Source organism: Embleya sp. NBC_00896, assembly GCF_045207785.1.
In the GTDB taxonomy this organism is placed as follows: Bacteria; Actinomycetota; Actinomycetes; order Streptomycetales; family Streptomycetaceae; genus Embleya.
In genome coordinates, this window is record NZ_CP108778.1 from 115344 (window position 1) to 325216 (window position 209873).

The 209873-nt window shown below is 70.2% G+C and carries 205 protein-coding genes and 4 pseudogenes; 141 read left to right on the plus strand and 68 right to left on the minus strand.

Annotation, left to right across the window (positions count from 1 at the left end):
- Window positions 1-840: 840 nt before the first annotated feature.
- Window positions 841-1289, plus strand: a pseudogene (locus tag OG928_RS47795) (transposase); the annotation flags it as partial.
- A gap of 159 nt (window positions 1290-1448) precedes the next feature.
- Here the strand turns inward: OG928_RS47795 and OG928_RS47800 are convergent.
- Window positions 1449-2225 carry a hypothetical protein gene (locus OG928_RS47800; protein ID WP_331738367.1) on the minus strand — a complete coding sequence of 259 codons (777 nt, stop codon included), beginning with the start codon at window positions 2223-2225 and terminating at the stop codon, window positions 1449-1451.
- Between the two features lie 427 nt (window positions 2226-2652).
- Here OG928_RS47800 and OG928_RS47805 point away from each other — a divergent pair, with 427 nt between their 5' ends.
- The gene (locus OG928_RS47805) at window positions 2653-3030 is read left to right on the plus strand and encodes a hypothetical protein (protein WP_331738370.1); all 378 of its coding nucleotides are present in this window, start codon (window positions 2653-2655) and stop codon (window positions 3028-3030) included.
- A gap of 566 nt (window positions 3031-3596) precedes the next feature.
- On the opposite strand, the gene OG928_RS47810 is transcribed toward OG928_RS47805, so the two are convergent.
- The 7 genes from OG928_RS47810 to OG928_RS47840 all read right to left on the minus strand — a co-directional run bounded on the left by OG928_RS47810 (window position 3597) and on the right by OG928_RS47840 (window position 14233).
- Window positions 3597-4184 carry a hypothetical protein gene (locus OG928_RS47810; protein WP_331738373.1) on the minus strand — a complete coding sequence of 196 codons (588 nt, stop codon included), beginning with the start codon at window positions 4182-4184 and terminating at the stop codon, window positions 3597-3599.
- Between the two features lie 360 nt (window positions 4185-4544).
- Complete coding sequence (locus tag OG928_RS47815) at window positions 4545-4694, minus strand: hypothetical protein (protein WP_406292217.1); 150 nt, start codon at window positions 4692-4694, stop codon at window positions 4545-4547.
- Window positions 4695-5093: 399 nt separating this feature from the next.
- Complete coding sequence (locus OG928_RS47820) at window positions 5094-5732, minus strand: hypothetical protein (protein WP_331738376.1); 639 nt, start codon at window positions 5730-5732, stop codon at window positions 5094-5096.
- A 1303-nt stretch (window positions 5733-7035) separates the two neighbouring features.
- Entirely contained in the window at window positions 7036-7752 is a 717-nt protein-coding gene (locus tag OG928_RS47825; protein WP_331738379.1) for a hypothetical protein, read from the minus strand.
- A gap of 916 nt (window positions 7753-8668) precedes the next feature.
- Window positions 8669-11809 (minus strand): helicase HerA domain-containing protein, encoded by a 3141-nt coding sequence (locus OG928_RS47830; RefSeq protein ID WP_331738382.1) that lies wholly within the window; start codon window positions 11807-11809, stop codon window positions 8669-8671.
- 48 nt (window positions 11810-11857) lie between these two features.
- Entirely contained in the window at window positions 11858-12196 is a 339-nt protein-coding gene (locus OG928_RS47835) for a hypothetical protein (RefSeq protein ID WP_406292220.1), read from the minus strand.
- Window positions 12197-13630: 1434 nt separating this feature from the next.
- Window positions 13631-14233 carry a sigma-70 family RNA polymerase sigma factor gene (locus OG928_RS47840; RefSeq protein ID WP_331738388.1) on the minus strand — a complete coding sequence of 201 codons (603 nt, stop codon included), beginning with the start codon at window positions 14231-14233 and terminating at the stop codon, window positions 13631-13633.
- Between the two features lie 650 nt (window positions 14234-14883).
- On the opposite strand from OG928_RS47840, the gene OG928_RS47845 reads away from it, so the two are divergent.
- From OG928_RS47845 to OG928_RS47855, 3 genes are read left to right on the plus strand one after another with little or no spacing between them, the layout of a single operon-like run.
- The gene (locus OG928_RS47845) at window positions 14884-15036 is read left to right on the plus strand and encodes a hypothetical protein (RefSeq protein ID WP_331738391.1); all 153 of its coding nucleotides are present in this window, start codon (window positions 14884-14886) and stop codon (window positions 15034-15036) included.
- A complete protein-coding gene (locus OG928_RS47850) occupies window positions 15033-15590 on the plus strand; it encodes a sigma-70 family RNA polymerase sigma factor (RefSeq protein WP_331738394.1) in 558 nt (185 codons plus the stop codon). Before OG928_RS47845 ends, OG928_RS47850 begins: the two co-directional genes overlap by 4 nt.
- Window positions 15587-16324, plus strand: a complete 738-nt coding sequence (locus OG928_RS47855) for a hypothetical protein (RefSeq protein ID WP_331738397.1) — start codon at window positions 15587-15589, stop codon at window positions 16322-16324. The genes OG928_RS47850 and OG928_RS47855 overlap by 4 nt, the downstream gene beginning before the upstream one ends.
- A gap of 28 nt (window positions 16325-16352) precedes the next feature.
- On the opposite strand, the gene OG928_RS47860 is transcribed toward OG928_RS47855, so the two are convergent.
- From OG928_RS47860 to OG928_RS47870, 3 genes and pseudogenes are all read right to left on the minus strand, one after another.
- The gene (locus OG928_RS47860; RefSeq protein ID WP_406292223.1) at window positions 16353-17186 is read right to left on the minus strand and encodes an SAM-dependent methyltransferase; all 834 of its coding nucleotides are present in this window, start codon (window positions 17184-17186) and stop codon (window positions 16353-16355) included.
- 255 nt (window positions 17187-17441) lie between these two features.
- Entirely contained in the window at window positions 17442-20504 is a 3063-nt protein-coding gene (locus OG928_RS47865) for an NACHT domain-containing protein (protein WP_331738402.1), read from the minus strand.
- Window positions 20505-21029: 525 nt separating this feature from the next.
- Window positions 21030-21350: pseudogene (locus tag OG928_RS47870) on the minus strand (NAD(P)H-dependent glycerol-3-phosphate dehydrogenase); the annotation flags it as partial.
- Between the two features lie 181 nt (window positions 21351-21531).
- On the opposite strand from OG928_RS47870, the gene OG928_RS47875 reads away from it, so the two are divergent.
- The 4 genes from OG928_RS47875 (at window position 21532) to OG928_RS47890 (ending at window position 23372) form a co-directional block, all read left to right on the plus strand.
- Window positions 21532-21918: a hypothetical protein gene (locus OG928_RS47875; protein WP_406292225.1), complete on the plus strand. Its 387-nt coding sequence runs from the start codon at window positions 21532-21534 to the stop codon at window positions 21916-21918.
- Between the two features lie 103 nt (window positions 21919-22021).
- Entirely contained in the window at window positions 22022-22336 is a 315-nt protein-coding gene (locus OG928_RS47880; protein WP_331738407.1) for a hypothetical protein, read from the plus strand.
- Between the two features lie 150 nt (window positions 22337-22486).
- Window positions 22487-22846, plus strand: coding sequence for a hypothetical protein (locus OG928_RS47885; RefSeq protein WP_331738410.1), 360 nt, complete (start codon window positions 22487-22489; stop codon window positions 22844-22846).
- Between the two features lies 1 nt (window position 22847).
- Complete coding sequence (locus OG928_RS47890; RefSeq protein WP_331738413.1) at window positions 22848-23372, plus strand: GNAT family N-acetyltransferase; 525 nt, start codon at window positions 22848-22850, stop codon at window positions 23370-23372.
- Between the two features lie 230 nt (window positions 23373-23602).
- Here OG928_RS47890 and OG928_RS47895 read toward each other — a convergent pair whose 3' ends face one another.
- The 15 genes from OG928_RS47895 to OG928_RS47965 all read right to left on the minus strand — a co-directional run bounded on the left by OG928_RS47895 (window position 23603) and on the right by OG928_RS47965 (window position 35358).
- Window positions 23603-24595, minus strand: a complete 993-nt coding sequence (locus OG928_RS47895) for an ATP-dependent DNA ligase (RefSeq protein ID WP_331738419.1) — start codon at window positions 24593-24595, stop codon at window positions 23603-23605.
- A gap of 145 nt (window positions 24596-24740) precedes the next feature.
- Entirely contained in the window at window positions 24741-25529 is a 789-nt protein-coding gene (locus tag OG928_RS47900) for a hypothetical protein (RefSeq protein WP_331738421.1), read from the minus strand.
- A gap of 235 nt (window positions 25530-25764) precedes the next feature.
- A complete protein-coding gene (locus OG928_RS47905) occupies window positions 25765-26346 on the minus strand; it encodes a hypothetical protein (RefSeq protein WP_331738424.1) in 582 nt (193 codons plus the stop codon).
- Between the two features lie 246 nt (window positions 26347-26592).
- Entirely contained in the window at window positions 26593-26790 is a 198-nt protein-coding gene (locus OG928_RS47910; RefSeq protein WP_331738427.1) for a hypothetical protein, read from the minus strand.
- Window positions 26791-26924: 134 nt separating this feature from the next.
- On the minus strand, window positions 26925-27392 hold the full coding sequence (locus OG928_RS47915; protein ID WP_331738429.1) for a hypothetical protein: 468 nt from the start codon (window positions 27390-27392) through the stop codon (window positions 26925-26927).
- A gap of 548 nt (window positions 27393-27940) precedes the next feature.
- A complete protein-coding gene (locus OG928_RS47920; RefSeq protein ID WP_331738431.1) occupies window positions 27941-28303 on the minus strand; it encodes a fic family toxin-antitoxin system, toxin component in 363 nt (120 codons plus the stop codon).
- Between the two features lie 4 nt (window positions 28304-28307).
- On the minus strand, window positions 28308-29066 hold the full coding sequence (locus OG928_RS47925; protein WP_406292229.1) for a hypothetical protein: 759 nt from the start codon (window positions 29064-29066) through the stop codon (window positions 28308-28310).
- A gap of 308 nt (window positions 29067-29374) precedes the next feature.
- Window positions 29375-29605: a hypothetical protein gene (locus OG928_RS47930; RefSeq protein ID WP_331738437.1), complete on the minus strand. Its 231-nt coding sequence runs from the start codon at window positions 29603-29605 to the stop codon at window positions 29375-29377.
- Between the two features lie 19 nt (window positions 29606-29624).
- The gene (locus OG928_RS47935; RefSeq protein ID WP_331738440.1) at window positions 29625-30797 is read right to left on the minus strand and encodes a methyltransferase domain-containing protein; all 1173 of its coding nucleotides are present in this window, start codon (window positions 30795-30797) and stop codon (window positions 29625-29627) included.
- Between the two features lie 14 nt (window positions 30798-30811).
- Window positions 30812-31654 (minus strand): radical SAM protein, encoded by an 843-nt coding sequence (locus OG928_RS47940; protein WP_331738443.1) that lies wholly within the window; start codon window positions 31652-31654, stop codon window positions 30812-30814.
- A gap of 273 nt (window positions 31655-31927) precedes the next feature.
- The gene (locus OG928_RS47945) at window positions 31928-32683 is read right to left on the minus strand and encodes a (d)CMP kinase (RefSeq protein WP_331738446.1); all 756 of its coding nucleotides are present in this window, start codon (window positions 32681-32683) and stop codon (window positions 31928-31930) included.
- Between the two features lie 180 nt (window positions 32684-32863).
- The gene (locus OG928_RS47950; RefSeq protein ID WP_331738449.1) at window positions 32864-33079 is read right to left on the minus strand and encodes a hypothetical protein; all 216 of its coding nucleotides are present in this window, start codon (window positions 33077-33079) and stop codon (window positions 32864-32866) included.
- 107 nt (window positions 33080-33186) lie between these two features.
- Window positions 33187-33606, minus strand: a complete 420-nt coding sequence (locus tag OG928_RS47955; RefSeq protein ID WP_331738452.1) for a hypothetical protein — start codon at window positions 33604-33606, stop codon at window positions 33187-33189.
- Complete coding sequence (locus tag OG928_RS47960; RefSeq protein ID WP_406292232.1) at window positions 33603-34343, minus strand: hypothetical protein; 741 nt, start codon at window positions 34341-34343, stop codon at window positions 33603-33605. The genes OG928_RS47955 and OG928_RS47960 overlap by 4 nt, the downstream gene beginning before the upstream one ends.
- 571 nt (window positions 34344-34914) lie before the next feature.
- A complete protein-coding gene (locus OG928_RS47965; RefSeq protein ID WP_406292233.1) occupies window positions 34915-35358 on the minus strand; it encodes an ATP-binding protein in 444 nt (147 codons plus the stop codon).
- Window positions 35359-35593: 235 nt separating this feature from the next.
- Between OG928_RS47965 and OG928_RS47970 the strand changes: the two genes are divergently transcribed.
- Window positions 35594-36460, plus strand: a complete 867-nt coding sequence (locus tag OG928_RS47970; protein ID WP_331738461.1) for a helix-turn-helix transcriptional regulator — start codon at window positions 35594-35596, stop codon at window positions 36458-36460.
- Window positions 36457-36651, plus strand: coding sequence for a DUF397 domain-containing protein (locus tag OG928_RS47975; protein ID WP_331738464.1), 195 nt, complete (start codon window positions 36457-36459; stop codon window positions 36649-36651). Before OG928_RS47970 ends, OG928_RS47975 begins: the two co-directional genes overlap by 4 nt.
- Before the next feature lie 131 nt (window positions 36652-36782).
- On the opposite strand, the gene OG928_RS47980 is transcribed toward OG928_RS47975, so the two are convergent.
- Together OG928_RS47980 and OG928_RS47985 are read right to left on the minus strand one after the other, a co-directional pair.
- Window positions 36783-36983, minus strand: coding sequence for a hypothetical protein (locus OG928_RS47980; protein ID WP_331738467.1), 201 nt, complete (start codon window positions 36981-36983; stop codon window positions 36783-36785).
- A 135-nt stretch (window positions 36984-37118) separates the two neighbouring features.
- Entirely contained in the window at window positions 37119-37628 is a 510-nt protein-coding gene (locus OG928_RS47985) for a hypothetical protein (protein WP_331738469.1), read from the minus strand.
- On the opposite strand from OG928_RS47985, the gene OG928_RS47990 reads away from it, so the two are divergent.
- Entirely contained in the window at window positions 37615-39078 is a 1464-nt protein-coding gene (locus OG928_RS47990) for a hypothetical protein (protein ID WP_331738472.1), read from the plus strand. The genes OG928_RS47985 and OG928_RS47990 overlap by 14 nt on opposite strands.
- 504 nt (window positions 39079-39582) lie before the next feature.
- Here OG928_RS47990 and OG928_RS47995 read toward each other — a convergent pair.
- The 3 genes from OG928_RS47995 to OG928_RS48005 all read right to left on the minus strand — a co-directional run bounded on the left by OG928_RS47995 (window position 39583) and on the right by OG928_RS48005 (window position 42858).
- Window positions 39583-41658 (minus strand): HEAT repeat domain-containing protein, encoded by a 2076-nt coding sequence (locus OG928_RS47995; protein ID WP_331738475.1) that lies wholly within the window; start codon window positions 41656-41658, stop codon window positions 39583-39585.
- A 317-nt stretch (window positions 41659-41975) separates the two neighbouring features.
- Entirely contained in the window at window positions 41976-42326 is a 351-nt protein-coding gene (locus OG928_RS48000) for a replication/maintenance protein RepL (RefSeq protein WP_331738478.1), read from the minus strand.
- Window positions 42327-42381: 55 nt separating this feature from the next.
- Window positions 42382-42858, minus strand: coding sequence for a hypothetical protein (locus tag OG928_RS48005; RefSeq protein WP_406292237.1), 477 nt, complete (start codon window positions 42856-42858; stop codon window positions 42382-42384).
- A gap of 964 nt (window positions 42859-43822) precedes the next feature.
- Between OG928_RS48005 and OG928_RS48010 the strand changes: the two genes are divergently transcribed.
- Both OG928_RS48010 and OG928_RS48015 read left to right on the plus strand, forming a co-directional pair.
- Complete coding sequence (locus tag OG928_RS48010; RefSeq protein ID WP_406292239.1) at window positions 43823-44197, plus strand: hypothetical protein; 375 nt, start codon at window positions 43823-43825, stop codon at window positions 44195-44197.
- Window positions 44198-44256: 59 nt separating this feature from the next.
- Complete coding sequence (locus OG928_RS48015; RefSeq protein WP_406292241.1) at window positions 44257-44778, plus strand: prepilin peptidase; 522 nt, start codon at window positions 44257-44259, stop codon at window positions 44776-44778.
- Between the two features lie 210 nt (window positions 44779-44988).
- On the opposite strand, the gene OG928_RS48020 is transcribed toward OG928_RS48015, so the two are convergent.
- A complete protein-coding gene (locus tag OG928_RS48020) occupies window positions 44989-45531 on the minus strand; it encodes a GNAT family N-acetyltransferase (protein WP_406292242.1) in 543 nt (180 codons plus the stop codon).
- Window positions 45528-46811: a hypothetical protein gene (locus tag OG928_RS48025; protein ID WP_331738492.1), complete on the minus strand. Its 1284-nt coding sequence runs from the start codon at window positions 46809-46811 to the stop codon at window positions 45528-45530. Before OG928_RS48025 ends, OG928_RS48020 begins: the two co-directional genes overlap by 4 nt.
- A gap of 744 nt (window positions 46812-47555) precedes the next feature.
- On the opposite strand from OG928_RS48025, the gene OG928_RS48030 reads away from it, so the two are divergent.
- From OG928_RS48030 to OG928_RS48040, 3 genes are all read left to right on the plus strand, one after another.
- The gene (locus OG928_RS48030) at window positions 47556-48626 is read left to right on the plus strand and encodes a bifunctional DNA primase/polymerase (protein WP_331738495.1); all 1071 of its coding nucleotides are present in this window, start codon (window positions 47556-47558) and stop codon (window positions 48624-48626) included.
- Window positions 48623-50167 carry a phage/plasmid primase, P4 family gene (locus OG928_RS48035; RefSeq protein WP_331738498.1) on the plus strand — a complete coding sequence of 515 codons (1545 nt, stop codon included), beginning with the start codon at window positions 48623-48625 and terminating at the stop codon, window positions 50165-50167. Before OG928_RS48030 ends, OG928_RS48035 begins: the two co-directional genes overlap by 4 nt.
- A 129-nt stretch (window positions 50168-50296) precedes the next feature.
- Window positions 50297-50680 (plus strand): DUF6009 family protein, encoded by a 384-nt coding sequence (locus tag OG928_RS48040; RefSeq protein ID WP_331738500.1) that lies wholly within the window; start codon window positions 50297-50299, stop codon window positions 50678-50680.
- Window positions 50681-51245: 565 nt separating this feature from the next.
- Here OG928_RS48040 and OG928_RS48045 read toward each other — a convergent pair.
- Entirely contained in the window at window positions 51246-52079 is an 834-nt protein-coding gene (locus tag OG928_RS48045; RefSeq protein ID WP_331738501.1) for a hypothetical protein, read from the minus strand.
- Window positions 52076-52228 (minus strand): hypothetical protein, encoded by a 153-nt coding sequence (locus tag OG928_RS48050; protein WP_331738504.1) that lies wholly within the window; start codon window positions 52226-52228, stop codon window positions 52076-52078. The genes OG928_RS48045 and OG928_RS48050 overlap by 4 nt, the downstream gene beginning before the upstream one ends.
- 676 nt (window positions 52229-52904) lie before the next feature.
- Here OG928_RS48050 and OG928_RS48055 point away from each other — a divergent pair.
- Window positions 52905-53054 carry a hypothetical protein gene (locus OG928_RS48055; protein WP_331738507.1) on the plus strand — a complete coding sequence of 50 codons (150 nt, stop codon included), beginning with the start codon at window positions 52905-52907 and terminating at the stop codon, window positions 53052-53054.
- 124 nt (window positions 53055-53178) lie between these two features.
- On the opposite strand, the gene OG928_RS48060 is transcribed toward OG928_RS48055, so the two are convergent.
- Window positions 53179-53349, minus strand: a complete 171-nt coding sequence (locus OG928_RS48060; RefSeq protein WP_331738510.1) for a hypothetical protein — start codon at window positions 53347-53349, stop codon at window positions 53179-53181.
- A gap of 181 nt (window positions 53350-53530) precedes the next feature.
- Here OG928_RS48060 and OG928_RS48065 point away from each other — a divergent pair, with 181 nt between their 5' ends.
- From OG928_RS48065 to OG928_RS48075, 3 genes are all read left to right on the plus strand, one after another.
- Window positions 53531-56398 (plus strand): transcriptional regulator, encoded by a 2868-nt coding sequence (locus OG928_RS48065; RefSeq protein WP_331738512.1) that lies wholly within the window; start codon window positions 53531-53533, stop codon window positions 56396-56398.
- A gap of 225 nt (window positions 56399-56623) precedes the next feature.
- Entirely contained in the window at window positions 56624-57385 is a 762-nt protein-coding gene (locus tag OG928_RS48070) for an A24 family peptidase (RefSeq protein ID WP_331738514.1), read from the plus strand.
- Window positions 57386-57684: 299 nt separating this feature from the next.
- Window positions 57685-58989 carry a competence protein CoiA gene (locus OG928_RS48075; protein WP_331738516.1) on the plus strand — a complete coding sequence of 435 codons (1305 nt, stop codon included), beginning with the start codon at window positions 57685-57687 and terminating at the stop codon, window positions 58987-58989.
- A gap of 482 nt (window positions 58990-59471) precedes the next feature.
- Here the strand turns inward: OG928_RS48075 and OG928_RS48080 are convergent, their stop codons facing one another.
- Window positions 59472-60719: a hypothetical protein gene (locus OG928_RS48080; RefSeq protein WP_331738518.1), complete on the minus strand. Its 1248-nt coding sequence runs from the start codon at window positions 60717-60719 to the stop codon at window positions 59472-59474.
- Between the two features lie 270 nt (window positions 60720-60989).
- Between OG928_RS48080 and OG928_RS48085 the strand changes: the two genes are divergently transcribed.
- Both OG928_RS48085 and OG928_RS48090 read left to right on the plus strand, forming a co-directional pair.
- A complete protein-coding gene (locus tag OG928_RS48085) occupies window positions 60990-61949 on the plus strand; it encodes a DNA-processing protein DprA (protein WP_331738519.1) in 960 nt (319 codons plus the stop codon).
- Window positions 61950-62008: 59 nt separating this feature from the next.
- On the plus strand, window positions 62009-62692 hold the full coding sequence (locus OG928_RS48090; protein ID WP_331738521.1) for a ComF family protein: 684 nt from the start codon (window positions 62009-62011) through the stop codon (window positions 62690-62692).
- Window positions 62693-62742: 50 nt separating this feature from the next.
- Here the strand turns inward: OG928_RS48090 and OG928_RS48095 are convergent, their stop codons facing one another.
- From OG928_RS48095 to OG928_RS48125, 7 genes are all read right to left on the minus strand, one after another.
- Window positions 62743-63183 carry a hypothetical protein gene (locus OG928_RS48095; protein WP_331738523.1) on the minus strand — a complete coding sequence of 147 codons (441 nt, stop codon included), beginning with the start codon at window positions 63181-63183 and terminating at the stop codon, window positions 62743-62745.
- A gap of 382 nt (window positions 63184-63565) precedes the next feature.
- Window positions 63566-64585 (minus strand): restriction endonuclease, encoded by a 1020-nt coding sequence (locus tag OG928_RS48100; RefSeq protein ID WP_331738525.1) that lies wholly within the window; start codon window positions 64583-64585, stop codon window positions 63566-63568.
- A 460-nt stretch (window positions 64586-65045) separates the two neighbouring features.
- Entirely contained in the window at window positions 65046-66533 is a 1488-nt protein-coding gene (locus OG928_RS48105) for a S1 RNA-binding domain-containing protein (protein WP_331738527.1), read from the minus strand.
- Window positions 66534-68323: 1790 nt separating this feature from the next.
- A complete protein-coding gene (locus OG928_RS48110; protein WP_331738529.1) occupies window positions 68324-68728 on the minus strand; it encodes a DUF6009 family protein in 405 nt (134 codons plus the stop codon).
- Window positions 68725-70251 (minus strand): phage/plasmid primase, P4 family, encoded by a 1527-nt coding sequence (locus OG928_RS48115; RefSeq protein WP_331738531.1) that lies wholly within the window; start codon window positions 70249-70251, stop codon window positions 68725-68727. Before OG928_RS48115 ends, OG928_RS48110 begins: the two co-directional genes overlap by 4 nt.
- Window positions 70248-71324 carry a bifunctional DNA primase/polymerase gene (locus OG928_RS48120; RefSeq protein ID WP_406292247.1) on the minus strand — a complete coding sequence of 359 codons (1077 nt, stop codon included), beginning with the start codon at window positions 71322-71324 and terminating at the stop codon, window positions 70248-70250. Before OG928_RS48120 ends, OG928_RS48115 begins: the two co-directional genes overlap by 4 nt.
- A 1239-nt stretch (window positions 71325-72563) precedes the next feature.
- A complete protein-coding gene (locus tag OG928_RS48125; RefSeq protein WP_406292249.1) occupies window positions 72564-73379 on the minus strand; it encodes a hypothetical protein in 816 nt (271 codons plus the stop codon).
- A gap of 199 nt (window positions 73380-73578) precedes the next feature.
- Between OG928_RS48125 and OG928_RS48130 the strand changes: the two genes are divergently transcribed.
- The 5 genes from OG928_RS48130 (at window position 73579) to OG928_RS48150 (ending at window position 82240) form a co-directional block, all read left to right on the plus strand.
- Entirely contained in the window at window positions 73579-76863 is a 3285-nt protein-coding gene (locus OG928_RS48130) for a DEAD/DEAH box helicase (protein ID WP_331738536.1), read from the plus strand.
- Window positions 76864-77589: 726 nt separating this feature from the next.
- The gene (locus tag OG928_RS48135) at window positions 77590-78090 is read left to right on the plus strand and encodes a hypothetical protein (RefSeq protein ID WP_331738538.1); all 501 of its coding nucleotides are present in this window, start codon (window positions 77590-77592) and stop codon (window positions 78088-78090) included.
- An 874-nt stretch (window positions 78091-78964) separates the two neighbouring features.
- Window positions 78965-80803: a hypothetical protein gene (locus OG928_RS48140; protein WP_331738540.1), complete on the plus strand. Its 1839-nt coding sequence runs from the start codon at window positions 78965-78967 to the stop codon at window positions 80801-80803.
- A 795-nt stretch (window positions 80804-81598) separates the two neighbouring features.
- On the plus strand, window positions 81599-81826 hold the full coding sequence (locus OG928_RS48145) for a hypothetical protein (RefSeq protein WP_406292251.1): 228 nt from the start codon (window positions 81599-81601) through the stop codon (window positions 81824-81826).
- Window positions 81827-81982: 156 nt separating this feature from the next.
- The gene (locus OG928_RS48150) at window positions 81983-82240 is read left to right on the plus strand and encodes a hypothetical protein (RefSeq protein ID WP_331738546.1); all 258 of its coding nucleotides are present in this window, start codon (window positions 81983-81985) and stop codon (window positions 82238-82240) included.
- A gap of 303 nt (window positions 82241-82543) precedes the next feature.
- Here the strand turns inward: OG928_RS48150 and OG928_RS48155 are convergent, their stop codons facing one another.
- Entirely contained in the window at window positions 82544-84472 is a 1929-nt protein-coding gene (locus tag OG928_RS48155; protein WP_331738548.1) for an AAA family ATPase, read from the minus strand.
- A 429-nt stretch (window positions 84473-84901) separates the two neighbouring features.
- On the opposite strand from OG928_RS48155, the gene OG928_RS48160 reads away from it, so the two are divergent.
- Window positions 84902-85384, plus strand: coding sequence for a hypothetical protein (locus OG928_RS48160; RefSeq protein WP_331738550.1), 483 nt, complete (start codon window positions 84902-84904; stop codon window positions 85382-85384).
- Between the two features lie 251 nt (window positions 85385-85635).
- The gene (locus tag OG928_RS48165; RefSeq protein WP_331738552.1) at window positions 85636-88353 is read left to right on the plus strand and encodes a hypothetical protein; all 2718 of its coding nucleotides are present in this window, start codon (window positions 85636-85638) and stop codon (window positions 88351-88353) included.
- A gap of 566 nt (window positions 88354-88919) precedes the next feature.
- On the opposite strand, the gene OG928_RS48170 is transcribed toward OG928_RS48165, so the two are convergent.
- From OG928_RS48170 to OG928_RS48180, 3 genes are all read right to left on the minus strand, one after another.
- Window positions 88920-89759, minus strand: coding sequence for a hypothetical protein (locus tag OG928_RS48170; protein WP_331738554.1), 840 nt, complete (start codon window positions 89757-89759; stop codon window positions 88920-88922).
- 165 nt (window positions 89760-89924) lie between these two features.
- On the minus strand, window positions 89925-90656 hold the full coding sequence (locus OG928_RS48175; protein WP_331738556.1) for a DciA family protein: 732 nt from the start codon (window positions 90654-90656) through the stop codon (window positions 89925-89927).
- Window positions 90653-91933: a hypothetical protein gene (locus OG928_RS48180; RefSeq protein ID WP_331738558.1), complete on the minus strand. Its 1281-nt coding sequence runs from the start codon at window positions 91931-91933 to the stop codon at window positions 90653-90655. Before OG928_RS48180 ends, OG928_RS48175 begins: the two co-directional genes overlap by 4 nt.
- A 1220-nt stretch (window positions 91934-93153) precedes the next feature.
- Here OG928_RS48180 and OG928_RS48185 point away from each other — a divergent pair.
- Window positions 93154-93669, plus strand: a complete 516-nt coding sequence (locus OG928_RS48185; protein ID WP_406292253.1) for a hypothetical protein — start codon at window positions 93154-93156, stop codon at window positions 93667-93669.
- 55 nt (window positions 93670-93724) lie between these two features.
- Here OG928_RS48185 and OG928_RS48190 read toward each other — a convergent pair whose 3' ends face one another.
- The 4 genes from OG928_RS48190 to OG928_RS48205 form a co-directional block, all read right to left on the minus strand.
- Entirely contained in the window at window positions 93725-94624 is a 900-nt protein-coding gene (locus OG928_RS48190; RefSeq protein WP_331738562.1) for an FAD-dependent oxidoreductase, read from the minus strand.
- A complete protein-coding gene (locus OG928_RS48195) occupies window positions 94621-95184 on the minus strand; it encodes an isochorismatase family cysteine hydrolase (RefSeq protein ID WP_406292254.1) in 564 nt (187 codons plus the stop codon). The genes OG928_RS48190 and OG928_RS48195 overlap by 4 nt, the downstream gene beginning before the upstream one ends.
- Before the next feature lie 23 nt (window positions 95185-95207).
- Complete coding sequence (locus tag OG928_RS48200) at window positions 95208-96377, minus strand: XRE family transcriptional regulator (RefSeq protein WP_331738564.1); 1170 nt, start codon at window positions 96375-96377, stop codon at window positions 95208-95210.
- A 225-nt stretch (window positions 96378-96602) separates the two neighbouring features.
- Entirely contained in the window at window positions 96603-97358 is a 756-nt protein-coding gene (locus OG928_RS48205; RefSeq protein ID WP_331738566.1) for a GntR family transcriptional regulator, read from the minus strand.
- A gap of 214 nt (window positions 97359-97572) precedes the next feature.
- On the opposite strand from OG928_RS48205, the gene OG928_RS48210 reads away from it, so the two are divergent.
- The 42 genes and pseudogenes from OG928_RS48210 to OG928_RS48415 all read left to right on the plus strand — a co-directional run bounded on the left by OG928_RS48210 (window position 97573) and on the right by OG928_RS48415 (window position 129172).
- Window positions 97573-97773, plus strand: coding sequence for a hypothetical protein (locus OG928_RS48210; protein WP_331738568.1), 201 nt, complete (start codon window positions 97573-97575; stop codon window positions 97771-97773).
- A gap of 294 nt (window positions 97774-98067) precedes the next feature.
- Entirely contained in the window at window positions 98068-99201 is a 1134-nt protein-coding gene (locus OG928_RS48215) for a hypothetical protein (RefSeq protein ID WP_406292255.1), read from the plus strand.
- A 327-nt stretch (window positions 99202-99528) separates the two neighbouring features.
- Window positions 99529-99723, plus strand: coding sequence for a hypothetical protein (locus OG928_RS48220; protein ID WP_331738572.1), 195 nt, complete (start codon window positions 99529-99531; stop codon window positions 99721-99723).
- 148 nt (window positions 99724-99871) lie between these two features.
- Window positions 99872-100138 (plus strand): annotated as a pseudogene (locus OG928_RS48225) (NUDIX domain-containing protein); the annotation flags it as partial.
- Between the two features lie 484 nt (window positions 100139-100622).
- Entirely contained in the window at window positions 100623-101276 is a 654-nt protein-coding gene (locus OG928_RS48230; protein WP_331738574.1) for a hypothetical protein, read from the plus strand.
- Window positions 101277-101792: 516 nt separating this feature from the next.
- Window positions 101793-101924 carry a hypothetical protein gene (locus OG928_RS48235; RefSeq protein ID WP_331738576.1) on the plus strand — a complete coding sequence of 44 codons (132 nt, stop codon included), beginning with the start codon at window positions 101793-101795 and terminating at the stop codon, window positions 101922-101924.
- Complete coding sequence (locus OG928_RS48240; protein WP_331738578.1) at window positions 101921-102043, plus strand: hypothetical protein; 123 nt, start codon at window positions 101921-101923, stop codon at window positions 102041-102043. Before OG928_RS48235 ends, OG928_RS48240 begins: the two co-directional genes overlap by 4 nt.
- Before the next feature lie 65 nt (window positions 102044-102108).
- The gene (locus OG928_RS48245) at window positions 102109-102363 is read left to right on the plus strand and encodes a WhiB family transcriptional regulator (RefSeq protein ID WP_331738580.1); all 255 of its coding nucleotides are present in this window, start codon (window positions 102109-102111) and stop codon (window positions 102361-102363) included.
- A 224-nt stretch (window positions 102364-102587) separates the two neighbouring features.
- Window positions 102588-102908, plus strand: a complete 321-nt coding sequence (locus OG928_RS48250; protein ID WP_331738582.1) for a hypothetical protein — start codon at window positions 102588-102590, stop codon at window positions 102906-102908.
- Window positions 102905-103210 carry a hypothetical protein gene (locus OG928_RS48255; protein WP_331738584.1) on the plus strand — a complete coding sequence of 102 codons (306 nt, stop codon included), beginning with the start codon at window positions 102905-102907 and terminating at the stop codon, window positions 103208-103210. The genes OG928_RS48250 and OG928_RS48255 overlap by 4 nt, the downstream gene beginning before the upstream one ends.
- On the plus strand, window positions 103207-103344 hold the full coding sequence (locus tag OG928_RS48260; RefSeq protein ID WP_331738586.1) for a hypothetical protein: 138 nt from the start codon (window positions 103207-103209) through the stop codon (window positions 103342-103344). Before OG928_RS48255 ends, OG928_RS48260 begins: the two co-directional genes overlap by 4 nt.
- Window positions 103345-103903: 559 nt before the next feature.
- A complete protein-coding gene (locus OG928_RS48265) occupies window positions 103904-104266 on the plus strand; it encodes a hypothetical protein (RefSeq protein ID WP_331738588.1) in 363 nt (120 codons plus the stop codon).
- Between the two features lie 77 nt (window positions 104267-104343).
- Complete coding sequence (locus OG928_RS48270) at window positions 104344-106647, plus strand: hypothetical protein (RefSeq protein ID WP_331738590.1); 2304 nt, start codon at window positions 104344-104346, stop codon at window positions 106645-106647.
- Window positions 106648-106844: 197 nt separating this feature from the next.
- Window positions 106845-107345: a hypothetical protein gene (locus OG928_RS48275; RefSeq protein WP_331738592.1), complete on the plus strand. Its 501-nt coding sequence runs from the start codon at window positions 106845-106847 to the stop codon at window positions 107343-107345.
- On the plus strand, window positions 107342-107662 hold the full coding sequence (locus OG928_RS48280; protein WP_331738594.1) for a hypothetical protein: 321 nt from the start codon (window positions 107342-107344) through the stop codon (window positions 107660-107662). The genes OG928_RS48275 and OG928_RS48280 overlap by 4 nt, the downstream gene beginning before the upstream one ends.
- A gap of 2042 nt (window positions 107663-109704) precedes the next feature.
- A complete protein-coding gene (locus OG928_RS48285) occupies window positions 109705-110127 on the plus strand; it encodes a hypothetical protein (RefSeq protein WP_406292258.1) in 423 nt (140 codons plus the stop codon).
- Between the two features lie 19 nt (window positions 110128-110146).
- Window positions 110147-110566, plus strand: a complete 420-nt coding sequence (locus OG928_RS48290; protein WP_331738598.1) for a conjugal transfer protein TraB — start codon at window positions 110147-110149, stop codon at window positions 110564-110566.
- 234 nt (window positions 110567-110800) lie between these two features.
- The gene (locus tag OG928_RS48295; RefSeq protein ID WP_331738600.1) at window positions 110801-111892 is read left to right on the plus strand and encodes an IS110 family transposase; all 1092 of its coding nucleotides are present in this window, start codon (window positions 110801-110803) and stop codon (window positions 111890-111892) included.
- A 96-nt stretch (window positions 111893-111988) separates the two neighbouring features.
- Window positions 111989-114097, plus strand: coding sequence for a chromosome segregation protein ParM (locus tag OG928_RS48300; protein ID WP_331738602.1), 2109 nt, complete (start codon window positions 111989-111991; stop codon window positions 114095-114097).
- Between the two features lie 516 nt (window positions 114098-114613).
- On the plus strand, window positions 114614-115141 hold the full coding sequence (locus tag OG928_RS48305) for a hypothetical protein (RefSeq protein ID WP_406292261.1): 528 nt from the start codon (window positions 114614-114616) through the stop codon (window positions 115139-115141).
- Window positions 115142-115314: 173 nt separating this feature from the next.
- Window positions 115315-115686, plus strand: a complete 372-nt coding sequence (locus tag OG928_RS48310) for a hypothetical protein (protein ID WP_331738606.1) — start codon at window positions 115315-115317, stop codon at window positions 115684-115686.
- A 107-nt stretch (window positions 115687-115793) separates the two neighbouring features.
- Complete coding sequence (locus tag OG928_RS48315; RefSeq protein WP_331738608.1) at window positions 115794-116180, plus strand: hypothetical protein; 387 nt, start codon at window positions 115794-115796, stop codon at window positions 116178-116180.
- Window positions 116181-116293: 113 nt separating this feature from the next.
- A complete protein-coding gene (locus OG928_RS48320; protein WP_331738610.1) occupies window positions 116294-117613 on the plus strand; it encodes a hypothetical protein in 1320 nt (439 codons plus the stop codon).
- Window positions 117614-118096: 483 nt separating this feature from the next.
- Window positions 118097-118630 carry a hypothetical protein gene (locus OG928_RS48325; RefSeq protein ID WP_331738612.1) on the plus strand — a complete coding sequence of 178 codons (534 nt, stop codon included), beginning with the start codon at window positions 118097-118099 and terminating at the stop codon, window positions 118628-118630.
- Window positions 118631-118659: 29 nt separating this feature from the next.
- Window positions 118660-119166 carry a hypothetical protein gene (locus OG928_RS48330; RefSeq protein WP_406292263.1) on the plus strand — a complete coding sequence of 169 codons (507 nt, stop codon included), beginning with the start codon at window positions 118660-118662 and terminating at the stop codon, window positions 119164-119166.
- Window positions 119167-119303: 137 nt separating this feature from the next.
- Entirely contained in the window at window positions 119304-119495 is a 192-nt protein-coding gene (locus OG928_RS48335; protein ID WP_331738616.1) for a hypothetical protein, read from the plus strand.
- Entirely contained in the window at window positions 119492-119950 is a 459-nt protein-coding gene (locus tag OG928_RS48340; protein ID WP_331738618.1) for a hypothetical protein, read from the plus strand. Before OG928_RS48335 ends, OG928_RS48340 begins: the two co-directional genes overlap by 4 nt.
- Before the next feature lie 383 nt (window positions 119951-120333).
- Window positions 120334-120837, plus strand: coding sequence for a hypothetical protein (locus tag OG928_RS48345; RefSeq protein ID WP_331738620.1), 504 nt, complete (start codon window positions 120334-120336; stop codon window positions 120835-120837).
- Between the two features lie 142 nt (window positions 120838-120979).
- Complete coding sequence (locus tag OG928_RS48350; RefSeq protein ID WP_331738622.1) at window positions 120980-121432, plus strand: hypothetical protein; 453 nt, start codon at window positions 120980-120982, stop codon at window positions 121430-121432.
- Window positions 121433-122051: 619 nt separating this feature from the next.
- Complete coding sequence (locus tag OG928_RS48355; protein ID WP_406292265.1) at window positions 122052-122552, plus strand: hypothetical protein; 501 nt, start codon at window positions 122052-122054, stop codon at window positions 122550-122552.
- A 61-nt stretch (window positions 122553-122613) separates the two neighbouring features.
- Window positions 122614-122925 carry a hypothetical protein gene (locus OG928_RS48360; RefSeq protein ID WP_331738626.1) on the plus strand — a complete coding sequence of 104 codons (312 nt, stop codon included), beginning with the start codon at window positions 122614-122616 and terminating at the stop codon, window positions 122923-122925.
- Window positions 122922-123212, plus strand: coding sequence for a hypothetical protein (locus OG928_RS48365; protein WP_331738628.1), 291 nt, complete (start codon window positions 122922-122924; stop codon window positions 123210-123212). Before OG928_RS48360 ends, OG928_RS48365 begins: the two co-directional genes overlap by 4 nt.
- A 93-nt stretch (window positions 123213-123305) precedes the next feature.
- Window positions 123306-124115: a hypothetical protein gene (locus tag OG928_RS48370; RefSeq protein WP_331738630.1), complete on the plus strand. Its 810-nt coding sequence runs from the start codon at window positions 123306-123308 to the stop codon at window positions 124113-124115.
- A gap of 150 nt (window positions 124116-124265) precedes the next feature.
- Entirely contained in the window at window positions 124266-124796 is a 531-nt protein-coding gene (locus OG928_RS48375) for a hypothetical protein (protein WP_331738632.1), read from the plus strand.
- Window positions 124797-125399: 603 nt separating this feature from the next.
- A complete protein-coding gene (locus OG928_RS48380; protein WP_331738634.1) occupies window positions 125400-125636 on the plus strand; it encodes a hypothetical protein in 237 nt (78 codons plus the stop codon).
- A 378-nt stretch (window positions 125637-126014) separates the two neighbouring features.
- Window positions 126015-126203, plus strand: a complete 189-nt coding sequence (locus tag OG928_RS48385) for a hypothetical protein (RefSeq protein ID WP_331738636.1) — start codon at window positions 126015-126017, stop codon at window positions 126201-126203.
- Window positions 126200-126514, plus strand: a complete 315-nt coding sequence (locus tag OG928_RS48390; RefSeq protein WP_331738638.1) for a hypothetical protein — start codon at window positions 126200-126202, stop codon at window positions 126512-126514. The genes OG928_RS48385 and OG928_RS48390 overlap by 4 nt, the downstream gene beginning before the upstream one ends.
- Window positions 126511-126831 (plus strand): hypothetical protein, encoded by a 321-nt coding sequence (locus OG928_RS48395; protein WP_331738640.1) that lies wholly within the window; start codon window positions 126511-126513, stop codon window positions 126829-126831. Before OG928_RS48390 ends, OG928_RS48395 begins: the two co-directional genes overlap by 4 nt.
- Before the next feature lie 83 nt (window positions 126832-126914).
- Complete coding sequence (locus OG928_RS48400; RefSeq protein ID WP_406292266.1) at window positions 126915-127325, plus strand: hypothetical protein; 411 nt, start codon at window positions 126915-126917, stop codon at window positions 127323-127325.
- Window positions 127322-127903 (plus strand): hypothetical protein, encoded by a 582-nt coding sequence (locus OG928_RS48405; RefSeq protein WP_331738644.1) that lies wholly within the window; start codon window positions 127322-127324, stop codon window positions 127901-127903. Before OG928_RS48400 ends, OG928_RS48405 begins: the two co-directional genes overlap by 4 nt.
- 170 nt (window positions 127904-128073) lie before the next feature.
- Complete coding sequence (locus OG928_RS48410) at window positions 128074-128745, plus strand: DNA methylase (protein WP_331738646.1); 672 nt, start codon at window positions 128074-128076, stop codon at window positions 128743-128745.
- A 19-nt stretch (window positions 128746-128764) separates the two neighbouring features.
- On the plus strand, window positions 128765-129172 hold the full coding sequence (locus OG928_RS48415) for a hypothetical protein (RefSeq protein WP_331738647.1): 408 nt from the start codon (window positions 128765-128767) through the stop codon (window positions 129170-129172).
- A gap of 618 nt (window positions 129173-129790) precedes the next feature.
- On the opposite strand, the gene OG928_RS48420 is transcribed toward OG928_RS48415, so the two are convergent.
- Window positions 129791-130024 carry a hypothetical protein gene (locus tag OG928_RS48420; protein ID WP_331738651.1) on the minus strand — a complete coding sequence of 78 codons (234 nt, stop codon included), beginning with the start codon at window positions 130022-130024 and terminating at the stop codon, window positions 129791-129793.
- 232 nt (window positions 130025-130256) lie between these two features.
- On the opposite strand from OG928_RS48420, the gene OG928_RS48425 reads away from it, so the two are divergent.
- The 4 genes from OG928_RS48425 to OG928_RS48440 all read left to right on the plus strand — a co-directional run bounded on the left by OG928_RS48425 (window position 130257) and on the right by OG928_RS48440 (window position 136523).
- The gene (locus OG928_RS48425; RefSeq protein WP_331738653.1) at window positions 130257-130604 is read left to right on the plus strand and encodes a hypothetical protein; all 348 of its coding nucleotides are present in this window, start codon (window positions 130257-130259) and stop codon (window positions 130602-130604) included.
- A gap of 39 nt (window positions 130605-130643) precedes the next feature.
- Window positions 130644-134180 carry a DNA polymerase III subunit alpha gene (dnaE, locus tag OG928_RS48430; protein ID WP_331738655.1) on the plus strand — a complete coding sequence of 1179 codons (3537 nt, stop codon included), beginning with the start codon at window positions 130644-130646 and terminating at the stop codon, window positions 134178-134180.
- An 800-nt stretch (window positions 134181-134980) separates the two neighbouring features.
- Window positions 134981-135595, plus strand: a complete 615-nt coding sequence (locus OG928_RS48435) for a hypothetical protein (RefSeq protein WP_406292268.1) — start codon at window positions 134981-134983, stop codon at window positions 135593-135595.
- A gap of 490 nt (window positions 135596-136085) precedes the next feature.
- Window positions 136086-136523 (plus strand): DUF4326 domain-containing protein, encoded by a 438-nt coding sequence (locus OG928_RS48440; protein WP_331738658.1) that lies wholly within the window; start codon window positions 136086-136088, stop codon window positions 136521-136523.
- Between the two features lie 119 nt (window positions 136524-136642).
- Here the strand turns inward: OG928_RS48440 and OG928_RS48445 are convergent, their stop codons facing one another.
- Window positions 136643-137368 (minus strand): hypothetical protein, encoded by a 726-nt coding sequence (locus OG928_RS48445; protein ID WP_331738660.1) that lies wholly within the window; start codon window positions 137366-137368, stop codon window positions 136643-136645.
- A 232-nt stretch (window positions 137369-137600) separates the two neighbouring features.
- On the opposite strand from OG928_RS48445, the gene OG928_RS48450 reads away from it, so the two are divergent.
- The 13 genes from OG928_RS48450 (at window position 137601) to OG928_RS48510 (ending at window position 147817) form a co-directional block, all read left to right on the plus strand.
- On the plus strand, window positions 137601-138071 hold the full coding sequence (locus OG928_RS48450; protein WP_331738662.1) for a hypothetical protein: 471 nt from the start codon (window positions 137601-137603) through the stop codon (window positions 138069-138071).
- Window positions 138072-138236: 165 nt separating this feature from the next.
- Entirely contained in the window at window positions 138237-138845 is a 609-nt protein-coding gene (locus OG928_RS48455) for a hypothetical protein (RefSeq protein ID WP_331738664.1), read from the plus strand.
- A gap of 137 nt (window positions 138846-138982) precedes the next feature.
- Window positions 138983-139447: a hypothetical protein gene (locus tag OG928_RS48460; RefSeq protein WP_406292270.1), complete on the plus strand. Its 465-nt coding sequence runs from the start codon at window positions 138983-138985 to the stop codon at window positions 139445-139447.
- Between the two features lie 11 nt (window positions 139448-139458).
- Window positions 139459-140805 carry a DNA cytosine methyltransferase gene (locus OG928_RS48465; RefSeq protein WP_331738668.1) on the plus strand — a complete coding sequence of 449 codons (1347 nt, stop codon included), beginning with the start codon at window positions 139459-139461 and terminating at the stop codon, window positions 140803-140805.
- 278 nt (window positions 140806-141083) lie between these two features.
- Complete coding sequence (locus OG928_RS48470; RefSeq protein WP_406292272.1) at window positions 141084-142151, plus strand: hypothetical protein; 1068 nt, start codon at window positions 141084-141086, stop codon at window positions 142149-142151.
- Window positions 142152-142255: 104 nt separating this feature from the next.
- Window positions 142256-142831 carry a hypothetical protein gene (locus tag OG928_RS48475; protein ID WP_331738672.1) on the plus strand — a complete coding sequence of 192 codons (576 nt, stop codon included), beginning with the start codon at window positions 142256-142258 and terminating at the stop codon, window positions 142829-142831.
- A 179-nt stretch (window positions 142832-143010) separates the two neighbouring features.
- Window positions 143011-143340: a hypothetical protein gene (locus OG928_RS48480; protein ID WP_331738674.1), complete on the plus strand. Its 330-nt coding sequence runs from the start codon at window positions 143011-143013 to the stop codon at window positions 143338-143340.
- 68 nt (window positions 143341-143408) lie between these two features.
- Window positions 143409-143930, plus strand: coding sequence for a hypothetical protein (locus OG928_RS48485; RefSeq protein WP_331738676.1), 522 nt, complete (start codon window positions 143409-143411; stop codon window positions 143928-143930).
- A 56-nt stretch (window positions 143931-143986) separates the two neighbouring features.
- Window positions 143987-144172: a hypothetical protein gene (locus OG928_RS48490; RefSeq protein ID WP_331738677.1), complete on the plus strand. Its 186-nt coding sequence runs from the start codon at window positions 143987-143989 to the stop codon at window positions 144170-144172.
- Window positions 144173-144441: 269 nt separating this feature from the next.
- Window positions 144442-144699, plus strand: coding sequence for a hypothetical protein (locus tag OG928_RS48495; RefSeq protein ID WP_331738679.1), 258 nt, complete (start codon window positions 144442-144444; stop codon window positions 144697-144699).
- A gap of 134 nt (window positions 144700-144833) precedes the next feature.
- Window positions 144834-145367: a hypothetical protein gene (locus OG928_RS48500; RefSeq protein ID WP_331738681.1), complete on the plus strand. Its 534-nt coding sequence runs from the start codon at window positions 144834-144836 to the stop codon at window positions 145365-145367.
- A 762-nt stretch (window positions 145368-146129) separates the two neighbouring features.
- A complete protein-coding gene (locus OG928_RS48505) occupies window positions 146130-147074 on the plus strand; it encodes an AAA family ATPase (protein WP_331738684.1) in 945 nt (314 codons plus the stop codon).
- Window positions 147071-147817, plus strand: a complete 747-nt coding sequence (locus OG928_RS48510) for a hypothetical protein (protein ID WP_331738686.1) — start codon at window positions 147071-147073, stop codon at window positions 147815-147817. Before OG928_RS48505 ends, OG928_RS48510 begins: the two co-directional genes overlap by 4 nt.
- 404 nt (window positions 147818-148221) lie before the next feature.
- On the opposite strand, the gene OG928_RS48515 is transcribed toward OG928_RS48510, so the two are convergent.
- The 10 genes and pseudogenes from OG928_RS48515 to OG928_RS48560 all read right to left on the minus strand — a co-directional run bounded on the left by OG928_RS48515 (window position 148222) and on the right by OG928_RS48560 (window position 155413).
- Window positions 148222-148959: a hypothetical protein gene (locus OG928_RS48515; RefSeq protein ID WP_406292276.1), complete on the minus strand. Its 738-nt coding sequence runs from the start codon at window positions 148957-148959 to the stop codon at window positions 148222-148224.
- Complete coding sequence (locus OG928_RS48520) at window positions 148956-149564, minus strand: VUT family protein (RefSeq protein ID WP_406292278.1); 609 nt, start codon at window positions 149562-149564, stop codon at window positions 148956-148958. The genes OG928_RS48515 and OG928_RS48520 overlap by 4 nt, the downstream gene beginning before the upstream one ends.
- A 181-nt stretch (window positions 149565-149745) precedes the next feature.
- Complete coding sequence (locus OG928_RS48525; RefSeq protein ID WP_331738692.1) at window positions 149746-150765, minus strand: hypothetical protein; 1020 nt, start codon at window positions 150763-150765, stop codon at window positions 149746-149748.
- 64 nt (window positions 150766-150829) lie between these two features.
- Window positions 150830-151126 carry a helix-turn-helix domain-containing protein gene (locus OG928_RS48530; protein ID WP_331738694.1) on the minus strand — a complete coding sequence of 99 codons (297 nt, stop codon included), beginning with the start codon at window positions 151124-151126 and terminating at the stop codon, window positions 150830-150832.
- Between the two features lie 56 nt (window positions 151127-151182).
- On the minus strand, window positions 151183-152346 hold the full coding sequence (locus OG928_RS48535; RefSeq protein WP_331738696.1) for a DNA cytosine methyltransferase: 1164 nt from the start codon (window positions 152344-152346) through the stop codon (window positions 151183-151185).
- Window positions 152339-153118 (minus strand): GP88 family protein, encoded by a 780-nt coding sequence (locus OG928_RS48540; RefSeq protein ID WP_331738698.1) that lies wholly within the window; start codon window positions 153116-153118, stop codon window positions 152339-152341. The genes OG928_RS48535 and OG928_RS48540 overlap by 8 nt, the downstream gene beginning before the upstream one ends.
- The gene (locus OG928_RS48545) at window positions 153115-153558 is read right to left on the minus strand and encodes a hypothetical protein (RefSeq protein WP_331738700.1); all 444 of its coding nucleotides are present in this window, start codon (window positions 153556-153558) and stop codon (window positions 153115-153117) included. The genes OG928_RS48540 and OG928_RS48545 overlap by 4 nt, the downstream gene beginning before the upstream one ends.
- Complete coding sequence (locus tag OG928_RS48550; RefSeq protein WP_406292281.1) at window positions 153524-154297, minus strand: DNA cytosine methyltransferase; 774 nt, start codon at window positions 154295-154297, stop codon at window positions 153524-153526. The genes OG928_RS48545 and OG928_RS48550 overlap by 35 nt, the downstream gene beginning before the upstream one ends.
- 648 nt (window positions 154298-154945) lie before the next feature.
- Window positions 154946-155036: pseudogene (locus tag OG928_RS48555) on the minus strand (chromosome partitioning protein ParB); the annotation flags it as partial.
- Entirely contained in the window at window positions 155006-155413 is a 408-nt protein-coding gene (locus OG928_RS48560; RefSeq protein WP_331738705.1) for a hypothetical protein, read from the minus strand. The pseudogene OG928_RS48555 and the gene OG928_RS48560, both read right to left, overlap by 31 nt.
- A gap of 533 nt (window positions 155414-155946) precedes the next feature.
- On the opposite strand from OG928_RS48560, the gene OG928_RS48565 reads away from it, so the two are divergent.
- The 13 genes from OG928_RS48565 to OG928_RS48625 all read left to right on the plus strand — a co-directional run bounded on the left by OG928_RS48565 (window position 155947) and on the right by OG928_RS48625 (window position 172437).
- Window positions 155947-157131: a 3'-5' exonuclease gene (locus OG928_RS48565; protein ID WP_331738707.1), complete on the plus strand. Its 1185-nt coding sequence runs from the start codon at window positions 155947-155949 to the stop codon at window positions 157129-157131.
- A 373-nt stretch (window positions 157132-157504) separates the two neighbouring features.
- Entirely contained in the window at window positions 157505-158293 is a 789-nt protein-coding gene (locus OG928_RS48570) for a hypothetical protein (protein ID WP_331738709.1), read from the plus strand.
- 285 nt (window positions 158294-158578) lie between these two features.
- On the plus strand, window positions 158579-159046 hold the full coding sequence (locus tag OG928_RS48575) for a pilin (protein ID WP_406292283.1): 468 nt from the start codon (window positions 158579-158581) through the stop codon (window positions 159044-159046).
- Window positions 159043-161304, plus strand: coding sequence for a hypothetical protein (locus OG928_RS48580; protein ID WP_331738711.1), 2262 nt, complete (start codon window positions 159043-159045; stop codon window positions 161302-161304). The genes OG928_RS48575 and OG928_RS48580 overlap by 4 nt, the downstream gene beginning before the upstream one ends.
- On the plus strand, window positions 161304-162353 hold the full coding sequence (locus OG928_RS48585) for a PrgI family protein (protein ID WP_331738713.1): 1050 nt from the start codon (window positions 161304-161306) through the stop codon (window positions 162351-162353). The genes OG928_RS48580 and OG928_RS48585 overlap by 1 nt, the downstream gene beginning before the upstream one ends.
- Window positions 162350-162847, plus strand: a complete 498-nt coding sequence (locus OG928_RS48590; protein ID WP_331738715.1) for an XF1762 family protein — start codon at window positions 162350-162352, stop codon at window positions 162845-162847. Before OG928_RS48585 ends, OG928_RS48590 begins: the two co-directional genes overlap by 4 nt.
- Window positions 162844-164865: a VirB4 family type IV secretion system protein gene (locus OG928_RS48595; RefSeq protein ID WP_406292285.1), complete on the plus strand. Its 2022-nt coding sequence runs from the start codon at window positions 162844-162846 to the stop codon at window positions 164863-164865. Before OG928_RS48590 ends, OG928_RS48595 begins: the two co-directional genes overlap by 4 nt.
- Window positions 164862-167300: a type IV secretory system conjugative DNA transfer family protein gene (locus OG928_RS48600; RefSeq protein ID WP_331738717.1), complete on the plus strand. Its 2439-nt coding sequence runs from the start codon at window positions 164862-164864 to the stop codon at window positions 167298-167300. The genes OG928_RS48595 and OG928_RS48600 overlap by 4 nt, the downstream gene beginning before the upstream one ends.
- Before the next feature lie 33 nt (window positions 167301-167333).
- Window positions 167334-168380 carry a replication-relaxation family protein gene (locus OG928_RS48605; RefSeq protein WP_406292287.1) on the plus strand — a complete coding sequence of 349 codons (1047 nt, stop codon included), beginning with the start codon at window positions 167334-167336 and terminating at the stop codon, window positions 168378-168380.
- Window positions 168381-168384: 4 nt separating this feature from the next.
- Window positions 168385-169359, plus strand: coding sequence for an NlpC/P60 family protein (locus tag OG928_RS48610; RefSeq protein ID WP_331738720.1), 975 nt, complete (start codon window positions 168385-168387; stop codon window positions 169357-169359).
- The gene (locus OG928_RS48615; RefSeq protein WP_331738722.1) at window positions 169356-170195 is read left to right on the plus strand and encodes a hypothetical protein; all 840 of its coding nucleotides are present in this window, start codon (window positions 169356-169358) and stop codon (window positions 170193-170195) included. Before OG928_RS48610 ends, OG928_RS48615 begins: the two co-directional genes overlap by 4 nt.
- A gap of 201 nt (window positions 170196-170396) precedes the next feature.
- Window positions 170397-171383 (plus strand): hypothetical protein, encoded by a 987-nt coding sequence (locus tag OG928_RS48620; protein ID WP_331738724.1) that lies wholly within the window; start codon window positions 170397-170399, stop codon window positions 171381-171383.
- Between the two features lie 73 nt (window positions 171384-171456).
- The gene (locus tag OG928_RS48625; RefSeq protein WP_331738726.1) at window positions 171457-172437 is read left to right on the plus strand and encodes a hypothetical protein; all 981 of its coding nucleotides are present in this window, start codon (window positions 171457-171459) and stop codon (window positions 172435-172437) included.
- Between the two features lie 114 nt (window positions 172438-172551).
- Here OG928_RS48625 and OG928_RS48630 read toward each other — a convergent pair whose 3' ends face one another.
- Window positions 172552-173334 (minus strand): helix-turn-helix domain-containing protein, encoded by a 783-nt coding sequence (locus OG928_RS48630; protein ID WP_331738729.1) that lies wholly within the window; start codon window positions 173332-173334, stop codon window positions 172552-172554.
- A 356-nt stretch (window positions 173335-173690) separates the two neighbouring features.
- On the opposite strand from OG928_RS48630, the gene OG928_RS48635 reads away from it, so the two are divergent.
- From OG928_RS48635 to OG928_RS48750, 24 genes are all read left to right on the plus strand, one after another.
- Entirely contained in the window at window positions 173691-174206 is a 516-nt protein-coding gene (locus tag OG928_RS48635; RefSeq protein WP_331738731.1) for a hypothetical protein, read from the plus strand.
- Window positions 174200-175024, plus strand: a complete 825-nt coding sequence (locus OG928_RS48640; protein WP_331738733.1) for a hypothetical protein — start codon at window positions 174200-174202, stop codon at window positions 175022-175024. Before OG928_RS48635 ends, OG928_RS48640 begins: the two co-directional genes overlap by 7 nt.
- Before the next feature lie 75 nt (window positions 175025-175099).
- Entirely contained in the window at window positions 175100-175834 is a 735-nt protein-coding gene (locus OG928_RS48645) for an SAF domain-containing protein (RefSeq protein ID WP_331738735.1), read from the plus strand.
- Entirely contained in the window at window positions 175834-176691 is an 858-nt protein-coding gene (locus OG928_RS48650) for a hypothetical protein (protein WP_331738738.1), read from the plus strand. The genes OG928_RS48645 and OG928_RS48650 overlap by 1 nt, the downstream gene beginning before the upstream one ends.
- Window positions 176688-178067 carry an ATPase, T2SS/T4P/T4SS family gene (locus OG928_RS48655; protein ID WP_331738741.1) on the plus strand — a complete coding sequence of 460 codons (1380 nt, stop codon included), beginning with the start codon at window positions 176688-176690 and terminating at the stop codon, window positions 178065-178067. Before OG928_RS48650 ends, OG928_RS48655 begins: the two co-directional genes overlap by 4 nt.
- Window positions 178064-178966 carry a type II secretion system F family protein gene (locus OG928_RS48660; protein WP_331738743.1) on the plus strand — a complete coding sequence of 301 codons (903 nt, stop codon included), beginning with the start codon at window positions 178064-178066 and terminating at the stop codon, window positions 178964-178966. The genes OG928_RS48655 and OG928_RS48660 overlap by 4 nt, the downstream gene beginning before the upstream one ends.
- The gene (locus tag OG928_RS48665; RefSeq protein WP_331738746.1) at window positions 178963-179859 is read left to right on the plus strand and encodes a type II secretion system F family protein; all 897 of its coding nucleotides are present in this window, start codon (window positions 178963-178965) and stop codon (window positions 179857-179859) included. Before OG928_RS48660 ends, OG928_RS48665 begins: the two co-directional genes overlap by 4 nt.
- A gap of 71 nt (window positions 179860-179930) precedes the next feature.
- A complete protein-coding gene (locus tag OG928_RS48670; RefSeq protein ID WP_331738749.1) occupies window positions 179931-180251 on the plus strand; it encodes a hypothetical protein in 321 nt (106 codons plus the stop codon).
- A gap of 6 nt (window positions 180252-180257) precedes the next feature.
- Window positions 180258-180755, plus strand: coding sequence for a TadE family protein (locus OG928_RS48675; protein ID WP_331738751.1), 498 nt, complete (start codon window positions 180258-180260; stop codon window positions 180753-180755).
- A gap of 3 nt (window positions 180756-180758) precedes the next feature.
- A complete protein-coding gene (locus OG928_RS48680) occupies window positions 180759-181241 on the plus strand; it encodes a TadE/TadG family type IV pilus assembly protein (protein WP_331738753.1) in 483 nt (160 codons plus the stop codon).
- Window positions 181238-181726, plus strand: coding sequence for a pilus assembly protein TadG-related protein (locus OG928_RS48685; RefSeq protein ID WP_331738756.1), 489 nt, complete (start codon window positions 181238-181240; stop codon window positions 181724-181726). Before OG928_RS48680 ends, OG928_RS48685 begins: the two co-directional genes overlap by 4 nt.
- Entirely contained in the window at window positions 181723-184929 is a 3207-nt protein-coding gene (locus OG928_RS48690) for a BTAD domain-containing putative transcriptional regulator (protein WP_331738758.1), read from the plus strand. The genes OG928_RS48685 and OG928_RS48690 overlap by 4 nt, the downstream gene beginning before the upstream one ends.
- A gap of 416 nt (window positions 184930-185345) precedes the next feature.
- Window positions 185346-185753, plus strand: coding sequence for a hypothetical protein (locus OG928_RS48695; RefSeq protein ID WP_406292294.1), 408 nt, complete (start codon window positions 185346-185348; stop codon window positions 185751-185753).
- A gap of 129 nt (window positions 185754-185882) precedes the next feature.
- Window positions 185883-186203 carry a hypothetical protein gene (locus OG928_RS48700; RefSeq protein ID WP_406292296.1) on the plus strand — a complete coding sequence of 107 codons (321 nt, stop codon included), beginning with the start codon at window positions 185883-185885 and terminating at the stop codon, window positions 186201-186203.
- A 125-nt stretch (window positions 186204-186328) separates the two neighbouring features.
- Entirely contained in the window at window positions 186329-186682 is a 354-nt protein-coding gene (locus OG928_RS48705) for a hypothetical protein (protein WP_331738767.1), read from the plus strand.
- 184 nt (window positions 186683-186866) lie between these two features.
- The gene (locus OG928_RS48710) at window positions 186867-189527 is read left to right on the plus strand and encodes a hypothetical protein (protein WP_331738769.1); all 2661 of its coding nucleotides are present in this window, start codon (window positions 186867-186869) and stop codon (window positions 189525-189527) included.
- 150 nt (window positions 189528-189677) lie between these two features.
- A complete protein-coding gene (locus OG928_RS48715) occupies window positions 189678-190406 on the plus strand; it encodes a hypothetical protein (protein ID WP_331738772.1) in 729 nt (242 codons plus the stop codon).
- A 188-nt stretch (window positions 190407-190594) separates the two neighbouring features.
- Entirely contained in the window at window positions 190595-191329 is a 735-nt protein-coding gene (locus OG928_RS48720) for a hypothetical protein (protein ID WP_331738775.1), read from the plus strand.
- A gap of 318 nt (window positions 191330-191647) precedes the next feature.
- Window positions 191648-192313 (plus strand): hypothetical protein, encoded by a 666-nt coding sequence (locus OG928_RS48725; RefSeq protein WP_331738778.1) that lies wholly within the window; start codon window positions 191648-191650, stop codon window positions 192311-192313.
- Between the two features lie 88 nt (window positions 192314-192401).
- The gene (locus tag OG928_RS48730) at window positions 192402-193052 is read left to right on the plus strand and encodes a hypothetical protein (RefSeq protein ID WP_331738781.1); all 651 of its coding nucleotides are present in this window, start codon (window positions 192402-192404) and stop codon (window positions 193050-193052) included.
- A gap of 117 nt (window positions 193053-193169) precedes the next feature.
- Entirely contained in the window at window positions 193170-194108 is a 939-nt protein-coding gene (locus OG928_RS48735; protein ID WP_331738784.1) for a DUF317 domain-containing protein, read from the plus strand.
- A 103-nt stretch (window positions 194109-194211) separates the two neighbouring features.
- Window positions 194212-195135 (plus strand): DUF317 domain-containing protein, encoded by a 924-nt coding sequence (locus tag OG928_RS48740; protein WP_331738787.1) that lies wholly within the window; start codon window positions 194212-194214, stop codon window positions 195133-195135.
- A 152-nt stretch (window positions 195136-195287) separates the two neighbouring features.
- Window positions 195288-196244, plus strand: coding sequence for a hypothetical protein (locus OG928_RS48745; RefSeq protein ID WP_331738790.1), 957 nt, complete (start codon window positions 195288-195290; stop codon window positions 196242-196244).
- Between the two features lie 217 nt (window positions 196245-196461).
- A complete protein-coding gene (locus OG928_RS48750; RefSeq protein WP_331738793.1) occupies window positions 196462-197097 on the plus strand; it encodes a hypothetical protein in 636 nt (211 codons plus the stop codon).
- Between the two features lie 148 nt (window positions 197098-197245).
- Here OG928_RS48750 and OG928_RS48755 read toward each other — a convergent pair whose 3' ends face one another.
- Complete coding sequence (locus OG928_RS48755) at window positions 197246-197767, minus strand: hypothetical protein (protein ID WP_331738796.1); 522 nt, start codon at window positions 197765-197767, stop codon at window positions 197246-197248.
- Between the two features lie 370 nt (window positions 197768-198137).
- Between OG928_RS48755 and OG928_RS48760 the strand changes: the two genes are divergently transcribed.
- Both OG928_RS48760 and OG928_RS48765 read left to right on the plus strand, forming a co-directional pair.
- On the plus strand, window positions 198138-198665 hold the full coding sequence (locus tag OG928_RS48760) for a hypothetical protein (protein ID WP_331738799.1): 528 nt from the start codon (window positions 198138-198140) through the stop codon (window positions 198663-198665).
- Between the two features lie 104 nt (window positions 198666-198769).
- Complete coding sequence (locus OG928_RS48765; RefSeq protein WP_331738802.1) at window positions 198770-198949, plus strand: hypothetical protein; 180 nt, start codon at window positions 198770-198772, stop codon at window positions 198947-198949.
- A 113-nt stretch (window positions 198950-199062) separates the two neighbouring features.
- On the opposite strand, the gene OG928_RS48770 is transcribed toward OG928_RS48765, so the two are convergent.
- Entirely contained in the window at window positions 199063-199335 is a 273-nt protein-coding gene (locus OG928_RS48770) for a hypothetical protein (RefSeq protein WP_406292300.1), read from the minus strand.
- Between the two features lie 116 nt (window positions 199336-199451).
- On the opposite strand from OG928_RS48770, the gene OG928_RS48775 reads away from it, so the two are divergent.
- The 7 genes from OG928_RS48775 to OG928_RS48805 all read left to right on the plus strand — a co-directional run bounded on the left by OG928_RS48775 (window position 199452) and on the right by OG928_RS48805 (window position 204749).
- Complete coding sequence (locus OG928_RS48775) at window positions 199452-199733, plus strand: hypothetical protein (protein WP_331738805.1); 282 nt, start codon at window positions 199452-199454, stop codon at window positions 199731-199733.
- Between the two features lie 116 nt (window positions 199734-199849).
- Window positions 199850-200887: a hypothetical protein gene (locus OG928_RS48780; RefSeq protein WP_331738808.1), complete on the plus strand. Its 1038-nt coding sequence runs from the start codon at window positions 199850-199852 to the stop codon at window positions 200885-200887.
- Between the two features lie 156 nt (window positions 200888-201043).
- Window positions 201044-201859: a hypothetical protein gene (locus OG928_RS48785; protein WP_331738811.1), complete on the plus strand. Its 816-nt coding sequence runs from the start codon at window positions 201044-201046 to the stop codon at window positions 201857-201859.
- Between the two features lie 35 nt (window positions 201860-201894).
- Complete coding sequence (locus OG928_RS48790; protein WP_331738814.1) at window positions 201895-202170, plus strand: hypothetical protein; 276 nt, start codon at window positions 201895-201897, stop codon at window positions 202168-202170.
- A gap of 161 nt (window positions 202171-202331) precedes the next feature.
- Complete coding sequence (locus OG928_RS48795) at window positions 202332-203363, plus strand: DUF932 domain-containing protein (RefSeq protein ID WP_331738817.1); 1032 nt, start codon at window positions 202332-202334, stop codon at window positions 203361-203363.
- 182 nt (window positions 203364-203545) lie between these two features.
- Entirely contained in the window at window positions 203546-203902 is a 357-nt protein-coding gene (locus OG928_RS48800; protein ID WP_331738820.1) for a DUF3846 domain-containing protein, read from the plus strand.
- Window positions 203903-204104: 202 nt separating this feature from the next.
- Window positions 204105-204749 carry a hypothetical protein gene (locus tag OG928_RS48805; protein ID WP_331738823.1) on the plus strand — a complete coding sequence of 215 codons (645 nt, stop codon included), beginning with the start codon at window positions 204105-204107 and terminating at the stop codon, window positions 204747-204749.
- Window positions 204750-204949: 200 nt separating this feature from the next.
- Here OG928_RS48805 and OG928_RS48810 read toward each other — a convergent pair whose 3' ends face one another.
- The gene (locus OG928_RS48810; protein WP_331738826.1) at window positions 204950-205522 is read right to left on the minus strand and encodes a hypothetical protein; all 573 of its coding nucleotides are present in this window, start codon (window positions 205520-205522) and stop codon (window positions 204950-204952) included.
- Between the two features lie 187 nt (window positions 205523-205709).
- Here OG928_RS48810 and OG928_RS48815 point away from each other — a divergent pair, with 187 nt between their 5' ends.
- From OG928_RS48815 to OG928_RS48835, 5 genes are all read left to right on the plus strand, one after another.
- The gene (locus OG928_RS48815; protein WP_331738829.1) at window positions 205710-205964 is read left to right on the plus strand and encodes a hypothetical protein; all 255 of its coding nucleotides are present in this window, start codon (window positions 205710-205712) and stop codon (window positions 205962-205964) included.
- A 249-nt stretch (window positions 205965-206213) separates the two neighbouring features.
- Window positions 206214-207005: a DUF317 domain-containing protein gene (locus tag OG928_RS48820; protein WP_331738832.1), complete on the plus strand. Its 792-nt coding sequence runs from the start codon at window positions 206214-206216 to the stop codon at window positions 207003-207005.
- Window positions 207002-208321 carry a hypothetical protein gene (locus OG928_RS48825; protein ID WP_331738835.1) on the plus strand — a complete coding sequence of 440 codons (1320 nt, stop codon included), beginning with the start codon at window positions 207002-207004 and terminating at the stop codon, window positions 208319-208321. Before OG928_RS48820 ends, OG928_RS48825 begins: the two co-directional genes overlap by 4 nt.
- 101 nt (window positions 208322-208422) lie before the next feature.
- Window positions 208423-208644 carry a hypothetical protein gene (locus OG928_RS48830; RefSeq protein ID WP_331738838.1) on the plus strand — a complete coding sequence of 74 codons (222 nt, stop codon included), beginning with the start codon at window positions 208423-208425 and terminating at the stop codon, window positions 208642-208644.
- A 119-nt stretch (window positions 208645-208763) separates the two neighbouring features.
- Window positions 208764-209120 (plus strand): hypothetical protein, encoded by a 357-nt coding sequence (locus tag OG928_RS48835; RefSeq protein ID WP_331738841.1) that lies wholly within the window; start codon window positions 208764-208766, stop codon window positions 209118-209120.
- The last annotated feature ends 753 nt before the right edge of the window (window positions 209121-209873 follow it).

Here is a 209873-nt window from a genome sequence, read left to right on the forward strand (position 1 = left end):
TCGACGGGAACCTCGTCTCCCGCTCGGTCGAGGGGAGACGCCACATCGACCCTGGGGGTCGCCACAACGCAACGTTTGAGATCCTCGGCCCCGATCTCGGGAACCGCCATGGTCACGCGAACGACATCGCAACCGTGCCTTGAGCGTACCGGCTCTCTCCGACACGCGGGCTCGCAACGAGCCCCGGCGCGGGATGGCGGTGGCAGTGCGCGGGGCGGTCCCGCCGAACGCCTCCATCACCCACACGAAGGCTTCCACCAAGATCGGGGCCCGGAACGCTACTCCACCGATCGGACACGGAATCGAGCGGTCGTCGCGCGAGTCGGAGCGTCAAACAATCGCGGTGCCGGCGGCACGCATCGAGTCCGTCCGCCCTCGCGGATGCCCGAGGAGTGCGCGGGAACGAGCCTCAGGACCCCGGATACAACGGGGTCAGGTCTCGACCCGGTCGGGCCGTGTCGGCGTGGATAACGGCCCCTGTCACAGCGGGGTCGTCGAGATCGAGGAGGTATCCCGTCAGCCACCGCCGCGCGGCGCGTTTGGTGTGCTCCCGGCGCAGAACGACCGTTTCGTCGGCTGGGTGCCGCCAGGCGGACACCACCCAGTCCCGGCGACCCGCCACGGTTCCCGTGAGTCGGCGCAGCGTTCTGGCAATCATCGGTCCCCATACATTCGTGTCGTCGGATGGCAGCCCGGGTTGCCGGCCGTGGGCACGGCGAGGCAAGGCCGGACGCACGTGGTTCGGGCGTCACCTGCGGATGGACAGCTCATTGTCGGGCCTTCGGTACCACAGCTCCCGAGAACACGAAAACGCAGTCACCGGGCCGCGAATAGCGCGTCGACGCGGGCAAGCGGATCGTCGGACGCAAACGCCACATCGCCGTCGACACCCTGGCCTGCTGCTGACGGCGTGGGTCACCTCGGCCGGCGTCTCGGACAACACCGGCGGCATCCGCCTGCTCTCCCAGGTCGCAGACCGCCACCCCCGCGTCGCCAAGGCGTTCACCGACACCGGCTACCGCACCCGGGCCGTCGAACACGGCGCCGCACTCGGCATCGACGTCCACGTCGTCCGACGCGATCCCGACGACCAGACACGCGGGTTCAAGGTCATCGCCTGGCGCCGGATCGTCGAGCGCACGCTCGGCCGGCTCATGCACCATCGACGACTCGCGCGCGACTACGAGACGCACACACATCGCTCGGAAGCCATGATCCAGCTCGCCATGATCGACCTCATGAGCCGACGACTCACCCGCGAATCCACCCTCGACTGGCGCGGCACCTGATCCTCGAACCAAACACGATCCGCGAACCGCCACCAGGCAAACCCGACACGAGCCAGAACACCCCAGGCAGGCCGGCGCGCTCTTCAAGGCGGGCCCTGCCGTGAACGACGGGCGGGAGGCGGGACGGCGGGAACGGGCGGCGATGTCGGTCGCACCCACTCAGCCGGCCGATGTGTGCTGTGTCGCCTCGCGTGCCTCGGTGAGGGCTCGCCGCCTGAGGTCGCCGAACAGCTGAATCCTGGTGGCGGCAAGGATGTCATCCCTGCCGATGGTCCGCCCGTCCCCGCTGCGGGTGGAGTAGGCCGGGGGGGAGTCCTTGAGGAACGGGGGTGAGGCCGGTTCACGCGCTATCGCCAGGGTGACCGAGCCGAAGCGTTTGACCCCGCCCTCCCGGACAACCATGGCCGCGTCCCGGGCGAGGTCCGTCAGGAACACGCTCGCGATTCCGTCCAGGTCGCGGACCATCGCGGGGACGGCCGTCGCCCCTTGGCTCCGCAGCAGCTTCTTCACCCCGGCCTCGAACCTGTGGGCGCCGACCACAGCACTCGGTTTGCGCGACCTGCTGCGCTTGGGAGAAGGCACGATGACACCCTCGGCGTCATACAGGACACCGGTCAGGCCTCGAAACGTCGGGCTGTGGTAGTACCACATGCCCCCCACCTCGAGCTCGATGTTCCGGTCGATCGCCGAGACAAGGTCCCCGGGAACCAGCTTCTTCCGAGCTTCCTCGGCCGCTGCCCTCCTCGCGCCGTCGATGATCTCCCTCAGTACTGTCCGCGTCACCGACGCGGCGGCCCACGCGGCCGACCGGGAGACGTGCATCGGCGTCACGTCCCTGAACACCGCTTTGACGAGAGAAGGCTTGAACGGCGAGACATCCATGACCGAGACGGTCTCGGGACCTCTGTGCTCGGGGCGTGCGGGCTGTGCGGTCATCGGAAGAAGCGCTCCCTGCCGTCGGAGTTGTCACAAGGCCACACTTCACCACGCAGACCCGACACCAGGACCACCGGTGCCGACCGGCCCGACCCAACCGGCCCGAACCCGGGAATCGCCATTACCTCGCATGGCCCGCCATGGGAGCAGACGGAACCCGCAGGATAAAACGCTCTTTGGGCTCTGCGCCGACACGATCCTCTCGCGACGGATGCCGCCGAGACGGGCGGCTTCCGGCACGACCGCAACCGCCGGCGCCCGTCACGGAACGCGCGCCTTCTCACTGCCGGTCGGCAGCCGCGCCAGAACCTGTCGCCGGCGTCACTACAGCGTTCTCTCTGTGACGGGCCGATCACACGCCCCCATACAAGTTCCAGGCGCGCCCACGGGTGTAATTGGGTCACCACTCGACCCAAGGGAGCGCGACGTGCACCAGCCCCACCCCGCACCGCCCACCGCCGCCCCACGCCCGCCCTGGCTCACCCTGCCCCGCGCCATCGGCCTCGGCATCGCACTCGCCTGTCTCTTCGGCTCCCTCTCGTTCGGCCTCCGCGGCCAAACCGCCCACGGCATCGACTGCGGATCCGCCTGGTTACCCGAGCAAAGCGCCGCGCAACGCGCCTACCGCCAGGCATTCACCCGCGCCCTCATGGACGACAGGATCCTCACCGTCACCAACTACAAGCGCGACTGCACCAACGCCTCCAACCGAGGCAAGACACCGGCGTATGTCCTCCTGGGCCTTGGCACCACACTCCTCATCGGCACCCTCACCGCATCACGACGCCAACCCACCCACACCTGACCCCACCCGAAGGCAACACGTCGCGGTGCGCCCTCTCTTCGGCGAATACGCGGTTCAGCGCGGTCGGCCCCGCGCCATGTCGGTGGGACGTCGGATGCGACGCCGACCTCGGGCGGCCGTTCCCGCGGTACGGCCAAGACGACGCCGACGAACAGTTCTTCGACGCCCAGGACCAACAGCTTTGCCGTCCACATGGGCGGGCACGGCCGCCAAGGATGGAAGCTCGGCGCGGCACCTTCGAGCACCGCGCCGTGCGCTGATTCTCCGGGGCGTCCCGGCGTCTATTCACGCCGAGGGCCCGCGCTCCCGGGGGGGGTTGGGTGCGCGGGCCCGCTTCCGACGGGGGGTGCCGGACCAGGAACGGTACGCCGGATCATGGCCGAAAGCACCCCCTTAAACGATTCGAGACATTGCCGTGGCCCCTTTTCCTGTGCCCGTTCGCGCGATGCCCGCGGTTCAGGATTCGGCGTTCACGGCCCGCGGTGGGGATCGGAAGGCGAGACTGGGCGGCGGCCGACCGTTCGCAATCGTGATTGATCGCCTGCGGTTTGGGGGATCCCCGGTGCCTAACCGGTTCGGTCGCCGTCCGCCCACAGGGGCCATGTCTCGTCGATGAGGTAGTCGACCGGTCCGGTGCCCTTGCGGGGGATGACCACCAGGACGCGGTTCAGGTGGGTCGCTTCCCACCGCGACCACCGGGTGGCGGTGCCACCGTCGCCGACGGTCTGCTCGAACCCGGAGTCGAGCAGCGGCACGGTCTTGCCCGGGGCCGGTCGGACGTGGCGGGTCTGGACGATCTGGCACGGCACCAGCGCCCGGCCGTCGGCGAGTTCCCACGCCGGTCCCACCGGGCCCGGCCACACCGCGGTGGTCTCGGTGTGCGAGCCACCGACGAGGTACTGCCCGTAGTCGGCATGGGCCCACAGCGCGGCGAGCGCCTCGCGCTTGGCGCGCACCTGTGGTCCCCACGGACCCTCGACCTCCCGGTCCGGCCGGTCGACGTCCTGCGTCGCGGCGATCCGGTCGCAGACCGTCGCCGGGTCCGCGGTGAGCGAGGAGGGGTCGGTCGGTGGGGTCCACGACCCGGCGGGGCCGAGCCTGGGCGGCCCCACGTCCTTGGCCGTCCTCCACTTCCACCCGATCGGCTCAGCCACCAGGTGGTGCGCCAACGGCCGTCCGTGCCCTGGTGGAACCACAGGTAGTCGGCGCGCCGAACGGTGGTGTCCTCGGCGCCTCGGGGCACTTCCACGAGTGTGGCCAGGAACCAGGACGAGTCCACCGCCCCCGCGGCGGGAGCAGCACGTCGATCCTGTCCACCGCGGGGAAGGTGTAGGTGGAGGCTGCGATGGCCTTACGTCTGGGGCCGTACTGGCGGACGCGGTCGGCGAGCAGGCGGGTCACGAGCGCGGGGCCGCCCTCCTCCCAGGACACGAGGTCGGTGCTGTCCGCGGGGTCGGACCACTGGGAGCGGGCCTTGAGGTATGCGCGGACCACGGTCTCGGCGTCCGCCCTCTTCAGCGCCGGGCGTGTGGCGGCGGGTGGGGCCCGATCGGCACGGGAGCCGGGCGGACCTCTCCCCGGGCCGCGGGGGTCTCGCGGCCCGGTGCGTCGAGCGGCAGGAACCACCAACCTCCGGCGGCGAAGACGAGGGTGATCACGAACATCAGGGATCGGTAGGGAACGGTCGATGGTCGGTGCATGACGTTGCCCCTGGGGACGGGTGGCTCCGACGACCCGGCACGGCCGTGCTCGCCGGACGGAGAAAGACGTGCGGCGATCGCACAGGACGGAGCGCGCGGAGACCGCGCGGGTGGGACCGCTGTGGTGGTCGGACTGGGGGCGACTCCGAAGGGGCCTCGGGTTCCGACCCGACGCCCGGGTCGCGCACAGTCGACGCGATGCCGCCGCCGGCTCAACGCCGTTTCAGCGGACGGTTGTTCATCGGCGCGTGCGGTCGGCGTACTCGTCAAAGTACCCAACCAAGTACACGTGAACGTGCTCACGTGAGGACGATGCCGGTGCCCGTCTGCCCACTGCCTGGTCGACGGAACCGGCCTTTCGTCCTACCGTCTCTGCGGCACGGCCGGCAACGGCAGATCGAGCAGGCGGGCAAGGGCGGCCGCCAAAGGGGCGGAGCGGCCGGGCAGGTGCCGGGATGCCCAGTCGGCCGCCAGCGCGACGAAGTCGGCCAAGTCCCGCTCGACACCCACCAGCAGTCGCCCGAGTTCGGAGGCGGACAGCTCGATCACCGGGCTGTCGCTCTTCCCGGACCTGACGGTCAGCCGGACGGTGTCGCCGAACCGCTCGGCGGTCGGCTGCGGATCGTGGCCGAGCCAGGGCCGGTCGCCGCCGTCGACGACCTCGTGCCACTCGCGCCAGCCCTCCAGCCCACAGCAGCAGCCGGGCAGCAACGTGACTCCCGTGGAGCTGTCCACGACGCGGAGGCCACCCGCCACGATGAGTTCCTCGGAGGTCAGCATCCCGTGCAGGAAGGATCCGAGTGGGTCGGCCGGCGGAGGTGGGAAGCCATCCCCGGGGTCGGGGCCGATGTCGTTGTAGCCGACGATGCGCATCATCGCCGTCCCGACCTCGGCGGGAGAGAGTTCACCGGTGAGAGGGAGGTAGCCGAAGGGCTTCGTCTCGGCGACGGGCCAGAAGGCGAAGTCGTCGTCGGGCACATCCATCTCCAGCACGGGCTGCATCACGATCACCCGGCGAAGTGTGCCCCACTCCCCGCCCATCCCACCTCTCGTTTACGCCTGGGCGCCCCATCACCATCCAGCCCGAACAGCGAGCATGACGGGCATGTTCGGCTGTACCTCCCTGAGCGCATACAGGTGTACGCCGACACGTGTCCGTAACGGTCAGGCGCGACGCACCGGTTTCACGCCGCCTGCCTCGCTGCGGGGCGAAATCGCGTGGACCCGGGCCGGGCCTGGCACGCACGCCGGTACCCCGGGGCGAGTGTTCCTGGAGGTTCCGCGTGGGGTCGGCCCACGTTTGTTCGAGCCGGCGCCTCGACGTACCTGTCGAGACCGGGAACCGGGGTGTGGTTTCCGTGTATGCGTCGACGCGCCGCCGATGCTGTGGCTGGCCCGTCCGCAGGAAGCCCTCGGCCAGCCGTGACAGTCGGGCGGGCAGGGCGCACAGCGTGAAACCGCGACGCGGCCGGGAACCGACCAGCGAGGGCGCATTGACAGCCGCAGCCGCCCTGTGATCACGCGCTGGGCGTCGGGTGGCTCGGGGTCTTGCGTGCACACGATCCGCGATCGACCGGGGCATCGCCCCCGGCAGACGCCGATGCTACGCCTGGCCCGAGGAAGTTCCAGGGTCACGAACATCGCGAACACACGAAGCCGATCGCCGACACCCCTCGCCTCCACCGCGAGGGTCGACCGTGCGAGGCCTTCGCACCGGATCAGGACGGCGTCCGGGCGCACGACCCCGGAGCAGGGCGCCGACCTCCGGTCCGGGTGCTCGCTCGTTCACCGGGCATGAGCAACCACACCTCGCCGCCCTACACTTCCGACACCACCCACGCGCGCGCATCGTCGAAGGAGCGCGCGGCCCTGGAGCGAGTCGCGGCGGTCGGGTGCAGGGCGGGTGCGTGGCTGTGTGGTCTGGGCCGGCCGGGTGGCCCGGCGGCGGACCACGCCGAGGACCCGGTGTGCAGCACCTGGTGCGGCGGCTGTTCGCCGAGCGGTGGCCGGCCGGGCTGGGCCTGCCGTTCGCGACCCGACCCGGGCCGCGGTTCTGGGAGGAGCACGCACGCCGCACGCGCCCATAGGTGACCGCCCGGGCCGTTTCCTGTGGATCATCGTCACAGTCCTGTGATGCTCTGGATACGGTGACGGCATGCCGACGATCCTGCGGCACCCTCGGCCTGGATTCATGTGGGACTGGTGAGTCGTCGACGCCGAGGGCTTCCTCGTGCAGTTCAGCTGTGGTCCGGCCCCTGAGCCCCTGTTGGCGCATGTGGACCGCGTCGAGCGGCAGCTATGAGGGTCAGCGAGGAGGGCCGGTGAGGAAACGCATCAGGTTCGGATAATCGATCTCGTACAAGGCATACCCCACCTCAAGCCCATAGTCGCGCATGGTATGCCGAGCCCAAGCCTGGGCCGTGGTGATCTCGATTTCCTGCCCTTCGAATTCCCCCCGCGTAAATCGTAGGTCCGTCGTCGCCTTGAATTGCCCTTTAGCGTTACGCGACTTACCTGTGGAGACGACCCCTTCTTTCTGAAGTGACGCAATTGTCGCCCGTTCGACGGCGTTTCCATACTCTTTTGCCAATGCGCTCATTAGTTGACCTTGATTGATTGATCCCGAGCGGAATCGGTAGGCCGCCTCTCCTAGCCGGTTGATCGCACCGGGGCTAATATGGTCCGCGATCCTCTGAGGGTCGCTCCGGAAGTCTTTAACGACAGCATCAACCTTCTCCTGTACCACTGTTTGGGCAGTCCGCAATGGCCGCTCAGCATACATATTCTTCCGTTCGAGAAGCCGACCTGCCGATTCATTGTTTTTTCGGACTTCACCACCTCTGGCGATTACGCTGGCGAATTCGCCGACAAGTTGGCCAGCCGTCGCCCATGCATGTATGCGTTCCGGATCGATTTCGCCGTTAGCCCTGGCCATGGTGGAAAATATGGAGCCCAGTACGGAGCTTGTTGTGATACTGAGCGTCTCCAGGATTATCTGGTTGCGTGCCTGAAAATCTGCCATGAGCGGCCCGTGCAGGTCGCCTTCAATCACCGCAGGGTGGGCAGGCGGCGGCCAAACGTCTACCTGCCCTGGAGGCTTAGCAGGCGGAGTCGCAGGCGGCGTAGTGGGCGGAGTAGTGGGCGGAGTCGCAGGCGGAGTCGCAGGCGGAGTCGCAGGCGGCGGAGTCGCAGGCGGAGTCGCAGGCGGAGTCGCAGGCGGAGTCGCAGGCGGCGGAGTCGCAGGCGGCGTAGTGGGTGGCGTAGTGGGCGGCGTAGTGGGCGGCGTAGTGGGCGGCGTAGTGGGCGGAGTCGCAGGCGGCGGAGTCGCAGGCGGAGTCTCCGAAGGGGTATTTATCCCAATTCCCGGATAGGGCCCAAAGCTCGAGAAGGAAACGAAAAATTGGGGGTGGTGGCCCTGCGCATCTAGTGCACGCGACGCCTCTGTTCCTTTGCCTTCACCCGGCGTCCCCACCACGCCCGCGCCCTCGCCCGGCCCCGCCCCCGCACCCTCGGTGCCGGACAAAGCCCACTGGCCTCCGCTCACACCACCTTCACCCGGCGTCCCCACCACGCCCGCGCCCTCGCCCGGCCCCGCCCCCGCACCCTCGGTGCCGGACAAAGCCCACTGGCCTCCGCTCACACCACCTTCACCCGGCGTCCCCACCACGCCCGCGCCCTCGCCCGGCCCCGCCCCCGCACCCTCGGTGCCGGACAAAGCCCACTGGCCTCCGCTCACACCACCTTCACCCGGCGTCCCCACCACGCCCGCGCCCTCGCCCGGCCCCGCCCCCGCACCCTCGGTGCCGGACAAAGCCCACTGGCCTCCGCTCACACCACCTTCACCCGGCGTCCCCACCACGCCCGCGCCGCTGCTGTCCCCTCTGTCAGCTGAGCCGGCAGCCGGCGAATCATTTCCTCTGGTGCCTTCAGAGGGCGTGTCACTCATCGTTCTCTCCTGCGGGAACTGCTGTGTCCCGTCTTGCTGCCCTGAGTAGGTCGGTCAGCGCACGTCGTGCGGTGCCGGGATGGGCCCAATGTTCGGCGGCGAACATCTGTTGAGCGAAGCACAGGGCTGTGCAGTGGGCGACATCTGTCAGCTGTGCTGCCAAACTTTCGTCTTGGCCTTCGGCTGAGAGCTCGACGAGGTGGTAGGCGGCGTCCTGGCACACGTCCCACACGGCGGGTCGGCGTTTGTCGAGGGAGGCGCGGTCGGCCTGGCGGGCCTGTGTCCACACGTCCGCGAACTCGCCGGCTGTCACCAGCTCGGATACCGGGTACCGGCACAGACAGGGTCCTACGCGGTCCTGCCAGATGCGAGGACAGTCCTGGAACGGGCCGTAGCCGTTCCCTTGGAGCGCCAGCAGCAGCGCACGGAGTTCGATCACATCGTCGGCGCTTTCGCGGCCCTCCAGATGGGCGGTCAGTGCGCGGTCGATCAGGTCGGCGACGGCGGCGCTCTGTGTGTAGGTCCAGCCGGCATTGGCGCCACGGACACCGGCGAGGTGTCGGGCGCCGTGGTGGACGAGGCAGGCCAGCAGATCCTGGCGGTCGATCCAGGTGGGTCGGCGGGGTTCGACGGTGGCGAGGACGTCGGGCCAGGTGCGCTGCAGGGCGTCGCGGGTTTGAACGGCGGACAGGAAGAGCCGGGCAAGGGAGCGAGTCACTGCCGGGACCTCGAGGAGGGTGCGAGCTTCCTCGCAGGCTTCAGGATTGGTCAGGCACTGCCGGTCGCATTCTGTGGAGAGCCGGAGACGGTCCGCGGTGGCGGCCAGGTTGTTCTTGACGATGTGTTCTCGCACTTCGCCGTGGGTTGGCCAGGTGCCGGATCCGCCTTTGGCCGGCGGTACCTGGATGAGCAACGGTGCGTCTTCGCCGTCGGTGAAGACTGCGGCCCGTCCGACCGGCAGAGTGGCCAGAGAGGTGGTTTGGCGGTCTGTCATCACCATGGTGGCGCCCAGGACCTCACGGTCGTCGCCGGCCACGATGCGGTGGGCAATCTTGAGGTTGGTGTTTTTCACGACGTCGGGGGCGAGTTTGGTGGGGATCTGGTCGACGACCACAACGCCCTGGCCGTAGGCGCGGATCTCGGAGAGCAGGCTGGTGAAGGCCTCGACCGCCTTGCCCCGCACATCGGTTTCGACCTGTTCGCCGCCACCGCGGGGTCCGGCGGTGGCCGCCAGCAGCCGGTGAGCCTCTTCGATGACGAGCAGGTGCCGCAGTCCCTCTGCGTCGCCCTGGGTGCGGCGGTGTTCGGCCAGTCGGATCATCAGCAGGCCCATCATGAAGGCCTTGTCGTCGTCGTCACCCATGCCTTCCAGCTCCAGGACGGTTGGCCGGCCGAGAAGGGTCTCGATGGGAAGGGAGCAGCGGACGTCGAGCATGCGGCCCTTCCCGCCGGTGCGGAGGCTGTTCAGGCGGGTGCGTAGTGCTGCCCGAAGGTCGCTGGTGACCTTGTCTTCGTAGCCGAGCTGGGGGACGAGTTCTTCGACTTTGCGGACGAGGTCGGTGAGGGTGGGGAAGGCTGCCGAGCGGTCGGCGTCGGCGTCGGCGTCCAGTCGACGGTTGGTATCGGTGGTCACGTTCCAGCCACGGTCGGCGTATATGGCGTGCAGACCGACCTCGAGGATCTGCGGGAGCGGGGTCCACATACCGAAGCTTGCGTTGAATACGGACCGCAGCAGGTCCAGGTGGCTGGCCACAGGGATGCCCGGGGGGACTTCGAAGGGATTGAGTCTGAAAGGCGAGACGGTCTCGTTGCCGGGGGTGAAGACCTGGAGCCGGGGGCCCAGGGTCTCGTCCCTCATCAAGACCCGGTATTCGGTCTTGGCGGGCTCCAGGACAAGGAACGGGACGTTGAGTTCGGCGAGCCGGCGCAGCAGATGGAAGACGGTGTTGGTCTTGCCCGATCCCGTGACCCCAGTGACGAACGCGTGGCGCGTCAGTTTGTCGGGGCTCACCCCGTAGGACGTGGCGGTGACCCGCTGGTGCTCGACCAGCGTGCCGAGAGCGAGACTTTCGGGGTCCGTAGGCGGGGCTACGGTGTCGAACTCTGGTACGTGGGTGACGGCGAAGCCGTTCGTCTCCGCGTTCGGGAGGTGCACGTAGGCGGCGAGCTGGGCCGAGGTGAGCAGCGTCTGGTGCTGGAACGGGTGACGGTAGCAGCCGGGGGCCGTCTCCTCGACAGGGTCGGGCAGCGCCCACTGCGCTGCCAGTCCCGGCACATCCTCCCGGTCCCATACACGTACGGGCTCCAACAGCGACTGCTCGGCCGAGAAGATTCCGCGCCACATGCCGGCCAGCGGTCCGTAGCTGTCGGCGTCGCCCAAAAGGTACACGGCGGTACGCCAACCGCCCGTGTTCTGAGCCTCCGTGAGGTCGTCGAGCCGCATGGCCAGTAGCTCGTCGTACGTGTCGGCAAGCGGGCTCGGGACACCGCCGAGCTTCGACGCGGTCTGCACCGACCTTCTCTCGTTGATCAGTTGCAGTCTGAGGTTACGTACCAGGGTTTCCCCCACCGGCTGCGCGAGGACGAGGGCCGCCCAGTTCAGGCCCGCGAGGGAGCGGAGCAGCCGGTCGTAGGGCAGGAGGCCGTCGAACGCGTCCGGTGGTTTGCAGATCGGGACGCCCAGCGCCAGGCCGCCGAGGTCCCAGTCGCGGCTGGTTGCGCCGTCGGTGCCGGCCGCGTGGTCGGCGGTGATCTCAACGGTCGAGTACAAGGTCTGCAGACCGATCTTGATCAGGTGCCCGTTCTCCGCAACCGACTCCGGCGCCCCGTAGTCTGGCAGCCACGTTCCGATACGGAGGCCGGCCCGCCCTGGTTGCGCGCCGACGAGAAAGCTGAGCGGCACGCCGTAGTTGGAGAGCCCGACCAGCAGGTCGCGGGTTACGGGGCTGCTGAGCCGTTCGTCGCCCGTGGGCCGCCGGGATTTGTCGATCCGTCCGATGCCGTCGACCTGCATCAACATGCGCAAAGGCAACGGTGCCTCGGTCAGCCCTGTCCCGGAACTCAGGGGCGGGGGCCGGAATCCCGTCCTTTGGATGTAGTCCACGTCCTCCGCGGTGAGACTCTCGACGGCCATCGCACACTCCATCTTGTCGGCAGGCGGGCCGCAGCGGCCGGGTATCGCTCAGCTGGGCGCGTGACTGATAACCCAGATGGCGACTGCGAGAAGGGCGATACAGAAGGCGACAAAGAGGACAGCACACGCGATGCCGACAGTCTTCTTCGCGCGGACACGTGCCCCGGTCGTAAGATTCTGCGCCTCGTTCATGCGGAAGGTCCCGGATTTCATGGTGCCGGTTCCCCGCACCGAGTCCCCGTCGCTGATCGAGCCCTCCATGCCGTAGCCGCGCATCTCCACAGGAATGAGCTGCACCCGGTTGCCTGATTCGTCGTACCGCTCCACGCGGAAACTCAAGATCTCCTGGGAGTTTTTTTCGCCCTGTTGCTCGGTGCGCAACTGCACTCCGCGCACCTGCCCTTCGACCACGCGCAGGGAGGCGGAGGGCGCCAAGGGTTCGGTCGCGCGGTGCGGTGAAGTTTCCTGCCGGGGTGGCTGCGGATCGCTGTCGCCCGGGTGACCGCCGGCCGGGGGCGGCGGAGGCTTCGCGTCCGGGCTCCAACTACCGTCGCGGTGGCTGGAATTGTCCTCGAACGCAGGGCGCTGCGGCCGCCCGCAGTGCCCACAGGTCCGGGCACCCGACGGCATCTCGACACCGCAGGCTGGACACGCAGTCACAGGATCACCTCGGTCGCCGCTCGGCAGTGCATCTTGTTGAGTCGCGTCGTACGGCTGCTGTTGAAGAACAGTGCAGGGCGGAAGAAATCTCAACCTGCTCCATCGCCGTCACCTTCCGAATCCGGCAGGGACGCATGCGCTTAACGTGGGCAAAACAGATCCGTCGATGGACCGTCGGCCACGCATCGCCCGGTGTTGCGGGTATATCGATTGTCACCCTTCCAGGCAGTGGTTGCGCGTCGGCCGGGCGGCACGGCGCGTGCCGACGGCACGGTCACAGTCCAGTCCCGCCGTGGGCGATGGCGCCGACTTCGCTGGGTTGACCGGCGGCGTGACGACTGCCGGCAGCGCCGGTTTTCGTTCCGATCTCCCCCGCCCGCACCGCAGGATGACGGCCAGGGAGGAGTCGCCACGCGCCCGGCCCGAACGGGGGTGCGGTGAATTTCGGTTGGCCATGCTCAACCGCCCTGCTCGCGCCACCGCGATCACCCACCCGGCGGCCGGAAGGCCGCGACCGGCATGACGGCCGACTTCCCGGACCGATGCCCCGACAGCCGTCCGTAGCCCGGCTTCCGCCGGGGACGTGGGTCCTGCCGGTTCGTCACCGGGTCGGTGACGTGAGCGTCGACGAGGCCGTACAGACCGGCGTTGTTGTCCGAGGTGCTTCAATGCGCGTCCGGGCGTCGCCCGAGCAGCCGATCTTGATGCGGGGCGCGGGCCCGCAGCTCCAGAACGTAGAGACCGTGGCCGGTGCCACCGGTTGCCATCGGGCGATCGAGGGTCATGCGCAGGACCCGTTTGCTGTAGGCGGCACACGAGCGGCGGCACGGGGACCCGTGCCGGACCGCAGGAGAGCACGGCCCTGGGACTGCACCGTCTCGAAGGACGGCGACGTGGTCGCCGGGGGCGGCAGCCGCATCGGGCGGTCCTCGGGCTGGGGGCGGACAGTGCTCGGTCGATCGGCAGGCGAACCGCGCCGGTGACGGTGCGGTTCGCCGGCTTCAGCGTCGGCGAGGCTCCGGCCGGCCGCCGCGGTGGCCGGCGCAGGTCGGTGGTCGCTGGGGCCGCGAAACCGGTCGGGGCCGAGGGAGTGGTGGGTGTGGCGCTGCTTCGGGCGAGGCCGCCCCCGCGAGGGCCTCGGTGTCGGGCGGGTCGTCGGCACTACGCGCGGGGGGCGCGGGTCACGCGTCCGCGCCGGTCCCGTCGGTTCTTCGTACGAGTCGGCACGGGATGTGCCGCCTCGTCCGGGCAGAGATCGCGGTCCAGGCGGGCGAGGGCCTTCTCCGCGTGGGTGCGCACGACGTCGACTCCCATCCCCAGGGCGCGCGCGGCGACGTCGTCGGTGCGACGCAGCACGCAGGTGAGGACGATGACGTCGTGTTCGTCCGGGGGCAGGCGGGTGATGGCCGCGCACAGGGCGATGCGGTTCTCCAGGGTGTGGAAGTGGTCCCGGTCGGGGCCGTCTTCGGTGAAGGCCGCGCTGTCGAAGGCGCGCATCTCGGCGAGGGCGGACACGTGGTCGCGTTCGCGGAGTCGTTGCGCGAGGTGGCGGCGCAGGATCGCCCAGGCCGCCGCGGCGGTGGGGTGTTCGAGGCGGGTCCAGGTGAGGGCGACTTCGACGAATGCGGCGTCGACGGTTTCGCTGGCGGTGTCGGCGTCGCCGGTCAACAGGTGGGTGTAGGCGCGCCAGAGGCGGTCGTTGGCCTCGTGGAAGGCGGTGAAGTCGTGGGGCAGGGCCGCGGCGGGTGGGTCGGGGTGGGTCACGGCCCGCCCTCCTCGACGGTGTGGGGTTTCACGCACGTGTCGCGCGCCGTGTCCGGCGACAGGGTCGGCGGTGGGCCGGCCGGGTGCCGAGGCCGTACCGAGGGTGCCGCGTCCGGGCGGCGTATTGCGGTTGCCCGGGAACGGGCGTGGTGGCGGGGGATCCCCATGTTCGGAGGACCTCTCTGCTGGACACGGCGGCCGGCTCCCGGCGGGGTCGGCCGTGTCGGTGCGGATACGGGGCGGGAGTGTGTTCGTCCCAGAGGGACAGCAAACCGAAATCGGGGGCCGGATGTGCAATGCATTCGATATCTCTCGGCAAGTGCAAGTCGTGCAATTCGAAGGCAAGCGAGCATTTCCTTTTTTCTTTGCGACTATCCGCGCCGAAGTGGTTGGGGAGGGTGTATAGGCAGTTGGGCGGACCTATCGCGGGGGTGAAATCGGACACGAGGGGACTTGAGGGGTGAATCGTCGGCCCTTCGGATGGGTGGGATCGGGATTGATCGAGATTGCCGGAACGGGAGCTGTTTCCTACAAATAAGAACAGTTCCCCGTGGCATTGCACGAATGGCGGCCGAAAGCGGTTTTCTGGTCTCACACGCAAGGGCCCGCCCGGGGCCCGGGAATTCGGACAAGGCGAGGATCACGCGCTCATGGCCACCGCACATCACACCGTCCCCATCGGCGAGTCCCCCGCCGTCCCGTACGAGTCCACGGGCTCGTCGGGCGCGTGGATCGGCCGCGGCTCCCCCACCTCCTCCCCTTCCCTCTCCGTGATCGTGACCGTCGGGGAGGACGCGGCATGAGCGAGGGCCCCCTCCCGGTGTTGTCGGCGCCGGTCGGCGAGCGGCTGTCGGTGACGTTTCGCGCGTTCCACGAGTCGAACGTCCGCGTGTGGCTGCGGTACGCCCGGCTGCACCTGGGCGAGGAGCAGGCGGCCGAGGTCGTCGTCGACGGCGCGTTCGAGGACCTGGCCCGTTCCTGGCCTCGGGCGCTGACCTGCGAGTCGGTGCAGGCGTTCGCCTGGGGGCTTTTGCGGGAGCACATCGCCGCGTGCCTGGAGCATCGGCGCACCGCGTTCGTGGAGGTCGCGGCCTTCGACGCGGTGCGGGTCGTGTTGCGTTCCGCGCGGGCGAAGTTCGAGATCATGGAGAGCGCGCTGGGCCTGTACACGGCGATCTCGCGGCTGCCCGATCGCCAGTACGACGCGCTGGTGTTGCGGCACGTCCTGGGCTACCCGGAGGACCGGGTCGCGCTCATGCTGGGTTCGCGCCCGGGGACCGTGCGCTCCAACCTGCGCTGGGCGCGGCGGCGCATCGCCCGGGAGTTGGGCATGACCGACCCCGAGGACACCCTGTGAACGCCCGCGACGGTCACCGCGTCAGCCGGCGCGACATCGAGGACATCCTCGGCACCGAGGTCCTGACGCACACCTACGACACGTACGACACCGCCGCCGCGCGGGACCGCATCGCGCGGGCCCTGGTCGGGGCGGCCCTGCCGGGTCAACGCGCCGGCACCGGGCGCGCGTCGCCGCTGCTGGAACGGCGCGAACGCGCCGCCGTCGACCTGCGGTTGGCGTCCGCGCTGGTGCTCAACGCGGGCCGTGCCGCGGAGGCGTTGGCGTGGCTGGCCGACACCCAGCGGGTGGACGCCGACGGAGCGCTGGTGTTCGCCTGCCTGCTGTACCTGACCGGCCGGCAGGAGGCGGCGCAGTTCTGGTGGCAGTTCGCCGGGGGCGCGGGCAACCGCACCGCGGCGAACTGCCTGGATCTGTATCACCGCAGCCACGGCCGGGCGGTCGAGGCGGAACACTGGCGCCGCCAGGGCCGGATCCTGGCGGACCTCGCCTCCCCCGAGGTGCCGGCGACGCCGATCGACTGCGAGGATCGCCCGCTGCTGGCGGCGCACATCCGTCACGGCCTGATCGCCGCGTGCCGGCGCGGCGACGACCCCCGCCTGCCGCCGGCCGTGGACGGCGTGTTGAGGGGCCTGGCCGTCGAGGCCGACGACGACGATTTCGGGACCGTTCCGCGCCCCACCAAGGCCCTGCCCGCCGACCTCGCCCGCCTGCCCGCGAGCCGCGCCCGATGACGCGGCCCCCGGGCCCGGGCTCGTGGGGTCAGCGTGTGCGGGCGATCGCCCCGTAGGTCGACACCGCCGCGGCGTCGACCGACGCGAGTCCCGGGTCGGGCAGCCACTCGGAGACCACCCGCACCCCCGGGTCCTCGATCTCCCAACCCGACAACAGCGCCCGCACCTGCTCCCGCGTCCGCGGGCGCACCGTGATGCCGGCCCGCGCGTAGGCGTCGACCACGCCCGCCCACCCGGCCGGGTCGAAATCGGCCGTGACGTGGCTGATCAGCAACCGGCTCCCGGACGGCAGGCGCCCGGCGAACGCGGCCACGAGCGCGGCCGGGTCCTGCCCGTCCGCGACGAAGTGCGGGAACGCCGCCAACAGGACGGCCACCGGCTCGTCCGGGCGCACCGTGTCGACGAACCCGGAATGCGCCAGTATCGCCACCGGATCGCCGACGTTCGCGTCGATGTAGGCCGTGCGTCCCTGCGGGCCGCTGGTCAGCAACGCGCCGGCATGGGCGAGGACGATCGGATCGTCGTCCACGTACACCACACGCGCCGACGGATCCACACGCTGCGCGACATCGTGCGTGTTGCGGCCGTCGATCGGGATCCCGGTACCGATGTCGACGAACTGCCGCACCCCCGACCGCGCCAGGTGCTCCACCGCCCGCAGCAGGAACGCCCGATTCTCCCGCGCGGCCGTGCGCAGGGTGGGGACCGACGCCAACGCCCGCTCGGCCGCGTCCCGATCGACGTCGAAGTTCGTGCTCCCACCCAGGTAGTAGTCGTTCATGCGAGCCGGATGCGCCCGGTCGAAGTCGATCTCCAACGAGCCGCTCCCGCGGAACCCGCCACGCGGGGAATCGTCCGCCACCGTTTCCGCTCCCGTCCGACCCCTGACGGGCCGCTCGCTCCTCGGGCCCGAAGCCCCACGTCGTCACCGGACGCCCCGAACACAAGGGCACACCCGGGCCCTACCCACCCCCAGGGCCGCCCCACCGAATCCGAGCCCACCGATGCGCGACATCCGCGTCCACGACCGGCACGGGCGACCGGCGTCGCGGGCGACCGGGCGCCCCGTCCTCAGGCGGTGGTCTCGTCACCGGCCAGGTTCCCGGCGCGGGCCCGGTCACCAAGCCTCTTCGTCACCGTATTCGGGATCCGACCCTTTCAGCTGCTTGAGATAGGCGCTCGTATGGATCTTGTCCCGCAGTGCGGCGGGCAGTGCCTCGAGGTCCAGCGAGCAGTGTGCGGTCCACACGTCTTCCAGGTTCGTCATCCCGTGTAGCGGGGACAGGTCGAGCTCGTCCATGAAGGAGAGGTCGAGGCGGTGGAGGTGTTCGAGCGACGCCACGGGGCCGAGGTCAACGGTCGGAAGGCTCTCCAGCATCAGGACCCGCAGATGTTCCAACGCGGCGACGTCCGTGAGGCCGTCGAGGTTCGGACAGGCCACCAGGCACAGCCGGGTCAGGTGAAGGTCTCGCAACGCTCCCAGGTCGGACCCTTCCCAGTAGCGCAGTTCCACGACGGAGAGCAGTGGGCACCGCGCGAGAGGGGCCAGGGAAACCGGCCCCGAGCCGTCGCGGAAGTGCACCTGGAGCGTGTCCAACCTGGGCATCCGGGGCAGGTGCCGGAGATCGTCGGGGGTCAGGCCCTCGACGACGGTTCCCGTGACGTGCGGGAGCAGCGCGGGCCAGCGGTCGAGAATCGAGGGCTCCCCGATGCTCAGGTGGACGCCGTCCAGGTCCATGGCCAGGAGCACGTCCTCGATGTAGCGGTCTCGATCCGACACCAGGTCCAACGCATGGGCGACCCAGGACCGCACGTGCACTGAGGGGTGGTTGCGCAGGCGTCGCAACAGGGGAATCGCGTTGTCACCCCCCGCATCGAGGGTTCCCCTGATGATCGACAGGACGACCCCCGGTCCGAGTTCGGCTCCGGCCGCGTCGATGTGGTCGATGAGCAGGTCGATGGCGAACTCGCCCAGTCCCGCAATCTCCCGGGCCTCGTGGATGTCGGCGGGCGGCACGAAGGTGCGGGTGTGCTCGATCACCAGGGCGCGCAGGGTGGGTTCGACCATGCCGGCGTCGGCGATGGCGGCGCCGGCGAGGAGCCATAGGGCGCGGTCGTCGTCGCGTGCCGCGCGGTCGGTGAGGCCGCGTAGGAGGGAGGTTTGGGTCTCACGGAGGTTTTGTGTGCGGCCCACGGCCATGATGACGACGTCGTGGTAGAGCGGGTCGTCGGCGTGGGCGAGGAGGTGGGCGATGTGGTGGCCCTGGACCATCTCCCAGGCCGCGAGGTAGTCCTGGAAGCTGGCGTGGCGAAACTCCAGGACGCCCAGTTCCGGTTCCTGCAGGAGTCCGCTGCGGCGCAGGAGATGCTCGAGGAGCTCGTCGGCGGTGTAGGGGTCCTGGCTTGCGGGCGGGGTGAGCCAGCGGGTCTCGGGTTCCAGGATCGATGCCGCGGTTTTGCGGGTGATGGAGCGGCGGCCGTTGAAGGTCATCCACTGGGCGATCACTCCGAGGAGGCGTTCGGCCTGCTCTGGGTGCAGGCGTACCCGCGTGGTGGTGACGCCGCGGGCCTGTTCGCGTCCGCCGAGCATCATCGTCAGGGCGGTGCGGTAGAGCGCGGTGCGGCCCTCGGGCAGGACGCGGTCGGAGTTGCGGTGCAGCGCGCACACGAGTGCGCACAGCAGTGGGCTGGTCGCCAGTTTGGACAGGTCGCGTCGGGATTCGAGTACGGCGATCAGGGAGTCGGCGCACTCGTCGAGTTCCTTCGGGTCTGCGCCGCGGCCGGCTTGTGCCCGGTGCCATCGGTGGACGCAGTCGCGGACCTGCGCGGGTGTCATCGGCCGCAGTTGCGCGCGGGTGAACCCCTCCCCGGCGAGGCGGTCGTGCCATCCCGGGGTCAGCACACCCGGGCGGGAGGTGACGATGTAGGTGGCGTCCGGGTAGTCGCGGCACAGTCGCTCCACCCATTCCAACGCCTGCGGTCGCAGCCCCGCGGGCAGTTCGTCGACGCCGTCGATCAGGACCGTCGCCGACCCGGCGCGCAGGTGCCTGGACACCCAGCCGGACGGCTGCTCACCGGAGAGGGTGGACCCGGTGGCGGTAGTGAACTCCTCCACGGCGGGCAGGTTCAGATGTCCCTCCCGGACGAACGAGCGCAGCTTCAACACGAACGGAACCGGCTCGATGTCCGCTGGCCAAGCGTCCGCGGCATCGTTGCCGTCGATGCACCGCACGGCCACCCGGCGCAGCAGGGTCGTCTTCCCCGACCCGGCCGGGCCCTCCAGGACCAGGCGCCGGCACTCGGCGAGCACGTCGTCGAGTGAGGTTCCCCGGCGTTGGGCGGCGAGGTACGTGAGTTCGTCGTGGAGGAACCGTTCGGCCCTCGTCACGGCTGCGCGGCCTTCGCTGTGGGCCGGTTCGTCGGGGTCGGGCGACGGTCGGGGACCTGGCACGCGGTCGGCGATGTCGTGCCGGGGCGCCGGGTCGGTGGGTGTGGTGTCGTCGTCGGTGGGGTGGGGGGTGGTGTGCAGGGGGAGGTCGACGTAGGCGGTGGTGAGGGCGTAGACGGATTCCTCGGGGGTGAGTTCGCCGACGCCGTACAGCTGGGCGCGGTCCAGCAGGGGCCGTACCCCGCGGGTGTAGCGGGCGGTGAACTCCGTGTCGCGGACGTCGGGGGCCGGCCCGAGGCGGTCCAGGATGCGGCCGGTGTTGGTCGCGGTCTCCATCGCGGTGCGGGCGAGGAACTCCGGTTGGGCGGAGAAGAACTCGACGACGTGCGCGCAGCACACGTCCAAGAGCCGCCCGTACACCTGTTGCGCCTCGAGGGTGGGCAGCGCTGCGGTGGCGGCCGTCGTCTCGAGGGATTGACGCAGGCGGTCACGGTCCAGGTGAGTGGCCTGGACCTCGTCCATGGTGATGCCCGCGCCGAGGACGGTCTCGACGGCGGCGACGACCTGTTCGCCGATGTCGGGCTCCAGGTGGGACAGTTCGAGGTCGGTGTCCGACAGGCGTCGGGCCAACACCCGGGTCAAGGAAGCGAAGTCGTCGTTTTCCAGGCGGCGGCCCGCGCGTTGGAGGCGACGCCCCATCGACACCGGGCGCGAGACCGTCCGCGCCCCTTTGGGCGCCGCGAACATTCGCGCCACCAAACCCGCGACCGCCGTGGTCGTGCGCACTGCCATGGCCGCTTCCACCCGAACGAACCTCCCCCAGGACACACCGGAACCGGCCCGTCGAACGACGGCGGGCCCCGCACGCAGTCTTCCGCATCGACCGCTGTGACGGGCCGGATCGCCCGGAACGCTCCACACACGCCGACCGCGACGGGAAAGCAAGCCGGCTGCGTGTCGGCGAACCGTGCCGCGGCATCCCAACGGCGAGACGACATCCGCCTCATCGGCGTCCGCACCACACCCGAACGCCGCGCACTCGCCATACGCTGCGCCATCACCTGAGACGTTCGTGCTGGTCGACGTCCGCGGTGCGTACGGCTTTCACCGGGCGCCGGTGGCCGGCGCGGAGTCGGACGTGTTCGACCGCAGGACCGGAGCATGGTCGATGGACGTTCGGTGACCCCCGGTTGCTGCCGAACGCTCAAGGACATCACCTGCCTTTGCGGTGGCACCGGCCGGTGTGTCGGCGCGCGTTCCGCGTGTTCCCGCGATTGCGGCGAGGGCGCGCATCTCGCGTGCCCGTCTGAGGCTGTAGCGCTCGGGTTTGGGGCTGCGGGTCATCAGGACGTCGCGGGCCCGGGCCGGAGTGACGCCCCCGTGGACGAGGGCGACCACCACCTCCGTCAGGGGCATCTCCACCCCGTGTCGTCCGGCGAGTTCCAGGACGGATTCGACGGACTTGACGCCTTCAGCGGTCTGGCTCGTGGCGACGGCGGCTTCCGCGACCGTCATTCCTCGACCGAGGTGTTCGCCGAACACGCGGTTACGGGAAAGCGGGGAAGCGCAGGTGGCGACCAGGTCGCCCATGCCCGCCAGGCCGGAGAAGGAGAGCGGCTCGGCACCCAGGGCAGCTCCCGGCTAATCGACCACGTCGGGAGGCGCTGTCGCTAAGATCCGCTCATGACGTCACGATGGGCAGATGCCGCGTAGACCGCCGCGCAAGGTTCGGGTCGTAGCTCCCGGCCCTCCGAGCCATGGTGCCACCACCAGCACGTTGTTCGTCGGTCGCTGCTCCGGGGCGCCGGTTTGTACAGGTGTGCACACGTACCTCTTTGTCGATGGACTCGACATGATCGCGCGAAGCCACAGCGGGGCGGTCGGCCTGCATCCCCGACAACTCCTCCTCTCCGGCGGACCGCTCTATCCGACCGATGCAGTTCGAGACGTCAGCGTGGCTTCTGTGGTGCCCTCTGAGCCCAACGCGGGTGGGCTCGTCGTCCGTGTGCGCCTCCAAGGCGAGACCGTCGTCTGGACCGATCTGATGTACCCAGACCTCCAGGGCAGGCTCGTAGATGAAGTCCGGTTCGATCTCAGGCAGTATCTCGGCGAGATTGAGAGGGCCTATCGGGAGTGGGCGGTCGCTGACGGCGAGGCCAGCCTGACGGGAGATGTCTGTCGAAACGCCCGTGGTCCAGTTGAATAGGCGCATGGGAAGCGCCCGGGGTCAGAGGCCCGCATCGCGGCGATGGCGCCTACGTGGTGGTGCAGCCGATTACACGTACTCCGGCGCAGAGGCGAGAGCGCTGTTGGGCCATCGGCTTGACTGGGCAAGCCAGGAGACCTGGTTCGAGGATGAGCATGGCCAGCTGCTGGCGGTGGTCACCAACGGCACACGCGCGATGGTGATGTTGATGCACGGAGACGGGGATCCAGGTGAGCACCTGATCGACGCCCGTGGCGAGGGATGCTCTGGTGGGTTTCTGCTGGCGAATGGACAGGTCGATACGTATGCCGACCGGGACACCGTCGTCTTCAGCGTCGCCGGCCGGGCCGTGGCGCATCTCATCGAGCATGGCGTGTGGCCTGATGACGTGACCGTTGAGGATGACCGCGGGACGTGAACGACGAGCTGCGGGCTCAGGCAGCGCCAGGGCAGTGATCAGTCACTGTCGTGCCGCAGTTAACCACCGAGCCGCGCCGCACTACGCACCCTCGACCACGCCCGACACAACCTCGACCGCGCCGACCCCGAACTCCCCCGCCCGAGCTGGGTGCGGTTCTACGACCGCGCCGAACTCGCCGGGCTCTCCGGGATCGTCCACCTCACCCTGGGGGATCCGGCCGCGGCCGAGGCCGACGCCCACCACGCCCTCGCCCTGCTGCGCCCCGGCCTGGACCGCAACCGGCGGATGTACACCCTCGAACTCGCCCGCGCCCAACTCGCCCAGGGCGACGTCGAGCAGGCCTGCGCCACCGCCGTCCTCGACACCCCCGACCGTCGGGCCCCGACCGGCCGCACCGCCGAGCTCCTGGGGCTGTTCCGCACCGAGCTGGTGACCGCGGCGCCCGACTCACGGCACACTCGCGACTGGTCCGCCCGCGCTCGCGACACCCACACGAAGAGGGAGTGACATGGAGTTCCGGCACTATCGCCTCGACGACCTCGACGAGGTCCGCCCGATCCTGTCGTCGATCTACGCCACCGTCCACGCAGGCGGCGGTCCGTTCCGCACCGTCGAACGCTTCGAGGCCAGGCTCGCGAGCCACACCTCCGGGGCCGACTGGCACGCCGTCGTCGCCCGGGACGGCGAGACCCCGGCGGGATTCGTGTACGCCGCTCCCCTGAGCCCCCGGACACGCTGGTGGGAGCCGATGACCGAGCCCCTGCCCGAGGAGTACACCCGCGAGACCGGCAGCCGAACCCTGGGCCTGTTCGAGCTGATGCTGCTGCCCGGGTACCGCGGCGTCGGCCTGGCCCGCCGGCTGCACGACGAACTCCTCGGCGCGCGGACCGAGTCCCGGGTCAGCCTGCTCGTTGCCCCCGCCCACGACAAGGTCCTCGCGCTCTACGAAAACTGGGGGTACCGGCGCGTCGGGGACGCACAGCCCTTCGCCGACTCGCCGCGGTTCGCCGTCATGGTCCACGCACGCCGGTAGCTCGGATGCCGGACGGAGCTGCCCCGGGCGCGCAAGGGCGAGCGTTCGGCGCGCGACGCTGCGCGGCTACGCCGGGATCAGGCGCAGCACGGTCGCGACCAGCACGCCGGCGCTGATCAGGTAGACGATGACGGCGGGCCGGACAAGTGGCAACGGACGCGGCCGCTGGTGTCGATCGCCCGACAGGAGGCAACGGAGGGCGGTTGGGCCGGGGTGAGAGAGCCACCGGCTCAAGGCTCTTGATCAAAACCATCTGGGCGTTCGAGCGAATCCTCGTCAGTCGTGAGTTGCGCCGGATGCAATTCGGCGCGGATGCGCAACAGCCGTGGCCTGTGGCGGTACCGTCCCCATTCGAGGTCCTGATCGACCTCGATCTCGATCACGATGTCCGGACGCACAGGTGTGTAGACGATGGGCTCGGACCCGGGCAACCCTCCGACCGTGCCCGGCAGTCGCGCCTGGGTCGCGTCCTCGACGGGCCGCAGCAGCGGCGCGAGTTCGCGCCTCAAGGCGGCCCCGGCCGGCAGGCTCACCCCCACCGCGCGCATGCGCCCCCGGTGGTCGGGGCGGCCCAGGACCAGTGCCTGCGTGGCGGGCGTTCGCCCCGTCACGCCGATGACGACCGCCTCGGTCGTGTGGGAGGCGCGCCACTTGAGCCAACCGGATGCCGCGCGGCCGGAACGGTAGGGGCTTTCGAGGGGCTTGCAGACGGTGCCCTCGATGCCGCCCCCGAAAGCCCCGACCCAGGCGCGCGCCTCGGTGGGGTCGGTGGTCATCGGCACCGGCTGGATCACCGTGGGGGCGTTCTGCAGAAGGTCGAGCAGCCGCTGGCGTCTTTCGCGATAGGGGCGCCGACGAAGGTCGAGGTCACCGACCGAGAGCGCGTCGAAGGCGACCAGGACGACCCGGAAGTCGGCGCCGCGCCGCGGCCCTTTTCCGCTGCGTGTTTGCAGGCGGCCGAACGCGACGCTTCCGTCGTCCAGGAGCGCCACGAGTTCGCCGTCGAGCACCGCGTCGTCCAGCGACCGCGCCGCGTCCGCGACGTCGGCGAACGCGACGCTCAGGTCGGTGCCGTGGCGGCTGAACACACGCGGCCGCGGTCCGCAGCGCACGGTCGCCCGCCAGCCGTCGATCTTGGCCTCGTAGGCCCAGCCGGGCTCGATGGGGATCCGGTCGACACGAGTGGCGAGGGCGACGTCGACGGGAAGCGCGACTGCGGGCATTCCCGCCCGTACCCCACTTCCGACCATGTCAGGCAAGCACCGTTGCCGCCTGAACAGGTCGTTCCTGGTGAACGCGACGCCGGGCGTGAGCGAGTCGGCCTCGACGAGTGTCCGGGCATTCGCGATTCCAGCGAACGTCGGCGGTCTAGCAATCGTCGGCGGTTTGTTGCATCACTCCGAAGGTCTCGGCCGCAAGACGCTGTCGAGCCTCGTGGGAACTGTCGAGCACGGCGCGCAGTTGCTCCGCGACGGCGGCCGGGTCGCTGGTCAGCGGTTCGACCTGAGGGTGGCCGGCGGCGAGGATCCGCTCGTACGCGATCCTTCCGGGGTCGACATCCCATACGAAGGAGATCCTCGCGGCGTCGGCCGCCCGACGCTCCCACCTGTCGATGGCGTCGCGGGCGCCGTCCACGGCGACGACGTAGGCGTGGTGCGCGGCGAGCCAGGCGTTCGCAGTACTCAGAGCCTGCCATCGCGTCTCGACCAGGTGAAGGGCCCGGTCGCGCTCCCGGCGGGCGACCTCCTCTTCCCGCAGGCCACGGCGCAGGGTGTTGTAGCGACGCAGCGTGTCGTTCAGCGCGATGAGCCGTACCCCTTCCTTGACGAGGTCGTTGCGGTCGTGACCGGGGTGTGCGGCGGTCCAGCGGTCCAGGGCGGCGTGGTATGCCTCCTCGTCGGTGGCGTCGTCGAGGCCCGTGATGCCCTCGATCGCGACGGGACTGATCATGTCGGTCTCCTCCGTGGGTCGGTTGTCGGGCTCGATGCCCCTCGATCGCAGGTCGCCGTAGACGGTGGGGCGGCTGACGCCCGCAGCCTCGGCGAGCACGGAGACGTTGGTCTCGCCAGCGTCCCAGGCATCGGCGATGAGTCCGGCGCGGCGCATGGGTGCGGCCCAGGCTCGCAGTGCGGCCATCGCCGCGTCTCGTCTGCTCATACCTCGATTTTGCTGTAAAGCCACTTTACATGGCAAGTGGCTTTACACTCTCTTGCCCGTACGCGACACCCACACGAAGAGGGCGTGACTGTCCGGTCGCACCGAACTTTGAGCGAATCTCACTGCGGTCTGTCTCACCTGGGAGGGAGTGCGGTGAGAGGTGCCGGACGAGATCCTCACCGGCTGCGGACCCGAGTGCCTGCCGATGGCCTGAGCGTGACCGGCTGGCGGCGGTTCACTGCGGCTCGTCGCTCGTCGGCAGCCGACGGGTCTGTTCCAGCAGCAGTTCCACCTGCTCCACCAGTTCCTGCGGCACAGTCGGGAGGTGGTACGGGTTCAGACCCTGGTCCCGCTGCGCCCGCATGGCGTCGACGACCCGCTCCTTTTGGCGCAAGTGCCGGTGCGCCTCCATAGCCCTGTGTGCCTCGACCATCAGTTCGGTGAGCGGCTCGGGCAGGTCGCCCAGATCGACCGGAAGCACCTTGTAGCCCTGCTCTGCCTGGGCGCCAGCGTCGGTCACGGCCACGGTCTTGTCCAGGCCACCGCAGACCTGCCCGAGCGTCACGACCGGGGGCTGCGTCTCGGGGGACGGGCCGCTCGCCACGGGGACCGGGGCCGGGGCGGGTTGGGTGTGGCTCTCGGTGAGCACCCGCACGGCTTCTTCGCGGCCGGCCTGGTCGAGTTTGGCGGGCAACTTGCCCGCATCGGCCGCGGCCTTTACGCGCTGCAGGGCCTTCTGGTGGCCGCAGCCGGTCAAGCGGTTCAGAGCGCGGGCGATCCGCTCCTGGTTGGTGGTGCTGTGGGAGGACGGGGCCATCGCTTCTCCTTTGTCGCGTCCTGGCGTTGCGGTTCGTCCCACCACGAGCATGGCCAGGGTGCGCGGTTCGGAGAGGGCACCAGTCGTCGCTCGCACCCGCGCGGCAGCACGGTTCACCGGCATCCCGGGGGTGGGCCCGGGCCGGCGCGCACAAGCGAGGTGCGCTTTGTGCAGCCTAGCGGTCGGTGCCGACAACGCCCGGGGATCGGCCACGGCCGCTCCTCCGCAGGGCTGCGGACGTGCGTATCACGAGGCTACGGTCGCGAGGGCGGCGGCGACGGTCGCGGCGACGGTGAGGACGGTGGCGAACGTGGTGGCGGCGCGTGTGACTGCCTGCGGGTACGTGGCTCCGTCGAGGCGGGCGAGCTTGGCCGCGGCGGCGGCCGCGAGCAGGGCCACGACGACCAGCAGCGTGACCGCGATGAGGGTAACGGCGACGAACACGACGACCTCCGGGCATGCGATGGGGCGTTGACGTGTCCGACGGTCGCGAACCGGTGAACGGCGGGGTTCGACCGGGCGATGATGACCACCGGGTGGCACGGGAGTTGCGACAAAGAGAGTCGACGGGGTGTTTGTCAGTCCGCGGTCGGCACCACGGTGACTCGCCGTCCTGTGGGAACGACGAGGGTGGCAGCGCCGTTGTCGTCGACGGTCAGGATGAAGCCGTCGATGACTGCTCGGCGTCCTTCGCTGCTCTTCTCGACTGCCGCCGTTCCTCCGGTGAGCACGGTCGTATCCAAGTACTGGACGGGCCTGGCCTGCCCTTTCACCCAGGGCTTGCCTGGGTTCGGAGTGCCGACCAGATGACCGAACCTCGAGGAGGGAACCCCGTCGAAGGCCACCCGACCGTCGTCCGTGCGCTTCCAGTCGAGGATGTCGAACGCGGTGACCACGCTGTTCTGGTAGATGCCGAGGAGTCCGTCGGCGTAGGTGCTCAGGGCTTCGTCCTTGATCTGGGCCCAGGCCCGCAGCGTCACGTCCGCAGGGGTTCTCCTGCCGGCGAGCACGTCAGGCCACGACGAGGCGAGATGAACGAGGATCATGGCGGACCTCCCTGCCCGGGAATGATGTTCTCATCATACGCATATGATGTCGCATCTTCCATGTCGGTGTGGTGAAGCCTTTCAAGTCCGGGTTCGTCGACCGGGGCTCGGCCCGGCGCACCAACGGCGGCCGACGTTCAACGCGACGAGAGGCGGGCTGGCGGCGACCGACGGCACACCCCACTGCAGTCCGCCGCGAACAACACCCGAACTGTCCGACGGCCTGCGACCTCTACGCGCCCCCGACCTCCGACGGACGGAAATCGGTGCCGACTCGTCGCCGGTGAGGACGCATTGACGGCAGGCAAGCGCGTGGCGAGATGCGGACCCGCTCGTCTCACGGAGATGGGCGATCAAGGCAATGGCGACGTCGTCGTGGTCCAGGTGCTCCGGCGCGAGGGTCGGGTGGAGCATGCAAGGCTGTGCCCGTATGCACGATTGGTCACATCGGACCAACAAGCGGCCGCCGCTGTGCGCGTGCCACTATCCCCATCGGGGAGAATTCCCTCTCCCGGGTGAAGTCGCCGGCATGGCGGGAGCGTGGTGGCTCAGGTGGTCAGGGTGCGGATACGAGCGGCGATCTCGACGACGTCGGCGCGTCCCTCGGCGGCGTCGACGGCCAGGGCCGCCCATTTCCCGGGGTCGGGGTCGACGGTGACGCCTTGGTCGTCGAGGTAGGCGGCCACCGCGGCGGCGAACGTCGCGTTGTGGGCCTCCAGCGCGGGGACCCGGGACAGGGAATGCAGGAGCGCGGCAGCTCGTGCGCGTGATCCCTGGTAGACCTCCATGCCCATCACGACGCCTTGGTGACGTGCGACGGCGGCGATCAAAGCTCCGAAATCAGTTACCGTCGGGTCCTCGATCTCCTCGGCGAGTTCGAGGAGTTCGGCGAGGGTGACGTAGCGGGGCACGCGGCTACGCGGCGTCGACGGCGCGGTCGGCCTCGGCGAAGGCGGGGTCCTGGACCCAGGCATGGAAGCGGCCCCGGGCCTTGTCGACGAAGTCGCCGGTCGCGGTGGACACGACGTAGTCGTGGACGTTCGTGCCGAGTCGGGCGGCGCGCTCGCGCAGGGCCGCGAGTTCGGCATCGGTGAACTCGATGCTGGTGTCGCTGTCGCTCATGGGTTCACCGTAGCGGTCGCGGTGCTCGGCCGGGGAGGCATCGGCCCGGCGTTTACGGTGCTCGGGCAGGGCGCGTGCGACGGCCGCGACCTGGTCGGCCCGCTCGCGCCATTCGCGGCCGAGCTCGGTGTAGAGGGCGAGCGCCTGGTCGATGACGGCGGCGTCGAACCCGGCCGCCTTGAGGTCCAGCCGGGCCGTTCGGTACCCGGCGCGCAGGGCCTCGCGCTCGGCAAGCATCTGGTCCCGGGTCACTCGGGCGGCGATACAGGGGTACTCGACCAGGACCCGGTGCTGCCCTCGGTAGTGCGCGAGGGCGGACAGATCCAAAATTTCCTCGACCGCCCTCTCGACCCATCCGGTGCGGCCCGGTCCGGGCAGCCCCTGCGGCCAGTTCGCCGGGAGCGGGTCGACGGGGGCCGCCCCGGCCAGGGCGTTCGCGCGGGCCGCCTCGCGGGCGGCTCGCGCGCGGGTGGCGTCGACCCGTTCACCCAGGGTGGGGCGGTCACTGAACGAGGGCTCGGGGTCGATGTTCCCGCCGGTCGAATCGCCCATGTCGATCATGGTAGCGCCGATCCGACACGCTCTCGAACACGAGTTCTAATTCGGGGTCGGGTCCACGCGGTTACCGCGGCGGTATCGATCAGGTTCCCGGTTCAGGACGGCCGGCACATCTGGGCCGGCCGCCAGCGCAAGGGTCTCGTCGGCGCCCGCGTGTTCGGTTGGGCTCGGGCCGCGCATCAGCCAGGCTTCGGGCCTCCTCGCCGGCCGAGGCTGCGGTCTCGGCGGCCTTCTCGGCGCCACAGGCCAGGTCGACCTGGCCTGGCGGTGATGTGGCGAACGGCATGGGCGGGACGTGGTGGTCATGCACGGTGCCGACCCCTGCCTGGTGTCCACGGTGTCACGGTGGCGCCGGGGTGGCCGAGCCACTGCGCGACGCCTTGTGCGTTGATTGCGATCCCGCAGGCGTCCCACTCGTCCCCGGTCCATGTCTCCAGGGCGAACTGCGGGTGGGGAAGGAGGAGGCGGCGCACCCGCCGGGCTCCAGGGGCGTCCCCGGGGCGGTTGAGGTAGTCGTTCAACGACTCGTCCATGGCCGCCTCCTCTTCTTTCTCAGTGGGTCCGTGTTGTTGAGGCGATTGCGTTCTGCGTGGCGGGCGGGACGGTCGCGCTCCACTGTCGGCGGGCAAGGTGCAGCGTGCCGTCGGGGTCGATGACTACACCGGCCCCGTATTGCGGCAGCCCTCCGTCGGCGAGCCAATCGTGGCGGATGCCGTCCAGGATGTCCCACAGCCGGCGCGGGCCGGACTGGTGGACTCTCGGCTGCTCGCCGCGGCGGCCGACGGCCCGAGCCCATGAGCCGTCTTCGTGGACCATAACCGCTGTCCTGACCCCGTCCTCGGTCTCTTCGTAGCCGTGGTGCACGCCGGGGGCCGCAAATGCGAAGGCCGGCATCAACTCCCATGCCTCCCCGACCGCGACCACCGGGTACCGTCCGGGGCCGATGTCGTCCCCGTCGTTTGTCCAGGCGTACGCCTTGTCGAGTGAGGGCGGGTAGTCGTCTCCGGTGCGTGTGACCATGAACCCGGCGCGTTCGGCGGTGACGAACCCTCGGGCGCCGCCGTCGGGCGTCACGTCGGCCGCGATCACCAGGCCGGTACCGCTCAGGTTCGTCACCAACCGGCCGCCCGGGTTGAGCGCGGCGAGCCAGCTCGGTGGGATGCCGGGCAGGCCGACCGTGGAAACGATGCGGTCGAAGGTTCCGGGCAGGGAGCCGGTGACGTCGCAGACCTGCATCCGCGGCCGGTGGCCGAGGGCCTCGAGGCGATCCGCGGCGGTCTCGACGAGGTGGGGATCGACGTCGACGCTGGTCACGTTGTGGGCGCCGAGCCGGTGGGCGAGCAGCGCGGTGCCGTAGCCGGTGCCGGTCACGCACAGCACGCGGACGTCGTCGGGGATCATCGCGTGCCGGTACATCGAGACGACCAGGCCCGGGAGCGTCGACGAGGAGGTGGGCCTGCCGACGGGGCGGTCGTCGTCGCCGGCGCGGTCGGCGTGGAGACCGCCGACACGGGTGACGAGGGTGCGGTCGGTGTACACGTTGTTCCGCCACCGCTCGGGGTCCGCGCTGCCCCTGCGCAGGCTCCAACCGTCCTGGTCGGGCTCGTACCGCCACCAGTTGGGCACGAACACGTGGCGCGGGGTGCCGGCGATCGGTGCGTGCCAGCGTGACGAGGGATGCACCGTGGCGTCGGCCAACGCCGCAGCCCGGGGTTGCCAGTCCATGGATCGGCCCTTCGTCAGTCGGTAACGGGGTGGGGCGCACAGGTGTCGTTGTCGGGCGTGCAGCCCTCCGTGCGCCGTGGCGGGAGGGCCGCTGCCATCTCCCGCCATTTGTCGCCGCCGACGATCGAGTTCAGGGGCGCGGTGTGCGCGTTGCCGGCGATGAGCCAGGAGGACATCGAGCACCCGGTGACGTCACCGTTGGGCAGGATCGTCACCCGGCCGTCGGCGCAGCGTCCGCACAGCTCGTTCGTGTCGGGGGCGCCGCTGCCGCAGGCACGGCCGATCGCGCGCTGCCGGTCGATGCGGATGTGCTGCACGCCCAGGGCGCGCAGTTCCTCGGTGGCCTCGGTGACGCGCTGGCCGTCGAGGGACCGGATGATGTTGGCGCGCAGCGGGATGCCGTACTCGAGGGCCTGCACGATGTTGGCCTTGGTGCGGGCGTACGAGCCGCGGTTGCGGGTGATCTGCTCGTGCTCGGCGGCGCGGTCGCTGTAGTAACTCGTGGCCAGGCTCGCGCCGTCCTGCCGCAGCAGCTGCCACTGTGGCTCACGGACGTGGATCAGGTTGCTGTACACCTCGGTCCTCACTCCCAGGTCCAGGGCGTGGGTCAGCAGCTCCGGCAGGTTCTGGTGCAGCAGGGGTTCACCACCGATGATCTGGGCTCGCGTCGCGCCCATGGCCGCGCCTTGGTCCAGGGCGGACAGCCACTCCTCCAGCGTCATGTCGCCCGTCGTGCCGCCGGGCCCGGACTCGTTGTAGCACTGGATGCAATTGGCCTGGCAGCGGCGGGTGATGTCGATCTGGATCTGGTCCAGGCGCGGAGGTGCGATGGCGGGGTCGAGAGATGTGATGGTCATGTCGTGGGTCCTTCCGATGTTGTCGGACCGGGCTGGGTGGCCTTGGGCAAACGGGCTTTCGCCCCTCCGGAACGCCCCGCTTCTCCTCATTGTGTGGGGAACAGCGGTGCGGTGTTCGGGTCTTCGGTCGCCGGGATGCCGCAAATGGATGGGGGGTGTTGCCGGCCGGATGCGGCGGACGTGGGTCGGCCGGGCTGCGCGCACCTTTCACGTCGGTGCTCTCGGTGTGGACCGTGATGTCCCGGCGTGCCCGGCGCCTGCGGGCGCGCCGGGTCACCCCCACCCACTCGGGACGACGCCGGGCGCGTCCTGTTCGGCGGCCTTCCCGGCATGGGCCAGGGCGTCCTGTGCGCGGGTCAGGACTTGGGCCGCGGTCATGTGGGTGGAGTCGATGTCGATTGCCCAGGAGCGTGCTCCGAGGGCGCCTCGTACCTTCAGGTCGAGTTCCGTCTCGGGTCCCACGCTCGTGGACACGTTCGGTATGCCGGCGTACTGCGTGGAGCGGCGCGTTCGGCGCGTGTCCAGCTCCGCGGTGAGGTAGACGGCCACGTTCGGCGTCGGCATCAGCGTGATTGCGGTGTCGCGGCCGACGACGACGAGGTTGGCCCACGAGAGTGCATCCGCCATGTGCGCGTGCATGGACAGGATTTCGGCGCGCCACGCGTCGTTGCCGGCGACGTGGCGCAGGCAGTGCTCCAGCCCGACGCTGCGAAGGTCGTGGGTGACGTCGCCGTCGCGCCAGATCATCATGAGGGGGTCGATCGGTTCGGTGTCGGGCCCGGTGAAGAGCGCGGGGAGGTGCAGCAGGCCGTCGCGGAACTCGTCCGGGGTCAGGCCCGGTGTGCGGCTGAGGGCCAACCCCGCAGCGCGGTACGTCATCCCCGTGTCCAACAGGAACGTCTCACCGCCGCCCCGGCTCGCCCACGACTGGGCGACGCCGTAGCCGAGGGTGGTCTTCCCGGCGGCGGTCGGTCCGTCGACGGTCAACCGGGTGCGTGGGGGTGCGTCTGCTGAGGGAACGAAAATCACGGCTGTTCTCCCGGGAGGGACGGCGGGCAGTTCGAGGTCAACGGGTGCGGTGCGCGGTCGTCATCGGGAGCGACATACCCACGGGGCCGGCGCAGGGGCGGTGCGGCCGAGCCGCTCAACGCAGTGTCGGTTCGGCCGGGGGCCGGGGGCGTGCCGGACCCCGACTCCCCGGCTTGGTCATCAGGCGGCTTCCTGCTCGCCGAGCACTGCGACGCGGGGGACGCCCGCAGACTCCAGCGAGTTCCGCAGGTCCCGGAACAGGGCCACGGCCTCCGGCAGTGTCAGGGGCCGGACCTCCGTCAGGAGTTGGAGTTGGCCCGACGAGTCCGCGACGTTGTACCGCCACAGGACCGTGATCGGCCGGGCGCGGTCGTCGACGTCGTGGATGACGTTCACCGAGTGCGCGTTCGGAATGAACGGGCGGAACGTCGTATGGGGGCGAAACTGGGGGTGGCCCACATCGACAAACGGGCGGCCCATTGGCGGGGCCTGCGGAGCGGACGTCATCGTAATCCCCCACTCAGTGCCGGGATCGGGGCCAGGCCGAGCGTCCCACCCATCGCCTCGCGCAGCCGGTGACGGCCTTCCGGGGACAGCAGCATGTCCGCGAAACGCGCCGTGTCGACGGCGGCCCGGATCAGCTCGTCGGCGTCCAGAGGCTGCGCCTCCAGCCTGTGCCCGCCCGTCAGGTACTCGCCGATGACCCCGTTGGCGTCGGCCAGCGGAAACGCGCGCAGGAGACCGAGCACAGTTTCGTTACCCGCTCGTGCGGTCAGCCTCAAGACGTCCGGGCTGTAGCCGATGGCCCCGTGACGGGGAACCGACACGTAGTACTCCGGAGCGTCCCCGCAGTGACGCTGCCCAGGCTTGGGGTACTTGGTGACCTGCACGGTGGTGACGACCATCGATTCCGGGTAGCTCACGACTGTTCCTCGGCGTTGGACATCTGGCGCAGGCCCAGCGGTACCAGCACGTCGAACTGCTCGGGCCGCACCAGGGCCCACTGCTCGGGTTCCGGGGCCTCGGAGCCGACGGGACCGGTCGCGGCCACCTCCATCAGCACGGCAAACCGCGACACGCCCAGATGCGGCGCCCTGTCGCCGAGGACGCTGCGCAGGCCCTCGTTGTAGTGGCCGACCGCTTCGGTCAGCGCGTCGACGGGGAGCTTGTGGCGCCCGAGCCGGGTGAACACGTCGGCGAGGTTCGCACCGAACGGCCCGTAGGAGGGGGCCGCTCCGCATCCGAGGAGCCACGGCTCCGACGTGTCGACGTCGATGCGCACGTCGTCGGGGCCCATCGACCACACCACCGTCGCCGCGCGCGTGGACAGCGCCACGTCAATGTCGTCCAGGGGGATCAGCGGCCGGAAGGGGTGGCCGGGCCGGCAGCGGGCGAACTGGGTGAGTTCGAAGCGACGTTGGTCGGCGAACACCGCCAACTCCTCCCTGAAGTTACCGGCGTACGCGAACACGGCCGGTCCGCCGTTGATCGGTTCGACCGTGAACGCACGGTGGGCGGCGGCGTCGAGTCGGCCGATGCCCCGGGCGACCAGGTCCAGGATCGTCGGGTCCACGGCCGTGGTGGGAACCGGCGTCGCCCAGTCCAGGGCCGCCCGGTTGCCCATCCAGTTGTCGTCGTAGTCGGTGGAGACCTCCGCCACGTTCAAGCCCGTGCTGCCTGTGGCCTCGGCCCACTTCCGAAGGCGAGGGAGCAGGGCGACGGTTCGAGTCAGGGGCGAGTTCCTGGCCGCCCTGACGTAGCGTCGTCCGGATGTCTGCGGGGGGTGGGGCTTGTTCACCGTTGGCTCCCTGATGAGGTTGGTGGTTGAGGGGCGAACGCCACGGCCGCGCCGGTGGCCGTGCCGTTCGCCCGCCTCGGCGGAGGCGGGCCGTCCCGGCCCAGCGCCGGGCCGTCCGCGGGCCGGGGAGCGGACGGACCCGACGGCACGGGGGATGGCCGGGAAGGGTGCGCGTGCGGGGGCACGCGAGTTTCGTGTGCGGGCGGTACGGCCCTCGAACTCAGCCGGCCGTACCGCCCGCATCGGCCGCGCTCCAGGCCCCCCGGCCGGAGCGGGCACACCCTCACGGAGCCTCTCGTGAGGAGCCCGCAACCCGATGCGCTGCTCCATTGAAGAGCACCGGATGCGGAAGTCGTCGCGGCAGCAGGCTCGTTCTCATCGCCGTACCGCCGAGGCGTGAAGGGGTCCAACGGGGACCCTTGCCGGGGAGGACTCACGCCGCCTCCACGACGGCCGTGAACGTCAGGTGTCCCGGGGCGTGCTCTTCGCAGGAGAACGTTCGGGCGAGGTTCCGCACGATCGTCAGGCCACGCCCGCTCTCTTCTTCCCAGTCGAGATCCACGGACTCGGGCAGTTCGAACCTGGTCTGGGGAACGACGACATCCAGCACGATCTCGGCCGAGTGCTTTCGCCAGTAGATCCTCACCAACACGCGCCCGTCGGGGCTCAGGACCGCGTGTTTGAACGCGTTGGTCAAGATCTCGACCATTACGAGTACGAGGTCGTCGCCGTCCACCTGCCAAGCCCGGCACGCCGCCAGGGCGAGGGCGCGAGCCCGCTCCACCGGGCGAAGTTCCCAGGGGGTCAGGCTCAGGAAGCATGTCGTCGACGCGCAATCGGCGGGGCGGACGAGACAGGCGGAAGCGTCGGAACGCACAGCTATCCCCTTGAGGTTGGGGGGCGCGGCTTAACGATCTTGCTGCACTCGGTGATCTTGCGAACGCAGTGGGTGACTTGAAAGAGACTGCTCCCTTGTGCGTGCGGACGTCAAGCGGTTCTCACGCAAAATGCAGGAGAGATGCAAGCGGGGTTGCTGATGGATACGCTCAAGCCGTCCGCGATGCTGTTGGGAAGCGCAGTCGCTCATCCGCACACCAGGACGAGGGAGAGACATGGCGAGCACAACAGGTCCGGGCAACCTGAAGGCCCGACGAGACCTCGGAGATGAGCTCCGCAAGATCCGAGGAAAGCGCACCGCCACAAGCGTGGCGGCCGACCTCGGCGTGAGCCCGTCGACCGTGACACGGACCGAGACCGGCGAACGCGTGTGTACCGAGGAGTACTTCCACGCACTCGCTGACGCCTTGGGCGTGACCGGCGACAAACGCCAATCGCTCGAGGAACTGGCCATCGCCGTCTGGGACGCGGATCCGCCCTGGTGGGCCAAGTTCGCCGACGTCCTGTCCGCGAACTACGCCGCGCTGCTTGAGTACGAGGAATCGGCACGCCGTCGTCGCGACTTCCAGATCAACGTGATCCCGGCTCACCTGCAAACACCGGACTACTCCGAGGGTGTCACGGCCGTCGATTTTGCCGGTTTGAGCCGGGACACGATCGATGATCTCGTCGCCATTCGACTCGAACGGCAGCGCCGAGTGTTCGAGGGACCGGAACCACGGCTCGAACTCGAAGCCGTCGTTACGGAAGCGGTGTTGCGGTTCGAAGTGGGCGGTTCGGCAGTCCATCGCGAACAACTTGCTCGGCTCCTGGAGGCAACCGAACTCCCGAACGTCTCACTGCGCGTGATCCCGTTCACGGCCGGAGCCGGCGGCTCCTACACCAGCCCGTTCCAGATCCTTTCGTATGACGGTGAACAACCCGACGTCGTGTTCGGCCAGGGCGTGGCGGGAAGTACCTTCATGAACGAACCTCGCGAAGTGCGGCGGTTCGATCGGCTGTTCACCAACCTGTGCAAGCACGCGCTGAGCCCGGATGATAGCCGTGCACTGATCGCAACCATCAAGAAAGACACCACATGAACCTGGCTACCGACGCCAACCCCACTCTGGCGTGGCGTAAGAGCACGTTCAGCGCAGGTAACGACGACTGCGTCGAGACCGCGCCCACGGCAACGGCCGTCGCAGTGCGGGACAGCAAGGACCTCACAGTCGGCAACTTCGCTGTTCCCAACGACGCCTGGATCCAGCTCACGGAAGCGCTCAAGGGCTGATCCACTCGCCAGAACGAAAACGAGGCCGCCCCCCGGTGTATGAGGGGCGGCCTCATCGCGTCACGGTAGCGCCCGACCCGGACCACAGGGGAGTAGCGAACCGCAGCGGCCACGGTTATCTGGCACGTCGTTCACTCGTCGGCGGTCGCACCGTGCCGGGCGCCGTTGGGAATCCAGCCGGCGATTCGATGGGTGAACGGATCCACCGAGGCAACGAGTCCGTCGTCGTCCCGGTGGCGGGCGCGAGAGCGCAGGAGCCGGCCGGGGTGCCCGTCCCGCTGGTGGTTGCGTAGCACGTCCTTGCCGAACTGTTCGAGCCAGACGATGCTCATCTCCTGTTCGGTGAGCCACGCCTCCAGCCAGGTCCTGTCGATGGTGAGCTCGTTCCGGACGGGCCGTCGCTGCGGTGGTCGCGGGCCTGCCGTGGCGCTCGCCCTCGAGCATCACCCGGGCCACGGCCGATTGCGTCAAAGGCGCGCTCCAGGCGAGGGAGACCGCCTCCGAGGCGATGGACATTCGCCGACCTCGTCGCGGAAGTCGGTCAGTTCCATTCCTCGGTGGCCCAGAATCACCGAGAGTGCTTCCAGCAGTCCCGGGTCGGGCAGGTCGTCCAGGCCCAGCAGGTGTCGTAGCGAGCCGGACGCGAACGCCCGGCGTACGTCGTCGGGGCCGGCGAGCGCGGATGTCGCCTCGCGGACGAGCAGGTGGTGGCCGAGGCGCTCGAATGCCATCGCCACGACGTCTTGCGGTCCGGTGGCGTCCGGGTCGATGGCCTCGGCCAGCAGTCCTTCGCCCACCAGGGCCTCCAGCAGGGATTTTTCGGCGGTGCGATCGGGCCAGATGTCCCTCAGCAGGTCCTGGGCCGCCATGCGGTCGATCCACGGGGTCGTTCCGCCGCCGAGTCGCTCGGCGACGGCCTGCATCGCGCGGTGGACGATCCGGTCGGGCCGGGGGGGCGTCCAGTTGCTTGCTGACACGACGATTGATGCGATCCAGGAGCAGGTCGACCAGGTCGTCGAGGCCGATGGACGCGTCCGCCAGCGAGAGGGTCCCCTTCTCCTTCAAGGCTTCGCACAGCAGGCGCAGGAAGAGCGGGTTGCTGAACTCCGTCTGCACCGGGGGCGCGGCCGGTGGCTCCAACTCGTAGTACCCGGCGTATTCCTTGATCGCGTCGTGTTCGATCCCCTCGAAGCCGCAGTGCTCGATCTCCGGGATGCCGCATTCGTCGGGGACGACCTGGGATCGGTAGTGCGACCGGTAGGTGAAGACGACGCGCAGGTACTCGAACCGCGCGATCTTGGCGGCCAGCGCGTCGAGTTCGTCCTGCCAGACCGTCCGCGGCCTGGACTCGTTGAGCGCGTCGCTCACCACAAGCACCGGACTCCCGGCGCTGCGCCCGGCCTGGTCCAAAAGGGCCAGGGCATCGTTACCGGTGAGGTCCGGGGGCAGGTCCAGGCGCTCGCGCAGTTGCTCGAGAACGGATCCGTTGCGGAAGAGGTTCGCGTGGACGAACACGCTCGGACGCCCGTGCGCCAGGCGCTCGGCAACGTAGTCCAGGGTGACGAAAGTCTTGCCCGTGCCGGCTGCGCCGGTCAGCAGCATGCAGCGCGCGATGCGCAGGCGTTCGGCCGGGCCCGTGACACGGTCGAACAACTCCGCCAGGAACGTGTTCAACACGCGCAGGGCATCGACGACGGCAGCGGGCATCGACACCTCGTACCCGGACTGCCAGTCACGCCAGGAGGCGTTGTCCCACGCGGGCCCGTACGCCGCGGTCAGCGCGGCGACCTCGGCCGCCTCAAGGCCTGTGGCCTCTTCCCGGGCTGCGGCAAGTGCCGGCCGCAGGGCCGCGAAAGAGTCCTCGTCCGGGTGGTCCCGCCATCGAACCAGCGCGTGGGACAGTTCAAAGCCGCGTTGCCGTACCGCGTCGAGGCCATCGGGTTCCGGGTTCTTTCCGAACGGCCGCACGTTGACGAGCCTCTCCAGTCGGGAGACGTCGGCGTCGAGCCGCTCGCGCCACTCGTCGTCCCCGCACAAGGCCGCCAACGCGTGCCGGGTCGCCGGGACTCGCACGCTCAACTCCGGCACGTAGCGGGGTCTCGCCGCCTCCAGCGCCTCCTCCAGATGGTGCTGCCACCACCGGTCGGCCAGAACCTCGACGTCGAACCAGTAGCGGGTGCGCGCACCCGTGGTGTCGATCCTCTTGAAGCGCGCGATCAGGTTCGTGGCCCACTCCACCTGAAAGGCGACCTTCATGCCACGTTCGTCGGCGAGTTTCTCCCAGCCGGCGCGCCAGCCCTCTTCGCCGAGGACCTTCTCGTACACCGACTTCTGGTTCTTTCGTTTGGTGGGCCCTGGCGGGTCGAACGGAATGGCGATGATGTACTTCACCAGCGTGGGGTGCCGATCCAGTGCGGTCTCCACTGACTTGTCGAGTTGGGCCTTGGCGGCATCGATCTGGTTCTTGGTGAGCCAGAACTTGGCCTGCCAGCCCACTTTCGTACCGTCGGGGCACGTCCAGAAGCACTCCACGCCGCCGTCCCCACCGGCGCCGTCGAGGCTCACGAACTCGGCGCCGTCACAGGGAGGGTCCTCGAGCGCCAGCTCGCAGACGAACTACTCGAAGCCGGACCGCCTACCCTCGTCGCCCGCCTGCCGCAGCCGGGAAAAGTCGATCTCGGGCAGCCCCATGCTCACCCCTCCGTGAATCTCGGTGGCGACACCGGCGCGCCGCCCCCGGTCTCGGCCCGTCGGGCCTGCATCCCCGACGCGCGGCGACGGTAACGCAGATCCGCTCGCCTCGTTCAGCCCCCGACGAGATCACGACCCGTACTCTCCCGAATCACATCGGCGGGCCCCGCCTCGTCGGTCTCCGGCGCCGATCCCGGACGAGCTCGACGCGTCCCGAGCCCGTGGTGTCCGGCGGCCCGGTCAGTCGAACTTCGCGAGGACGCGCCGGGTGATCCGCTGCAGTTCCTCATCGCTTTCGATCGCCTTGGCCCAGCCGTCGCGGTGCGCGAGCGCCAGGGCGGCCCGGAGCGTCGGCACCGCGGGTTCCGCGGCCGCGCCCATGCGGTCCAGGCACGCCACGATGTGGTTGGCCGTCGAGGAGTTCTCCTCCCACGCCCGGAGCAGCGTGTCCAGCACGGTCTGTGTCTCGGGCTCCCCGAAGAGGTCCCACAGCGCGGTGGCGGCGTGGACACGCTGCCACTCGTAGTTGTGCGTCAGCGCTTCCCGCAGGTGCGTCACCAGGACGGGCGCCACAGGTGGGCCGATGCGGCCCAGCAGGTCGCCCACCTCGCGAATCCAGTAGCCCCCTTCGGATTCCGCCAGTTCGACGATTGCCGCGCGCACCTCGTCACGGTCGCCGCCGAGCGCGTGCAGGGTCTCGATTGCGGCGATCCGGACGCGGGTCTCGGGAGCCGAGGTCAACCGCCGGGCCAGGGGCAGGGCGTCAGCGGCGGCCGGCCCGAACGATGCCAAGGCCTTCAGGGCCGCAACGGTGCTGTCCCGGTGCTCGTCGCGTGCGGCGGCCGCCAGCGTGTCGCTGATCGCGGGCACCGCGCTCGCGTCCCCGAGTCGAGACAGGGCGTCCAACAGCGCAGGCGCGGTGCCCTCGAACCACGACCGCGCGAGATCGGCATCGCGCAGATGCCCGCACAACCGGGACACCAGGACATGCGCTGACTGGGGCAGCCGGCCCGCGACCTGGAACGCCCGCCAGGCGTCGACGCCGCCGTCCAACGCCACGAGCAGAGACGGCAGCGCCCGCGCATCCCCGAACCGGGCCAGCACACACACCGCCGTCTGGTGCGCCCGCCGCAACTCCGGGTCGGGATCCGCCCACACGTTGGGGCCGTGCTCGGCGCGCTGCGCCGCGACGTGCGCGCCCAGTGTCTCCCGGGCCTGCCCCGCGATCGCGTGGCAGGCGTCCAAAACGGCGGCGGCCTCCGCGGCGACCTCCCGATCCCGTGCGCCGAGTTGTTCCGCGACCAGCAGGACCAGGGGTGTGTGGTCGCCGCGCCAGTCCTTCATGAGGTCGCCGCTCATGCGTATCGCGTCCAGTCGCGAGCCCGGGTCCGGGCTGCGCAGTTGCGCCGCCAGCAACTCGGTGCGCGGTGCGACGCTTTCGGCGAGTGCCTCGTGGAGGGTGCGGAGCGTACGGGTGGTGTAGGCGTACACGCGGGTGGACCGTTCGAGGTGGTCGAACGCGGCGACGACCTGCGGTGGCACATCCTGCGTCGTCGCCGTTTCAGGTGCGGGATGCCGCCATGTCCGTTCCGAGGGGGCGTGAATCGCGATCTCCTCGAGCAGCTCGACGGCGGCTGCGACGATCTCCCGCCCGGCCGAGTCCGGGGTGCAGCGGGTGTGTTGGGCCAGGGCCGCCAGTCGGGTCTGCGCGTCCGCGTCCGGGGCGGTGACCACGGCGGCGAGCCATGTGCGCGCCTGCTCGGAGACGGCCGGGAGCCGCAGGGCGAGCGTCGCCATGGCCTCGACGACCGCCAACCGTTCGACGAGCCCATGTTCGGCCGGCAGCCGGTCACGCAGCAGCGCGACAGCCCGGGCTCCGCCGTCGTCGACGAACAGTGCCAGGGCGGGGATCGCCGCCCGCCGCACGCACACGTCCGGATCGGCCGTGAACGCGACGAGGGTGTCGGCGCGTCGCCGTAGTTCGGCCACCGCGTCCAGCCATGCCGGGTAGGGCTCGTAGGGGCGGTCGAGGAATGCCAGGGCGTCCTCCCCGATGCCGACGATCAACTCCACCACGGCGGCACGGTCGGGCGTCCCGGCATCGCAGGCCAACTCGAACAGGAACGGCAGACTCGCGGCAGTCGGTTCGTACACGCTGTTCTGGTGGTAGACCACGCCGTAGAACTCGTCGAACGCCTTGTTCCGCTCCTCCACGTCCGCCGAGCCCATGGACCGCAGGAGAGCCGGCACCTCCTCGGCCGAGCCGTACGCGTGCTCCATCGAAGCCCAGTCGATGTCATCAAGTCCGGTGAACATGCGGGCAATGTGCCGTACCCGACCGACAGTTCCGCGTGCTCGCCGGGTCCGGGGCGTCGGTTGGCCTGCTTGCGTCCCATGGCGAGTCGACGAGGCCGACGGGTGGGCGGCTCCCACAGCAAGGACCCTGCCGTGGCGCACCGACGACGTTCCCGGTGGGCCGTTGCACGGCGGCGCGTACCTCGTGAAGAGTGCGGAGCATGCGGGTGGCCCCGCCTGTCTTCGAGGACGGGCATCAGGCATACTGGCCGGACCACTTTGGTCCAGGCAACACGGAAGCCCCGAGTTCTCATCCACTCGGGGCTTTCGTTTACCGCCTATCCGGCGACGGCCTTCAACGGCCGCTGCAGCCGCCTGACCCACGGAATGTAGTCCGCGGTGTCCAGCCGCTCGTCCTCGGGCATGCCGTCGATAGCCGCCCACATGTCGTCGTCGGATTCGTATCCACGAAGCATGGCATTCAGCCGATAAACGCCATTTTTGACCTTTTCGACCAGATGAATCTTGTCGAGGAAGACCAGTGTCTTCTGGATCGTGGTGCGATCCATTCCCAGCTTTTCCGACATCGCCTGCTGGGTGGCGTAGACCATCCCGTCGTCCTTCTGCGCGCCCATCAGCCACAGGAGGATGCGATATTGCCCAAGCGGCAAACCCAGCTCGGCGATCATGCTGAAGGCGTTGATCGGTGCCCGGGTGACCCCCTGTGATGACATGGCGGCTACCTCACTTTCTCTCTGCGGGCAGAGTCTCCAGGTTGCGGATCGCGCACACCTCTTCGTGGGGAACGCCCGACTCGGTCAGGGCCTCCGCCAGACCGTCGAACGCCTCGGCCTGCTGCCTGCCGTTGCCTCGGAAGCTTGCAGCCGGATGGAGCTGGTAGCGGCCTCGCTTGACCATGCGAACCACGTTGAGAGCGAACAGTTCCCCCAAGGCGGCGTTCACGTGCTGCCGTTGCACCTTCAGGATCTCGCCGAGCTGCTTTTGGGTGATCCTGACCGAACCGCCGTACTCCTGCTTTGCAATCATCAGCAGGAGAACTCGCAGGATGGTGACCTGTTTGATGTTGACGGCGACCCAGGCCATGAACGCGCTGCTGTCGAGACTGTACGCACCCCCGAGCATCTCGAGACGTTCTCTAGCCGGTTCGATGACGACGTGCGCACGACGATCGCCCGGCAAGTGCGCGATGGCCGAGGCCAAGCCAACCTTGGGCACATCGCGTCGAAAGGCCCGCAGGGCCGTCTGAGCAACAGCGTCATCAGATGACGGGTCGGCCTTCCGGGGGACACTCCGGAGAGGGGCCACGCCTTTGCGCGCAGCCGAGCCCCGGGGAGACGAGGGCATCAGATAGAACCTCCAATTCGATCCAAGCGCGACGAGCATAGCGTTTTGCGGTTCCTGCGCCGCATTAATGCGGCGCAGGAACCTCATTCGGCGCAGTGAGGGAACGTCTCCCCGTGCCTTGGCCGGTCGAAGGAACGGCCAGACGTTCGTTCGCACTGTCCTCGTTTTGCGGTTCCAGGACCGCAAAACGAGGCCTGCGAATGCGGCGCTGGGACCGCAAAACGTTGTCCAAGAAACGCTCAGGTGTTCTCTCCGTAGGCTCGAACGAACGCCTCCGCGGACCCGTACTGCTGACCTGAAATGCTCTCTGACCAGCAAAGATGGCCTAAAATGGCGTCGGCGGCCTTCTAAGGAAGAAGCCCGCCACGCACCTTGGCTGGCATCCCGGCGACCGATGTCCCACCGCGCGTAGGCTGCGCGTGGGGGCACAGTCGGTCTTTCAGCTGGTGAGCGCGACACAGCACGTGCATCTCAAGCAACGCCCGCGCTCCGGCCAGCGGATACTTCGTCGCCATACAGCCGACTGCAACCGAACAAACGCCGGCGCCGAAGCACCCGCTGGCCCCGGAGCGGCGGTACCGGCTGCGGGACACCCGTCGTACTCAAGTCGAAGTCGCATGCTGCGGACTGTCCACTCCGACGCTGTCTGGGTGGGCTTTCACAGGTCGGGCATGTCACGTGTGGGTCATCTCAGGCAGCAGCATCGTCACCAGGCAGGTGCCGCTCGGTCCTCCCCACATTTGGGCCGCGTTCACGGACGGGCTGCGGTCGGATTGCACAAGGAACGAGAAATACCGAGTGACCGCTTCGACTGCTCGGCTTGGTGGTTACCCTCGACAACGGACATGGCAAGGATGCCCGGGAGCTGTACGCGGAACTGGTCGCGGAGGTCAACCTGGTCAAACGAGCCCGGGGCGACTGCGCGGACGCCGTGGAGATGCCCGGTTCTTTCTCGGGGCCCGAGCCCGCGTGGTCGGTCGACGTGATGGGGCGGGTCGGCCGACCGACGGCCGCGAGACCAGCCATGAACTTGATACGCCACGGTGTGGCGTCGCGGACCCGCGCGTTTTCGGCCGGATCGACCGGTAGCGGCGCCGTGCCCGCGTTGCTCACTGCCAAGGCCCTCGCGCCGATCCTCCACGTAACTCGGAGAATTGAAGCGCCGGTGACCCTCGACGACGTCGACGCCGGATGAGAGGCTCCGGCGGTATGCGGCTCCCTGGCCTGGACCTCGATCCCGATACCCGCGGTGTCTTGCGACGGGACCGCCTGCCGATCGCCATCGGGGTCCTGATTGCCGGCTCCGCCGTGGTCTGGCGCCTGGGCTATCGGGCCGAGCTGCCAGCGTTCCTTGCGTTCACGTTGCTCGCGTGCGGGCTCGTGGCGTGCGACGCGCGGCTGATGCGACTGCCGAACTCGTTGACCCTGCCGGGCTATCCGGTGTTGGCGCTGTTGCTGGCGATCCCGCTCGACGGGACCGCGTACCTGCGTGCGCTGCTCGCCATGGCGGTGACGTTCACCGCGCACGTCCTACTCGCCTTGACCGGCGGTGGACTCGGGTTGGGAGACGCGAAGGCAGCCGGGCTGGTCGGACTCACGGTTGGGTGGCTGTCGTGGGCCGCGCTGCTCCAGGCCATTCTCCTCGCCTACGTGAGCGCGGGGCTCTACGCCCTGGGGAGGGCGCTGGTCGAACGAGCGGCTCGGGAGCGTGCTCTCGCGTTCGGACCCTTTCTTCTGGGTGCCTCGATGCTGGCCGTCGTGCTGGCCAGCCCGTGACCTGGATCGGCTGGCACGACGGGCAACATCCCCAGTCCACGCGGCGCCGTCAGCGTAACTAGTCCTCGTCGCCCACCGTCCTCGTCGAGGCAGGATCGCGAGGGCGCGGCCGTCACACGGCCCCTGCCCTCAGGCACGGACACCGGTCCCCGAGACCGGCTCCGAGCGGGACCGTCGCGCGCGCCGCGAGCCCTGAGCGAGCGGGACGACCTACTGCGGCACGGCCGGGGCCAGGAGCAGGACGTCGTGCAGCGCCGCGCCCCGCCACGGGTACGCGGTGCCCACACGCCGATAGCCCAGGCTCCGGTACAGGGCCTGGGCCGGGCCGGCGTCCGGGCGCGCGTTGAGCAGCACCCGTTCGTGCGTGCCCCCGCGCAGGACCGCCGCGTGCAGGTCCCGCCCGACGCCGGCCCGGCGGTACGAGGCGAGGACCGCGAGTTCGATCAGCCCGAACGTGCGCTCACCGGTCTCGCGCCGCACCTCCTCGGGCACCGCCTCGACCAGGGTGTCCCACCAGCCGGTGTTCGGGGACAGGTTGTACCCGTACGCGATCCCCACCGCCGTGCCCGCGTCGCGGGCGAGCGCCAGGCGGAAGGTCGCCTTCTTCGTCTGTGCGCGGAAGCGGGCGGCGTTCGCCGCGACCTCGGCCGGCGTCTTGTCGTACGGCGGCTGGCCGAACACCGCGCCGTAGAGCGCGCTCGTCTCGTCCTCGAACGCGGCGGCCGCAGGCCCCCGGTGGACCTCGATGCTCACGGCGCCCACACCCCGCTCCCCCGCTCGCTCTCGTGCCGGATGCGCTCCAGCAACGCGCGTGCGGTTGCGGTGTCCGCGCCGGCCACCGCCCGCCCGCACGCCATGACCTCCTCGGCGAGTTTCGCCGAATGCACCCCGGTCGCGCCGTCGAGGACGGCGTGGACCTCGGCGCATGCCTCCTCCACGTCCCCCGCCGCGGCCAGCACGCGCCCCAGCCGGGAGCGGTAGAGCGCGGTGTTGCGGGTGTAGCCGCCGCCCAATCCGCGCACGGCGGACCGCAGATACGGCACCGCGGCCGCCGGTTGCCCGGCGTGCTCGTAGTAGCGGCCCTGCGCGTAGTCGACCTCGACCGTGCTGCGGGCGAACACGGCCCAGGCCGGGACGTCGGTGTCGACGTCCGTGCGCCCCAGCAGCGACAGCGCCCGCGACAACGCTCGGCGAGCGGTCGACAGGTCGCCCGCGACCTGCGCCGCGCCGGCCTCGCGCAGCGCCAGCACCAGGTGCACGGTGGGCCCGGCCCTGCGGTGCGCCAGGGTGTGTGCGGCCTGCGCCGCGGAGGATGCCTCCCATGCCCGGCCGGCGTCGGCGGCCAGCAGCGACATCGACGCCAACGCGCGAACCTCCAACAGGACGTCGTCGACCATGCGGGCGGTCGCCATCGCTTCCAGACACGCCGCCCGTGCCTGCTTCTCCAGTCCGGCGTCGCGGCCGAACCATGCCAGGTGCGACGACACCTCGCCGCGCAGCAGTTGGAGGTCCCGCGACACCCGTTCGGTGCACGAGCCCCGGTTCAGCCGGCGGTCGATCTCGCGCCCCAACTCCAACGCCCGCACCCGGGCGGTGCCCCCGCCGCGCGCGTGGTCGAGTGTGTACAGGCCGGCCAGGCGCCCTCGCAGGGCGCGGACGTCCGCCGCTCCGACCCTCGAACCCCCGGCACCGCGGGGTACCAGCACCGTGGCGCCCGCCGCGGTGGTCACATCGGTCACGAACCGTCTGCGCCGCACCCTCTCAGTCTCGCCCATGGGCGCGCAGACGCTCCGGCGGTGTGGCGGGACCGTGAACCCGAGTTCGTGCAGCGGCACGCCGAGCAGTGCTTCGAGGACGGCCTGCTGGCCGGCGTGCGGAAGCGGGGGGTCGGGCTTCTCCCAGCGGGCGAGCTGACGCACGCTCACCCCGGCCCCGATCCCCAACCGCACCGCCTCCGCGGCGAACGCGGCCGCGAACGTCACCTGCGTGTATCCGGCGCGGCGCCGCTGCGCGGCCAGGTCCGAGGCGTCCACCGTGCGCCGGGGCGGTGCCCCCGCCGAAACGTCAGGCGAAATGTCAGGCCTCCTCGCAACCCGGGTCGCAGGTGAGGGAAAAGGGACCCAAATCCCTGATTCATGCATTTGCCGCCCCGGGGGTGGCAGCTGTGCCCGAGCACCGTGGCCACGCGACGAGCTCGGTCGTCGGGGGCGGGACAACTTGGCGGGCTCGGGTTCGCGCCCTGGGATTGTTCGGTCCCCGCCTTCGGTCCCTGCGGAAAAGCGCAGGTCAGAAGCCTGGTGGCGCGGGGTGACAGGGGCGGGAGGGACTGAAGGGACTGAAGTTCATATTCCTGTGATCGTGCGTGCGCGTATACGCGGGCGTGAAGTACTTGCCGTGGAGCGATTCATAATGCGGAATCTCAGTCCCTTCAGTCCCTGCCAGGTTGATGGCGAGGCTTCTGACCTGCGCTTTTCCGCAGGGACCGAAACCAGAGGGGCGGGAGCAGGGACTGAACGAGAGTCCCTGATGCCAGCGCGCCGCCTGCCCGTGGTCTCGAGCCGTCCGCCGCCGGGTCCGGCGCGTGGGAGTGACTGAAGGGACTGAAGGAATGAATCATCGCGGTGTCGTGCCGGCAGGCCGGGCGCACTGCGCTAGGCTCTGACTCTCGTTGGAAACTTCAGTCCCTTGCGTCCCTGAACATCCCTGAGCAGCGCTCTGACCAGCGCTTTTCCCCAGGGGCCGAAGGTGACCGGCCCAGTCCCTCGACTAGGAAGACCGTGCGGAGCCACAGCCAGGAGACCACACGGCACGGGGACACCCGCTCCCGCGCTGTCGCCCGTTGGTGCGCGCGAAATGGCTGGCCGGTCCACCCTCTGGCGTCCGGCCGGAAGGTCCCGGCCGCCAACTGTGAACCCTGCCGCCAGGCCCGGCACGACCCCCGGGAATGCCCGTGCCGGGCGGCGGGCCGCTGGTGTCACGGGTTCCACGCCGCGACCACCGACCTCGACCTCGTCGACGTGTGGTGGGGCGCCAACCCCGGCCTGGGCGTCGGGGTTTCCTGTGGCCCGGCGAACCTCCTCGTCCTCGACGTCGACGCGCACTCCGTCGCCGTGCCCCATCGCGATCGGCTGCTCCCGGGTATTCCCATCCACGACAGCGTCGACCTGACCGGACTCGCCTCCGGGTTCGACACACTCGCCCTCCTCGCGGCCTACCGCGGGCAACCCGACCCCGTCGACGACACCTCCACCCTGCGCGTCCGGACGCCGTCAGGAGGCATGCACATCTGGTATCGAACCGACCCGGGCGACCGCTACCGATCCTCGACCGGCTCCAGCCCGAAGACCGCCCTGGCCTGGCAGGTCGACATCCGCGCCCACGGCGGATACATCGTCGCGCCGACCACCCGCGTTCCCGCGGGCACGTACCGCCCCATCGGGGCAACTCGGGTGCCCGCGCCGCTTCCGGCCTGGCTCGCCGACGACCTCCGCCGCACCGGCCACACCGTCACGGACCACCCCTCGGCACCACCACCGGCCCCGCCGCCCACCCACTCGAACGGGGGCGACACCCGGGACGCCCTGCGAAGCCTTGCCCCGCTGCTCGAGAAGGTGGCCGCCTGCGCTGCGAGCCCCCAGGGCACCGGGTTCAGCGAGAAACTTAATCGCGCCGCCTACACCGCGGGAGGCCTCGTCGCAGCAGGCCGGCTCACCGACGCCCGGGCGCATGAACTCCTCGTCACAGCGGCCGATACCGCCCGCCCGCAGCAGCAACGCCGCAGCGCATCCGTCATCGCCTCCGCCCTCTCCGCCGGTGCGCGGCGCCCGCTCCACGGAGAACGCCCATGAACAGCGACGGCCAGAGCGACGAGCGGCGCTTCGACGCCACCATGGCGGCCCAACAGATGCACGCCACCCAAGACCCACCACACGCCGCCGTGCCCGCCCAACACGGCGGGCCGCCGTCCTCGACGCGGCACCCCGCCCCCGCCGGTCAGCTGCCCACGATGCTCAGCGACCGCGGGAACGCGAAACTGTTCGCGTCGATGTACGGCGACAGATTCCGTCACGTGGACGGCCTGGGCTGGTACGCCTGGGACGGCTACCGGTGGATGCGGGCCGGCGGCGAGAAGGCGGTGGTGTGGGCGGCCGGGGACATGGCCGAACAGATGCCCACCACCGACCCCAGCGAGATCTTCCGCACCCGGGAGTTGCGCGAGCACCGCAAGCGCTCGATGTCGACGTCCGGCATCAAGGCCATGCTCGTCCAGGCCAAGGCCGCCCCCGGCCTCGCACTGGGCGCCGACATCCTCGACGGCGACCCCTACGCCCTGTGCACCCCCGGCGGCGTCGTGGACCTGCACACCGGCGCGCTCCAAAAGCCCGACCCGCTCAACGACATGCACTCGCGCGCCACCCTGGTCGCCCCCGTGAACACCCCCACACCCCGGTGGCACAGGTTCCTCACCGACACGTTCGGCGACGACGCCAAGGGACGCGAGACGATCGACTTCCTCCACCTCCTCCTGGGCTACTCGATCACCGGTGACGTCGGCGCCCAGGTCCTCCCGTTCCTGTACGGCTCGGGCAAAAACGGCAAGAGCGTGCTCCTGGACGTGATGACGCAGATCCTCGGCGACTACGCGCAGGCCGCCCCGCCCGGATTCCTCATGGAAAAAGGCAAGTACAACGAGCACTCCACCGAACTGACCGAACTCCACGGCCGACGCATGGTGGTGTGCAGCGAACTCAAACCGAACGACAGGTTCGACGAGGCCCGCGTCAAACTCCTCACCGGCGGCGACCGGATCATGGCCCGACGAATGCGCCAGGACTTCTTCTCCTTCACCCCCACCCACAAACTGTGGCTCCTGGGCAACCACCGCCCCGAGGTCGGCACCGGCGGATACGCCTTCTGGCGACGCATCCGCCTGATCCCCTTCGAACGCGTCGTCCCCGCCTCCCGCAAGATCGACAACCTGGCCAAGGAACTCGTCGACAGCGAAGGCCCGGGCATCCTGCAATGGCTCATCCAGGGCGCCGGCCGCTACCTGACCACCCGCGACCCTCTCGACGGCCCCGACCTGGTCCGCGCCGCCACCAAGGCCTACGCCACCACCGAGGACCACATCGGCCGCTTCCTCGGGGAACGCTGCACCACCACCGGCGGCACCGCCGGGGCCCGGGATCTCAAGGTCGAACAAGGCCTCCTCTACGCCACCTACAGCGCGTGGTGCGCCAGTGGCGAAGGCATCCGCCCGGCCTCCGGACGAGCTTTCGCCACCCGCGTCCGCCACGAACTCGGCCTGTCCTCACCGACCGACATGACAAGGTCGAACGGCGCGCGGTACTACCCGGGGCTGGGACTGCTCCCCGACGACGTCGACTAGCCCGCCACGCGCACAGCCGCCACGCCCGATCCGCTCGGTCGTTCCGACACCTCCCGCCTACCATGGATCGGGACGCACCGTCGCGACCGCCACCCGGCGGCACCGCCCCGACGACGAGATGAGGCCCACATGAGTTCGCTGCTGGACGACAGTGATCTCGACCACGAGACCACCGTGGTGTGGGTGGAGGACCCCCAAGGCCTCGACTACGTCCGCCAGTCCCTGGACAAGACGCCGCGCCGCCGCGGCAAACCCCGATACGAGCGCGCCGGCCGCATGATCGGATACACGGAACTCGACGAACACGCGGAAGCGGACCCCGACAGCGGTCTGCACCTGCGCCGCGTCTTCTTCCTGCTGCCCCACGACCGCGACACCCAGCCCACCGGACTGTACGAGGACGGGGCCCCGGGCGAAGCGGTCGACCCCAGCACCATCGAACCGGGCCGAGTGGGCGAGAAGACGCCACGCTCGCAACGAGGTTCCGCCGAGATATCGGTTGCGGGCCGCTGATGGGCCGACCGCACGGCGCCCTCGGCTTCCGACTGGATTGCACGTCGATGTTCGGGAACGGAAGCAAGCCGGGCTTCGAGTCCGGTGCGAAATCGCCAGCTGCGGAACGTCCGTAATCCGCCCCGTTCCGTAGAATACGGCGTTTCCGAACCCATCGCCGGCGCCGTCGAACCTGCCCCTCCAACCGACTGATCACACCGACACCTGCGACCTGCATGTTTCCCAAGGGACTGACTGCGGGTCGAACCCTCGGTCCCGCTACTCGGGCCGCACTCGACGACGCGGTGCCGTCTGCCTCCGGGATGTCGTCGGCCGCCGGGCCATCCGAGCAGCCAGACGCGGACAAGGCCGAGACGCCTGTCACTCAAGGCCTTTGTTCCCCTGCGGACGAGAGCAGATCAGAGAACCTGAGGCAAAACGACAGGACCGAACGGGCCACAGTGAGATCGCCCGCAGGCACGGACGCCAGACACCGATGGCGACGCGAGTCGTGATGCGAATCTCGGTCACTTCCGTCCCTGTCCGTTGGCTGCAGGGCTTCTGAACTGCGCTTTCCGACAGGGACTCAAGGCCGCACGCGGACGAACGCTCGATTCATGACCTCGATCGCGTCCGCGTCCAACCGCGAAAGGGCACTCGGATCCACGAGGGCTGGAGGCGCCGGCCAGAGCCGCGTCACCAACCCGGCCGCCTCGAAGGGGTGTCGTACCGTCTTACCCGGGTGCAGGACCAGGTCCAGGTACGCCATCGGGGTATTCACGCCCAATCCGCTGCCGGTTCCCAGACTGACACCCGTCAGAGCGGCGGCGGCCACGGTGGTGGGCAGGCCGAACCGGTCGAACGGTGTGAGGGTCCGCGCGGGTGCGTTCGGGTGCGTCACGGCGAGCCACAGCGACACATCCGCGGGCGGTTGTCCGGTGTTCACGAACGCTTGGAGCCCGCCCGGCGGGAGTTCCCATCGCAGGCGGTCGGGGAACCGCGGGTGTACGTCTCTCAGGTCCAGGTACTCGGTGTGTGGGTGGTGCAGCAACACCAGAGTCTTGATCCACCATCGGGCGAACGCATCGACGTCCTGTCCGTTCAGCGGGGTGAGTCGGTCGAGGAAATCGAGGACGATCGACTGGGCGGGTATCTCGAACGTGGCGTTCAAGCGCCCGTTGCACCCGGCGCAGACCGGAGCCATCACCGGCGGGAAAGGCGATATGTGCACCTCCCGCTTCGACTTCCGTCGGTGAACCGTCGTGGTCTCGCGCTCGCACCCGCTGCCCTGCGTAACGTCGGTGGTGAAGTACGGGCTGGTCCAACGCCTGAGCAGCGCGCGTGGCCATACGTGTTCACCCTGCTGCGTCCCGCTCAGCGGCGCGTTGCACAACAGACACCACGGATGCTGAAATTTCACGGCGCCCCCTGTCCGGGCGCCGATTCGACGTCGGCGCCGCGCCCGGTGTTGCCGAGCCTCACCGGCCACCGGGACAGGTCGCGCGCATCAAAACCGATCAGGCGCACGTCGAACGGGCGGGCGTCGTTCGCGCTCGTGGCCACGTTCATGCTTGTCCAACCGCCGTTGCCCTCGACCCGCTGTCGCCGTGGCAGGGCGAGTCGGTCGCGACGTGACGGGCGATTCGGGCCTGTGGTCGGACTTTGCATCCATGAGGCAGAAACCTTGCACGTCCGGCAAGAACATGTCGGCCGCCGCCGACAGTCACGGAACTTCTTGCCGCTGGAGGCAAGATTGCGCGGAGCGCCCCGCATCTCGATCCGACGGGCGAGGTTCGGCGTGCGGTGTCCGCTTCCGCCGGCACTCCGTGCCGGCGATCCGGCCAGGGGGAACGAATCCCGCGCGGATCCATGCACCCCGAGCAGGAGAGTGTCGGCGCATGCCGACACTACGGCCCGAACCCTGCATCCGAGACAAGATCGGGCCACCGCAAAGCAACATCCCGTCGTGGAATGTCGAGCCTGGGGTCGACATTCCACGACGCGAACTTGCGGATACCCGCAAGCTACTTCTGGGGAGCCGCAAGTTCGCCGGTGTCCGGGGGCGGCGATCGCCCGGACTCGCACCGCTCCTGTACAGCTTCGACACCGCTGTCGCGGACCAGTGCCAGCCGCCTCGGTCATCAGCGACTGGCCGGACGACCAGGCCCTCATCTTGAGCAACAAGGCCAGGTGAAAGTCGTCCGGCAACCTGCCCCGGTCGCGCACGTGGTGACTGCCGACGACCGTGACCACCTCCACGTCGTTCGATTCGAGGCGCGCGATCGTCACGTGCCGCGGGCCGGATCCGATGTACGTGATCGCATCGGCGCGAACCGGCTCGCTGGAACTCAAATTCATGACCCAGACGTCCGACATCGATCTTCCCTCCCCCTGAAACCGAGCACCACCGGATAACCGGTCATGCCTGCCGGTCTCCCCAATCCCCGTGCGGTTCACGCCATTGCACTGCCGATGCGACCGCTCGCACAGCCCGCTCGGATCTCCATTCCACGATCCTGTCAGTGGTTGATCAGCCACCACGTGATCCAGCCGCCGACGGCGGTGCCGGCTCCGGTCGCGGCACCGCGCGCGGCGTTCGCCGCGAGGGCTCGGCTCGCGCGGACCACCCGCGTCCGAACGCGGGCTCGTCGGGTGGCGGGGGGTGCGGGGGTGGGCGTGGTGTCATCCATGGTCGTCTCCCGAGTCGTCGCACCCCTTCGGAGTGGGGTGGTGTCGGTCTCCAGGGAGCCCCGTTCGGGATTTCTTCGGCGACCGCTCCCCCGGGTCGTCCGGGTGTCTACGCTGGTGGCCCCGTCGGTGCGGGGATTTCGGAATCGATTCGATCCGAAGTGGGTCGAACCGGGGGCGTGGATGGGCGGCGAGGGCGGCGCGAGTGAACGGCTCGAGCTGCAATTGCGGGAGTTGTACGAGCAGGCCGGCTCGCCCGGCTACGACCGACTCGTCCGCCACGGCGCGGCCCAGCGGCCGGTGGTGGAGTTGAGCCCGTCGTCGTTGAGCGGCTGGTTTTCCGGTGTCTCGGTCCCCTCGGATCCGCGCAGGTTGCGGTGCGTGGTGGAGTTGCTGGAGCGTCTGGCCACCGAACGCGACCCCGTTCGCCGTCCGTTGCCCTCCCGGGTGTGGGAGGAGCGGCGATTGGAGGCCGTGAGCGAACGCCGCCCACGTGGTCGTCCCCGTCGCGGCCACCAGGGCCAGGACCCGGTCGGGAACCGTGACGAGGAGGGGCGTGCGGGGCGTCCGATCGGCGTGTTCACGGATCCGTACGCGTTGGAGGTCCACCGGGCGATCGAGGCTCCCGAACACGCCTGGGAGGGGTTACCGGAGTTGCCGGTGTACGTGCCGCGGGCCCACGACGAGCGGTTGCGGATGGCGGTAGAGCGAGCGGTGGGGGGTTCGGGCTCGCTGGTGTCGTTGGTGGCGGCGTCCTCCACGGGTAAGACGCGGGCCTGTTGGGAGGCGATCCGGCGTCTGCCCTCGGGTTGGCGGTTGTGGCATCCGATCGACCCCGGCCGCCCCGACGCGGCCCTGGCGGGGCTGTCGCGGGTGGGTCCGCGCACGGTGGTGTGGCTGAACGAGGCCCAGTTCTACCTGTTGACCGTCGACGGCACCGGCGAGAAGGTCGCGGCCGGTCTGCGCGAATTGCTGCGGGATCCCGCGCGGGGCCCGGCTTTGGTGCTGGCGACGCTGTGGCCAGAGTACTGGACCGCGTTGACCGGGCCCGGTGACGAACACGCCCAGGCACGGGCCCTGTTGACGGGCTCCGACCTGAGCGTGCCGGCCGCGTTCGTCGGGGTCGATCTGGAGGCGTTGCGCGTGGCCGCCACCGCGGACCCGCGCCTGGCCAAGGCCATGGCCGAGGGTCGCGATGGGGCCGTCGCCCAGTATCTGGCGGGTGCTCCGGCCCTGTTGGCTCGCTTCCGCAATGCCTCCGCGCCGCTGCGGGTGGTGATCGAGGCCGCGATGGACGCGCGCCGCCTGGGCCATGGCCCCGGCGTGCCCTGGGGCTTTCTGGAGGCGGCGGCGGAGGACTACCTCACCGACGACGAGTGGAACGAGCATGTCGTGGCGGGCTGGTTCGAGAACGCCATGGCCGCCGCCACGGCCCGCTGCCCGGGCGCCGCCGTCGCGCCCCTGACCCGAATGCGCCCCCTCCACCGCGAACGTGTGGACCGGGCTCCGGTCTATCGCCTGGCGGACGTCCTGGAACAACACGGCCGCCGCACCCGCGGCGCACTGTGTCCCTCCTCGGCGTTCTGGGAGGCCGCGCTCGAGCACGCACACGGTCCCATGGACCGGCACCGGCTCGCGGACGCGGCGCGGGCCCGACTGCGTCTGGACCACGCGAAAGCGTTGCTGGGCACGGTGGTATCCGAAACGGGCGACGCGGTGGCACTTGATCAACTGGCCACCCTGTACGAGAAGGCGGGGGACCGTGCGGAGGCCGAGCGCCTGCTCCGCACGGTTGCCGAAGGAAATCCTCACTCGTTGGCCCGACTGGCCACGCTGCGCGAGGAGGCGGGCGACCACGTGGAAGCCGGGCGACTGATGCGCGCCGCCGCCGAGGCCGGTCACCCCGACGCTCTGGGCATGATGATCGGGAGGTGCGATTCGGCGGGCGACCACGAGGAGGCCGAACGCCTGATGCGCGCCTCCTTCAACGCCGGCAACCGGCAGGCCGCGCACTGGCTGATCGACCGGCGTATGAGGCCGGCGGGTGATCTCGCGGGCGTCGAACGGCTGGCCCGAGCCGGCGCCGCAGCAGGCCACCCATACCTGCTGCTGGTCGCCGCCAAGGCATATGAGGACGCGGGCGGCCACGCGGACGCCGAACGCGTTGCCCAGGCTGCCGCCGATACCGGCTATCCCGCAGTCCTGATGCGGCTGGCCAGTAGCCGCGAGAACAGGGGGGAGCACGAGGACGCACAACGATTTCTGCAAATGGCGGCCGCCGCAGGCGACCGCGACGCGCTATGGCGATTGGCACTCCTGCGCGAACAGGCAGGTGAGCACCCCGATGCCGAGCGACTCGCCCACGCCGCGGCTGCCGCCGGCAACCGCCACGCGCTCAAGGACCTGGCCTTACGGCGCGAACAAGCGGGTGATCATGTCGGCGCCGAGCGACTTGCCCACGCCGCCGACGAACTGGGGCGCGACCGCGTGATCCCAGAGTTGGTGGACTTGCGCCGGCGTGCCGGCGATCGCTCCGGCGCCGAGCGGCTGCTGCACGCGGCCGCCGCCCTCGGTAACCGCGACGCGCTGTGCGAATTGACCAAACTGCGCGAACGTGCGGGCGACCCGGCGGGTGCCGAACGGCTGGCCTACGCCGCCGCCGACGCCGGGACCTTCCTCGCCCTGGTGTGGCTGTCCAAGACGCGGCACGGCGCGGGGGACGATGCGGGTGCCGAACGACTGGCCTACGCCGCCGCCGAGGCCGGCGACGCCAATGTGTTGGGGCGACTGGCGGAGATGCGTGACGACGCGGGGGACCGTGCGGGTGCCGAACGACTGGCCTACGCTGCGGCATGCGCCGGCGGCACCCACGCACTGGAGCAGTTGGCCATGCTGCGTGAAGCCACGGGGGACCATGTGGCTGCCGAACGACTGGCCCGTGCCGCCGCCGACGCCGGAAACCCCCATGCGCTGCGGAGAGTCGTCGAACTGCGCGAAGGAGCGGCCGGTGGTCCGCTGACAAACCTGATGCGTCATGGTCTCGGCGAGTGAGAAGACGATTTCGGTACTGGTTGGGGCGTGGGCCGCCGGGGACCTCGTCGGCTCGGAGTTGGGGCTCGGTGTGCAGGCGTCCACGGCCCGATCGTCGTCCGGATGGCTCACGCATGCATGGCCGTCGTCGCCGACCACGTATCTACCTTGCATCCGGAGCACGACGGAGCTTGAGCCTTGCATCCACGGCAAGGTCCCCACACGGGGCGTCGGCGCGCGACGACAGTGAGGCCATCGCCCGAAGTCCCCGCTTGCTGCTCGGGAACGCCGATAGGCTCGAAGTCCCCGGGCTTCCACGGCGAATGCGGGACCCGGTCCGCGTCGCGTCGACCAGCGGACCGGAGAGGGCGGGGGCGGGCTCGGAGATTCCCCCCGTATTGCGGCAAGTTCCGGCGCCGGCGGCTCTCGACGACGACCGCGTCGGATGAGAGGCTCCCGCGATATGCGACTCCCCGGGCCAGCCCTCGACCCCGATACCCGCGGTGTGCTAGGACGGGACGGACTGCCGGTCGCCGCCGCGTTCGCGATCACCGGCTCCGCCGTGCTCTGGCGCTGGCGTTCCTCACGTTCACGCTGCTCGCGTGCGCGCTCGTCGCTTGTGACCTGCGGCTGATGCGACTGCCGAACTCACTGACCCTGCCGGGCTATCCCGTGTTGATCCTGTTGCTGGCGATCCCATTGGACGGGACGGCGTACCTGCGTGCGTCGCTCGCGATGACGGTGATGCTCATCGCGCACGTCCTGCTCGCGCTGACCGCCGGTGGGCTCGGGCTCGGCGACGCGAAGACGGCCGGGCTGGTCGGGCTCGTCGTCGGGTGGCTGTCGTGGGCCGCGCTGCTCCAGGCCGCGGTCCTCGCCTACGTGTCCGCGGGCCTCTACACCGTGATGAGGGCGCTGGTGGACCGATCCGCTCGAGGCCGTCCCGTCGCGTTCGGCCCGTTTTTGCTGGGCTCGGCGATGCTGGCCGTGGTGCTGGCTGGCTCCTGAATGTCTTGTCCCGGGAATCGCGCTCGGTCCCGGGGGACCCGCGCGGTCCGGGTATCGCAGGCCGCAGCGGAGCCGCAGACGAAACGAACTCCCGCCGGAACGCGCCGGCTTCCGGAGCCTCGTCGGCGGACAACATTCCTGTGTCGATCCCAGGGGGCAGCGTGGCGTTCCGGGCCGTACACGAGCAGTGGGGAACCGTCTTCGCGCATCTGCCCGACCTGGGATGCGGGCGCGGTTGGGAGGCTGTGTGGAGGGTGCGGCCGCGGACGCCTGTCGTCTGCGACGAGTGCGGGCATCCGATGATCGCGAAGACCTCCCGGGCGGGACTGAGGTTCTTCGCCCACGCGCCGGGCGCGCCCACCTGTGCGCTCGGCCTGGAATCCCTCGCCCACCACCTCCTCAAGCTGGAGCTGGCGGGAGCTGCCCGCGACGCTGGCGCCCACGCCGAACTCGAAGTCCGCGGCCCCGACGGCAGTTGGCGCGCCGACGTCCTGGCGGGCGACCCCGCCGGGACCTGGCGGACGGCGCTCGAAGCCCAGCTGTCGCCCCTCACCGACGCCGACATCACCGCCCGGACCGAAAGGATGCGGGCCGACGGTGTCACCTCCATATGGTTCAGCGACCGTGCCCGCCCGCCCTGGCTCGGCACAGTCCCCTCCCTACGCCTGGCGAGGCGGGACGGCAGCGCCGGCCTGGTCGTCGCCGAGGGCCTGGTGAAGTTCCAGGACGCACGGTGGAGATCGGCCCCGCAGGTGCCCATCGCCGACTTCCTGCGCTGGGCGTTCACCGGCAAGGTCGCCCCACACGCCCCGCGAACCCACCTGGAGTACCCGCTGCGCCAGCTCTCGCAGGTCTGGACGGCACCGCAATACATCGCCGCCGAGAACACCCACCTCGCCGAGGAGGACCGTCGCCGCCGCCTGCAGCAGGAACAGGCCCGGGCCCGAGAGCAGGCCCGGGAGAAGAAACGCGACGGGATCCGCGCCAGGAACGCCGTCTCCCGCGCGAAGACCCTGGCCGAGGCCACCGCAGCCGAGCAACTCGCACGCCTACACCGCAAAAGGGCGCCCCGCCCGCGCCCCGGTGTCGAACGTGCCCTCTCAAGGCTCGCAGACGAGCACGACGTCACCGCGACCGTCGGCTGGAGCATGGGCGATCCCCGATACGCCGACGGCGTACCCCTCGTCGACGAGAACGGCGTCCCGGCCGCCATCTTCGCCCCGGAACCCAGGCACGTCCGAGGCAACGCCTATCTCCTGCTCGCGGGTCTCCTCCTGGTGTTCCGCACCCCGACCGACATACGGCGCTTCGAGAACGCCATGAAACGGGCGAAACACTGGCCGGCCGACGGCTTCCGGACCGACTCCACCGACGCGGATCCCCCGAACACCCCCCACCGCGACGGCGCGTGCACCTGCGCCGCCCCACAACTCGTCGCAAGAATCGCGAGGATCGACTACCCCGCCGAACCCAGCGAGCAGATGGGCCCCGCCGCCGCGCTCTACGTGGCGCGGTGTCGTGGCTGCGGGCGCCGGTACACCGGGCCCTGGCGTCGGACGATCGGCAACCGGGCGACGGAGGCCCCGCCCCGACGCAATTTCTAGTGGTCGTCGCTACATCCCGGCTCAAGGCGCGCGATGGGCTTCGATCCAGGGGCCGAACGGGGGCGGGTGCGAGTAAGGCGAGCGCGCACCGCTGGCGGGCGCTGGCCCGCGCCGTGCCGGATGAGCCGATCGTAGCCCGGCGACCCCGGCCCGGTCGTACAACATCCGCAGCCGCCGCGCGAACGTCTCCGCTGCGTTTCCTCCCTCAGCCCCCCGCGTTGATACGGCCGAGCAATCGACCTCGCACCGCCCGAAGTTGCCGAGCGAACAAGCGTAGGCACCCGGACCGCCCGGACATAATCCGCCCAAATAGTCACCGCCAATCGAGCTCCACCGCGTTCGTCCGAGTCGGGAGAAGTCCTCGTGGGTGGTGCACGCCCGTCTGCCCGACCTGCAGGCCGTCGTGCGCCCTTCGCGCCGCCGGTGCGGATCACCGGCCGCTTCCGTGCTTCATTCCCGGCGTCCCTCGACGGTCCCGTCGTTCAGTGGGGCGCGATATGCGTTCCGCTCGCGATGATCTTCGTGAAGGCGTTGCGCAGGGAGTCCGCCGGTCCGCTTCCGAATCCGGGGCTGGAGGAGGTCGTCGTGAAGGCGTCGACGCCGAGCGTGTTCGGCCCGTACGGATCGATGGCGACGCCCGGTCGGGGCGTGTGGAAGGTGTGCGGCTTGCGGTACTTGCCGACAGTGAGGGCGATGACCCGGTCGGCGCCCGCCTCGGTGAGCAGGAGGCGGGCCCAGTCCACCGAGGTGCCGTCGGTGGTGAAGTCGTCGAAGACGACGACCGTCTTGCCGCGCACCTTCCTCCGGTGCTTCGGATTGACGTGGACGGTGTGGGTCTGGTTGGCGATCGACACGTTCGGGGTACGCCCCTGCTGCTTCGCGTTCACGCGTTCGAGGCTGGTGTCCACGGCTCGGGACGCCCGAACGAGCAGGTGATCACGGGTGTCGTATCTGGCGCCGACGATGACCTTGGCCTTTTCCAGGTATGTCTCCAACTGCGCGTTCACCCGACCCGGACTGCTGCTGGGATAGACACAGAACAGGCTGCTGCCGGGCAGGCTGCCGTCGAGGTAGGCGGAACTCAACAACCGCAACAGGAGAATCCCGCGGGCGTCCTGGTCGCCCACCAGGACTGTGCGGCCGTAGGTGAAGATGTCCTTGAGCGTGAACGTCGTCCCGGGCGACGACGGCAGGACGGTGTCGGGCAGCAGGAGCGAACGCAGCCGGAACCCCCGTTCCGGGGCGTCCAGTTCGAACGCCCAGACCGGCTCCTCGAGGAGATGGCGCTCGACGAGACCACGCACGCCGTCGGGTCGGTCGGCGGTAAGCGAGGTGATCCCGCTGTACAGGGCCTGCGGCCACTTGGCGTGGACGTGCATCACGCCGGCATGAATGGAGGTGTACCAGTCGAATTGGCTGGCGCCGACCATCAGTAACTGATTCGTGCGCAAACCCAGCCGCTGCGCCGCGGTCGTCAGCCATGCCGCGTTCCCGCGCTTCTTGCGGTCGGGGATGTCGTCCTGGGCCAGGTGGAGGGCGGGCGCCGGCAACCCACATCGCGCGCTGTGATCGGGGCCGTCGAACGGGTGCGTGGTCAGCAGGACCCATCGGATGCCCTCGCCGTCCAGCCATTCCAGCAGGTCGGCAATCCCCTCGTGGGGTTCCCGGGTGTCGGTTCGAAAGACGGCCTTGTGGTCGAAGACCACCGCGTGCACACTCCGGTCGCCCACTGTGCTCCTCCCCCTGCGCCGACTCCCCACCGGGTCGGGCAGTGTCCCTACAGGGATGATCCCGCACCCGGCCCCACGCGTCTTGGTGATCGAAGGGTTCGCGGACCCGCCCGCCGGCGGCGGTGGCGTGGCCGTGACCTGTGCGAACGCGAAGGACTCGGCCGAGATGGAGACGGGCGTCGGTGGTGTGTACCAAAATGGCCCCAGGCCCACAGCACGTCGGAACCGTCCTTCGAACACACCGGGCCGCGAGTAGAAGGAAACAACGTCATGAAGTCCCTCACCCCGCAGCAACGCGATCTCCTGGCCCTGTGCGCCCTGAGAGTCGAGGCGAAGACGGTGGACTGGCACGTGTTGGCGCGTGTGTGCCAGAGCCCCGAGGCCCTCCAGGTCGTCCTCGGCGGGGACATTCCCGAGGACTCGACCGCGGCCCGCAGGGCCCAGACCCTGCTGCGTGAGGCCCTCGCCGGCCTCGACACCGCCCGCGAGTGGGTCGAGACCCAGCTCGCCGCCGCCGAGGAGGCGGGCGCCCGCCTGGTGACGGTGCTGGACGCCGACTACCCGGCGAACCTGCGCCTGGTACCGAACCTGCCGCCCTTCCTCTTCCACCGGGGCGACCTGGTCGAGGCGGACGCGAGGTCGGTGGCCGTGGTCGGCACGCGCAACGCGAGCGACGCGGGCCTCAAGCGCGCCGCCCGCATGGCCCGCGAGCTGGTCGAACACGACGTCGCGGTGTTCAGCGGCCTGGCCAAGGGCATCGACACCGCCGCCCACCGGGGAACCCTGGAGGCCGGCGGCCGCACGGTCGCCGTCATGGGCACCGGCATCGCCGCGAAGGTCTACCCGGCGGAGAACCGGCGCCTGTCCGAGGAGATCCTCGAGGCGGGCGGCGCCTTGATCTCCCAGTTCTGGCCCACCAGCCCGCCGGCCACCTGGACCTTTCCCCGGCGCAACGTCGTGACCTCGGGCTGCACCATGGGCAGCATCGTCATCGAGGCGTCCAGCACCTCCGGCGCCAAGATGCAGGCCCGCATCGCCGCCGAACACGGCAAGCAGGTGTTCCTGATCCGCTCCCTGGCCACCACCGAGGCCTGGGCCGCGAAGATGATCGCCGAGGGACGTGCCGTCGAGGTCGTCGAACTCCGCGACATCCTGACCCGACTCGGCACGGCCCAGCAGGTCCGGCGGGCCAGCACCCAACGCATCCAGCTCGCCCTCACCGGCCTGTGACCGGCGGAGGGCACCTCCCCGCGCCCTCGGGGTTTCCCGCTTGCGCGTCCTGTCCCTACGTGGTCAACGGCACCCCCGGGATCTGCGCCGCCTGCGCCGCCCACACCATCCAGCCCGTGGCCGCCGCGCACTGCGCGGTGTGCAGTCAGACCCTGGCCGCCGCCGGCGCGGTGTGCGGGAATGTCATATGCGGCTGGCCGCCGGAACGCCGTTTCTTCACTCGCGTCGATGCCGTGGCCATGTACTCCGGCTCCCTCGAAGCCGTCCTGAAGCGATTCAAGTACCCGCCGAGCCGGCCCGGGTGGGCGGCGATCTTCGGCCGTCTCCTCGTCGGATGGCTCGAGACCCACGCCGATCGGGTCGCCGACATCGACCTGATCGTCGGCAACCCCACCCATGCCACTCGGCAGCCGTTCCAGCACATCGAGATGATCATGCGGGCAGCCGCGGCCGAGGACACCGCCCAACGCTGGCCCCTGGCCGCCACCGACCCGCCGCCGCTCGTCAAGACCGCCGAGACGCCCCGCTCGGCCGCCTGCCACCGGGAGGCCAAGATGGAGGCCGCCCGCAGGCATGCGAAGGCCCTGGCCCTGAACACCGACGTCAGCGACCAACGCATCCTCCTAGTCGACGACGTCTTCACCACCGGCGCCCAGTTCCACACCGTCGGCAGGTACCTCATCGAGACAGGCCACGCGCACGAGGTCCGCGGCCTCGTCCTGGCCCGCGTGCCCTGGAGCTGAAACCACCGATCCCGCGCCGTCGAACCTCCACGGCCGCAGCGGAGGGCGAATCACGGGGATACGACCGGTTCGTCGCCTCGCACGCGCATGCGGATCCTCTCGTCGGCGACGCACGCACCCACTTCGTGATCGTTCGCCAGCGCGTCCACGTCGGCGCGTGACCACCGCTCGTCGGGACCGGGTTCCATACCGAGAAGGCCGACAACTCGACGAAACAGGACGAGAGGCCATTCGAGGAACTCGGCCGCCTCACGGTCGGTGAGGCGCGCGATCCGGGCCGGGCGGGCGGCGACGATGTCGGACAGCACCTCGTAGCGCGAGGCCAAAGCCTCCACATCACCGACGCTGAACATCCACGTCCGCTTCCCCGGAGACGGACACAACGACCTGCAGCGAACCCATCCCTGGCGGGCCAACTGCCAGACGTCGTCCACCTGCACGTCCAACCCGGAGGCCTCGGCCAGGGACCGCGCGGTGCTCTTCGCGTCCATGGCCCGATCGTCGTCCGGACGCTCACCCTCCGACCGCCGCGCGCGCTCCCACGCACGCGGAGCCGGGCCGCCCACGGCAGCCCTACCCGGCGCATCCGCAGTTGGCACCTCCCGGCCCAGGGCCTGCGCCATGACCTCGCTCAACAGCAACGGCTCGTGTGGGGGCACGCATGTCCTCCGATCCCGGGGCCGGTTGCCGCACCGGCGTCACATCCACAACGCCGCTGCGCCCGACACGACACGGATTCCGGCGACACGATGATCGCTCCTGCGCCGGGCGATGCGAGCGTGGGGCAGGTCGGCGCCCCGGAAACTCGTCCGATCGTCGTCGGGAAGCGATCTTGGCGCGCGGGCTTCGATCGCCGACGTCGCGCAACCTGCGTCACGCCTCCTGCGGATGCCCTGTCGCGTGATTCCAGGTCCGAGTCGACTCGAGGATGTCGACCAGGTGGTCGCCCCACGTTGCCCAGCGGCGCAACTCGTGGCGGCCGAAGCAGTGGATGCGTTGACCGGTGGCGAGGTTCCGCGCGGGCTGCGTGAACGTGCCGTTGGTCAGGGCTATGACGGTGTCGGCTCGGTGGACGGGGCGCCCCGTGCCGCTGAGCCGCTGCATGTCCCCCGAACCGATCGCGGACATCCGGCTCGTGTGCTTGCACTGGAGCACGACAAGACCCCGGGTCCGGTGCGAGGCGATGACGTCGGCGCCGAGGTCGCCGGCCCCGCCGCCGGAGCGTTCCACCCGGTATCCGTCGCGGTACATCAAAATCGCGGCGAGGCGTTCGAATTCGCGGTGGCCCATGCTGTCGATCTCGTCGAGGTCGACGCTCTGGCCGCTGCTCAGGAACGTCATGTGGCCATCGTCGGCCAGCGCGATCTCGTGCGCGGCGTTGTAGTGCGTGATGCGGGCGTCGGCGACACGGGCGCGGACTCGTTCGAGTGTGACCAGGTGACCGGACGCCTCCTCCGCCGGAACGACACGGAGTGGGTCTACGATGTACGTGCCGGGAGAATCGTGGATGGCGTTGGCGAACTCTGTCAGGCATGCACCCTTGATGAGTTCTACGCACTTGTTCTGCAACTCGCCGGCTTCCTTGACCGCCGTTTCGAGTGCCGTCAGCCATGTAGACGCCACGTCGTGCCAGATGGCGTCGGTGGCCATGACGCGGGTCGCCTTTCCCTGCCGCATGCGTTCCCGGAATTCGTCGCGTTCCTCGAGCATCGTCTCGAGCCACTCCTTCAGCTCGATGAACGCCGCGAGCGCGAAGTTCATCTCGTTCGCGAGCAACCACACCGCGAACAGGCCATCGGAATCCAGCGCCGCGATCTTGTTCCCGGTCCACTTGCGGAGGCGTCGATCCGCGTAGCGGGGAGGAGTCACTGCGGCATCTCGATCGATGATCATTTCAGAAGGTTACCGATAAGCCGGATCACGCCTGATTTGGGATCCTCACCTCGGTTGCGGAGGGCCACAACCACCCCTGAGTGTCCGGGCGTTGTTCGGCGCCGGCGTCGTCTGGAGTGCACCAGCCCCGGACTGCGCCGGTGTGTTCGGTGGCTGCAATCGGCGAACGGGTCGTCGGCTTCGGAGGATTCAAGGGGTTCTCCGCGCCCGCCATTCGCCGTCCGATCGGTTTTCGGAGTGTGTCCGATTGGCAGGTGCCGGACGGGCGGCCCGTGTCTGGAAGTCGGGGTCCCCGTAGTTGTCGCCGAAAATCGGGCGGATATGGATGACCGACTGCGGACCTACGACGGAGCGCGGCAGGCCGGGAGCCTGAGGGTCTAATCGAGGACGGGACGTCGCTCGAAGGCGACGGTCCGGCCGGTGATCGCAGGAGGCATGCGGTCACCGGCCGGGGAGAAGCTCAGTTGCTTGTCGTCCGCCGCCGCGAGAGTGTGATCCGCCGGCGGTCGAGGTCGACGTCGAGCAGGACAACGCGGACGTTGTCTCCCTCGGACACCACTTCCTCGGGTTCCGTGACGTCGTGGTCCGCGAGTTCCGCCAAGGGCACCAGGCCCTCGATCCCCGGGGCGACGCGGACGAACGCACCGAACGGCACCAGCTTGGTGACCTCTCCCGGCAGGGTCTCGCCTGCGGTGTGCGCGTCGGCGAATCCCCGCCACGGGTTTGGTTGCAACGCCTTGATCGACAGGCTGACCTGCTCCCAGGCGAAATCGACAGAGAGGATCTGGGCGCGGATCTCGCGGCCGACGGGGGCGACGTCGGCCAACTCGAAATGCGTCCAGGACATCTCGGGGATGCGCAGCCACCCGACGCCGCGACCGAGGTCGCCGTCCAGATCGACGTGGACGGCGATGTCGCGCAACCTACTGGAGACGACCCCGGTGATGGTGTCGCCGACGCGCAGTGAGGTGAGGTAGCTGCGCAGTTCGTCGGCGCGGCTGCGGTCGGTCCGCCAGCGTGCCCGCAGCGCACCGTCGGCGTCGGGCAGCACGGCGGATGCCAAGGGCTTGCGGTCGGCGGGCTCCAGCGGGACGAGCGCGTACCGCCGCCCGGGCTCGTCCTTCAAGCGCGCCCCTGTGGGGTGGTCGGCGATCCGTTCTTCGTGGAACCCGCCGGGGTACTGCTCGACCAGCAGGTGGAGCCGGCCCTGCCGGACGATCGCGGCGCTGACCGCGCCGGCGTCCTCGGTCAGGTCCGGCCACACGGCCAGCCGGGCGCGAGGTATCAGTCGCGCGCGCAGTTCCTCGACCTCGGTCGACGTCGTCGGCCGGTGCCACCGATACGCGTTGCGGATGTACTGCTCCTCGACCAGGACCCCGCTGTGCTCGTCGACGAGCCGCGCCACCTCGCGCCAGAACGCGTCGTCGGCGGGACGTTGTTTGTCGACCCGGTCGCGCGAGGAGTCGTACGGGGACCGCTCCACCCGGTCGACGTCCAACCCCAGCGTCCGTGCGCGGGAGGCGGCCTTCTCGTGTTCGACCGCAGTCCCGACGTACATGTCGTACCGGGTTCCGACGTGGATGAAGAACCCGCCGTCACCGACCAGTCGGCACCAGGTGCCCTCGCGCAGCACCATGGCGCGCACCAGGCCCATCGCGGTGCCGAGGCAGACGGTCGCGCCGTCGTGGTAGCCGGACAGGTCGTACGGGAAGAGCCCGTCCAGTCCGTGGTGGCCGCGGCCGCTTCGCACGGAGTAGGAGAAGAACCCGTTCTTCACGGGGTTGTCGATGGTCAGGCGGGTGAGTCCGGCGTCGAGCGCGAACGCGGTGGCCGCTGCAGCCCACATATTGGCCGCGCTCTCACGGGTGTCGTACGCGAGGGTGGTCGAGTCGTCGACCCCTTCCGCGTCCGCAGCGAAGGCGCGCAGTCGGTACACGAAGGGCGCCATGTCAGCGTCCGGCGCGGCTCGAAGGTGCCCCAAGGGCCGGTCGCGGGTGGACAAGAGACAAGATCATTCCGACACCGTAGCGATGTTCCGCACTCCACGGAAGGCAACCGCGGAGCGGCAACGCTATGCAGGTGGGGTGTGGGGCCAACTCCTGCAGGGTGCTCGCACTGCGGCACCTCGGGCAGACGACGGCGATGTACCGCCTGGGGACACCCTTCGGGTCGACGCACGGTTTCCGGAGGGTGTGCGTGACGCTCGTGCACCGGGGGCAGCGGAACTCGACGGGGCCTTCGTGGTACCAGCCCGGCTCGTGCATCCGCGCGGGCAGTGCGCCCGTCGCGACCGTGACGCCCCAGTGTCGTTCGATCACACGCGCCACGGTCGAGTCCCCGTCGGTCGCGTCGTCGGGGTGTTCGCGGGGCGGCTCGGGCGAGTCGTCCAAGACGGTGGTTGCGGGTCGATGGGGTGTCGGCCCGGAGCGCGAGGTGGCGCCGCTCGTTGTGGTTGCTCACCCTGGGTTTGCCGTTGGTACCCACGCAGGGGTCCCCGATCGCGGCGTCACAGTGGGGGCACGCGACCGCGGCCCTGATCCGCTCGCGATACTCCTCGAGAGCCTTGCCTTTTCGGCTGCGGACCGGCGTCGTGGCGCGGACCGGAGCAGGCCCCGAGTCCGCCGGCCGGTGGGCCGCGCACCAACCGTTGTCCACCGGCACCAGCGCCCGGCACTGTTGCCCACGGGTCGTGGTGCCCGGGCATCGCTGCACGGCTCCGGCATCGGTAAGTGATGTCACGGACACATCATGGAGCAAGCGTTCGGATTTCGGCCCTCCCGCCGGACGGGCCGCGGCGTGTCCGGGAGACGCGCCGGCGCAGGCGCAACGGCCCTTGTCGTCTCGGCTGTTGGGCACTCGTGCGGGCGGGGAAGCATCGATCGAGTTCCACATCCGCGCCCGGGAACCGCAGCCGGCGCCACGATGTCGGCGCGTAGGGCCCCGCTTCGTTCGGTCCCTCGGTCGGCCCCTGTCGAACGTGCAGGTCAAAGGCGATCCGGCTGCGGGCGAGGGACCGAAGGGACCGGGATTCCGAGTCACGACGACCCGCTCGACCCACGGCGTTCGGAGTGTGCACGGAATCGGGATCCTCGGTCCCTTCGGTCCCTGTCCGAGCCGGATCGGCGCCGTTCCGTGCGTTCGCCGACACGAACGGAGAAGGTTGCGCGGCGTGCCTGGTCCTTCGGGCGCGACTCGATTTCAGGGGTTGAGTAGGCGCCCGCATGTGCGAGGTGGCTCTTACGGCCGGTGGGGGCTGTTCGACCGTGTGGAGGTGTCGACCGGGCCGTCCGAAGACGGTCGGCCCGGGATGTCTCGTCGCCGTTTTCGGTGTGGGGTGGCTGCGTTCGGGCCGGCCGGTGTCTCGAGGCCGGCACGAACGCGAGTGGCGCGTCGGGCGTGCTGGACCGCCTGGATGCGCCTGGTACGGCCCTCTCGGGCCGTCATCCGATCTGCACCTGTTGAAATTTATTGCACCGGTATATCGAGGTTTGCGAATAGGCTCAAGGCGACCCGCCGCAGCATTCGCGCAGGCACGTCGCGGCGCCTGTATGGCGTGTGCCACGGGCGGCAGTTGGCCTGGCGTCATGCACCGTTTGTCGAAGGGTCGGGGCTGTTCGTGGATGGTGCCTCGCTTCGAACACGCGTGGTCGTGGTGAACGAGCGTTCGGCATGCCGAGTTCGGTGGGAATGGAGCGAAGTCCAGTGTCACGCACCGCCGTTGGACCGGGTCGTCGGCTTTCAACCCTTGGGCAGCGTTATCCCCAGCTCGCGCATGGCCTCGGACGGCGGGCCGCCCTCGGAGCGTTGCGTCTTGTGTCCGGGGACCTTCGGCTCGAGGGTGCGGGGGTCGACCGCTTCGGACGGGGCGCCGGAGACATATGCGCCGGTGGGGGCCCGGTCGCGGTCGTGGGGGGCGAGCCAGAACACGCGGCGACGGTAGGTACCGGAGGCTCTGGAGGCCTTCGCCTTGGGGCCGAGGGTGGCGTAGCCGATCATGCGGCCGTCACGGTGGAAGGCGGGGGTTCCGGTGCGGCGTGGGAGGCGGTCGAGGACCTGGCGGACGTAGTCGAGGTCGGTGGGGTCCTCGAGCCAGACGATGTCGGCCTCGTGGGCGATCTGGTCCGGCGTGATCAGCGCGCTCACGGGGTCTCCTCGGTGTCGTCGAGCAGGCCGATGCCCGGGTAGTACTTGCGTTGGTTGGACGTGGTCATCTGGCGGGGCGAGGTCAGGCCGACCGTCTCTCGGATCCTGGCCGCGAACGCGCGTGCGGAAACCGGGGAGGCGTCCTCGAAGCCGCACCAGGTGCGATAGGCGGCGTACAGGCCGGTCTGTTCGGCGCGGATGCCCGCGGCGAGGGTGCAGCGTTCGTCGACGAAGCGCCCGATGTGGTCCTCGGTCTCCGCGTAGGCGTGGGTGGCGACGCGTACGCGGGGCGGGCCGGTGAGGTCGCGGTCGCCGGCGAGGTAGCGGCGGGCGCCCTCGACCAGCCAGGCCAGGATCCCGGGGCCCTCCTCGGAGACGAGGACCTGGGCGAGGTTGTCCACGCGGTGCTCGTCGGCGACCACGCGTTCGAACGGGACCAGGCGCATGCGCCGCCAGAACGCGAAGCCGCCTGAGGTGACTTCGGGGCGGTGGTTACCCAGCAGCCAGAGTTTGTGGGTGGGTTCGAAGCTGAAGAAGTCCTGCCGCATCCGCCGGGCCTTGAGCCGGTCGCCACCGGTCAGCAGCTTGAAGCGGGCCTCGTCGAAGCGGTCGCCGGGCTTGAGTTCGGAGCAGACGATGACACGGCGCCCGTGGAGCTCGGCCAGGTCGGTGGGGTGGCCCTCGAAGGGTTTGGCCATGAGGAATCCGGGCGGGGCGGCGTCGGCGTAGTCGCCGAGCAGGGTCACCAGCACGTCCAGCAGGACGGACTTGCCGTTCTTTCCGAGGCCGTACAGGAACGGCATGATCTGCGCGCCAACGTCTCCGGTGACCGAGTAGCCGAGGAGCAGGTGCAGGAAGTCGATCATCTCGGCGCCTTCGGCGTCGTCGCCGAAGGTGTCGGTGAGGAAGCGGTGCCACCGCGGGGTGGGCATCGTGCTCGGGGCGACGGTGCACGAGCGGGAGTGGTTGTGCTTCTCCGGGTCGGGGGCTGCGACGGCGCCGGTGTGGAGGTCGACGACTCCGCCGGGCGTGCACAGCGCGTACGGGTCGGCGTCCAGGTGCTCGGCCCTGAGCACCATGCCGGGTGCGGCCTGGGCCTGCATGAGCATGGATTTGAGGCCCGAGGTGGACAGCGATCGGCGGCGGTGCCTGCGCAGTTCGGCGTCGGAGTGGGTGCGGTCGGGGTCGGAGGTGGCGAGGGCCTCGGCCATGTCGCCGGCCGCCCACAGCACGGTGTCGTCCTCGTCGAGCTGCCAGCGGTGCCCGGCCCAGCGGTACCAGCCCAGGCCGGGGACGTGCCGGAAGTCCCGGCCGTACAGGGCGACGAAGGCCTTCGCGTTCCCGCGGTCGGAGAGCGAGTCGGGGACCAGTCCGCGGCGGGTCGCCCCACCGGGGCCCGGGGGCCGGCCGTTGTCGGCGGGTCCGGTGTCCTGGGCGGGGAAGAGTGGCAGGGTGGCCTGGTCGGCGAGGATTCGGGCGGCGGCGGCCGCGGCGTCGAAGCGGGAGGGCGGGATACCGCTCACGGGCGGCCTCCGGGGTTCAGGGGCCTGGCGCGGCCGGCCGCAATGCCGCCGCGGATGGTGGACAGGGATCGCCGGCGGTGGCCGGGGCGGGCGTGCTCGGCGGCTTCCAGGAGCAGGCGTTCGGCGTCCGCAGGGTCGAGGTGGCCGGCGGCGACCAGGCCTCCGGCGGTGTAGGCGGCCCGGTTGAGTTTGTCGTTGAACGCGGCGCCGGACGACACGAGCGCGCAGTCCGCGACCTCCTGCAGGACCGTGGCCAGTGTCTTGGCGGCGACGTTCGCGTGGCCTCCCGCGGCGGCGACGGCGAGACGGGCCCGCGGTGGCACCGGGTGGGGCGTCGCCGGGGGTTGGGGGCGGTCGGCGTGGCCGGTGCGGGCGAGTTCGGTGGCCAGCCAGGTCGGGAGCAGGGCCGGTACGCGGCAGGTGCCCACGGGGGTGTAGGCGCCGGTCGGGGTGCGGGTGCCGGGGGCGACGATGTAGCCGCCGACGCCGCGCACGTCCACCTGCCAGGCAAGGGCTCGGCCGGTGCTCGAGCCGCTGGAACAGAGCCACTTGCGGGTCGGTGGGGTGCGGTACCAGATGTGCATGCCGCCGGAGGGGGTGCGCACGCGGAGTGTGTCCGGGTCCTCGGTGGGGTCCGGGGCGTCGCGCAGCGCGGCGAGGAGGGCCAGGCTGTCGTAGCCGCTCGCCAGGCCGGTCAGGTCGACGTGTTCACCGATCGTGATGCCCGGCAGGAGCCGGTTGCGGTCGGGCAGGGCGGCGTCGTGGGCGTCGACGTCGATGACGACCAGGTTCGCCGGGCCGCACGCGACGCCGACGCCGAACCGCGATCCGCGGCCCCACCAGGCGCGGATCCGTCCGGGGTCGAGTGTGGCCGCGTGGAAGCCGTGGCACCAGCGACCGGCGGCCAGGCAGGGGCATCCGAGGTGGGTGTGTCCGGGCTCGTGACAGGCTTCGCAGTTCCCGGGTGGGGTCTTGCGTTGCGGTGCCAACGGGTGCACCGGCCATCCGGATCGCGCGCACCATCGCGCCACCGCCAACGCCTCGGGCGCCGTGTCCTGTTCCCGCCCGACCACACCGGCCTCCCCCACTCCCGATTCGCCGCGTCGACCGCCAGCCGGGGTCCGGCAGCGACCGGGGTGGGGATCCGAGGGGATCCTCCGGTCGCTGTGGTGTTGCCGCCCGAACGGCCGAGCAGGCGTACACCGATGGGCCCCGGCCGGGCCTGGGCTGCTTGTGCACGGTCGCTGACTGGACCTGTCGATCGGGCGTCTTCCTTTCGGTCGCTGACCGAAAGGCCAGGTCAGAGCGTTGTGGAGCGACGGTAGCGACCGAAGCGACTGAAGCTCCCAATTGGTTTCAGGAACGTCAGGGTAGCGGAGAGCCCCGTCCGGGGGCCCCGGACCCGGCAGTTGCGTGTCAGCGACTGTAGGTCTTCGGGGTCAGCGACCGAAGCGTTTCGGTCGCTGACCCCGCCGTCTACGAAAAGGCCAGGCCACAGCCTTGCAGCGCACGGATCAGCGACCGAAGCGACTGAAGGTCGGACTCTATGACGCACACGCGCACACGCGAATGTCGTCATAATCCGGAAGTGCGGTCGCTTCGGTCGCTACTCGCGGGGCCGAATGCCCCTGACCTGGGGTTTCATCGAGCGACTCAAGGAGCGACCGAAGCGGTCCGGCCGCTCGGCGCCGGGCTGCCTGGACTTCGGCATCCCATCGCGGACTTCACAGGCGGCCAGCGTGATTCCTCTTGAAGTCTTCGGTCGCTTCCGTCGCTCACGGATGCCGGAGCGTATCGGGACCTCGGTCGCTTCGGTCGCTGCCGAGAGGGCGGAACGGCCCTGAGCTGCGGTTTCGTCGAGCGACCACGGAAGTCGTCGACCTCCTGCGGTCGCTTGCCCGCCGAGCTCCCGGCGGAACGCGAACCTGCCTTGCGCGCGAGAACGCGATTCCTCTTGCGGAGTTCGGTCGCTTCGGTCGCTCGGGTCACCGAGAGACGAGCCGCAAAACCCGGGACGACACACCCGGCCCGCCCTTGGCGCGGGCGCGGACAGGCACGGTTCCGGCCGGTCCAGCCTCGCAGAACCCGGCAACAGCCCGCCGCTCCACCCGTTCGGGCGCGCCGCCGTGCGGAACGGGCCCGACATCACGGAACAATGGCCGCGAATCACTGCATGGACAGGAGCAGATTTGAGCCCCGAGCACCTCGTTCGGCCGAGACCACCCGCCGCCTCCACTCGGGGGAACATGGATGGAACACGGGTCTCCGAAATGGGCGTTCCGCCCGTGAGTGCCTCCGGGAGGAATACCCCGTCACCGGCCGAGATCTACGCGGCCATGGACGGCGATACCTTCCATCGGCGACTGAAGATCTCGACCTCGGGAGTGTTCAACCCCGGCCTGGCGGCCGAGGCGGTACGCCGCGCACGGGCGCACACCCTGCGCCCGACGGATCTGCGTCTGTTGCTGCTCGGCCTCGGGAACCCTCTCCCCTGGCACGAGGCACGGCGTGCGGCGTTGGAGGCGGTGGCGCGGGCGCCGCAGGATGCGGCGAGCGTGCTGGCGATCCACAGCCAGTTGACGCCGTGCGGCGGCATCGAGTTCACGGAGCAGGAAGTCGGCCCCGTCCAGACGCGTGCCTTCACCGCCCGGGCTGCGATGGACTGCGGCCGAGGTCGAGTGGAGGGAGAGACCCGGCGCGGAAGATCCCGCCGTGTGGCGCGCCACACGGCCGCCCTGAGCCTGCTGGCCCGCCTCGCCGCCCTCCCCGAACCCCGGGACGTCGCCCCGGACCCGACGCCCGCCCCATCCATGACCACGGCCCCTCCCCCGGTGGTGTCGCCGTCCGCGCTCGACGCGGATGCCTTCCACGCGGAGCTCAAGGCGGCCGCCCGCAGGCCCGCGCCCGACCCGCGGCTGGTCGCCGAGGCCCGCGCCCGCGCCGCCAGCGGGTTGGAACCCCGCGATGCCCATCTCCTGTTGTTCGTCGCCATCGATCCGGTGTGGGCCCGATGCCGCGCCGACGCCTTGGCGGCCGCGCACCGAACCCCCGGTCTGGCCGGTGCCGTTCTGGGCCTGCACGTCCAGGCCCGGGACCTGCCGCCGGTGTTGTACATCGACGATGTCCAAGGGAAACCACCCCGGCAGGTGTTCACCTCGACGGCCGAGATCACCACCGCCGGCGGCGCGGTCACCGGCGTCGGCCGCGAACGCCAAGAAGGCGGCCCGCCACCGGGCCTCCGCGGACCTGCTGGCCTTCCTCACGGGCGTGCCCTGCCCCGACGCGGCATCGCACCGGCGGCCCCCGGCCGTCGCGCCGGACCGTCCCGTGCCCCTGGGCACGAGCAACCCCGTCGGCACGCTGAACGAGCGCGCGCAGCGCGGCGAGATCAGCGAGACCGCGTACACGTTGGAGCAAACCGGCGGCCCCGCCCACGCACCGGTGTTCTCCTGCACGGCGACGACCGCCTGCGCCCGCACCCGACGCGCAGTACTCGCGGAAGCGTTCGGTACGACCAAGGCGGACGCCCACAGCGCCGCCGCCGCACTCCTTCTGGAACGACTCGCGGCCCCCGAAAAATCGGCCGGGTTCCCGACCGGGCCGCCCCCTGCGGGGCCCCGCACGGAGTCCCCTGCCCCGGCCACGCCGGTCACCACGTCCTTCGCGCCTGCCGGGACCGAACCGCAGCCTCCGGTCGCCGCCCCCGCCGCCACCCCTTCGATCGTGGCCGTCCCGGCCGTTCCCACCGGTGCCGCGGCCGCCGAGGAACAACCTTCGGGCGCGAAACGTGTGAACGCCCTCTGGGAGGCTCTCCGTTCCGGATGCGCCGTGGTGTGCACCATCGGTACGGTCCCGGCCGACACCCGGCTCGTTCTCTGCCGCGACGACGGCAAACCGATGCCCGACGCCGCGCCGGACGGCACCACCCTGCTCGACCTGGACCCCGGTCCCGGGCACGAGTCGGACCCCCGGCTGGCGTCCGTACGCGGATGGGCGGTGCCCACCGCCACGATGATCCCGCTGCTGCTGACCCCCGACGACGACCGTCGACACCCCACCACCCGGGCCTGGGCCCGGCTGACCCGCCTGGCCCTCCGGGCGATCGCCGAACGCCGAGTCCGTCCCGCCCTCACCGCCACTGGACGGGGAACCTGGCGGATCGGCCCCCTGGACCCGCCCCTGCGCGCCCTCCTCGACGCGGCCGGCGCCGCTCTGCCCCAGCACGCTCACCGTGTCGCCACCGGAGGATCACCCCCGCACATCGACACCGCCGCCCAGGTGGTGACGGCCTGGCTCGACGCGATCGCCGACACCCACCTCCACACGCCCGGGGCCGAACACCTCGTTGGCCGCCTCCCGTTCGCCGTGCCCGGACTCGCCCCGGACGACGCCACCGCCGAGTGGATCGACACCCTCGAGAACGGATTCGACGACCACGCTCCCCTCCCCCGACTCGCCCTGCACGTCACGGCGCCCGCCGACGACCGGCCCGACACCGACACCCTCCCCCTCACCCTGCACGTCCACCCCACGTCCCCGTCCCACTCCGCGAACGACGCGACACCGGTCCCCCACGCACGCCTGCACCCCGCTGACCGGGAACGCGCCCGGCGGGCCCTGCGCCGCGCCGCCCGCATCTGGCCGCCGCTGCGTTCCCTGGCCGACCGGGCGGACCCGCACACCCTGGCTGTGACCGGCCCCCAGGCCCTGGACCTGCTGGGCGCCGCGGGCACCGCGCTCACCGCGGCCGACGTGACGATCCACTGGCCCGAGCACCTGCTCGACGCCCTGACCGCGAGCACCGTGGTCGGCACCCGCTCCCCCACGGGCGTATCGGGCCGGCGACTGGCGCTGGAGAACCTCCTCGACTTCCGCTGGCAACTCGCCCTGGACGACGTCGCCCTGACCGACGCCGAGATGGACCGCCTCGCGGAAGCCGCCCGGCCGCTGGTCCGGCTGCGCGACCGCTGGATCCTGGTCGACCCCGTCCACGCGGCCCGCGCCCGCGAACGCAACCTGGGCACCCTGGCCCCGCCCGACGCCCTCGCCGCCGCCCTGTCCGGCACCGCAACCGTCGACGGCGTCCCCCGCCCGTGCACCGCCGCGGACGGCTTCGCGACGCTGATCGGCGCCCTGCGCACCGCATCCTCCACCGTGCCCGGCCGCACGACGGCCCGACCGCCCGGGCTCGCCGCGCCCCTGCGCGGCTACCAGCAACGCGGCCTGGAATGGCTGATCCGCACCACCGACCTGGGCTTCGGCGCGCTCCTCGCCGACGACATGGGCCTGGGCAAGACGATCACCGCGATCGCGTTCCACCTGCACCGACGGACCCTGCCCCGCCCCGGCCCGACCCTGGTGGTGTGCACGGCGTCCCTGGTCACCAACTGGGCCCGGGAGATCGCCCGTTTCGCCCCGCACATCCCGGTGCGCCGGTACCACGGCACCGACCGCGACCTCCACGACCTCGACCCCCATACCGTCGTGATCACCACCTACGGCGTCCTCCAGCGCGACCGGACCCACCTGGCCACCGTCGACTGGGACCTGATCGTCGCCGACGAGGCCCAACACGTGAAGAACCACCGCACCAAGGCCGCGCGAGCGCTGCGGGAGGTGCCCTCGCGCACCGCGATCGCGATCACCGGCACCCCGATGGAGAACAACGCCTCCGACATCTGGTCGATCCTGGACTGGACCAACCCCGGCCTGTTCGGCGACCACGCCCGCTTCCGCGCCCGGCACGGCCGCGACGCCGAACGCGACACCAGCGGCGCCGGCGCCCGCCGACTCGGCCGCCTGGTCGGCCCCTTCATGCTGCGCCGCCTGAAGTCCGACCCCGCCATCGCCCCCGAACTCCCGGCGAAGGTCCGCGTCGAACGCGTGGTGCCCCTGAGCCGCGAACAGACCGTGCTCTACGAGGCGGTCGTCCGCGAAACCATGGACCTCGTCCGCGAGGCGTCCGGGATCACCCGCCGCGCCCTGGTCCTGAAACTCCTCCAGGGCCTGCGGCAGATCTGCAACCACCCCGGCCTCTACCTCAAGGAATCCCTCGACGCCTGGAACCCGGACACCGCGGCGGACCGCTCTGAAAAGCTCCGCGCTCTCGAGGAGATCCTCGACACCGCCCGCACCCGCGACGAGGCCGCGCTGGTGTTCACCGGCTACGTCGGGATGGGACACATGATCCGCACCCACCTGCAAACCTGCGGCCTGGACGCCCTGTTCCTCCACGGAGGCACACCGACCGCGAACCGGACCCGGATGGTCGACGCCCTCCAGAACGGGGACACCCGCATCCTGCTGTTGTCAATCAAGGCGGCCGGCACCGGACTCAACCTGACCCGCGCCACCCACGTCGTCCACTACGACCACCCGTGGAACCCCGCCGTCGAGGACCAGGCCACCGACCGCGCCCACCGCATCGGACAACACCACACCGTCCACGTCCACCACCTGCTCACCGAGAACACCATCGAGGACCACATCACCGCGCTCCTCGCCCGCAAGCGGGCACTCACCCACGACGTCCTCACCGCCGGGGAAACCGCCCTCGCCGACCTCGACGACGCGGATCTCGCGGACCTGATCGGCCTGGGAGCCCACCGATGAACCGGACGAAGCCCCACCGACCGTCCGGCATCTCACCCTGGGCGAGGGCCTGGGCCGCCACCCTGGCCGAACTCGCCACCGGCCCGCGCCGCCTTCCCGGACGCCGCGGCATCGTCGGACGGATCGACAGCGGCGCCGGACGCATCGCCGCCGACATCGCCGTCCACGGCGGATCCCACCGGGCGGCGATCCGCGCACCCATTTTCGACGACACCCGGTGGGACGCCGTCGTCGCCGCCGTCGCCGCCGTCCCAGCCCACACCGCCGCACTCCTGGCGGGCGTCCTCCCCACAGGCCTCACCGACCCCGGCCACACCGCGGGCCTCGCCCTCGTGCCCACCGCCGCCGAACTGTCCTTCACGTGCAGCTGCCCGATCCGCGGAACCTGCCCACACATCACCGCCCTCGCCGACGCCGTCACCACACGACTCGGCACCCACCCCGGCACGATGCTCAACCTCCGAGGCCTATCCATCGCCGCCCTCGCCGAACGCCTGCGCGCACACCGCTCGACCCCCAACGCACCCGCCCCCAACCACCCGTCGCCCGTCACGAACGGCAACAGAGCCACGGCTGGCGGCGACCACGCCCACACCCCCCCGGCGAGCGGACCCCCACGCCAGCGAACCCGACCCCGTCCCGGAACCGATCTGGGCGACACCGGCCCCCGATCCCCTCGCAGGTGTCCCGGAGAACGAGCGAACCCCGACCGCCGAGGCATGGAGGATGCTGATCGACGACGCCGCACACCGGGCCGAGCAACTCCTGCGCGGAGAAGACGACACCGCCCCGGACGCACTGAGCGACGCCGTCCGATGGCTGGCCGCACCGGCCGGACTCCGACACCTGCCCACCGTCGCCGCCTCCACCGGCAAGAGCCCGGTGGAACTGCGCCGCCTGATCGTGGCCTACCGGCACGGCGGCTGCGCCGCGGTCCACGCGGCCGAACACCCCACCGACCCCGATCCCGAAGTCCTCGCGGCGGCCGCGGCCGCAGTGCGCCGAGCACGTGGCGGGGCCGGCGGCACGGTAGTCGTCGAGGGCAATCGGCTGACCGACCCGGGCGGTCGGATCCAGATCCGCGTGGGGCCCGACGATCGCTGGCACCCGTTCACCGCGAGTGGCCCGCACCGCGACTGGCAATCGGCCGCGGGGTGTTCCCCCGACCCGGCGGCCGCGTACGGTGCGGCGCTCGCCGCGCTGCGGGCCCGCCCCCAGTACGCGTAGCCCGCCCGGGGCGCCGTGCGTTGTATGTCGTGGCAGTGTCGAACCGCGAATCCCGGTCAGGCAGCGTTCGTAGCGAATGACATGGGCTTGCTTTACGCATGGGAACGATTCGCTGCCCGTCGGTACCGGGAGCGGCGGTCCGTACTGCGCCGTTCGGGTCCTGCTCCGGGCCTACCGGCGCGTTGTGGTGCATGCGCGCCGAGACCCCGTCGACGATGGCGCCGCAACTCGTTGTCTGCCGGGAGGCCCAATGCCCAGGACCCAGGCGCCGCGTACGACCGGACGCGTGTGGACCGTTCGGATCGATGCGAACCCCCCGCGGCGGGGCGGCCGTTTACGCGGCCTATGGGTGGTCTGCGCGGCAGCGCGCTGCGTCGACGAGCCGCCGGAACCGTTCGCTCGTGCGACGGATGCCCGCCGGGCCGCGGTGGGGCACTTGGCGCTCCACGCCCGATCGGCGCCCGCCCTGCCCGCAGGGGCCGTGTGCGCGTGTCGGGCTGACAACTGCCGTGCTCACGCCGCGGATGTGCCGTGCACGCCAGGCCTGCGCCTCGCGGTGGTATCCGACGGGCACGGGCGGGTGTGGCGGCTGATGGAGGTGTGCGTGGGCTGTGCGGGCTCGATCCCCCGCGCTCGCCTGGTCCCTCAGGCTCCCCCGGGACCCGCCGTTGAACAGACGATCACGGAGGTGTCGGTGTCCTCGTCCGCCGTTGCGTCGACTGTGCCCGCGCAGCCGGCCGCACCGCCTTTCGGTTCCCCGGCGGTGTCGGGCGAGGGGGACCGGAACGGTGCGGTTGCGACGGCACCTGCTGCACCGGAGCCCACGGACGGCGTGCCGCACGGCCCGGGGCGCCCGATCGCGCATCCGCCTCCGTTGGAGCAAACGGCCGCGGCCGCACTGCGCGCCGTGTGGCGGTACGTCGCCGATCGAGGGCTGGGGTCGACGCCCGCAGCGCGGTTGGCGGCGTTGGCGTGCACGGTCCGGGCCGCCTCCCGGCGCGGGGTGTTCAACATGGGGATTGGCGACCTACCGCCGCTCGCCGAGACGCAGGCATGCGCCGCGCTTGCCGAGCTCGCACGTTCGGGATGGCTGGCCATCGACCTGGACCGGGCCTGCGCGGCGCGGTCGCACGCCTCGGCAACGGTCGGGGAGTTCGCCGTCCCGGAAAGCGCGCCCCTTTCCGTCACGAAGCTTGTTCGGCGCCGCTGGATCTGGCACCAGGAGGCCCTCGCGGGGCACGGCGGCCTGCCGCCCGGTGACCCGGCCTCGATCCTGCTCGCCGCGTACGTGGCCTTGCACGCGGACGGAGCGAGGGTTGGCACCCTCCCGTGGGCGGAATCCGCGCGTGACTGCGCCCTGGGCGCCGATGACGAAGACCGCGCCCGGGCGGCGCTCGTGACAGCGGGCTGGCTCGCCACGGAATCCCGTGCAGCGGACGGAACCTGGCGGTTCGCCCTCGGTGCCGGCGCCACGGCGTTCACGTGTTCCCCGCCGCCCGCAGCCCCCGCGCCGAGGACTGCACGCGGCCGCCCGGCCACGACCTCCGCCCCGGCCGAGTCCACACCGCGACGCACGAGAGCCGCATCGAAGCGGCACGGGACCGACGCGGCCGTTCCGGTCCCCCGTGCCGCGCGGCCCGATCGTGCGCGGCCGGAGCCGGAACGCCTTCTGGTGGCCGCGCGCGCGGCGGAGATCGCGGAGAGCTGCACGGTGTGCGCGGCCGACGGCATCGTCAACCGCGCCCCGGTCCCCCGTTCGGCAGTCCACGACAGCGTCGGGCGGCGGCTTTCACTCACCGGCCGTCAGGCGGCCGTCCTGCAACGCCTGCTGCGTTACCTCGCGTGGGGCACTCCGGAGGGCGGCGCCGAAATCACCCTGGCCGGCCTGTGGTTCGCCGCGGCCCGCCTCGGCGAGGACACCGGATGCGAGGAGACGACTGCGGCCGGGATCCCCCTGCCGGATCCGGCCGAGACGGTGAGGGCGCTGCGACGGACGGGAGGCGACGTCGCGCTGAACGTGGACGCGCACCTCCTGGAGATCGGACGCCAGTCCGCGGCGCATCTGGGCGGCTGGGTCCACGAGATCCTCACGCACCCGTGGCTGCACGCCACCGCCCCCGAGGTCCGCCTGGGCGCCGTCTTCGTGACCGCCCATGCCGACCACCGCGGGCGCATCGAAACGAGCCGCCGCGAACTCGCCGCAGCGTGCCGAGCGTCCGCCGCCGATGTCGCGATCGCACTGGAGGGCTGCCGCTGGATCCGCGACGTCATCGAGGTGCCCGGTCGCCGTATCCGTGCGCGGCTGGCTCCCGCGTCGTTCCCCTACGGCGCGTTCACACCCCATCGCCACACGGCCCAGGTCGACACGCGGCCCGGGATGGCCACCGTGGCCACCGACGGGGAGGAGCCGACGACGCGGGTGTACCGGATCGAGGTGGCCTTCACGACGGCTGCGTGGGTACTGAACTACCGGCGCGTCCACCGGCACGGGCCCACATGGCGGACCCTCGTCACCGCGCAATTCGGCGCCGACCACACCGAGGACCCGGACGTGCAGCACCTGGTGCGGCGACTGTTCGCCGAGGGATGGCTGGCCGGGCTGGGCCTGCCCTTCGCGACCCGACCCGGGCGGCGGTTCTGGCAGGAGCATGCACGCCGCACCCGCCCCCGTGACCACCCGGCAGCACACGAAGGCATGTCCACGTCATTGTGAGATCGGGTCGATCGTCGGGCCGTCCACCGGGAGCACTTCGACGCCGCAGGGATGCTCCGCGTCCCAGCGACGGGTCATCGCCTCATCTCGACCAGCAGGGCAGCAGCGCGGATGTGCCCGGCGATGTGGGCGTCGAATTTGCGGTCATCGTGGGCGTCGAAGAACCTCGGGTCGTCCTCCTCGATGCGACAGCGCAGGAACGGGCGCCCGCAGCGAGTTGGCCATGACGTCGGCGTAAAAGCCCACACCGACGTAACGAGGGGCGGGCCCGATGGCGTCGAAGCCCGCGGCGTCACCGAAATGGGCCACGTGGGTCGGATCGTTTCTGAAGGCGCCGAAATGATCCTCGGGGTCCGTGGAACACCACGAGGGGCACTCGAATCGTCGCAGTCCGGACAGGTAGAGGTCATTGCTCGTGGGCTGCCCTCGGCATGTCCGGGCGGGGGCATCAGATCCGGTCACCCGAACGCACGCCGGTTCGGCCTCAGGGCCGGAGCGGGCCCGGACTGCTGCGCGGCACCAACTGCTGGGGACGTTGCGGAGGAGCAGAGCACCTCCTCGGCCCAGCGGCTCGCGCCTAGGGACGCGACCCTGGTGGGCGGTGAGCCCGTTCTCCGAGGTCCGCCACCATGATCCTCAGGGTTTCCTCGGGACTCGGCCTGCAGGTGTCGGATTACGCAGGGGTAACTGCTCAAGGCGCTGCAACCGAAGGTGCCCGGTTCCCTTGCCCGAGAGGCGAGGGTGCTCGGCGTAGTCGGGAGGCGATACGAGCGGGGAGGCGGAACATTTCTCCGAGTGATCACGATGCAGCCGGTCCTGGAGATCCACACCTCTGACGGCTTCGACCTGTGGCCTGTCGCCGAGATCGAGCCGTTCGGCTTCCTGGCTCTCGGCGGTAGGCTCTCACCCGCCGAGGTCGGAACGGCTGTGATGCGCATCGCGGTTGCAACGACATCGACCCCGACGGCGATCGCCCGCCTCGTCCGGCCGATGCGCTCGGCTCGTTCCTTCACGGACTGCTGACCTTCGACCACCTCTTCGCGGCCGGCGGCCTGCGGGTCACCGACGACGCTGCGGGTGTCACCTTCCTGCCCGGTTGCTGCGACGGAGTGGAGAACTGGCGCGACTGGCACGGGCTCGTCGACGACGGCGGCCCGCTCGGCTTCCGGTCACGACCCCGTGTCACCGGTCGCGGAGCGCTTCGGCGACACCGTTCGGCTCACCGTCGACGCCGAGATGAGCGACAGTGCGGTGATCGAGCTGTCCGTCGCGGAACTCCGCCACCTGCTCGCCGGTGCGGAACGCGACATGGCCGACTTCCTCGCGCTTGCCACCGATTGGGCCTCCGGGTACCTGCCTGCCCGGTGCGCTCCCGTCACAGCCGCCCTCGCCCGCGTTCTCGACCTTCCGGCGCTGGCCGTTCCGCCGAAGCCGTAGGACGGTGGGCCGGGGCTTCGACGGCGGAAGAAGACGGAGCTTGGGATTGTCATCGTGTGCCACGCGATGAGCAGGTTCGTGCGTACCTGCCCGGGACTTCCGGTGTATGCCGACATCAGGAGGAGCGGCGCCTGCAGTTCCCCACTGGGTCCCGCAGCAGACGTGTACGCAACCGACCGAGGACCGACTGCGACCGCCGGCCCCGGCGCGACCTCCGCGCCGGCCCCCGGTCCGGGATGGTTCCCGGCGGGGCAGAAGCGGGCCTTCCCCAAGTTTCCGGGAGGACCCGCTCCTGTTGGGCCGTCAGGAGAGGAGGGCGTTGATCCTTTTGAACAGCTGCTCCGCCCGGGTGGCGGTCGCGTTGTCGATCCTGTCCAGCACTGTTGCCTGCTCGCGCAGCAGATAGGCGGCGGGCCTGTAGTGGTTGAACTTGCCACCTGCGATGTTGTTCTGCTTGAAGAAGGCCTCTATCTGCCGGACGATCCGGGGATCCTTGCCGTTCAGGTCGGACTCCGTGATCGGCTGGGCCAACTGCTGACTGTAGGACCCGTTCACAAGTTCCACGTAGAAGTCTCGGTCGAACAGATCCTCGATGTCCGCGTCGGCGGACCCCGTGGCCTCGCTCACCTGGACCAAACCGTTCTTGCCGAGCTGGCCGTTGTCGCGAAGCCGTTGGATGGCCCCGACGTCCTTGGTGCTCGAATCAACGAGAACCGCGACGTTCAGCCTGTTTGCGCCGAGGAGGGTGACGAAGGTGGACAGCTTGCCGGCCCCGCCGATGGGCGTCTTCACCCACCGCGGATCGAGGCCCGTGGAGCCCTGGGACTCCAGCAGTTCGGTCAGGACGTCGAGGTAGATCAGGTCGCTGGGGCCTTCCAAGAGGAGAGTGTCCTCGCCGATGAACAGTGTCTGGGTCATCTCGATGCCCATCGCGGTGAGCAACGGGAACGCGGTGTCCTCGTCCGCCTTGAAGATCTCCTCGGAGACTCTGGTGCCGACCTTGTCGTGGTCGATGACGGTGCGAACGCGGTGAAAGTGGCGAGGAGAGACCATGAACGGCGAGTGCGTGGTGTACAGGACCTGGTGGTCGGGGGCCAGCCGCTCGTCGATGAGCCGGAGGAGATCCTCCTGGGCCCGGCCGTGCAGGGACAGACCGGGTTCGTCGAGCAGCAGGACGAGGTTGTTGTCCTCGGCCGCCTCCAGTTCGTTGAAGTAGGCCAGGAACGAGAAGAACCACACGAAGCCACGGGAGCGATCATCGAAGGGAACGGAGGCTCGATGCCGCAGGTTCTTGACCCGAACCTGCAGGATCGGGGCTTCGTTCAATGGTGGTTGTGCGCCGTCCTCGACAGGCAGCACCTCCAGCTCGACCGCCAACTCCTGGTTCTGGGACCAGTACTCGAACACTTCGTCGGAGATGACGTTGCCGGTGTTCTCGAGTTCACGGACCAGCCGCTCATGCCTGTCCGTGAGCAGAAAGTCCTCGAGGGAGACGTTCGCTACCTTGAGGAGGCTCAGAAGCGCCTGTTCGCCTCGTTCGAGGGTGTTCGCGTCCCTGCGGCGGATGATGCTGGGGACCGAGACCTTGCCGGGCATGATGTCGTAGTCGGCGAAGTAGACGAACTTCGGCATGCGCGGCCAGACGTACTCGTCGATCAGGTGGCAGTTCAGGCTCTGGTCGCGCCACTCGCGGAGTCGGTCGGCGAGCTCGCGGGCGGCGGCTGGGGGGTCCTCGAGAGAGTCGAGGGCGGCGAGGAGTTCCTTCACGGTCGTCGCGCCGTTCACGACGCTCGCCTGGCCAGTGCCCAGGTCGAGCGGCCCGCGCAGGTGTGCGACGACGGACGCCTCATTGCTGTCGAACGAGAAGGTGCGGCCGGGCTTTCGAAAGCCGATGGTGACGGTGAAGTCAGGACTCCGCAGGACGCCCTCCCCCAGATCGTCCTCGACCTTCCTGATCTCGTCCTCGTCGAGCCGAAAGGTGGCGCTGACCACCGGAATCCGCTCGTCTGCGGGGAGCTTTCGACGTTCCCGGGTCAGCCGCGCGGGGAAATCGATGACCTCGTCGAGGACAGCCGACTCCTCCACGGGGTTCACCCGGAAGAGCGCTTGCAGGACGGTGGTCTTGCCCGACTCGTTCTTGCCGACCAAGGCCGTGACGTCGGGCTCGATGGAGAACTGCTGCGAATCTTCCACCGATCGGTACTTCGTGATCCGGGCGCCGGTGAGCTTCATGCGGGGACGAGATCCTCCTCCGTTGGAGGCCTCGGGCAGACGGCGACGATGACCACACACGCTTCAAGGGGCGCGTGCCGCTTGCTCAGGACATGGTCCGGAAGCCAGGCAGGACGAACCCCCGGTGCTCGTCACGGACATACCCGGGGTCCTGTTGAGCCGTGGCTTCCAGGCTAGTCCCGCGCTCGGACACCAACTCCGACATCCGCAGCACCGGATCGGCCCCGTGTCCCACCTGTGACCCGTGGACCGTCGCCGTGCCCGACTCACGGTGGTGCGCCCGCTTTGACGCCTCGTCGCGCTCCTTGCCGCTTCACCGGGTCGCGCCCGGGGTGCGACCGAAAGGGAGCGCCGGGCGGACGGGCCGTGCTTGGATGGCGGGCAGGACTCGCGTTCGACGCGTCCGTGAACGGGATTTGGGGGAATGCCGTGTTGAGTGAATCCCTGACCGCGCTGGCCGCTGCGGGCGGTACCACCGTGGTCCAGGCGATGGGGACCGATGCCTGGACGACACTGCGCACCGGGATCGCTCGGTTGTTCGGGCGCGGAGACGCCGGTCGCGGCGAACAGGTCGCGCTCGAACGCCTGGACCGTTCCCTGGCCGAGGTCGAGACCTCGGCGGACACCGACCGGACCCGCGAGCACGTCGCGTTGGCGTGGCGCACCCGCTTCGAGGACCTGTTCGACGCGCTGTCGGACGACGAACGTGTCGTGGTCGAGACGGAGTTGCGGTCCCTGCTGTCCGAGGCCGAGGCCTCTCCCGGGGTCTCCGCGACAGGGTTCCGGAGCGCGGCGGTCGGAGGCGACCTGAGCATCTCGGCACAGGACGGCGCGGCGGCGGCGTTCAACATGGGCGACGTGACTCTCGGCGGGTCGCCGGTCCCTCCGGCGCCGGGTCCGACCCGGGACTGACCGGACCCGGCATCGCAGCGCCTTCGGCTTACGGAGGCGGCGTCCACGCGCAATACGGTGCCGTCGCGGCGGGGCAGATCGGCGTCCAGTTCAACCTCGTCACCCCCACCGTCGACCAACCACCGCCTGTACGCGGCCCGGTCGGCCGGCCGATCACCGCGTCGTCGGATCCGTTCGCCCTGGAGGTTCACCCGGCGGTCCACGCGCCGGGAACCCCGCCCCCGTCCGCGCTCCCGCGCCTGCCGCCGTATGTGCGCAGGACCCACGACGACGTCCTGGACGACATCGTGGCCGCGGCCGCCCGAGGAAAGAGCGCCGTCGTGACCCTGGTCGGGGAATCCTCGACGGGTAAGACGCGCGCCGCGTTCGAGGCGCTGTGCCGATTGGGAAAGCGCTGGAGAATCTGGCACCCGATCTCCCCGACCCGGCCCCAGGCCCTCCTCGCGGGGCTTGCTGCGGTTGCACCCCGTACAGTGGTGTGGCTCAACGAGGCACAGCACTACCTGCTCACCACTCCGCCGGCTCTGGGCGAACACGCGGCCGCCAGTCTTCGCGAGCTGGTCGGTGATCCCTCCCGCGGTCCGATCCTGATCGTGGCCACGCTGTGGCCCCAGCATTGGGGAGACCTGATCGCGCCCAGCCCCTTCGACGGCCGCCCCGACTCCCACGGCCAGGCCCGCATTCTGCTCGCTCCCAGCAGAATCGGTGTGCCACCGGCGTTCGTCGAGGCTGACGAAGACGAGCTGCGCCGCATGGCGTCACGGGATCCGCGGCTCGCCTACGCCCTGGAGCAGAGCCGGGACGGCAGGGTTACGCAATTCCTTGCCGGAGCGCTTGCCCTGGCGGACCGCCACATTCACGCCCCCGCGCGTGTACGGGCGGTCGTGGAAGCAGCCATGGACGCGCGGCGCCTGGGTCATCGTCCCGAACTGTCGCACTCCCTCCTCGAGGCTGCGGCCCCGGCATACGTGGGCGACGCTGACCGCGCATCCGCCCCACCCAACTGGTTCGAGGCTGCCCTCGCTCACCTTCGGGAACCTGTTCAGGGCGGTGACGCAATTCTGGCCGGTGTTCCCGCCACAACAGGAATGGGCGCCAAACAAGGCGTCGTTCGCCTGGCCGACCCGCTTGAGGAACAGGCCCGGCGCGAGCGACGGGGCTGTCCGTCCGCCCCTTTCTGGGAGGCCGTTCTCGAACTGTGCGACGACGCGGCGTCCTGCCTCCTCCTCGCCGACAGCGCAGCGGAACGCATGCGCTATCGCTACGCCGACCTCCTGTATCGCCGGGCACTGGCCTGCGGCGACGAACGCTCCTGGGAGAGGCTCGTCGTGCTGCACACGCGCATGGGCAATCATCCGGAGGCGGAGATACTCGTTCGCCGCGCCTTGGACGCGGAAGTCACCAACGCAGTTGCGATGTTCTCGATCCCCGTCCGAGCTCGCTTTCGAGAGGGGGACCACAAAGCGGCCAGCGAATGGATCACGTTCGCCGTCGCGCACGGCGGCACGACAGCCATCCGCGTGCTGGCGTGCGACTACGAGGGCGAAGGCGACTACTACCTTGCCGAGGAGTTGTACGAGCACGCCGCCCGAGCCGGCGACACGCCGGCGTTGGTTCATCTGGTCGCGTTGCGGGAATGGCGCAAGGACGCCGAAGGCGTCGAGCGCTGCGTGCGCGCCGTCATCACGGAACACAACTCCAAAGCCGCGTCTGCCCTCGCGCAACACTGGGAATCCATCGGAAAAACCCGGAACACAGACCTGCTGAGCCCTCATATAACGGACGCAGTCGTGCTGCTGGAGATCGCAGACGGACGGGAACAACGCGGAGACCGTTCCGGGGCGCGGCGCTTTCGTGCCCTGGCCGCAGCACACCAGGGGGTCGCCGACGGCGAACATCGCCCGGACGAGGCCGACGAGTACGCGTGCCACGCCGGGAAAGCCGGTGATTTCCCAGGCGATACCGGATTGCCTCGCCCGCGTGGGCGAAACCGCTCCCGGATCTCGGGCGGCTTCGCCCGAACGGAACGCAACCACGCGCCGGGAACGCACGCACCTGCCAGCAATAAGGAAGGCACCGCGCGTGCAAACCCGCCCTGGATCCGAGCGCTGTTGACCGACGGCAACCACCGGGTGCGTATGGCCGTACATGCACGCATCGCCGCCGGTAACGACGCGCACGCTGAGCGGTTGGCCCGAACTGCGGCCGAAGAGGGCACCACCTCGGGACTGGAAATCCTTGCCCGCGAATGGGCGAAGTCCGGTCGGCTCCAGGACGCCGCCGATATCTACGAACTGATGCTCGAGAAAGGCGCATTGCACGTTCGGCGGCCGCTGACCCGCCTGGCGGAATTGCGGGGCGACCCCGAGCAGGCCGAGCGCATCGCGCGTCTCGCGGCCCTCGACAAGGACCACACCGCCTTGCTCACGCTCGCGGCAATGCGACGCAAGGCAGGCCACCCGGACGAGTACACCAGACTCCTCGGCCTCGCGAGCGCGGCCGGAAGCCCCATTGGAACGGTTGCCCTGGTGCGGTTCCACGAACTGTCCGGCAATACGAAACAGGCCGACCGCGTGGCCTCGTACGCAGCCGCGTCCGGGCAGAGCATGGGTCTCCAAGAACTCAGAACGCTGCGAAGGGTCGATCAATCCGCGACCGAGACCGCCATCAAAACCGCGACGGAGAGCACCTCGCTGCTCCCGGATCCCCTGTCTCCTCGCGTCGGCGCGCGGGCCGCTCCCCGGCTCCATGCATGGGCCGTACACATCGGCGAAGCCGCCCTATGCGCACAACTCCTCGACCACCAGGGCACCCAGGCCGAGACGCTCCGCCTCATGCGCCGGATCGCCGACCTCGGAGGAGCCGTGTTCCTGGCCGAATGGCTGTCCGAGTCCGGTGCCCCGGCATGGCACCTGTTGATCCGCAACGGGTTCGAAGCAAACGGCGCCATCGCCACGACTTGGTGGTGAACCTGCGGAGGTGCCGGAACGGAACGCCGGCACCTCCGCTGTCCGCCAAGAGGTCCTCCAAGCTCTTCCCGCCCGGGGCCGGACGGCAACGGTGCGCATGCTGGCCACACTGCGCCCGGGGATCGCGCTCGACAGGGACCGCAGTCGTCGATACCGCAGGTCAGTTCGACAATGTCCGGCTTGCCCGAACCTCCGAGGCTGGGAGCGGGGCGGACGGTTCTCGACCGCCCAAGTGAATTGAGGTGCCGCACCGCCGACCACAGTTCCGCAATCGCGTCGGTGGCGAGCACTGGTCGTTTCCCACGGACTGCCGGAGGCCTCGCCCCCATCGGGTTCGGCGGCCCATACGGCCGTCGTCCGTGCTTCTCCCCGGTGCCGGGCCCGTTCCGCGCGCGGGGCGCCACGCGGCGTGCCGGCGCGTCGCGGCCGCGCATGCCACCTCTCGGTCGCCGCCGGGGATGTTCAGCAGTTTCACCGTCCGGGGTGATGTATCGGGCTTTTCGGCTCCGCCAGCCGCTGTGCCTGACCTCGCAGCCGGATGGCCTCGTCGGTGCCGACTCGCGCCTTCAGGGCTCGTACGTTCCTGCATTCGTGACCAACAGCCCGCCGGTAGCGTCGGGCACGGGAGTGCGCGGTGAGCCATTGCGGACTCGGAACTGCTTGGCCCGTGGGCTCCTGCTGACGGAGGCGATAATGTCGCGGGCCTCCTCGGAGGTGAGCCCGTCCTCGGAGGTCCTCACCATGATCTCCACGATTTCCTCCGGCGGCGTGCATGCCAGCAGGGCCGCCGCCTGCAACTCGACGTCGGACATCTCGTCGAGGGCTTCCATGGGAATGTCGACGACAGGCGCGTTGAGCGTTCCGCCGTCGAACGCTTTCTCGTCGAAGTCGTCCAAGTCGTCCAAGTCGTTGAGGTCGCCGACGAAGACCCAGGGCTCGTCGGACTGTCGCGGGGGCCGCGAGACCCGGCACAGACCGCCGGAGGGCTCGTCAACGAGCAGCGCACCGAGGGCGTGCAGTCGGTGCACGCTCGAGCGAGTTTCGATATCGGAGGCGCTGTTCGACGACCCGAGGAAGGCTGTCTTCGCGATCGGGACCAGGTCTCCCTCCGCGTCAAAGACGCTGAGGCATTCGCCGTCGAGCGCCAGGTCTAGGAGGAAGGCGGCACGGGGGATTTCTCCGCTGTAGAGCGGTTTCAGAGCGCTGAAGCGTCGGCGGAACTCTCGGGGCCCCAACGCGAGGTCCGCCGCGGCAGCGTACTGGGCGTCGTCGGTGAACCAGGTTGCGTAGGCACTGCCCGGAGGACGGAAGCGGGCCAGCACGCAGCGCCGGGCCTCGGTACGCTCCCTGCGCCTCTGCTCGGCAAGCACCTGCTTGCGTGAACGACCACCGCTCTTCTTGCTCATCGAACACTCCCTGCTCAACCGATTTCCACTGTGGCGCATTCAAACTACGACCGGGAGACGGCGGTATCCGCCGAGCGAGTGGTGTGCCGCCGGCGACCCCACCGCTGCTGCCATTTCGGTGCCGATGTGCGGTGTCGACCCATGCGCGCCGGTGGCGAGCATGCTTCACTGCCGGGGTTCTGTGTCAGTGTTCCGAGTCGCGCGGGGACTCTCGCCCACGCGTTCACGGCGGGCGCGTGCCGCCGCCCGTGCCCAGGGGTTGTCCGGGCGGCCGGGTCCGACGGGCTGGGGATGGTCCGAATCCGGCCGCGGGATCGGTCGATTCCGGGGCCCTGGCGGGGGAGGCTTCCGGGTGGGGGGACACTCCGGCAGCCGTGTTGGCGGTCTGACCCGGGGACTGCCGATCGTCAGGACGCGAACTGCACGGACGACGTCGTGGCCCACTACTGCGTTCACTCGCCGGCAGATCGCGGCGTCACCGAGAAGGCGCAACTGGGTGGCGTACGTGGGGCTGTCGGGGCGCAGTTCCAGGCGGCGGGTGCCGGGGTCGTAGTGCTCGATCGTGACGTGTGCCGCGAGTTCTGGGGCTATCTGCGCCCAGGCGTCGACGATGGCTGCGGCTGCGGTGGGCGCCTCCCACGCGTGGGTGACCATGAGGTCCTCCAGGACGGCTGACACCGGCCGGGGATCGCGGCCGTCCGCGCCCGCCGAGCCCAGTGGCCTGCGGGTGGTCGCCTTGGAGGTGACCTGACTGTCCCCCGAGGCTCGGCGCAGTGCCGCGAGGGTCTCCCGCAGCGTCTGGCGGGCCAGGTCACGGGGCGTGCCTCCGCCACCGGCCGCCGAGTTGTTCGCCCGGACATGCTGATCGGCCGGTTGCGTCGGATACGTGTCGGTCATCGCGGGCCGCCCGGGCCGTGGACGGTGATCGTGCGCGAGGTGGCCACGTGCATGGCGCGGTCGTACAGGTCGTCGCCGTACAGGCGGCGTGCGTAGTCGGCACCGACCATTCGGTGGGCCGCGAGCACCAGGTCCGGGTCCAGGGCCGCAGCCGCGCGGACCTCCTCGAGGAGCGACGCCGGCAGGTCGCCGGGCTCGGCCGGATCCGAACCGACGCCGTGCAGGCGGGGATCGTCGAACACGTCGCCGTCCGAGGCCCGCACCGAGACGGGCGCGAAGGCCTCGCCGATCAGGCGCAGCGCCTCGGACGAGGGCCGTGACCGGGCCGGTTCGGGAGCCCATTCGCGAGGCCTGTCCCGCCTGCTGGCGAGCATGTCCTGCCACGCCTCACAGCCCTGGGCGCGTCGAGTCGGGGTGTCCCACACGCTGGCCGCGCCCTTGAGGCGGGCGGCGAGGAAGCCGCTGGGGCGGCGAACCACGTGGGCGACGTCCCCTCCGGAGACATCGATCCACGCCTGCACGTTCTCGCAGGTCCAGCCGCGATCGGCGACCTCGCGGACCACCCACGAGATGCGTTTGGGGTCGGCCCGGCACAGCCAGGGCAGGCGATGGATGAGGTCCCGAGCCAGATCCAGGCGTTGCGCCACGCGGCTTTGCACCCGACGCCGCGCTGGCGTCGAGCAGTTCCCACTCCCTTCCGTGTTCGAGTGACCCGATTCCCCGGCCACGACGCTGTCTTGGGGGGATACATGTCCAGCAGCGGAGATCTCCTGGGGACCAGAAAACCCTAGGGTGCAACGCTTTCGCGTGGCGGGCCGCGGGTGACGAACTCCGCGTCGCTTCCCACGGCCTCGGGCCGTCAGTCGGGCCAGGCGCTTGATCGTCCGTCGCCCCGCCTGTGTGCCGATTCCGACCATCCGGCGTTCGCGGCCCTCGCCGACAATCCGGATGCCCAGGGCCTGGTCGTACATCGGGGGGATCACGAGCATGTACACCGCGGCGAGCCGCTGCTTGTCGTCGGAGAAGCCGCCGACGGCGCGATACACCAGCAAGCCCGCGCGACGCAGCGCGCGCAGTTGGCCGTAGACGGTGCGTTCGGACAGGCCTGTGGCGCGCCTGAGGTAGGCGACGCCCGGCCGGCACTCGGTGAGTCGAGCCATGATCCGGGCGATGCGCAGCGTGTGCTCGGAAAAGCCCGGCAGGCGCATGTCGACGCCCCAGTGGACGGCCTGCAGCCACGACACCGGATCCGAGATCCGACTCTCGGTCTTCTCCACCGTCTGCAGGGAGTCCTCGACCGGTCTGAAGTCGCGCAGCTTGCAGCGAGAGCCGTATGGACCCCGGCGGTTGGCCTGTGTTTCGACACTCTGCTGGGCCGAGGCCCGGACAGGGGCAACGTAAGTCGGACGGGTGCTTTCCCGAGGTGGCACAACGGCCTCGTCGGCGATCCTCGGTTGCGGAACCGAGGCCTGGAGCGTTCTCATCGGTGCCCCCAGCGGTGCCGAGCAGGGCGTTGTTGAGCGCATGCGAGAGGCGACCGCGAACGAGACAGGGGTACGAGTCCGTCGTGGGTGCCTGATCGACGCAAACGGACAGTTGCAGGACACCGAAGTGACCAAGATCGCGTGAGAGCGGGCTCGCCGCGAGGATGAAGGTGCTCCATGGCGATGACAGGGGTTCTGATCTGCGAAGACACCGATCCGGGCAGAGCGTGGGACCCGGTAGTTCCGACACGTCGTGGGGTCGTATGCGAAGCCACAGCCAGCTTTTGGGCACAGCAAAGCTGACAAGCGGGCGTGCGGTACTGCAAAATGTCACCGTCCTTGAGAGGGGTCTTGAGGGCATGCAAAAGCCCCCTGGTGGGGTGGCCCCCTTTTTTGGGGGTGCTTGGTTCGGGTGAACCATCAACTCGCTCTGACGAAGTACCGGTGTGGCGCCGGTGTCAGAGCCTCAGTCGGCTGTGGTTGGTCGACCGAGTGGCATGAGGGCCGCGGCGGGACCCGGGATGATTGGCGTCACCCGGGAATCCGGCGGCCCGGCGGCTGAGCCGCCGTTGTAGACCTAGTCCACCTCAACCCCCTCTACAGGGGCGCGCCCGAAACGGGCCTGGACATGGAGAACCGCCGGAGCGATGCGTGTGAAGATCGCTGCTACGGCGGGTGCCGGTGTGCCTGTGGCAGGCTCCGGGTACAGTGAGTACATGCCGAGAGCCTCCATCTAGGCTTCTCGTACCCCCAAGGCCCAGCCAGGCTGAGGGGGTTCTTACGTTATGGATCAATGACGCTGACACCCTACCGTCATCGACACCTCGTGGGGCCCGTGTGGCTACACCGTGTCGAGGGCAAGTGACACGGTTGCCTGCGAGCGGGAAATACCCGACTGGCAGCGTTTGTTGCCTGGCGGAGGCGGCATTATGTGCGTCATGCATCCCGATGGACCCGACGCACTCCCGAGTACGTACGCCACCCTGGCGCGGCGCCGCGGCTACATCAAGGCCATGCAGCAACTCGCCCGGAGCCGATCCCAGAACGGACCCGCCCGGGTGTACGTGAGCGTGGCGCCGAGGATCACCGAGCGTCCGAGCTGGCCCAAACGCCTGGAAGACATACGCGCGGAACTTCCGGAAAACATCGAACTCGTCACGTACCACGACGCGTTCGACGACCATTCCGCATACACCGAGGGATGGCCCGATCTCGCGGCCAGCCTCGACGGGCTCATCGTAGTGGCCGTCCGCAAAAAAACCACGGGTCTCGTGTATGTCGTCGGACCTGCTGCCCGCAGAGAGTTGCGGACGATGGCTGGAGCTCGCAAGCCGGTCCTGCTGCACGCGATCGACCACGGACTGGTCCCTCTGGTGGACCTCGAACCCCGACGTATCGGTTCGGACGGCCGACAGCAACTGAAGTTGGCGGTGCCACCACGCTGGAATCGCTCCGAGCCCACACTGCGGGCGGCGCTTGGCGCGCTGGGAGCCGGGCCTGCTGTCTCGCAAGTCGTGCCCGTCGGGTGACGAAGGACGGGTTCTGCGCGCGGTGTTCCTGTCGATGGGCATGGCGTACCCCGCCTCACATCTGCGTGGCGTAGTAGTAGCCGAGGACGGCCTCTGCTCCTGAACCCTGGGCCGTGGCAATGCGCTGGTATCCCGCAGACCTCAGATCTCCTGCGATTCGGACTCGCGGGTGCTGGATGCCGGGCGGGCAGTAACCGTCCGCCCCGGGCGTGAGTCCTCCCAGAGTCGCGGGCTTGTTGCCGAGATTGCCAAGCACTGTTGCGGCAGCGTACGACCTGGGTTCACCGCGACGGTCCATCGCCTCCAGGACCCAGCCTTCTCCATAGGCCATCGGTGATAGGGCCACAGAGGAGACAGGCACGATGCGGACGCGGCTGTCCTCCGCGACTTCCGCGACCTTGTAGTCGTCTGCCGGCGGGCACAGGACATGCAGGGTGGCGGCGACGTTGGGGTGGGCGCGCAGCCAGGTTCCCAGCGGCCTGTCCCCGCCCAGCACGTAGACCTGTTTCGCAAGCTGATCTGGAGCGGTCCGCCACAGCGGGGGCGCGAAGAACCCGGTCGGCGCGTTCACCCAGCCGGCATCTGCTGGCGTCAGGCTTGTCACACCCGTGGCGACCACGACGGCCTGCGCCACGAGCATTCGCCCGTCTTCCAGGGTGAGTTCGGCGCGGTCGTCATGGCTGCTCACTCCCAGGGCGCGGGCCCGCACGACGGAGCACAGCCCGGTTCGCTCAAGCCGCGTCAAGTCCTTGGTGAGGGCGCTGGCGAGTTGCGGACCGTTCGTCCAGTTGCCGGACACGTTGTCCAAGGCACCGATGGTGTGAAGCTTGCCGCCTATCTGATCGGCCTCGACCACCACGGTGCGCATTGTGAGGCTGGCCGCCAGCAAGGCGGCGGCCACTCCAGCCGGGCCGGCACCGACAACGACCATGTCCACGTCATACGCCACATTCATGCGTGCTCTCCCACAGTTCCGCAGATCCGGGACAGGACGACCTTGCTGGTCACGAGTTGGTCGGGGCCGATGTTCCGGGCCGCGAGCAGAAGCGCCGCGTCGTGATACCGGATTCCGCCGGTGGAGGCACAGGCGTCGGTGACGATCCATGGCCGATACCCACCCTGATAGGCAGCCACTGCGGAGTCGTAGACACATGCGTCCGTGTCGATGCCGCACATCACCAGGTCGCTCCAGCCGGACGCTTGGAACACCCCTGCGCCCTCGGGTGTGAAGACCGAAGCCTGCGCCTTGTCGATCACCGCGGCCGCGCCGTCGACGAAGGGAGCGAGGTCGGCGACGAGCGCCTGCTCTTCAGGAGTACGAAGTCGTGTCCAGCCGGTGATTGTTTCGTACGGCGAGCCCGGCGGGTTGTAGAACCGGGTCAGCACCACGGGTGCGCCGGTCGCCCGCCAACTCTTGACCAAGTGGGTGATCGCGGGGAGAACGTTGCGGCTGTGCTCATTGACGAAACCGCGCTGTACGTCGATCACGACCAGTGCGGTCGTTTGAGGATTCAACCGGTCCGTCGTCGCCATGGCGTTCACAGATCGCTCTCTCGAAGAGCGTCCTGCGCGGCTCGCAGCCGATCAGGAAGTTCGCTGGTGGCCAGGATTGCCTCACGCATCACACGATGCTGCGCAGTTTCGGTCGGTCGGGCAGTGGTGAGTCGCACGTAGGCGCCGCGCATGAACCGCCACCCGTAGCCGGTGGGCATCACGGGATCCAGCCCGTCCTCGATCATGTGCAGGACGTGGGACGACAGCGCCCACAGCGCTTGGACGTCCAGCTCCAGCGCGACGATCTGAGTCATCGTCAGGGCTCGCTCGTCGGACTGCGGGTGGTACGCCACGCCCGACCAGCCGGCCACACCTCGGGACACGCCGCCTCCGAACGCGATCGCTTCGGGATGTGTCCAGCGGGCACGAAATTTGGCGTCTTCCACTCCGGTACCGAGTGGCACGACGTTACCCGGATCTTGGCGGTCGACAAGTACGGACGGCGTGGACAGCAGATGGAGACCGGTGTCCAGGCCGGGGCCTGTCCACGAGGTATGGCGCAGTTCGTAGGCCGAAAGGACGTACTGCGGGGCTGGTGGGAGTCCGACGCGGTCCTCATCGGAGGCATGTTGCTGCAGTAGGCGGCTGATTCGATCGCCTGCCCACGCCCGCTCCTTCACGTAGGTGCGGTACCGCCACACGGCCAGCTCGGTCAAGGTGTCGACCCTTCGGTGTTCCTCTACATGCATGACGGCTATGCCGCATGCGTAGATGTGCACCGTTGACGTCCGGGCAGGGTGCGACTCGACCGGTATCACGTGCTGCTCCAAGCCACCCGGGCCGGTAGGTCCGGGTGCACCGACGGCATACAGCAAGGCACTTTGCTCCCCGAGGTATACCGGCAAGAACTTGTGCGAGACGACGGTGCAGGGCGCGGGTCGGGCGGAGTCGTCGGCCAAGGCATTTGCTGGCTCGCCTCGGAGGTTGGCCAGCAGGACGCGAAAGAGTTCCCGCTCCTCCACGTTGCAGCGACTGAGGGCTGTGTCCAGGAGTTGCGCGGTGTCGTGACTGCACACGGTCCCCGGTGCCTTCTTCCAGTACGAAATCGCCCGAGCGGAGATGCCAAGGCGCTGTGCGAAGTCGCGAACCGAGGATCGCGTTGCCTGCTGCAGCAATAAGGCCTCCTTGCCGGTCCACTGCTCCACGGCGATCACTACACACCTCCTGGGGGGTCAACTGCCAGGCGAGAAGCGTTCAATTTCCACGCCACTTCCACGCTGCTTCCACACTGCGGCATCTCGACGAACGCCTCTGAAGCGGAAGCTGTGATCGTGCCCGACATGACCGCGGGACGATCGTCGATCTCGGTGGAGGTTCTGGAGATGAGCCCGCTGTTTCACCTGGGCAGTGGCTCAGCGGCGGGCCGGCGACTCGATTGCTCAAGCCTCAAACTCGTACTCCATCACGTACGCGGCGGAATCCAATGTCATGTCGTTGACCTCAACTACAGCTCTATGTGCGTCGAATGCAGTGCGAAGCACCTGAAGAACGGATCGCTCGGGCGCCATCTTCAAGGCGGTGGCTTCATCGCTGGTGGGCAGCCTGCCTCTGATCTCCTCTTGGTAGCGAACCGGAGCGTGCCCGAGGTCCGCGAGGCGGGCGTAGATACCTCCCGGGCCGGTGTCGGCCTGAACGATCGGCGAACCCGCGACCAAGGCGAGTGGCAGGTACGACGTGGCGAGCATGACCGGGCGTTCGTCCAGCACGTACCTGCGCGAGCGAGCAAGCACGACCTCGTCGTCCTCCAGCCCCAGCTTCGCCAAGACATGCAACGGCGGCACAACCTCCTCGATGCTGACCTGGTCGACCGTCAACGGACGTTCCTCGTCGGCCGACCAGATCGACTTGCCGGCGCCCCACTGATCCCGCGACAGGCGCGGGATCGCCCGCCGACGGATCGGGCGGAAATCCCGGACGAACACGCCGGCACCCCTCCTGGCCTCCGCCAATCCCTGATTCCGCAGGACGCGGAGCGCGGCGCGGGCGGTCATCACGGCCACGCCGAAGTCCTTGGCGAGGACGTTCTCACCCGGCAAACGGTCACCCGGCCGATACTCGCCCGCCTCGATCGCGGCGATCAAACTGTCCGCGATCCGCTGGAACTTGTGCTGGTCGTCGCCCGAATTACGCGCCATGCGTCTCCTCACCTCGCTAGCGATCCTAGGGCAGCCGTCGCCGAATCCCGTCTGTGGGCGGTTGGAAGCCGCAGCGCGTCTCACCCCTTCAAGGTACATCGATAGCGAAGCTCTTGACATCCTTAGCGAAGCTGAGTTCACTGAAGAAGCACCAGAACATCTCTATCGAAGTTCTAGTGGCGGTTCGGTATCACGCGAGAGGATCAAGGCATCCATGAAGCCCACCACTGCTCCGGCTCCTGCCATCCCCCTCTTGGACGGCCTCCAACGCCTTCTCGCCGCGTGCCTCGCCGCTCGTGCTGCCGAGCAACTCGCGGTCGACGATCTACCCGCCGAGGGCGACGTCATCCAAAGAACCCGGGGCGCAGCGGCCTTCCTCTGGACCCGCGAAGCCCCGATGTTCGTCGCGGCGTAGCAACCCGGCGTCCTGCCACCGGAACCACCCTTAACGGGTGGCGCCGGGAGTGGGATTTCGGTCCCAGCACCACGCACGACCAGCAGGTAGTCGCCGCGATAGCGGTTGGAGTCGATGTACCACTGAATCCTCCGGACTACCGGCACGGCGCATCAGATGCGCTGTCCACGTACCACGACGTCGGATCCCGCGACGGCCCTGGCACGCGGAGAGAGCACCGCGCACCGCGACACCACGTCGCATCAACCCACCCCTGCCTGCCGGGAGTCCGTGATGCCTTCACCCTCCACCCAAATGGCCCGGAAGCGGCCGAGGCGGACCCGCAACAAGAGGGTCAGCCCCCGCGCCGCACTGGCTCTGTCGAGCCTGCACCCCCGCAATCTGGATCTGTCCCACCCCGAAGTGCCCTCGCTGGTCTGCCCGGACTGCCGCACCTGGTGTCCGATCGTCGGCCGCGCCACACCGAAGCTCGGTCCGCACGACACCGAGGAAGCGGGCTCGGCGCCGGCCCATGGATGCGACGGAACCAATCGTCTGCTCGACGTCGATCTGGTCGACTTCGACGCCGCGGTCGCCGAGTGGGAGCAGCGCCTAGCCAACCCGACCCCGGGGCCCGTTTCCGGGTGCGACACCTACGAACAACACAAACTGAAAGCACGGGCCACCCGGCGCACGCCGGAACCCGCCTACAAGGACTACGCCGCTCACCGCGAAGCGTGCACTTCCTGCACCGGCTCCACACGGTGCCCGAAAGGGGAAGCGCTCGCCGGGATCCTGCGGTTCGAGCTGTCGGCCGACGTCTGTCGGCTGCGCATGGCCGAGTTGGGCTCGTCGGTGGCGTCCCGCCGTGCGACGAAGGTCCTGCCCAAACCGGTGGCCCAGGTGCCACTGCCGGTGAGCGAGATGCGACCCGGCCCGCACACTCCCGAGGCCGCCGAGCAGGCGTACACCGCGCACCGCGACCGGTGCCCAGGCTGCACCGACACCATGCACTGCCCGACCGGCGAGACCCTCCACCACACGCTCACCCGCCTGATCAGCCAGGAGCCGCGCAAGGTTCGGGGCCGCGAGACGCTGGAGGAGTTCAGCCGCGAACTCGAGCAGGAGCGGGCTCGCCGGTTCCCCCGCCGACGGAAGAAGGAGTGGGCCAAGGTCTCCCGGTCAGTCGAGAGGACTGATTTGCGGCGTACGCTTGCTTTCGCCGTCCGGGTCCATCTGGGCGTCGAGTGCGCGCAGTTGTGCGACGAGAGTCTCTGGTTGCCCCACAAGCACGGCGGGGCGAGCATGCACATTGCCGAAGGCCGCCGCCTGATCTTGCACCGGGACGCAGGCTTCACCCTCGCGTCCAGCAGCAGCCGCATCGAGGAGCCGGTCACCGCCGACACCGTCGGCATCGTGCTCGCGATTCTCGCGGACGAGCAGGCCTGACCCCCCGATCCACCGAGACCGAACCCCGGCGAGTCCCGCCCGCATTCACACACCGCGGGCGGGACTCGCCGCGTACTACCCGCGTCGACACGCGCGGGCCCGATCCACGCCGTGAAGTGCCACTCCGCCCCGCGTTCCCCGACGCAGCCGAGATTCGGCGTACCGCAATCGACCGGCAGATCAACCGAGTTGCGTACTGCGCCTCGTCCGACCACCCACGCACCGACCGCCCCGCTCTCAACGGCCTGGTGGTCCTGATCGACGACAGCAACACCTGCATCGCCCGCACGTCAACCTCGCTGACCCCTTCCCCGAAAGGCTCACACGATGAGCGACAACGCCTCCGAGCAGCCCAATCCCGAACCGCGCCCGATCGCCACCCACCCCATCGCCCTACTCCCCGACGGCCACGTGGTCAGTGTGATCGTGCCGAGCAACCCCCGTGATTGCCGCTGGGCCCCCGCCACCACCGCCGACACGGCCGGATCGACCGCACAACCGAAGAACCACACCGGCACGTGACCCCGCACCAACGCTCTTGAGGGCCGACACCCACGGTGCCGACCCTCAAGGCCGCTCGTGCCTGGACCAACCGGAACACACCCTCCGCGCCTGGGTGGTAGCCAGCCCCCCCGACCGGGCGCCTTCGCCCCCAAGAAAGAAGGCCATCATGACCAAGACCAAGCCCGAGATCATCCAAAAAACCGCTGACGTCGTCGTCACGAGGCCGGACCGGCGCGTCCTGCTGATCAAGCGCCGCTACTGGCCCTTCGAGGGCTGCTGGGCACTGCCCGGCGGCTACGTGGACCTGGGGGAGACCCCACTCGCGGCGGCCACGCGGGAACTTGCCGAGGAGACGGGCGTGCGCGTCGACCCCGCCGACTTGCGCAAGATCGGCGAATGGAACGCGCCGGGCCGTGACCCGCGCGGCCGGTTCGAGACCACCGCCTATCACGTCGTGGTCCCCGCAGACACCGACTCGTCGCCGACGACGACGCCTTGGCCGCCGAGTGGTGGAGGTTGGACCGCCTGCCGGAGAAGTTGGTGTTCGACCACGACGACATCCTCGCCGCAGCGCTCCGGTAGTCCCCGCCGACCCGCCCGCTCCTGGTCGACGTCTCGCCTCCACTGCCCGTGCCGTCCACGCGACCAACGAGCACCCGCCCGTGGTTCGTTCTCCCAACGGAAGGTCGACCACGCGGGTGATCGGCCACCGTCGCGTCGCCGACGGCGCCAGGCGCCATCGACGCACGCTCACGGGGCCGACACCGTCGAAACGGTGCCGGCCCCCAGGAGCCCCGCGTCTTTGCCCGTTCGAGTCCGTGGCTCCCTGTCGCCCCCGATACCGCGCACCACCGCGGCGGGGACGGCATGGAGCTCCGGGAACCTCCGGGAGCCCTCCGTCATCCGGGAGCGGCAAAGTGAACGAAACCAGGCACACCCCGACCCAACGGACCCTCGTATACATCGACCGCCTGGTCGAGAAGGCCCTCATCACCGCGATCTGCGTCGGGTTCGGCGTGCTCGGCGCGCTCCTCGCCCACCCCTACACCGGCGGGGTAGCGGGCGACGGGCGCGTGGCCGTCGACGCGATCGCGACCCTCATCGCCGCGAACCTCGGCTGGGACATCACCCGGTCCATGCGGAACCGCCGGCGTGTGCGCGACTTCCCCTTCCGCCGGGCTCCTCGTGTCCACGTGCCCTACACAGGCCTTGTTCCGGCGCCGCGAACGCAGCACGAGCGCCTCACACTCGCCGGTCGGATGGCGGGCGCCCACGACGAGCAGAGGGCGGCTGTCCAGGCGGGCTTCCGACTCGACATCAACCACCTCTGGCTCACCAACCGATCGCTGTGGCAGTGGCTCCTAGACGGCGGCGCGAGCCTGGACCTGGGCCCCGGCATTTGCCTCGTCTTTAATGCTGACCCGACCCTGTGCAGCGCCGACCAGTTCAGCGTGTACACCTCCCGTTCCGCGCAGGCGATCCCCGTCTCGGACGCCCGCGAACTCCGGTCCCTCCTCGAGGAGCACGCCCGCCAGGCGGGCGACCAACCGCCCTCCTCCATCCCGGCCTGACCCCACGCCGGGACCCCATCGCGCGCCCGGGCGGTGAGCCGCCCCGCCCGGGCGCTGCGCGCTTCGACCGAAAGACGAAGACCGTGAACGAGAACACTTCCCACGCCGACGGACCGCCCGACCAACACCCCGACCTCGACGCGCTGATGCAGATCATCCGGACGGCGGGCCGCACGGACGGTATCCGGTGGACGCCCCCTCGCCGCCAGTACGCCACGGCGGAGGCATTCGCGCGCGCAGGACACCCACCCGCCGGCCCCCGACTTCGTCCGCACCGCCGAGCCGATCCACATCGGCCCCGGCAGGAGCGGCAAGGACCACCGCGCGCTCCCCCTCGACGCGACAGCGGCGCAGCACCCCGAACACCCCTGACGCCAACGCCCATGAGGGTCGGCACCCGATCCGGGTGCCGGCCCTCATGGGCCGCTGGACACCACGCGGCCCCAAACACAGGCGCGGCCCCGGGGATTGGAGCCCCGGAGCCGCAACAGGCACGCCCGGAAAGGAAGTCGCCTGATGAACATCATCGCATCGAACAACGACGCCAGGCCCGCCGATCCCCGCCCCACCGACGGTGGCCAGTCCAACGAGGCCGTGCGCCAGGTCATCGCGGACGCCGCCCGCCAGCAGGCCGCGAAGCCGCAGTGATCGCGGTGACCGCCGAGGAGCGCGCGGAGCTGGAACGCAGGGTCAAGGAGCGCAACCAGCACTCGAAGAGCGACGCGCAGTTGGCGAGGGACCTGGGCCCAAACGACGCCGCCCCGTGACGGATCGCCCGAGCCCACTGGACACACGAATCGAGGCCGCGCCCGTCGCGGCCGGGGAGGCACACATGGACTGGCGACACGTCGCGGCCTGCCGCGACGAAGATCCCGAGCTGTTCTTCCCGGTCGGCGACACCGGCCCCGCCCTGCTTCAGATTGAGGAGGCGAAGGCGGTTTGTCGCCGTTGCCCCGTAATGGAACAGTGCCTGGGCTGGGCCCTGGAGTCCGGCCAGGACGCCGGAGTGTGGGGCGGGTTGAGCGAGGACGAGCGCCGCGCGCTCAAGCGCCGCGCCGCCCGGAACCGCGCCCGGGGCGGGGCGTAGGCCACGCCCGAGTCGAAGGCCAAGCCCGTACCCGCCTGAAGCGCCACCGGATCGGCCGCATGGCACGACGCGGTGGAGGCCGACCACCCGGCCCCAACCGTCCGACCAGACCGACACCCACACGCCCAGGCAAAGACCCACACTCGCCCGCCGATGCCGGGCCGCAGACCGGTGATCAGCACCGGCCCGCGGCCCGGCATCGCCAACCCCACGTGGAGTCCACGGTGAACACCGTCGTGCTTGTGTACAAGCCCCGACTCGCCCCCACCGACGCGGACCGGGCCCACATGGCCGCCCGCCTCGAAAAGCTGCTCGGCATCTCCGCCGAACTGCTCCTCGGCACCTTGCCCGACAACCCGTGGATCCGCGGCCTGCTGTCCGTCGACCCGCTCCTGGTCGAGCGGGCCCCGCGCATCCTGGAAACCGCGTTGGCCACGGCCCCGCCGCGCCGCTGGAAGACCCGGTCGACGAAGCGCTCCGCCGTGGTTCGGGTGCCGGCCGCCGACCACCGACTCACCCGCGAGTGGATGGGCCAGGCCGCATGAGGCCCCGGCCCGCACCCCGCCTGCGCCGGATCGCCTGGACGACCGCCGTGGCGGTGGTCGGCTCCGCGTCCGTCGTCACGGTCGGGATCACCATCGCGCTCGACCGGCTCGGCTGCCTCACCCCTCTCGGTTCCCGGGCACGCCGTTGGCTCTTCGCCTTCGGCGACCACGTCGCCGAACCGCTCTGCGACCTGGCCGAACGATGCCTCGACCGGCTCAACGACCTCGGCCACCCCGAACCCCCGAGGTTCCTGCGGCGATTCGTGGACGCACCGCCCTCCTCCGAAAGCGACAACCGATGACGCACATCCTGATCGCCGCGGCCGGCCTGGGCCTCACCGCCTACCTGGCCTTCGCCGTCTGGGCCCTCTCCCGCTCCCGTATCCCGCCGACCGTCGACGACACCACCACCACCCGCCACCCGGCGCAGCGGTGAAGACGACCGCCCGACCCCGACCACACCCACCAGGGAGGCGAAATGATCGTGGATCCACGGGACTTCACCCTCGAATTCCGGAGCAACCTCGCGCTCCGGCGCGGCATCAAGCGCGCCATCGAAGGAGGAGACCAGGAGGCCGAGGCCGCCTTCACGTCCGGCCACGGCGTCCTCAAGGGGATGACCGGAAACAGGGCATGGAGGTCCGCGGCGCCGAGATCGCCGACTACATCTGGCGCGTCAAGGCCGCAGACGACAACAACCAGCGCGCGGCCTGGCTCTACGACCTCGACTGATCTGCCACCCCGCCACGAGGCGGACGCCCCCGCACCGCATGTGCTGACCGCTGCCCTCGCCGCTGCGCCCTCGTCGAGGCGCAGCGGCGAGGAGAGCCGGCCAACACGCCGCCCGCTCATCCCGGTTCCCCAATCGTTCGGAGGCTCGACATGGCCACCAGCACGTCCCCCGTCCCCCACGACCCCCGCCCGGAGATCCGCGGCGTGCGCCTGCTGGTCGTCATCGACCGCAGGCTCACCCGCGCCAACATGGAGCAGACGTCGTGACCACCCGTCAACGGCGCCTGCGCCGGTTCGGATGGACGATCCTCCAATGGGCGAGCGGACTCCTCGCCGCCGCAGTGATCTTCGTACTCGTCAGCGCCGAGTGGTCCACGCCGCGAGCCGCTCGCGCGTTCCGGTGGCTGGCCCACCGCACGCACCGATTCCTCCGGTGGCTGGCACACCACTCCCACCGCATCCTCGAACACCTCGTCGAGGACACGTCCCGGATGGCCGACAACTGTCAGCACCGCGCGCTGGCCTTCCGGCCGCCCCGATCCCGGCCCAAGGCCGACCCGTTCGCGAACCCGCGCCCCCGGGAGGAGGCGCAGCGCCGGACCGACAACCACGCATCGGCCCGATAGCCCACCACCACCATCACGGCAGGCGGACCACCCACCCGGGTGGTCCGCCTGCCGTTTGATACAGAGAGGACGCGCCCGTGTCCGCCCGAACCAGGAACAAGACCGCCGCTGCGCCTCGCAAGCGTGCCTCGGCCACACGTCCGGCGGACAACCGGCCCAAGGATCACCGGGAACCCGCCGGCCCGCCCGCGGTGCCCGTCGACGACCCCGTCCTCGTCGAGCTGCTCGCCGACGCGCGCGATCGCGCCGCGGACATCCGGGACATGGCGCGCGACGAGGCCGAGGGCCTGGTTGCCGCAGCTTCCCGCCGCGCCGAGAGCATCGTCTCCGACGCCGACGAGCAGACCCGGGCACGTCTGGCCGAGACGCGGCAGACGGTACGTGAACACCTCGACCAGGCGGAAGAGGCCGCCCGGGCCGCCGGTGCCGACGCCGACCGGATCCGCGGGGACGCCCGGCGGGCGGCCGCCGAGGCACTCTCCGCCGCAAGCACCCAAGCGGAGCAGACGCGCGAGGCCGCGCGCGCCCAGGCACGCAAGGCCGTCGCGGACGCGAACGCCGAGGCCGAGCGCCTGGTCTCCGACGCTCGGGACCGGGCGGCCGAGGCGGACGAGCGATCCACCGCGGTACGCCGGGAGGCCGAGGCATTCGCCGACGACACCGTGCGCCGGGCACAGACGGCACTGGAGGAAGCCTCCGTCCGGGCCCGGACGTTCGCCGAGCGGCAGATGGAGAACGCGCGGGCGATCTCCGAGGCGGAGACCAGCGCGGCGCGAGCCGCCGTGGAGGCGGCGGGAACGCGGGCCGAGGAGATGATCGCGGACGCGAACACCGCCGTGGACCGGCGCCGGGAGGAAGCCGAGGCGCTGCACGCGGAGTCGGTGAAGGCGGCGGGCAGGGTCGAGGACGAGGCCCGGCGGCGGGCGCACGCCGTCGTGGTCGAGGCTCGCGAGGTGCGCCGCGAGGCGGACGAGCGGCTCGCCGGCGCGCAGTCCGAGGCCGCGCGGTTGGTCGAACGGGCCCGTACCGACGCGATCGCGGTGGCCGAGGAAGTCGGCCGCCGTCAGGCCGAGACGCTGCGGGCCGAGGCGGAGAAGGCCGCGGCCCGGACACGGGCCGACGCCGTCCGCGACGCCGACCTGCTGCGCAAGGAAGCCGAACAGTCACACGCACGCGCGGCGGCGCTGGAGGCCAAGTGGGAGAAGCAGGTCGGGCGCAAGGCCCGGTGGCAGCGCGCCGGCGCCGGAGTGTGGAAGGCGATGCCCTGGGTGGCGTTGAGCGCCGCAGTCGGCCTCACCGCGTCCGGCGAGTTCCAACTGGCCACCCTGATCGGCATCCCGTCCGTGATCGCGGCGTTCCTGCCGCTCGCGATCGACATCTACGCCATCGTCGCGTTCCGCACCCACAAGGACGTCCCCGGAGCGCTCGGGCTGATGGTGCTGTCCAACGGGCTCTATCACCTGGCCGAACACGGGATGCTCGGCGTGATCCAAGGACCCGACGGGCACCTGCAACCGACGTGGTGGCTGATCCTGATCGTGTCCGCGTTCATCCCGCCCTACGTGGTCTGGCGCGTCCACGTCCTCCTGGAGGACCCGGAGAAGGCGAGCGCTCGCGCTCGCTCACGCAAGCGGTGGTGGCGACGCCGCCCCGCCTCCGAGGCACACGCTCAACCGTCCGACGCTCAACACCTGGACGCTCAAGGCCGCGCTCACCCGTCCGACGCTCACCGCGCTCACGCACTCGGCGCTCACCCGCAGGGCGCTCACGGCCACGGCGCTCACGCTCAACCGGTCGACGCTCAGCGCGAGAGCGATGACGCTCACCGCGAAGCGGGCGAGGCGCCGGACGTCACGCTCACCGTCGAACGCGCTCAGCGGGCGCGGTCGCCCCGCCTGAACGGGGAGCCGCGTTCGGAAGGCGGCCCCGTGGAGCGGCGCCGAGCAATCGCCCCCGCAGCGAACACGGGGCGCGCGGCGAGAGCTGAGCGCGGCGCCCTGAGCGAGCGTGAGCGCGCAACGACGAACGACGAGCGCGCTCAACAGGACATCGTCTTCAAGCGGTTGCGTCTCGCGCTCGGTGAGCGCCCGGCGACGGACCAGATCGTCGACGCGATCCAAAAGGCCGCGCTCAAGCCGGTCTCCGACGCGACCGCCAAGCGCATCCGAGCGCGCACCGAAGAGCCCGAACAGGACGCCGTCTTCAAGCGGTTGCGTCTCGCGCTCACCCGAAGCCCGCAGACGCAGGAGATCGTCGACGCGATCGCCGAAGCCGGACTCGGGAAGATCTCCGACACGATCGTCGAGCGCATCCGAGCGCGCGCCGGGGAGGACGACGAACGCGAGCGAGCGGGCCTGAGCGAAGTGGGCGCGGGCGGCTGATCACAGCGCCCCATCGCGACAAGGCCCTCCGTGACCGCACGACCCGACCGCTCGGGCCGCGCGCGTCGAACCCGATTCGCTCACCCACCACCCGGCCCATCGGCTGCTTTACCGGTTGCTCGGCTTCGGCCGTGCATCCGGCATGGACGCCGACTCAGGCATCACCACCAATCCCGACCAGAAGCGGGAAGGACCCGATGAACCCCGAAGACGAGCCCCGCCTGACCGACCAACACACGGCCGCCCTGCGTCGTACGGCCCAGGACCCGGACCGGTACGCGCAGTACCTGGCCGACGTCGCGAGGATGCTGCTGGGCACCAGCAGGGACCTGGAGACACTGCAGGGCGAGACCCGTGTGCACTGCCGCAGCGCCCACGTCGAGGGCGACCTGTGGTACCACGCCCGGCGACGGGCCAGGCCGACGGAAAGGACCCTCAAGAGGGTGCTCAAGCATCTTCAGAACCTTGTCGACGAGCTCGAAAAGAGCGTTCGCAAGCGGCATGAGTACGAGAACGAGATGAAGGCCCTCCCCCGCCGGCGCCGGGAAAGGCAACTCGCCAAGGAACGCAAAAGGAATCCCGGCCTGCGGGCCGCTCCCACCCGGCCCACTCTGGAGAACCCGGCGAACAAGGAACAGAATCCGCGTTATAGTGGCCCCACAGACGTTTACAGCCTCCCGAAGAGGGACACCGCATGACCCGCCCGCTTACCCAGCTCGAACTCGGACAGGACTTCCGGCAGAACTGGTACATCGAGCAGGAAAAGAAGGCTCGCGGATCACGCGGCGAGCTGGGCGCGATGGAATTCTGGCTCCGTATCACCCGCGCCGAAATCGCCCGGGAAGTGAGAGCCCACCGCTCGGACGTGTTGCCGGGCTTCGCGCTCGTCCTCCGTCTGTTCCTCGCCGCGATACACAAGCGGCGGACGGGCGACCCGCGCATCTGGAACGACCTGCTGAAGTACGCGAGGGCCGTCGTCGACCCGGATCCGGGCCCGGACGCCCGACGTGACTGACCGCCACCACCGAGGCCCCGCGGAACACCGCCGGGGCCTCGCGCGCGTAACGCGTGCACACGTGCCCGTGCACGCGTGCACACGAGAGGTCACCCTCTGTCAAGACCCCGAGAGGAGATTCCGTGTCCGACGACGATGACGCCCAGGTGTACCCGTTCCCCGGAGGCGGCGACCCCTCGTACGTGCCGCCGCCCATCCCGAACTACGCCGACACCCTGCCGCCGCCCCGGGACACCCCGGAGGATCCCCCGGAGGAAAGCACCACCGAATTACCCCGTGTTCCGAGTGCCCCGGACCCGGCAGCGACTTTCTCCGCCGAAGGAATTCAACCTTCGGGCGACGACCAGGAATCCGACGAGGAAACGGACGGCGAATACGAACACCGCCGTTCTTTTGCCGATCGAATCGGCGACTGGCTCGAATACCGCGTCGAGAAAGGACGGACGCGATCGGAGGAGGAAAGGCAGTTCCGGGAGGCGGAACTCGCCCGAAAAGTAGCCCTGATCGCGGCGCGCACCGATCGCGACGTGGCAATGATCGAGGCGAACGGAAAACTGCGTCAGGCCCGTGTGAAAGGACGGGCGGACCGCGCCGGCGCGCGAGGAAAATCCGAAACCGGAGGGTCGCGAGGGAATACGAACCGTTCCGGACCCGGAGGGGGCAAGGGCGGCCCCAAAACCCCGGGGGGCTCCGGCGCGACCGGAGCCCGGAACGGGTCCGGCGCGCCGGGCGGCGGCTCCAAAGGACGATCCGGGGGTGCCAGGCCCGGCGGCGGCACGGGCGGCACGAAGCCGCCAAGCAGCGGCAAAGGACCGGGCGGCAAAACCCCCGGAAGCGGCTCGCCCGGCCCGAAGACCCAGGGCCCGAAGCCCCCGGGCAGCGGACCGGGCAAGGGGAACTCCGGCGGCGGGAACAGCGGAAAGCCCCCAGACGGAACCAAGACGAAAGGCGGCACCAAGGGCTCTGGAAAGCCCTCTAGCGGCCGTAACGGAGGGGATGGCTCCAAGGACCCATTCAAGGGATCGAAAGCGCCCCAGAAGGGGCCTGACGGCTCCGGCAACACCGGCGGCGGGAAGAACCCCGGTGCCAAGAACGGCCGTTCGGGACCTACGCCCCCGGCCGGCGCCCGGAAGAACGCCGGGGTCGGCAAGAACAACGGTGGGAAGAACGCCGGCGCCGGTGGCCCCGGTCCGACGCCCCCGGCCGGCGGCCGGAAGAACGCCGGCGTCGGCAAGAACGGCGGTCCGGGAGCTACGCCCCCGACCGGGGCCCACCCCGGCGGCAAGAACGCCGGTGGCGAACCGGGCGGTCCAGGACCGACGCTTCTGGGCGGTGCCCGGAAGAACGCCGGAGTCGGCAAGAACGCCGGCGGCGGTCGCCCCGGACCTACACCCCCGGCCGGCGACCGACCCGGTAGGAAGAACCGCGGTGGGAAGAACGCCGGCGGCGGTGCCCCAGGGCCGACGCCTCCGGCCGGAGCCCGGCCCGGCAGGAAGAACGCCGGAGTCGGGGGCGGCACGGGCGCCACCCCGCCGGGCGGCGGCACGGACCCGGGCCCTTCGGTCGACTGGGACGCCGCGCGCCGCGCGGCCGAGGCAGTCGACCGCGGCGACCTCGACGAGGCCAAGCGCATCGTCAACGCCACCACCGACCCCAGCGGAACCGCGTTCGCCGCCTACCAGTTCCTCAAAGACTCCACCCCGGCCGACTCCCCGTCCGGCAAGGACGACACCACGGAACCGGACGATCCTGGACCATCCCTGCGCGACCGGTTCAAGCAGTGGCTCCACGACCTCACGGACAAGAGTGACAAACGCCAGGACGAACCCGAGGAACCGACCGGGCCGGTCACACCCGAGAGCCTCGGCTGGACGTGGGAACAACTCCCCCAGCCGGAACGCCCCCCACGGCCCGAGGAACCGGAACACCGGGAACCGGCGGGCGCCCTCGCTCCCGGCCCGCCCGCCCCACCGGCGCTGCCGCCCGCGCCGGAACCCCACACCCAGCGCCCCGGAACCACCAGCCCCACAAGGGAGAACAGCGTGAGCAGCACGCAGGTCGCCTCGGCCCAGACAGGCCTGGCCGCCCAGCACCGCACCGACACCACCTTCGACGACTTCCTGACCCAGATCGCCAACATCGCCGCGCACGCGACGACGGACCAAGAACAGCAGCACGAACTCTCCGATGCCGTCGGCCGAGCCGCCGACGCCGTGCGGGAGATGGCCGGCGACCTGGTCGGCGACCACAACATCACCACCGTCGTCGCCAAGCTTCTCGCCGACCTTGCCGACGCCGCAGGCCAGATGAAACTTCAGGCGCAGCGGTCCTCCGAAGCGTGCGGCCAAGCCGCCGAGGCGGGCCGTCTGACCGCCAAGATCGTCGCTCGCGTGTACAGCGCGGACATGAACGCCAAGCACGACGCGGGCCTGCAGCACGCGTCCGCCGCCGCCCACCACGCCTGACGAACAGGAGGACACACCGATGAGCAACGACCTCGCGCTCCACAAGAGCGGCCTGGCGGCCATCGCGTCCGACGGCGACAACAGCTACCGCGCGGTCCAGGAAAAACTCGGCCACTTCGCCCGAACCCTGGACGATCTCGTGGTCGCACTCGAGAACCTGCACCGCACCGCGCACGCCAACGCCCGTCGCGCCGCCGGCCTGGCCACCGACATCGAGCACGCCGATCTTGACCCCTCGCACGTGGCGATGACGACCGCCGTCGCGGGCGCCCTCGAGGACGCCGCCGCCCAAGTGGACGTACTGCGCGAGTCGGCGCAGGAGGTGTCCGGGCTCGCGTACACCGCCAAGGGTGTCCACGCCCGCCTCTACGCCGGCCTGAACGAGGTCCGGGAGGGACGCCGCGAAACCACCCCCAAACCCGGCTTTCTCGCCGACTGACAGTGAGGATGTGTGGTGGCTCCTCCGCCGGGTCTGACTCACCGACTGACCGACACCGACAGGTTGTCCTTTCCGGGATTCGTCGGCCCGCGTGGAGGGGTCACCGCACGCGACCGGACGGGTGACCGTGACCTCATAGGAGCTTGGTCAAGAAGCCCCGCCACTGTCCTGTCCGCCCGCCCGGCCGGCGCGTGCCGCCCCACCGGGATGAGCGAGAGGACGACAGGAACCAGCATGACCGATCACCAGCCGAACGTCACGGGCGGCGTGGACACCCACGGCGAGACCCACCACGCGGCCGTCGTCGACCCCATCGGCCGCCACCTGGCCGACAAGGAGTTCCCCGCCACCGGTCCCGGCTACCGCGACCTCCTCGCGTGGCTGCGCTCGCACGGCGGCCTCACCGCCGTCGGGGTCGAGGGCACCGGCGCCTACGGCGCCGGCCTCGCCCGCCACCTCACGGCCGCCGGCGTCACCGTGATCGAGGTCGACCGGCCCGACCGCCGCACGCGTCGGCTGCGGGGCAAGTCCGACCCGATCGACGCCTACGCCGCCGCCGAGGCCGTCGCCTCGGGCCGAGCGAGCGGCACTCCCAAGACCCGCACCGGCGTCGCCGAGGCCGTCCGCGCCCTGCGCGTCCCGCGCCGCTCCGCGATCAAGGCCCGCACCCAGGCCGTGAACCAGCTCCGCCAGATGTTGATCACCGGACCCGAGAGCCTGCGCGCGAAGCTGCGAGGGCTCTCGGCCGCCGAGCTGGTGACCGCGTGCGCGCGGTTGAGGCCCGGCACGGACCTGTCCGACCCGATCGAGGCGGTCAAGTCCGCCCTCCGCCGCCTCGCCCGCCGGCATCGGGCCCTGACCGAGGAGATACACGAACTCGACGCCGAACTAAGGGAGTTGACCACGCTCGCCGCCCCGGAACTCCTCGCGCTCAACGGCGTCGGCCCGGACGTGGCAGGCCAACTCCTCGCCACCGCCGGCGACAACCCCGGCCGACTGCGCTCCGAGGCGGCGTTCGCCCACCTGTGCGGCGTCGCCCCGATCCCCGCCTCGTCCGGCCGACGCGACCGCCACCGGCTCAACCGCGGTGGCGACCGAGCCGCCAACCACGCCCTGCACACGATCGTGCTCAGCCGCATGCGCTGGGACGAACGCACCCGCGCCTACGTCGAACGCCGCACCCGCGAAGGCCTCGCCAAGAAGGACATCATGCGTTGCCTCAAACGCCATGTCGCCCGCGAGACCTACCGCGCCCTCATGCGATCACTCGGTGCGGCACAGCCTCAACGACAAAACACCCGTAACGACCTCGCCGAAGCTGCTTGACATCCATAGGAGCATCCCCACACACCCACCACGACGAGAGGGCGGCCCCGCCGAACACGGGGCCGCCCTCTCCATGTCCCGACAAGGAGCACCCCGGTGTCCACCCCACGCAGCGTCGTGCTGGAACGCCTGACGTACACGCTGGCCGCCCCGGTACTGGTCTGCGCCCCCAACCTCGCCCCGGACGGCATCACCAACAGCGCCGTCCTGGTGGCCGGAGCAGCCGGAGCCTTCGGGACGATTCGGGCCGCCAAGGGCTTCGAGGGCACCGGCCGGAAAATGATGCGCTGGTCCCCGCTGGTGACCGCCATGGCCGTCGACCTGGCCGCTCTCGCCACCCCCGGCTGGGGCTGGGACGCCCTCGTCGCCGCCGGCTGGGCCGCCGCCGGCTGCGCGGTGACACCGCTGTCGCGCACCACGCGGCGCCGCAACCGACCCGCCCTCGGCCACACTCCCGCACCGCGTGCGCTGCCCGCGCCTACCGAGGCCGCCCCGGTCGACGACGGCGCGGACGCCTACACCCGTGGAGTGCGCCAACTCTGGGAGCGTGCCGAGAACCCCGGTGCCAGCCGCGTCGTCCACGTCGTGCCGCACCCCGGCACCGAGCACGACCTGACCATGCTGGTGCGCGCCATCGAGCCGGGCCGGCCGATCGAAAGACTGAACGTGGACAAGGTCGCCGCCGCGTTCGGCGTCCCCGTATCCGACGTGCGCCTGTCCCCGGTCAAGCAACAACCCGGTCGCCAAGGCGGGCCCGGCTGGTTGGAGGTCCACGTCACCCCCGACGCCAACCAGCGCCGCATGGCCGCACCCACTCCCGAGGAACGATGGATCGACCGGGTGGGACGCCCCGGAGGCGGCGCGCCCGGCTCCCGCCTGGTGTCCAGGCGCCGTGATCCCGAACGCGGCGTGACGTTCTACGAGTGCGCAATGGCGGACTCGGTCGAACTCCCACGTGTGGACCTGGCGAAGGTCTGCCGCGGCCTGGACATCAAATACGACGACGCCTGTACCTTCCTCATGGTCGAGGGCCACAAGTTCCTCATCAGCATCTTCGACCGGCCGCCGCTGAGCCGTAGCTTCCCGGCGACCCGGGAACTGCTGACCCCGGACGCCAAGGGCATGTTCGTGTGCGGCATGTCCTTCGCCGGACAGCCGGTGAAGAGCATGATCTGGCAGCACGACAAGAACGCCGCGGCGCACGGCCTCATCCTCGGCGTCAGCCGCAGCGGAAAGACCCAGTACTTCGCGATCTCGATGGCGGCCGCGTCCCTGGGCGGCGGGGTGATCTGGCTGGCGACTGTCCGTCGGGACGAGAAGACCGACGTGCTGGGCGAGTTCATCGACCGGCGCGGCTCCAACGCCCTCTACATGCTTCGCATGCTGCGCGCCGCGAAGGCCCTGTGTGAGATTCGCGCGAACATGCCGTGGGAGTTCGACGGCAAGCCCCACGACTACAAGCCCGGAGACCCGCGCTGCCCGTACTCGTTGTTGCTCGTGTACGCGGACGAGTTCATGATGGCGTGCAACGATGCCGTGTACGGCAGGGAGATCCAGACCCTGGGCGACGACCTGACCGTCACCGGCCTTAAGTACGGCATCGGCTTCTTCGTCGCCGGGCAAAGCCCGTTCGCGCACAACGGCTTCTCCACCGAGATGAAGGACAACCTCAAGCAAAACGGTCGCCCCATCATCTTCAAGATGGGCTCGGGCCCGGCGACGCGCAAAGCCGCCGAGGGTTGCATGGAGAACGTCTACGACGTCCCGACGATCCCGGCCCGCTACGCCGGCTCCGAAGGCAGCGCCCTCCAGCGTGTCATGACCGGCGAGGCCGACCCCGAGGACGGCGTCAGCACCGGCGGCGTCGCCATCATCGTCCTCGACAACGGCCGCGCCGTCCTGATGCGCGCGCTGTACGCCGACTTCGACGCGGGCGACCTGCACGAGCTGTTCCCGGACGAGATCAACCGCCTCACCCCCCACGAGATCCAGGATCTGGAGGCACGCGACCTGTGGGGCGACTGGAACCGCCCCGACGAGGACCTGGAGGACCTCGCGAACGACCTCGACGAGTACGAGGAGGACCGTCCCAAGCGCGGCCGCGGCAAGGGAAAGGGAAAGGGCGATCGCAATGGTCGACGCGAGGACGTGGCCACCACGGCGGGCGACGCCCTGGCCCTCGTCCGAACCTTCGACCGACAGTGACCAGCGGTACTTCCGAGGCCGAACCGACACGGTGAAGGACGCCGCGAACACCGGCGGCGTCCTTCACCGTTCCCGTTCCCGCGACCCACCGGCGCCGGCCGCGACCCGATCACGGATCGCCGCCGACGCCCCAGCCGCTGCCGGCTGCCCGATCCACCCGCCGAGTCCCGGCGGGTGGATCGGAGAACCGACACAACGGCATCCCCGCGACCGCCGCGGGGAGCAACCCCGATCCGCGAACGCCGAGCCACGCCCGCCGATGCTCTCCCTCGAGCGAGGAGCAGCGGGCGCGCGCTCGTGACCCCGATCGACACCCCATTCCTGGAGCGATGACTCATGTCCGACTCCGCACGAACGTCCACCGCGACGACAGTGGTAATCCGCCTCGATCCCCACGAGAATGAACAATCGGCACGACCCCGCCGCACTTGGTGGGACCGCTTTCGCCGCCCCGACGGGCTGCTCGGCCGTCGTATCCGAGACGTCCGCCACGCCCCGTACCTGGGCCTGCTGCACATGGCGGCCTGGCTCCGCGCCGTCATCGCCTCCGGAGCTCTCCTCCTCGCCGGTGCCGCCGTCTGGCTCGTGTGGACGTGCGGACCGCCGCCTCCCATCGGCGCATTCGCGGAGCTCGGCGCCACGATCACCCGACCCGTGGATTCCTACCTCGACGACCGCACCACGCATTTGGCGATCGACGCGTCCACCGCCTACACGACATGGCAGTGGACGGGTGGGATCGCCCTGTTCACCGCCGCCTGCGGCTCGATCGCAGGGCGTTTGACGTGGTCGGCCTGGGCCGGCGCATCCGTTGCCATGGTGTGGATCGGCACGCCGGCTCCCGACCGCGAAGTCGCCGCCGGGATCGCGGTGTTGGCCTGGACCGCCGCGTCGGGCATCGCTTTTCGGCGTCCTTCCTCACGGCCGACCGTCGTGCGCAGCCGCGTGAAGGCTTTCGTCCCCTCCCCCCGGTGGCCCAGCCGCGCCACCGGGACCACGACGTTCGACGCCGATGTGGTCCCTCGGTTCCGTCAACGCGACTGAAGAGCGTTCCGCCCGCCCGATCCACCGGCACGAGTGGGTCGGGCGGAGGCGAACCCCGACCACGTCCGCCACTCGCAGGTGCGACGCGGCCGCGCCCCTCGGCTCCGGAATCCCCCGGAGCCGAGGAGGGCGGCCGACCGGCCCCCGCGCCCCGTACGCAAGGACCACCCACCATGAACATCGTCACCGCCTCAGGCCAGCGCTGGATGACCCTCAACGAGCTGGACCGTCTCACCACTGCGGCAGGCGAGGTCGCCCAGAAATCCCCCGGCCTCCTGATCCTGCGCAGCCTCCCCGACCGCGATCGCCTCACCCCCGACGAAACCACGGACGTGATCCACGCCCTGGTCGCGATCCAGAGCCGTCACGCCACCGGCAAGACCACGAAGGCGCTGCGGCGCATCGCCGCAGACGCGGCCATCCGCCTCCACCGGATCAAGCGACCCGACGGGCAGGTCGACCACCTCATCGGCACCGGCGCCGAAACCCGCAAGTCCCGCAAGTCCCGCAAGTCCCGCTCCGCCTCGGTCCCCCAGGCCGCGTAAGCCACCGCCGACACGACGCGCACCCGACATGCCCGGTTCGCCCGTGCCGCCTCGGCGCGGGCGAACCGGGCGGCCCCAACCCGCCGACATCGTCCAGGAGAACCATCGTGCCGCCCACCACCCACCCGGCCCGCCGACCGCACACGCTCGTCGTGGCCCCCACCGACATCGCGATCACCGACGTCGACGGAGTCCTCACCCCGGCCGAACGCCCCGGGCCCGCGATCCGACCGTCGTCACCGGTCCCCTACACACCGGTTCGATACGACGTCCTCCACCCGGTCCCGACCCCACGAACGTTGGTGCCCCCACTGGCCCTCGGCATCGCCGTCGGCGGCATCGGAATCGCCCTCACGCTGATCGGGATCGCCGCCGCGATCCGCCTCGCAGGCCCCGGAGTCGAGGCCGTCGCCCACGCCCTGTGGGCCGCCGCCGCCGTCCTGATCTCCGCCGCCGTACTCGCCTACGTCCTCGTGTCCTCGCACCGGGACTGACCCGTCCCTCCTCGGCCCCGGACTTCGGGCCGACCGGCAGGCACCGCTTCGAGGCACGACGCACCCCGCTCCACGGCCCGACCGGACACACCACCCCGATGGGAGACACGAACATGGCCGACAACGACAAACACCTCGCCCCACCACCGCACTACTGGCGGTCCCTGGCCAGGGACCGCGCCTCCGGCAGGGAACTGGCGGACTTCTGGGCCCACTGGGTCGCTCCGGCCGCAGCCCGCGGCACGGTCCTCCTCGACGTCCGCCACGGATCCACCGGCGCCGATGGCATCGAAATGATGGTCGAGGCCCGGGGAAACGTCTTCACATCCGACCCGCTTCGCCTGCGCGCGGCCCTGGGCGTGGAGGACCCGGCGTGCCTGACCGTGGAGACCGACGGACTCTCCCGAGCACTGGTCACCGTCTACGACAGGCCTCCGCTCGAGCACACGCCCCACGCCGACGGCGAGGCCCTGGTGATGGACGCCGACGGGCGCATCACCGTCGGCGTGCACCACGACGGACACCCCGCCCGCATCCGCCCGTACGTACCCGGATCCGGCGCCCGCAACAGCGTGTCCGTCGGAGCCATGCGCTCGGGTCTGTCCACGGCCCTGCGCCTGCGCCTCGCCGGTGAGCAACACTCCGGCATCGTCAGTTGGGTGGCCGACCTCAGGAGCGGGCAGTCCCCGCTCGGGACCAAGGAACACTTCGACTGGCCCGCGTCCACGACCTCGGGCGCCATCCTGATGCTGCAGTCCGCGCTGGCGGTGGTCGAAGAGCGCGCCCACCGTCGTGCGGCCATCGGGGCAGGGCCGTTCTTCGTCGACGCGCCGGACCCGCTGATCCAGGTGCACCTGATCGGCGCCGATCGCCTCCTGGCATACGACGCGCCGTACAGGAATGCGGCCGCCCGGCTGGTCACACGGATCGCCCGGATCGGCCCGGACGTGGGGGTCGGCATCAACCTGGCCGTGAAGACCGGCCACATCGGCGACTTCGGCGGACCCTCCACATTGAGGACGGTCCTGGAAAACGGCGAGATGGTCCTGCTGCGATGGGTCGGCAACCGTCCCCCCGGGATCGTCGACGACGTCCTGCCCGACGGCGCCCGGCTCACCGCCATCCCCGTGCGCGGAGGCCGACCACGGCTCCACAGCAGGTTCTACATCGACGACCTGCCGGACGACTCCTACTCGACAACCGGCACGGGATACATCCTCGGCGACCGCCCCACCTCGGTGATGCGGCACCTCCGACCCCGCACCCCCGAGCCGCACAGCGGAGCCGACCCGCTCCTGGACCTGTACGGAACCGGTGAACCCAGCCGCCTCGAACAGACCTCACACCAGGCGGCCGGCAACGCCTACGAGGCCCGCCACGAATCCGGAATCCCGCGTCACCTGCTCGTCGAACTCGCCGATCTCGACGGCTGATCACGCGTCTCGTGGCCCGAGGTCCGGCCGCGCTCCCACCCTCCGCAGGGTTCGGGCGCAGCGGCCGGGCCTCGGGTGCACGACACCCGTGCCCGCCCGTCGTACCCCGCCAATCCTCAGGAGACAACGCCATGCCACGCCCCAAAACGAAGCCCGACCGGAACGCGACCTGGAACGGAGGCAAGACCGGCCGGTCCCGGCCCCCCGCCCACTCCCCGGTGATCGATCGATGCACCACCGACGGCTGCGGCGAGACCCAGACGTCGGAGCCGCCGGCCGCCGGGTGGGTGCGCACTCTCGTGGGCGGCTCGAAAGAGCCGGCCCGCGATTGGTGCTCCGGCAGGTGCGCCACCTTCGGCATCGCCTTGGGCGAAGTGCGCACGAAGACCGCATGACCGTGCACGTCGCCGCCCCGAGGCGGGGCGGCGAGCTCGGGCCCCGAGCCCGCCCGTTCCCGACCGCCCGACAACGCACGGAGGAACCGTGACCCCTGCAACAACCCAAGCCCCCCGCGACATGGACGCCCTCGTCGACATTGCCGCCCGCATCGCCGAGACGTCCGTCGAGGCTCTGGGGTTGACCTGGCAACTCGTTGACCCGTGCGGTGTCGAGTCGCCCATCGTGTACCCGACGTTCGGGGCGGCCCTGGCCGCCACGCCCGACTGGTCGCCGGACCGCACCGCGGTGACTCTCTCGATCAGCCGAGACGCCTTTCACCTCGAGGTGATGGACCCGGCGACGGATGGTTTCGTGCCGTCGGGTTGGCAGGTGGTGCCCTCGGTGGTGTCCCTGTGGGGGACCCCACCGATCGACGAGTTCGACCCGAGCGCGGTCCTGGCCACACCGATCGAGTGCCTCGGCACCGACGACCTGCGCCTGCTGGCCGCGCAATCCCGGGCGCAGATCGCGGCATGGCTGCAGTGGTGGAAGGGCGGGGCGGGCTCCGGTGACTGCACTCCGGGTTGTTTCGGAGTTCGCGGCATCGACCTGTGCGGCACATGCCGGAACTTCGGATGACGTCCCGAACGACTACCCCTGGAGGAATCGTGAGCACCGGCACCGCGAACACGGAACTCACCTGGACCGTGATCACACCCACCACCGACGCTCTCGCCGCCGACCCGTACGACTCCTCTGCGGAGGCGATGGCGGCAGCCGAAAGGGCCCACGCGGTCCTCTTCCCGGAGCGTATGACCACGTGGGCCTTCGCCCCGACCGGCGACACACAGATCCTCGAACAGTGGGACCCCGCGGCCGAGGAGTGGCTGCCCACCGGATACGGCGTCGCCATCTCGACGACGTCGCTGTACGGGTCCCCCGACGGCCGCATCCCGCCCACCTCCGTCGGCTCCTTCGGCGAGGGGATGCTGCGGATGGCCCTGTCCGCGATGCGCGCCGAGGTCGCCGCGCACGTCACCAAATGGCACGAGGTCCTGGACGCGTTCGAAGACGTGAGGTGCACGCCCGGCTGCCACGGCTCGCGCCTGTTCGCACCGTGCTCGGAGTGCGCCGCCGATCGCAGGGCCCTCACTGACTCCCGCGACGACGCGTAGCCGCCCGACAGTTCCGGTCTCGCGTCGCCACGACGCGAGGGCCGGCCGCGGGCACGTCCGGGCACGGCCGTCGACCACCACAGACGCGGCCGTGCCCGGACCCCCCACCCGACTACAGGAAGAAGGCAGTCCACATCATGAATGCCACGAACAGCCATCGTCGAGCCCCGTTCGGCACCGAGCAGGACCTCACCCGACACCTGCAGCTCGCCGCGCTCGCCAGTGACACCCACGAACGCGAACGCATCCTGCAGGGCTTGCGCGTCGCCGGCGCACGCGACCTGGCCGACCGCCTCGAGAACGACATCCCGGCCGAGGTGACGCTGTGACGGACACCGACAAGCGCATCGACCAGGTCCTGGGCTCCGTGGGCGCGGCCCGCGTGGTGCAGGGCTGGATCGACGCCTACCAGCGCGACGACCACCTGCCCGAGCGAGCCGCGATGCGCCTGGCCGTGGACCTCGTGTCCCACTGCTCGCCCTGGCACATCGCCGCACCCGACCAGACCTGGCGCCGGCGCGACCCCGCCGGAGCGTGCGCCGAATACCCGAGCCTCCTGCGGGTGATGGAAGTCCGCCCGAACGGTGCATCCGGCTCTGCCGACACCGCCGCCGTCCTGTTCGCGGACGCCGAATTCGACCCCTGGCGACCCATCGGCTGGATGGAGATGGACGACCTCGCCCTCTTCTACGCCATTGAGGACTGGCCGAACCCGCGGGTCCCCCGCATCGTCGACGACGGCATCCACATCACGACCGACGGCGTCCACGTCGACGCCCCGTGATCGGCGCCTTCCGCCGGCCGTTCCGATCGCCGCGCGCACACCTGCGGGCCCGCACGCATGAACCCGACCCCTGAACCGGTCGCACGCTCGGCGCCCCCGACACCCAGCTCCTGGAGTCGGGGGTTCGAGCGCCGCCCATCAGCCGGGGCCGACCGCGACCTCGGGAGCGAAGACGCGTCATCCAGTGCCGAACCGACCTTCGACACCGGGTCCGAGGTCGACCACCTCGCGCCGCGGCCCACGCTGCACCGGCGCATCGACACCCTCACCTCGAACGTACCCGCCGTCGATCAGGGTGCGCACCGGTCCGGTCCGCACGTGCCACAGCGGCGGAAACCGCCGGCAACTCAACCACCCACCACAGCGATTCAGGAGACACGACCTTGAGTACCGACACGCACGACATCGACACCACGCCGATCGAAACCGCGACCAAGGAGCAACTGCAGGCCGAACTCGCCGCGACGCGCGCCGCCTGGCAGGGCGCGCGCGCCCGCTGGCGGATCACTCACACCCCCGGCTGCCACGGCGCCACGTTCTTTGCCGACGGGTTGTGCGCGGACTGCGCGGCGCTGGAGGCGAAGGGGGCCCGCCCGGCCGATCCGGCCGTCCTGACCTACTGCGTCTACACGGACGAGGGACACGCCAATCACATTGCCACCCTGACCAGCCGTCACGGCCCGAAGGACGGCATCGGCGCCGCCCTGTTGGAGGACCTGGGAGCCGGTCGCCGGGCCCGGATGACCCCGGCCGAGGCGGACGCGATGATCGACGCGCTCCGCTTCGCGAGCGCCTCGGAGAGCATCGGCGACGACTACCGCCCCCACGTCGACTGTGCGCTGGCCAACCTGCTCGGCGTACTCGGCCGGGACGGGGATACCGCATGAGCCGGACGGGCCGCGTTCCCGAGCCCGGTCGCTGAACCGGTCGGAGCGCTCGTTGCCTCCGGAACCCGCCCAGGGATCCGGAGGTTTCGAGCGCGGCCGACCGGTCCGCGACCGATATCCACCACACCCGGGAGCGCTCCGCATGCCCCCCACCACCGAATCGCCTCGCGACACCGACCCCGCGACCGACCACACGGCACTGCGCCCCACGCTGCACCGCCGCGTCGACCTGGTCGTCTCGAACGTGCGCGCCGCCGACCAGAAGGCGGGCCTGCTGCTGGCGGGCATCGGGCTCGTCGCGCCCGGCCTGCGCGCCATCAGGGGCGCCGCGGTCTACGGCGCCGGTGCCGGCCTCGCCACGGCGGCCGTGCTGCTGGTTTGGGTGCTGCTCCCTCGCACCCGCGGATCGCTGCGCGTCGCCACCGACCCCGACACCACGTTGCGCCTGCTCGCCGAATCCGAACAGCCCCGGGCCCTCGCCGAGGAGTATCAGCGAATGAGCCGGATCGCGGACGTCAAGTTCGCGCTCATCCGGGCCGCGCTCCTCGTGTTGGGACTCACGGCCGGCGCCGTGGCCCTCGCCTCATCCCTCTGACCGGCCGCGTACCTCGAATCCACAGGTCCGAGGTCGCGTTCGCGTAGCCGCCCCCACGGTCGCCGACCGAAGGCGGAGGCGGATCGCCCGTGCGGGGCCGGACTTCATCCGCTGATCACCCTCTGGTGAAACAGGCCCCGCCGCCCGTACGGTGGAACGAGCACACGGTCATCGCCCGCGCATCCGCGGCGTCAGGCACGGGTCGGCGCGATCCCTCGGGATCCGCGTGGAAGAACGTTCTCCGCCGACCCTGCCCGCACAGCGACCGATCCTCGGGCCACGTCCCACCGTCGACTCGACCCCGCGCACCCGCGCCCGGGTCCTCGACCCATGCCCCGAACACATCCCAACAGCCGGCCCCCGCGCCTTAGGCGTTCCCGCGGCGCAATCGATGGACCTCGGACCGGCATCGGCCGATTCGATGCCCACCGATCATCAAGCCACCCGGCCGGCCTCCCACGGCCGCCTCGCCGCACCGATCGCCGTTCACCGCAAGCCGGCCCGCACGTCCCGCGTGATCGACACCCCCCGGCGCCGCACGGTCCAGGCCGGTCCTGTTCCGCCTCGCGGCCGGACACAACCTCCCGAATCACCGCACGCTCGAAAGGAACAAGCCCTCATGCCCGGAGAATTCGTTCCCCTCGGCTTCACGCTCTCCTGCGACCCGCACGACATCCACCCCGACGTTCCCGCCGCGCAAAAGGCCGGGCTTTCCTGGTACGCCCGCACGTACGGCGACGCGCAACTCCGCTGGGAGGCCACCGCCACCGGCCAGGTCCTGGACGTCCGCGACAACGGCCGCTGGGAGAGCACCGGGATCACCATCGGAATCGCCCTCGAGACCCTGCTCGGCGCAACCGACCCGGACGGCGACTACATCCCCGGCCTTCCCGCACACTGCTACCCGCCCGACGCCATGCACCAGGCCTTCAACACGGTCATCGCGGAACTGGGCGCGTATCAACTCGCCTGGCGCAACGCGTACGCGGACGAGACGGCGAACACCGAACCCGGATCCGGACCGTGCGTCGCCGACCAGGTCCTGCACACACCCGGCTGCCACGGCAGCGCACTGGAACACCCGTGCGACGACTGCGCCTCGGAGCAGGCCGCCGCCTGAACGACGAAAACAGCATCGCCGCAACTCACCGGCCCAACCGATCGACACCAAGGAGATCACCGTGAACAACGGAATTCAGGACTACCGAATAGCCAAAACCCTTCTCGACAGGGCCCATCACTTCACCTACGGCGACGGAGCGGACCCGGTGACCGGCCACGCGCTGGCCACCGAGGCACTCGGCCACATTGCCCTCGCCGAGCTGGCGTTCAAGGCCGCCTGCCTGACGCCGGACGACATGGACCCCCAGAGCCGCCGGGAATGGCGTGAGGCGGTCGGCATCGACGACCGGACCGTCCACCCCGACGCCGAACACGACGGCGACGAAGGCGTATTCGTCGACCCGGCCGACGCGCAGGCGACAACGCCATGAGCCACGTCCGGACGCGCGGGACCCTCCTGGGCACGCAACGAGGTCTGGAGGAACTCGCGGCTGCCGCCGAGGCTCACGCCCGCGGCCCGGGCGTAAGCGTCATCCACACGCTCGCCGCAGGGAACTGCCGGCTCACCGTCGATGACGTCGACGACGCCGTGTCGACCCTGAGCGAACTCGCGAACAGCACCGCCGCCACCAACGGCGCCCGCAGGCACGCCCGAGCCGTTCGCAACCGCCTCACGAGCCTGCGCCACGTGGCACCGCTGATCGTCGCCGCCACCTGAATCCGTCCCGGACGGCCGCGCGCCGGGACCCACCAGGCGTAGCGGCCGTCCGGTCCACACACCGCGCCCCCGGGGGTGCAGAGAGGAAACATCGTGACCGTCGTTGAGAACCACCTGGACCCCGACACCGACTTCTGGGACGAGGACGACGACCCCTATCCCATCCCGACCCAGGGGCCCACCTGGGCCCTCATCTGCCCCTACGGCACCGAGTCCCACCACCTCACGCCCGACGCGGCCTTCGACGCGCTGTGCGCCACCGTCGACATCCCCGACGCGCGGATGACCCTGGACGAGGGACTCGGCGCGTTCGTGGTGGAGGTGCCCGACCCCGCGAACGCCGGCGCATGGCGACCGACGGGCTTCGAGGTCACCCTCTCCGTCGACACCGTGTGGGGCAGGTGGCATGAGGGTGCGGAATGCATGCTGACCACCCCGACGCCGATCTCCGCGCTGACCACGGAGGAGACGCAGTTGCTCGTGGGCCAGTTGCGCCGGGAACACGCGTGCTGGTGGGCCGCGGAGCGCGAGATCGACGATCCCGCGCTCGGCTGCACGCCCGCCTGCTACGGGGCCCGCACCGCCACCCGATGCGAGAGTGCCCGGCCCTGCAGCCGGCGGATCGTCAAAGCGGCCTACCTGGTGCCCGCAGACGTGCTCCGCACCGGCGTACGAGTAGGCGTGGTGCGGCGCAGCAACTTTCACCGAAGCCCCGACCCCGATGCCCGCTGGCTCTGCCTCTCGTGCGTCGGCCCCCGGCAGGAGTACGACGTCTCGTTCACCGATCGGGAGATCGCCGGAGCCGGATACCTCGTCCCCCACGCCTGCCAGGGCTGCGAGACACCGTTCCCCAAGCCCGCCGAGCCCGTGACGGTGCAGTCCACGACCGAACCCCCGAGCTGACGACCCGACCCGCGCTCGCACGCGCCGCACGCACCCCTGACCCCGGACCACCGAATTCGCCCCGGGACGGCCACGACACCGCGACCAAGCAAGGACGTGGCCGTCCCCGAGCCCGACCCCGCCCCGCGAAGGGCGGCCGGAGAACCCATCGTGAACCTCGCCACTCACCACCGTCCAGCCACCGAGATCACCGACCTCGACCCTGCCGGGCCCGTCTACCGCGAACGCGCGTACTTCCTCAGCGACTTCGCCGCACGCTGGGGCGGAGTCGTGATCGACCCCGCCCCGGATCTGGAGGACCGCGCGCTCTACCAGGCCCACCCCACGCACGGACTGCCGATGTCCTGGCACATCAACCGCGAACGCGACCTCGACGACCTCTTCGGACACGTCCGCCGCGTCGGCCTCGACGACCCGTTGGCCGAGTACGACGGGCACACCACCGCCGCCAAGTACGCCAGGATGCGCGGACTCCACCAAGGCCTGCCCGGCGCTCCGCGCCCCGTGGTCGGCGAGCGCCGCCTCTACCGCGACGGCCGCGGCCACGTGTGGATCACCACCCACCACGCCCCCGGCCACCTCCGCTCGCTCACCCCCGAACACGCGCCCGTCCGCTACGAGACGCCGGCGGCGATCCTCAACGGGACCGGCTGGCTGATCTCGGTCAGCCACGCCGCGTGACGCGGACTCCGGGCAGCGCCCGGCGACTGGACGAGCCCATCACGCGGTACGAAACGCCCGGACAGCCGGCCCCGCGAACCCATCACCACCACGCGAAGGCGACTTCATGACGACATCCACACCCACGCGCACCGTGCCCTGCTGCTCCTTGTGCGGGCTCTCGGCCTACTCCGGCGCGATCCTGACGCGGACGAACGACGTATCCGGTTCCACGCGACTCACGTGTACCGCCTGGTGCGGGACCGGGCCCTCCCCGGCCATGACCCACAGCCAACTCGACACGATCCGCCCCGCGATCACCACCGACCTGGAGCGCATACTGCTGGCCGAGGTCGACCTGCTGAGGTCGCTCACGCGCCGTGCCGAACAGAACCTGTACCGCATTCCCGAGTACGGCACGCCGACGCGGATCGCGCAGGACACCCCGGGCGTCGAGAAGCCCGACCCCGGTCCGGGACCGGTGGCGTGCGAACCGGCGCGGGTGCCGGACCAGCCGTACGGCATCACCGTCGACCCCGACGCGGACGCCCGAGCCCCCGGCCGCCATCCCGACCGCACGCGGTCGACGCCCCCCCGCGCCGTCGCCGAGGAAGGGAGCAGCCGGTGGGTAACGCCCTCTACCGCCTCGCCGACGGCCGCGACGCCGGGTACGGCGTGGACGACACCTGCTCCGCACCCGATTGCGGCGCCCGCATCGATCGCGGCCTCGCCCACCTGTGCGGCACCTCGCCCGGCCGCCCCGAGGCGGGCTGCGGCGATTACTTCTGCGGCAAGCACCTGTGGTCCTCCGGCGACAACGACGACACCCAGCGCTGCGCCGGGTGCCTGCCCCCGACCTGACCATGCGGGTGGTCCGCCCCGACCGGGCGGGCCACCCGCCACCCGCACGTTCATCCGACCGGGAGGAATCCATGGAGCCCCGCCGCCGCTGGGGCAAGGCAGGTCCCCCTCACCCCGCAGCAGGCCGCCGCCGTCGACGCCCGAAACAGACGCCGGGGCCGCGAACATCGCACCACCGTCGAAGAAGACCGCCGCATCGCCCACCGCCTCTGGACCGAAGGCCTCGCCGTACCGGCCCAGATCACCTCCGCGCTGAACCTCGCCGGCGTCTCCGGCCCGGACGTCGACATCGCCTGCGGCGCCACGGAACCCGACGTCGACCTGTGGGAGGCGGGAAGGCTCTATCCCACGTTCGAACAGCTCCTGAAACTCGCGGAGTTGACTGGGTGGCCGATCCGCCGTCTCGTCGAGCAGCCGACAACGCTGTCCGTCGAGGAGACGTCCCTGCGCTTCCACCTCCCCGACATCGACCGTGAACCACCGATCCTGCGCTACCCGGACGTTGTCGCCCGATGCCCGGGCACCGTCCTCCACGCCGCGCTCCATGCCCGGGGGGCCGGCTCGTGAGCGAAACCGGTACGCACATCGAGGTCGCCACCACCGGCGAACCGAGGCCGCTGGTGTGCATCCGCTGCGCCGGCCCGGTCGACGTCGCCGAGGACATCGAGGGCGTCATCGACTGGGGCGCCGCGGTGATCGACGCCGACGGGGTGGTCAGGCCGGCCGACCCCCATCACCGGCCGCCCGTCGTGCTGGCGGACACCGGCGGCCCCATCGGACGTCCGCGCGCCTGCTGTCTCGCGTGCGGACACCAATGGCGACTTCGTCGACCGTTCGACCCCACCCGAGAACCTCATAACGCCCCGGAGCCCCGATGACCGACCTGAGCAGCGTCCGCGACGAACTCGTCGCGGCCGGCTGGAAACCCGACTACCCCGACTCATCCGACATCCGCAAGGGCCGCGCCTGGTGGACCCCCCGCGACGACGGCACCTGCTACGTCCACGGTCAGGGCTACGACGGCCAACCCAACCCGCACCAGGAGTTCGACTCCGCCCTCGACACCGCTGCCGTGGTCGCCGCGAGCATCGCGTTCGCCGGCCTGGTCCGCGAAGCGGAACTCGCCCACTGGGCCCGCTTCTCCGCCGCGACCGGATCGGCGACCGGCCCCACCCACGCCGCAGCGCCCCGATGACCGACAACGCCGGGCACACCCCCGAGGCGGAGGAAGACCGGCGAGTCCCATGCCCAGGCGGTGAACCGCTGATCGCCCCGCTCATGGAAGCCGTTCACCGAGGAATTCCGGTCACCGCGATCGGGGACGACACGACCACCCTCGGCTACCTCGCCCTCGGCCGGTACGACCCCGTCATCGCGCTGTGCGCGATGTCGCTCCTCGACACCGACCTGTACGGCGAACTGCGGTATGTGCCCTCCGCCCCACTCCTGGAACGCATCACCACCTGCTGGGCCCTCGTCACCCCGTGCGTCTGCGGCACAGGCGACGAGGACGACTGCCACCACGCCTGGCAGGTCGACTTCGTCCCCGAGACCACGTCCGGCGCAGTGCCCGTCACCTTCCTCGACCTCGCCCCGCCGGCCGACCGCCGGCCCGATATGACCCACGACACCCCGATCCACCCGACGCCCCGCCACACCGAACCACCGGAGTCAGGAGAAGAAACATGACCCTCACCGACACGACGGTCGACACGCCCCCGGACACGCCCTCACGACCCGGGCCCGCCTCGCCCGCGACCGGAGCGCCTCGACCCCTGCTCGGACAGCAACTGACCACCGAGGAGATCGACGCCCTGCGCGATCTGGACTACGGCCTGACGCCCGCCCTGGTCAGCGACGAAACCGGTATCGCCCCGGACGTCGTCCAGGGATGGATCGACACCGGCATGGAAAAGCTCGGCGCCTGCCACCAGGCGCAGGCTGTGGGTCTCGCCCACCGCAAGGGCCTGCTCGAGAACCCCAGGCCCGGAGCCCCACGCCAACGCCCCACCGTGGGAGGAGGCCGCGCCCTCTACTTCCACTGCCCCGGCGGAACGTGGTACGAACAGGACTTCGACGTCCTGCCCGCAGGCTGGGTCTGGGCGCCCACGGCATCCGGCGCCGACGAGGCCCGCCTCAAGACGGCCGCAGCCCACGCGCTCCGCCACTGCCCGGACCTGGCACTGGCGGACGGCGTCGCAACCCTGGCCGACCTGGCGGCCGCCGGAGAGCTCACCACCGACACCGAAACCCCGACCGACCGGTGATCCCCCGGTCCCCGACGGCGACACCCGCATCGGGGATCGTCGCGCTCCTCGACCCACCGAGCAACCGGTACACCCGGTCGTCACGCTCCAGACCCGCCCCCCGGCGCAGCCGTCGGTCGAAAGTCCTCGACCTGTTCTGCTGCGCCGGGGGCGCGGCCCGCGGATACCAGATGGCCGGGTATCACGTGACCGGCGTCGACATCGCACCCCAACCCAACTACGCCGGCGACGTGTTCGTGCAGGCGGACGCGATCGAGTACGCCCGCGCCCACGCCCACGAGTACGACCTCATTCACGCCTCGCCGCCCTGCCAGGACGCCTGCACCCTCACCAAGGGAACCAACCAAGGCCGCACCTATCCCCGACTGATCGAGCCCACCCGCGAAGTTCTCCTCGCGTCCGGCAGACCGGCTGTCATCGAAAACGTCCCCGGCGCGGCGCTGCGGCGTGACCTCATGTTGTGCGGCGAGATGTTCGGCCTGGCTGTCATCCGGCACAGGTACTTCGAGATCCTCGGCGCCGTCGTACCCCAACCCGAACACCTGCCTCACCGCGGCCGCGTCGCCGGATACCGGCACGGCACCTGGCACAAAGGGCCCTACTTCGCCGTCTACGGCGACGGCGGGGGCAAGGGCTCCGTCGCCCAGTGGCAGGACGCCATGGGCATCGACTGGACGTCCGTGCGCAAGGAGATCGCCGAGGCGATCCCACCCGCGTACACGCACTGGATCGCTCGCGCCCTGCGCAGCACCGCGACCGTCCTGGACGACCGCGCACCCGTCGACCCCCTCGAGGCCGCCGGAGCCCGTCCACACCACGTGGCCGACTTCCCGCCGCAATGATCATCTCGGAGGCAACGACATGGCCGACGTCACCGATATCCGCACCCGGACGCTCAAGGGAACCGCCCGAACAGACGCCGGTACTCGCCGGACCCCGAACGCGCACACGACTGCGCCGCCGCCGACCTGGACGACCACGTACATCGTCCCGAAGGACTCCTGCGAGGCCTGCGAGCGCCACTGGCACCACCGCTGTCACGGCGTCAACGCGCTGCTCGACCCCGTCCCCGAGTGCCCGTGTCCCTGCGGACTCCCCCGCGACCCCATGCAACTGACCCCTCAGGCGTGGGCAGATCTCGCCGTCCACGCCCCCGAACAGGTCTGGATTGCCGCCATGTTCGAACGCCAGCGTGCCGCTGGCATCCACATGTGTGTCTCGGACGACGCCCAGGAGCGACCCTTCCGCGCCTACCACGAGCCCCGTTGACCCCCGGGCGACACAGCCCGCGTGCGGAACGATGCCGAGTGCCCATGCCCACCGGAGACCCGCTCGTCACCCGAGCCGTTTGCCGAAATCGGCCACGGCCCCGTCGGGCCGGTCGTGATGCCAGCCGTGCACCCGGAATCGCTCTACGAGATCCGGTGCTCGCGCCCGACCACCCCTCCCCCGCCTCGCACCAGCCACCGAAGGGACCGCGATGAACCCCCGCTTCCGCCAATTCCGATGCCTCCTCGCCGAGGCGTACCCGCACCGTGCCGACGCCGTACCCCAACCCCGACACCACCAGGACCAAGGGAGTGTCCCCACCGGCACGGACTCCGCCGGGCACGCCACGGGCGACACGTCACTGCGAGGCGGGCACCACACGATGAACCGGACCACTCGATGACCGCCCCGACCGGCACCCGTCGGCGCCTTGCCGACGCGCAACTCTGGGAGACCGCCGCCATCGAGGCCGCCCGGGCCCAGGACGAGGCGGAGCATCACGCGGGTGAACTGGAAGCCGAACGCGACGCGTTGATCGAGACGCTCGCCGCGGCCGACGAGGACCGGGACCGGGTCCAGGCGGAGGTCGAACGGCTGCAAGCGCCAATGTCGCCCCCATCACGCAGAGAGCACGTGACCGCCTCCCAACACCCCGCCGTCGACGCGGCCGCGAAGCCGCCGAACGACCGCTACGTCGAGCTTGTTCGCGAGATCTACCGTGACCCGCGTGCCGACCACCCCGCCCGCGAACTCCTTCTCGCCGTCGCTTTCGCCCTCATCCCAGGCGCGGACGACCCGCGAACCACTCTGCGGATCGCCGCCGCCCTCCTGGGCCGCGACACACTCGGCCAACCCCGCTACCCCCGCATGATCGCCGCCGACGCGCCCCGGTACGAACCCCCGAACACCCTCCCCGACCAAGGGTGGTGCGAGGCCCCCCCGCCTTCGCCCCTACGTGTATCGGCCGCGTACGCCCTCCACTCCCCCGGCCTCCGACGCCCCCACACCGCTGCGCCGGCGTCCGCCGACCGTCCTGCACGTCTCCCCCGAGTACCGGCCGCCAGTCGACCCCCGGAACCGGGACATGGTCTGCGGAGCACGAAGCCGCCACACCGTCGTCGAGAAGGACCCGACCACCGGCTGGGACATCGAGCACCGGTACTGCGCCCGACACCACGACCATGCCGAACGGGTCGCCGCCCAGGTCGTCGAACAGAATCGCGCGGCTCCCGAGCCGGTACCCAACATCGGTGGCCTCCTCGCCTGCTATTTCAAGGCCGACTGGGCCACCGTCTATCGGCGCCACAGCCCCGGATGGACCCCTCCGATATACGGGATCCGGGCGGACGACTGGCCCACACAGGGGCGAGCCGCTGCCCCGGCGCGTGGTCTGCGCCTGGTCGTGGAGGTCGGATCGAGCAGGGCCCGATGACGAGGAGCGGCTTCGAACCGATGAGAGAAGGTGGTAGCGATGTCTGACTCGTTCGTTCACCTGCATGTCCACACCGAATACTCGATGCTGGACGGAGCGGCGAAGAACGACAGGCTGTTCGCCGAGGTGGCCCGTCAGGGCATGCCGGCGGTGGCGATGTCCGACCACGGCAACATGTTCGGGGCGTACGAGTTCCAGGGATCGGCCGCCAAGCACGGCGTGAAGCCGATCATCGGCATCGAGGCGTACGTCGCCCCCAGCACCCGCTTCGCGCGGCGCCCCGAGTTCTGGGCCTCCGGCGGACGGCGAGCCGTCACCGACGAAGGTGAGGGCGGCAAGGACGTCTCCGGCGGAGGCCGGTTCACGCACACGACGATGTGGGCGGAGAACGCGCAGGGCCTGCGGAACCTGTTCCGGCTCTCCAGCCTGGCATCCATGGAGGGCTACTACATGAAGCCCCGGATGGACCGCGACCTGATCGCCGAGCACCACGAGGGCATCATCGCCACCACCGGCTGCCCCTCCGGCGAGGTGCAGACCCGGCTGCGCCTGGGCCAGTACGACGAGGCTGTCAAGGCCGCCGCCGCCTACCAGGACATCTTCGGGAAGGAGAACTACTTCCTCGAACTGATGGACCACGGCCTCGACATCGAGCGCACCGTCCGCGAGGACCTCCTTCGGGTCGCCAGGCAGCTCGACATCCCGCTGCTCGCAACCAACGACTCGCACTACGTCACCGAGGACCAGGCCGACGCGCACGACTCGCTGCTGTGCGTGGGCGTGGGCAAGAACAAGGCCGACCCGAACCGCTTCCGCTTCGCGGGCACCGGCTACTACATCAAGACCTCCGACGAGATGCGCCGCCTGTTCGACGAGCTGCCGCAGGCGTGCAACAACACCCTGGCGATCGCCGAGCGCATCGAGCCCTACGACGAAGTGTTCGCCAAGGCCGACCGGATGCCGCGGTTCGACGTGCCCGAGGGCGAGACCCAGGCGAGCTACCTGCGCAAGAAGATCACCGAGGGTCTGAAGCGCCGCTTCGGCGACAACCCGAGCCAGGAAGTGCTCGACCGGGTCGAGGAGGAGATGAAGGTCATCTCCCCGATGGGCTTCGACGCCTACTTCCTCGTGGTCGCCGACATCTGCCGGCACGCCCGCGACAACGGCATCGCCGTCGGCCCCGGGCGCGGCTCGGCGGCCGGCTCGATGGTGGCCTACCTGACCGGGATCACCGGGCTCAACCCGCTCGACTACGACCTGCTGTTCGAGCGCTTCCTCAACCCCGAGCGGATCAACCCGCCGGACGTCGACATCGACTTCGACGACCGTCACCGTGAGGAGATGGTCCGCTACGTGACGGAGAAGTACGGCTCGGAGTACACCGCGCAGGTCAACACCTTCGGGCGCATCAAGGCGAAGGCCGCGATCAAGGACGCCGCCCGCATCCTGGGCTTCCCGTACTCGGTCGGCGAACGTCTCTCCAAAGCGCATCCGCCCGACGTGTTGGGCGAGTCCGCACCGCTGTCGGCCCTGTTCGACACCGACCATCCCCGCCACGTCGACAGCGGCGAGCTGCGCACGCTCTACGAGTCCCAGCCCGACGCGAAGCAGGTCCTCGACACCGCGCGCGGCCTCGAGGGACTGATCCGGGGCACCGGCGTGCACGCCGCCGCGGTGATCCTCTCCAGCACACCCCTGCTCGACCTGGTCCCGCTGCACCGCCGGGACAAGGACGGCGTGATCATCGCCGGGTTCGACTTCCCGTCGTGCGAGAACATGGGCCTGGTCAAGATGGACTTCCTGGGTCTTCGGAACCTGGGCATCATCGACCACGCGGTCGACATCATCAGGACCAACCGAGGTGTCGACGTCGACATCGAGTCGATCCCGCTCGACGACCCGGTCACCTTCGAACTCCTCGCCCGAGGCGACACGTTGGGCATCTTCCAACTGGACGCCCAGCCGATGCGCGCCCTCCTGCGGTTGATGAGGCCCAGCGCGTTCGACGACATCGTTGCGGCCGGCGCCCTGTACCGGCCCGGCCCCATGGGCGCGGGCGCGCACACCGACTACGCACTACGGAAGACGGGCCGCCAGGAAACCACACCCATCCACCCGGAACTGGAGGAGGCGCTCGCCGAAGTCCTCGGCCCCACCTACGGCCTGATCGTCTACCAGGAGCAGGTACAGCGCGCCGCGCAGGTGCTGGCCGGCTACAGCCTGGGCCAGGCCGATCTGCTCCGTCGGGCGATGGGCAAGAAGAAGAAGGAGGTCCTGGAGAAGGAGTTCGTCCCCTTCCAGGCGGGCTGCCGCGAGCGCGGCTACTCCGACGAGGCGATCCGGAAGGTGTGGGACGTCCTGGTCCCGTTCGCCGGCTACGCGTTCAACAAGTCGCACTCCGTCGCGTACGGCCTGATCTCCTACCGCACCGCCTACCTGAAGGCGAACTTTCCCGCCGAGTTCACCGCCGCCCTGCTCACCTCCGTCGGGGACGACAAGGACAAGATGGCCCTGTATCTGGCGGATGCCCGCTCCGCTGGCATCCGGGTCCTGTCCCCCGACGTCAACGAGTCGGTGGCCGACTTCACCGCCGTGGGCGCCGACGTGCGGTTCGGTCTGCGCGCGATCCGCAACGTGGGCGACAACGTCATCAACGACATCGTCGAGGCGCGCACGAGCAAGGGCAAGTTCAACTCCTTCGCCGACTTCCTGACCAAGATCGGCCTGCCCGCGTGCAACAGGGGCGCGGTCGAATCCCTGATCAAGGCCGGGTCGTTCGATGCCCTCGGGCACACGCGCCGGGCCCTGGCCGAGGTCCACGAACGTGCGCTCGACGCGGTCGTGGGCCTGAAGAAGCACGAAGCGGCGGGCCAGTACGACCTGTTCGGCGGCGGCGAGGCCACTGCGGAGCCGGCCGTCGGGCTCGACTTCACGCTCACCGACCAGGAGTGGCCGCGCAAGCTCAAGCTGGCCACCGAGCGCGAGATGCTCGGCCTGTACGTCTCGGCCCACCCGCTCGACGGCGCCGAGCACATCCTGTCCCGGCACCGCGACACCTCGATCACCGACCTCAAGTACCCCGACCGCACCACCGACGGCAAAAGCAACGTCCGGCTCGCCGGCCTGATCACCACGGTCCGGCGCAAGGTCAACAAGAGCGGCTCGCCGTACGCGGCGATCAACCTCGCCGACGAACACGGCGAGATCGAAGTGCTGTTCTTCTCCCACGCCTACACCCTCGTCGCGCATGCCCTGGAGGAGGACGCCGCGGTGAGCGTCAAGGGCCGACTCAACGAACGCGACGGCACGCTCACCGTCTTCGGCACGGAACTGACCGTCCTGAGCCTCGACACGGCCCCCATCAGGCTGACCCTGCCGACCACCAAGATCACGCCCCGGCTCGTCCGGGACCTCCGACGCGTCCTGAACGCGCACCCCGGCACCTGCCCCGTACACCTCGCGGTGTCCTCGGACTCCGGCACCACCCACTACGAACTCGCCGCAAGAGTCGACCCGACCCGGGACCTCGCAGCCGAGATCAAGCCCCTGGTCGGCACGGTCGCCTGGAACGGTTGACGAACACCACGTCCCCAACCACAAGCCGCAGTCCGGCGCCCCACCAGCACCCGGCCGTGGCGACCACCCGGGCAACGCGGGGCCCGACGTCGATCACCCCGACAACCCCCACTCATCGGAGGAGATCCGGTGACCCATCCCACCACCGCCATAGCCGAAGCCGTCGACCCGGACGGCGCCGCAACCGCACCGCCGCCTGTGGCCGCGACCACGACCGCGCCGAACACACCCTGCTCGACGCCGTCGGCCACCCCTACTGCGACGCCTGCCTGCGCGAACGCCAAGGAAAGGCAAGGCCCCCGCGCGCAGCCCGAGGAACCCGGCCCCCAAGCCTGCACAACCCACGACACACACGTTCCGGACCCGAGGTCGCTACTCGCCACCTCGGGCACGGGCCCGGACCACCAGAGCAACGAAGCGCCTGCGGACCAACCGGGTGTTGATCACCTTCCCGCCGACGGCCGCCGCAGAAGGGAGCCGTGATGGCCGCCAATCGAACTCAGACCCCTGCCCGCCGCGATCCCGTTCGACGTGCCGCACTGGCCAGGCATCGCCGCCGTCAGATTGCGTACGGAACCTGGCAACCGCACGGCGATCTCGTCGCCGTGCGCGAGCACTTGGCGTCGCTGCGAGCCGCCGGCATGTCGCAGGCGTCCGTCGCGGCGAAGGCCGGAGTCGGGTTGAATACCGTCAACCGTCTCAGTCGCGGCCGGAACCGAGAAGTCACGCGTCACACGGCCGAACGGCTCCTGGCGGTCCGCCGCGAAGGCCGACGCACGCTCCCCGTCGACGCGACAGGTGTGCGCCGCCGCCTTCAGGCGCTGGCAGCCCTGGGCTGGCCCGCGTCGATCCTCGCCGACAGGTACGGCTGCGTCACCTTCGTCATCTACGAACTGAGGATGGCCACGACCGTCCTCGGCTACACCGAGGATCGGGTCCGCGCGCTGTACGACAGCCTCTCCATGACGCCGGGGCCCGACCCGGCGACACGTCGACGGGCCGAACAGCGAGGCTGGTCACCGCCCTTGGCCTGGGACGACATCGACAGCCCCGAAGCCGTGCCCGATCAGGGCGCGCCGTCGAAGGCGAACCGCGCCCACTTCGTTCAGGAGGCTCGACACCTCAACGCGCTCGGCGAGAGTCGCGAATCGATCGCCGCCCGACTCGATGTGAGCCCCGACTACGTGCGGGACCTCCTCAACGAGCCGCGTGCGGACAGCGACCCCGTCTCCGTGATCACTCATGTGGAGTTCCACTACGCCGCCGACGACGGCGTACGAAAGCACATCCGGACGTTCGACGTCACGCTCGACGGTCAAACCGACGCGCAGGCGTTCGTGGACGCCACGCTGCAGGAGCCCGCCTGCACCCACCTCACCGTCAGGCGAAACGGACTCCCGCAGCAACTGCGCTGACCCGCCACGTCACCGGTGCCTTCGCTGGCAGATGCGTGACCACGCAAAGTCCACTCGGACTATTAGGAGTCCCCATGGCCAGACCGATCCGATTCCCCGCCACCCTTCGCGAGCATCTCGACTCCGGCCGCCCCGAATCGCCCCGTGAGCTCCGCTTCGATCAACGAGCGGCCGACGCCGACAACGTGGTTCACGCCGCCCGCCGTACGGCCCGCGGCCACCTCCTGCGGTGCGACCCGCGTCCCACGCCACCCGCCCGCCTCCTCCCCGGGAGGTGCGCTGTCGACTGCGCGCGTTGCCGCGACACCCGTCCGCGGAGATCCGACATCAAACCCCGGTACCTCGGCGACGCCGTCGGAGACGCGTGACCCACGTCGGTCTCCGACACGGCCACCACAACGTGTTCTCACCACACTCTTCCCACCACCAACCCGGGTGCGCCGTTCATACGGTCGGCGCACCCGGCACAGCATCAACAGGAGCACCATCGATGAGCCCCGGCGACACCACCGCACGTACCGCGCCGCCCGCCAGCAAGACGATCTCGACCGACCCGGAGACCCACCGCGACCCGTCGATCCCGGCATCCGACCCCGTTGATGCGAGCCCGGGCCCCGTCGGTCCGGAGCGCATCCAGCGCCGGCGCGTCAAAGGCTGGCGGATGCCGAAGGGGGCGATCTATGTTGGGCGTGGCTCCGTCTGGGGCAACCCGATTCGCACCGACGGCCTGGACCGTCGGCAGGTGATCGCCCGGTACGAGGAACACCTCGCACGGAACCCCGAGGTGGTCACGGCCGCACGCGCGCGGCTGCGGGGCCGATCCCTCGCCTGCTGGTGTCCCCTCGTCGACGACGACGGCACCCGCGTGCTGTGCCACGCGGATGTCTTGTTGCGCGTCGCGAACGAACCCGACGCTCCGCGCCCTTGATGACCATCGGGCCCGAAGCCACGTGACGAGCCCCTCGCCGACGACCGGCCGTCGGGTTCGCGGTCGGACGGGGATCCCCCGGCGACCGCACTGCGCCCCGGAGGTCGATGTCGCCGCGCTCAGCCGTCGGCGCCGTGCTTCGCCCGTCGACGTGCCCGGTCCCTGAGGCGACGGGCCACCTCGACCCGTGCCTCCGCCTCGTTGCCGAACCAAGCTGGACGGGTCCGGAGGATCTCGTTGACGTCGTCCCGGCGCCAGGCCTTCCCGCGTCGGGGCTTCAGATCGGGCACCAGGTCGACGGGGAGGCCGAAGGCCTTGGCGACCTCGGTGTCCGAAACGGTTTCCACCGTCGGCGGCTTCTCGGCGCGCACAGGCCGGCTCCATCCCTTGGGGCCGTCCGTGGCCTGACGAGTGGACCAGAACTTCTGGAGCCGGTCGTCCCACGGGATCAGCTTGGCCCGGCCGACGCCCTTCCACTCCTCTTCCGGTACCGGCCAGTCCGGGTCGGTGCGCGCGATGACACTCACCCGCGGCCGGCTCATGGTCGTGGCGTAACCCGCCTCGACCACCCTCTCGGCGATCGCAGTCAGGGTCAGCCATTCGGGTTCGCGTCGCCGCTCGAAGTAGCCGCGGAGCCGGTTGTCCCACGGGATCAGCTTGGCGGTGCCGGCGTCCTTCCACTCCTCTTCCGGTACCGGCCAGTCCGGGTCGGTGTGCGCGAGGTAGTACAAGCGCTCGGCGCTCATGCTGCGGATGAACCCGTCGTCGACAGCCCTGCGAGCGATGTCGGCAGGCGGCATCCACTCGGGCTCGCCCGCCGGAGCGGCGGCCTTGTTCGAAGTCATCTGGAGAGCTTCGCAGACACCGGCTGGTCTTTCAATTATCTATTACGAAGCCGTAATGGTTTCGGGTTGTGTTTGCGCCGTCCGTGGGCGCGATCCCGTCCGCGCGCCGCACCCGCGCCGGCTGCGGCACCGATCGATGCGCCGGCCGAGCCGCCCACACCCAGCGGGCAACTCCGTACCTCCGACGGCCTTCACACAACGAGTCGACTCAACAGAGAGGACCTACGACGTGATGTCCACTATCGTCGAAACCGCAGGGCAGGAGACGACACTCGCTGCCCGAACTCTCACCCGGGCCCGCGCCCAGGTACAGGCGAAGAGGAACGACGACGCGCAGCGGCTCGCCGCTGCGGTACGCAAGCAGCGCGACGAGGCCGTCGAGGACGCCGTCGCGTACGTCAGGAAACTGCTCGGCCCCGACACGGCGTTGGCCGACGCGGACGTCTGGAGCGGTTACCCCACGGTCGGGGACCGGCGTCCCCTTGCCGTCGCCTATCTGGGCGACGGCCTCTGGATGATCCACATTCGCGACTCCACCGAACACCGCAACAGGCCCGCGTTCGTCCGACCGCAGCCCTGCGGTTGCGTACGGGAAATCTCACTCGACGACAGCGGCATCGAACCGTTCGAGTCCGCCCTCGCCGCGCTGCTCACGGACGACCGATCCTGCGACACCCACCAGGGCCGCGCCGAGGACTCCTAACCGGCCCGCCCGACCGATCCCCACCGCGACTCGCCGGCGCACCGGCGCCGGCGAGGCCCGGCGAGTACGCGCGCCGCCCACCCGTACGGGAGAACTCCGCCCGGCCCGACCGGTGAACGCAACCGGTCGGGCCGGCGCCGTCCCGGCACGTCCTACAGGAGACCCATGCCAAGCCGCACCCCGACCGCCTGGCGACCGCGCGAGGAACACCTCGAATCGGTCACCACCTCCGCCCTGGCACCCCACGCCGTCATCGTCTGGAATCGCGCCGCGTGGCGCGTCCTGGCCCGGAGACCGCTCGAGCACACTCGGTGGCTCCGCCTGCAGGCCCACTGTCACCGAAGCCGCCTCGACCGGGACACCCGAGCACGCCGGCCGCTGGTCCTGGATCTGATTCGCGACCACGGAACCGAGACGTTCGAGCGCGTCCTCGCGTCCCCGGGCCACGTGTGGCAGGTCATGCCCGAGCACTACGCGGTCTGCCGCCGCTGTGCGGAACTACCGCCCTGCGCCCACGAAACGCGCGAGTCCGAGGTCGACGCGGAGACGGCACGCCTCGAGGACCTCCTGCGGATGACTCCCGGGGACTGCCTCGGATGCGGCCTGCCGATCACCGACCGGATGCGGTACACGCGCTTCCCCGGCCCCAATCTGTGGCGCCCGGACCTGCCCGACGACAGTGCGGTGGTTCATGCCCGCGCCGCCTGCCGCCCCTGGGCGCAGAAGTACCACCGCGCATGGGCGTCCATCGTGGCGCCGACGCGCAGCCGTTGATATACGCCTCCGCGGCGTCACCGACAAGAACAGACCGAAGAACCACCCACATGCCCGAACCCACCCCACCCGGAGAGACCATGCCGCCGATCCACCGACACCCGAACGAGCCTGCGACAGCACACAATCACTGGGCGATGGTCCTGACGCCTTCGGCGGGAATCGACTTCCCGACCGCCCCGCCGGCCGCCGACGCCACCATCGGCGACGAGCGCCCAGGCATGAGGTTGTTCGCCCTGCTCGACGTCTCGACCCGGCGCGAGCTCGACATCCTGTGGGTACCGCCCACGTTCCCGGCGCCCACCTTCTCCCGCGCAGCGGGCCGCCCGGGCGGGGCGAGGGCGGTGGCGCTCGCCCGGATCACCGAGATCGCGGAGCACGCCGCAGCCGCGCATTTCGACGGTCCACTCGAAGACTCCTCGCGCCTCACCGTCCGGCCGACTCGGCCCGACGGCATGCCCCGGGACGCCGGCGGCATTGCCGCAGCCACGGAATTGCCGAAGGGGCCCCGCGCGACAGACCGATCCGGGACAACGCGAACTGCGCCGCACAGCACGGACACCTCCGGGCCCTTCCGCCGGCGGCGCCCGGCCGACCGCTAGGACAGGAACCCGTGCTCACGTACTTCAGCCAGTTCGCGGGCGTCGGCGGCGACACCGAGGGTGCCGCCCAGGTGCCCGGCGTCGAACCCGTCCTCGCGATGAACCACTTCCAGCGCGCGGTCGAAAGCCACAGCGCCAACTTCCCCTGGGTAGACCACATCCTCGACGACGTCACCACCATCGACATCACCGGACTTCCCCACGCCGATCTGTACTGGGCCTCCCCCGCCTGCCCCTACTGGACCGACGCCCGCGGCAAACGCCGGGACTTCGACAAGAGCACCCTCACCCTGTTCGACCAAAACGCCCCGGACGAGAAGGCGATACGCAGCCGAGCCCTGATGGAGGAAGTGCCCCGCTACCTGCGGGCGATGAGCGACAAGGGCAGGCCCGTCCTCGCCGGCGTCGTGGAGAACGTCATCCAGTGCCGCAAGTGGGACGAGTGGAACCGATGGCTCTCCGAGATCCGCAGGCTCGGGTACCACATCCGCGTCATCGCCTTCAACTCCATGCACGCCACGCCCCGACGCTCGCCCCGCGCCCCCCAATCGCGCGATCGTCTCTACGTCGCGTACTGGCACCACTCGCTCGGCCGGAATCCCGACTGGGACAAATGGCTGCGACCGCGCGCCTGGTGCGACCTTTGCGCCACCGAGGTCGACGCCCTGCAGGTGTTCAAGAAACCCGGCGTGGACATGGGCTGCTACGGAGCCCGCAATCAGTACCTCTACCGATGCCCGAAGATCGGATGCCGAGGGAACATCGTCGAACCGGCCACTCGACCCGCAGCGGCGATCATCGACTGGACGGTTCCCGGCCCACGCCTGGCCGAGCGCGAGGACCCCCTCGTCGCCAACACCCTCGACCGCATCCGAGCCGGCCGCGACCGCTACGTCACCAGAGAAGTCGCCGCTCCGCCCGCACTCTTCGAAATCCCCGAGCACGGGCCGGGACGCCCGTCCGCCTTCGTCGACGCCCACCCGCAGGCCGCCGGCGGCGCCCATACACCGGATCGAAGCAGACTGGATCTGCTGGTCCCGTACTACTCCACCGGTGTCGCCCGCCCAATCTTCCGCCCGAGCGGCACGTTGAGTACCCGTGACCGATTCGCCTGGGCCAGCTGCAACCCCGCGGACACAGACCTGGACGACGTCCGCTACCGCATGCTCCTCTCCCACGAGGTCGGCGCCGGCATGGCCTTCCGGCCCGACTACATAGTCCTGGGGACCCACGCCGAGAAGGTCCGCCAGTACGGCAACGCGGTGACTCCGCCGGTCGCGGAAATCCTGATCTGTGCTTTGGTCGAGGCCATCACTGGTTCGACCATCCCGCGCGGCGAACTGGCCCTGACCGCCTGACCCCCGGCGCGGACCGCAGCCGCTTTGGGCCGCGCGGATCCGCGCGGCCCTGCCTTCGCGCCGCTCGGCGTTCGAGCAGACGCCGAGCGGCACACCTCTGGCGGCGAGGAGTTGCGAGGGAACTCGCCGGGACCGTTGCCCTGCACCGAGACGACGTGTACATTCGAATTATCTATTACGACAACGTAATAGTTCGTGTAATGGACGCGATCGGCCTCCTGGGCCGCGCCACACCCGCCGACTCACCCCATGCCCACCCCACGAACCGGGAGAAGCGCATGACGACCGACAGGCGTGAAGTCCCCCTCGAATTCGCCGAGAACCTCGCAACCGAGCTCAGCCGGCAATGGCCCACGATCACCAAACACCCGGACTACCAACGCCGCCTCGACGCAGGAGACGCGATTCTCGGCCGCATGTGGCACCTCCTGCGCGATGAGCCCCCCCACGGGCGCCTCATCGGCGACGGCGCCCACGACGGAACCCCCGACGAGAACCCGAACGACCGGACATGCATCCGTCTCCTCCTGCGTGCCTACAAAGGTCGCGCCAGCATCTCCTCCTGGACGGGGGGACTCGTCGGCCAGTTCCCGAGCTACTACACGACAGCCGCAATGAGCCGCCCCATCGAGAAGATCGCGGCCCAGGTCTGGCGCAAGATTCTCCGCCCCCTCATCGACACCGACGCGATCAGCGACGAACTCGGCCGACAGTGCCTCGAAGACATCGAACGCGTCCACAACCGACAGCGAATCGAGCGGTACCGAGGTCTCCTGACCGAAGCCGGCGTCAAGCACTCCATCCGCATGTACGACTACTGGGGCGGCTACCTGCGCGACACCGCCTTCCCCTCGGTGCAAGCACGCCTCCACGCATGGACCGTGCTGGACCTCGCGGTGTCCGGCGCACCCACCCACGTGATGACCGCGCTGCTGGAGCACTACGTCGCCCACGTCCGCGCCGCCGTCGGCGAGGACGTCTTCGATCCCGCGCGCGGCATCGTCCACACCGACGCCCCCTACTACGCCCGCCACTCCGACACCCCGCCCGACACGACGTTCCTCCCCGACATCGCCCGCCAATTCATCGCCATACTCCCCAGCCTCGCCCCCTCCGCCCCGCACCCGGCCAGCATTCAGGCCGTCCCGTACCTGATCGACCTGGCCGGATGGATACCCGCCAACTACCAAGGCGAGTACGACCTGCGCCCCCAGGGCCACAGCCGCAGCGCCTGCGTCCACGTGTCCGTCGGCGTCACCAACACCTGCCTGTGGATCGAGAAGATCCACCCGGCACTTGCCGAGAGCCTCCTGAGCCTCTACCGCGACCTGCGCCTCAACGCGTGACCCAACGTGTCCGCGAGCCCCGGACACACGGGCTCGCCGACACGTCCCGCAGTCAAACCGCCCCGCCACCGAGACAACCGCAGGCAGACCCGGAGAAGACCCCCATGACACCCAGCGTCCGGCACGCTCTCCGCTTCCTCGCCGGCCCGAACCCCACCCTCGTGGTCGCAGGCATCGCGCTCGTCCTGCCTGCGATTTCCTTCGTTCCCGACGCCACCCAGACGGCCCGCGCCCGGGACCTCATCGGCGTCATACTCGCCAGCCTCATCGTCACGCTCCAACTCGTGCGGCCCGCGGCGGCCGAAGCCTTGCGCACACCGCCGACAGACCAAGCCACGCTGCTGGCTCCCCTGGTCGCGGACACTCTGGCGAGCGGAGCCACCTTCGCCTTGACCCTCGCCGCCGTCATCGCCGCTCACGAAAACCTGCGCGCCGCACCCCCTGACACCGACCACCGCGAACTCCTGATCCTGTGGGGCCGCCGGCACGCCACCATCGCTCAGGCCCGCCGAGCCGCCGAGGCACACGACCGCAACCTGCGCCAACTCCGATTCAGCCACGAAATCGGCGACATCCCGATCGACCACCGCCTTCTGCTGCGTCGTCTCACCGACAGCCACGACAACGGCCTCCGCAACCTCGACCACACCCGCCGGTTCTACGACACCCCGTGGCAATGACCCGGATCACGGGACAGCGAATCGCCGTGAACAGGGCACCCCGGAACGCCACATCGCTCCGAGACCCGGGAGACGCCCGGCCGACCGCGCATCGCGGCCACGTCGATGCCCACCCTGCTCCACCCTCCGAGCCCACCCACCGAAACGAGAGCGGCCGTCGCGGTCGCGGGAGACTTCTCATGCTCGACATCGAAGCCGACACACCACTGGACCCGCGCGAGGCTCAGGACGCCCACCACCTGCTCCTCCTCGCCCGAACCCTCGGCGTCGACCCCGTCGACCTGGACGATGCCGTACACGACGCCGCCGCCCACTACGCCAGCGAGGAGTGCAACGCATCCGGCGCCGTCGACGACGACGGTGCCGCGGACGCCGTCTACGACGCAGTTGGGCATGCCGCAGCGGACGTCGACAATGCGGGCCTCGACCGGCAAGTGCCCTATCTCGTCTCCCAGTACGGCGCGGCGAGGGCCGAACGGATCATTCGCGAGGCCGCGTGCGAAGCATGACGCCACGACGACCGACCGCTGCAACGATGCCACCCGCTCCAAGACGCCCGGCGGTGAAGGCGGCGGCGATGAACGCCGTCCAGGACGTCCTGCCATTCGCCGGCCTGCCCGAGATCCCGACCGCCTCCGACTGGTGTCAGCGATGGCGCGCCAGGCGGCACGCTTGGCGCCACCTCAGCGAGGGCGGGTTCGATGCCCGCCGCTACGTGGTCGAGGACCTCGCCGAGAAGCCGGCGAAGTCCTTCGTGCTGGAGCACCACTACTCAGGCTCCTTCCCGTCCGCGCGCCTCCGTTTCGGCCTGTACGACACCGACGCCGGGGAACACCGACTGTGCGGAGTGGCGGTGTTCGGGGTCCCGGTCACGGAGGCTGTCTTGACGCGGCCCTTGCCCGGCCTCGAACCGTACGTCCAGTCGCTGGAATGCTCACGGTTCGTCCTCACGGACGACTGCCCGGCGAACGCCGAGAGTTGGTTCCTCGCCCGCTGCTTCGACGCCCTGCTCGGTCCGGTGTGCGCGGAGTCGTTTCCTTCGCCGACCCCGTACCGCGCAGGGACGTCTCCGGGGCCCTGGTGGCCGTCGGGCACGTAGGGACGATCTACCAGGCCACGAACGCGGTCTACATGGGCCGGGCCACACCGCGGACGATGAAGCTGCTTCCGAACGGCGCGGTGCTGAACGACCGGGCGGCCCAGCAGGTGCGTCGCCAGGAGCAGGGGCACGAGTACGTCGAGACCATGCTGATCCGCCTGGGGGCTCCTGGCCCGCGCGCCGGCGGCGACCCGAGGATCTGGCTTCGGGAGGCCCTGGCGAGCGTGGGGGCCGCAACGTGAGACACCGCGGTGCCCATCGGTACGTGTACCGCCTGGGCAGAGATCGGCGTGAGCGGGAGAGCATCCGGTTGGGTCTTCCGACGCTCAGTCTCTACCCCAAGAGCTCGGACTGACCGAAGGGATCATTCACGAGGCCGTGGACGGAGCCTGAAGCCACGGCGGCCTGCCACCGCAACCCACTCTGCCTGCCGAAACGCCCGAGTTCGGGCCGAGCGACTGATCGGATCGACGCCGCATCCCCAACCACCGACCACCACAGGAAGAAGATCATGTTTCGCATTGTGATAGACGTACCCAACGCGCGATACGTCGACGAACTCGCGGATGCCCTCGACGCAGCCGCAGCCGCGCGCGAGAAGGACGGCGACCCCGAGTCGCTCTGGCTGGCGATCCGCTGGGGAAAGACCGCAACCCGCCTCCGCGTCGGCCTCGACGCGATGCTCACGCAATCCTCCACAAACCCCCACAAGGTTCTCGTTCCCGTTCAGCGAACGGCGCCCGCGCTCACCGCGCCCGCCGCTCGATGACCGAACGCGGGGAGGCACACGAAGCCTTCGTCGCGAAGGAGTCGGCGTCCGACGCCCGATGCTGACGACCTGAACGTCGCTCGGCCTTGAACCGGTGTCAGCGCCCCTCCACTCCACGCAGGAAGGAGCCCGCAATGGTTCACACAGAACAACCGCCCGACCTCGACGAGATCGACGCCCGCGACGCGGCCGCAATCCCGCCACCGTGGGCCTACGTAGAGAACCACGCGATCATCGTTGCCGGCCTTCAAATCCACGGCCCCGGCGACATCAGCTACACCACGGCCATCGCGAGCATCGACGGCGCGGAACTGGCGGACCCTGAGTCCGCGCCGGACGACGCGCAGGTCGCCGCGAACATCGCATTCATGGTCCACTCCCGACAGGACGTGCCCGACCTCTTGGCCCACGTCCGGCGTCTGGCCGGCCGGATCGACCAAGTGCGGCTCCTCACCGACCGGGCCGCGGCTCAAGACCTGCCGGCGGTGACCTTGATGACGCTGCGCGCGGTCCTGGACGGAGCCGCAGTGCCCATCGACCTCGAAGAGCCCGCGCCGACCCGATGGGCCTACAAGCAAGCATGCGCCGCACTCGAACACCACCGCCAGCGAGCCGACGATGCCGAAGAAGAAGTCAAGCGCCTGCGGACCGAACTGCCCTCCCCCTAGGAACGAGCCGCTGGCATGAGGGTCCACCCCCCCCGATCCTCACGCCCCTCCCGCGCGACAGCGCCACCCACAGAGGCCCTCCCCATTTCGGGGAGGGCCTCTTTTGCGTTGTGCCGACGAGCCGTCCGACCGAAGAGGTCGCCTAGCTCGCCGCTACCGACAACTTGCTCATATTGGATCAACAACCCATGTTTGTCTATTAGAGCCATTGAGACAATTGAGAATTTAGCGACTAATAGAACGATTCGATGCGGAGTCGCAGAAGTGCTCGCAGGCTGGAATCGCCCCTGAGGCCACGCGAAGCCCTTGAAGGCCCCTGTGAGGCTCTGGCGGTAAGCGTCCAGGCAATCACTCCACCCTGGGCATGTTGACCCCGGAGACGGGATTTGCGCAGGTCAGAGGTGGTTTCTCGCCCGCTCAGAACCTCGTCTTTCGGGCATTTCTCCTGACGGTCACGCGCTTCGGCCGGCCACTTGGAGATCGCATTTCGACACGCCGAGGCGCGGATGGCAGTTTTGGCAGTCGAATGAGCCCGCCGCCGTGCCGACAATCATGTTCAATAGGTAGTCTCTTTGCAGGTCAGTGCAGTTGTTGGTGTGCATGCATGTCCGCATGCTCCTCCGACTGTGGCCTCATCCGCCGCGCAGAATGCTCCTCCGCGAGCAGGTCAACATCTGCTTGAATGCGCCTAATGATCTTGATGTAGGCCCGTGCTCACGGGCAGAGAAGGGCGGATGATCCCTGGTGGGACCGATCACTCCTATGTACGAGCCACATACGCTGCCTCCTGAATATTGGATCTACCTGCCTTTCCAGACAATCGCGTATGCGCACGGTAAGGGCGGTACGGGCAAATCAACGCTCTCGTCGCATCACAGCGCGCACAGCGCACAAGTCTTCTGCCGTGAAGCCGCGGCACAGGGTGTAGAGCCACTGCGCACGCTCCACATCGATCTCAACAAGCAGGGAAACTCGCGCCAGGACTTCGGTATCAAGGGAACGGCGCTCGACGACGACGGCTGGAACCTCTACAAGGCCATCATCGACGGGGAACCTCTGGTACCCATCCGTGATGTCCGCCCCGGGCTGGACCTGGTCCCGGGTGGAAAGTACCTCCAAAAGGTCGTTACGAACATGCCCGGGCTGCAGAACGAGGAGGGCGCTCGAGCGAACCTGCGCCTGGTATGCGCGCTGCTACCCATCGCGCACCTCTACGCGCGCATCGTGATTGACACACCGCCCGAAAACCTGCACCTGCAGAGCCTTGCCTACCCGGCCACCCGCTTCGTGATCGTCCCGACCAAGGCCGACAGCGCGAGCATCGACGGACTCGCGGAAGTGGCCGAGCGCTACAGCGTCGCCGTCGAGATGAATCCGGCGCTGACCCTCCTGGGCGTAGTGCTCTTCGATCTGGAACGGGCGGCACCGAAAATAGAGCGTGAGGCACGCGCGCGGATCGACTTCGTACTCGGAGGCGTGGTCCCGACTCTCAAGGCCAGGGTGTGCCATGTCCCGTCGGCCCCGATCGAGGCCAGGCAGCGCGGCAAGGTGACCTTCGAGCTGGAGGAAGAGATCCTGAAGCGCCGCCGTCCAGGCGCGCAGGTGGAGACAACACCCGTGGAACGGTTGGCTGGCGACTTCCGGGACGTCTTCGCCGAGATCGCAGTCCTTACGGAAGCCATTCGCCAGGAAGAGGAAGCCGCGTGACCAGCACAGACGAGTACCAAGGCGGTCTCACACCTGGTGTCGGCGACACCTTCAAGAAGGACGCGAAAGGCGCAACACCGGCGCCACCGCCACGCGCACCCGCACCGGTTCCGCAGCAACCACGTGAGGTTCCGCCGGCGCCACCCGCACGTGAAGACCGCACACGTAACAACCACCAGCCATTCTCGGGCGAGCTGACGGTCACAACACTGAACCGGGAAGAGCAGATCACCGACGTGCTCGACGCGGTCGAAGCAGCCCAGCGAGGGCGCCAGACCGGTGGTACATCGCGGCGCGCACCAGTGACCGTCTACGTCAACGACACGCTCATGAAGCGGATTCAGGAATACCAGCGCCGCAAGCAGAACGAACTCGGACTGCGCGACTACGACAATGGACGCGTTCTCCTGGACGCGGTTGCTTCCGTCTTCAGGGAGATCCCGGGTCTCATCCTGGACACCCGGGCGCCCAAAATCGACGGTCTCTTCGAGGCATACTCCGAACCCACGCGGGCCGGCGAGGCATCGAACATCCCTTGGCAGGCCAAGATGGCCGTGGGAAACCGCGCACTGATCGACACCATGGCCGACGCACTCGGCGAGCATCTCGACGCCGACGTGTCCCGTTCCGAGCTGCTAAACACGGCCCTCGACACGTTCCTCCCGCCCCTCGAACGCAAGCCACTTGCAGGCGATCGCCGTCGACGCAAGCCCACACCTTCCGGTGAAAGCGACCCCGAATAGACGCCCGAACGCGCACGGGGCGATGTCGTCTTGGATCGTGGCCTCACCACTTCGCGCAAGTGGTGAGGCCCTTTCGCGTGCCGAATGACGACTCCCTCAACCCCCTGCGGCGCGTACGCATGCGCAGAACGATCCGCGCGAGGACCACTAGGACTGACACAAGAAGCCTGAAAGCACTGCATCGGGGCCGCAGACCTGGCGGCGCAGACCCACCAGCCTTCACCACCAGGCAGCGCCGATGCAGGCCCTGGGCACACCGGACGGGCAGTCGAAGAGGGAAAAGAGCGGGCGGACCCTCCTTTTCCATGGACACGGGATCGAGGGGACGGTGACGCGCGGTTGGCCTGGATCGACCTGGCGCCGAGCAGGAACGGTCCTCCTCCGGCCCCGAGCCATGATTCCGCTCACCCAGTGGTCGAGAGCAGACGTGCACGCCACGCCAGGGCGTACGTCATGCAGTTCGACTCGCTCCGATGTGAGGGAGCGCAACCGGGCCGGTGACGGCCCGAGTACGACCATGCCATGGAATCGGCCGAGGCGAGTCGCGGAGCGTAGGCCCGCAACCCCCGGGCCTTCACGCCGAATCCGTGCAGAGGTATGCCGATACCTGCCAACGTCTCGACGATCGTGCCGATCTCCCTCGTGGCTTGGCGCCGGCAGACGGACCCGACGGCGACGAGCGGAAGCGTCGTGAGATCGACCCCCGCCCTTTCGTACAGGGACACCGCCAACACATAGTCGTCGAGATCCCACCCCTGGAGCACGGGCACGAAAGAGACTTCGGGTGCCGCGGCGCGGAGCGCGAGGTAGTTGTCGACGGTGTTCTCCTGATGCCGACGAACGCTCAGGCCGGTGCGGTGGACGATGTGCGGTTCGCAGGGCCAGTCCATCGGGGCCGCCCAGTCCAGGAGACCGATCTCGTCGTGGTAGCGACGAACGGCCGCGACGTAGCGTGCCGCTGTGGTTTCCCAGCCGCCGAACAAACTGAGCTCCGTGAACGCCCCGCTGTCGAGCGCCCAGGGAACGCGGGCCCGGGGGAGGGTGCGGCGAGCGGCCAGCCGGCGATGGGAGACGAACAGCGGCACCGCTATTCGGGGGTGGTCGAGCCAATGCGGCATATGTGTGCCCAAGTAGAACCTCACCCGGCTGTACCTCCACGGCGGGCCGCATACCGGCCGCCGCTCAGAACACACAGAGCGGCCGCGGTCGCCCACACCTTGCCGATCATCTGGCCGGGGAGCAGCGCCAGGTCGCCGAACGCCATGCTCAGGAACAGGACGCTGTCGACGACGGTGCCCACCAGATTGGACCCACCGACGGCAACGAGGCGGCCACGGTGCCGCAATGCCGCGTAGACCGCCGTGTCCGCGACCTCGGAGACCGCGAACGAGGTAGCCGCAGCCACCGCGACGCGGGGATCGGCGAAGAGCAACGAGAGGACCGTGCCGAACCCGAGCGCGACGAACACCGCAGTTGCGCCCCCGCGTTCGTGCACCAGGTCGCGCAGCGTGAATGCGAGTCCGGCGAAGTACACGCCGGCGGATGCGTGGATCCCGGGCCAGACCTCCACGGCGCCGTGCTGCTGGATCACCCAGTTCGCGGCCGGGATGGTTCCCGCGTAGGTCAGGCACAGCGCAGCGGTGCGAAGGTCGAACGCCCACCGATTCCTGAGGGCGCGGAGTCCGACGAGGCGGGTCGAGAGGCGATGTGGCTCGGGCCGGTGAATGGGTGCGGGCTGGTGATCCACGGTCTCCTCGCGCAGTGCAGAGCACGCCCGGGATTCGACCACGGGCGTGGTGGGGGAGCGATGGGGCAGCGATGCGTCGGGAGAGCCGCAGGGTGGGTCGGCGGCCCGGGGCATCGTGCCGAAGGGTTTCGCAGCCGGGCCCGGTGGCGAAGACGGGTTGCCTCCGCCACCGGGCGCAGTGTCAGTTCAGGCTCTGGACGCTTTGGACGGGGGAGCCGGAGCGGCAACCCCAAGGGGAACAGCCGTCCGGGTCGCCCTCCTCCAGTTCCTCTTCCGGGACCTCGGGAGCCGGGGGAGTGGCGCGGTGTCGGCGGGGGCGGTGTGGGGCGGGCCCGTCGAGTGGCGCCTCGTCCAGGGGCATGAGGGAGCGGTGGAGGAACGCCTGGCCAAGGAGTTGCTTGCCGTTCTCGTTGCCGCGGGCGTTGCCTGCGCGTATGGCGTGATCGAACGCGACCGCGTCGGCCCAGTCGTCGGGTCGGTTGTCCCGCATGTCACGCCATGTGGCGTTGCCGTGGAAGGGGCATCCGACGCATGCGCTTCGGGGCGTCGCGCCCCATCCGCGGGTTTGCAGGAACCGGACGCAGTCCTCGGCGCTCATCCCGAGGTCGAGGAGCGGGAACACGTTGACGGCGTACTGCACTCCGGACGGTTTGGCGCGGGTGAACTCGTCGGTGCTGATCCCGATCGACTGGAGGACGTAGCGTCCGCGCGGGACACGGCCGACCCGGCCCTCGGGCGACACCGGAGCGCCGAGGTTGAGTCGGACGTTCGCCTTGATCGGTTTCAGCTTGTACTCGCTCGTGCATTGCCGGCGGATCATTCCGGCGGTGCCGTCGCGGTTGAGCACGTGCAGGGGCATGGAAGCGAAGCGGTGCTTCGGGTCCAGGGCGTCGTGGCGGATGTTGCCGACGTTGACGCGGTGGATGGGGATGTTCGCCGGGCGCGCGATCTTTGCTTCGAGTTCGTCGAGATGCTTGTAGACCTGTTTCGTCTCCCAGCCGGTATCGGCGAAGACCGCCCAGTCGTACTTGGGGATGGCGCCTTCGGCGGAGAGCATGAGCAGGGTGCTCGACTGGCGGCCCGCTCCCAGGCTCAGGACGCGGGCCGCGGGGGCCGTCGCCGGTTGGGAAGGACCCGTTGTGGGTGGGGTGTTCGGGGCGGAGCGGGGCTGGGGGAGCGGGAGCCGGGGTGGCTGAGTCACGCAACTCCTGTGATCGGGCGGGCGGGTGGGTGTCGCGCCGGTGCGACGTGGCCGTGTGCCGAGGTCAGGGGGTGTCGGCGGGCCGCAGGTGGGCCAGGACGATGGCGTTGAGGTTGGCGCGGGAGTAGCGGCGGCTGCGGTCGACTTCGGTGTATTCGGCTTTGCCGGTGCGGGCCATGCGGTCGAGCCAGCCCTTGCGGACGCGCAGGAGCCGCGCGGCTTCGTCGAGGGTGAACAGGACCGGCTCGATCAGGAACTGGTCGATGGGGTCGACGGTGTCCTGCGGGTCGTCGAGGAACGCGGACTCGATGTCCGCGTCGTCGTCGTTGTCGGGCCAGGGGTAGTTGTTCGTGAAGTCCATGTGGGTGCCTGCCTTTCGGGAGCCGGAGGTGGGGTGATGTCCCGTCGTGTCCGCGGTCACTGCTGCGGGTGGGGTGTGTTCGCGTCGACGGGGGGTTCGGAGGCGGCCGGGGTCAGGAGGTTGTGGACGCCGGAACGGGCGATCTCGTCGGCGAGCCGGTGGAGGGCGAGCCGGGCCTGTTGGTGGACGACGCCGTTGCCGAGGATGCGGATCTGGGCGACGCGGGTGATGTCGGGGACGTCGGTGACCCGGCCCTGGTCGACGCCCATGCACCATTCGACGAATTCGGGGGTCAGTTGCGGGGTGCCGCGCGGTCCGAGGCGGGTGGGCGCGGGTGCGGGTCGGCCGAGGGTGTGTTCCCAGTGGCGGACGGCGGTTTCGTAGCGTCCCCAGTCGTGATCGGCCGCTGCCGTGGGCGCGGCATGCGTGGGGCGGCGGGCAGTGACGGGGTCAACGCGCAGGCCAGGCCGCCGCGTTGGCGCGGGCTGCCTTTCGCACCTTCGCTGGCCATCGGTGTCGGCAGGAGTGGACGCCGTGGGGTGCGCGCATCGGGCGATTCGTGAGCCGCGGGTGTGTTCGCGGCCGAGGTGGATTCCGGCGCGGTGGCGAGTTTGTGGATGACGGCCGGGAGCCCGGCCACGTTGCCCCGGCCCTTCCCGTCGCGGGCCAGGGGTGTGGGCAGGCCTTGTCGGCCAGGCGGCGAGGAAGACGCGTTCGCGGCGGTGGGGTGCGCCGATCTCGTCGGCGCGGACGCTCGTCCATTGCGTGTCATACCGTGCGCGGGCCAGGTCCCCGAGGACGATATCGAGGCCGCGCCTGCGGAGAGCGGCAACGTTCTCCACGACAAGGAGTTCGGGTCCCAGTCGGCGAACGGCGTCCATGACGGTGAACCAGAGTCCGCTGCGGGTTCCATCGGCGATGCCTCCTCCGGGCCCGATGAGGGAGATCGACTGGCACGGGAAGCCCGCGACCACGACGTCGACGGGGTGTGTCGCGGCGACGTGGTCCCAGTCGACGGCGCGGATGTCGCCGAGGTTGGGCACGTTCGCGTGATGGTGCGCCAGCAGGCGGCGAACGTCGGCGTCGTTGTCGGCGACCCAGGCCACGTCGCCGCCGACGACGTCGACGACGGCGTGGTCGAGCCCGCCGAACCCGGTGCACAGGCTGCCGATCCGCAGCCGCCGCTGCGGATCGTGGCGGGGGGTCGCGGTGTCACGCATCGTCCGGCCGCTTTCCGGGGCGCGGGCCGCCGGGGGTCTCCCGCATCGCGCTTTGCGTGCGGGCGCGGCGTCGGTGGGCGCGGTCTTGGGCCGCGCGCTGCAACGACCCGAACGACTCCCGGCCCTGGAGCTTCCGCAGGTGGGGGATGCGGGAGGCTTCGAGCCCGACGTGGACCACCCCGGAAACCGCGACCAGGTCCGAGCCGTCCAGCGGCGTGTATCCGGCCTCGTGCAGGGCCTGTTCGTCCGGGAAGACGTCGGCGTGCGGGGTGTTCTTCGTGATCATTTCGTCGTGGACGCCGCCCTTGGAGAACACCCAGTCGAAGTTCGGCGGGGCGTCCGGCACGACGAGCTCGTTGAAAAGTTCGACCTCCTTCGTGTACGCGTAGAAGTGCGTGTCGGGGGTGGCGCGCATGATGCGCAACCACATGGTCAGGTATCGCCTGTCGAAAAAGTCGCCGGCGTCGTGCACGCGGACGTGCGCGTCCACGAAGCGGGGGAGCGCGAGCTCGCGGGTCATGGCCGTCTCGAATCCGCCGGGATCGTCCAGGACGAACGCGAGGTTCCGTTCGTGGGCGGCCAGGACGGCGGGCACCCGATACATCCCGGCGCGGGCGTAGCACAGTTGCGCGCACACGCCCGCGGACGGGCAGGTGTTGTAGGTGCGGCCGTCCGGGAGGCGGCCGGCCCAGGCGGGGAGCGTCCAGTTCCAGTGGCCCTGGGCGCGCATGCGTGAGTTCTGCGTCAGCAGTCGGGGTCGGCCTGTGCTCATGTGGTGTTCCGATCCGTCGGCGGTCGGGGTGATCGTGCGTGGGGCGTGTGTTCGCGGTCCGCGTGGTCGGGCCGGCTGTGGGCGGGGCGCGTTCGGGCGCGGGTGAGTAGGAGCCGCAGGGCGGTGGTGGCTTGGCGGGGGACGACGCTGTTGCCGAGCGCGCGCAGCCGGGCCCGGCGGGGCAGGCCGTCGACCCAGCCCGGGGGCAGTCCCATCAGCCATTCGACGAAGGCCGGGTCCAGGCGGTCGTCTCGGTCCGTTGCCGGGGGTGCGGGCCGGCCAAGGACGGCGCCCCACAGGAGCATCGCGTCGCCGTACGGGCCGTCGGGGTCCGCGAGGTCGGGGTGTGCGCGGGCGAGCGCGGGTAGCGAGGGTCGGTTCCGTGCGCCGGGGGAGCGGGACCGGTTACGTCCGTAGGGGGAGGCGGTCGGGGTGGGCAACAACGCTCGTTCCGGCCGTGGTTCGCCAGGGAGGGTGTGGTGCGTCGGGTGGTCGGTCGCGGGGCCAGGCGAGGATGAACACCCGGTCGCGGCGGTGGGGCGCGCCGACTGCGGACGCGGCCAGGCTTGTCCACTCCGCATCGAGCCCGAGGTCGGCCAGGTCGCCGAGTACGGCACCCAACGCCCGTGGTGTGGAAGCCCGATCGGTGTTTCCCACACGTGCCGGGCGGGGTCCCATCGGATCGTCGGTGTGTGTCCAGCGGAGTCCGGGGACGTTTTCGATCACCACCATTCGGAGCCGGGGTCGGAGAGTGTGGAGCGCACGGGCCACGTGGATCCACAGGCCGGAGGCGGCGCCGGCGGCGAGGCCGGTTCGCGGGCCGGCGGCGGACACGCTCTGACACGGGAAGCCCGCGGTGACCACGTCGACCGCTTCGACGCGGGCCCAGTCGACGGTGCGGATGTCGGCGTGGTTCGGGATGTCCGGCCAGTGCCGTGCGAGGACTCGGGCCGCGTGTTGTCCGCGGTCGGTGGTGTCGTACTGGCAGTGCCACGCGACGGTCGCGTCGAGGGCGTCCGCGACGGCCAGGTCGAGAGCGCCGATGCCCGAGCACAGGCTCCCGATCCGCCAAGGGGCAGGTTTCTCCTCGGCGATGTCGCCGCGGCCGGGGTGTGGGACGGGATACCGGGGCGGGTGAAGAACGGTTCGGTGGGACGGTCTGGCCTGTCGGGTGCTCACATCGGTAATGGAGCCGTAGTGCGGTGTTTGCGACACGCGGGTTCTCCGCGCGTGGTTGGCCGGGCTGCGCGTGGCGGCGTTGGATGCCGTGGACCGGCGGCCGTTGTCGGGGTCGGTGCCGGAGTCTCGTCGTGTCGGCGGTGCCTGCGGCGTGTCCGCATCACGGCGTGACGGAAGGCTCCGGCAATGCCGAATCCGCGTCCGGTGTGGGCGGGTTGGACGACCCGCCTTGCCAGTTCGGGTGGAGGCCTATTCGGGGGTGCGATGCGGGATGGGGCGAGCGGTAGCCGGCGTGACATGACGGGTTCGCGCCGCGTGTCGAGGCTGTCCCATCGGGTGCGCGGGGGGTGCGCGGAGGTTGCATACAGGGGCCTTGAGCTGCATGTATGCAACCTCGTCGGCGGTGTGATCGCGGTTTGTGATGGGTGCCGTCGAGGCGTCGGAGGCGGAGAGGCGTCGACCCGACCGGCGGTGTGGGGTGGCGCGTTCGGCGGCGCCGTCGTCGCGGAGCCGCCACGTGTTCGAGGTGCCGACGCACTCGGGCACAGACCCGGCTCGTCATGTCGCGCCCGGGCGACATGGGCGTGGGTTGAGGTGCGCGCTGCGGTGGCCAGCTGTCGTCTTGTCGCTCAATGCCGTCTTCGTCGATGGGCCAGACCACCACGGGTTGGGTGTAGCCGTCGGCGGTGATCGATGTGGTGAGGAGTTTCATTTCGGGCGGGGCCACGACGTTCGGGTTGTCTCCGCTCCGGAGCGCACCGTCACCCGCGCCACCACGCCCTTGCGGGCGGGAACCGCAGTGCGGCATCGGCCGCACCTGCCGTCCCGCATGTTCGGCAGCGACTCCAGGGGACGAGGCTTCTCGAGCGCTTCCGGGTCCAGCCGGCGAGCCACGTAGTCGACGACCCGCTTGCCCATCCGGTGGCGTAACTCCCACTCCTTCACGTCGTCCAGGCCGCCGGGCTCGGCGCGCAGCACCCGGACTCGGTAGCGGTCAGGGAACCGGTCGCACGCGACCACCAGGGCGCCGGTCCGCATCTCGTAAGCCGCGCCCGCCGCAAGGCTCGTTCCGCGCAGCGCGAACGCACCGCCGGACAGGCCCGTGTCGCGGTCCACGCGGTGCGGGTCGATCCGCTCTATCGCCCGTCGCCTCGATTCCGAGGGTGCACGGAGGTGGCACGAAGGTGGCACGGAGGTGGCATACAGGGGAGATGACCTGCATGTATGCATCCCCCTACCGAAGCGCGGCAGTGAGCTTCAGGGCGTCGTCTGCATCCACGCAGACCGACCAGCGAGGAACTCCTTGAACTCGAAGACGGCGGGTGCGTGACGACACCTCAACCGGATACCGCACGATCCGAAGCCTCGCCACGTCGGGTGGCGTGATGGGCGACGGTCGATTCGAAGGTGTGACGCGGCGCAATACGCCAGACGCCAACCTGAACGATGGCGGGTCAGAGTGGGTTCGTGAGGACGTGTCGGGTCGCTCCGCGAGCACCCGACACGGCGGTCCCGACATGGATTTCGGGAAAGTGGTCCGTGTCGGTGGCCGGTGGTGCACGTTGGCCATCGTGGCGGGGTGACGCCCGCGGAGCGGGGTGCGTGTCGGTGGCCGCTGGCAGCCTCGTTCGCATACCCGTGGAGGCGACGTGCACGACAACGAGACGACGCGGACAACCACCTCGTCCGAGGCGAGCCGGTCCGGGGTACCCAGGGCACGCTCCGCCATCCGGACCCCGGAACCCGAAAGCGGCCGAACCCTCGGCGACTCCGCCATCGCACGAGACACCGAGAACGCCCGCGCCGGCCTGATCGCCGGACCCGGCTCCGCCTCACGTACGCTCGGTCCGAAACTCGCCGCCGGATACCTCAAGGTCCGTTCACGCGACCTCGATTGTCTGGTCGAGGCCGGGCTGCTGAGTGCGACGAACGAACGCGATGGCGGCACCCCGGCGTTCGCCGTCGAGGACCTGGACCGCGTCGCGGCGATGACCGACCTGAACTGGCACTCGGTCAGGGGCCTCGCCCGCAGCAGCCCCTCACCCTGGCGAACCCTGGCCGGCCCCGTGGGGGAGCGGACGAACATGGTCCGCGCCCTGGTGACCCGATTGCGCGCGGACGGTGTCGACGCCTGGGCGCGCCACAGCCACAAGGCCGACTGCTGGACCGTCGACTGGACGCCCACCGAGCACGGCCCGCACCGGGCCGACGTGATCACGTTGCTGTCGGAGCGGCTGGTGCGCGCGGTCCTCGCCCACCGCCTGGTCGTCCTGGGCCCCATCGGACAAACGATGCACTGGGCACAGGAGATGCTCCGGCCCGGTCGCGCCATCGTGGTCGATACCGAGACCACGGGACTGCACTCCTCTGCCCGCATCGTGGAGATCGCCGTGCTGGACGCCTCCTCCGGCGCCCCGTTGCTGAACACCCTCGTGGACCCCCAGACCCCGATTCCCCGCGCCGCGTCCCGCGTGCACGGCATCACGGACGCCATGGTGGCCGGCGCCCCCACCTGGGACCGGGTCCTGCCACGCCTGCTGGAACTCGCGCAAACACGTACGACGTTGGCGTACAACGAAGAATTCGATCGTCGGATGATCGGACAACACAGCAGGGCCTCGGGCCTGAATCCCGGGCACCTGCGGTGGCCGGAGTCCTGGGGATGTCTGATGAAGCGCCGCACGGTCTGGATGGGCACCACGTCGTGGCTCGCCCTTGGGGGCGATCACCGGGCCCTGGGTGATGCGACCGCCGCGTCGAAGCTGCTGCGTCGGCTGACCCAACGCCCCACATGGACGCACGAGTTCGACGACCCCGACGCTCCAGCGATCTAAGGCCGATTCCCGCCCGGACGTGCTCCCGACACGGCGAACCCCACCCCACCTCGGGTGAGGCGCAGGTCGACCCGCGTGTATGCACCTTCGATGCACCTTCGACACGCCCCGTGCCACCAGGTCTTCACTCCACCCTCGCGGTCCGCCGCTACGCCGGGCCGTGCATACCGGGCCCACGAGGGGCCGCCCGGCGCAACCGCGACGTGCCGGTAGCCCGGACTCGGAGGCACGCGCAGAGACGATGCCCATGCACCCCGCGTGCACCCGCCCGATATGCGCCGAGGGTGCACGAAGGCGGCACGCAGGTGGCACGAAGGTTGCACGGCCTCCTGAACGAATGTCGGCATCGCAGCCGACTCGTGGGGAGATTCCCGTGCAGCCGTTCTCCGCCATCGCCACCCGTGTGCTGTCCGGCCACCCGGCCCGGACGCCTTCCCCGTTCCAACTCCTCGAGCGCACGTTCCGCGAACTGTGCCGCGGGCCACGCCCGCTGGCACTGCCGTCCCGCCTCGTCCACCCCGCCATCCCCACCACCGAACGCTCGCGCAGCATCCCCCTGGACCACGTCCGCGCCGCACTGCGCGCCGCCGGCCCGAACTCCCAGCTGGCCCACCGGGTGTGGCCGGAGATCCTGCGCCGCGCCCAGGCCCCCCGCGGCCACGCGTGGCTGGTGGCAGCCGCCGCCCTCGCGGTGCCGAGCCTGCGCCGGGTGAAGGCGCGCCGCCGCTGGGGCGGTCTGGTCGAACTCGCCGACCTCGAGCAGGAGATGCTCTGGGGATTCGTCCGGGAACTGCGGCTGGTCGACCCGAGCGACCCCGCCGCGTTCCACTGCATGCGCCGCGCCGCCGACCTCGCCGCCTACCACCTCCTGCGCCAGGCCAAGCAACACCGGCGCAACATCGTCCCGGTCGACCCCGCGACCCTCGCCCGTATCGAGGAAGCCTCCACCCCCACGTCGTGGGACACCGGCCTTCTGGAGCGGGCGATCGCCGCGCGCGTGATCAACGACGCCGACGCCGAACTCATCGCCACCAGCCGCATCGACAAGATCCCCGTCCCCAGGATCGTCGACGGTCCCCAGTCCCGGATCCGCGCCGCCTACCGGCGGCGTTCCGCCGCGGAGCAGCGCCTGGCGCAGGCGATCCGGGCGGACCTCATCTGAATCCGCGTCACCTGTGTCCCTGGGGGACCGCGACGACTCCATCAACACCAGGAGGTTGTCGCATCGGTGGCGTGGTCGCCGTGAGCAACCGCATTCGCGCGTCCGACCCGCAGTCCTCGAAACCACGGGGGCAACGGTCCGTGCCTCATCGAGCACCCCCTCCGTACGACCCGCCTGCGCGCCTACATACGGGGCCCGGGCCGAATCCTTCCGGAGGAAACAATGAACCGCCCGTCCTTTCGTGTTGTTGCGCTGCCGTCCGGCCTACTGTCGCCCGTCGCGCGTGTGGCCCGCCGGCGTGAGCCGGGGCGCCACCGCAGGCCTTCCTTCTGGCACCCCTTCGCCACCCGCGAGTTCGCGGCGGTCCTGCTGTTCATCGCCGCGTTGTTGGTGCTGTTCGGGCCGGAGTCGGCGTTCGCGGCGAACAACATTCCGACGGTCATCAACAACACGCGCAACTGGCTCATGGGCATTCTCACCGCCCTCGCCATCCTGTTCCTGACCGTCGGCGGTGTGCGGTACCTGATGGCCGGTGGCGATCCCGGTGAGGTCGAGAAGGCCAAGGGCGCGTTCAAAGCCGCCGCCATCGGTTTCTGCCTGGCGGTCCTGGCACCCGTGATCCTCGCCATCCTGCAGTCGATCGTCGGCGGCCCCGGGCCCACCACCGGTCCCGAGGCACCGCAACCCGCCTCCACGCCCGCGCCCGGCAACCCGGTCGCGATGGGCCTCCCGCTCCCCGTCCTCGCGCGATGACCGCCGGCGGACAGCGCACGCTCGCGCGGCCGGGAGCCGCAGGACGTGCCGGGCCCCTCCGCTGGGCCGGGCTCCTGACCCTCGCCGCGATGCTCCTCGTCGTGGGCGCGGCCCTCCTGGCCGCGGCGAACCCCGCGTCCGCCGCACCGACGTCGACACGACCGGCCGTCGCGGCCCCGCCCCGAGAGCCGATCCCCACCCCGCCGCCCACGACCCCCGCGGCACCCTCGACGACTCCACCACCCTCGACCCCGACCGGCACCCCTCCGGGCGTGCCCTCGAGCTCCTCGGCTCCCTCGACACCCGGGGCCACGCCCGCGCCGTCGAACGCGCCCGGCACCGGAACACCGCCCGGCGGGCCGCCGGGCATCGATCCGCTCACGCCCGCGCAGTGGTGGGATCCCCGCGACTGGGGCGGTGTCGGCGGGAACCCCCTCAACGTCCCCAAGATGCTGTGGGACGCGATCGGCGGCCTGCTCGGCGGTCTGGTCGGACAGGCCGCGCAACCACTCCTGACCCTGCTGGGCAAGACCCTGCTGCACACGCCCGACGTCGCCAACAACGGCCCCATCGGCGAACTGTGGACCAAGAACCTCGCGTTGGCGGCGTCCCTGTACGGACTGCTGATCCTCGGCGGCGGCGTGCTGGTAATGACACACGAGACGGTGCAGACCAAATACGCCGCCAAGGACCTCGCCCCACGCATGTTCCTGGGATTGGTCGCGGCCGCCACCTCCATGGAGGTGATGAGCCGGATGATCGCGCTGTCCAACGCCCTCGCGGTGGCGATCCTCGGCCAGGGCGTCGACGGCGCGGGCCTGGCCCAGCAGTTGATCGCGCCGTTGTTCAATCCCTCGGCCGCGCTCTACCTGATCGTCATGGCCCTGGTCGCGCTGGTGCTCCTGGTCGGCCTGCTGTTGGGGTTCGTCATCCGGGTCGCGTTGGTGATGCTCCTGGCCGCGGTAGCGCCCCTGGCGCTGGCGGGACACGCGACGCCGTTCACCGAGGGCATGGCGCGCGTGTGGTGGAGAGCGTTCATCGGCACCCTGATCATGCAGTTCGCCCAATCCGTCACGTTGATCGTCGGATTGCGCGCGATGTACGCCAAAGGCAACACCGTGTTCGGGGTGCCCACTGCGGACGGCCTGAGCGCCATGCTCACCGGGATCGCCCTGTTCTGGATCCTCCTGAAGATCCCCGGCTGGGTCGGGAAGACCGTGTTCTCGGGGACCCCGATCACGGGCCCGCGCCCGGGCTCGGGACTGATCGGACGCGTCATCAAGACCGTTGCCTCCGCGTACGTCCTGGGCAAACTCGCGCCCTCCCTCAGCCGCGGCCGCGGCCGGTTGGGCAGCCGACTGGGCGGCCGGTTGGGTCGGCGCCTGGCCCGGGGCGGCGGCGGGGGAGGCAACGGCCCCGGCGGAGGCGGGCCCCGCAGGCGCCCCGGCCGCGGACCCGGCCCACGCCCCGGCGGCCGAGGGGGCCGCCCGGGCGGCGGTCGAGGCGGCGGCGGGCAACCAGGCCCCGGCAATCCGCCGAACCGCGGCGGCCCTGCCGCGCAGGGCCCATCCCCGTACTGGCCCTGGGGAGTCCAGGGCCAAGGCCAACACGGTCAACAGCCGGCCCCCGGCGGCAACCCCGGCACGCGACAGGCCAACCCCGGCCCCCGGGCGCCCGGCACCGGCCACCCGCCCGCCCGGGCAACCCCGCACGTCGCCCCGGCCGAAATCCCTCCGCCCCGACGCCTCCCGGCGGGGCCGTGCCCGGACAGCCGTCCACCGGCCGACGCACTCCGCCCCGACCCTCCACATTGCCGACCGGAGCCCGGCCCCCACGCCCGAGCACCCCGCCCACGAGCGGTCGGCCTCCCCGGCCGAACACACCCCCTCCGGGCACACCGCGCACCGGCGGCACCAACCCCGCCGCGAACACCCCGGCCACGCCCCGCGCACGTCCCGTCAAGCGCACACCACCACCACGTCCCCGAACCGACCCGGTATCCCCGACTCCCCACCGCACCCCATCGCCGCGCACGCCCCCGCCTCCCAGCCGCACCCCGGCTCCCCAAGCCCCCCGCGGCCCCAGGCCCGGCATCGACTACCTCGTCGAAGAGCCCGTCGGGGGCTGGGGCCCGGCCGGCCCTCCGGGACCACTGGTCCACGGCACGTCGCCGCCGCCCCGTCGTTCGTCGCCTGCCACCCGACTGCCGCTCGAGGACCCCAATCCGTGACAACCACCCACCGGGAGCCGACCCGTGATGCGCACCGCACCGGACGACGACGAGTACGAGACCGTCCGCATCCCCTCCGACATCGAGCGAGAGGACAAACTCCTCGGGCCACTGACGGCCCGACAGATCGTCATCTTCGCCGCCGCGACAGCCCTACTTTGGGGCGGCTACCACCTCACCCGCGCCTGGCTCGCACCGCTGGTCTACATCGCGCTGACCGCGCCCACCGCACTGCTGTTGATCGTGGTCGTCCTGGGCCAACGCGACGGAGTGAGCCTGGACAAATGGCTCCGCGCCGGCCTGCGCCACCTCCGTGCGCCCAAGCGCCTGGCCCCGCCCCGCGACCCCGACGACCCACGCGACGACGCCCTCCCGGACTGGCTGCAACCCGACTGGGCGAAACAGGCCGCCCCGCAACCCGCGCCGCTGCGCATGCCGGTCCGCGACGTCGCCGACACCGGTGTCGTCGACCTCGGCGACGACGGCCACGCGCTGATCGCCGCCTGCTCCACCGTCAACCTCGCCCTGCGCACAGGCGCCGAACAGCAGTCCCTCCTGGGCGGATTCGGACGGTTCCTGAATGCCCTCACCGGCCCCACCCAGATCGTCGTGCGCGCCGAACGAATGGACATGGAGCCCTACCTGTACGGGATGCGCGAACGCGCACCGGGCCTGCCACACCCGGCACTGGAGGAATCCGCCCTGGCCCACGCCGACTTCGTCGAGGACCTGGCCGCCGACCGAGACCTCCTGGTGCGCCAGGTCCTCCTCGTCCAACGCGAACCGGGTCGACCCAACGGCCGGGCCGATCAACGCGTGATGGAGGCCGCTCGTGCCCTGGGCGCGGCCGGGGTCGCCGTCACCGGCCTGAGCGGGCCCCGCGCCCGCGAGGTGATCGCCTCCGCAGCGGACCCCGGCTACGAGTCGACCGCCGGACTGCACACCCCCTCCGGCACCGTCGTCGGCACGCACACGTACACCGAACCACCGATCACCTTCGACCCCACCGAGGACCTCGACGCGGGCCCGGTGCCCACACGCCGCCGGCGGCAGACGAACGGCCGGACGGATCGATGAGCCTGACGTTGACCCCCGTGTGCTGGGCCCAGGCCAAAGCCCTCGTTGCCGAGCTGCACCGCCACCATCGGCCGCCGCCCGGCTACAAGTTCGCCGTCGGGGTCGCCGACGAGGGCGGCACGCTCCGCGGCGTCGCGATCGTCGGCCGGCCCGTGGCCCGGCACTACAACGACGACTTCACGCTCGAAATCACGAGAGTCGCGACCGACGGAGCCCGCAACGCCTGCTCGATGCTCTATGGCGCCGCATGGCGGGCCGCGAGCGCACTCGGATATCGCCGACTGATCACGTACACCCGCACCGACGAGAGCGGCGCGAGCCTGCGCGGCGCCGGCTGGCGCGTCGTCGCCACCCGCCCCCCGCGCGCGGGCTGGAGCACACCGTCACGGCCACGCGTGCCCACCGGCAACGAGCACGTCGCCCGGCACCTGTGGGAACCCACGACACGCAACCACAGGCGCGACCACCACGACACCCACGGGGAGAGCCTGTGAAACTGCCGATCCGTTTCCCGACGATTCGACGCGGCCGCCGACCGGCCGCCGACCGGTCCGCCGCCGACGCCTGGACCCCGCGCGAGCTGCTGCCGGACGCGATCGTGGTGCGCCCACGGGTGCTCGGGGTGAGCGGGCACCTGTCGTCCACCCTGGTGGTCACCGGCTATCCCGCCGAGGTCGGCCCCGGCTGGCTGGAACCCCTCTTGGCCTACCCGGGGCGTCTGGACGTGGCGATGCACATCGAACCCGTCCCCAGCCACGTCGCCACCCAACGCCTGCGCAAGCAGCGCGCCCGCCTGGAATCGACCCGCCGCCAGGACGCCGACAAGGGACGCCTGGACGACCCGGAGACCGAGGCCGCCGCGGCCGACGCCGCCGACCTCGCCTACCGCGTCGCCCGCGGCGAGGGCAAACTCTTCCGGGTCGCGCTCTACTTGACGGTGCACGCCGACGACGAACCCACCCTGGGCGACGAGTTGGGCGCGGTCCGCGCGATCGCCGAGTCCCTGCTGTTGCGTACCGTCCCCACGACGTTCCGCGCGCTGCAGGGCTGGATCTCCACCCTGCCGTTGGGCGTCGACCTGCTCGGGGTGCGCCGCACCATGGACACCGCCGCCCTCTCGGCGGCGTTCCCGTTCGCGTCGCCCGACCTGCCCACGCTCGACCCGGCCGAGGCCGCCGCCCCCACCTCCGGCGTGCTCTACGGCGTCAACACCATGTCCAGCGGCCTGGTGATGTGGGACCGCTGGGCCCAGGACAACCACAACTCCGTGACCCTGGGCCGCTCCGGCGGCGGCAAGTCCTACCTCACCAAGCTCGAACTGCTGCGCAGCATGTACGACGGCGTCGAGGCCGCGGTGATCGATCCCGAGGGCGAGTACGTTCGCCTTGCCGAGGCCGTCGGCGGCACGGTGATCGAACCGGGCGCGGAGGGCGTCCGCCTGAACCCGTTCGACCTGCCCGTCCTGCCGCGCTCCCGGCGCAGGGGTACCCCTGCGCCGACCGGCGACGTGCTGACCCGCCGGGCCCTGTTCATCCACACGCTGCTTGCCGTCTTGTTCGGGGGCGCGCCGTCACCGACGGAGCGCGCGGTATTGGACAACGCGATCCTGGCGACCTACCGCAACGCGGGCATCACCTCCGACCCGCGCACTTGGTCCCGGCCCGCGCCGCAACTGTTCGACCTGCAGACCGTGTTGGGCGAGGGGGACGAGGTCGGCTTCGACTTGGCCGCGCGCCTGTCCCCGTACACCACCGGCACCCACCGCGGCCTGTTCGACGGCCCCACCACCACCCGCCCCGACGGGCACCTGGTCGTGTTCAACCTGCGGTCGCTGCCCGAGGAACTCAAATCGATCGGCATGCTCCTGACGCTGGACGCGTTGTGGCGCCGGGTCACCGATCCGGACGACCGACGCCGGCGCCTGGTCGTCGTCGACGAGGCGTGGCTGCTGATGCGCGACGGCGAGGGCGGGAAGTTCCTGTTCCGCATGGCCAAGGCCGCCCGCAAATACTGGGCCGGCCTCGCGGTGGTCTCGCAGGACGCCGAGGACGTCCTGGGCACCGAACTGGGCCGCGCGGTCGTCTCCAACGCCACCACCCAGATCCTCCTGCGCCAGGCCCCACAGGCCGCCGAGGTCATCGCCGACGCGTTCGACCTCTCCGGCGGCGAGCGGGACTTCCTGCTCTCCGCCGAACGCGGCGAAGGCCTCCTGCTCGCCGGGGCGAACCGTGTGTCGTTCGCCGCGCTGGCCTCGGACGCCGAACACGCCCTGATCACCACCGACCCGGCAGAGATCGCCGACCGCACCTACGCCGACTACGACCTCGAGGCGAACGAGTACGACGACCAAGAGGGCCTCGACCCCGACGACGACGAAGACGTCGACGACCTCCTGGACCCCTACGGCGAACCAGACGCCTACGACGAAGGAGAGGCGGACGAAGGCCCGGACCCCTACGACGACGAGGAACCGGTCTACGCCGAAACCCCACGCGAGGGGATCCCCCGATGAGCGCGGTGGACACGATCGCCGCCGGCGCCGCGGACAGTCCGCTGGGCCGCTTCCTGACCGACCCTTCCGCCGCCTGGGCCGCCCTGGCCCACACGGGCGCGGCCCTGGCGACCACCTACGCCCCGGTGACTCTCCCCGTCCTGGTGATCCTCACCGTGGCGGCGACCACCGGCCGAACCCGGCTGCGCCGGCGCCGGCTCGAGCACTGGGCGCTGGGGGCGCGCTGCGTCACCATCCAGGCGCCTCCGAAAGTCGAGGCGGGCAGCGGGGCGGCGCTGTGGGCCCAGTTGTCCGGTCTGGCGCTGCCGTGGTGGCGTCGTCTCCTCGAGGGCCAGCCGCACCTGGGGTTCGAATACGACTGGAGCGCGGGCGGGTTGACCGTGCGGCTGTGGCTGCCCGGCCCCGTCCCCTACACCCTGGTGCGCCAGGCGGTCCAGGCCGCCTGGCCCGGCTCCCTCACCGAACTCGAGGACGCCGGCTCGGCGCTCGCCCCCGGGCACGTCGTCACCGCGGGCGCGATGCGCCTGGCCCGCCCCGAGGTCCTGCCCTTGCAGAGCAAACACGACGCCGACCCGCTGCGCGGCCTGCTCCAGGCCGCGAGCGACCTGACCGGCGAACAGCACGCCCTGGTCCAGATCCTTGCCCGGCCCGCCACCGGCGCCCGGCTCCGCCGCGCCCGCAGGACTGCCCGAAACCTCAAGGCCGGCCACGGCACCGGCGGCCGCGCCACCGCCATCGCAGGCGTGCTGACCCACCGTCAGGCCGGGGGAGGCGCGGTGAAGGCCGACCCGGCGCACGGCGCGGAGACGCGGCAGAGCGTCACGAAGCTGACCGGGCCCCAATGGGCGGTGAGCATCCGCTACGCCGCCACCGACGCCGCCCCCGCCAAGGACGCCCCGGAGAAGGAACACGAGGTGACGCAAGCCCGACTGCGGGGCCGGGCACACGCGCTGGCGACGGCGTTCTCGATCCTGGCCGGCCAGAACTGGCTCGTCCGCACCCGACTGCGCAACCCGGGCACCACGATCGCGCCCCGTCGCTTCGAGGGCCGGGGGATCCTGCTGTCGGTCCCCGAACTCGCCGCGCTGGCCCACCTCCCCTTGGACGCCGACGCTCCCGGCCTCACCCGCGCCGGCGCCCGCTCGGTCGTCCCACCGGCCCGCATCCCCACCCCCGGACCGGGTACCGACGTCAAACCCCTGGGCGTTTCCGACGCGCGGCGCTCCCGCGCGGTGGGCGTGCACGTCCGCGAAGGCCGCCAACACCTGCACGTGGTCGGCGCCACCGGATCCGGCAAATCCACCCTCCTGGCCAACCTGATCCTCGACGACGTCGACGCCCGCCGCGGCGTCGTCGTCATCGACCCCAAGGGGGACCTCGTCACCGACGTCCTCGACCGCATGCCCGAACGTGCCGCGCACCGCGTGGTGATCCTGGATCCCGACGACCCGCACACCCCGCCCAGCCTCAACATCCTCGAAGGCGACGACATCGATGTCATCGTCGACAACGTCACGGGGATCTGCCGCAAGATCTTCTCCTCGGCGTGGGGCCCGCGCACCGACGACATCATGCGCGTCGCCTGCCTGACCCTGATGCGCCACTCCCGCGCCACCGGCAAGGTCGTCAGCCTCGCCGACGTCCCGTCCCTGCTCGGCGACGCCTCCTACCGGGCCCGGGTGGTACCCACCGTAAAGGACCCCGTCATCGCCGGGTTCTGGCGCGGCTACGCGGAGATGAGCGACCCCGCGCGCGCCACCGTCATCGCCCCGCTGATGAACAAGCTGAGGGCGTTCCTGCTGCGGCCGTTCGTGCGTGCCACCGTCGCGGGCGGACCGAGCACGTTCGAACTCGGCGCCGTCCTCGACGGCGGCATCTGCCTTGTCCGCGTCCCCAAGGGCGCGCTCGGCGAGGAAACCATGCGCTTGATCGGCTCGTTCGTCGTCGCCAAGGTGTGGCAGGGCGCCACCCGCCGCTCACGCCAGGCCGAGCACGACCGCGTCGACGCCTGCCTCTACATCGACGAGGCCCACAATTTCCTCACGCTCCCGTACGGCCTCGAGGAGATGCTCGCCGAGGCCCGCGGCTACCGCCTGGGCATGACCCTCGCCCACCAGAACCTCGCCCAACTTCCCGACGACCTGAGCCAGGGCATCAGCGCGAACGCTCGCACCAAGCTGTTCTTCCAGGCGTCGCCCGAGGACGCCAAGGCCTTGGAGCAGCACACGAAACCGCTCCTGGTCGCCCACGACCTGGCCAACCTCGGCGCCTACCAGGTCGCCGCGCGAATCCTGGTCGCCGGAGCACCCGCCCCGGCCTTCACCCTCAACACCACCCCGCTGCGCCCGGCGATCCCCGGACGGGCCGACGTGCTGCGCGCCGCGGCCCACGCCCGTGTCGGCGGAAAGCCCCCGGGCGGCCCGCACCGGCCTTGACGCGACCCACGAACCCGCCCGGAGGTGCCCGACATGCCCACCCACCACGGCGTCCGAACCGCCCTACGGCGGCCCCGCCCGCACATGACCCCCCGCAACGCGGACGTCGCGGCTCTGACCCACCGGTTGACCGCACGCGACCGCTGGCTCATCCGCCTTCTGCACGACCACGACGTGCTGACCACGAACCAGATCATCGCCTTGACCGGCCGCGCCCGCCGTGCGACCACAAGACGCTTGTCCACGCTCCACTCCCTCGGCATCCTCGACGCGTTCCGGCCCTTCCTCACCACCGGCAGCTCCCCGTACCACTACACCCTGGGCCCCGCCGGAGCCGCGATCCTGGCTGCCGAACGCGCCGTCGACGTCCGCGCGTTGGGCTGGCGGCCCGACGCCACCTCCCGCATCGCCCACTCCCCGTGGCTGGCCCACGACGTCGGCCGGAACGACTTCATGGTCCGCCTCGCCGCCGACCACCACCGACCCGAGAACCGCATGACGCTGTGGGCCGGCGAACACGTCTGCAAAGCGCTCTGGGCGGACCACATCCACCCCGACGCCTACGCCCACATCACCCACACGCCCACCGACGGCGGCCGCCGCCGCACCGTCGCGTTCTTTCTCGAGCACGACACCGGCAGCATGCGTCCCGAACGCGTCGACGCAAAGCTCACCGGATACGCGGACCTCGCCGCCTCCACCCACCCGCCCACCTCCACCCTCGTCCTCGTCCACGCCTCCACCCCCGGACGTGAAAAGACCCTGCGCGCCCTGCTGGGCCCCACCTCCACGTCCCTGGGCGTGCCCGTGGCCACCACGAACGCCACCGCCCACGCAGCCGATTCACCCCTTGCCGACGTCTGGCTGCCGATCGGTACGCGCGCGGAACGCACCACCTTGCTCGGGCTGCGTCAGGCGTTTCCCCAAGCGGGCCCCGCACCCGTCGCCCCCGGCACGTGGACCCCCGACGCCACCGATCCCCAGACCCACGGCGCGTTGCCCTGGCCGCCGACACCACCACTTCCCCCATCCGCGGTCGGCCCGGCCGCGGGCCCGACTCCCCACAGAGAGGCGCGATGACGAGATGGGCATCCTCGGAAAGATCGGCGCCGGCTGCGCCGCGGCGTTCCTCGCGCTGGTCGTGATCACCGGGGGACTGATCATGGGTGTTGTGCAGGCGGTCGGCAGCGCGGCCTCCGGCACCGTCAACGCGGCCTCGAGCCTGGCGGACGCGAGCGAGCGCGCGAAGGCCGACATCCCACCCGAGTACATGGCGCTGTACAAGCAGGCCGCCGCGACCTGCCCCGGCCTGTCCTGGACCGTGCTCGCCGCGATCGGCAAGGTCGAGACCGACCACGGTCGCAGCCCTCTGCCCGGCGTGAAATCCGGCGCGAACGGGTCCGGCGCGATGGGCCCGATGCAGTTCATCTCCGCCACGTGGAACACCTACAACCCGCCCGGCACCAAACCCGGTGGCACACCGAACGTGTACGACCCCGCAGACGCCATCCCGGCGGCCGCGCGCATGCTCTGCGCCGAGGGGGCCCGCGACGGCCGCGACCTGAGGAAGGCGATCTTCGCGTACAACCACGCGACGTGGTACGTGAACCAAGTCCTGGAACAGGCGGACGCGTACACCGCCGTCGAACCCGCGACCCCGAGCATCGGAGGGCCCACCGAAGCAGCCTCGAAGGCCATAGCCTTCGCCCGAACCACCATCGGCACCCCCTACGTGTGGGGTGGCGACGGCCCGGCCGAGGGCGGCTACGACTGCTCCGGACTGACCAAGGCCGCCTACGCCAGCGCCGGCATCAAGCTCGAACGCGTCGCCCAGGACCAGTACTACTCCATGCCGCGTCTGCCCGCCGGAGCCCCGATCCTGCCCGGTGACCTCGTCTTCTACGGCACTCCCAGCAACGTGCACCACGTCGGACTGGCCATCGGTCCGGACACGATGATCGAGGCACCACGCCCGGGCGTCGCGGTACGCGTGGGGCCCATCCGCTATCCCGGCAACGACTACATCGGCGCCACCCGACCGACCGCGAGCCGAAGGTGACCGTCACCCAGCCGCTCCTCCCCGGATGGGACATCGCCGCCGAGATCGCGGAACTCCGCGCCCTGATGCGTCAACTGACGGCGGCCCTGGTCACGGTCGCGGTCCTGGCACTGGTGTTCACCGCGGTGAACGTGACCCGCTTCGCGGTCGCGCACGGCGTGCCGACCCCGATCGCCTGGCTCCTGGACCCGATGGTCGCCCTCGGCCTGGCGGCCGGGCTGCTCACCGACGCCAAGTTGGCCGTCCACCGCGCCCGGCCCCCGGCGTGGGGAGCGGTGCTGCGCTGGTACACCGGCGTCAGCACCCTCACGATGAACACGTGGACGTCGTGGTGGCCCGACGGGCACGTGGGCGTCCCGCGGGATCCGGACGTCGCGGGGATCATCCTGCATTCCATCCCGCCGATCCTGGTGATGATCCTCGCCGAGGCCGTCGCCGCCTATCGACGCCGCATCAACTCCCTGATCGCCCACCGTGCCGCGATACCGCAGGCACCGCCGCCGTTCCCCTCGTACCCGGCCACCGTGGACCCCGGCTTCCCGACGCCCGCGCGGGAAGCCGACCCGCAGGAAGACGCGCTCGCGAGCGCGCCGCAGACGCCCGACGAGGTACCCGACGCGTCCGGGGCACCCCGGGACGGATATCCGGAGCAGCTGTACACGGCGGCCTGGCGAGTGGACCAACGCAGCCGCACGCTCAACGAGAAACCCGCCTCCGTACGGCTGCTGCGCCGGCAACTGAGGATCAAGCAGGACACGGCCGTGCATCTGGCGGCCTGGCTGCGCGATTTCGGCCCTGACGGCATCGGGCCCGACGCGGGTGACCTGCGCAGGTAACGAAAGCGGTACCCGAATCGGACCGCGAGCCGTGTCGGGTACCGCTTTCGTTACCCGGGCGCCGACCTGCGGCGGTACCGAAGGCGTTACCCGAACCGTGGAACGTCAATTTATGAGTCTATTGCGATGTCGTAATAGACTATGTAATGTCGTTGGTGAACGGATTCGCGGAGGAGAACCGCCAAACCCACCGGAGACCCCGTGCCCACACGCGTCAACCCCACCTCGATCGCCACGTACGACGCGGCGCTGACGAAGTTCCGCAACAGCACCGGCGACGGCCTCGCCGAACTGCTCGCACGGACCCTGCTCGTCATGCGTCCGAACGCCCACACCCTGCTCATGCCGACCCAGGACGCGGACCCGGACCCCGCACACGTCCCCGGTGACACGGACCGCCCCCTGGTGCTCGACCCCGACGACCACGTCGTCCTGCGGATCGCGGAGCGCCACCTCCCGCGCGTCACCGATTCCGAACTCCTCAACCTCTGGGACCCGTTGCTTCCGGACTGCCCCTTGTCGTTGCTGACGGTCGTCGATGCCCTGCGTCGAGGCGGGGCGATCCTTCCCCGGCTCCCACGGGCCCGGCGTGGGGAACGCCTGCCGCTGAGCGACGACGCCCTTCGTGAGGCCGGCGGCCGGCGCCTGTCCTGGGCCGACCCCTACGCCCGCCACGCCAACGAACACGACCTCGACGCCGAGACGGCCCGATTCCAGGTGACGGCGGACGCCCACGCCCGGCTCTTGGGCGACACCCTGCGGGCGTTCTACGCCAGCGCGCACTATCTCGTGTTCACCCTCGAACACCGCCTCGGCGAGGACGAGGAGTACATCGACCTCGTGCACATGCTGGACGCCGACGGGGACATCGTGCAGGAGTTCGACATGCCGGATCCCGCCCTCGGCCCTCTGCCGGAATACCTGCGCCTCGCGTGGGGGCACGTCCCGAACTATCTCGACTTCGTCGAGGCGATCCGTCGCCTCCACCGCGCGGGAGCCCGATTCGACGAACTCCCGGAAGGCGCACACCGCCTGCCCCGCGCCCCCGGGTACGGGGGGCGCATGTATTGCCTGCGGCTGACGCCCCACGCGAGCGCGCAGCACTTCCACGAGCCCCGCCGGCTCGGGTGGGGCCCGGCTACCCGCCACCGCAGGCTCCAGCCAGTACCGCCGGGGCGACTCGGCTGACGAAGAACTCCGGCGCCCGGCCCCTCCGGGCGCCGGACCGTGCATCGACACTGCCATCGCAAGGGGAGGCACGATGACCACCACACACGACCTCGACCTCGATGCGTTCGCCGGCCACACCGCACGCCACGACGTTCGGACCGGCGACGTCGCGCGGGAATTGGCCGACGTCTATGCCGCCACCCTGGCGCACCTCGCCGGTCCCGACGCCCACGTCCTCGCCGTCCCGTACGAGCCCGTCCCCGATGTCGACCCCGACCCGGTCCTCGACCCCCACCTGTACGTCGTGGACGCGTTCGGGCGTCCCCTCCTTCGGCTGCGCGACGGTGAGATCCCGGCTGTCACGGATCCGCGACTGCGCGCCTACTGGGGCGACTTCGATCTCGCGCGGCGCGCCTGCCACGAGGAGATCCTCGACCGGCTGCGGCGTATGGGCGGCGTGTTCCCCCGATTCGATCCCCGGGTGCCGGACGTGCGCGTCGGGCTGCCGATCTCGGCCACGGCCGTGACCGCCGCCGGCGGCGCGCGTCTGCTGTCGCGACAGGGAGCCCCCTGCCTCGACACCTTCGAAGCAGCCGACGACATGTTCCGGACGGCAACCGACACCCTGATGCGCCGCATCGCCGACACCATCACCGAGGCGCTGCCGGAAGCGGCCTACCTGCTGCTGGCGGTCTTCGACGACCACGACTACAGCCACGAGGACACCTATCCCAAGCGTGTCCTCGACGAACGCGGCGAGACGCTCCTCGACTTCGACCTCAAGCACGAACAGGTGGACCTCTCCGGCCTCAGCGACCGCACTCGCGCCGCATGGGGCAGGCGGACCGCGCTCGACTTCGGAACCCTTCGCCACACACTCCAATGGCTCCACAGCCGGTTGGTCGTATTCGACGAACTCCCCTCCGACCTGCGCAAGGCCGAATACGACGACAAGTGGTACTGCGTGGCGCTGCGTCCCGACGTGCGGGTCGAGATCGGCGACCCGCACGCCGACCACCACCGACTCGCGTACGAGCCGGTCGTCCGCCCCTACCGCCCCCGGGCCGCCTGACCATCCCTCCCGGCCGCCACGCCCCGCCCACGCGGCGGCCACCCGTGACCCCGTGCGCGCCTCCCCCAGCGCACGGGGTCACTTCATGCCGTCCACCCCTGGCGCCCCGGGGCCTCAGCCGGCTACCGTTGGCTCGTACATCACGAACAGGGACCATCCACCTGCCAGTCGGGTGGTGGTCGCGAGCATCTCGTGAACCCCGCCGTCCTCGGCCACGACCTTGTGGGCGGCGACCGGCATGACCAGGGCGGCGTCCTGGCTGTGCCAGTGCGCAGTGATGCCCGGCAGGGCGAGCAACGCCTCCAACGCGGCCGCGACGTCCACGTCGAACGGCCGCCGAACCCTCAACTCCCGGGCCACGGCCACCGCCGTGTCCCGCAGCCGGTCCACGTCGGCGAAACGCTGCGCCGCGACCGGACCGAACGCCCACGTCAGGGCGTTGACCCACGGCCCCTCGGTCGAGGTGCCCAGCCATGTGCGGAAGTCGGCGGTGGCGTCGACCAGGTTCATCGCATGGTCGAAGAGTGCCGCCCGACCGGGTTCGAGCCGGCGCAGGAGCTCGCGATACTGCTCGACCGGGACGGCTTGGCGAAGACGCGGGCCTTCGCAGTGGGTCTCCGCGAGCAGAAACAGACGCTCGCGTTCCGTCTCGGTCATGTGCAGGGCCGCGGCGACACGGCGCAGCATCCCGGGGCTGGGAGCGTCATGGTCGCCACGTTCCAGAGTGGCGTACCAGCGGGCGCTGACTCCGGCCAACGCCGCGACATCGTTCTGCCGCAGACCCGGACCGCGGTGCCCGGGGCGCTGACCCAGGTGCACGGCGACCGGGTCGATCCGGGCCCGGCAGGTCGTGAGCAGGTGGTTCAGGTCCTCGCGACGTATCTCGTCGACGTCCAACGATCATCCCCCCACATGGCCACGACCCCACGCCGTGGCGTCCGAAAATCGACTTGCGGTTTCCTCCGATGTCAACACCCGCACTGGCCACTCGCGTTACATCCTGTCACTTGTCGATTACGTCCGTCGAGCCTGTTTTCGCAGGTGGGAGCCGATACGTCGCAGAGCGCAAGATCAAATAGGCAAGATCAGGGAGGCATGATCACGATGGCACTCAAACGGCGACACTTACGACGACCTACCGCTTTCTCTGCAGGTCAGGGACCATGTGTGATCCGCTGGCGTGACCGCGTGATCACCGAATCGGATAGCCGGGCCATGTCGGCGGGGGAAAGGGACGGGATATGCGGGGCACGATGACGGCCGTCGGGCTGGCCGTACTGTCGGTCGTGGTGGCCGGATGCAACTCGAGTGACTCCTCCACGGCGAAGAAGACGACGCCGCCTTCGACAGCGAGCCCAACGTCCTCGACGCCGGTCTCGCAGGCCGAGGCTCTCGCGACCTACCGGAACCTGTGGGCCGCCGCGACGAAGGCAGCGGCCACCTCCGCTGCCGAGGATCCGGAACTGCGCAAGTACGCCCACGACGACGCCCTGGCGTATTTCGTCGGGAGCAACCTGGACAACAAGGAGAAGGGGCTCGTGGCGAAGGGAGAGCCGGGAATCTCACCGCGCGTGGTCGGGGAATCCGAAGACCGGGTTACCGTGGCGGACTGCGTTGACAGCTCCCGCTGGCTGAAGTACCGAGTGTCCGACGGGCAGTTGGCGGACGACGTGCCGGGAGGCCATCACCGGGCCGAGGCCACGGTGACGCGCACTGCCGTTGGCTGGAGGGTTACCCACCTCAGCATTGAGGGGGTGGGCACATGCTGATGCCCCGCTCCCTCGTGCTGGGAGCCGCCCTCGGGTTGCTGATCGCCGGAAACTGCGGCCAGGCGTTCGCGGATGACATCGTCGGCACCACCAACGGCGGAAGTGGAAAGGTCACCTGCAACGGGTCGCAGTGCACCGTGAGCGCCGGCAGCAACCCCGGAACGGGCACACCCGGCGGCGGGGGCCAGACCACGACTCCGGTCGGGACCGGTCACAACCCCGCCGGGCCCGGACCACAGGCGCCGGATCTCAAGCTGCCCAAGATGCCCATCCCCGGGTTGAACGCGCCTGTGCCACCGGCCCAGCCCGGTCAGCCCGCGCCACCTGCCCCGCCGTCGCCGCAGGAGGTCGCGCAGACGGCGGTGTCGCAACTCCAGTTGCCGTCGCCGGTGATCGCGACGAATCCGGTCGGTGAGCAGATCGTGGGTGTGCCGAGTTGGTTGTGGATCGATCCCGCGTCGTGGGCGCCGGTGTCGGCGACAGCCGAGGTTCCCGGAGTGTCGGTGACTGCGACCGCGACCCCGCAGCGCGTTTTGTGGACGATGGGCGACGGGTCCACCGTCACCTGCGCGGGGCCGGGCACGGCGTACTCGACCCGGTTCGCCCCGGCTTCCGCTTCCCCGGACTGCGGGCACACCTATACGCGTTCATCGGCGACGCAGCCGGGTGCGGCGTATGCGGTGTCGGCCACGATCTCGTGGACGGTCACCTGGGCAGGCGCCGGACAGACCGGCGTCGTGCCGGGCATGCAGACCACCGGACAGATCACCACACGGGTGGCCGAGGTCCAGGCCGTCGTCGTGAACTACCGCTCCTGACCCCCTATTCCTGACGCGACGTCAACTCGGAAGCTCGACCGGACATTTGATGGGAGGCGAGTTGTGGGTACCCCCATGCCCGATTCGGCTGCACGCACGGGCCTCAACGGCGGCCGCGCGCGGGGTTCCACCGCGCGGACGCCGTCGGGCGAGGTGCGTCGCGGCGCGGCGAAGAAGCCCCCGGCCGCGGTGGGCGAACGCCGCCGCAGGCGCGGCTGGTTGTGGGGCGGGATCGCGCTGGTCGTCGTCGCCGGCCTGGTGTTCGCGCTGTTGGCGCAGCGCCTGGGCGACCGGCACACCGTGCTCGCCCTGTCCCGGCCGGTCCCGGCCGGGCAGGTCATCGCGGACGGGGATCTGCGCCGGGTCCAGGTGGCCGAGGACGGCGGACTCGGCCTGTTCCGCGACGGCGACCGGGCGCAGGTCGTCGGCCGTGTCGCCCTGGTGCCGCTGGAGGCGGGAGCGCTGCTGCAGCGCTCGTTCCTCGGCGAAACCGAGGCGTTCCCGCCGGCGGGGCGGGCGGTGGTGTCCGTGTCGATCAAGCCGGGCGGCGCGCCGGCGCAGTTGCGCGAGGGTCAGCGTGTGGCCGTCATGGAGGCGGCGCAGCCGGCCGCGGCCGCCGGTACCGCTCCGGCTTCCGAGCCGCCGGCGGCGCGGGTGGTGGCCACCGTGGTCACCGTGGGCGGTGCCGCCGCCAACACGCAGGATTTCGCGGTGAGTCTGCTGGTGGAGATTCCGGCGTCGCGGGTGGTAACGGCGATGCGCGAGCCGCGCCTGGTGGTCTTGCCCGCGACGACCGCCGAGGTGCCGTGATGCGCCGGATGGTGGTGGTCGCCTCGGTCAAAGGCGCCCCCGGGGCCACGACGACCGCGCTCGCACTGGCCACCCAATGGCCCGACGCTGAAGGCACGGACGACTCCCGGACCCGGTCGGCCCAGTCGTCCGGGACGGGAGAGCGCGCGGCCCGCCTGCTGTTGGAGGCGGACCCCTCGGGCGGCGACGCGGCCGCGTGGCGCGGCCTGTCCGACACCCCCGGTCTCCTGGACCTGGCCGCATCGGTGCGCCACGACTCGGATTCGGGCGACCTGATCGCTCGCTGGGCCCAACCCCTCACGGAATCGGGCGCGTTGCTGGTGCCGGCTCCGGCGAGCGCGGCGCAGGCACGCGCCGGCAGCGAGCTCCTCGCCCGTGCATCGTTCGCCGCGGTGCGCGCCTCGAACGAGGCGGCCGATTCGGGCGTCCTGGTCGTCGACGTCGGCCGGCTCGGGGCGGTCGAGTCCTCGTGGGCGGGTGCGGCCGACGCCCTCGTCCTGGTCTGCCGGGGCGGGGTGGACGCGCTCGCGCACGTCGCCGCCGGGATCGAGGACCTCAAGGCCGCCGCGTCGTGGATGTGCCTGGCCGTGGTGGGCCCGTGCCCGTATCCGATGGCGGAGATCGCCCGGAACCTGGGGCTCGACCGCGTGCAACACCTGCCGTGGGACCCCGACGCGGTCGACGCGATCCGACACGGGACCCCGCTGCGCCGCCGACGCGGCCGCCGGACCCTGGGCGCGGCGATGGACGAGCTGATCCGCGAGGTGCGCCGTCATGTCGAACTCCCCATCGCCCGAACCCCCCTACCGCCCTCGGCGGTACCCCCGACCGGAGCCGAGAAGGGAACGCACCGATGAGCACCCCCGAGGACCCCGCCCACCTGCCGTGGGCGGGCTACGAGCAGACACCGGGCAGCGACGAGCAGGCGTACGCGGCCGCGCTGCGCGAGCGCATCGGTCCCCGGATGACCGCCTACGCCCAGAGCCTGGAGGACGCCGGCCGGCCCCCGCAGACGGTCGCCGAACGCGAGGAGACCGTCCGCCGGCTCCTTGCCTCCGAACTGGCCACCGACACCTCCGCGCGACTCCAGGCCGGACGGGCCCCCCTCGACGAACTCGCCGAGGCCCGGGTGACCCGTCTGGTCGTCGACGGCCTGTTCGGACTCGGAGGCTTGGAGCGACTGCTGCAGAACCCCGAGATCGAGAACATCAACTGCAACGGCTACGACCACGTGTTCGTCACCTACGCGGGCGGCCGGAAGGAGCGGGTCGAGCCGTTCGTGGGCTCGGACGAGGAGCTGGTCGAGCTGCTGCGCACGGTCGCCGCGCGCTCGGGCGCGGAGGAGCGCCGTATCGACCGCACCCAGCCGAGCCTGAACCTGCAACTCCCCGACGGTAGCCGCCTGTTCGCGCTGATGTTCCTGACGCCGCGGGTGTCGGTGTCGATCCGCCGGCACCGCTTCCCCAAGGTGACCCTCGACGTCCTGGAGGGCCTGGGGGTGTTCGACCGCGACCTGAAGGAGTTGCTGGGCGCCCTGGTGCGGGCCCGCATGAACATCCTGGTCGCGGGGGGCACCAACACCGGCAAGACGACCCTGTTGCGCGGGTTGGTGTCCGAGATCCCGCCGCACGAGCGGCTGATCACGATCGAGGACACGTTCGAGCTGGGTCTGGAACGGGACGAGAAGGCGCACCCGGACGTGGTCGCCATGCAGGCCCGTGAGGCGAACCTCGAAGGTGTCGGCGAGGTCGACCAGGCCGAACTCGTGCGCAAAGGGCTGCGGATGGCGCCGGACCGGGTGATCGTGGGCGAGATCCGCGGGTCCGAGGTCGTGCCCGCGTGCAACGCGATGTCCCAGGGCAACGACGGCTCCCTGTCGACGATCCACGCGAGCACGTCCGCCGAGGTGTTCGTCAAACTCGCCGCATACGCCGCCCAATCCCCGGAACGTCTGTCCATGGAGGCGACGAACCTCCTGGTGGCGGCCGCCGTCGACGTCGTCGTCCACGTCGGCTGGTCCACCGACAATCGGCGCGTCGTCACCTCCGTCCGCGAGATCGTCGGCGCCGACGGCCCCCAGGTCGTCTCCAACGAGGTCTACCGCCCCGGTCCGGACATGCGCGCCGTGCCCGCGACACCCGTGCGCGCGGAGACCGCGGCGCGCCTCGCCCGCGTCGGTTGGCAACCCGGAAACGGGGGCTACCCCGGCGCCGGATGGGGAGGCCACCAGTGAACGCCACGGTGCTGCTGTGCGGGCTGCTGGGCATGGCCGCAGCGGGCGGCGTCGTCCTGGCCGCGGCGGGATGGCGCGGCACCCCCGTGCGCCCGGAAGCCGACACCCACCCCACACCCACCCCCCGCTGGCTGCTCGCGATGCGCGAGATCCTGCGTCACCAACGCCTGGTGATCGGCGCCGTGGTCGCGGGCATCGTCGCCGGCGTGCTCACCGGCTGGCCCGTCGGCGGACTGCTCACCACCATCGCCGTGCTGCTGGTACCCCGGATCGTCGCCCCGGACAGCGGAGCGACCGAGCGCACCGAGCGGATCGAGGCGGTCGCGGTGTGGACCGAGATGCTCCGCGACACCCTCTCCGCCGCCGCCGGCCTCGAACAGGGCCTGCGCGCCACCGCCGCCGCGCCGCCGACCGCCCTCGCGGGGCCGGTGCGCGCCCTGGCCGGGCGGATCGACGCCGGGGAGCGACTCCCGGACGCGCTGCGGGCGTTCGCGGACGACGTCGACGATCCCACCTGCGACCTCGTCGTCACCGCGCTGGTCCTGGCCGCCGAACGCCAGGCACGCCAACTCGCCGCCCTGCTCGGCACGCTGGCCGAAGCCGCCCGCGAGCAGGTCGTCATGCGTCTCAAAATCGACGCGGAACGCGCGCGTGTGCACACCAGCGTGCGCATCGTCGTCGCCACCACCCTGACCATGGCCGCCGGCCTCGTCCTCCTCAACCGCACCTATCTCGATCCGTTCGACACCGGAACGGGACAGATCGTCCTGGCCGGCGTCGGAGGCCTGTTCGGACTGGCATTCGTCTGGATGGCGAAAATCGCCGCGATCCCCGCACCCGCCCGCCTCCTCCAGAACCCCACCACTTCCACCACGACCCGGGAGGCGATCCCCTCGTGACCTGGGCCGTACTCCTCGGCGCCCTCGCCGGTACCGGCATCCTCATGGCCCTCAAAGGCGCGTTCCCACCCCGGATCCCCCTGGCTGACGCCCTCGCCGCCTTGCACCGCCCCGCGACACCCGCGCCCATCACCGCCGCCGAGGACGAGCGCTGGTCCGCACGCGCCGGCCGCGTCCTCGTCCCCGCCCTCCTCGCCCTGGGCCTGCCCAACGCCGGCCTGCGCCGCGACCTGCAGGTGCTCGGCCGCAGTGTGGAGCGCCACCTCGCCGAGAAAGCCGCAGCCGGCGTCGCCGGCGTCATCCTCCCCCCGCTGCTCCTGACCCTGCTCACGGCCGGGGGAGTCGTCGACGGCGGCATCGTGTTCCCCATCGGGGCCGCCGTGTTCCTCGGGGCCGCCCTGTTCCTCGCCCCGGATGCCGACGTCCGGTCCAAGGCTCGGGCCCGCCGCGCCGAGATGCGCCACGCCCTCAGCGTCTTCCTGGACCTCACCGTGGTCTCCCTCGCGGGCGGCGCCGGCGTGGACCAGGCGTTGAACGACGCCGCGTCCGTCCCGCGCGGCTGGGCCGCCGGCCAACTGCGCCGCGCCCTGGCGACCGCGGCGCTGACCAGGACCGCCCCCTGGGAGCCCCTGGCCCGCCTCGGTGAGGAACTCGACGTGCGCGAACTCCAGGAACTCGCCGCGACCGTCGCCCTCGCCGGATCCGAGGGCGCGAAAGTGCGGGCCTCGCTGAACTCGAAGGCCGTCAGCATGCGCACCCGGCAGATCACCGACGCCCAGGGCGCGGCGAGCTCCGCGACCGAACGCATGACGCTGCCATTGGCGGTGCTGTTCACCGGCTTCCTGCTGTTCATCGGCTATCCCGCCGTCAGCGCGGTGACCACCGGCCTGTGAACCCCGCGGAGACACCACCCGAAACCCGTGCCGCGAACGCACGACTCGTACGCAAGAAAGGACGGCAACCGATGAAGACCCCGGACGAGAACACGACCCCGTGCGAGGACGGCACCCCCACCCGCGAGCCTGCCAAGTCCCGCACGGGGACGTCCGCCCGAGCGCTCTGGCGCCGGGTGCGCACCGAGGACGACGGCTACAGCACCGAGACGATCATCGTCACCGCGACGCTCCTGGCCATCGCGATCGCGGTGCTCCTGATCCTCCGGAACAAGATCGTCGCGAAAGCCAATTCGATCAATTTTGGGATGGACACCGTCGAGGCCGCGACCCACACCGCCGTGTCCGCAACCCACACGTTCGTCGCCCACGCGTTCGCCGCCTTTCTGTAACCGCCCATGTCCACCACGATCACGCCCCCCGGCCCCCGACCCCCGGCCCACCACCTGGGCCGCGTCCCCACGCGCCCCGAGCCCGCCCCGGGGAACCTCGGGCGCGTGCGCGCCAAGCTGCGCGACGACTCCGGCGGGGTGAGCGTCGAGCTGGCGGTGATGACGCCGCTGCTCATGCTGATCCTGCTGTTCATCGTGCAGTTCGCCGTGGCCGCGCACGCCCAACACGTCGCCCAGGCCGCCGCCTCACGCGCCCTGGCCCAGGCCCGTGCCGACGGAGGCACCGCAGCCTCGGGGCAGGCCCGGGCCGAGTCGGTCCTCGCCGCGATCGGCGGCAGCACACTCCGAGGCCCGTCGGTGCGGGTGACCCGGGACACCACCACCGTGCGGGTGGTCATCACCGGCAGCAGCGCCTCGGTCGTCCCCGGAATGCACCCCAGGGTCAAAGCCGTCGTCTCCGGCCCCGTCGACACGTTCAAGCCCGACACCGGCACGGGGAGATGACCAATGCCCTCGACCCGAGCCCGCCGCGCCCTGGAGCACGCACACCGCCGCATCGCGCACGTGAAAGAACGGCCGGACGCGGGGTCGGTCACGGCCGAACTCACCATCCTCCTGCCACTCCTGATCCTGGTCCTGTTGCTGGTGGTCGCCGCGGGACGCCTGGCGGGGAACAGGATCGAGGTCAAGGACGCCGCGCACCAGGCGGCGCGGGCCGCGTCCCTGGCCCGTGACCCGGTCACCGCTCGCAGCCGCGCGGAGAGCACCGCGCGCAGCGCACTCGACTCGGCCGGTCTGTCCTGCCGCGACCTCGGAGTGAGCGTCGACGTCTCCGCGTTCGCTCCCGGGGGCGTCGCGAGGGTCACGGTCAGGTGCACGGTCGACCTCTCCGACGTCACCGCCTCCGGCATGCCCGGCAGCCGCACCCTGGCCGCGACCGCCACCTCCGCCGTGGACACCCACCGCGGCACCACCGGGAGCTCCCGATGAACCTCCCCGCCGCATGCGCCCAAAGCCTCCGCGCACGGATGCGCCGGGCGGACCCGACCGGCGACACAGGCCGCATCACCGCGTTCGTCGCCGTCCTGATTGCCGGCCTGATGCTGTGCGCCGGCCTCGTCCTGGACGGCGGCCTCGCTCTCGCGGCGAAAACGGACGCGCTCGACGCCGCTCAGGAAGCCGCCCGAGCCGGCGCACAGGCCCTCGACCTGGCCGCCGCCCGCGGACTGGGCCCCACCGCCGTGGACCCCGCACAAGGCCGACAAGCCGCCCTGAACTCCCTCGCCGCAGCCGGGTATCGAGGGACAGCGACCGTCGCCGGGGCCCGGGTGACGGTCAACGTGACCCACAAGCAGCGCACCCAGATCCTCACCCTGGCCGGGGTCTCCGAGATCACGGTCACCGCCACGGCCACCGCCGAGGCGCAGCGCGGCGTCCTCACCAAAAACGACTCCCGCCCAGGGGGCACGCCATGACCTCGACCCGCCACTCCACCGGACCGCGCCGTGTCCTGCACGCGGCCGGCGCCGGCCTGCGCCTGCTGTTCGGCACCGCCGGCCTGGCCGTGATCACGGTGGGCATCCCGTGGCTGCTCGTCCGCTTCGTCGGCAACCCGAACCCCTGGCGCCACGACGACGGATGGGGCTCACCGAGCCAAGCCTGGGACAACCTCTCCCAACCGCTCGAGGACGACACCCTCATTCGACTCCTGGCCGTCGTCGCCTGGATCTGCTGGTGCGCGTTCGTCCTCAACATCGTCGGCGAACTCTGGTGGTACGCCCGCCGCCTGCCCGCCCTGGCCGCCGACACCGGAGCCCGCGCCGCGCACGCCGCGCACCTGGCCGAGCTGCCCGCCTACCGCATGGTCGCCGCCGTCCTGGTCGGCGGCCTGATGCTCACCATCCTGGCGATGTGGCGCACCGGCACCGCCGTCGCCGCCCCCACCGCGCCCCAGCACACACACCGTCCACCCGGAATCGCGCAGGCCGCCACCGTCGCGGACCTCCACACACCCACGTCGCCGTCGAAGGACGAACGCCCCACGGCCACGCGGGCGGTAGACGCCGGAGCCCCGATACCGCACACCGTCCACAAAGGCGACACCCTCTGGGACATCGCCCAAGCCCGCCTGGGCGACCCGCTGCGCTGGCCCGAGATCTACAAACTCAGCAAGACCCTGCCCCAACCCGACGGCGCCCGCCTGAGCGACCCGGACCACATCGAGCCCGGCTGGATCCTCCACCTGCCCGCCGACGCCACCACTCCCCACGCCCCGGCCCCGCCCGCGACCGACGAACCTCCCACCCAAGAACAACCCACGACTCCCGTTCCACCGAACAACCAAACACCACCCCCGGGCGCCGAACCCCCGACCGCCGCCCCCGAGACCACACAGCCGCCCGCCACCAGCGATCCCGCCATCCCGGCGCCACCGCCCCAAGCCCTCACACCGCCACCGGCGCCACCCACCACCGCGCCACCCACCGGCACCACCCCCGCCACCGTCCCCCCGGCACCCCAGCACGACGACACCGAATCGGGCCGGCCGGTCGGCATCGACGTGGGCACCGCCGGATTCATCGGCGTCACCCTCGCCGCGGGCATCGCGGCCGCGCTCGTCTTCGCCCGCGCCCACCGACGACGCCGACACCGCATCGACGACCCGGGCCCCCCACCCCTCGACGGAGTCGTCCGCGCGGCCCAGCACGCCCACCTGTGGACCCGCACCGCAACACGCGAACCCCCAACCCCCACAGCCGAACACAGCACCCCACACAGCCGCACAGCCGCCCCCGAGGAACCGCCACGCCGCCGCCCGACCCCGGCCGAACCCGCACCCCCAGGAACCATCACCATCGGCGCCAAGGGCCGCCGCGAGATCACCGTGTGGGAAGCCACCAACGGCGGAGGCCTCGGCCTCACCGGACCCGGCGCGACAGGCGTCGCCCGGGCCGTGGCCATGAGCGTCCTCACCGCCGCCGAACGCACCCGCCCCGCACCCGCCCCCGTGCGCCTGGTCCTCACCGCGGACGACGCCGCCGGCCTACTCCCCGGCTACGACCCCGCCACCGCCACCCGCTCGGCACCACTCCTGATCGTCGACGACCTCGACCACGCCCTCGACGAGGCCGAACGCCACATCCTCGGCCACCACCACGACCACGAGAACACCGACGACACCGACCCCGACGAACCCGAACCACGACCCACCATGATCCTGCTCACGACCGCCGACCCCACCCGACTCCCACGCCTGCGGTCCGTCGCCGCCCACGGCACCGACGGAGGCGTCGCCGTCCTCACCCTGGGCCCCTGGTCCGGCGCCACCTGCCACATCCAGGACGACGGCACCCTCACCCGATCCGAACACGCCGTCGGCCCACCCGTCAGGTTCTTCCACCTGGCCCCGGACCACCTCGCGGACCTGATCGCACTGCTCCACACAGCCCGCGGCCGCGTCAAGGTCGGCCCACTCCGCGACCCCGCCCGCCGAACCACCCGGCGCACACCACCACCCGGCCCCACCGGCATGCCCACCACGATGACCCGCACCACCCCCGGCCCCGGCCGCCGCGCCTCGGTCAGCGTCCCGGTCACCCTCCCGACCCGCCCCACCCCGACTACGCCCGAACCGGCCACCGACGCGGACGAATCCGGCGACGACTCGGAGCACCCGCAGAAAGGCGCCGACCCCGACGCCCAGCCCGTCTTCCCCACCGAGCAACCCGCGGACACCACCACCGAACCCGCCACCCCGGAGGACCTCGACGGCCCGGACCCCGTCCAGGACCGCGCCCCCGAGCCGCCCGACGCGACCGAGGAACCCCCGCCCGCCGACGAGCACGAACACACGGCGCCGGCGACCGAACCCCCGCGCCCCACAACGGACAGCGCGCCCCGCCCGGCGCTGCGCCTGCGCGTGCTCGGCCCGTTCGGCCTCGACGTCGACGGGACACCCGTACCCCTGGGACCCACCCTGAAGGAAGGCGTACGCGAATTCCTCGGACTCTTGGCCGCCCACCCCAACGGAGTACGCGTCGAGGAAATATCCGACAGCCTGAACCTGCCCACCGACCCGGAGGACACCAAACGAGAACTGGCCAACATTCGCCGATCCGCCCACCGACTACTCGGTAGAACAGGCCCGAGATCCGCCCAATTCTTCACCCGCTCCGGCGACCGATATAAATTGCACCCCCGAGAAATAACCAGCGATCTCGCGGAATTCACCACGGCCCTGCGCGACGCCGCCCACGAGACCGACCCACAAGCCCGAGCAGCGCTCCGCAGCCTCGCCTTGAAGGCCTACGGCGGCCCCTACCTGGACGGCTCGACCTACCCGTTCGCCGACGAAACACGCGAAGCGTTGGCCCACCAAGCCATCGACACCCGAGTCCGCCTGGCCGAACACCACGCCGCCGACGGCCACACCGAACAAGCCCTCGAACTCCTCCACGACGCCCTCACCGACGACCCCGCCAACGAGGAACTCGCCCAACACACCATCCGCCTCCAACTCGCCGCCGGACGCCGCGACGCCGCCACCCGCACCCTCACCGCGCTGCGCCGGGCCCTGGCCGCCATCGAGGCCGAACCCGAACCCGCCACCCTCGCCCTGCTGAGCGAACCTGCGGACGGCGCCGAGGAGCAGCACGCGCGCGAGCGTCGGGCCGGGTAGCGAGCATCCCGATCCCCTGCGCCATTGCCCCCGCCATTCGGGGGCGCATTCGGGGGTCCATTCGGGGGTCCGATTTAGATCGGACCCCCCCCTTGCGCACGTAAGCGCAGGTGAGAAGGGCTTTATGCCACCTGAAATGGCGCAGACTGGTATGGGGTTTCAAAGAAACAACCCCAATCCACCCGCCCACGCGAGCCCGACTCATCGTTGACCCGGACCTTGCCGATCTCTGCGATTGCTTTCCGCTTCCGCTGTTCCTCGCCCTGTGGACAGACCCGACACTCTCGCTGGCCCACCCCCCGGCTTCGGTAACTCCATGATCACGCCCCCGTGATCGACTTCGACCATGATCGTTTGGGTTCAAGATCGCTTCGGTTCGTGATCATCGCGGGTCGTGATCGATTCGGGTCAAGCTGGTGAGACTCGGCCAATCGGTGGAGCTCTCGGGATTGGAGGATCCGCCGGCGCACGCCTACCGCCGGCCGATGGCGGGCGTAGGGACGCAGGGGCATCGACGCGACGGGAAATGCATTCACCATTTCGATGATCAAATATGCCTTGCGGTTTGCAATGCCTCGTCCCATGGTATCGTTTTCCTGAAATTCGAAGATGAATTCACTGATATTCCGTCGGATTCGACGGGTGCAATTCCGGGATTCTCTCGTAAGATGGATACATACCAAGAAGGAACAGCGGGCAAGGGATTCGAATTCCGATCCGCATTGGTATGGCCGGCGGAACTTGCCGGTATTAAAGGTGGCGGTGCGCTAACACCGAAACCTTTTGAAGAATCGGGCGCGCTAACGCCCGGTTCTCGGCCCTAGCGCTGCTACAGACAGCGAGAGAGCGAGTCGACAATGACTCTGGCGATTCCGCGCGGAACGCGCATCCGGACGGTTGACACCGACGTCAAGCGCGTTCCCACGTTCCCGACCCACAGCGAGCGTGTGACCATGGCGCTTGCCGCACGGGAGCCGTTCAAGACGGGCGGAAGCTTCCGCGCGATCCTCGGCATGCCGGACACGTTGGGCCGGCTTCCCGAGGAATGGTGCACCTTGATCCGCAAGCAGCGGGACGAAGTTTTCTACGCGGTCATGAGCTACAAGACCCCGATCGCGTGGGTTCTGCCCGAGCGTGACCACGAGGATCGCGACCGTGTGATCATCCCGGACGTCGAGTACTCCCCCACCACACTGGGGCATCAGCGCTTGTTGCACGCGCTGTACGGGGATTTGCGCCCGGTACGGGTGTACCCGTTCCCGACGCGTCGCTGACCGCGTGCCGGTCCGGCTCCGTGACGACTCCGGAGCCGGACCGGCGCCCCTGGATCGCATTGAACAGCCGGTGCGCTAACGCCGGTTTCCCCTACGTCGCTACAGACGGCAAAGGAGCAACCCCCATGGTCGCGACCATCACGATCGAAAAGCCGATGACGCCTACCGCCGAAGCGGCACTGGATCACCTGCTTCCCCTGTGCGAGCGCTTCACCTACACGAGCCTCGACGACGGGCCGTACGACACGCACCACACCCGTTGGACCCTGCGCGAGATGACCCCCGGGCAATTGGCCACGACCTACGGCTACTTGTGCCTGCTGGAGTACTTCGAGATCGCGCCGGACCGGATCCGGGACCGCGCGCTCTACACCCTGCAACGCATGATCCGGCACGAGATCGACAGCCGGCCCGAGAGCGGCGGATTGCATCAGGTACGGCGCTTGGTGCACGAGTACTTCTCGTCCGGCACCCGATAGGCGTCGCGTCGTTCCGTCGGTTCGGTCCCGTGATGTTCCCGGGACCGAACCGACGGGCGACCAGCACCCCGAAAACCAGTGAGGCACCGACGCGTGAACGTCGGTGCCTCGGAGGGGCCGGCCCGCTAAAGCCGGCTTCCTCTGCCCTAGCGCTGCTACAGACAGCGGGAGAGCGGGTTTCATCATGGCACACACCGCGATGATCGAGTCGAACACGCAGACTTGGGAGGCGGCCGGCAGCGGCGAACCGCGCTGGATCGTGGGGATCCAGGGTTCGCGATCGGTGTTCACGGTCGACGTCTCCGATGACCACGGGTTCCGGATCATGTTCGGCCGTCGGTCGGTCATCCGTTCCGGTGACGACTTCCGGACCGCAACCGACCGTGACTCCGCCGAGATCGTGATCTCCGAATGGTTCGCCGAACACACCGCGATGCTGCGCAAGGCGCGCGCAGCGATTGTCGCGCGCACGCCCGTGAAGCTTCCGGGATACGTGAGCATGCCGCGCCGGGGCGCCAAACGACGCAGGATCCCCACGAGCAAGAAGCTGTACGAGATTGCCCCGTTCGCTCCGGGGGATCACGTGGAGTGGATCCACGAGGGGGACCGGTACACCGGTCAGGTCTGGTGCGAGGACGTGCAGGCGTACGGGCGTGACTCCGCCGTAGTGGTCCAGCACAAGAACGGCCGTCCGGTCGCGCGCGTGTTCACGGTCCCCATGAACAGGCACTCGCACCGCATCGAGGGATGCGAGGTTGTCAGCAAGGGCAACGCGAACGACGCGGAACAGCTGGGGCTGTTCGCCCCGCCGTTCCCGGACCGGGCGCCGGAAACGGTCGAGTGCCTGATTCCGGCGCAACCGACTGCCAGTGATCCGCACGTGTGCCCGTCGTTCCCGCGCGAGCGGTATTTGTTCGAGGGCGTTCGGACCGGTGTCGAGTGCGTCACGTTCGACGTGTACGAGCGTCCGAAGAAGGACGCGCGTCCGGTCATGGGTGTCTACCCCAAGGGTGCCCGGGTGTTCCGGGTCGAGTCGGTCCGGGGCGGTATCTGGCAGGCATGGGACCCGAGCGAGGACGACCCGCGCGTGGCGTCCGGCGGGACGCGCGAGATTGCCGCGTGGGAGTACCTGCGCACCGTCGCAGCCGTGACGTCGACGCGTCGCGACAACAACACGATCTTGGTCACGGTGACCATCGCGCAGGAGGAATTCCCCTACGAAGTTTCGGTGCTCTCGGGTGCTCCCGACAACCGGCTCGTGATCCACGCGGGCAAGGGCTCATGGGGTAGCGAAGCCGCTGTGATCGCTCGCACGGGAGACATGATCGAAGGCCAGGCGCTCGCCGTTCGTCACGCGCAGGGTCGACTGCCCGTGCTCGGTGCCGGCAGTACGCCGGATGACTACAACGTGGAAACCGACTGGAAGCGCGACGAATGGTCCGTGACGCACGTAGACGGTGCGTTCGTGGGAGTCGCGTCGACTTGGCGTGAGGGCAACGCGCTTGCCGCCGCGCACGCGGAACGCGCCGCTGTCGTACGCGACTTCGTGGCCGGCCGCGACTGGACCTTCCCGAAGCGACCCACGCCGGTGGACTGCGACCACACCGCAGCGTGGGTCAAGGTCGACGCGCGGGACGCGAAAGGCTCCGTGACCCTGGACTGCGGTTGCGGGCACGGCACCGTGACGCGGGAAACCGAACTGTACGGCGCGCTCTACCGCTCTTCGCCCGTCGTGACCGGGGCGGACGTGCCGGCCGATTTCGTGCGGGACGTCGCGGCCGGCGCCGGCTACGACTTCGCCAGCGAATGGAGCGTGTACGGCGACGCGTTGTACAGGTCCGTGATGAAGGCTGCGCAGGCAACGGAGGGCACGCGGGTCGAGCGTCGCATCGACCATCCCGAAATGACCGAAGGCATGGGGTCCCGGAATATCGTCCAGCGGGGCACGGTCGTGGCCTGCGATCGGACCGGCCGCGACGGGGACGTTCTGACCGTTCTGTGGGACGGCGATTGGGGCCGCCTCCCGTGCTTCGCCCGTGACGTCAGGGTCGTCGACCCGTGCGACGTGGCACGTGAGCGCGAGGCGCACGTCTTCGCTGTCGGAGACAAGGTCATCAAGGACACCGGAGGGTTGGTGACCGGTGACGAACGGGTGGGTGTCGTTCTCGAAGGGCAGGTCACGTCCGCGCACGGAGGGCGGTACCAGCCGGAAACCTTTGTGCGAGTCTGGTGGTCGGACGGTTTCGACGACGGCCCCATGTGGCAGCCGACCGGGGCTTTCCTGGCCGTCCCGGACAGCCCGCCCACGCCGGCTGACGAGTCGCCGGACACGGACCCGGAGAACCCTCCGGCGGATGCGTCGGCCGATGACAACCCTTCGGACACGCCGGCACGGCAGGTGTCCGCCGATGCGATCGTGCATCCCCCGATGACGCGCGCATGCTCGGGATTCCCGCGCGCGACCGGAGCAATGCTCGGCACGCACCAAGTGGCGCTGGAGATCGCGCGGGCCCTCCACGCGCGCGGCCGTCGTCTCCTGGGAGCGCGGTACGAGGAATACGGGTTCCTCCCCACGCTCCAGCCGGAAAACGGCTGGTGGGTCGAGTACGGCATCCAGGGCGCGGACGACGCGGAACACGTGGTGCGCGTGACGAGGCAGTTCTACAACGGGCGCGTCCACTCGTGGGACGACTGCCACGGCTGGTGGCGCATCACCATCGACGGCCGGCCCATCACCAGGACCGACGCACAGGGCAGGCGTGTCCGGGTGGAGTTGCCCCGCATCCCCTCACGGCAGGACATCGCCTACGCGATCCATGCCGCACTGCCCGGACAGAGCCTCTAGCGACACGGCGTCCGGCGCCGCGCGGTCGGGAGCCTCACCGCTCCCGACCGCGCCCCGGACCGCAACCCCGGTCACCCTTCGCGGGTCCTCGAACCCCTCATCGCCCGAATCCGCCGCGTCCGCGCGGTGCACTCCACAGGAGCGTTCCTCATGACGGAGAAGCTTTCCATCCCGCCGGCCGACAACGACGACAATTGGATCCCGCGCGGCCCCGGGGCCTGGCTCGTCGTCCCGGTCGGGGCGTTGCGGCCGGTCGTATGCACGGTGACCGAGCCGGCGCCCACCGGCTCGGACCGGTGGCGCGTCCTTCACGGAGCACACGCCACGATCGAGGATTCGGCCGAGTATTACGAGGCGACCGACCGCGCGGACGTCCGCGCGCTCATCGCCCGATGGGTCGAGGAAAGCAGGGCCACGACCGTCTACCACTGGGACGCGCAGGACGGTATCCGTCGGTTGGAGTGCGCGACCACGGTCGACGACTGGGACCGTTGCTTCCCCCGCTTCTACGTGCGCCACCAGACGACCGGTTTCGGCCGCTCGATCGTGCTGACCACGCGCCCGGTGGCCGAACGGGCAATCGCCGAACAGCAGGCGGCGATCATCCTGGGCCAGAGCCACCGGCACGACCGGATGTGGGTCGAGGTCAAGGACATGGGACGCGCCCCATCCCCGAACCTGGCCGAGGGCACCCGTTTCTACTCGGTGGCGGGACGCGCGGGGGTCATCACGATTCGCCACCGAGACTCTGCGGTCGTGTCGTGGCTGGACGGTCCGCAAAGGGGTGACAGCTACCCGTCGGGCTATCCGCTGGACCTCATGCGCACCACGCAGCCCGCGCCGTTCCATCCCCACTTCGGCCAGAGCCGTCTGCGGTAGGCATCCGGTCCGGCGCGGCGACAGGGAGCGTGCTCCTGGCCGTGTCGCCCGAACGACGTTGCCGAACCGGTCCGGCGTCGGAACCGTGCACCGACGCCGGACCCGTCCTCCGGCGCGCCCATGACGCATCGCATCGCCCACGCCGAGCCGCTGCCTTCCCCGCGGCACACATCACAGGAGCGTTCGCCATGACGGGAAAGACTCTCCCCACTCCGCCGGCCGCCAACGACGATCAGCGGTGGACTTCGCACCGTCCGGGAATCTGGATCGTCGTCCCGCGTAGGGCGCTACAGCTGATCTCGTTCACCGTGCAGGAGCCGCCCGGGTCGGGCCCGTGGCGCATCCTGCCCGGCGCACACGAAGCGGTCGCGGACTCGGCGGAGTATCACGAGGCGACCGACCGCGCTCACGCTCGCGCTCTCATCGCCCAGTGGGCGGAGGAGAACAGGGCCACGACCGTCTACCACTGGGACAGGATGGGACGCGATACTCGTCTGGAGTGCGCGACCACGGTCGACGACTGGGACCGACGTTTCCCGCGCTTCTACGTGGGTTACGTCGGGCACCTGATCTGCACCCAGCGTTGTTCAACGCCCCAGTACACGGCCAACGTTGCCGAGCGCGCCATCGCCGAACAGCAGGCGGCAATCCTGTTGGCAGAACACCCCGGTGAAGGCATGTCCGCCGAGGTCATGGACGAGGGGCCGGCCCCGTTCCCGCATCTGGTGGAACACACCCGTATCTACTCGTCCCGGGGGCGCGAGGGGGTCATCACGATGCGCTTCCGCGACCGTGCGGTGGTGTCGTGGACGGACGGGTGGCAGCCGGACGACCCCTACCCGTCCACGTATCCGCTCGATCTCATGCGTGATACGCCACCGAAGCCGTTCTATCCCCACCTCGGCCAGAGCAGCCTGCGGTAGGCCGTCCGGGACGCGCAGGAGCCGGCGGCGCGAGCCGGCTCCTGCGGACCGCAGGCGAGCGTAACGGGCGAACGAGTACCGACGAAACCGATTCAATCCCTTGTGTAAAAACAAGAGATTAAGTATTCTGGGGTCAGTGGAAATCCCTTGGCTCCCAAGGGATTTCGCCCCACGCATCCGCGAACCAAAACCCCGCCAAGCGGGGCTCCGTCCGACGCCGAACCCGCAGGACCGCGCGTTCCGAGACGTCGAATCCTCCCGCGCCGCACCGTCACCGCCGTGCCCCGCGTCGCATCGACCCGATCAAGGGAGATCACCATGTCTGCTCGCACCGTCCCGCGCTCCTTCCGCCTCTCCGATGACCTCGATGCGGCGGCGGAGAAGTTCGTCAACCTGCTGGGCGACGTCGACATGAAGTGGATCCGGAGGGATCGCCAGCACGAGATCGCCTTGACGTCCGTCGACGACGTCACGCGTCCGAATCGCATGGCTGAGGTGTTCGAGACCCTCGAAGCCGCCGGGTGGACATTCGACGCCCTCGGCATCGGCGAAGCCACGATGAGCTCGCCGGACGACCTGACGCACCTTTCCGTCTCCATGCGAATCATGCCCTCGGACAGCCGCGCACGCTGGGGCCTCACCCTGACCCCCGCTCCGTACACGCAGGTCATCACGTCCTTCCGGAACCTCGGCTTCGTCATCCGACTGGAGCAGCACCACGAGGGGGTCGGACGTCTCCTGCGGGTGGAGAACGGCTCCCGCACGGTCTACGTCGGCACCGACGGCACGGAGACCGGAGCCCTGCCGGAGTCCCCCGCCGACGTCCACAGGTGGCGCGCGGTCGGGATGACCGACACGGACAAGGACACCGACGCTCCCTGGATCCACAGCGGAGGCAGCCTCTCCGGCTGGTCGCGCTTCGTCGACGAGATCGCCCACTGGCTGACCGCGACCACAGAGGGCCGACAGCCCCGCCGCCGCTGACCGCCACCGGTTCGGCCCCGACCCGTTCCGGGGCCGAACCGACCCCCGCGCCACCCAGCCCCCGGCACCCCTGCAACGGAGGTACGTCATGACCCCCACCACATCCCTCGAACCCGCGTTCGTCGAGGTCAACAGGCCCCACCTCGTTCTGACCCACACCGGCATCGAACTCTCCTTCGAAACCGTCGAGACAACGCTCGGCGGGACCGCGCGCATGGCGGACGGCGAGATCTTCGTACGGGTCGCCGAGCACGCGCCGGCCCCCGACGGTCTGTGGGCCACCTGGACCGTGCTCGTCTACGAAGCCGCCGACGACATGCTCCGCGCGGACGGCGACACGCGAGTCAAGGTCGGCGACAACCCGCCGCCGGAACTGCTGCGCCGTCTCGCCGTGTCCATGGCCGGTTTCCTGACCTCGTGCAAGTCCGACGCCACGGACGAGGAACCGAGGTCCGAGAAGGAACTCGCCGAGGTGATGGTCACGGCGCTGCGCGGCGTGGGACTGGACGCCGAGGTGATCCCCACCGGCGGGAACTGTTGGGCCGCGCGCGTCGACCCGCAGGCCCTGGGTCTGCCCGAAGGGGGTGAAGTCATCCTCACCAACCCGTTCGGCGAGGGCTGGTCCTGGACTTCGTCGCTGCACTGCGAGCCGGTTGGACAGGGGCACTGGCCCGGCGAAGTGAAGGCCGGGGAGGTTGCCCGCCGTCTGCGCACGGGGGACCTCGGCGTCATGGACTGACCCCCCTCGCCGACGACTCCCCAGCGCACGAAAGGTGTCCCGGGCCGGCAGACCGGCCCGGGACATCGGACCCGCAACCGACATCGGCTGTTCCGGCCGAGACGAGGAGAAACGTCCGTGAACTACCACAACCCGATCGACGACATCCCGTTCGAGGACCCGGACGACATCCCGGTACCGCTGGGCCGTGCCGGACAGGGCTGGGAGCTGCACGACCGTGTCTGGAACCTCCTCACCGGCTGGACGGACGTAGAGGGGACGGAGACGACCGGATTCCGCAGCACGTCACCCGATGGCCTCCTGACCCTGTGTTCCCTCCCGGACGGCGACCCCGACGGTGATGGCGACACGCTGTGGAGGATCACCTCCGACCTCGACCCGGGACGCCGGTTGTGGACGATCTCGTTCGGCCGGATGGTCCCCACCGAATTGCTGTCCTACGTCGTCGACGCCGTGGCGAACAAGTGGCGCGGGGGAATCGGCCGGTCCCTCGAATACCTGGAGGAATACGACCTGCCGACCGACCCCATCGACCCGGGGCCGGACCCGTACGTCACCCTTCCCCGGCCGCCCCACATCGGGCTCACGCTCAACCAGTTCCACCACCCGCAGGCACGCGTGCTCACCGACAACACCACGGGTGTCTACCGCCGCTTCACCGTGTTCGGGATGGTCGAGGCCGACGGCACCAAACGGGCGCTCAGCGCGGCCGAGGGCGAGACGCTCGACGTCCACCACGGCGAATTCGACGACGACACGATCGCGTTCGCCACGCCTACGTGGGCATGCAACCCCCGGCAGGCCCTGCGCCTGGTCGCCGGAACGGAACCCGTCACCGGACCCGAGCGCCCGTGGAGGGTCATCGGAATCCACTCCGCCGCCGGCGGATTCCGCGCCGAGGCCGTCATGTCCAACGACATCGGGCCGACGGTCCTCCAGTTCCACGGCCACGCCTCCTACGACCTGCACTGCGACGTCGTCACCGCGACCTGCCCCGCACGCGCCGTACAGATCGCCACGGACGCGTTCGACGCCACCCACGCGGGCGACGACTGAACATCCCGACGCGGCAACGGCTCGATCGGCGACCAACGATCGAGCCGGGCCCCACGGTCCGGCACGACGCAACCCATCGCCCCCTCTCACCCTGGAGATCACCATGACCCGCCAACGCCTCCCGCACATCCCCGTCCCGGTACACCCGGCCGGCGCCGGCGAACAGACCCCCGAAAACCTCCTCGGCATACTCGGCTGGCCCATCACCACCGACACCGCCGACGAACTCGTCGCCACGTCGCCCAACGGCAAGGTGTCGGTGACGTACCTGTCGACCTGCGACCGCTCCGACAGCGAAGGCGTGCTGTGGCGGATCACCGCAGATCTCGACCCGGGACGTTCGCTGTGGAAGGTGGAGTTCGGCCCGCAGGCCGCCGGTGAATTGGTCGCCCACTTCTTCGACGCGCTCGCCAACGGATACAAGGACGACGTCGACCGCCGGCGCGCCTACCTGGAGGCGAACGGCCTGCCGACCCGCCCCGTCGACCTGCCGGCCGCGTTCGCCGGCCACGTCGGCAGGTCCTGGCGCCGCGAGCCCAGCCGAGGGGAGATCGACTTTCTACAGGACGACCGAGGGCCGGTGCGCGTCGACCGTCGGGACACCCGCGCCTACTACCTCAAGTACACCGTGTTCGCCCTGCGTTGCCCCGACGGCATCGTGGTGGCGATCGGCGCCGTCGAGGGCGAAGCGGACGGCCCCGAACTCCACATCCCCGACGACGGATTCACCCCCATGGTCGTCGAGGTCTGGGCCGTCGACGCACACGAGGCCATGGCCATCGTCCAGGCCGCTGACCAGCCCGAGTCCCCCACCCGCCTCTGGAGGGTCATCGGCGTCGAGAACGACAACTGCGACTTCCACCCCCTCGTGGTGATCGAAGGCGACGACACGATCGACGCCGACTACACCGAGATGGCCGGGATCGAAGTCGACACCTGGCCGTACAGCGATGTCGCCGAGGCGACGTCGCCCACCCAAGCTGTCGCATCCGTCGTCGAAACCTTCAACGCCTCCCTACGCGACTGATCCGCGCACTCCCCTCGGGCCGAAGGCGTGTCGGCCCGAGGGGCCCGGACGGAACCCCCACGCTCGCCCGCGCGAGTGACCCGACGGCGCGGAGCCGGGCAACCGGCCCCGCGCGCCCACGCATCGACCCCACGACCACCGGGAGCCACGCGATGACCGACACCACCCCCACCCCCACCCCCGGCACGCAAACCATCCTGAAGCGGTTCGGAGCCACCCCCCAGGAACTCGCCGACCACTTCCGCCACGTCCGCGGTGCGACCGGCGAACTCGTGACGCTGACGCGCAACGCGGCCAACGCGGCCGACCACGCCGCGCGCATGCTGCTCGCGGCGGTGGACGGGCACGCCGACGTCCTCCGGTACTGGGCCGACTGCATCCACGCCGGGCGCGGCAACCCGCCGCACACGTACGAGACCAGCGCCTCGACCCTGAGCCGCGCGAACCGGGAGCACACGCAGGCGCTGTGGGAACTCGACCGCGCCGTCACCGCCCTCGACGCGGCATTCCGAGCCGACCTCACCTGGTCCCCGCCGACGAACCTGCCCCGACTCCTCGCAGCGGCCGGCGCGCTCCTCGAGGGCCCGAACGCGACCTTCCCGGCGGGACCGATCGACCTGCCCACCGGCAGGATCACGCTCCCCGAAACCCTCACGGCATACACCCGGGACGGAGAGCTCGTCCTTCGGCGAGACGGACGAGACATCCTCGAGGCCCGCACCCAATGCTCCGACGATCCTCTCGCCCAAGCCACCGTCCTGTACGCCGCACTGCGGACCTACGCGCCCACCCCCGTCGACGCCCACCCCGCAGCCGTCGCCGAACAGACCCTTCCCATCGCCGCCGAGTTGCTCGGCGAACGAACGACGGGCACGTTCACCATGGACGCCGCACCGGCGGAGCGATACCCGTACGTGCGTGACGAGGAGCACCTGCATTTCATCTCGATCACGCCGGGAGAGTTCAGCGTCTACAGGCTCCTCGACGACGAGGACGAACTCGGTGACTCGATCACCGAGATATTGATCCCCCGCGGGGCGCCGTGCTTCTGGAGTCCCGAACGGCTGGCCGATTTGCTGGTCCAGGTGTTCACCGCCACCTTCACCTGACTCCCGGACGGGCGCTGCGGGCGGTCGGCGAGCGCGTATCGGCTGGAACCCAAACCGCTCGACTGACGCCCCCCGGTGGGGTGTCGCGGCCCACCACCGCGACACCCCACCCCGACCCCAACGGCCGTGAACGCGGCCGGACCCGGGAAACGCGACGGCCGCCGGCCAGCGTCCGGCCGCGCTCGCCGCGACACCGATCGACGCCGTGGAGACGACGATGACCGTGCCGATCCTGCTCCCCGAGAACGCAACCCTCGCGCGGCTCCTGGGCCACGTCGAGGATCGCCTGCTGAACGGCCTGTGCCAGGACCCCGAGCCCGCCGAGGACGACGACCAGGACGAGCCGTTGCCTGCTCCGTTCGGCGACTGCGCGGCATCCGACGCCTTCGACAGGGTCCTCGCGTGCATCCCCGCCCGCGTGCTGTATCCGAACGTCGAGGACACGGGATATCGAATCCTGGGCCCGGACGGGCGCTCCGAGCACGAACCCGTGTACGCGGTACCTCTCGACGAGGCCGACGTCGCAGTCCTCGACGCAGCCTTGCGGGACCTGCGCGCCGCTCTGGACGGCACTGGCGACCCGGACGTGCGCGAGGAACTCGCGATTGCGGCAGCCCAATGGGAGACCACCGAGGCGGCCATGGTGGACGCCCTTGCCCGAGTCCTCGCGGTCCTCACCCTGCGAGACGCCGACACCGCCACCCTCGCCGAGGTGCTGCCCGAAAGCCCGGCACTGACCGTCGTGGTCCTGACCCACACCCAAGAGGGGGCCTATCGACGCCTTGCCGAAACCTGGGACCGACTCATCCGCACCGGGCGGAGCCTCCCGTCGGATCCCGCGCCGTCGGACTGAACCCGCGCGTTCGGACGGCAAGCCGGCGCAGGCCCGCCCGGAGGCGAGCCCGCGCCGCTCGACTGTCGACGACGCCCCTGTCCCATCCGTCCTGTTCCCGGATCCGCCCGCGAACGCGACTTCTTCCGCGGCGGCGGGCCCCGAGTCTTTACGAGTCGGGTGTTCCCTGGGAGCGCTGCAGAGCGGCGCGCCGGCGTTGCGACTGGGCATCGAGTCGCTCGGCCTCGGCCCGGGCTGCGGCCGCGTTGCCTACCCAGGGCGGCGGGTTCCGGCGGATCTCCTCGAGGTCGGCGCGGTGCCACTTTTTCGAGCGGGGGCGGGGGTGCAACCGCGGCACGGTCTCGATGGGGATGCCCAGAGCCTCGGCCACCTCGGCGTCGGGCACGCGGTCCGGGTCACGCGGGCCCGTCGAACCCGAACGCCGGCCCCTGGGGCCGGGTTTGGTGTCGCGCGTGGCGAAGTAGGCATCGAGGCGTTTGTCCCAAGGGATCTGGACGGCCTTGCCCACTCTCTTCCACTCCTCCTGCGGGACCGGCCAGTCGGGACTGTCGTGTGCCAGCTGCGCGACGCGCTGTTTCGAGATCGGCGTGTATCCACGCTCGGCGATGCGCTCGGCGATCTCGGTGAAAGTCAGGCGTTCGACTTCCCGCGGCGCGTTCGGGGTTTCCATCGTGCGTCCTCTCGTTGTAGGGGAGAGCTTCCCAGAAACCCTTGTATCGAGGAAAGCCATTCGCGAAGTGGATGTCGACTGCGAGGGGTCGCCCCCCGCGACCCAGCCGGCGCCGGACTCCCGGGCAGGGAGGTGTCGAGATCCCCGCGATCCAGAATCCAAATCCCTTGTTATAATACAAGAGATTTTGCTATCCTGGTGTCTTCGAGGGATTCCCCGGGGAGGCGCGCCAAGCGGCCAGCTGTCGAGCGGCCCCTCGCCGTACCCCCGACGCCACCGATCGAGAGGGACAACCCCGCCCGCTGCTCCGGGCCGAGCCCTCGGCCCGGAGCGGCGACGAGGGCCACCACCGAATTCCGAGGAGGAATGCGTGCACACCCCCTATATCGCGCCTGAGGACGAGTTCGACATGTACGGGATAGAGCTGGACCTCGGCGATTGGCGCTACGTGATCGACGAGCTCGGCGTGGTCTACGGGCGCGGTTGGTACCCGCTCCACCGGTACCCGACCCACCCGGAACCCGACCCGAGTTCGCCGCTCCTGACCCGCCTGGTTGCCGGCGACGCCACGGCTCCCGCGCAGGTGCGCGTCAGCCCCGGCATCGAGGTGTACTCGTGGCGCAACGAGTACGTGACGCTCAACCCGATCGACCATCGCGTCGAGGCACGGATACGCCTGTTCGTCCGCAGGCAGGGGATGGGCGCCATGGTCCGTCGCGTCGTCCTCCACATCGACCTGCGTGACAAGACCGTGCTGCTCCCGGCCGAGTTGCCGGCGGCGCTGCGGACGCAGGCGGAGACCAAGGGACGGCGCGTCCTCGACCTGCTGACGGACGCTCGCCGAGAGCGCCGGCGTCGGCTCCCCGAGCCGAGCCAAGCGCTGTGCGCGACCGCGTAACCGAGCCCCCCAGACCGCCGAGCGGGCAGCGCCGCTGCCCGCTCGGCGGCCCGTTCCGCCGCAGAGACCGGACCGCCGCCCGGCCGACAACCTACGGAGGCCACATGATCGACGAAAAGACGGTTGCCAACGGCCGGTTGGTCGTCGGCTTCGCTGCCTCGCTCGGCCTCGACGCCCAGGGCGCCACCGTCACGATCCCGGCCGGTGCCGTGGAGCTCGACACCGGACCCATCGAGCTGCGGGAGCCCCCGGTGGCGGTGTTCGAGCGTCCCCCGACGCCCTGAGCCCAGCCGCCTCGACGCCGTTCCTCGGCGCCGCGCTGGCCGGGGGCGACGCCGGCCCGGAGGCAGAGAGTTCGAGGGGTGAACCGTGTCCGGTTCACCCCTCGAAGTGCGTGTTACGAGATCACGGAGATGCTGTGCACGGGCGCGGCGCAGACCTCCTTGACGCGCCCGTGAAGCGCGGGCCGGGACGTACGCAGGACCCGGACACGGACGTTGCCCTTGGGGCTGAACCCGAGAACTCTGCCCTCGACCATTTCGGTCGAGTGCCCGGCCTTGCCCCAGCGGCGCGGGAACAGGACGACGGCCCCAACCACGATCTTCCTTGTGCGCCAGTCGAGCACCGACGAATCGGGGGTCGGTGCGGACTCGACTTCGTTTGCCGGCATGGCAGTCCCTCTCAGGAGTGGAGGCGCGGACTCGACCAGTCTGCCAAATCTCTTGTTGCAAAACAATAGATTGAGTATCCTGGAACCTCCAAGGGTTCCTCTCCGGGAGGCGCATCTTGATCTACTTCGACGAGACCTCCGCCGACGAGCTTGACGCCATCCGTGAGCAACGGCGCGATGTGGACCTCGAAATGGCGGCCATGACCGCCGTTGGCGATCGCATGGCCGAACTCCGGCGCGCCGGCGTCTGCACCCACGGTTCCGCGCAGGGCTACCGCGAAGACCTCGGCGACCCCGAACTGCGCCCGGGGCAGGTCAGGTGCACCGATACGTGCGGACGCATCTTCGCCTCCGACGACGACTGGTACGCCGCCATCGACGCTGCCTTGCGCGACTGAAAGCAGCAGACGGCGTCGCTCGTGGCGTACCCGCTCAGGTGCGATCCCCGGAGCGGCCGTGCCCCTGTGGCCCTCTTCCGACAGCGATCCCACCGAACACGCCTGAAGGAGTACACATGATCGACGAACAGGCCGCTGCCGACCTCCGGTTGGCCGCAGACTTCGCCGCATCGGTCGGCCTCGACGCCCAGGGCGCGACCGTCACCATCCCGGCCGGCACCCTGGACCTCGACACCGGCCCTGTCGAACTGCCCGAGCCCTTGGTGGCGGTGTTCAACCGTCCCCTCTGCGGGGCCGTGCTCACCCTTCACCGCATCGGCGGCACGCGCGTGATGTCGGCCCTTGTGGACGGGTTCGCCGACCACGGCCACGACGGCGACACCGCCGCCGTGCTGCGCCTGGCGCACGCGGCGCTGCGCACCTACGACCTCGACCGCACCCCTTGCGCGGAGCCGCCGCTGGTACTCGAACGCGCAACGGCGATGCTCCTGCCGCGTGCCCCGCGGGGCACCATGGCGAGGAGGCCCGACGACGAGGACCCGAACGCCCTGCTCCTGACGTACGGGCCCATGCGCGTCTCGGCCCACGACCAGGGCTTCGCCGTGTGGGAACGGTTCGCCTGGGACGACGCCGGCTCGCAGACCGCCGTGATCTTCGAGGAAGCCGGCCACTGGGGGCCCGCGGGCATGGCCGCGCTCATGGTCGAGACCTTCGAGTACACCGACACCTTGCGCAACGGCCCGGCCGCCCTGTTCACCACCCCCAGGCCGCCGACCTGCCAGGCGACGACCGCCGGCGCCCCGGGGGAGAGCCCCGGCCGGGCACGACGTCCCGGTGCCACGCGAACCGAACGCCACCCCCACGCCACCAACCAGGCAAGGGGAGCCATGATCACCACGCACATCGAGAGCGAGCAATACAAGGTCGCGCTGCACATCGTCGGTGCCCCGGAGATCCCCGCCCCGGACGGCGAGACCCTCGACGTCACCCTCGTGACGTTGACGTTCAACGGCCGCGAACTCACCACAATCCGCTTCGCGACGTCCGACGGCGACCTGTACGTAGCGCCCGCCGACGTCGACGACCCGGCCACTTGGCCCACCTGGCTCGGCGACCTGATCGAACGGTACCGCCCGGCAGCACGACCCGAGTAGACCAACTGTCCCGCCCCGGCAGGGACACGAGACGGATGCCCACGCCCACTCGGACAGCGCGCACCGTTCGGCTGGACCACACCCCGACGCGGGACCCGGCCGACGGTCCCGGAGGCACACCGAACCGGCGGACACCATCACCGGAAAGGGAAGACCATGGGCGACGAACAGCCCCAACACCGGTTCCCCAGCGCGGAGGAGTGCGAGGCGTTCAACTGCGGCGCGCGCTTCCACCCCCAGACCGACGAAGACGGCACCCTCCCGTGCGCCGAGACGGCCGGCGCCCTGACGTTCACCTACCTCGATCACCGCACGGGCACGCTGCGCGTCTCGATACACCTCGACTCCGTGGACCCCGCGATCGTGCGACCGGACGGCACCGTGCCCCTGCGAGTCGACGTCGGAGACACGGTGCTCTTGGACGTTCCCTCCCGAGGCCACGACCGACGGCACGTCGACCGGCGTGCCACGTCGCGGCCTGCTCCCTCTCGCATCGGAGCCCGAGCCGACCGATACGGCGGACGACTGCCAGGTCACCGACCCGAAGGAGCGGTGAGCCGATCCGAAGTTGGCACCGCCGACGCCGCTCCCATCGGACACGCCGCAGGGTCGAAAACGTTGGCCGACGTCCGCGGATCCATGTTCGACGGCTACGACGACGACCGAGTCAACGCCGTCCTGGGCCGTGTGAACGAGGCATTCGGGATCCGGGTCGTCTGCGTGTGGAACTACGTGGACGCCTATGGGTTCGCCGGCGATTCGGATTTCTACGTCGAAGATGCCGAGGGGCGACTCCATTACCTGTCGGGCCGGTTGTGGCTGTGGCTCAACCGCGCCCCCGACCACGCCGACGCCCCGGAAGCCGCCGGCACGCCCGCCGAATGGTTCGGGAGCGTCACCGGGATGTCCGCGAAGCCGATGGCCGGCGACGGCCGGCTCAACTACGCGATCCGCGATCTGCGCGACACGTAGGACCCACCACCAAGATTGATCGGAGAGGCATCGACATGAGCGACGAAGACGAGTACTACGTCCACCTGCGCATCATCGAATGCTCCGCGGACGAGCGGACCGCGGCTGCCTTGACGGAAATTCTGCACGACGCGGGATTCGCCACCGAGGCCGAGAGGCACGGTCCGGACCCGGTGGAGGACACCGAGCGGGAACAGGTCTTGTCCGGCGCGGAGTTCACGGCCTACGGCAAGTCGGCATCCGAGGTGCGGGACCTGCTCGACGCAGTTCCGCGCCTGGATCCGGTTGGAGTTCCCCTGAACCGCTCGTGAGCGTTGCCTGCCGCCCGCCTCGGCGCGGGCGGCAGGCTCCCCCGATGGTCAATTCATAATCTATTGCGTCAACGTAATAGAAGCCTTATTATTGAACCAGTGGGAGAGAGAACCACTTCACCCCACAGCGTTTCCTCGTTCGCCAGAGAAGGGAAATCGCCGTGTCCAAGGAAACTCTCGACTCGTTGAACCGCAACACCCTGATCGGCTTCACGGACAAGCGCGGCAACGCGTGGCACTACCGGGCCAGCCGGCAGGGCGACACCCCCAACCACTACCCCGGCGCCATCCCCGTCGACGACGTCTGCCGGCGCCTGTTCCACTGGGAGGCCGTCCCCAGCCGCGTGTACGTCGACAACCCCGTCACCGGCCAGCGCGAAGCCGTCCCCCACAAGAAGGCCATGCTGCGCAGCGACACCGGCCACACGCTCGGCATCTTCTGCGACTCCTGGCAGCCGCACCCCTACACCGAGTGGCTGATCAACCGGGTGGGCCGGCTCCTGGACACGTCGGACCTGGCCATCGGATCCGCCGGCCTGCTGCGCAACGGAGCCGTTGCCTGGGTGTCCCTGGAACTGGCCGAGACCATCGGCACCAAGGAGGGCGTCGACTTCCGCCCGAACCTCATGGCGGCCACGGCTTTCAACGGAGACCTGTCCTCCACGTACAAGCGCCACGTGACCGCGATCGTCTGCGACAACACGATGAGCACGGCGCTGAACGAGGCGGGGCAGACGGTCAAGTTCCCGCACCGTGGCGACCCCGACGCGTTCCCGGTCATCGACCGCCTTCGTACCGCGTTGGACATCGTCTACGCGACCGCCGATGACTTCTCGCAAGAGGTCGCCCGGCTGTGCGCGGTCCACGTGAGCGAATACCAGTGGAACGAGTTCCTCAAGGCCCACGCGCCCATCCCCGCCGAGAAGGGACGCGCCCGGACGAACGCCGAGCGCAAGCAGGACACCCTCCGCGAACTGTGGTCCCGCGACCCCCGCGTCTCGCCGTGGCGGGGCACCGCCTTCGGGGTCGCCCAAGCCACCAACACCTACGAGCACCACCACAAGACCGTACGCGGTGCCAGCCGGCCCGAACGCAACATGCTCCGCGCCGTCGGCGAGGGCCTCCACAGCCTGCACACGGACACCCTCACCGTTCTCGGCAACGTCATGGACCGATCCCTGCTGCCCGCCTGAGCAGGCGCCCCGCGCCCGCCGGCACGTCACGCCGGCGGGCGCGGCGCGGCCCACCGTCACCGCGCTGCGCGCTCCGGAACAGGAAGCGACGCATCGACACGGTGCGCGCCGCCCCGCCGCACGAGCCCCCCGGACCGACGAACCCGTGCCATGCCACGACGGCCCATCGAACGGAGATCGCCATGCCGGAGACGAACGCGCTACTCCTCACCGAGGATGGGGACGTCATCGAACTGGCCCTGGGGAAGAAGGATCGCCTCCCCGTCTACCGGGCCGTAATCCGATGCGAGCGCGTGGCCTGCCGGGCACTCACGACCCGCTTGGACATGTGGTTCGACGAGGACCACCCGTACAACCACACCGACCGGGTCAACATCCCCGCGATGCTGGTGGCCGCACGCCACGGGTACGCCGGCGACAACATCTGCGGCCCCGTCGTCGTGACCGGAGGGCCGGACGACGAAGGCGCCATGATGCCGATGACCCAAGACGCCCTTCGGGCGCTGCTTGTGTCCCTTGAAGACATCGCCTCCGACTGAATCCGGACCCGGCCCGGAGCACCACATCGCCACGCCCGGACGAGTCGACCAGCTCACACACGCCTCGGCATCCGCGTTCCCCAGCTCGTTCCCGGGCCGCTCGCCCGGGGACAACGGCTTTCGGCCAGGGGCAGTCGACGTCGGTGCCGGGAGCAGCTACAGCTTCCCGTCGTCCGGTTTACAGCGCGAAAGGACAAGGATCATGGGATTCAGCCCCCCGCCCGTGCCGCTCGCACTCGCCGACCTACCCAGGACCCGGGCCGGCCTGGTGGTGCCCGCCATCAGTCTCCGGCACCGGGACGGCACCGCCATCCTCGGCATGACCGACCACGACCGCGTTCACCACGCCCTGTCCCGCGGCCTGTGCCAAACCTGCTGGCGTCCCTTGGACGATCGCATCGTCGCGCTCGCCCGCCCCCGCGACTTCGTCCACGGGTGGATCTCCGAGCCCGGCATGCACCCGGTCTGCGCGCACTATTCGACCCAAGGGTGCCCGATGCTGGCCGGCGTGCTCACACGCCACCGCGCCACCCCACGGGCCTCGGTCAGGGAGCCCTGCGGCGACCCCGAATGCCACTGCGTGGCCTGGGCCCCCGTGGACCCGCACGGCCCCCGTGCCAAAGCCCCCGCGGAATCCTGGTACACGATCTGGCTGGCGCCCGACTCGTACCACGTCGGCCTCGACCCCACCACGCAGCGCCTGGCGCTCGACCTGTCCCGGGCACGCCCCCTGAAGATCAGGCCCCTGTCGGCCACCGGGGCCACCCGTGAACAGGCCGACGGCTACCGCGCGATGCTCTCGACCCGTGCGTTCCTGGCCGACCTCTGTGCGGAAACGAAACCCTGAACCTCGGCGAGGCTCGACGACCAATCGCGGGCGTAGGCGATCGAGCAATCCGGGAACCACGGCGACGTCTCGATACCGGCCGGGAGTCCCCGGCACACTCGCCCGCCGACGCACGACGTCGGCGGGCGAGTGCCGGCTTCGATCACAACCGGCGCCTGCCTCGGTTCGGGCGGGCCCGTGCGGCTCGGCCGTCGTCGGCGTCAGCGCTGCGCCCTGAAGTCTTCCGGGTCGATCAGGCGCTCGGCCCGGGCCGGGAGAGTCTCGCGCACCCGCACCACCGCGGCTCCTTCGAGCCGCTCGATCCTGGCGAGCTCGTCGCGCACCGCCTGGGGGCTGTAGCTGACCCGGGAGTGGTGGGAACGGCCGTCGTGGGTGTAGTCGATCTTCCACATCTGACGGGTCGTGGGGACGACGACGATGGGGGTGTTCGGGCGGCCGACGCAGTGGTGGACGTCGTGGGTGAGGATCGCGTCGGGGCCGTGGTGGGGCCAGCCGGGGACGGCGGCCCAGGTCTGGTAGCCGCACTGCGGGCAGTACAGGCTGAGCTGCGAGGGCCACTGGCTGTGGTGGGCGGGCACGAGTTCCTCCGCGGGGAGGTACTTCTCGCCCTGGCCGGCCCACACGACGACGTATCGCCTGTCCAGGCCCTCCGCGTCGAGAACGGCCTGAACCGTCCCGGCGAACGAGGCGGCCCACGGTGCCTTGTGGGTGCCGTCGTGGATGAACGCCAGGACGACGAAGTCGTTGACGGTGAATCGCTGCTGCTCGCTCACGGTGGAAGTCCCTTCCCCGGGTGTGGATTTCTCCTGACTCCAGTCTCTCTAATCTCTTGTTTTCATGCAAGAGATTTCGTATCCTGGGGTCAGTGGAAAACCCCCGAAGGGGGGGACTCCACCGCCGCGATCCACTCGATCGAACCGCCGCCCCGAGGGCGGGAATTCCATCGAAAGGGAACCCGCAATGTCCGACAACGCATCGCGTCCCGCCGGCCACGTCCTCCCCAAAGACGGCCAGGTTGTCACCTACCACGGCTCCGTCGAGGAATGCCACGGCGCCCGCATCTACGCCGGCCACTGCACCTGCCCGCGCTGCTTCATGGACGTCCTCAGCGGGCAGCCGGCGCGCTACCTGCTTCACCCCATAGCCGAGTCGCTCAGCCCGCCCCTCTACCACGTCCGCCACGAGTCCTTCACCGTCGCCGCCGACCACGCCTGAGCGGACACCGACCGCCGGCACCCGCCCACCCCCCCCACGGCGGGTGCCGGCCCCCCGAACCGCAGCCGGAACCCGGCCGGTTCGGGCGTAGGCCGCGCGGGACAGTCCCCGCCCCGTCCGCGCGGCACGGCTGGGCCTCTCGTACGCAGACGAGAGGCCCAGCCGCCTCGACCAGCACCCCCACCCACACCGAAAACCCTTCCGCACGCTGCGGCGACTACCCCGCCGCCCGCACTCCAAGGAGGGACCGTGACCATCCCACCGAACCCCCCGCCGGCAGCCACCGTCGAAGACCGGTCCGCGCAGACCCTGATCACCCCGGCCCGGATGGCCAGCGCCGGCACGAGCAGTGCCGGCGTGCTGCGCCGAGCGACCGCGCCGGCCGGATGGCACTGGGCCCACGACGCACACGGCAACGTTCACGTACGTTCGACCACCGGGCGCGTGTGGGTCGGATACCTGCCGCAGACTCTCCCGACCGTCCTGCACCCCCACACCCCGACCGACCTCAGCCCCCGCGGCGTCCACCCGATCAGGGGCGTCTGGATGATCGACGGCTACCCCTACGGCAAACGCGCCTGGACCGTCTGGTTCAACGACACCACCTTGGAGCCGCGCGGCGCCCACGTCCCGCCCGAATTCGTCGCCGCCGCCGTAACCGAACTGGCCGCACCAGGACACGAAGAGCCGGACTGGCTTGCCGACCCCGGGCACCCCGACACCGTCTGGGCACTCACCGACGCGGCCGGCTGGACACTCGACCACGCCGACAACGACGACATCACCGCCCGTGCCCCCGACCGCACCGCCGAGCTCTACCACTACTCCGGCGACGTCGAAGAGCCCGACGACCGCGGAACCTGGCTGCTCCGAGCAGGAATCCTGGCATACCCGGGCCACCCCGGGCTGTGGGCGGCGGGCTTCTCCGCCGCCACCCCCGCCGCTGTGATCGCCGCCGTGATGAGCGTCCTCACCGGCCCCGGTGCGCGGCGCCACCCCGAAGACCCTCGTCCGACACCCGAGCAGGGGGAGTCCCGATGAGCACTTCGCGTCCCCACAGCCCACCGACCGCCCTGACCCGTCTCGCGAACACGGCAACCGCCCGACACTGGAACACCAAGGTCGAAGAGGGCGCCGGCTGGTGGGCGTTGACCATGTCGGCACTCGTACGCCGCACACACAACGGCGCGCTGATACAGGCACGCATGCGCGCGGTGTGGAGCGGACCACGAAACCGCTTCGACGCTCACGCGTCCCAGGCCTGGGCCGACGACGCTCCGACGAGTCGGACCGTCAACCACACCGCGATCACGGCCACGTTGGCCAACGCCCACGTGGTGGACCCCATCGGCGAGGCAGCCGGCGACACCAGCGGCGGCCTGGACGCGAACGCATGGGCGGCCCAGGCAGACGAGCACGCCACCAAGGCCGCCGCGGCACAGGCGCGTGCCACCGAGGTCCTGGCGCGCCTGACTCCGAAGCGGGCCCGCTGGGCAGCGGCAGCCAAGGCCACCGTCCGCGCACACCTCGACACCGCCGCCAAGGCCACCGAAAGCGCCCGCGACGCCGCCGCCCGCGCCCGCAACCCGGGATCGGACGCGGCGAACGCACGCACCGCGCGGCAACTGGCCGAACTGGCAAGCCGGCACGCGAACACCGCACACACGGAGGCCGACCTCGCCCGGGACGCCGTCCTGGACGCGGAGGCCGAATACGTCACCACACCCGCAGTGGCCCGCGCCCAAGCGGCCCTGGACCGCAAGGCGGCCGAAGCAGACCCGACCCTGTCCGCCGCCGACTTCGCCAAGCGGGTGATCGGCTCGATCGGCAACGCCGACGAACGCTTCCAGGCATGGCACGACACCAACGCCCGCCCCACAGAGGGATACAGCGCGGCATGGGACCGCTGGTGCGCCGCCTCGGGACAACCCCCAAGGGCCGAGACCTACGCCTGGCTGCTCGCCCACACCGCCCAGAAAGCTGCCATCCAGAAGCTCGGCGTGGCCGCCATCCGACACCTGGAAGACACCCCGGCCGTAGAACGCCTACGCGCCCTGACAACCGAGGCACAAGCCCTCATCGACGGCCGCAACCCACCGACCACATCCGCGCCCAGCTCCTCACGCCACGGCACCCGCCGGGACCACGTCCGCCGCGCGATCGCAGCCACGCTGGACCGCAACACACGAGGCATCGCCGCCGGCTTCGACCTCCTCGTCGTGGCCGACACCTGGGCCCGCCAACTTCCTGCCGAATCCCGGGCGCTTCGCGAAGCGACCCTGATCATGCACGGAATCGACCAGCGACGACGTGACCGCCGTCGCCGACACCTCGAAGCAACCGGGCCGCAAACGTAGGCACCGACCCCGGGGGCGTGGAGAGCCGAGAATTTCGGGTACCCCAACGTCCCCGGGCCGCTGCTCCGATCCATCCCCGATTCAACGGCAAAGGACCCGAGATGAGTCCCCCGAAACAGGCGTACCTCGAATACCAGGTGTCCCTCACGCTCGGCCTTCACGCCGAGGAGTTCGACATCCCGGGGATCGTGGCCGACCTGATCGCCGATCACAACTCGATCCAGTCCGTCGACGACGTGGATAGCGACGACTACTGGGACGTCGTCCGCGAGCACGACAGGGATGTAAGTCCGATAGACCAATTCCGATGCCGACGACAGTAAATGCCCGTCGCAGTGGATGGCTTGGAGAGATCGGCGAGAGTTGAAATCTATTGTCAGAAAACAATAGATTCGATATTCTGGAACCCTGGCAGAGGCCACCGTCTCGAAGGGGAAAAGCCATGGGATACGACCTGTTGATGGTTGACCCGGCCGGCCGTACAGACGACGGCTGGTACAGCATGGCCAGCGAGAACATGATCTACGTGCGCCAGGCCATGGCCGACCTGGGGATGGTCGTCGGTTCTTCGGGCGACGCCGTCGAGGACGTCGAATCGCCGCTGGGCATCCCGACGGCCAAGCTCTCCGTGCAGGGCGGCTGGACGGTGACGCCGTCGGAGATCTCGGTGGCGTTGCTGGCCCTGTCCGTCGCTTCACCGGCGGCAATGCGGTCAGCGCGGCTGCTCTACGAGCGCTGGGATGACTGGGTCGCGTTCCTGGGGGACGCATGCGAGCACGGCGGCTTCCGCGTCGAGTGAGTGGGCGATCCGCCGAACGCCCGAAACAATCGCTGTAGTCACGCTCTGCACGTGGAGGATTCCGTGTCTGACCTCGGCTCGAATAACGACCGCGAACGACACAGTGCCATCGACACCGAAATGGGCGACCAGCCCGCCCAAATCCGTTGTCCGGCGCTTCGTGGGTTGTGGCGGGTTGTGTTGTTGGGGGCCGCAGAGGGCGCCCAGGCTGCTTGTCGGGGCCTCCTGGTGATATCCGAGGCGGGCCTCGTGGTGGCCTGCGAGGGCCGGTTCGATGCGCCTGCGGGTCGGTGCGGGTTCGGCCGTTGGGCGCGGTGGTGGGGCCGCGGAGCGGGCCGGGTCCGGTGTTCGGGTGGGGTCCGTGGATTTCCCCGAATCGTACCCGGAACAGGTTTTGATGCAGACCTTGTCCGTGGTGTGGCGCGCACCTATATTGGAAGTGGCCGGCCCGGTGATGAAGTCGCCTGTTTCCAATGATGGTTGGCGATGACGGTTCCAAGTCACGTGATGTTGCGGGGTGTTGGTTTGCCCCACGGGTCGGCGCCTCGGCTTGTCGACCCCGGGATGAGCGCGACTCCGGGACACCAACCCCTTCTACTGCCAGCGCAGTTCCCGAGCGACGCGGCCGGCAAGCCGGAGACGTCCGGTGCCGTGGGCAATCGCGTAGCGTTGGTGTTGGTTGGAAGTGACGTAGTCACTTCCAACCAACACTTCTTGCGACCCGTAGGGTCGCGCGTCATGTCTGCCGGAGCA

Excerpts from the sequence above, each read along its gene's own strand:
- OG928_RS47800 (WP_331738367.1), bottom strand. The coding sequence starts at position 2,225 with ATGACCGCACAGCCCGCACGCCCCGAGCACAGAGGTCCCGAGACCGTC.
- OG928_RS48290 (WP_331738598.1), top strand. The coding sequence starts at position 110,147 with ATGAGCAACGACCTCGCGCTCCACAAGAGCGGCCTGGCGGCCATCGCG.
- OG928_RS47925 (WP_406292229.1), bottom strand. The coding sequence starts at position 29,066 with ATGGGCGATTCGACCGGCGGGAACATCGACCCCGAGCCCTCGTTCAGT.
- OG928_RS47975 (WP_331738464.1), top strand. The coding sequence starts at position 36,457 with ATGAACCTGGCTACCGACGCCAACCCCACTCTGGCGTGGCGTAAGAGC.
- OG928_RS48355 (WP_406292265.1), top strand. The coding sequence starts at position 122,052 with ATGCCCGGAGAATTCGTTCCCCTCGGCTTCACGCTCTCCTGCGACCCG.
- OG928_RS48625 (WP_331738726.1), top strand. The coding sequence starts at position 171,457 with ATGACCACCACACACGACCTCGACCTCGATGCGTTCGCCGGCCACACC.
- OG928_RS48825 (WP_331738835.1), top strand. The coding sequence starts at position 207,002 with ATGAGCACTTCGCGTCCCCACAGCCCACCGACCGCCCTGACCCGTCTC.
- OG928_RS48685 (WP_331738756.1), top strand. The coding sequence starts at position 181,238 with ATGAACCTCCCCGCCGCATGCGCCCAAAGCCTCCGCGCACGGATGCGC.
- OG928_RS48235 (WP_331738576.1), top strand. The coding sequence starts at position 101,793 with ATGAACATCATCGCATCGAACAACGACGCCAGGCCCGCCGATCCCCGC.
- OG928_RS47830 (WP_331738382.1), bottom strand. The coding sequence starts at position 11,809 with ATGGCCGTCGAGAGTCTCACCGCGGAGGACGTGGACTACATCCAAAGG.
- OG928_RS48245 (WP_331738580.1), top strand. The coding sequence starts at position 102,109 with ATGGACTGGCGACACGTCGCGGCCTGCCGCGACGAAGATCCCGAGCTG.
- OG928_RS48040 (WP_331738500.1), top strand. The coding sequence starts at position 50,297 with ATGAGTTCGCTGCTGGACGACAGTGATCTCGACCACGAGACCACCGTG.
- OG928_RS48645 (WP_331738735.1), top strand. The coding sequence starts at position 175,100 with ATGCCCGATTCGGCTGCACGCACGGGCCTCAACGGCGGCCGCGCGCGG.
- OG928_RS48725 (WP_331738778.1), top strand. The coding sequence starts at position 191,648 with ATGTCTGCTCGCACCGTCCCGCGCTCCTTCCGCCTCTCCGATGACCTC.
- OG928_RS48085 (WP_331738519.1), top strand. The coding sequence starts at position 60,990 with ATGAAGTCCCTCACCCCGCAGCAACGCGATCTCCTGGCCCTGTGCGCC.
- OG928_RS48700 (WP_406292296.1), top strand. The coding sequence starts at position 185,883 with ATGGCGCTTGCCGCACGGGAGCCGTTCAAGACGGGCGGAAGCTTCCGC.
- OG928_RS48475 (WP_331738672.1), top strand. The coding sequence starts at position 142,256 with ATGACACCCAGCGTCCGGCACGCTCTCCGCTTCCTCGCCGGCCCGAAC.
- OG928_RS47815 (WP_406292217.1), bottom strand. The coding sequence starts at position 4,694 with ATGTTCGTGATCACCCTCGTCTTCGCCGCCGGAGGTTGGTGGTTCCTG.
- OG928_RS48060 (WP_331738510.1), bottom strand. The coding sequence starts at position 53,349 with ATGGATGACACCACGCCCACCCCCGCACCCCCCGCCACCCGACGAGCC.
- OG928_RS48755 (WP_331738796.1), bottom strand. The coding sequence starts at position 197,767 with ATGGAAACCCCGAACGCGCCGCGGGAAGTCGAACGCCTGACTTTCACC.
- dnaE (WP_331738655.1), top strand. The coding sequence starts at position 130,644 with ATGTCTGACTCGTTCGTTCACCTGCATGTCCACACCGAATACTCGATG.
- OG928_RS48585 (WP_331738713.1), top strand. The coding sequence starts at position 161,304 with ATGCGCACCGCACCGGACGACGACGAGTACGAGACCGTCCGCATCCCC.
- OG928_RS48705 (WP_331738767.1), top strand. The coding sequence starts at position 186,329 with ATGGTCGCGACCATCACGATCGAAAAGCCGATGACGCCTACCGCCGAA.
- OG928_RS47905 (WP_331738424.1), bottom strand. The coding sequence starts at position 26,346 with ATGGCCCCGTCCTCCCACAGCACCACCAACCAGGAGCGGATCGCCCGC.
- OG928_RS48745 (WP_331738790.1), top strand. The coding sequence starts at position 195,288 with ATGACCGACACCACCCCCACCCCCACCCCCGGCACGCAAACCATCCTG.
- OG928_RS48655 (WP_331738741.1), top strand. The coding sequence starts at position 176,688 with ATGAGCACCCCCGAGGACCCCGCCCACCTGCCGTGGGCGGGCTACGAG.
- OG928_RS48305 (WP_406292261.1), top strand. The coding sequence starts at position 114,614 with ATGGCGGCCTGGCTCCGCGCCGTCATCGCCTCCGGAGCTCTCCTCCTC.
- OG928_RS48650 (WP_331738738.1), top strand. The coding sequence starts at position 175,834 with ATGCGCCGGATGGTGGTGGTCGCCTCGGTCAAAGGCGCCCCCGGGGCC.
- OG928_RS48720 (WP_331738775.1), top strand. The coding sequence starts at position 190,595 with ATGACGGGAAAGACTCTCCCCACTCCGCCGGCCGCCAACGACGATCAG.
- OG928_RS48670 (WP_331738749.1), top strand. The coding sequence starts at position 179,931 with ATGAAGACCCCGGACGAGAACACGACCCCGTGCGAGGACGGCACCCCC.
- OG928_RS48155 (WP_331738548.1), bottom strand. The coding sequence starts at position 84,472 with ATGAAGCTCACCGGCGCCCGGATCACGAAGTACCGATCGGTGGAAGAT.
- OG928_RS48210 (WP_331738568.1), top strand. The coding sequence starts at position 97,573 with ATGAAGCCCACCACTGCTCCGGCTCCTGCCATCCCCCTCTTGGACGGC.
- OG928_RS47845 (WP_331738391.1), top strand. The coding sequence starts at position 14,884 with ATGGCCACCGCACATCACACCGTCCCCATCGGCGAGTCCCCCGCCGTC.
- OG928_RS48220 (WP_331738572.1), top strand. The coding sequence starts at position 99,529 with ATGAGCGACAACGCCTCCGAGCAGCCCAATCCCGAACCGCGCCCGATC.
- OG928_RS48770 (WP_406292300.1), bottom strand. The coding sequence starts at position 199,335 with ATGCCGGCAAACGAAGTCGAGTCCGCACCGACCCCCGATTCGTCGGTG.
- OG928_RS48590 (WP_331738715.1), top strand. The coding sequence starts at position 162,350 with ATGAGCCTGACGTTGACCCCCGTGTGCTGGGCCCAGGCCAAAGCCCTC.
- OG928_RS47970 (WP_331738461.1), top strand. The coding sequence starts at position 35,594 with ATGGCGAGCACAACAGGTCCGGGCAACCTGAAGGCCCGACGAGACCTC.
- OG928_RS48035 (WP_331738498.1), top strand. The coding sequence starts at position 48,623 with ATGAACAGCGACGGCCAGAGCGACGAGCGGCGCTTCGACGCCACCATG.
- OG928_RS48280 (WP_331738594.1), top strand. The coding sequence starts at position 107,342 with ATGACCCGCCCGCTTACCCAGCTCGAACTCGGACAGGACTTCCGGCAG.
- OG928_RS48715 (WP_331738772.1), top strand. The coding sequence starts at position 189,678 with ATGACGGAGAAGCTTTCCATCCCGCCGGCCGACAACGACGACAATTGG.
- OG928_RS48500 (WP_331738681.1), top strand. The coding sequence starts at position 144,834 with ATGGTTCACACAGAACAACCGCCCGACCTCGACGAGATCGACGCCCGC.
- OG928_RS48455 (WP_331738664.1), top strand. The coding sequence starts at position 138,237 with ATGCCAAGCCGCACCCCGACCGCCTGGCGACCGCGCGAGGAACACCTC.
- OG928_RS48215 (WP_406292255.1), top strand. The coding sequence starts at position 98,068 with ATGGCCCGGAAGCGGCCGAGGCGGACCCGCAACAAGAGGGTCAGCCCC.
- OG928_RS48605 (WP_406292287.1), top strand. The coding sequence starts at position 167,334 with ATGCCCACCCACCACGGCGTCCGAACCGCCCTACGGCGGCCCCGCCCG.
- OG928_RS48640 (WP_331738733.1), top strand. The coding sequence starts at position 174,200 with ATGCTGATGCCCCGCTCCCTCGTGCTGGGAGCCGCCCTCGGGTTGCTG.
- OG928_RS48185 (WP_406292253.1), top strand. The coding sequence starts at position 93,154 with ATGCAGCAACTCGCCCGGAGCCGATCCCAGAACGGACCCGCCCGGGTG.
- OG928_RS48365 (WP_331738628.1), top strand. The coding sequence starts at position 122,922 with ATGAGCCACGTCCGGACGCGCGGGACCCTCCTGGGCACGCAACGAGGT.
- OG928_RS48690 (WP_331738758.1), top strand. The coding sequence starts at position 181,723 with ATGACCTCGACCCGCCACTCCACCGGACCGCGCCGTGTCCTGCACGCG.
- OG928_RS48815 (WP_331738829.1), top strand. The coding sequence starts at position 205,710 with ATGTCCGACAACGCATCGCGTCCCGCCGGCCACGTCCTCCCCAAAGAC.
- OG928_RS48730 (WP_331738781.1), top strand. The coding sequence starts at position 192,402 with ATGACCCCCACCACATCCCTCGAACCCGCGTTCGTCGAGGTCAACAGG.
- OG928_RS47940 (WP_331738443.1), bottom strand. The coding sequence starts at position 31,654 with ATGACCATCACATCTCTCGACCCCGCCATCGCACCTCCGCGCCTGGAC.
- OG928_RS48410 (WP_331738646.1), top strand. The coding sequence starts at position 128,074 with ATGGCCGGGTATCACGTGACCGGCGTCGACATCGCACCCCAACCCAAC.
- OG928_RS48170 (WP_331738554.1), bottom strand. The coding sequence starts at position 89,759 with ATGAGCAAGAAGAGCGGTGGTCGTTCACGCAAGCAGGTGCTTGCCGAG.
- OG928_RS48485 (WP_331738676.1), top strand. The coding sequence starts at position 143,409 with ATGAACGCCGTCCAGGACGTCCTGCCATTCGCCGGCCTGCCCGAGATC.
- OG928_RS48050 (WP_331738504.1), bottom strand. The coding sequence starts at position 52,228 with ATGAACGTGGCCACGAGCGCGAACGACGCCCGCCCGTTCGACGTGCGC.
- OG928_RS47890 (WP_331738413.1), top strand. The coding sequence starts at position 22,848 with ATGGAGTTCCGGCACTATCGCCTCGACGACCTCGACGAGGTCCGCCCG.
- OG928_RS48610 (WP_331738720.1), top strand. The coding sequence starts at position 168,385 with ATGGGCATCCTCGGAAAGATCGGCGCCGGCTGCGCCGCGGCGTTCCTC.
- OG928_RS48480 (WP_331738674.1), top strand. The coding sequence starts at position 143,011 with ATGCTCGACATCGAAGCCGACACACCACTGGACCCGCGCGAGGCTCAG.
- OG928_RS47930 (WP_331738437.1), bottom strand. The coding sequence starts at position 29,605 with ATGGACGAGTCGTTGAACGACTACCTCAACCGCCCCGGGGACGCCCCT.
- OG928_RS48530 (WP_331738694.1), bottom strand. The coding sequence starts at position 151,126 with ATGGACTTCACGAACAACTACCCCTGGCCCGACAACGACGACGACGCG.
- OG928_RS48805 (WP_331738823.1), top strand. The coding sequence starts at position 204,105 with ATGGGATTCAGCCCCCCGCCCGTGCCGCTCGCACTCGCCGACCTACCC.
- OG928_RS47915 (WP_331738429.1), bottom strand. The coding sequence starts at position 27,392 with ATGATCCTCGTTCATCTCGCCTCGTCGTGGCCTGACGTGCTCGCCGGC.
- OG928_RS48470 (WP_406292272.1), top strand. The coding sequence starts at position 141,084 with ATGACGACCGACAGGCGTGAAGTCCCCCTCGAATTCGCCGAGAACCTC.
- OG928_RS48835 (WP_331738841.1), top strand. The coding sequence starts at position 208,764 with ATGGGATACGACCTGTTGATGGTTGACCCGGCCGGCCGTACAGACGAC.
- OG928_RS48400 (WP_406292266.1), top strand. The coding sequence starts at position 126,915 with ATGGAAGCCGTTCACCGAGGAATTCCGGTCACCGCGATCGGGGACGAC.
- OG928_RS47850 (WP_331738394.1), top strand. The coding sequence starts at position 15,033 with ATGAGCGAGGGCCCCCTCCCGGTGTTGTCGGCGCCGGTCGGCGAGCGG.
- OG928_RS48800 (WP_331738820.1), top strand. The coding sequence starts at position 203,546 with ATGCCGGAGACGAACGCGCTACTCCTCACCGAGGATGGGGACGTCATC.
- OG928_RS48275 (WP_331738592.1), top strand. The coding sequence starts at position 106,845 with ATGAACCCCGAAGACGAGCCCCGCCTGACCGACCAACACACGGCCGCC.
- OG928_RS48675 (WP_331738751.1), top strand. The coding sequence starts at position 180,258 with ATGTCCACCACGATCACGCCCCCCGGCCCCCGACCCCCGGCCCACCAC.
- OG928_RS48205 (WP_331738566.1), bottom strand. The coding sequence starts at position 97,358 with ATGGCGCGTAATTCGGGCGACGACCAGCACAAGTTCCAGCGGATCGCG.
- OG928_RS48540 (WP_331738698.1), bottom strand. The coding sequence starts at position 153,118 with ATGAGCACAGGCCGACCCCGACTGCTGACGCAGAACTCACGCATGCGC.
- OG928_RS48750 (WP_331738793.1), top strand. The coding sequence starts at position 196,462 with ATGACCGTGCCGATCCTGCTCCCCGAGAACGCAACCCTCGCGCGGCTC.
- OG928_RS48075 (WP_331738516.1), top strand. The coding sequence starts at position 57,685 with ATGATCGCGAAGACCTCCCGGGCGGGACTGAGGTTCTTCGCCCACGCG.
- OG928_RS48635 (WP_331738731.1), top strand. The coding sequence starts at position 173,691 with ATGACGGCCGTCGGGCTGGCCGTACTGTCGGTCGTGGTGGCCGGATGC.
- OG928_RS48600 (WP_331738717.1), top strand. The coding sequence starts at position 164,862 with ATGAGCGCGGTGGACACGATCGCCGCCGGCGCCGCGGACAGTCCGCTG.
- OG928_RS48440 (WP_331738658.1), top strand. The coding sequence starts at position 136,086 with ATGAGCCCCGGCGACACCACCGCACGTACCGCGCCGCCCGCCAGCAAG.
- OG928_RS48425 (WP_331738653.1), top strand. The coding sequence starts at position 130,257 with ATGGTCTGCGGAGCACGAAGCCGCCACACCGTCGTCGAGAAGGACCCG.
- OG928_RS48415 (WP_331738647.1), top strand. The coding sequence starts at position 128,765 with ATGGCCGACGTCACCGATATCCGCACCCGGACGCTCAAGGGAACCGCC.
- OG928_RS48460 (WP_406292270.1), top strand. The coding sequence starts at position 138,983 with ATGGTCCTGACGCCTTCGGCGGGAATCGACTTCCCGACCGCCCCGCCG.
- OG928_RS48790 (WP_331738814.1), top strand. The coding sequence starts at position 201,895 with ATGAGCGACGAAGACGAGTACTACGTCCACCTGCGCATCATCGAATGC.
- OG928_RS48780 (WP_331738808.1), top strand. The coding sequence starts at position 199,850 with ATGATCGACGAACAGGCCGCTGCCGACCTCCGGTTGGCCGCAGACTTC.
- OG928_RS47895 (WP_331738419.1), bottom strand. The coding sequence starts at position 24,595 with ATGCCCGCAGTCGCGCTTCCCGTCGACGTCGCCCTCGCCACTCGTGTC.
- OG928_RS48450 (WP_331738662.1), top strand. The coding sequence starts at position 137,601 with ATGTCCACTATCGTCGAAACCGCAGGGCAGGAGACGACACTCGCTGCC.
- OG928_RS48395 (WP_331738640.1), top strand. The coding sequence starts at position 126,511 with ATGACCGACCTGAGCAGCGTCCGCGACGAACTCGTCGCGGCCGGCTGG.
- OG928_RS48335 (WP_331738616.1), top strand. The coding sequence starts at position 119,304 with ATGAATGCCACGAACAGCCATCGTCGAGCCCCGTTCGGCACCGAGCAG.
- OG928_RS48765 (WP_331738802.1), top strand. The coding sequence starts at position 198,770 with ATGATCGACGAAAAGACGGTTGCCAACGGCCGGTTGGTCGTCGGCTTC.
- OG928_RS48135 (WP_331738538.1), top strand. The coding sequence starts at position 77,590 with ATGCTGATCGACGACGCCGCACACCGGGCCGAGCAACTCCTGCGCGGA.
- OG928_RS48175 (WP_331738556.1), bottom strand. The coding sequence starts at position 90,656 with ATGACCGACACGTATCCGACGCAACCGGCCGATCAGCATGTCCGGGCG.
- OG928_RS48580 (WP_331738711.1), top strand. The coding sequence starts at position 159,043 with ATGACCGCCGGCGGACAGCGCACGCTCGCGCGGCCGGGAGCCGCAGGA.
- OG928_RS48505 (WP_331738684.1), top strand. The coding sequence starts at position 146,130 with ATGTACGAGCCACATACGCTGCCTCCTGAATATTGGATCTACCTGCCT.
- OG928_RS48095 (WP_331738523.1), bottom strand. The coding sequence starts at position 63,183 with ATGGACGCGAAGAGCACCGCGCGGTCCCTGGCCGAGGCCTCCGGGTTG.
- OG928_RS48740 (WP_331738787.1), top strand. The coding sequence starts at position 194,212 with ATGACCCGCCAACGCCTCCCGCACATCCCCGTCCCGGTACACCCGGCC.
- OG928_RS47820 (WP_331738376.1), bottom strand. The coding sequence starts at position 5,732 with ATGCAGCCCGTGCTGGAGATGGATGTGCCCGACGACGACTTCGCCTTC.
- OG928_RS48255 (WP_331738584.1), top strand. The coding sequence starts at position 102,905 with ATGAGGCCCCGGCCCGCACCCCGCCTGCGCCGGATCGCCTGGACGACC.
- OG928_RS48405 (WP_331738644.1), top strand. The coding sequence starts at position 127,322 with ATGACCCTCACCGACACGACGGTCGACACGCCCCCGGACACGCCCTCA.
- OG928_RS48535 (WP_331738696.1), bottom strand. The coding sequence starts at position 152,346 with ATGCGTGACACCGCGACCCCCCGCCACGATCCGCAGCGGCGGCTGCGG.
- OG928_RS48490 (WP_331738677.1), top strand. The coding sequence starts at position 143,987 with ATGAAGCTGCTTCCGAACGGCGCGGTGCTGAACGACCGGGCGGCCCAG.
- OG928_RS48190 (WP_331738562.1), bottom strand. The coding sequence starts at position 94,624 with ATGAATGTGGCGTATGACGTGGACATGGTCGTTGTCGGTGCCGGCCCG.
- OG928_RS47935 (WP_331738440.1), bottom strand. The coding sequence starts at position 30,797 with ATGGACTGGCAACCCCGGGCTGCGGCGTTGGCCGACGCCACGGTGCAT.
- OG928_RS48445 (WP_331738660.1), bottom strand. The coding sequence starts at position 137,368 with ATGACTTCGAACAAGGCCGCCGCTCCGGCGGGCGAGCCCGAGTGGATG.
- OG928_RS47980 (WP_331738467.1), bottom strand. The coding sequence starts at position 36,983 with ATGAGCATCGTCTGGCTCGAACAGTTCGGCAAGGACGTGCTACGCAAC.
- OG928_RS48710 (WP_331738769.1), top strand. The coding sequence starts at position 186,867 with ATGGCACACACCGCGATGATCGAGTCGAACACGCAGACTTGGGAGGCG.
- OG928_RS47900 (WP_331738421.1), bottom strand. The coding sequence starts at position 25,529 with ATGAGCAGACGAGACGCGGCGATGGCCGCACTGCGAGCCTGGGCCGCA.
- OG928_RS48065 (WP_331738512.1), top strand. The coding sequence starts at position 53,531 with ATGGGCGGCGAGGGCGGCGCGAGTGAACGGCTCGAGCTGCAATTGCGG.
- OG928_RS47865 (WP_331738402.1), bottom strand. The coding sequence starts at position 20,504 with ATGGCAGTGCGCACGACCACGGCGGTCGCGGGTTTGGTGGCGCGAATG.
- OG928_RS48495 (WP_331738679.1), top strand. The coding sequence starts at position 144,442 with ATGTTTCGCATTGTGATAGACGTACCCAACGCGCGATACGTCGACGAA.
- OG928_RS48310 (WP_331738606.1), top strand. The coding sequence starts at position 115,315 with ATGAACATCGTCACCGCCTCAGGCCAGCGCTGGATGACCCTCAACGAG.
- OG928_RS48350 (WP_331738622.1), top strand. The coding sequence starts at position 120,980 with ATGCCCCCCACCACCGAATCGCCTCGCGACACCGACCCCGCGACCGAC.
- OG928_RS48000 (WP_331738478.1), bottom strand. The coding sequence starts at position 42,326 with ATGATCGCCGAGCTGGGTTTGCCGCTTGGGCAATATCGCATCCTCCTG.
- OG928_RS48100 (WP_331738525.1), bottom strand. The coding sequence starts at position 64,585 with ATGATCATCGATCGAGATGCCGCAGTGACTCCTCCCCGCTACGCGGAT.
- OG928_RS48680 (WP_331738753.1), top strand. The coding sequence starts at position 180,759 with ATGCCCTCGACCCGAGCCCGCCGCGCCCTGGAGCACGCACACCGCCGC.
- OG928_RS48105 (WP_331738527.1), bottom strand. The coding sequence starts at position 66,533 with ATGGCGCCCTTCGTGTACCGACTGCGCGCCTTCGCTGCGGACGCGGAA.
- OG928_RS48785 (WP_331738811.1), top strand. The coding sequence starts at position 201,044 with ATGGGCGACGAACAGCCCCAACACCGGTTCCCCAGCGCGGAGGAGTGC.
- OG928_RS48295 (WP_331738600.1), top strand. The coding sequence starts at position 110,801 with ATGACCGATCACCAGCCGAACGTCACGGGCGGCGTGGACACCCACGGC.
- OG928_RS47825 (WP_331738379.1), bottom strand. The coding sequence starts at position 7,752 with ATGGCAGATTTTCAGGCACGCAACCAGATAATCCTGGAGACGCTCAGT.
- OG928_RS48320 (WP_331738610.1), top strand. The coding sequence starts at position 116,294 with ATGGCCGACAACGACAAACACCTCGCCCCACCACCGCACTACTGGCGG.
- OG928_RS48830 (WP_331738838.1), top strand. The coding sequence starts at position 208,423 with ATGAGTCCCCCGAAACAGGCGTACCTCGAATACCAGGTGTCCCTCACG.
- OG928_RS48260 (WP_331738586.1), top strand. The coding sequence starts at position 103,207 with ATGACGCACATCCTGATCGCCGCGGCCGGCCTGGGCCTCACCGCCTAC.
- OG928_RS47995 (WP_331738475.1), bottom strand. The coding sequence starts at position 41,658 with ATGTTCACCGGACTTGATGACATCGACTGGGCTTCGATGGAGCACGCG.